A 189,521-nucleotide genomic window follows, 5' to 3' on the forward strand; every position below is an offset into this window, starting at 1 on the left:
CACCCGTCCGCCGCTCGTCATCTTCAAAAGCAAGCTTTTGAAATGTTACCGCTCGACTTGCATGTGTTAGGCCTGCCGCCAGCGTTCAATCTGAGCCATGATCAAACTCTTCAATTAAAGTTTTGGTTGAACCCGAAGGTTCTGCTCAATGAATTCTGTTCGTATGAACACTCTTCATCGAGTTAAATCGTTTTGTCGATTTCTCAATGCCTGTGAGTGTCCACACAGATTTGCTTGTTTATCTTGTTAAAGAGCAATCCCTTAGGCGCTGTGGCCATCGGGTCAGGGCTGCGTATTCTACGCTTTCCTGCTGCGGCGTCAAGAGGTAATTACCATCTTTTTTCGCCTGTCGTTGAAAGGGCTCAAGAGCCGTTTTTCTTCGACCCTGTCACGTCTTTTGCGTTGCCGCTGTGCCGTGTCAGTGGGAGCGCATTATAGGGAGCCAAAACTTTTGTGCAAGGGGGATTTTTGCAAAACCACACCAAGCGAACACTATTTAGGCATCAACAGGGCAAAACCAACCTTTGAGCAACATAGATATTACCCTAAAGTCCCTTTTTATCTTGATGAGTAACTTGAACCGACTGAGATGGCTATGCAAGCTGACTTGCTCACTAACCAGAGTTGCTCGTCAAAGTGATATCAATCCTCTGCATCTCTGCTCGAAGCTATGCCAAACCTATGCCCGAACTTACGTCCTTGAGTCGAACAGTTAGCAAGTTGGGTTCCGTTGCCCGAGTGAAACGAGTCTTCACAAGACTATTTCACTCAAGGTGGGATCTAGGTTTAGCACATATTTTGCCGCTTTGCAGAGTAAAAGCCTTTTGAGTGGCAGCCCAAAGTTTTCACTTTCAAGAGAGATTCATGACTTGAGCTTGTCTTGGCTCGCTTTATCTCCCGTATCTTCTTTTTCTTCGGCGCTCTCTTTGTTATCGCTATCTTTGTTATCTCGAGCATGGGAAATGGAAGAGTTCTCTGCACTTGATGCTTTGCCATCACAGTCATCTGCCTCATCGTCATCACCAACGACATGAGACACCTTGAGTTTTCTAACACTGCGAATGGTAACCACAGGCCCTGAGAGAGCATAGAGATAAAATAGCAGACAGAGAATTAATGCAGGCTCGACCGAGATCACCACAAATACGGCCACTACCAGCAAGATCACCAGGAAGTTCACCTTGCCACGCCAATCGACTTCTTTAAAGGAGTGATAGCGGAAATTACTCACCATCAACAGACCGGCAACGGCCGTAACCAGGGCCACCAATATACCTATATCATGCCCTGAGACGCCGTAGCCCTGCCCCAGCCAGACACTGCCGGCAATAAGAGCCGCTGCGGCCGGACTGGCAAGACCTTGGAAGAAACGTTTATCGGCCACTCCTACTTGGGTATTGAAGCGCGCCAGACGCAAGGCAGCACCGGCGCAATAGACAAAGGCCGCCAGCCAACCTATTTTGCCCAATTCAGAAAGCCCCCAGTTATAGGCTATCAAGGCCGGAGCCATACCGAAGGACACCATATCTGCCATCGAGTCGTACTCGGCACCAAAGGCACTCTGAGTGTTGGTCAAACGCGCCAGACGACCATCCAGTCCATCGAATAACATGGCAACAAATACAGCAATAGCCGATGCCTCAAAGTGCCCATTCATGGAAGCGATAACAGCATAGAAGCCCGAGAACAATCCTGCCGTTGTCATCAGATTGGGTAACAGATAGATGCCACGGGTTTTTATTGTTGGCTTGGATAAATTTTGCATACACTTAACCTGATGGTGTAATAAAGGTCTATAGCGGCAAAGATAACACACTTGCTCAGACAAGCTCACCCTGCAGAAACGGAAACAGACAATGATAAGGATCAGCCTATTTATGGCTCTGCTGGCATTACTCGGAGCCAACGCTGCCTCGGCAACGCCCATCTATACTTGGGTCGATGAAAATGGCGTTACCCACTACAGCCAAGAGCCGCCGCCACAACAACAAGCCACCGAACTGGACAGCCAAAATCTGCAACCCGCCAGAATTGGCACGGTCGCACCGCAGCGAAAAGATGACGTTGTGCAGGAAACTGAGTCTGAGAAACAGGCCAAATTGATCAAGGAGAAAGATGCGGCCCAGGCTCAGGCTATTTGTGATAAGGCCAAATTCCAATTGGATGTACTCAATACCCACACCAGACTGCAACGTAAAGATGAGGCCTCCGGTGAAATGATTAAGATGACAGAAGAAGAACGGCAGGCGCAGATAAAGGAGCAGCAGGAAAGAATTCGGCTGTTTTGCCAAAGAAACTAGCCAGCAAGGCCAGAGAAGAATAAGCTCAAGTAGCAAAAAGGAGCGCCGCGGCGCTCCTTTTTATTCACTGAAGTTGACTTACTTAGCGAAGTCTACACCCAGTTTGATATCCGCCTTCAAGGTATCCAGCATGGCATCACGGGCATTGGTTTCAAACGCACTCAGCTCTCCATACGGCAGAACCTTTTCGATACCATTCTTGCCGAGTACCACTGGCTGGGCAAAAAATTCAGCGTGCTCACTGCCACCATCAACATAGGCGCACTCGATCACATTGGCTTCCCCCTGCAGACCGCGGATCAGCGACAGACCGAAACGGAAAGCGGCCTGGCCCATGGACAGAGTTGCGCTGCCGCCACCGGCTTTGGCTTCAACCACTTCAGTGCCGGCGTTTTGAATACGCTTGGTCAGGGCAGCAACTTCTTCATCAGAGAAGCTGACACCTTCAACCTGAGACAACAGAGGCAGAATGGTCACACCGCTGTGGCCGCCAATCACATTGACTTTAACATCGGCGACGTTCAGCCCTTTGGCTTCGGCGATAAAGGTTTCAGAGCGGATGACATCGAGAGTCGTCACACCGAACAGGCGGTTCTTGTCGTAAACACCGGCTTTTTTCAGTACTTCAGCAGCAATGGCCACAGTGGTGTTCACTGGGTTAGTGATGATACCGATCAGCGCCTTGGGACAAGTCGCGGCCACTTTTTCAATCAGGTTACGGACGATACCGGCATTGATATTGAACAGATCAGAACGATCCATGCCCGGCTTACGGGCAACACCGGCAGAAATCAGCACCACATCGGCACCTTCCAGTGCAGGCGTAGGGTCTTCACCGGCAAAACCTTTAACTTCAACTGCTGTCGGGATATGGCTCAGATCCACGGCAACCCCAGGCGTTACGGGGGCGATATCATAGAGTGACAGCTGAGAGCCGGCAGGCAATTGGGTTTTCAACAGAAGGGCAAGAGCCTGGCCGATACCACCAGCAGCACCAAGTACAGCAACTTTCATAGTTATCTCCGTCAATTCTCGGAATTATGTGTGACATAGATCTAATTCTGTGATGGCGCAACATTAAAGGATCGTCACAAAAATAGCAATTATCCCTTAGTCATATGACTCTGTTTCATCAAAAGCTGAATTAACTTCAGCGTTTTCTACTGCCCACTGAGGCTTCTTTTACCCACCAAATGACCTGCATTGCATTTTTATGCATACATCTTGGGTATTTGTTGACACTTATCCGTTTGATATGCAGAATGGCCGGGATTTTCTGAATAACGACAGAAGAAGATGATGCAAGCAAGCAAAAATCAGGATGAGCTAATCAGAACCTTCAAGGCTCTGCTTAAAGAGGAGCGCTTCGGCTCCCAGAGTGAAATAGTCAATGCACTGCAAGCCGAAGGCTTTGCCAATATTAACCAGTCCAAAGTCTCGCGCATGCTGAGCAAGTTCGGTGCCGTGCGCACCCGTAACGCCAAGCAGGAGATGGTCTACTGCTTACCGGCTGAACTAGGGGTACCTACTGCCGGCAGCCCGCTGAAGAATCTGGTATTGGATGTGGATCATAACCAAGCCATGATAGTGGTGCGTACCAGCCCGGGCGCGGCGCAGTTAATTGCCAGGCTGTTGGACTCCATCGGCAAGCCAGAAGGTATTCTGGGCACTATCGCCGGTGATGATACTATCTTTATCTGCCCTTCCAGCATCAAGACCATTGATGAAACCCTGGAAACAGTGAAGTCGCTGTTCAATTACACAGACTGAGTTGAAAATGCCATAAAAAAACGCCCTCATTGAGGGGCGTTTTTTTCGTTATCGCGCTATTAATCATCAAACTGGATCATGAAATCCAGAGATGGGGCAAAGAAAGAGGAACCAGTTACCGCCTGAGTAAAGTGCATCAGGTGATCATGGTGTCCTTCTCCGTCACCGAAAACCATACTGTGAAGCATCTTTTCGAAATGGTTAGGTGTCTTACAGGTGGAGATAAACATCAAACCCTGCTGTTTTACAGAACCATAGGGCATGCTCTGACGCAGGATCTCCATCGACTCACCATTGTCATACTTGAGATTTACCCGCTTGATATGTGCCGTCAGCGGTTTGTCTTCCGAGGCGTACTCTATGTTGTCCTGCTTGGTGCGGCCTATGATGTCTTCCTGCTTTTTCTGCGGCAGTCTGTGCCACTTACTCAAATTGTGGACATATTTCTGTACATGAATGTAGCTACCGCCGCGAAATGCATCGTCTTCATCACCTACCAGGGCCACAGCTTGACGGCCTCTGCCCTTGGGGTTTTCTGTGCCATCGACAAAACCGGTCAGATCGCGGCTGTCCATAAAGCGGAACCCGCGCTCCTCCTCTTCCAGTTCAGCCAACCCTTCCAGCATTTCGTTGACCTCATTGGCCACCAGATGAAGAATATCTAGGCGATCACAACGCAGGTGAATAAAAATATCGAACTCTATTGCCGGCGCATCCCGGTTACCCGACTCCATAGCAGGAAATGGCCTGAGTTCAGCCGGTCTGCTTCCCGGATAGAGGTGATCCCAAAAGTTGGCACCAATCGCCACAAAGGCGTTAAAGGCACTGTCGGCATACTGATCTGCCAGCTCATACAAATACTGGGCGACATTGGCCAAGCAAGGACGCAGTTGTGACTCCCCGCCTTCGTTGGCATTGAACATCAGATAAACGCTGTGCAGATTTCCCTCAGCGCAGATTCCCAGTTGTTCCCGTGGCATAACCTGTGTATCCATTTGCAATCTACCCTTTCAGATTAATTCATCTTCGGCCTTATTATCCGCAACTTGAGCATTAATTTGAATTAGCTCACGCACGTTTTTGCCGATTGCTTTCAATAACCTGATGCCTGCCCGTCTTTACGGGACTCGGACGCTCCCCGATAAACGCCGCTTTCAACATTGATACCTATGGCCTGATAACCACCAAAAGCCCCGAGAGAATCACTCAAAGTATGTCCCTTTTTCATCAGCTCACGGCGGGTTTCCATGGAAAAGCCCGACTCGAGACTGATATAACCGCCATCTGTCATTTGCTCGCCGGTCGGTTGGCTGGAACCTGTATGCAGTATTCTCGGAGCATCGCCCGCCTCCTGCAGGTTGAGGCCAAAATCAATCAGATTAATCATGATCTGAGCGTGCATCTGGGGTTGGGTGGCTCCCCCCATGACACCAAAGCTGAGCCAGGGCTTGCCATCTTTGGTGACAAAGGCCGGAATTATGGTATGAAACGGTCTCTTACCCGGTGCATAAGAGTTGGCACGCCCGGGAGTGAGATCAAACAGCTGACCCCTGTCCTGCAGCACAAATCCCAAATCCGGAGGCGTCATGCCTGAGCCCATACCTCGATAATTGCTCTGGATGAGGGACACCATATTGCCTTCTTTATCGGCGGTAGTGAGATAGATGGTATCACCGTGTAAAAGATTGGGATTACCCGGCTCAACACTGGCAGAGGCTTTATCAGCATCGATAAGCTTGGCTCTGGCATAGTTGTATTCTTTGGAGATAAGTGACGCTACCGGCACTTCGGCAAAGTCCATGTCGGCGTAGAACTTGGCTCGGTCGGCAAATGCCAGCTTTTTTGCTTCCACGAAATGATGCACATATTCGGCGCTGTCCAGCCCCATGGCCTTGAGATTAAATGGCTCCAGGGTTTTAAGGATCTGCAGTGCCGCTATTCCCTGGCCGTTGGGCGGCAGCTCCCAGATATCATAGCCCCGATAATTAACCGATACAGGCTCAACCCACTCACTCTTGTGAGAAGCGAGATCTTCATAGGAAAGATAACCGCCCTGTTGTTGCATATAGGCGGCAATACTGCGGGCTATCTCTCCTTTGTAAAAGACGTCCCGGCCCCCCTTGGCAATTTTTTCATAGCTGTTTGCCAAAGCCGGGTTTCGAAACAATTCACCGACGGCCGGCATGCGGCCGCCTGGCATATAGGTTTCTTTAAACCCCGGGTATTTGGCCAGCTTTTCACCGCTGCGAGCCAGATAGAAGGCGATGAGCTCGGAAACCGGAAATCCTTCACGGGCATAATGAATAGCCGGCGCCAGGTTATCCTTCATAGGCAATTTGCCGAACTTGTCATGCAGTTCATACCAGCCATCCACGGCACCGGGCACGGATACGGGCAAAGGCCCATAAGGCGGCAGATGCTCAAGCCCTTTGGCCTTGAGCATCTCCAACGTCAGAGAAACCGGACTTCGGCCAGACGCATTAAGCCCATAGAGCCGCTGCTCTTTGGCGCTCCAGACAATGGCAAAAAGATCGCCGCCTATGCCAGAGCCAGTAGGCTCCACCAACCCCAGCATGGCATTGGCGGCAATCGCGGCATCCACGGCACTGCCTCCTTGTTTGAGAATATCGACCGCCACCTGAGTCGCCAGTGGTTGGCTGGTTGCCGCCATACCATTGACCGCATAGACTTCAGAGCGGCTCGCAAAGGCCGCGCCCGTGATTCTGTCCATCGCCATGCTTCCTGTGCTGCAGAAAACAGCCAAACTCCCGATGACGCCGAGTAACAGCTGACGACATGAGCTGTTGCTGATATTCCGTATCCCTTGTGCGTCCTGCATTTTATTATTGCTGTGGTTATGCATCTCGCCTCCGCTCTCATCCCGGAGCGGCGCAAGGGCGAGTCCGGGGTTCAGTGAATACCTATGATGAGTTCAATCAAACCGATTGCTTGGTATAACACAGAGACAAACAAATTATCACCCACAGCAAACTTATGAAACAATTGTTATTAACAGCCATTACCGAACAACACCAGCGGATGTTCCAGTGCCGACAGCCTGACTCTCTGCCCTGGAGAAAACTGTACCTGATGACTACGAACCTCGAGTATGACTCCCTCTTGCTGCACATCATAGTGGCAAACATTGCCCAGAAAACGCCGCTCGGTAACCACAGCCAGCCCCTGTTCGTCGGGTCGTAACTCCAACTGCTGTGGCCGCAGCAACAACTCGCCCTGCCAGTTCAGTGGCAAACCATGGGGCAAAGAGCTCTTAAGGCGGCCGATTTGAGTATCGACACAGTGTTCGCAGCTGACCTGGGCCTTAAGATAATTACCACTGCCGAGAAAGTCCGCCACATAGCGATTGACCGGGTTGGCATAGAGAGTTTCAGCACTGCCTTGCTGCACTATTTTTCCATCTTCAAACAGCGCCAGGGTATCGGCAAAAACAAAGGCCTCATCCTTACTGTGGGTCACAAATACGGCGCTGACGTTACGGCTCTTGAGGATCGCGCGAATCTCCAGCATCAGCTCGCCGCGTACCTGGGCATCTATGTTGGAGAAGGGTTCATCCAACAACAGCAGTTCAGGTTCATAGGCAAGCGCCCTGGCAATCGACACCCTCTGCTGTTGACCACCGGACAACTCGTGGGGATAACGTTCAGCAAGCCCCGGGAGCTTGACCAGATCCAGCATCTCCTCGAGCCGGCTCAGGCGCTGTGCCTTATTCAATCCCTTGACACCAAAGAGGATATTCTGCGCGACCGTCAAGTGGGGAAACAGGGCATAGTCCTGAAAGATCATCCCCACGCCACGCTCCTCTCCCGGAACCTGCAGCTTATCCGTGGTTACTGCACGGCCGCTGATATGAATTTCACCGGCGGAGACCGGCTGCAGTCCGGCAATGGCTCTGAGCAGAGTCGTTTTACCACAACCACTGGGTCCGAGCAGGGCGGCAATTTCACCGGCTTGCAAGGTAATACTCAGCCCTTTGAGCACCTGCAAGGCGCCATAATGGCTGTGGAGTTGCTTGACACTCAGGGTCGACATCAGTTGTTTTGCTCCAGCGAACGGTTGAGGTAAATCAAGGGCACCAGCCCCACCAACACAATGACAATAGCCGCCAGCGCCCCCTGCTCCAACTGCTCATCGGAGACGTATTGGAACACTTGGGTGGCCAGGTTGTGAAACCCGACAGGGCTTAGCAGTAAGGCAGCCGGCAACTCTTTCATCGCCTCGATAAATACCAGCAGCAGAGCGGCAAAAATACCGCTGCGCAGCAGTGGCAGATGGATTAATGCCAGCACTTTACCCGGTGTCTTGCCCAGGCTGATGGCCGCCATGTCAAGAGAAGGCGACAGCCGTTTATAACTGCTCTCTATGCTGCCGATGGCGATGGCGGCAAAGCGAATACAAAACGCCAGCACCAGGGCGGCGATACTGCCGGTGAACAGCAGCCCCGGACCTTGGCGCTCGAACAGAGCGTAGAGATCATCGATTCTGAAATCGAGCCAGGTCAACGGAATAAGCACGGCAATCGCCAGCACTGTGCCCGGCAGAGCGTAGCCGGTACTGACCAGACGGGATGGCAACATGTCCCACTTTCGCGGGCTCAGGCGGCGAATGAACATCAAGAGGATAGCCAAAAGCAAACACAATACACTGCTGATGGCGGCAACCGTTAGGCTGTTGAGGCTGTACTGCCAAAAGTCGCTGTTCCAGCTCTGTTGCCAGTAATCCAAGGCGTAACTGCCGAGAATGACAAATGGCAAAACAAAAGCCAGTAGCAGCAACAGCGAGCAGTAGCCGAGCGCCAACCACTCACGCCAACCTTTGAGCCGGTAAGGCTCTGGCGCCTCCAGCAACAGCTGCTTTTGAAACAATTGCTGTTTGCGCCTCGCCATACGCTCCAGCGCAAACAGAGTAAAGACACCAAGCAACATCAATAGCGAAATTTTAGCCGCGGCCGCCAAGTCACCATAGGCTCGCCAGGTGTCGTAAACAGCCGTGGTCAGAGTGGATACCGCAAAATAATTGACCGTCGCCAAGTCAGCCATGGTTTCCATGGCCACCAGGGCGACACCGGCCGCCAGCGCCGGGCGCGCCATTGGCAGCGACAAACGCCAGAAACTCTGCCATGGCGAGCAGCCCATCACCTTGGCTGCATGCTGCAAACTTAAGGATTGCTCCAGAAAAGCGGTGCGCCCCAAGAGGTAAACGTAGGGGAAGAGTACCAGCGACAACATCACAGTGGCGCCGCCCAGAGTTCGAATATCGGGAAACCAGTAGTCGGTTACCGATTGCCAACCAAAACTTGCGCGTAAAAACCGCTGCACAGGCCCGGCATAATCCAGTAAATCGGTATACACATAAGCGACAATATAGGCCGGCATGGCCAGCGGCAACAACAGAGCCCACTGGAACAGGCGCCGGCCCCGAAACTCACAGCGCGCCACCAGCCAGGCAGCCGGCACCGCCAAAAGCAGACTGCCGACACTCACCCCCAACATCAGCCAGAAGGTATTGGCTATGTATGACGGCAACACAGTGGCAAACATCTGCCCAAAGCGGGTTTCACCCGGTTCGAACGCCTGCATGACCAGCGCCAGCAAAGGCGCCACCATAAGGCCGCAGACGGTAAACCCCGCCCACGACCAGCCCTTGGAGAAGGTCAGGATCACCGCTATTCCCCTACAACCTTTGCAAAAACGCCTTCAAGCTCAGAGATCAAACTTAACCTCATCGAGCAGTCTCAGCGCCGCCTGATGGTGCTCTGCCAATTTGTAGACAGGCAAGTCATCGGCTTTGAAGTCACCCCAGGATGCCACCAGTTCTGAGACAGGCACATCGACCTTGACCGGATATTCCATATTGACCTCGGCATAACTCTGTTGGGCGGCATCCGAAGACAGATACTCCATCAACTTGAGGGCATCGGCCGAGTTAGGTGCATGCTTGGCCAGCGCCATACCCGAGACATTGATATGGGCACCGCGATTTTCCTGGTTCGGGAAGTTGATTACCGCCGCTTCAGCCCATGGCCGCTGTTTGGGGTCTTGCAGCATCTTGCCATAGTAATAGCTGTTACCGATGGCGATATCACACAAGCCTTCTTTCACCGCCTGCACCTGCGCCCTGTCGTTACCCTGAGGCTTACGGGCCAAGTTACTCTTCAGTCCCTGAAGCCAACTCTTGGCATCGGCTTCACCGTGGTGGGCTATCATGGAGGCCACCAGCGCTATGTTGTAGGGATGCTTGCCACTACGCATACAAACCTTGCCCTTGTAGCGGGCATCGGCCAGGTCTTCATAGTTGATCGCCAGCGGCCCGAGGCGCTCATTGCTGGAATAGAGATTACGCACTCTCATGGTTAGGGCGTACCAGTTTCCTTCTGGATCCCGGTATTGGGCCGGAATATTCTGCTTGAGCGTGTCGCTTTCCACCTGTTTGACCAACTGCTTGTCCACCAATTCCTGCAAACGGGAAAAGTCAGACGTCAGCACCAGATCCGCCGGTGATAAGCGTCCTTCACGGGCCAATCTATCGGCGATGCCATCTTTGGCAAACACAAAATTAACCTTCACCCCGGTAGCCTGACTGAAGTCATCCAGAATGGGCTTGACCAAAAACTCCTGACGATAGGAATAAACCGTCACCTCACCGGCGGCGGCCACCGGCAGCGTCACGCTGGATGCGGCCAACGCACTGCAAAGTATCAGACCTGTTTTGTAGCTCATATTCTTCGGCACTCCATATTGGGATGAGTAATTTAATGAGAACTATTTCTAATCCACTTTGTTTTCAGCCTAGTGCAAAAATTCTGGCAAGGGGAATACAAATGAAATAGACAGAATGGCAGCGGCTGGGAGCAAAGCGATTGGAATCGGCCGAATTGTCGCAAACTAAACTAAACTGAACCTTAAAACCCATGCATGGCGAGGGGGAAAACGCCTTGGATATGTTGGAAATCTTGCTGGCTGTGGTGTCTTTGCTACTGATATTGTTTCTGTTCCGCCACAGATTAAGGCCAGGAAAGCGACGGCTGGCCAAACCTGTTACGCCGCAGGAAAAGCAGTATCACTGTGTCTCCATAATGTTGACACCAACTGCCTGCCAGGCGATAAGAGTGCTTGAAGGCAAGCGTTTTTTGTCGAAGGAGGCGCCCAGGCTTCCCTTGCCTGAGTGTGATTGCAGCCAATGCGACTGCAAGTATCAACATCATGAAGATAGAAGGGTTCCCTTCAGCGACCGACGGCTGGATTATGGCATGAGCCATGATCTCTACGGTGCCTTCGGTGAAACCAACCGCAGGGACAACCCCAAGGGCAGGCGTTACTCGGACTTGGCCAAACCGCAAATTACCGAGAAATCATCCAGGACGAGTATCTCGGAAACTCTGCCTGAGTGACGCCGATTCCTGCCAGTGTGCCAGGGCAGGCACTACTTTACGCCAATCGAGATCCGGATGACGAAAATCAAGGTATTCGAGTAGCACCAATAGCAGCACCTGCCTGGCATCGAGTGGACCGCTCGCGATGATTCCCTGACGCTCCACCTCCATCAAGGCTCTGAGCAGGGCCTGCTCGAAACGGCCGCTCCAGAAAGGAGAACGAACCCCCTCCTCTTCACGCATCTGTTCCTGCCTTAAGCCAACGGCGCTATCCAGCGCGCCTTTGAGCAGTGAGAACTGACACTCATAGGCCCAGTTTCTGGATGGCCCAAAGAAACGATCCTGGCCGAATTTGTCGTCCAGAAAGCGGACAATGACTTCGCTGTCGAACATTGCGGCGCCATCGTCCAAAAGCAGACAGGGAATTTTCCCCAAGGGGTTAACTGACAGTAACTCGTCACTGTTATCGAAGGGATTGACCAGCTTTTCATCCAGCGCCAAACCCAGCTCGCGGGCAATGACCCTGACCACGCGGGCATAAGGCGAAGCTGTAGAGTAATAGAGCTGCATCCAGACTCTCCTGTTACCAGTATTTTTCGACTGTTATCTGTCCGGGGGCCCGGCGCAGGTTTTTGGCCAAGCCTTTATCGATAAGTGCCGCCGTAGCCCCCTGGATCATTCCGGGATTACCACAAAGCATCAATTGCGAGTCCTTTGCACTTATGCTCAGCCCGGCCTTGGCCTCTATCTCACCGCTTTGCAACCCATCCGGGATGCGACAACGCAGCGCACCGTCAAAGTCTTCACGAGTGACACTGGGCACAAACACAAATTGCTCGTGATAGGTCTGTTGATAGCCGCGGATCTTATCGAGATAGGCGAGATCCTGCACTTCTCTTACCCCGTAAACCAGAACCACTTTATCAAACCGTTGCCAAGGCTCCTGAGTATCCAGCATGGAAAGAAACGGCCCCACAGCAGTACCTGTTGCCAAAAACCACAGGTGGCGCCCCTGTAATTCCCCTTTGGGGATCTCATCCAGGGTCATAAAGCCGGTGGCTTTGTCTGTCACACTAATACTGTCACCCGGCTGCAAAGATTGCAGGTCTGGCGACAACTGGCCTTGATCTACCGCCACCGCCAGTATTTCAAGATAGTCGGCCCCAGGGGCATTCACCAGAGAATAGGCCCGGGCGATACGTTTATCATCCCGCACCTGACTGAGTTTGATAAACTGGCCGGCAATAAACGGCGCTATCTCGGCGGCTATCCTCAGGCTGAATAACTTGCTGTTCCAATCGATACGCTCAATGACCCGACCTTCAGTCCACATAGCTTCTCCTTAGGTAACACAAGACGATTATTGCAGCATAACTCCATATTCAGCCAACAAAAACCCCTCATAGTGAGGGGTGTTATCTGCAGGTAAGGTTTCGCGTGAGCTCAATTATTCCTGCTCTGTGCTAAAGCTGTCTCTGAATGCCTGCAACCCTTGCTGTACCAGGGAGTAAGTTTCATCTACCCCGGCCTTGATATCGCCTTCCAGCACCTTGAGCCCGGAGAGAATATCCGTCGCCTCTTTAAAGCCCTGATCTATGGCGCCGCCTATAACGTCCATAAAACCGGACAGCTGACTGTCAAAATCCATGCTGGAATTTTGCTGCTGGTAGACACTGAAGAACTGAGTGGCAAAACCGACAATTCTGTCGGCCGTGGCCTCGGGAGAAGTATCTATCTGCTGATCCTGCACCTGCTGCAGGGCATTTTCCCCCATGTAAGGTGCCAGTTCTTCATTGATGGCCTCAATCGCGGCGCGATATAAGAGACTCATGGGTTCGTTGCCGCTATTGAGGCTTACCTCCTCCTGCGCCGCCAGAATAGCGTTATTCATCAACTGCTGGCTGACATGGCGGGCGCTCTTGCTGCTGGCGACTTCAGATACCGCCTTGCCATGATTCCCGTCCAGTTGTTGGGTCTTGTCCTTGGCCACCTCAGATACCTGAGCGCCATGATTGCGGATTTCCATCTTGGTTTCCTCGTATGAAAAGCGTATCTCAGGTTAATTATCGACCAGCTCAGTAATTAGTTTAGCGATTGTTTACCCAGACCGATAGTCTGAGCTATGATCCCGCATGCTATTTAAGTATTTGATAGGAAATAAAAATGGTAAGAATTTTCCTACTGCTTTGTCTTTCTGTGTTTTTTAGCTTGCCATCCCTTGCCGCTGACACCAATCAAACCATATTTCTGGTTAGGCACGCGGAAAAAGCCCAGGGAACCGATCCCGGGCTGACAGCCGCCGGTAAGGCGCGAGCCGAGGCTCTGGCCGAGGCATTACGGGACACCCAACTGCAAAGGCTGATGTCGAGTGAGTTTCGCCGTACTCAGGAAACCCTGGCGCCGATTGCAACAGCCAAACAACTCAGGATAGAAGTGTTTCCAGCCAAAGCCGGCTTGGAGGCTCACATCAATGCCATAGCTGATGCGGTTAAAGCCAGCCAAGGCAATGTGCTGATCGCCGGCCACAGCAATACAGTTCCGGCCATCATTAAGGCTCTGGGTGGCCCCCTGGTTAGCCTGAATGAGCAGCAATACGACCAACTGTTTATTCTCACCTTGGGAGAACAGGGGCCCACAGGCCTGGTAACCACCCACTTTGGCAGTCAATAAGGATAGAAGATGCGCGAGCAAAACTGGTTTATGTGGGGGCTGGAACTGTTTTCCGGCCTATTTCTGATAGTCGTCGGCTTAGGGCTTTTGGTGATCACTTACATGTATATCGCCGATGTGATGCAAACCAAGCAGGCGGTGCGGCATAACTACCCTGTTGTAGGCCGATTCAGATATTTCTTCGAGAAAATGGGCGAATTCTTCCGCCAGTACTTTTTTGCCCTCGATCGGGAAGAACTCCCCTTTAATCGCGCCGAGCGTAGTTGGGTATATCGGGCGGCGAAAAATGTTGATCGCACCATAGCCTTCGGCTCCACCAGGCCACTGGAAGCCAACGGCAGTATCATGTTTATGAATACGGCCTTCCCAACGCTGGATCAAGACGTTGTGCCACCAACGCCTGTGGTTATTGGCCCGGACTGTGAACATCCCTTTGCCACCAGCGCCATTTGCCATATTTCCGCCATGAGCTTTGGCGCCCTCTCCCGCCCGGCTGTTACCGCCCTTTCCCATGGTGCGGCTCAGGCAGGATGCTGGCTCAACACAGGGGAAGGCGGCCTCAGCGCCCACCACCTCAAGGGAAATTGCGATCTGGTGTTTCAGATAGGTACCGCCAAATATGGTGTTCGCAATGCCGAAGGCCACCTGGATGATGACAAGCTCAGGGAAGTGGCCGCTCACTCTCAGGTGAAAATGTTCGAAATCAAACTCAGTCAGGGAGCCAAGCCAGGCAAAGGCGGAATTCTTCCCGGGGTGAAAGTAACCGAAGAGATAGCCACCATTCGCGGCATCCCTGTCGGACAGGACTCCATCAGTCCCAATGGTCATATTGAATTTCACCATGTCGGCGACATTCTCGACATGATAGCCAGAGTCAGGCAAGTGACAGGCAAACCCACAGGGATCAAGGCAGTCTTGGGTGATATCCACTGGTTGGAAGATTTTCTGGAAGAGATTAACCAACGCGGCCATGAATCGGCTCCCGACTTCTTCACCCTCGACAGCGCCGATGGCGGCACAGGCGCGGCGCCGCAAACTCTGATGGATTACGTTGGCCTGCCGCTGAAAGAGAGTCTGCCATTGCTGGTGGATCATCTTCGCCGCCATGGATTGAAGCAGAGGATTAAAGTGATTGCCTCGGGCAAGCTGATCACCCCTTCCAGAGTCGCCTGGGCACTGGCTCTTGGCGCAGACTTCATCGCCTCTGCCAGAGGTAACATGTTTGCGCTGGGATGTATTCAGGCATTGCAGTGCAACAAGGATACCTGCCCTACCGGGATAACCACCCACAACAAGAAGCTGCAACAGGGTTTGGATCCCAGAGACAAATCCACCCGAGTCGCCAACTACAACAAGGCATTACACCATGACCTGGGGATGCTGGCCCATTCCTGTGGAGTCAGTGACCCAAGACAGCTCAAGCCACATCATGTCAGAGTCGTCACTCAAAATGGTCTGTCTGTGTCCTTGGATAAATATTACGCTCACTTCGATCAATAAAGATAATTTAGCTGTCACTAAAGTATAATAGTGGGTAGATTGTGCGTTATGTCACAAAAGTGGTAAGATCTTACTCCTAGTCAAGACTTGCCACTTCCAGAGGATTTTGAAGTGAAAATGACATTTGTCAGTCAGGTCCCCAAGCCGGAAACGAGCAAAACTGCATCGCTCAGCTGCAAGAATTGCAGCCGTTTGATTGAGATTGAGGGAGAGATGCTCTGTTATCGCGGCGGTAAAATAACTGAACTGACGCCGGTAAACGAAGCGAAAAATGGTTTCAACCTACTGTGCGACGGCTGGCAAGCCGACCGCAACCAAACCAAGAAATAGGATCAACTCAGGCTCAGCTGCGCAAAACCCCTTGCGACTGAGCCTGCTTTCTTGACTCACTGATAATCCCTTCCAACGCCGCATTAAAGGTTTCCGCAGATACCATAGACAGAGTCAGGCCGCGGGTGGAAACTCTCAGTCCAGCACGTAACTCAGTATGCAGTTGATTGAGGGCAACTTCGTCCATACCCCGCTTTTTCAGATTATCTGCCAAACTGTTCCAGTCTGTACGGACTTTGTCCTGCATTCCTTCGATATTGACCTGCAATACAATGTTTTCCATCTGTGCTGCCCCCAGGCTGACGCTACTTCGGAGCATCAAGTATGCGGCAGCCAGCCTGAATCAATGCTGAACTTGCACCGACTCATCTGCCTGTTTTGTGTGCTGGATCCGCCACAAACGAGCATAATATCCATCGGCGGCCAACAGGTGGTCGTGGGTGCCTGACTCAACCAACCGACCTTGATGCAACACTAAGATTTTATCGGCATCCACCACAGTCGACAGCCTGTGGGCAATCACCAGACTGGTATGGCCCTTGGCAACTTCATCGAGCGCCTTGAGAATAGCCCTCTCGGAGCGGCTGTCCAGTGACGAGGTGGCTTCATCGAAGATCAGTATCGGCGAGCGCTTCAATATCGCCCTGGCAATAGCCACTCGCTGCTTTTCACCGCCGGAGAGTTTCATGCCTCTCTCACCCACCTTGGTCTGAGCCTGCTGTGGTAATGTCTCAACAAACTGCTTCAGATGGGCCAACTCTATCGCCTGCCAAATCTCGGCGTCAGAAGCATCGGGGCGGCCATAGCGAATGTTTTCAAACAGAGTATCGTTAAACAGCACTGTATCCTGAGGCACTATGGCGATGGCCCGGCGCAGTGCATCTTGGGTCATGTCGCGAATATCTATACCATCGACCCGAATCGCCCCTTGGCTGACATCGTAAAAACGGAACAGCAAGCGTACCAACGTCGATTTACCGGCGCCGCTTTCACCCACTACAGCCACCTTCTGCCCGGGTTCTATCTCAAAACTCACGCCCTTGAGTATCTCCCTGTCACCATAGCCAAAGCCAACCGAGTCAAAACTGACTCTGCCCTCTGTCGGCACGATATCCTTGGCCACTGGGTTATCTTTTACCAGCGGAGTCTTATCCAGCAGCGAGAACATCCTTTCAATATTGGCCAAGGCTCCACGAATCTCACGATACACAAAACCCAGGAAGTTGAGCGGCATAAAGAGTTGCATCATAAAGGCGTTGATCAACACAAAATCACCCACTGTCATCTGCCCCCGGGTCACTTCAAAAGCCGCGAGCCCCAGCATCAAGGTCATGGCAACAGCAATAATTGTGGCCTGACCGGCATTGAGAGCAAACAGCGACAGGCGATTCTTGCGTTTGGCCACCTCCCAATCCGCCAAAGCCTTGTCATACTCATTCGCCTCATAGGCTTCATTATTGAAGTACTTGACGGTTTCATAGTTAAGCAAACTGTCGATAGCACGGGTATTGGATACAGAGTCGGCCTTTGCCGCCTCACGTACATAGGCGGTGCGCCACTCGGTGGCTATCACAGAGAACATGCCATAGGCCAACACGGAGCAGAAGGTAATCAGCGCAAACCAGATGCCGTAATTCCACAGCAAAATGGCCACCACCATCAGGATTTCCAGCAGGGTAGGTACTATGTTGAACACCATAAAGCGCATCAGAAAACTGATGCCGCTGGTGCCGCGCTCTATGTCCCTCGATAATCCGCCGGTGCGTCTGTCGAGATGAAACCCAAGATCCAGCCGGTGCATATGTTCAAATACCTGCAACCCCAGGCGCCGTATCGCTCTCTCTGTTACCCTGCCAAAGAGGGTATCCCTGATCTCTCCCGTGAGTGCATTAACCAATCTCAAGCCGCCATAAGCCAAAACCAGCGCCAAGGGCACGGCCAACAGCTGCGCCGTTTGTTCGCCGCCAAGGCCATCTACCAAATGCTTCAGCAGGAAAGGCAAGCCGACACTGGCGAGCTTTCCCACAACAAGACACGACAGCGCCAGGATAATCCGGCCCTTGTATTCCAGCAGATAGGGCCAGAGAAGTTTGAGCACTTGCCAGTTGAGCTTATCGACGGGACCTTCAAAGTAGAGAGTTGGACGCATACATCTTGCCAGGGGAAAAGAGTGACTCGAGTGTAGCAGTGACCAGGACTCAAGTCTGCGATCTGTTTGGCTGCCCACTCGGAAATAATCACAGCAACTAGCACTTTAGAATGACAAAAATAACATTAGACCTAGACTAAATGACTAGTAACGGAATTTTTATCGCCAAAATCACCTCAAAGAAGCGAAAGATGGTTATGCATGAAAAAAGAATTTGGTACTCTTTCCAGCTATTGAGTACGGGCAGCAACAAGTGTTCAAAAAATGTCAAACAAACCGGCCCGCACCGATTTTTACCGTATATTTTGAAGGAAATCTTATGTTGGATTCAAAAGTTCAATACCCGCCCCTGCCGCTGATCCAAACCTGGGTATGGATGATGATCGAATCAGGCAACCCCGAGATCCAGGAAAAAGGCCGTAACAACCTGATAGCTTCCTTTGGCAGTCTGGCCAAAGCCAACGAATATTTGGCACAGCAAGCCCAAAAATAAAGGCGCCGATGGCGCCTTTATCTATGTAGTAGAAACATTCAACCCTGACGGCGTTTAAGCACGCTGTCGTTGAGCATTGACAGCAGCCTCTCTGTATCATCCCAACCAATGCAGGCATCGGTAATGCTCTGGCCATAACAAAGAGGCTGTCCGGGTTTGAGATCCTGACGTCCTTCCACCAGATGACTCTCCACCATCACCCCAAAAATTGCCTGCTGTTTGGCGGCAATCTGGCCGCAGACATCTTCAGCTACCAACATCTGACGCCGGAAGTCCTTACTGGAGTTGGCATGGCTGAAATCAATCATCACCTTGGGTTTCAGGCCGGCACTCTCAAGCTGAGAACATATCTGGGCCACATGGGCCGAGCTGTAGTTGGGCTCGCGTCCACCGCGCAGAATGATATGGCAGTCATCATTCCCCTTGGTTGACACAATCGCCGAATGGCCAAACTTGGTCACAGACAGGAAATGGTGTGGCGCACTGGCGGCCCCAATGGCATCTATCGCCACCTTGATGGTGCCATCTGTACCGTTTTTGAATCCCACAGGGCAAGAGAGGCCCGATGCCAACTCCCGATGAACCTGGGACTCTGTGGTACGGGCTCCGATGGCGCCCCAACACATGAGGTCGGCCATATACTGCGGGGTAATCATATCGAGAAACTCACCCGCGGTTGGCACCTGGCTGTCATTCAATTCGAGCAGTAGTTTGCGGGCAGTTCTCAGGCCGTCGTTGAGCTTGAAGCTGTTATCCATGTAGGGATCGTTAATCAGCCCCTTCCAGCCCACTGTCGTTCTGGGTTTTTCAAAATAAACCCGCATCACCACTTCCAGTTGATCCTGATAGGCCGTTCTGAGCTTGGCCAGACGCGCACCATACTCCAACGCCGCTTCAGGGTCGTGAATAGAGCATGGCCCTATCACCACCAGCAGGCGATCATCCTGTCCCTGAAGAATTCTGTGAATATTTTCCCTGGCCTTAAAGACAGTTGAGGAAGCGCGCTCGGTTGCCGGAAATCGTTCCAGAATGGCTATCGGTGGCAGTAACTCTTTAACTTCATTAATCCGTACATCATCATTCTGGTAATACATAAATGTCACACTACTCCGGCTATTGATAAGAATCTCTTGTTTTGGATAACAGTTTCAATCTATCCGTTATATTCAACCAATGCAATTGACTTATATGGGTTTACAGGCAAATCTGCCCTTTTATTGTTTTTTGTATGGCAATCTTATGATTTAATAAAAAATTCTTTAAGTGTGGTATTGCAAACGAAAGAGATGTTCAGCAACCAATGGGCAGTAAAACAGGCAAACAGCCTATAGGCCCCAGGAACCGAATTATAATTACACCTGATACCCAGTAACCCAAGGCCAACTGTGATCCGACTCTGTCTGCTATCTGTACTCTTGCTGATGCCTCTTGCCCAAGCCAAGTCGCAGGCCAATCGGTCGGTGACCTTTTCCACCAGTTTCTCCATCGCGCCTTTTTTTACCGAAGACCGCCACAATGGCATCCAATACCAGTTACTGAAACAGGCCTTACAACACAGGCAACTCACCTTGGGAGATATCGCTTTTACGCCCCCCAAACGCGCCTTGCGGCTGCTGTTGGCCGGCCAGGTCGATTGCCTTATCAATGCGCCGCCCGGACTCAAAGGGATGCACTACACCCCGAGCCTGCTCAGTTACCAAAACAGCATCTTTCTGCTCGCCGATAACCAGAGAATCATTGAGCAAGTCGCCGATCTTTCCCATATGCGCCTGGCGGCCTTTCAAAATGCCAGCCACTATCTGGGAGCGGAATTTGCCAAGATGGCTCGCCTGAATCCGGATTACAGTGAAATTGCCAATCAGAGTAATCAGGTGGCTATGTTGCTGGGTAATAGAGTTGAGGCAATAGTGTTGGAAAGGCGAATTTTTGCCTATAACTATCAAAAACTTGCTGAGAAAAAGGACTCACTTCCTCCTGTAAGGGAAGTATTGCTGTTCGAAGAGGCCCCACGCTTTCTGGCTTGCCGGGATCCTGAGATAGCCGCCGAAATAACCGCCGGTATCGAGTGGCTTTATGAGCAGGGAGTTGCCGAGCGTATTCTGGCCGAACCACCACAGTTTGATGACTGACAATATTCAAACCCGTGTAGTTTTCCATCAGGCTTTATTTATCTGAAAAAGCAGCAGATAAATAAAGTCAAAACTAAAATTCAAACACAATCCCACATAAAACCCTCTTCAGACAATCAAATATTCCGCATAAAGTCTTGCCGCCTTAACATATCGAAGTTAGCTTAATTAGCGGATAGACATACTTATCCGTTCAACAAAATAATGACAATCAACAAGAGAAATGCGACATGAAAATATCCACCACCCTTATGATGTTGGGTCTTTGTAGTGTCTGCTCCCTGAGTCATGGCGCCACCGGCGTCGCCTTTGTCCATGGAACAGGAAAACAAACCGATGCCCTGAACGATTACTGGACCCGCGAGTTTGTCGATTCAGTTCGTCAAGGTATCAGCACCCCGAGTAACTATCAGGTCATCAACTGTGACTTCGAGCAATATATGTGGGATGAGGCCGCTGCCGGCTGTCTGGTCGATCAGCTGCAGAGCTTTATCAACGCCCGCAATCTGGATCAACTGATCCTCATCACCCACTCCAATGGCGGCAACATAGTGCGCTGGGTCTTGTCCAATCCCACCTGGGATGGACGTTATCCAGCTGTGATCAACAGCATCAGCCGAGTGATAGCGCTGGCTCCTTCCAGTGCCGGTACCCCACTGGCCGATGCCGTCACTCAAGGCAATGTGTTTGAAACCAGTCTCGGCTGGCTGCTCGGTTACGACAGCGATGCCGTCAAACAGCAGCAAGTGGGTTGGATGGCGCAATACAACAGTCAATGGCTGTACGGCACAGCCGGGCGCCCTTCTCTGGGTAAGCCTTTTGAAGCTGTTGTCGGCTCGGACGTGGAGTCGGCAGTTTGGGACAGCGACAGCTATTGCGGCGGCTATCAGTACCAGGTCGGGTTGGAGACTACCCAAAACTGGCTGGATAACTGCTCCGACGGTTTTCTTGAGTGCAGCTCCCAGAGTGCCGCCGGCAGTGTCTGGTTTACCGATAAGCAGAAAACCCGTGACAGAGAACCTTTGAGTCACCATCAAAGCCGCCGGGCCTGTTTTAATCTCGACACCCTTCTGCGCAATCATATCTGAGGACGTAAGTATGAAGATGCATATCAGCAAGACACCGCTGCTGGCAGCGATACTCCTGAGCCTCACGGGTTGCCAGGATGATGCCAAGGTAGAACAAAACCAGCAGCCCAAAAGCCTGACCTTGGCCATGGTGCCGCCCCAGGCAAACGATATCAAGGCTTCAGAAGAGCTAGATACAGGGCAATTGCCGCCCTTGAATACCTCCAGGGAAGATGTCAGCTTTGTCAGGGCGCTGTCAGGGGAGTATCAAGCCCAGTTGCCGGACAAAACCGCCAGTGCCAGCAGTGATGAATACTGGTTGATGGTTACAGGCACCGAGCTTAACCAAGGCATAGAGCTGCCATTAACCCAAGGCAGCAGCGTTATCCGTCTGGCTCCTCGCTGGGATAAAAGCAGCGGCGCCCCGACTGCCCCCAAGAGTATTGCTCCGGACGCAATTCAACTCAGCTCGGCCGCAGGCAAAACTGAGAACAAGCGTCTTATCCGCCGCGCCGTAGACTCTGAGTCTCTGACCAGCGCCGGGATGGATGATGACTCCAGTGCCCTGCTGCTGAGCTCAGATATCAAGCCCGGTCTCTATCGCCTGCAGGTCGCCGCAGCGCTGAACGCCACTGACAACTATCTGGTCAATGTCAAAGAGAAAGGCTCTGCCTATCGTCTCAAGTTAAGCACCCCATCATCACTCGAGGCCAACACCCATCTCGAGTTGGAGCTGGCGCTTGAGAACGATAAGGCCATGGGTTCACCTCGTTTGGCCAGTGCCCGGCTGCAGCAAGCAAGCGGCGAGCAAACCCCACTGCAACTCAGCCAAAGTGGCAACAGCTGGCGACTGCAAAATGAGCAGCTGCCCATGCCCTCAAGCAATGCGGGTTTCAGTGAATTGGTGGTCGATATTGAGACACAGGTGGATAACACCTTGGTACGACGAACAGTCAAGACCGCCTTCAAGCAGTTCTATCCATCGGCGCGGCTGGCACCCGAAATCAAAGTTGGTTGGCAAAATGGTCTGCCAAGTGCCCTCAACTTTACGCTGGAGCTGGCCCAAAGTGGTCGTTTTGGGGTGTCGGCAATACTCACAGGGATGGACTCCCAGGGGCGGGAAATCGCCATACTGCAGAGTGAAAGCGCAGCCTGGCTGACACAAGAGCAAAACAGTCTGCAGTTGCCTCTAAACCTTGAGCTAATCCAAAATTCGGGCTTAAAGCCGCCCTATGGTGTCAGGGCAGTTGAGCTCAAGGATATGGGGCAGATGGTGCGCTTGAGTTACCGTGATAAGGCGCTGAGTTTAGATGCCCTTTAAGACCAGCTTTCAGGCAGAGAGAAACTTATAGCCAAAAAGTAAAAAGCCCGATGCAGATGTCAGCATCGGGCTTTTTACTCTGCAGCTTGGCTTAACCGATTGCGCCTTTATAACCCCACTCTTTCAGCCAAGCTTTTGAATCAATGCCCTTCCATCGCATGCAACTTGGCCTGATAGCGTTTTTTCTGCTCGCCGTCACCGGCCAGCGCCAACGCCTTTTGCAGATTGCTCTTCGCTCGGTCGGAGTCCCCTTTTGCCCAATAGGTTCTGGACAAACCAAAGTAAAACTCGTGGCGATAATCCGCCTTCTCAATCGCTCTTCGATACCAACTCAGCGCCTCATCATATTGGTGATCCATGTAGGCTTGCTGCGCCATATCATAGTAGTAATAAGGATTACGGATCCGGGCAAGCTCCAGTACCTTGTGTACTTCGGCCCATTCATCCAGTCTATCCTGGCTGCTCAGCATGACCGCCAGGTTATAGAGGGTAGTCATGTTTTCCGGCTCAAGCGTCAACGCATAGCGGTAGACCCGCTCGGCCATCTGTTCCATGCCCCTGGCGCGATAGAGCACCGCCAGGCTGTTGAGCGCCGGAATAAACAGACTCTGCTGTTGCAAGCTCTTTTTCAGCAAGCCGTATGCGAGATCCCAATTCTCATTGATCAATGCCTCGGCCGCCGCATTGTTGTAATACATGGCGACCACAGTACCTTGGCTGATCTTATTGACCTTATAGCTGCGCACAGCACGCTCGGGCAGGAAATCCACCAGAATGGAACGCTCGGTGACATGGAAGACATGATTATTCTTGGGCGGGTATAACTTGAGGTTGATATGACCATTGACCAGATAAAAGGCGCCTTGGCGATCCCAGACCGGGGGCACTTCCACATCACGAAATTCAACCTCTATCCCCAGTTGTTGCGCCATGGCCGCCGTCAGGATCACCAGTGACATGCAGTTTCCGGCCCTGTCGTGAAAGGTTTCGGCGGCGGTGCGGGTGTAGTTGTCCTGATAGCGAAAGCCGCCCTTGTCGGCATGGATATAGTCAGCCAACCACTCGTGGGCCAACTCCTGATTGGAGATGAGTGCGCTGCGGCTATAGGCACCTCTGAGTAACTGCACCGCCTCGGGAGGCAAGGCGAATAACTCGGCGGGCTCGGGGATATTCCCAACCTCTTTGAATTGGTTATCCTGAAACAGGCTGCCCAGGGCCATCTTGCTTGGCACCGGGGTACTGTTGCAACCGCAAAATAGCAGCAGCAAAACCGCACCCAATAGGCGAATCACCATGGTAGCGGGTAGAGCGCCAAAGAGAGCACGAGTGAGAGTGCCTGAGAACATAAGGCCTCCTGAGTTAAGGCTTCTTTACTGAAAGCTTAAGTCAGACTGGCCACTCCTGCCGCGCCAAAGGGTGACAAAATGTGAATATCCCCTAGTTCAAGCCTTCATTTCCGGGAGCGATAACTTCGGAATCCGGCTTGGGGATCCCTATATAGAGCTGCTGTTGCCGGTAAAGATAGGGGCGATAAAAATGGCCATCGCAGGAAAAGTAGCGATAGGGGCGCATGTAAGGAACACATATAGCAGGCAGGCTGCGCAGGATCTCCAGTTGCTGCTGCGAGCGCAGTAGTTCCTGCCACTCATGCTGACGCAGTAATTCATCCCTGACGGCAAAGGCATCGAAGGGCTCACTGGCATCACGAACCACCACTTGTCCTGCCTCGGCATTGCCAAGCCACAGCAAGGTACTGCACAAAGTGCAGAGAAAAGTACCGGTCAGCTTCATTACACTGAGAGTCTTCATCGCCATCCCCTTAGGCTCCAGGCTGTTTCTGCTTTCAGTCTGCCCCCAAGAGCGTCTGTCATCAAGCGCCATAGCCCCAAAATGCGCTTTTCCTGGCCGACTCCCCCCAAGCCAGGTAACAACAAGGCCGGTAACCCCAAAAGCCAGCTCTAACCAAAAGCCATCTCACAAGAGATGGCTTAAAGATTAAGGAAGCTTGCTTGATCTCTCAAGAACACTCATGGCTTATCATGGCGTTCTTGGCTTATCAATTGGCGTTCTTGGCTTATCAATTGGCGTTCTTGACAGTCACAAACTCAGGATAGGCATCGATACCGCAATCCGACGCGTCCATACCGTTGTACTCTTCCTCTTCGGTCACCCGGATCCCCATGGTCACTTTCAAGGCGCCCCACACCAGCAATGACGCCAGGAACACCCAGGCAGAGATCACCGCAGCGCCAAACAGTTGCCCTGTCACACTGGCATCGGCATTGGACAGAGGCACCATCATCAAACCGAAAAAACCGGCTACCCCATGCACCGAGATAGCCCCGACAGGATCATCTACCTTGATGCGGTCAAAGCCCACGATGGAGAACACCACCAAACCGCCGGCTACCAGGCCTATCACACCCGCCATCGGCAGAAAGGGCGACAATGGATCGGCCGTGATAGCCACCAAACCAGCCAAAGTACCATTGAGTATCATGGTCAAGTCGGCCTTGCCCCACACCATCTTACAGACGATCAGTGCAGATACCGCGCCGAAGGCCGCCGCCGAATTGGTGTTGACGAAGACTTTGGCCACGGCGCTGGCATTCTCGGCATCAGAGACCAATAACTGAGAACCACCGTTGAAACCGAACCAGCCCATCCAGAGGATAAAAGTCCCCAGGGTTGCCAGCGGCAGGTTGGATCCCGGGATAGGGTTAACCTGGCCATTGGCGCCATATTTACCTTTACGTGCCCCCAGCAGCAAGACACCGGCCAAGGCCGCGGCTGCACCGGCCATATGCACTATGCCGCTACCGGCAAAGTCGACAAAGCCGGCTTCGGAAAGGAAACCACCGCCCCAGGTCCAGTAACCTTCCACCGGATAGATGACTGCCGTCATTACCAGGCTGAATGCCAGGAAAGCCCACAGGCGCATGCGCTCGGCCACGGCGCCGGAAACAATCGACATGGCTGTAGCCACAAATACCACCTGGAAGAAGAAATCAGACTCCAGCGCATGGTCGGCGTCGGCAGCTTGAGATCCTATCAAGGTGCTGATGCTCGGCAGCCAGCCGCCCTCGCCATTGTCCACATACATGATGTTGTAACCCACAATCAGGTAGGTGATACAGGCGATTGAATAGAGACAGATGTTTTTGGTCAGTATCTCTGTGGTGTTTTTGGAGCGTACCAACCCGGCCTCCAGCATGGCGAAACCCGCCGCCATCCACATCACCAGCGCGCCGGAGATCAGAAAGTAAAAGGTGTCCAGCGCAAAACGCAGCTCTGTGACCGTAGTACCCAATTTGCTCAGTTCTTCCATCTTCTCCCCCTTACAGCGCTTCTGTATCTGTTTCGCCCGTACGAATACGGATAACCTGTTCCAGATCTGTCACAAAGATCTTGCCGTCACCTATCTTGCCGGTATGGGCGGCGTTGGTGATGACCTCCAGCAGGTGCTCAAGATTCTCCGCCTTGGTGGCGATCTCGAGCTTAACCTTGGGCAGAAAGTCCACCTGATACTCGGCTCCCCGATAGAGCTCTGTATGCCCCTTTTGTCGGCCAAAACCTTTTACTTCGGTGACCGTCATCCCCTCAATGCCTATGCCCGCAATCGCTTCGCGGACATCATCAAGCTTGAACGGCTTAATGATTGCGCTGACTAATTTCATCCAGACCTCCAGAATCGCCTTGCTGTATTGGTGTTATGCAAAAAGTAATTCAAGCATCAGGCCAAAATGTTAATTTTTTGTTTTATAAAGAGTTAGCTTTTACGGGCCAGGTTAAGAGCTGCATATATGCACCAATTAAGTGCAAGTAAGGCTTGTGCGCACAAAAAAAGCGCAATCATCTACGACCTAAGGCCTATTGGCTTAAGCCCTGTACTGACGTTAACTGAATGTCCTGTCGTTGACTGGAGAGAAAGAAGGACTCGTTTGCACCTGTCCTAAGACCAACCTAAAGGAGAACAAGATGTTAAAAGCGGAAGAATGTGTGCTGGTCATAGTGGATGTTCAGGGCAAACTGGCGCAGATAATGGACAAGAGTGAACAGCTGCATCAACAACTGGCCATGCTGATAGAAGGCACGGCCTTGTTTGATATCCCAGTGCTCTGGCTGGAACAGTTGCCGCAGAAGCTCGGCCCTACGACAGAGTCGCTGGCCGCCCTGCTATCCAAGACCACTTCGCCGATTGCCAAGCATCACTTCAGTGGCTGGCACTGCCCGGCGTTCCGTGAGGCACTGTTGAGCACGGGCCGCAAACAGGTACTGCTGGCCGGGATAGAGACACATGTCTGTGTCTATCAAACCTGTGGTGATCTTATCGAGCAGGGTTTCGATGTGCACTTGATAGCCGATGCCGTCAGCTCCCGCAGTGAAAGCAACAAACGCTTGGGAATAGAGATGATGAAGCAGCAGGGAGCCAGGCTCAACAACAGCGAATCTTTATTGTTTGAACTGCAACATCAGGCAGAAGGTGAACGCTTTAAGGCTCTGCTTAAGCTGATCAAATAAGCCTGTAATCACTCGCTGGCTACCACTGCTGGCTTGTAAGATAAAAAAATCCCCGCGGTGCGGGGATTTTTCATTTCGTTATGTTAACGACTGTTACTTGTAGGTTGCTTCACGCTTCTTGGCTTCAGCATCCCACTTAGGCAGAACATTTTTCTTGAAGTCTTCCTTGTCGGAAACCATCTTCTTCATGTCCATACCCAGAGCAGCCTGAGCCTTGGCCTTGGTGGAGATATCAGGCAGGGCGACAGGCTCTGTGATACCTTTCTTAGCCAGCAGCTGCGCCAGTTTCACCCGGGCGTTGGCAGCCTTGTCAACCGCAGTACCCAGTACCCGCAGCGCTTCATCAGGAGCGTGAGCCGCGACACCGTGAGAGGCGATAGCATAATCCCAGCGCCATTGAGCATGACGGATATCAGTCAGGATTGGCTTCATCTCGGCTTCGGTCGCACCGGCTTTCCAAGCGGCAGCAGCTTCGAAGTGTGCCTTGACGATTTGATCTTCGGCCTTCAGTTTCAGCTCTTTAACTTTGGCTTTACGCTCGGCAGTCAGGTTCTCCATAAACTCTTTGCTCTGTGTGTGGCACTGAGCACAGGTTTCTTCGAAGCGGTCGAAAGGATTACCCACTTTGTGATCGGTGAACTTACGACCCTTGTCGTTGGTTACTTTCGGCATGTGACAGTCAACACAGGTCACGTTGTTCTTACCGTGAACCCCCAGCTGCCAGGTTTCATAACCTGGGTGCTGTGCCTTCAGCATAGGAGTCTTGGACAGAGCGTGAGTCCAGTCGGCAAACTCGATGGCATCGTAGTAAGCTTCCATGGATTCCACTGTAGTGCCCTGATCCCATGGGAACTTAACAAAGCCCTTACGGCCTTCCACTTTCTCAAAGTAGTATTCTACGTGACACTGGCCACAAACCATGGATTGCTTGTCTTTGCGGGAAGCCTTATCAAATGGCGTACCCAGGGTCTCCATGGCGCGCTCGGCAAAAGGACGTCCCAAGCGCAGCTTAGGCGAACCTTTCTCGTGACAGTCACCACAACCTATGGCGTTAACCACTTCAGGGCCACCTTTGGCCCACTTGCCGGTGAAGTAACCATCTTCACCTTGCTCTTCAATCAGGCGAGGTACATCCGGGCTCTTACAGCTCCAGCAGGCCATTGGCATTGGGCCATCTTCGGCACTCTTTGGCGCACCGGTACGCAGGGTGTTGCGCACATCGGTCACGGCATAAATGTGGCCACGAGGGGCATTGTAGTCCTTGGCAAAACCATAACCGGCCCACAGGATCACCAGGTTGGGATCTTCTGCCAATACGTCAACAATTTCAGAACTCTTTGCAGTGTCATGCCAACTGGCATATTGATTTTTGAACTTGTCTTTGTAGACTTCGTTGCGAGGCTCGGTCTTGTCACTCGCAAACGCACCGGCAGCCATTACGCTTGCCGCGACCAATGCACTGAGTGCAAAGGATTTTTGGCTTAATTTTTTCACCATCTCATCTCCGTGTTACTTTATCGTTATTTGCAATAACCACGACATCTCCAAGGTCAAAAGTAGCCGCTTGAATACGCCAAAAATATACCTCTTAGGGGGTATCCGGGGCGAAGTTTGCGCCAGATCAAAATGTGAAGGCGATGTTGTTCACATTTTTGTACTCTTGTTAATGTATTCAAGCGCTGGCTAATGTAGAACTCTGAGACCCAAGTCCTTTTTTATTCTCGACAATCTTATCGGCGCGTTTCCTTTCCGATAATCGAGAGTAACGCTGCAGGGACTGAGGAAACCTTAGCAAAAGTGAGTGAATATTTCATGAAACGAGGCAGTTTGACCTCTACCATTTTAGGCTTAATGCTGACCCTTATCCTGCTCTCAAGCGGTTTGGCCACTTTTGCCATTATCAATCTGTCTTACAGCCTGGGAGATGCCAGGGCGATCAACGCTTCCGGCTCACTGCGAATGCAGAGCTACCGGCTGATGTTTTATGCCAACTCCGGCAGTGAAGAAGCGCTGCAAAAAATTCGCGAATTTGAAAACACTCTCTACTCAGATGCCTTGGTACGCTCTATGGACTGGTCATCGCCGGCCAGGCTCGGGCAGCAATACCAACTGGTGATCAGCAAGTGGAAGGTCATGAAGTACTACATAGAGCAGGAAGACTCGCGCAACTATGCCTCCTCGCTGAAAGACTTTGTCGATACCATAGATTTGCTGGTATTGGAGATGGAGCACCATGCCGCCTTCAAACTAAGATTGCTGGCCGTCAGCCAGATAGTGGGCTTGGGGTTGATGCTGCTGATTGCCTTTATCGCCGTGCGCTTTACCAAACGCAAGGTGGTGGTACCGCTGCAACAGATGATGGAATCGGCCAACACTATTTCCAAGGGTAACTTTGCCGTCGAAATGCCGAAGACGGAATATATTGAGCTCAGCGCTCTTTCCGATGCTCTCGACAGTACGGCTCAGGAGCTGGCAACTCTCTACGGCAACCTGGAAACTCAGGTGAAGGAGAAGACCCTGGCGTTGACCCGTGCCAACCGTGAGCTCAAGTTTCTTTATGACAATCTGGTGTTGCTGCATTCGGGCAAACTCAATTTCGAGGTGATGCGGCAGTCGCTGCTGCAACTCAAGGAGTATGAGCACCTGCAACATCTGCGGCTGATTATTCAGCAGGATGAAGATGCCATGGAGGTAATCGCCACCGACGAGGATATCTGGCCGCAATCCGGACAGACCATGCAGTTTCCGCTCAAATTTGAACAACAGGAACTCGGCTTTCTGGAAGTGATAGGCGAGCACGATATCAATGTGCCTCTGTTTGAAAACTTCGCCATCATGCTGGCTCGCTCGATAGTGATTCACAACGCCTCCGAACAACGCCAACAGTTGGCCCTGCTGGAAGAGCGGGCGGTTATCGCCAGGGAGCTGCACGATTCTCTCGGGCAACTGCTGTCCTTCCTGAAAATCCAGATAAGTTTGCTGCGTAAAGGCCTCGACCAGAGCTGCAAAAGCCCGGCGGTGACCCAACAGCTCGAAGAACTCAATGAGGGGGTGACCACAGCCTACGCCCAGCTCAGAGAACTGCTGTCTACCTTCCGCCTGACCGTTAAAGAACCCAATCTCCGCAACGCCCTCGAGGCCATGCTGGAGCAACTGCGCAGCCAAACAGACACGGAGCTGGAACTCAGCTATCGCCTGCCGCCGCAGTTACTGGCGGCGCACCAACATATTCACATTCTGCAGCTCACCCGAGAAGCCACCCTCAATGCCATTAAACATGCAAATGCGAGTCGTATTTGTATCAGCTGCGAAAAGAACTCTGATAACATGGTGGTTATCAGTGTCGAAGACAACGGCATAGGCCTGGCGCATATCAAGGAAAGGGATCAACATTTCGGCATAGGGATAATGCACGAGCGAGCCAGCCGCCTCTCGGGTATGGTTGAATTTTCCAGCAATGCGTCGGGAGGCACCAGTGTTGTCCTGACTTTCCCACCTCAGCAGGAGCCACATCATGGGTAAACCTTATTCAGTTCTGGTAGTCGATGACCATCCCTTACTGCGTCGCGGTATCTGTCAGTTACTGGCATCCGATCCTGACTTTAGTCTCTTCGGTGAAGCCGGTACCGGGCTCGACGCCTTGGCGGCTACCGCCGAAAACGAGCCGGACATTATCCTGCTGGATCTGAATATGAAAGGCATGACGGGTCTCGATACCCTGAACGCCCTGCGTCAGGAGGGAGTCACCTCCAGAATCGTTATCCTGACGGTTTCCGATGCCAAACAGGATGTTATCCGTTTGCTGCGAGCCGGCGCCGATGGTTACCTGCTCAAGGATACCGAACCCGATTTGCTGCTTGGGCAGCTGAAAGAAGCCATGTCCGGCCACCGAGTGATCAGCGCCGAAGTGGAAGACTATCTGTTTGAATTGAAAAATGCCGCCGACGAGGAAGCCTGGCTCGATAGCCTGACACCGAGAGAGTTGCAGATACTGCAGCATCTGGCTGAAGGCCAGAGCAACAGGGTGATCTCCGAAGAACTGCATATCAGCGAAGGCACGGTCAAGGTGCATGTCAAAAACCTGCTTCGCAAGGCCAATGCCAAGTCCCGCACCGAAATGGCGGTGCGTTATCTCAACCGTTAAGCCACGAAAAAGGGACGCCACTGCGTCCCTTCTCATTGCTGCCAATGCCGCTTGTTCAGCGGCTCTGGTGCAGAAAGTCACACCAACTCTCAAGCACATCCTGAAAGTCTTCCAGGCCGCACCAGGCTTCTGACTCGGCATCATAAAGAGAGAGGGACTCATCCAACTCCTGACTCTCACCGAATTCGAGCACATTGGCGTAAACCCGCACCTGCTCCTGATCCAGTTGCAGCGTCAGATCCCGGCCAATCAACTGCCATTCGCGAATGCGCCCTGACTGTAAATCCGCCAATGCCTGTTTGACCTGAGTGCAGATCTCGGCGTTATCCGCCAACTCTTCAGAGAACCATTGCCCCAGTACATGATGCTCCATACTGAAGCGGGCCATTGCGGTTCCCGTCAGTGAATTGCGCCGAAATTCGTATTCCATGGTGCCACTTCTTTTGCTGTAATCAAACCTATCCTAATTTTAACCCAGAGCCCAGGGGATTGCCCATAGTTATGCCTGGGCTTTACTTTCTATCGTAATATCATTCCCTATAGAAGTTTGACTTGCTCAAAACTGTGTCAACCATTGGGGTTCAAGCCAGATTGGCGATGGCATAGTGATGCTACGGCGAGACAAGTTGGTGTAGTCATCGGGTGGCTGACAAGCTCCCCAAGGGCGAGTTGAAAAAGCACGTATGCGGCGCAAGCCAATGTCGCTTTATCCCGATATCCTTCCATTACTTTACTTGCCTGCCCAGCTTTTCATTGTCACTGAGTGAGTAAATTCCTATGCCCAGTGGTATAACTAGGTTAGCTTGAACTAAAGCAAACCTATGAGAGTGAATCTATGGCCGAAAAACAGTTTTGTGCCTTGCTGCTCAGCGGGGAGATGGCAGGCAAGGAGTTGACGCAGCAACAGGTCAGCGACTGGCGCCCGGAGCAGGGCATACTCTGGCTGCATCTGGACTATAAGAAGAAATCCAACCGTCAGTGGTTGCAACAACACAGCGGCCTGGAAGCGCTGGAAGTGGCAGCACTGTTGGCGCAGGACACTCGCCCCAGGGTGGTACAATCCGGCCAGGGCTTCCTGCTGGCGCTCAGAGGGGTCAATCACAACCCCGGGGCCGACCCTGAAGACATGGTGTCGATACGCCTCTACCTGGACAATCACAGAATTATCAGCACCAGCAGTCGCGAGCTGTTATCGGTCAAAGACATCATCCAGAGTGTCAGCCAGGGAGCTGGCCCCGGCAATACCGGGGAGTTTTTGCTGGCGCTGACGCAGCGTCTCACCCAACGTAAGACGGAGTTTATCGACCGGCTGGAAGAAACTGTCGACGATCTGGAAGACAAGGTCATGGCCGGTAAAGACAGGGATCTACGCAGCGATATCGCCGAGCTCAGGCGCCAGATAGTGGTGGTCCGGCGCTACCTGGCGCCGCAGCGGGAAGCCTTTACCCGCCTGCTGGCAGACTCGACCAAGGTATTTGATGAACAGCAGCGGCTTAAATTCAACGAAATCAATGATCAACTCATTCGCTGCATCGAAGATCTGGACGCAATAAGAGACAGGGCCAGCGTCACCCAGGAAGAGTTGCAAAACCGTCAGGCCGAGGCCGTCAATCGCCGCCTCTATTTCCTGTCGCTGATCAGCGCCGTCTTTCTGCCACTGGGTTTTCTTACCGGTCTGCTCGGGGTCAATATCGCCGGGATCCCGGGAGCCGATGTCGGCTGGGCCTTCGGAGCCTTTTGCCTGTTCCTGTTGCTATTGGTAGGGGGACAGTTGTGGCTGTTCTATCGCTATAAGTGGCTTTAGAATCACTGACGCAATAAGTGACTGTAAACAGAAAGGACGCCGGCGGCGTCCTTTTCAATATCGGGTATCCACTTTCCGTAAAAGAAGGGATTACTTGGCAGAAGCCTCGGCTTCTGTCGGCTCTACGGGGGCATCGGCCTTCTTGACCTTGAGCAACTCGACTTCAAAGATGAGTGTTGAGTTGGCAGGAATAGTGCCCATATCACGCTCGCCATAGGCCAGCTCAGATGGGATAACGAAGCGATACTTGGCGCCTACCGGCATCAGCTGAACCCCTTCGGTCCAGCCCGGGATCACCCGGTTCAGGGCAAATTCTGCCGGTTCACCGCGGGAGTAGGAGCTGTCAAACTCAGTGCCGTCGATCAGAGTACCACGGTAGTGAACTGTCACTACGTCTTCGGCGGCCGGCTTCTCACCCTCGCCTGGAGTCAATACTTCGTATTGCAGACCGGACTCGGTGGTGATCACACCCTCTTTGGCCTTGTTCTGTTCCAGATAAGCTTTGCTTTCCTGCATCGACTTGGCCGCCATCTCCTGGACCTTGGCCATACGTTTTTCATTCAGCTTCTGGTCCAGACCTTCAAGCACTTTCTGCATCTCATCTTCAGTCAGTTGCAGCTCGTCTTTCAGCCCCTGTTGGAAACCAGTCACAATCAAAGCACGATCGACTGAGAAACCCAGCTCTTCCTGCTCCTTGATATGGCCGGCCATGTAGCGGCCAATAGAGGCGCCCACGCTATAGGCTTCTTTCTGCTCGACAGAGCTCAGTTCCACTTTGTCGGCACTCGCTGTTTTTTGTTCTTGGTTACAGGCGGAAAGGCCGATCAGGGCCAGTGCGACCAGTGAAATTTTGTAAATCGGTTTCATTAAAGGCATCCTCAGGATCTTCAAATGGTTACAATTAACCCAAAATATGTAAGACGACTCACTTTATACCAGTTAACTTTGAGATACAAAGCAGATTATCCATACTGGTTAACAAGGGAAAGCGGCCGACAAACCGATAACCCTTGCATGGAAGCGACAGCGTTTTACCCTTACTCAAAATGACAAGTCGAGGCGGTATAAGTTCATGGCAATAAACAGATTGCTACTTATTTGCACGCTCAGTTTTACTTTGCTTGGCCTTGGTGCCTGCCATCCAGGCCCCAATAGCAGCCAATCCCTGGCGGCCGATCCCAGCTACAGCGCCAGCCTCTCTGCCGATGGCCGCTACGCTTTGATAAGCAGCCAGGAGGGGATAAGGCTTTGGGATCTCAGACAAGGCGCGGTCAAGTATCAGTGGGCTCAAGGCAGTGAAGCCAATGATGTCATCGCCACGGATATCTCGGCCAATGGAGAATATGCGGTGACGTTAAGCCGCGATTCAGTTGCACTGTGGAAAATCGCCGACGGCCGGGCGGCGGGTTGGTGGTCACTGCCGGCAGTAGCCCAGGCTGTGGCCGTGGCCGACAACGGCCAGTTGCTGGTGGGGCTGGCCGATGGCGCGGTAATGTCGCTGACCCCGACCACAGGTGTGCTGGTGAAATTTCTTGGCCACAGCGAAAAGGTCAACAGCGTTGCCCTCTCTGCCGATGGCCACCTGGCATTGACCGGCGCCAACGATGCCACCGCCCTGCTGTGGCGCACCCAGGATGCTCAGGTACTGAGGCGTTGGCAGATGGACTCCAGGGTACTGAAGGTTGCCCTCAGCCGCAGCGGTAACCTCAGTTTAGTGTCCGACAGTACCGGCAATGCCGACATTTGGCACAATGACTCAGGGAAACTGGCCAGCTCGCTGGCGATAGTCCGGCGGCAAATGAACTTTTCGGCAGCGCGCTTTATCCAACAGGAGCAGGCCTTGTTGACCGGCACGCCGGCCAGAGAATTGAGTCTGTGGCAGGTCGATTCGGGGAAAAAAGTCGCCAACTGGCAAGTTTCACTGCCAAAAAAGCCTTTGCCCCAAAGCGCCGTAGTATACTCAGTGTCTGAATCCGACAACGGCCAACTTCAGAGTATCAGCAGTGCCAGCTTGCTGGAACGCTGGTCGGCGCCAACACAGAGGTAAGTAATGCAAGCAATCCCGGACAGGATCGAAGAGCTCGAAACCAAGCTGTCATTTCAAGAAGCCACACTGGAAGAATTGAGTCAGGAGATTTTCGAACTCAATAAAGTCGTGGCCGAGCAGCAGTTTCAGATCCAGTTGTTAATCAGTAAACTCAAAGCGGTAGAACCGAGCAATATCGCGTCTCAATCGGAAGAAACGCCGCCGCCTCACTACTGAGTCGAATAAAGGGGGGATAAGGATGTTAGCCATAGCAACCTACGGAGAACGTATTCTGGGGCAGGCTGCCCAGCCGGTTCAACAGTTCGATGAACCTTTGGCGGCCCTGGCCGAGAAAATGCTCGAGACCATGAAACTGGCACAGGGCGTAGGCATAGCTGCGCCTCAGGTAGGCCAAGGTATCCGCTTGTTTATTATGGCATCCCATCCCAATGACAGATACCCGGATGCGCCTTTGATGGCGCCCCAGGTGGTGATCAACCCACAAATACTCAAACGCTCAGGCAAGATGCTGGCCGGGGAAGAGGGTTGCCTGTCTCTGCCCGGTGAAAGAGTACAGATTCTGCGCCATGAAAGCATTGAGGTACGTTATCAGGATCTCAGCGGCGAGTGGCAGCAAGAATGGTTACAAGGCTTTGTCGCTCGCATTTTTCAGCATGAATATGATCATCTGGAAGGACTCACCTTGAGAGAACGACTGGAGATCCAAAACCAAGGAGCCGACTCTTGAAGTCTGGCAAGTTACTGCTGCCACTGTTGTTGTCATTTAGCCTCACTGGCTGCGCCTTCAACAGTGTATTGGTCAACTATCCATCCCAACTGGCCGGCGTTCGCGCCGAACTCAACTCATCAATGCCGGGCAATGCCGCCAAGGAGTTGGCAGGCGGGATTAGCAGCCGCGATGGCCTGCTCTATGCCCAGGAAGCGGGGCGCGCCGCCCAGATAAGCGGCGATTTCACCGCCAGCAAAGACTATTACCAAAGCGCCATAGCCGCCTATCAGGCATTCGACGACAAGGCCAAGCTCAGTTTGTCCGAGCTGGGTTCACAGGGCGGCAGCCTGCTGCTGAACGACAATATCATTCCCTATCGTGGTCCCGGGTATGAGCGCATCATGCTGCACCAATATCAGGCTCTCAATTATCTGTTTGCCGGCGATGCCGAAGGCGCGTTGGTGGAGGTGCGTCGCAGTAATGAACTGCAATCGCTGGAACAGCAAAGGTATGAGAAATCCAGCAGCGCTGTGCAGCAGATGGCCAACGGCACTATCAGCGCCGAAATGGATAAACTGGGCAAGGCGGCCGGCAGTGTCACCAGCTCGTTTTTGAACGCCTACAGTTATTACACCACAGGGGTACTGCACGAAATCCTTGGTGAGCGCAACGATGCCTTTATCGACTATCGCAAGGCGGCGCAGATTATGCCGGATAATCCTTATCTGCAGCAGGATCTGGTGCGCTTGGCCAAAGAGCTTGCCATGCCTCAGTATGATGAGTTCAAACGCCGTTGGGGAGAAGCGCCCACGCCCGCCAAGGGGCAAGGTCAGGTCATCTTGCTGCTGGAGCGCGGCTTTGTGCCCGCCAAGGAGAGCCTAACGGTTCCCTTCACCATTCACGGCAACTGGCAAACTGTCTCTCTGCCCACCTATATGCCCTCCAGAGTGCCGGTCAGCAGTGCCCATATCCGCGGCTTGTCAAAACCTATGACCGCAGCCCCGATAGCCAACATAGATGCCTTGGCCATCACGGCGCTCAAGGAGGAACTACCCTATCTGCTGGTGCGCCAGGCTGCCAGGGTCTATGCCAAGTCGGAAATGGCCCGCAAGGCCGAACGCAAAGACGGTTCGGACCTTGGGGTGATAGCCATGCAGATATTCAACGTGGTCACAGAGCAGGCCGATCGCCGCAGTTGGCTCACGTTACCTAGGCAGGCACAGATAGCGAGGCAGTTTGTCGATGCCGGCAGCTATCAACTGACCCTGGACAATCAGGGCACAGAAATTCAGGTTCAGAGTGGCAAGACCACTCTGGTCTGGGCAATAGACACTGGCAATGTCACACGTTTTTATACAAAATTGATTTGATAACCTTGAAATGGAACTGACTATGAAACACTTGAAGCTGATACTGATACTGGCAATGGCTATGGGCATGGCAGCCTGTCAATCCAAAGTGGAATACGGTGATGCCACTGAGGTAGAGACAGTGAATGAAAACTTCGGTTCGACAGATCTGCAAGCCATTGCAGCCAAAATGGTCGACAGCATGCTGACTTTCCCGCCTGTGGTGGCCATGACAGCCAACGACAGACCTATCATCTTTGTCGACAAGATCAAGAACAAGACCTCTGAGCATATAGATACTGAGTCAGTGACCGACTCCATCAGCAACAAGCTGCTGCGCTCAGGCAAGTTCCGTTTTATCGATATGACCAAGGTGGATTCAGTGCGCAAGCAACTGGACTACCAGAACAACGCCGGCATGGTTGACCCATCCACCGCCATCAAGTTCGGTCGTCAGATAGGCGCTCAATACATGCTCTACGGCAACCTTTCCAGCATAGTCAAACAAGATGGCAGCACCCGTGATGTCTACTACAAGATGACCATGCGCCTGATGGACCTGGAAACCGGCTTGATCGAATGGTCCGATGAAAAAGAGATCCGCAAAGTGAAGTCCAAGTCCTTCCTCGGGCTCTAACCAAGCACCACACTCCTTCCCAAAAGCCGCTGTCACAGCGGCTTTTTTGTAACATTTCTCCTTTGTTCTTTGTCGGCAAATAGCGTAATTTATGCCGCGGGCGCCAAGCCTGAGAGGGTATTAACCCTAGGTGTATCCCTCCCCTTTCATTCCTGTTGTGAGGGAAAACACCGACACCCAATGGTAAAACAATAAAAAGCAAGGAATCTGTTTGTGAAATCTCTTCCCCGGTTGTTTGGTCTCAGCCTGTTGGCTGCCGGACTGCTATCACTCAGCGGTTGCAGCAGCACTCAATCCTCTGCAGGTGTGCGGGATGGCAGCGGTTATATCAGTGAGCAACAGGCGATGGCTCGCTCTGCCAGAGTCAGCAATGTCAGCTATGAACTGGACTTTACCTTGGATGGCAGCGAGCGATTTGCCAACCGCACCCTGGTACGTTTCAGTCTCAGCGACAACCAACAGCCCCTGACACTGGACTTGAGCAAGGCGCAGATCACCAGCCTTAAGATCAACGGCCACAGGCTCTATCCCAAATACAATGGCGCCTATCTGGAGATCAATGCCAAGTTGCTGCAACAAGGCGACAATGAGATAGAAGTCAGCTTCACACGCCAGCATTCCAGCAATGGTGAAGGGCTGCACCGCTTTGTGGATCCCGTCGATGGCAAGGTCTATCTCTACTCCCACTTTGAGCCCGCCGCCGCGCAGCAGATGTTTGCCGTATTCGACCAACCGGATCTCAAGGCCAGCTACAAGTTAACCGTCAGAGTCCCCAAAGACTGGCAGGTGATCAGCGCCACCCAAGAATTGAGTGTGACCCCGGAGGGTGACAACCAGCTGTGGCAGTTTCCGGCAACACCCAAGTTGAGCCCCTACAACTTTTCCATGCATGCAGGCCCTTACCATGTCTGGCAAGACAACAGCGGCAAATACCCCATGCGCCTGTTTGCCCGCCAATCAGTGGCGGCCCAGGTCAATGCCGCCGACTGGTTCAGATACACAGACGCCGGGCTTAAGTTTTTTGACGACTATTTCGGTATCGACTACCCCTTTAAAAAATACGATCAACTGCTGGTGCCTGACTTCCTCTATGGTGCCATGGAAAATGCCGCCGCCATCACCTTTGCCGAAGGGCGTTTTCTTGGCAGTGGTGAGATGACAGCCAATCAGCGTCAACGCTTGGCGTCTGTGATCATGCATGAAATGGCGCACCAGTGGTTTGGCGATCTGGTGACCATGAAATGGTGGAACGGTCTGTGGCTCAATGAAAGCTTCGCCTCCTTTATGGGCATGCTGGCGAGCGCCGAAGCCACTGAGTTTGACAATACCTGGCGCAGTTTTTACGCCAGGGGCAAACAGAGTGCCTATCAACAGGACTCTGGCGTTACCACCCACCCCATAGAAGTGCCTGTGGCCAGCAGTGCCAACGCCTTCGATAATATCGACGCCATCACTTATCAGAAAGGGGCCGCAGTTCTCATTCAACTGCGCCACCTGCTTGGGGAGCAAACCTTCCGCCGTGGCGTCAGTGAATACCTCAAACGCTACTCCTGGCAAAACGCCACACTGGAAGACTTCATTACCAGTCTCGGCCAGGCCGCCAAACGGGATCTGAGCCAATGGACCCGGGATTGGCTCTACAGCGCCGGTGTCAACAGCCTCAAGGCCGAGTTCCAGTGCCAAGATGGCCGCATCAGCGAATTTGCCCTGTTGCAGTCGGCAAGCGATCCCGCCTACCCGACGCTCAGAGAGCAAAAAGTTCAGTTGGCCTTACTGAGCAAGGGCCGCCATGAGATGCACCTGCTGCAAACTCTGGCCGTTACCTACCAAAGTGAAAAGACCTTGGTACCGCAACTTAAAGGCGCGTCCTGTCCTGATTTGGTTTATCCCAACTATCAGGACTGGGGCTATGTCAAAGTCGAGCTCGACCCACGCTCGTTCGACACCGCCTTCAATCACCTGGCCAAGGTAGAAGATCCCCTGCTGCGCGCGATGCTCTGGCAAAGCCTGTGGGACAGTGTCCAGAGCGGTAAGTTGCCCTTGAACAAGTATCTGGAAACAGTGCTTATCAATGCTCCCAAAGAGAGCGATTACACCCTGCTGGGGCAAATTCTCGGCAATATGCGCTACAGCAAGGCCTTACTCGAGTCGATGGCTCCCATTCACTCGGCCTATGCCGAGCGCGCCATCAGAGCGCTGGCGCAGATGAGCCTGCGTCTGACCATGCAAAACGCGGATAATAAAGATCTGCAGCGGCGCTGGTTCGATGCCTATGTGGACTTTGCCCGCGACGGGGACTCGCTGGATCACCTGCTGTCACTGCTGCAAGGCCACAGCAAGATAAAGGGAGTGGAGCTGGATCAGGATACCCGCTGGCAGCTTATCTATCAGTTGAACCGTTACGATTACCCCACCAGCAAACTTCTGTTACAGCAAGAAGCCAAGCTTGATAACAGCGATTCGGGGCAAAAGGCGGCCATCGCCGCCGAAGTGGTGCGCCCGGAAACCGGCGGTAAACGCCGCTGGCTGGAGAAAATCAACCATTCGGCGCTGCCGTTTGCCAAGCTGAGGGTGGCAATGGAAAACCTCTATCCCAGCAGCCAAGAGCAACTCCAGGCCAGCACCGCAGAGCAGCGCTTGAGTCAGCTGGCCACCCTGGACGCCGAAAAAGGCCCGGTATTTATGCGCAGTTACGCACCGGCATTATTACCGCGTCAATGCAGTCACGCCTCAGTGCTGCAGCTCGAAAAAGCCTTACAGGCCAACCCTGAGCTATCGGCCATGACCCAGCGTAATCTCAAGCAAGCCATAGAGAGAGAGCAGCGCTGCGTACTGATAAAAGATACCCTGAAACCTTAGCAGAAAGACAGAACAAGGGCCTCAATGAGGCCCTTGATTTTCCTGTCCCCCTATACTGTGCCAGAATGTTCAACATGCTTAACATCAAGGAGTCGTTATGGGATTAATCAGTCTGATGCTTGTGATAGTCATAGGCATTTTTGCGGTGATACTCATCAAGGATTACAACCGCAAGCAGCAATACCACCAAAATGGCGAAGTTGAAAAACTGCAACGGGAAGTGGATGAATTGAGGCAGCGAATTGCCAATCTGGAAACCATAGTCACGGACAAAAGCTACGATCTGAAGGACAAGATCAATCGGCTCTAAGACTAACGCAATAGGTTTCTCTTCAGTATATCCGGAACAAGATACTGTATTAATTAAGTTAATTGTCATGATTTTGCTATCCGACTGTCATCAACCGTCTTTAGCTTAAGCGGCCTGTTTATGACTAAATACTATTCTCGCCAAGTGAGTAAACTCCTGTGCGAAATAGTATAAGGATCTGCTTAATGAAGGCTTTTCACTCCAAAACAACGTCGGTATTACTTGGCTCTGTACTGTTTGGCCTGTTGCTCGGTGGCTGCAACAGCAATGACAACAACGCCAATACTTCAACCCCGACACAGGTTCAGCAGGAGAAAGTTGGCGCCAATCTGGGCCCCCGTCCCCTGTTTCTGGTAAATGACATGGATGAAGGGCCGCTCAAAGATAAACTGGCACAATGCAGCAAGGGGCCCTTTTATCGCACCGACTTCAGCATAGGCCACCGCGGCGCCTCCATGCAGTTCCCTGAGCACACCAAAGAAGCCTATATGGCAGCCATAGATGCCGGTGCCGGAATAGTGGAATGCGATGTCACCTTCACCGCCGATAAACAGTTGGTTTGTCGGCACTCCCAATGCGATCTGGCCACAACCACCAATATCCTGGGTATCCCTGAGTTGGCAGCCAAATGCCGTCAGCCTTTCTCTCCCGCCGATGCTGCCAATGGTGTTAACGCCAGCGCCGAGTGCTGTACCAGTGATATAACCCTGGACGAATTCAAACAGCTTTGCGGCAAGATGGATGGCTTTAATCCCAAGGCCACCACGGCGCATGAATTTATGGAGGGCACTCCTGCCTGGCGCACTGATCTCTACGCCAGTTGTGGCACATTGATGACCCACGCCGAGAGCATAGCTCTGTTTAAAGAAGCCAAGGTCAAGATGACGCCTGAACTCAAGTCCGCCAGTGTGCCCATGCCCTTCGATGGCTTTAGCCAACAGGACTATGCTCAGAAGATGATCGACGAATATCAGGCCGCCGGGGTACCGGCAAAAGATGTCTATCCCCAGTCATTTAATCTGGAGGATGTGCAATACTGGTTGGCCAATAACGCCGATTTTGGCAAGCAGGCCGTCTATCTGGATGACAGGTATGACTCAGACAGCAGCTTTAACCCCAATGATTTGGCCCATTGGCAGGCCGATATGCAAAGGCTCAAGGCGCTGGGAGTCGAAATCATTGCGCCGCCCTTGTGGGTATTGGTGGCTCTGGATGACAGCGGCAAGATAGTTCCCTCGGCCTATGCTCTGGCGGCCAAGGAAGCCGGGCTTAAAATAATCACTTGGTCACTGGAACGCTCTGGCCCCCTGGCGCAAGGCGGTGGTTGGTACTATCAGAGCATCAGCGATGGCATCAACAACGATGGCGATGTCTATCAACTGCTGGATGTACTGGCCAAAGAGGTAGAGGTCTTGGGTGTCTTCTCCGATTGGCCGGCAACTGTGACTTATTACGCCAACTGCATGGACATATAACGGGTGTGAGCAACAAAGAGGGCGCCCATTGGCGCCCTCTTCAGTATTTGATGATAGAAACCGATTATCAGAGGAACAACTCTTTGATATTTCTCAAATCGCCCTTGCCTTCAGCCAGCTCTTGCGGGCTCAAACCGGAAACTTCATGGGGGAATACCAGCCATTCATCCGAGGCATGGATATAGTAGTTGGGCTTCAGTGGCACCGCAGTGTTCTGTGGCTTGTAGTAAGGACAAGCGATACGGATATCCTTAGGCATGTTCAGGCGCATCAGCTGACCGAGTTTCTCCTTCAGTGCAAAGATACTGCGGCCGGAGTCAAAAACATCATCAACAATCAGCAAACCATCATCGGCATTGGCATTTTCAACAATGTAGTGCAGACCATGAACCTTGATCTCCTTGCTCTGCTTGTCTGTGCCTATGCCGTAGTAGGATGAAGTACGCACCGCAATATGGTCGGTCTCCACTTTTTTGAAGTCGAAAAACTCCTGTACCGCAATCCCTATCGGGGCGCCGCCACGCCAGATCCCAACAATAAACTGTGGCCGAAAGCCACTGTCATAGACCTGTGCTGCCAGACGAAATGAGTCCTCCAGCAATTCCTGTGCGGTAATAAAGCGTTTTTCTGTCATAGGTATGCGACCCCATCTTGTTCTATTTTGTGTGCTTCGCTGTCTGCTTTTGGCAGGTACTGAATTGGAGGCCGGTTCCAAAATCCGGAGTGGCTTCCACCATTGTAGGCAGGCAGAGGATTTTGGGCGCGCATTTTATAACAAATTTTTCTTTGGCGCTGTGCCAAATGCACATTCTTGTGTCTCAGGCGACAAAAAATCTTCTCTAGTCGCTCAGTCCTAGTTGAGCAATATCTACTTTATTCACTTAAGCATGTTCAATTAATAAATAACAAACTAATTAACAAAGATTTTCTAACAAGACAAAACCAGAAAATGAATAATTACTCATTATTTATGATTAGTTATTGATTGATACGTTCGAACTGGCTATAGTGCCAGCCATACGGTTCTTCAAGAGTATCTTCAATGATGAAAAAATCCCTGCTTCTGGCCACTGTCACTGCCTTGCTGTTGACCGGCTGCGGTAAAGATCAAGATGTACTGGTCGTCGGTACCAATGCTGCCTTCCCTCCATTTGAATATATGGGGGGCGCCAATGGTGATGAGGTAAAAGGGCTGGATATCGATATTGCCAAGGCGATTGCCGCCGACGCCGGTAAAACTCTCAAGGTAGAAAACCTCAAGTTCGACTCTCTGATAGTGGCGCTGAACTCAGGCAAAATCGATTTTATCGCCTCCGGCATGACAATCACGGATGAGCGGCAAAAGAGCGTCAACTTCTCTACGCCTTACTACGAAGCCACCCAGGTGGTGATAGTCAATCAGGACAGCCAGATATTCAACACTCCGGCTGATCTTGCCGGCAAGAAGATTGCGGTGCAGCTGGGCTCTACCGGCGACATCATGGCCAAGGAACTCAAGGCCGAAGTCGTGGCCTTCAATACGGGTTTTGAAGCCTTTATGGAGCTGAAAAACCACAAGGTAGACCTGGTACTGTTCGACAGCCAACCGGCGGCCACTTATCTGGCCAAGAACCCCACTCTCAAACAGCTGGATATCGACTTCTCACCCGAGTTTTACGGTATTGCAGTCGCCAAGAATCAACCCGAACTGCTCGGCCAGATCAATGCCACCCTGTCACGGCTGCAAAGCTCAGGTGAATACCAACAACTCCTTGAAAAGTATCAGAAGTAATCTTAGATGGATGCAATAATCTCTTCGCTGTTTACCCCCATAGGGGAAGACGGCATGATCGGTATTTTGCTGATCCTAAACGGCCTCAAGGTCACCTTGACTGTGACCTTCTTCGCCATGATCCTCGGCGCCATTCTCGGGGTGCTCACCACCTTGATGGGCATGTCCGAGCGCTGGTATCTGCGCTGGCCGGCCAAGCTGTATGTCGGGATGATCCGCGGTACCCCTGTGGTGGTTCAACTGGTAATCCTCTACTTTATCGTGTTGGCCGCCATGGATGTCGACAAGGTGACCGCCGCCATCATCGCCTTTGGCCTCAACAGTGGCGCCTATATCAGTGAGATCATCCGTGCCGGCATCCAGGCGGTCGACAAGGGCCAGGCCGAGGCCGCCCGCTCTCTGGGGATGAGCCATTCACTGACCATGCGTGAGGTGGTGTTGCCGCAGGCAATCAAGAATATTCTGCCGGCGCTCGGCAATGAATTTATCGTGCTTTTGAAAGAAACGGCCGTCATCGGCTTTATCGGTGGTGTGGATCTGATGCGTGCCGGTGAAATCATCCGCAGCCGAACCTTTGAAGATGTGGTGCCGCTGCTGACTTGTGCCCTTATCTATCTGTTGTTGACCTACAGCTTCACCTGGCTGTTGGGTAAGTTTGAAGCGAGGCTGAAACAAAGTGATTGAGATAACCAACCTGCATAAGTACTACGGCAAACTGGAAGTACTCAAAGGCATAGATCAGCATATCGCCAAGGGAGAAGTGGTCAGTATCATAGGCCCAAGTGGTAGTGGCAAGAGTACTTTTCTTCGCTGTATCAACCTTTTGGAGCAACCGACTGAAGGCGAAATACGGATAGCCGGTGAATCGATAACGGCTCCGGGGGCCTGTGTCGACAAGCTCAGACAGAAAGTGGGCATGGTATTCCAGCACTTTAACCTGTTTCCCCACAAGACAGTGTTGGCCAACCTGACGCTGGCACCGGTCAAGCTGGGGTTGATGAGTTCGGCCGAGGCCGAAGCCAAGGCTTTGGGACTGCTGGGTAAGGTTGGCCTGGCAGATAAGAAAGGTGCCTATCCATCCAGTCTGTCCGGCGGCCAGAAACAGAGGGTGGCCATTGCCAGAGCCCTGACCATGTCTCCCGAACTGATGCTGTTTGACGAACCCACCTCGGCGCTGGATCCGGAAATGGTCGGCGATGTGCTGGACGTGATGCAATCTTTGGCTCGCGACGGCATGACCATGGTGATAGTCACTCACGAAATGGGATTCGCCCGCGAGGTGTCTGACAGGGTGATCTTCATGGATGAAGGAGTGATCCAGGAAGCGGGCACGCCGGAGCAGATCTTCAATGCGCCGCAAAATCCCCGTACTCAAGGCTTCCTTGCCAAGGTGCTGCGCTGATCACAGGGTAACTTTTTAGTACAAAAGTGCCATAAATCTGCCATCTTTGTTCTCTATGTTGGGTGCTTTCCCAAACGCCCAATATAGAGAGGTTATTCGTGCGTCAATCCCATCAAGTCGCAGCATTGTCACTGCTGTCTCTGGCCCTGCTGGCCAGCTGTAACTCAGATAACAACACTCAAACTCCCGAGCCGGTAACGGGTCGCTGGCTCAAAGGCGATCTTCATGTTCACACTGCGATTTCCCAAGATGCCAGAGAGACCCAGGCCGATATTCTCAAGTGGGGCTTCGAGGACTTTGGTCTGGATTATATGAGCCTGACCAACCATATGCGCAACAACAGCCAGGACAATGAAGATAACGATCTAGGCGGCATTCTCTTCTATGATGCCCTCACCCGCTACGAAAAACCCGGACTCGCCAGCCTGATGCCCAACTACCCGGGCAAGTTGGTTTACTCCGGCTTTGAGTGGGATATGCCGACTCATGAACACTTCAATATCGCCATCTTGGCCGATGAACAGCAGACTCTGGATGCGATTAAAACCTTTGAGTACAGCTTCAGCGCCAAGAATGAGCCGGAGGATTTCGCAGCCGAAGATCTCGCCGCCTGGGAGGCCGCCGGCGTCAAGCGTCAGAATCAAACCCATGCAGATGCCGTAGCGGCGCTCGCCTGGCTGCAGCAACACTTCCCCAAACAGAGCTACGGCATGCTCAATCACCCCAGACGCTATCTCGACAGCTACACCATAGCCGAAGTCAGGGAGCTTCACGATGCCGCGCCTGAGGTCTTCTTCCTGGTGGAAGGCATGGTTGGCGGCCAGTTCAGTGGCAACCGCGGTGACTATGGTGACAGATCGAGCGGTGTTTACGGCGGTGTCGATCCCGTCGTGGCCGAAGTCGGCGGTTGGTGGGATGCGCTGCTGGGCGAAGGGCGCAGGATTTGGAACATGGGTAACTCGGATATTCACTTCAAGACCAGGCCACCTTACGCCAGCAGTTATTATCCCGGCGAATACGCCAAGAATTACACCTGGGTTGAGGGTGAAGGCACCCAGGCCCTGCTGGAAGGGCTACGCTCGGGGAACAGCTTTGCGGTATTTGGCGATCTCATCGATGGGCTGGATTTCCAGATGAATACAGGTGATCAAACCATCACTATGGGACAAACCTTGAGCGCCAAGGCCGGTGACAAGGTCACTATCAAAATCAGGTTCCGCAGCCCTGAGCTGAATAACAAGGAAAGCGATATCGGCAATGAACACTACGCCGGCATTAATCCGGGAGTACATCATATCGATTTGATTGCCGGCGATATCGGTGAGCGGGCCAAGCCGGGAACGGCTGCCTGGCAAAAGGAAACCAACGACAGCACCCGGGTGATCAAGTCATTCACCCAGGCCGACTGGCAAAAAGACAGCGATGGCTTCTACAACATGAGCTTCAGCTTTATCGCCGATGGCAAGCAGTATTTCCGCCTGCGTGGTACTAACCTGGATTACAACGTCAGCGGCTTGACCAACAAGGGCACGCCTCTGCGCTCAGAGGTGTTGCCACAGGCCGAAGGGGAGCAGGTGCAGCAATGGTACAACGACATCAATGAGCGTAACTACGGCGATCTCTGGTTCTATTCCAACCCGCTGTTTATCACCACGCAATCCTGACTAAGTTCTGCACTCAGGCAGGACGCGGCAACTGCCCGTCCTGCAAAAAGTCTTTTAAAAACCAGGTCAATGGCATGCTGCGGCTATTACGACGACTGAAAGCCACCTTGTCGGCCGAGCTTTGGCAGATCCAGTATTCACACTCCTGCGGCTCGGTTGATTGCAACACCAAAGGATCGTGCAGCGCCAGATTAACGCCCTCTTCGGCTCTGGCCGAAGTGTAGCGGATCATCTGCGCCTGCTGTTGCAGCAGCCAGGCCCCCATAGCCTGGGTATAGGCATAGTTCGACTTGTGAGTCAGTTGCTGCTGCACTTCCGGCCCCTGCAATAGCGTCAGGTCGGCACAATCGCGGGCATTGATATCCACAGAGTACAGCATATGCTCAGAGCGCAGCGGCTCCAGATAAGGCTCCAGCATGTCGGCCATAAAGACAAAACGATAGTAAGCAACTTCGGCCAAACAGGTCTGCCAGGATTCACTGGCATAAAAGAAGCTTTCCATTGTGATACTGCCAAAGCGCGAGCCATGGCGCAGCGGCGGATAACGAAACGGGGTCTTGAGCAGATAATGCAAGTGCTCTGTTCCACTTCGGTAAGGCGGTTTAACCTCATCGAGCAGAGACTCAAGCAGCATCTGTTCGTCAAAATCATCCACCAGGCTCAGGGTGGCGGCTTCTTCCTGGGACTCGACCAGGCGATAACCGCAGCCAAGGTAAGGGCGAGGGAAAAAGTCCTGCGGCTCTAACGCGCTAAAATCCATTTTCAGTTATTTGTCTCCTGTCACCGGCTATGGCTGTCAGACCTTGCCTCGCATCGCATCCAGATATTGGTTAACACTCACCAGGCCAACCACGGTTAGCAATAAAGTCTTGGGGGTCCCATTCAGCGCCTTGTTGGGGCTGTTGAGCCAGTGACGCATAAAGGCTTTTTCACCACCCGCTATGGCATACAACGAGCGATACAGGCGGATAAGCTGCAACTGCAGCTCCCCCTGCTTGGAATCGGGTTTAAACCCCTTGCCGCTGTTACGGCTCAAGGTGCTGGGATTAACACCTATGATACGGCTGGCCTCGGCCTGGGTAAGTTGTAACTCGCTGCAAGCATTGGAAAACGCCTTGAATAATACCTCGGCTGCATTGGCTTTCTCTAGGGTATTCATCTTTGCTGCTCCGCCATAAACCTGTCCATATATTAACCAAGATATACAGCAAACGCAATTTAACAGCCAAAAAAACATGCAAACGCAATCTTGTTGGCACCGAGAGGTGGTTCCCCACCAGCGTACTTTCAATTTATTTTTGATATAGCTTGCAGCAGAAACACTGTTGTAAAGCGCAACAGAGATCGTAGAATGCCAAAACAATTTCAGCCTCATTTGTCCGGAGCAGTGACATGACAGATCTGACATACCTTGCCAAAAAGCGCTATACCACCAAGGCTTTTGATCCCAACAAGAATATCCCCCAGGATAAAATTGAAGATCTGCAGAGTCTGCTGCAGTTCAGCCCCTCCTCGGTGAACTCCCAGCCATGGCACTTTGTACTGGCCGCGACAGATGAAGGCAAAGCCAAAATTGCCGAGTCTACCGCAGACTATGGCTTCAACACGCCAAAGATCCTCAACGCTTCCCACGTGGTAGTACTCTGTACCCGCAACAACATGGACGAAGCCCATCTGCTGCGTCTGCTTGAGCAAGAAGATGCCGATGGCCGCTTCGCCGACGAAAACGCCAAACAGGGCCAACACAACGGCCGCTCTTTCTTCACCAATATGCACAAGTTCGAACTTAAGGATCTGCAGCACTGGATGGAGAAACAAACCTATCTAGCGTTGGGTACTCTGCTGCTGGGCGCCAGCGTATTGGACATAGATGCAACCCCAATTGAAGGCTTCGATGCGACTAAGCTCAACCAGGTGTTGGGCCTCAGAGAGCAAGGCTTCACCGCCAGCGTAGTGGTCGCCCTTGGCTACCATGACGAGTCTGACTTCAACGCCAAGCTGCCCAAGTCTCGCCTGCCTCAAGAAGAGCTGTTTACCAAGATCTAACGAGGAACGAGTTTACATCATCCCTTTCAGAACCCGGCTCCACGCCGGGTTCCATTATTTTCACCTTGCACCCACGGACACCTGTGGCATAGTAGATTTTATCGTCAGTTCAGGATGAATGATTGCTACCATGCTGCTTGCCAAACCCGCGCTGGCCCAGCCAGAGACCACTGAGGTCAAGCCGACCCGACTCAAGGGCGATAACCCGCTTATCTGGCCGCTGCTCAGCTTGCTCAAACGCAGCAACCGCTCCTGGAAGGTGCATCACCTCGCCACCGAATTACAGCAACAGGGACTGATGCACGACTTGGATCCTTTGCCCGAGAAAGATCTGTTCAAACGTAACTTCCTGTTGATGAATGCCCTCTACGAACTGCAACACATGCTGTTGCCGGGCCAATGGCTGCAGGTACAGGCCATGGATATCATATTGCTGCGGATCCCACCGGCCAATGTGCTGCAACTGCAACAGGATGACTCAGCGCTTAGAGACTACTACCTCGACTGGAACAACTACGACACCTGCGTCAATGTTGTTCGTGAGATGCTGGAGTCCTTCTGGAACAGTTATCAGGATTATATTGGCGTGTGTCCCGGCCGTTTTGCCCAACGAGAGGCACTGCGGGTATTGGAGCTGGAAGCCGACGCCAGCGACAAGGAGATCCGTCGCCAGTGGCGTAAACTGGCGCTGAAGTGGCACCCGGACAGGCAAGGTGGTGATGCCGCCAAATTCAGACAGATCTGCGAAGCCTGGCAAGCCCTGCGAGGTTGAATAACCAGGCAAACCGTCAAAGCTTAGCCTCGCTCACAGAAATGGCCGCCAAAGGTGCCGACGCTTAAGTCATAATTAAGCCAGTCACACTAACCTGACAGCAAAGGGCGCTGCGCCCGGTCAATTCTGAGGAGATTATTTTGCTCAAGCCACTGGTTGCCGCAATGGCACTTACCCTGATCCCGCTGGCCGCCAACGCCGCCGACTTTATCGAAGGTAAACACTATACCCAGATAGCCAAGAAAGGCAGTGAAGAACCCAAACTCACCGAGTTCTTCTCTTTCTACTGTCATAACTGCTTCAGCATGGAAACCCAGTATCTGCCGGACATCAAGGCTGGTCTCAATAAAGAAGTCAGCTTTGACAACAAGCATGTCGACTTTATGAACAGCGATCTGGGCACTGAGGTGATGAAGTCTCTGGCCATCATGCAGGAGCTGGGCGCGACGGATAAACTGACTCACCCTATGTTTGCCGCTATTCAGGGCGAGGAAGGGGCCAATGGCCATGACCATTCTGCTCCTGGACACAAGCACACCTCTGCTATCAATAGCCGCGACGATATCAAGCAACTGTTTGCCGCCAACGGCGTCGATGTCAGCCAGTATGATGCCTTGGCCGACAGCAAGAAAATCAATGATGTCATCGCCCTGTGGCGTAAGCAGCAGAATGAATTTGCCATTCAGAGCGTGCCAAGCTTCGTGGTAAACGACAAATATATGGTTAACCTGGGAGAAATTCGCACCCTGGGCGAACTGACCGATCTGATCAATTTCCTGGCTACCGAAAAAGATGCCAAGCAAGATGAAGGCGGCAGCCTGGGTTGGTTGTTCCTGGCCTTTGCCGGTGTCGCCGCCGTCACCAGACGTCGCCGCTGAAATCAGACGGTATAGCGATAACGCGCGATATTCTCAAACACGTCAAAGGCCACCCAGAGGTGGCCTTTTTGCTATCTAGTGTCTATTAGGGAAGGTGCGAATAAGTCCTCGTGGCACTCTCTTTTGTAGAGAGTGGCTTGCACAACAATTGGCGTTCAAGGCATCTGACTGAAGGCATGCCGGGGCCTGTCGAAGTCGGATAACGCAGAGAGCCGGTTGCTGTGAAAGCCCCGAAGGGCGTGGCTTACAGGCCTGCCTGCTGTGTTGTGCCTCTTGCAAAGGGCTAAGGCCATTTGCTGCGAACCACGCCTTGCATCCAGGCTCGTAAGCCGACGCAGAGCACACATGGGACTTGTTCACACCTTCCTTAGCCTCTACACGGTTAACCACCGAGGATCCGCTTCCACCAAGGCAGAGGTTCACCGCAGTTGGGCGCCGGATGATAACTGTCGGCCAGCGCAGGTACCGCCACCACATTACGGCAATCGGCTTGTTTCGCCGCACCTGTATCCCGGTCGAAATAGCCCTGCACCACGCCGTTGACCGGCGGCAACCTCAGCCCCAGTGGCGGCCGCTCGGCGAGGAAGCGTTGATAAACCGTCATGGCACCACTGCTGCCATAGAACTGGGTCTTGCCGTTGTCATCGCGGCCAACCCAAACGGCGGCAACGTTACGCTCGTCAAACCCGGCAAACCAGGAGTCGCGGCGGTCGTTACTGGTGCCCGTCTTGCCCGCCAGCATCACGCCGGGGAAGGCCGCCCCCAGACGCGAAGCCGTGCCGGACTCCACCACCTTGGTCATGGCGTACTGCACCAGATAGTTGGCTGCAGGTGTTATCGCCTCATGGCGTGGCATACTGGCCACAGGCAGGGGCTGGTTGTTGCTGTCCAGCACGGCAGTCACCGCATTGAGCTGACGATAACGGCCACCGTCCGCCAGGGTCTGATATACCTGCGCCACCATCAAGGGAGAACCGTTCACGGCGCCGAGCAACATGGAAGGATAAGCCGATACAGCTTCATTCCAGCCGGCCTCTTTTAGCGTCGCGGCCACGGCCTCGACACCGACATTCATCCCCAAATTAACGGTCGGCACATTCATCGATTTCTTGAACGCCGTCAACAGTGGCACCTGGCCACGGAACTTGCGATCCACATTCTGTGGCGACCAGGTCTTGCCCTGCTCATTCTTGAGGGTAATGGCCTCATCTTTGAGGGGGCTGGCGAGATTGAACTTGCTGCCCTGAGCCAGCGCCGTGGCATAAACAAAGGGCTTGACCAGTGAACCTATGGGACGGCGAATTTCCACCGCCCGGTTGAAACCCTCGTAGCCCGGCACCTTGTCGCCCACCATGGCGGCGATCCCGGCGCTGTACTTGTCGGTCACCACCATGCCTACCTGCAACTCTTTATCTTTCTTGCCAAGTTCCTTCAGGGTTCGCTCAACGGCGTTTTCGGCGGCTTCCTGCGCCATGGGGTCCAAGGTGGTATAGACCTTGACACCGGACTGCTTCAGCAGCGCCGCACCGTAGCGATCCTTGAGTTCCTGTTTGACCACGGCAAAGAAGGCCGGCAGTTTCTGGTGCACAGGTTTGTCCGAGCGCCTTAATCCCAGCGGCGACTCCGCTGCCGCCTTGTATTGGTCGACAGAAATTTTGCTGCCTTCCATCAACAGCCTGAGCACCAGATCGCGCCGCTCCTGAGCCCTGTCAGGATAGCGCCAGGGGTTATAGTAGGATGGCCCCTTGATGGCGGCGACCAGGAAGGCTTGCTGCGCCAGGGTCAGCTCTCCTACGGGGCGGCCAAAATAGAATTGCGATGCCAGCCCCATGCCATGCACGGCTCTGGATTTGTCCTGTCCCATGTAGACCTCATTGAGATAGGCCTCGAGAATTTCATCCTTGCTGTAACGAAAATCGATAATCAGCGCCATCAAGGCCTCTCTGGCCTTACGGATCAAGGAGCGCTCACTGGAGAGGAAGAAGTTCTTCGCCAACTGCTGGGTCAGGGTCGAGCCGCCCTGTACCGTGCGACCGGCACTGATATTGACCAGCAGGGCACGGGCGATGGCAAAGGGGTTCACCCCGTGGTGCTCATAGAAGCTGCGGTCTTCCACCAGAATAAGCGCTTCGACTATGTTTTCGGGGATCTGTTCGGTTGGTACAAATAGCCTGTCCTCACCATCGCCGGCGATGATCCTGTCCAGCAGTACAGGTTCGAGATGAAACACCGCCAGTTGGCGTTTGTCGCTCATACGCGCCACCGAAGTGACGCCGTTGGAGTCGAAACTTATCATCACCCGCTGCTCTGCCTGGCTTCCCTCAGGATGCAGGAAGGGGCGGCGCCACAGCTCGATTCGGGTACTGGAGGCTGAAAATTCCCCCACCTGGCGCGGATTGGCCACCTTGCGATAGCCCAGCAGTTTAAGTTCGGCCATCAGCTGGGCGTGGCTCACCGCCGCCCCGGGATAGAGCGCCATGGAGCGACTGAACACCTGCGCCGGCAGGTGCCACTTCTGCCCTTCGAACTTACGGGCGATGATCTGATCCAGGTAGATACAATAGATAGTCAACGCCGCTACCAGAATAAGGGCCAGCTTCCAGGTTATCGACCATAACCTGCGCCACAGACCGGGGCTTTGCCGCTCCGGCTTGCTCTTGCTGCTGGTTTTTCTGGTACTTTTTTTCGTGGTACTTTTCTTGGTGGTCATGCTTATCCCAAAATTTACTGCTGGATATTCAAGGTCTTTTTCTTGGTGAATTTAGTCGGCAAAGTATTGGCCGGATCGTCGGGCCACAGGTGTTTAGGGTAGCGCCCACGCATCTCTTTTTTCACTTCGACATAGGGCCCTTGCCAAAAACTGGCCAGATCGGCCGTCAGCGCCAAAGGGCGCTGCGCCGGAGACAAGAGTTCCATGGTTACGGTCAACTCCCCTTGCAGCAGCCGCGGGCTTTCGGCCATGCCCAGCGCTTCCTGCAGACGCACACTCAGCAGCGCCCTGCCGCCGGCATCATAGCGGATCGGTGCCCGGGTGCCCGTGGCCATTTTCCAATGACTCGGCAGCCATTCATTCAGTGTCTGCTGCGCCTGCCACTCGAGGCGATTGAGCAGCAGCTGCTTGATATCCAATGCCATTAATCCCTTTAGCTGCTTGATATCGCTCAAAAACGGCTCCAACCACTCCTCGAGAGAATCCAGCAGCGCCGGATCGCTGCTGTCAGGAAATAGGCTAGGGTCTTTGGATCTTGCCAGTGCCAGCCTGAACTGGAGCTGCCTGACATCCTCATCCATATTGAGCAGCGCCAAGCCTTTACTGCGCAGCAGCGCCATAATCGCCTGAGCCCTCAGCTTGGGATCCGCCTCTTTCTCGGCCTCCCGCTTGAGCACTATCTCCCCCAGACGCAGTTGGCGCTCGGCAAAGAAACGTCCCCTGGACTCATCCCAGCCCGCCTGCTGTTGCCAGGTACAGAGAAAGGCCAGCTCATTTTCCAGCAACCCCGCCGGTAATTCGGCCGCCAGGTAGATACGGCCGGCGCTGCGGCCCTCGGTTTCCTGATAGTCGGCCACCACCAGAAACTCGCAGCCGCTGAGGCTGTCACCGGCATCGAGCACCACGCCGCTGCCATTGGCCAACTGGTAACCCTCGACGCCTCTTGCCTTGGCTATCCTGTCAGGAAATGCCAGCGCCAACAACAGGGCGCAATCGGCACGATTCGCCAATTTCAGAAAATCCGCCGCCTTGCCGTTAAGCCCTAAGCGTCTGAGCCAGTTGCCGACTTGTCTGGCTTCAAGGCCTTGAGTGGCCTGAGAAAGTTTATCCATGATATCGGCGCCGTTGCCCGCAAGGCTTCTGGCCTCCAATAAGGCAGCCAGCAGACACGCCAGACCGGCGAGCTCAGGTTCGCCGCGCCCCTGCCCCAAACTTTGCGCCCGGAGCAGCATGTGCGCCAGCCGTGGCTGTGCCCCCAGTGCATAGGCCGCGCGGCCATGGGCGGTAAGCTTACGTTGCGGGTCTACCAATTGCAGCGACTGTAACAGCTGCCAGGCCACCGCCTCATTGGCTCTGGCCGGTGGCGTCAGTAAAGGCAAGTCACTGAGGCTGCGCACACCCCAGCAGGCCGCATCCAGGGCCATGGAGAGCAAGTCGGCATGCAAGATTTCCGGTTCATCCGCCTGCGGCAAGCGGCCGTGCTCCTCCTGGCCCCAAAGCCTTAAGCAGAAACCCGCACTGGTGCGCCCAGCCCGCCCGGCTCTTTGAGTGGCCGATGCCTGGCTGATACGCTTGAGTCCCAAACGGGTCACGCCGCTGCGGGGGTTGAAACTGGCCTGGCGCTTGTAACCACTGTCCACCACCAGAGTAATCCCCTCTATGGTCAAACTGGATTCCGCCAGGTTGGTGGACAGCACCAGCTTACGCTCACCGGCATTGGCTGGGGCAATCGCCGCATCCTGCTCTTTGGCACTCAGTGAACCATAAAGAGGACAAATGCGCACATTGGCCGCAACTCGGGATTGCAGATAGTGCTTGAGGCGCTGAATTTCCCCCTGTCCCGGCAGGAAGGCGAGTATCGAGCCCTGTTGCTGCGCTTCGCTAACCCCCAAAGCACTGGCCTGCTGAGGGTCTAGCAGCGCCAGCAACTGCCGCCCCATATGTTCAAGCCAAGGTGCCATGCCAGAGCCGGAACCCGAACCGCTGCGCCTCTGCGCCGAAGCAGCGCTGTAGGCGATAGTCACAGGGTAGCTGCGGCCCTCACTGGCAAGCAGCTTGGCATCCGGCATCAAGGTTTGTAAGGGTAAGCCTTCGAGCGTTGCCGACATGGCCAGCAAGTGCAAATCGTCCCGCAATGAGGCCTGCACTTCCAGTGCCAACGCCAGACCGAGATCTGTGCTCAGATGGCGCTCATGGATCTCATCGAAAATGATCATGGCAACGCCCTTGAGCTCAGGGTCCTGCTGGATCATGCGGGTCAGTACCCCCTCGGTGATGATCTCGAGTCGGGTATTGCCGCTGACCTGACTCTCACCGCGAACCCTGAACCCCACCTCTTGCCCCAGTGCCTGTCCTCTTTGGCGCGCCAAAAAGCCGGCGATGGCCCGCGCCGCTACCCGTCTGGGCTCCAGCATGAGGATCTTGCCGTCGATTTCCGGCCAGTCGAGCAGTGCCAAGGGCAGCGCGGTGGATTTACCGGCTCCGGTAGGCGCTTCGAGGATAACTTGCCGACAAGTGGCCAAGGTTTGGCGCAGTTGAGGCAACAGGGATTGAATGGGTAAGTCGTTCAAGATTCAGGGCATGGCTTACAAAAACAGGCGCTCAGTGTAACCAGTTTCAGCCGCCGTGGCTAACAGGAAGGCCCTGAGCATGTCCTGTAAACTACACCAGGTATCCTGATGCCAGTCTGTACCGGCCTGTATGAATCAATAAGCATTGGCACAACTGCGGTTGGACTCACTCAACTCAAGTAAGGGCCTGGGCTTGCCTATGGCGTAGCCCTGAGCATAATCCACCCCCAGCTCCTGCAGTTTCGCCACTATGGCCTCGGTTTCCACAAACTCGGCAATAGTTTGAAACGCCATCTGCCTTCCCAACTGGCACATGGCGGCAATAATCGCCTGATCCGCCTTGTCTTCACAGAGATTGAGCACAAACTGGCCGTCAATCTTCACATAATCCACCGCCAACTGTTTAAGGTAAGCAAAAGAGGAAAAGCCGGCGCCAAAGTCATCCATCGCCAGCTTACAACCCAGGGGTTTAAGCAACTCAATCAACCTGTGGGCCTGCTCGAGCTGGCTGAGAACCGAAGTTTCGGTGATTTCGATACACAGCTTATCGACCAATTCGGGTTCGGCCAGCAGGCGCATCTCAAGCCAGTCCATAAACTCCTCATCCTCGAGCGAGGACGCCGAAAGGTTCAGCGACACCAAAGACAGGGATTGCCACAACTCAAGATGCCGATTGCCCCAAAGCAGCAGATGATCTATCACCCAGCGATCCACTCTGGACGCCAGGTTATAACGCTCGGCCGCCGGCAGAAATATCGCCGGAGACAACATCTCTCCCTCCTCCTGATACATACGCAGCAAGATCTCCAGATGCATGCCGCTATCTGTAGCCTCCAGCGGGCGGATCTCCTGGAAATAAAGCTCAAATCTGTCATTGGCCAGGGCTCCAAGGACATCGACCGAGGCGGTCATTTCGCTGTAGAGCCGCTTGAGGCGGGGATCGCTGCTGTCGTAGAGTAACCAGCCGTTGCGCCCCTGCTCCTTGGCCAGTCGGCAGGCGGCATCGGCCTGGCCCATGACGGTATAGATGTCCTGGGCTGCCGGATCCAACTGGGCTATGCCTATGCTGGCCGAGACCCCGTGTTTGCGGTTTTCCCAGTTGAATTCGTGATTGAACAGCTGCTGACAGATACGCTCAGCGATATGTTTAGCCGACTCTGGGTTGCAAAAATGCATCAGGATCCCGAACTCATCGCCGCCGAGCCTGGCCACCACATCCCCCTTGCGCACCAGCTGCTTGAGCCGCTGCGCCACCTGACACAAGAGCCTGTCACCCGCGATATGACCGCTGACATTGTTGATCACCCGAAACTGGTCCAGATCCACAAAGGCAATACACACAGGCGGCGCCTGTTCCTCGCCGAGCACTTTGGCCAGCAGGGCTTCGAAATGCACCCGGTTGGGCAGGCCGGTCAGCGCATCATAATTGGCGTGAAATGACAGCTCGCTGGCCAATCTGTGGCGTTCACTGACATCTTCGGCCATCAGCACCAGGGTACGCTTATCAGCCTTACTGCGGCTGAAACTGAGTTTTTGCCAGCAGAGCTCCTGTCCATGCAGAAAACCAACCTCACACCAGGCCTGATTCAATACCCCATCGCGTACCACGGCCAGGGTATCGAGCAAAATCCCCTTGTCATCCTCACGCACCAACGCCAGCAGATCCTTGCTGTCACCGGCCACCAGTGTCTGCTTGGCTATCCGGTTCATCATGGTCAGTTGGTTGCTGCTGTCCAACTGCCCGCAAGCCAGGGGTAACTGTTGGAACAGCTCCTGATACTTGCGCTCACTGGCCAGCAGCGCCAAGGCGATGCGGGTCAGCTCCATTGCCGAACCTATCATGGCGGCCGCATGGCTGAGTTCATTGATAAAGTCTTCCTGCCAGCGCTTTTCGCCGCCGCATTGCAGGGCGCCAACGGCGATATGGGTATCCCCCAGATGCAGTGGCGGCAGCACCAACAGGCTGCGCACCTGCCACTGGCGTAAGAAACGTTTCTCTTCCTGAGCTTCCTTGGGAAGCTCTTCAATACTGTCCAAGGTCAAGAGTTTGGGGTGGCGTAACAGATTGCGAAAAAAAGGCATGTTCCCCAGCCCCCACTCCCGGGAAGCTTGCTGAGTCTTGAATTGGGGTTTGAGGTAGAGATTGCGGGTCTTGAGTCGCCCCGGTGTCTTACCGGCCGCCAGTACAAACACCCCGTCACAATCCAGTTGTCGGGTGATGATCTCCAGGGCGCGATCAACATTCTGCTCCAGGGTGATCAGCGGAGAATCGCTGAAGACATCCACCAGAGCATGTTGTAATTGATTGGCAAGACTCGCGGGCATAATGGGGTCATTTCCTTACGACTGTTTTTTGATCCGAAGAATCCATCCGATACCATTGCTTTTCATTCTCACCGAGTGAATCGACTCCTGTGTACAATGGTACAAGTCACAGTATAGGCCAAGGTCTTAACCGGGAACGAAAAATGAGCTCAATTACGCCTAAAAGGCTATTTCTGGGATTCACGCCAACCACGGCAGAAAGAGCGAGCTTACTGACGTTGCAGCAAGCATGTGAACAAGCTGATGAACCGTCAGCCCACGGTCTCAAGAAAGTGACTGAGGCCAATCTGCACCTTACCCTGGCGTTTCTCGGCCAGGTGACGACAGAACAGCATGGGAATTTACTCGCTGCCATTCCCGGCTTGCCCTTGAAACGCTTTCGGGTGCGGCTCGAGCATCTCTGCTTCTGGCCCGGGCCGAAAATACTCTGCCTGGCCGGCACAGCCGAGGATCCGGCGTTAATGGCGCTTGCCGGGGCGGCGCAACAACTGGCGACAAACCTTGGGCTGCATAGCAGCGAATATGATTACCGTCCCCATATCACCTTGATGCGAAGGGCTGGCAACCTACCGAAACTCGAACATATTCCAACGCTCGATTTAACGCCAAGCGAGCTGCAACTCTACGAGTCTTTGAGTACTCCAACCGGCGTCGAGTACCGGATATTGGCCAGTTGGCCGTTAAGCGACTGAATCACTTAAGCGCCTTGTGCATCACCACGCAGTCGAGCACTATGCCTCTTGGGGAGTGATATTGGCTTATCCCCTCACCGCAAAAGCCACAGCTACGATAGAAGTCGGCGGCATTGAGGGTAGACTCCAGCGTCAGCGCAGTCACGCCTCTTTCACGCGCCAAAGACTCGAGATGAGCGAGCAAGTCACGCCCGAGCCCTTGGCCCATGGCTTGTGGATGCACGAACAGGGCTTCAATTCGGTCGTTATCCAGCATGCCGGTCGCCAGTATTTTTCCCTGATGTTCGATTAGATAAAAGTCTCTCTCCACCATGGTGATAAAGACAGAGGGCATCTCGCCTTGGGTCCAAATTCTGAGCTCTGCCTTTGTGTAAAACCCCTGGCAACCGGCCTGAATAGCCAGATTACGGATATCCCAGGCAGTTTGTGCGTCTTCCTTTCTTGCCTTGCGTAACTTCATCCTGCACTTCCCTTTGTTGAAAAATAGCGATACACCGGCATTAAAAAGCCGCCCAGTGGGCGGCTTGGTTTGGGCGTTAATTCCCTATGACTCAGTCCGCCAGCAGTTCGGCTATGGTCAACATACCATGAGTCGTGGCACCTGCAGCCCAAAGGGCCGAAGCGTTGTCTTCAAATGCGGCGGCCAGATCGATATGCAGCCAATCCACACCTTCATTGACAAAACGCCACAGGAAACCGGCAGCATTGGAAGCGCCACCGGCGCCGCCACCTTTTACCGGGCGGCTGTTGGCGGTATCGGCATAGGCAGAAGGGCACATCTCTTTATGCCAAGGCTCCAGCGGCAAAGGCCAAACATTTTCAGCCACTAGAGCCGCCTTTTGCTGCGTCAACGCCAGCAGTGACTGGCTGGGGGAGAAGATGGCGTTATAGTTGCGGCCAACGGCCATCACAGCGGCGCCGGTCAGGGTGGCGGCATCGATAACCCGAGTCGCACCGCTGGCGCAGGCGGCCTGCAGACCATCGGCCAGCACCAAGCGTCCCTCGGCATCGGTATTGACCACTTCAACCGTGGTGCCGTTCTTGTAGGTCAGTATGTCTCCCAGCTTATAGGCACGACCACTTATGAGGTTCTCGGCGCAGCAGAGGTAGAGTTTGACCCGCTTGTCGAGACCGTTCTGAATCGCCAGTCCCAGCGCCGCAGTAACAGTTGCCGCGCCGCCCATATCCGCCTTCATGCCCAGCATGCCTTCGGAAGCCTTGATGCTGTAACCGCCTGAGTCAAAGGTGATCCCCTTACCTACCAGCGCGACGGACACGGGAGCATCTTCACCCAGAGGGTTGAAGTCCAGTTCCAGCAACGCTGGTGGCCTTTCGCTGCCGCGGCCAACTGCATGAATGCCTATCCACTGTTCCTGTAACAAGGCTTCCCCCTCAACTATCCGGTAGCTGACCTTGTCACCGCCAAGTTCGGCCAGCCAATTGGCCGCCTGCTGCGCCAGTTTCAGTGGTGGTAGGTTTTCCGGGGTTTCATTGATAAGACTGCGGGCAAACGATGCGCTGTAAGCCCTGCTGGTCAGCGCGCCCTTGAGTGCCTCATCACCGGCCCACTGGATCTCATGGCCGCCTTTGGCAGTGACAAAGCCCTGGGCAAAGGCCCACTGACTGTTGAGGTCCCAACCCTCTCCCATCAAAGAAACCTGATTGATCCCCTGGTTACGCAGCTTGCGGGCGGCCATCTGGATTTGTCGTAGGGCATCGTTTCCCTGCAGGTGGATCTGAGCCTGCTCAGCATTGTAGGTTACATCGGCCTTGCCCCAATGGGCCGCAGGGGCCTCATGGGTAAGCACTATCTTCATGGATTGACTCATTTCGATTCCTTCTTCTTTATGCAGTGAGCGCCTTCGCGCCACAATTGTTCCCAGTGTACTGCATTCCAGCCCGGCACTTGAAGCCCCGCGTCGAATGAGAATTGTTGCCAACTGTAAAGCCTGCTAGGCTTTGGGGTTTTCAACAACTTCAGGGAGATGGGGATGAAGTTTATCCCACCACTGCAATCCGGCATTTTGATCCAAAGGTATAAACGCTTTTTGGCCGATATCAGGCTGGATGACGGCACTGAGATTACCCTGCACTGCCCCAATACGGGTTCAATGAAGAACTGCCAGTTCCCCGGCGAGCGGGTTTGGTTCTCCTTTTCTGACAATCCCAAGCGTAAATACGCCCACACCTGGGAGCTGATGCAAACCCCTGAAGGCGACCTGATCGGTATCAACACAGGGCGAGCCAACGCTCTGGTAGAGGAAGGGATCCAAACGGGTGTCATCAGGGAACTGCAGGGGTACCAAAACCTCAAGCGGGAAGTGAAGTACGGTGATGAAAACAGCCGTATCGATATCTTTCTCAGCGAAGGGGCAGAGGCTGATTGCTATATCGAAGTGAAGAACACCACACTCTTGGAAGAGGGTCATGGTTACTTTCCCGATGCTGTCACCAGCCGTGGTCAAAAACACTTGCGGGAACTGATGTCAGTGGTCAAAAGTGGCCAACGTGGGGTATTGGTGTTTTTAGTGCAACATACCGGCATAAAAACCGTATCAGCGGCCCACCATATAGATTCAAAATATGCCGACTTATTGAACGAAGCCATAGATGCCGGGGTCGAAGTACTGGCCTATGCCACAAGCCTTTCACCTGAAGGCTTCAGGGTGGAATCAAGGCTCGAATTTGTTCGTCAGACAAGCCCCAAAAAGTGATAAAAAGTTGATTTAATCGGGTTTAGCAGACATATTCAAATAATTAGCAATAAGTAAATCGAAATATTTGCCTAGGTAGAGAGATTCTGATATAGATAGCGGCCGTTCATAAGAATGCCCTACGACGCAAATGGAAACAGGAGATGCGTTATGCCTGAAGGCACTAAAAAACTTGGTGTACTCGCTATCGCTGGTGTAGACCCTTACCAGGAAAAACCCGGTGAGGAGTACATGAACTCACAACAACTGAGCCACTTCAAGACCATTCTTGAAGCATGGAGGAATCAGTTGCGTCAAGAGGTGGATCGCACTCTTACCCATATGCAGGATGAAGCTGCAAACTTCCCGGATCCGGTTGACCGTGCCGCCCAGGAAGAAGAGTTCAGCCTCGAACTGCGCGCCCGCGACCGCGAACGTAAGCTGATCAAGAAGATCGAAAAGACACTGCAGAAAATTGAAGAAGATGACTTCGGTTTCTGCGAATCCTGCGGCGTCGAAATCGGCATCCGTCGTCTGGAAGCCAGACCGACAGCCGATCTGTGTATCGACTGCAAAACGCTGGCAGAGATCAAAGAAAAACAGATGGCGGGTTAATCTAATCTGCCGCAGCGCGGGGCCAAGTGTTACACTGGCCCCGCGTTTTTTTGTCACTCAGCCCTTGATGAACAACACTTCCTACATAGGCCGTTTCGCCCCCTCGCCTTCAGGCTCTTTGCATTTCGGCTCTCTTGTTGCCGCCCTCGGCAGTTATCTACGCGCCCGCTCAAAGCAAGGGCAGTGGTTGCTGCGAATAGAAGATATCGACCCTCCAAGAGAAGTCAGCGGCGCCGCCGATGACATAATGCGCACCCTGGAAGCCTTCGGCTTGCACTGGGATGGCGAAGTGCTGTACCAGAGCCGCCGTCTGCAAGACTATCAGCAACATATTGATGCCTTACTGGAATCCAATCAGGCCTACTATTGTCAGTGCACCCGCAAACAGATCCAGCAAAGAGGTGGTGTTTACGACGGCCGCTGCCGGGAGTTGCAACTCAAGCAAGGTGCCATTCGCATTCACAACCAATTGGCGGTTGCCCGGTTTATCGATGGCCATCTGGGTAAAGTCTGTGTCGACCCGGCCTTCGCCGCAGAAGACTTTATTATCAAGCGCAGCGATGGCCTGTACGCCTATCAACTGGCGGTGGTGCTGGACGACGCCTTTCAAGGCATCACTGAGATAGTCCGCGGCGCCGATCTCTTGGAGGCCAGTTGCCGACAGATAAGCCTGTTTCGCCAATTCGGGTTTCAGGAACCAAGCTTTTTTCATCTGCCACTTGCCAGCACCCAGGCAGGGCTCAAGCTCTCCAAGCAAAACCATGCCACGCCGGTGGATAAACGCCATCCACAACCGGCGCTGCTGGCGGCACTCGAGTTTCTCGGCCAGGCGGCTGTCACGCCCCAAGCCGATGTGACTCAGATGTTGGCCCAGGCGGTGGCTCAGTTTGATCCAGACAGCATTCCCAAGCAGACAGAGATCCTCATCGGCCGCTGATATACTCATCGCCTGCTATTTGGTATATCATAGCCGCCAGTTTTTAACCCTTATTTTGCGTTAACGTTCCGAGGTGTCCCATTTTTCGCCGTATCAGTCAGTTTTGTAAGCAGTTGTTTGACGATGGTCAGACAGCCAAGGCTCAACAAGAAGACAACACAGACACAGGTTTGAGCCTGGAGGTTATCCCGCGCGATGGCCACAGCATTTCCCGCAGACAGATTAGCGAGAATGCGCTCAAGGTTTTGTACCGCCTGCATAAGTCTGGCTTTCACGCCTATCTGGTTGGTGGCGGCGTACGCGATCTGCTGCTGGGACTGGAGCCGAAAGACTTTGACGTGGTCACCAATGCCACTCCGGAAGAGATCAAGAAGCTGTTTCGCAACTGCCGCCTGGTTGGCCGTCGTTTCCGCCTGGCCCATATCGTCTTTGGCCGGGATGTTATTGAAGTGGCTACCTTCCGCGGCCACCACGGCAACAGCGAAGAGAAGATTTCCAAGGTCAATTCGGCCGGACGACTGCTGCGCGACAATGTTTATGGTGACATAGATGAAGACGCCGAGCGCCGCGACTTTACCGTCAACGCCCTCTATTACAATATTGCCGACTACTCCATTCGCAGCTATGGCGGTGGTATTCATGATCTTAAGGCAAGAACCCTGCGACTGATTGGCGATCCCGAGACCCGTTATCGGGAAGACCCGGTGCGTATGCTGCGGGCCGTGCGCTTTGCCACCAAGCTTGGGATGTCCATCGAAAAACGCACTGCGGCCCCGATCAAGAACCTGGCTCCGCTGCTTAAAGATATTCCGGCGGCGCGTATGTATGAAGAAGTGCTCAAGCTGTTTTTCGCCGGTAAGGCGCTGAACAACTATCAGATGATGCGCGAATATCAACTGTTTGCGCCCATTTTCCCTCTAGTGGAAAGCCTGCTGCGGGACGACCCCAAGGGCCCGGCCGCCAGACTGCTGAGCGAAATGATGCACAACACAGATGTGCGCGTTGGTGAAGACAAGCCTGTGACTCCGGCCTTCTTCTATGCCGCACTCCTTTGGTATCCACTGCAAAACCGCGCCCAGGATATCGCCTTGGAGAGCGGTCTCAGCCCCTATGATGCTTTCTTTGCCGCCATGGGCGATGTGCTCGAACAGCAGTGCCGTTCGGTAAGCATTCCCCGCCGCTTCAGCACTCCGGCGCGGGATATCTGGCAGTTACAGATGCGCTTTGAACGCTCTCAAGGGGGCCGCGCCTTCAAACTGATGGAACATCCCAAGTTCCGCGCCGCCTACGATCTCTTGCTGCTCAGAGCCAATGCCGAAGGCGGCAATCTGGCCAAGCAGGCCAGTTGGTGGCAACAGTTTGTCGAGTCTGATGACGAGCAGAAGCAACAGCTGGTGCGCAGCGGCAGTAAGTCCAACGGCAGCCGCAACCGTAACGCCAATCAACGCCGGCGCCGCAAGCCTCGTCGCCCAAGCGAAAAACCACAGGCGGCCGAGTAAGATGACCGGAGTCTATGTGGCGCTGGGCGCCAACCTGGACTCTCCCGAGCGCCAGCTTGACAGTGCTTGCCTGGCGCTGCAGCAGCTGGCACGGCAAGACAGCTTTCGCGTTTCATCCTACTATCGTTCGGTTCCCATGGGCGATGTTCCCCAGCCGGACTATGTCAACGCGGTGGCCTATTTCGAGACCGAGCTGGCGCCGCTGGAACTCCTTGACGCCTTGCAGGAAATCGAGTTGCAGCAAGGGCGACAACGCCTGGTGCGCTGGGGCCCCAGAACTCTGGATCTGGACCTGTTGCTCTACGGCGATAAGCAGATACAGACCCCAAGGCTCACTGTGCCCCACTACGGCATCAAGAGCCGCGAGTTTGTCCTCATTCCACTGGAAGAGCTCAATCCTTCGCTGGTGTTGCCCTGCGGCACCGGCATAGCCACGCTGATCACCAATGCCATGCGCCAATCGCTGCAACTGATCCACCCCTCAGGCTGAGAACCTGAGCCGGATCGTTGCAGTCCAAAGCCGCATGGCATATAACACCACTTCACTCGGTTAATAAGAAGAGCATTATGTCTAAAATCACCACAGCGACCCTGCGTAAATTCAAGCAGGAAGGTAGAAAATTTACCGCTCTGACCGCTTATGACGCCAGTTTTGCCGCCGCTTTTGACAGCGAAGGTGTAGACGTCCTGCTGGTAGGAGACTCATTGGGAATGGTTCTGCAAGGTCACGATGATACCTTGCCGGTCAGTGTCGAGGAGATGGCCTATCACACCCGTTGTGTTCGCCGCGGCATCAGCCGCAGTTTGTTGATGGCCGACCTGCCCTTCATGAGTTATGCCACTCCCGAGCAGGCGATGACCAATGCTACCAAGCTGATGCAGGCCGGTGCCAACATGGTCAAGATTGAAGGTGGCCAATGGTTGCTGGAAACGGTTTCCATGTTGACCGAGCGCGGCATTCCTGTCTGCGCCCACCTGGGACTGACGCCACAATCGGTGCACGTGTTCGGTGGTTTCAAGGTACAGGGCCGCGATGCCGACAACGCCCAGCGGATCCTGGATGAGGCCAAGGCGCTGGAAGGTGCCGGGGCCCAGTTGTTGGTACTCGAGTGCGTCCCGGCTTCGCTGGCAAAACAGATAACCGAAGCGCTGCAAATTCCAGTGATCGGCATAGGGGCCGGCAAGGATACTGATGGCCAAATTTTGGTGATGCACGATGTACTCGGGATCTCCAGCGGCTATATCCCGCGCTTTTCCAAGAACTACCTTAAGCAGACAGGTGAAATCCGTGAGGCCGTGAAGGCCTATATCGACGAAGTTCAGCAGGGACAATTCCCCGCAGAAGAGCACACCTTTAACTGAGCCGGGGATTCGCCAGATTATGCTGACCACAGCCAAGATAGATGAGATCCGTGCCCGGGTACGGGAATGGCGCCAAAAAGGGGAAACCGTAGCCTTTGTCCCTACCATGGGCAATCTGCACCAGGGACATGTGAGTTTAATCCTCGAAGCCGCGCGCCGCGCCGATCACGTGGTGGCCTCGATTTTTGTCAATCCACTGCAGTTTGGCAAGAATGAGGATCTCGATGCTTATCCCCGCACCCTGGGCGCCGATCAACAGAAACTGACCGAAGCCGGCTGCGAGCTGCTGTTTACCCCAACACCCGAGCTTATCTACCCCAAAGGGCTGGATGCCCAGACCTTTGTGGAAGTCCCCGGGATCTCCGATGAGCTTTGCGGCGCCAGCCGTCCAGGGCACTTTCGCGGGGTCGCGACCATAGTCTGTAAGCTATTCAATATAGTTCAGCCGGACATCGCCCTGTTTGGCCGTAAGGACTACCAGCAGCTTCTGGTGATCAAGACCATGGTGACCGACCTGTCGCTGCCCATCGAGGTCATAGGGGTAGAAACCGTTCGCGAGGATTCCGGCCTGGCACTGAGTTCGCGCAATGGTTATCTCACCGAAGCCGAAAAAGCACTGGCGCCCAAGCTCAAGGCAAGCATGGATAAACTGGCCGAGGCGATTGTACTGGGGCAGGATATCGACCAGGCCATCAGCAATGCCAAGGAGTTCCTGCGCGCCGCCGGGCTTGAGCCCGACTATCTGGAAGTGCGTGAGGCTTCAAGCCTCAAACCCGTGAGCAGCGATGACAAGTCGCTGGTGATCCTGGCCGCCGCTTATCTTGGCAAGGCTCGCCTCATAGACAATATGACGCTGTCACGCTGATATCCTTTCTTTAGGGAGGGGGAAATATTCCCCCTCTTTCTTCCGAAGACCTTTTTCCAGGTCGCCAAAAAAATTTCCTTAGTCAAAAACTGGTCTTCAATAAAGGTTTGAGTCATATTGGTTACACTTGTTTTAGATATGTAACGAAAGGATTCCCGCCCCAATGTTGCCCGGACAGCCCAGACTCTGGCTCTTTGCTGCACTGCTGCTCGCTTCGCAAGTTCAGGCAGGTACCGTCTATAAATGTATCAAAGAGGACAAGGTAGTATTCAGTCAGCTTCCCTGCCCGCAAGCCTTCAAACAGCACAAGATTGAATATCAGTATGGCGTGACTACGGAAACGGCCGAGGGAGAAAGAGTTGATCCGCTGCAATCCCTTTTGGAGAACGACAGCCTGCCAGAAGACAAGCTATTGCAGCGACTGGAAGCCGAAGTCTATCGGCTGCAGCAGGAAAACAGCTATCTGGAAATACTGCGGGCCAGCGAGCTACAAAAGCAGGAGCGGCAACGCTATTGGCAGAAACTGGAGCGGGAAGACCCCGCTTTTGTTGAGCAACGCGGCAAGATAAACGCCCATTTTGATGAGCTCAAACGCGCCAATGATGACAAGATAGCCAAGCTGCAGCAACACAGAAAGTTGCTGCAGCAAAAATCCGAGGCTCAGCCCTGAATCAGCTGCGCAGCCCTATCCCACGGGAGATCAGGTAATAGGCCAGCAACCAGAGACCCGCACAAAACCCCAGCATCACGCCAATGGACAGCGGCACGCTCATATCGGCAAATCCCAGGAAACCATAGCGGAACACGTTGATCATATACACCACAGGGTTCAGCGCCGATACGCCACGCCAAAAGTCAGGCAGCAGCGACAGCGAGTAAAACACCCCGCCAAGATAGGTCAGCGGCGTCAACACAAAGGTGGGGATGATGCTGATATCGTCGAAGCTCTTGGCAAACACAGCATTGATAAGGCCGCCAAGGGCAAACAGCACTGAGGTCAGAAACACTGTGACTATCACCAATCCCAAGTGCTGCACACTGAGATCGACAAAGAACATGGCCACCAGGGTCACTATCAGGCCCACCAGCAATCCACGGGCGACACCGCCACCGACATAGCCGGCTATCATCACATAGTGGGGCACAGGCGCCACTATCAACTCTTCCAGGTTACGTTGGAACTTGGCGCTGAAAAAGGAAGATGCCACATTGGAATAGGAGTTGGTGATCACCGACATCATGATAAGGCCCGGGGCAATAAACTCCATATAGGACACCCCGCCCATCTCACCGATGCGACTGCCCACCAGATTACCGAAGATCAGGAAATACAGTGTCATGGTGATCGCCGGAGGTACCAGCGTCTGTACCCAAATGCGGGTAAAACGGGTAATTTCCTTGATTAAAATACTCTTGAAGGCAACCAGATACAGACCTCTCATGCCTTGCCTCCTTGGGCATTTTCAACCAGTTTCACAAACAACTCCTCCAATCGATTGGCCTTGTTACGCATGGATAGTACCTCAACCCCCTGCTCGCTCAGTAAACCGAAGACGGCGTTCAGGCTGTGGGACTTCACCAAGTCCACTTCCAGGGTCGCCGGATCTGTGAGCCTGACTGTGATATCGCCAAGCTTGGGTACCTCAACAAGCGACTGCTTGATATCCAACACAAAGGTTTCCATATCCAGTTTCGACAGCAGGGATTTCATACTGGTGCACTCCACCAGCACGCCCTTATCGATAATGCCTATGTTGCGGCAGAGCATTTCCGCTTCTTCCAGATAGTGGGTTGTCAGTATAATGGTGACGCCTTCAGCGTTGATTTTTTTGAGAAACTCCCACATGGAGCGCCGCAGTTCTATATCCACCCCGGCGGTGGGCTCATCGAGGATCAAAAGTTTGGGCTCGTGCATCAAGGCCCTGGCTATCATCAAACGCCGCTTCATGCCGCCGGAAAGCTGCCGGGATTGGCTGTTGCGCTTGTCCCAGAGATCCAGTTGCCTGAGGTATTTCTCGGCCCGCTTGTGGGCTTCGGCTCTGGGCACACCGTAATAACCGGCCTGGTTAACCACGATTTGCAGCACTGTCTCGAACTGGTTGAAGTTGAATTCCTGCGGCACCAGGCCGATACACAATTTGGCCTGCTCCAGTTCTTTATCCAGATCATGGCCAAAGACCCGCACACTGCCGCCACTCTTGTGCACCAGCGAGCTTATGATACCGATAGTGGTGGACTTACCGGCACCGTTGGGGCCGAGCAAGGCAAAAAAGTCGCCCTGAGCCACATTCAGGCTAATGCCTTTGACGGCTTCGACACCGCCCTTATAGGTCTTCTTAAGATTGTCCAGCTCCAACGCCAGAGCTTTGGTCGTCATAGATGTTTCTCCTAAAGAGCCTCCAATACCTGAGGTATCGGCAGCGGCCCGGGACGCAAAAAGCAAGACTCCCGCCGTGGCGGGAGTCCGTCTTACTATACAAACAAAGCCGAAATCACAGCTTGCTTACTCCTGCGGGATCACCTTGGCGATATAAGGCAGGTTGCGGTACTGCTCGGCGTAGTCGATACCATAACCGACCACGAATTCATCAGGAATAGTAAAACCGACAAAGTCTACCGGTACGTCGACTTCGCGGCGGTCCGGCTTGTCCAGCAGAGTACAGAGAGTCAGGCTCTTTGGCTCACGCAGCAGCAGCATTTCGCGTACCTTGTTGAGCGTGTTGCCCGAGTCAATCAGATCTTCGACGATCAACACATCACGATCGGCGATTTCCGACTGAACATCTTTGAGTATCTTCACGTCTCTGGAGCTGGTCATGGCATTGCCATAGCTGGAAACAGACATAAAGTCGATCTCTACATGGCCCTTAATCCGACGGCAGAGATCGGCCATAAAGACCACTGAGCCCTTGAGCAGGCCGACCATCAGCAACTTGTCGGCATTGGCATAATGCGCATTGATGCGCTCGGCTAATTCATCCAGTTTCTGGTTGATCTCTTCTGCCGAGATCATCACTTCGGTGGTGTGTTTCATATCACTCTCAATTGTCGATCTCACTGTCTTTGGGTTTGTCATAACCCCAGCGATCCGTTAATGCATGTTCGACACCCAGATGATCCAGGATCCGGGCGACCATGAAGTCTATCAGATCTTCAATGGATTTGGGATGATGATAAAAGCCGGGGGCGGCCGGCATTATGATGGCGCCCAGTTGGCTGAGTTTCAACATATGTTCGAGATGAATGGCGTTGAAAGGTGTCTCTCTGGGCACCAACAACAACTGACCGCGCTCCTTGAGCACTACATCGGCAGCCCGCTCCAGCAGGCTGTTACTCATGCCGGTGGCCACCGCGGCCAGGGTGCCGGTTGAGCAGGGACAGATCACCATCTGCTTTGGCGCCGCCGAGCCGGACGCCGGTGGAGAGAACCACTCATCCTTGCCGAGCACCCTCAGCTCACCGCCTTCGGGAAACAGTTTTCTGAGCTGCTCGGTGGCTTTGTCCGGCGCGCTGCTGAGTTTGAGCCCATATTCCGTTGCCAGCACCACCCGAGCGGCGCTGGACACCATCAGAAAAACCCGAAACTCGGCCTTGAGCAAGCACTCCAGCAGCCTCAGCCCATAGGGCGCCCCGGAGGCGCCGGTCCAGGCGAGGCTGATACTCTTAATCTGCTGATATTTCACGCTTTGACCTCGCCACTTCTGGCTTTAAGGGCCTGGAGCAACTTTTGATGCAGACCGCCAAAGCCGCCATTGCTCATGATCAGCACGGTATCGCCGGGCTTGGCTTCACCACTGACCTTGGCCACTATCTCATCTATGTCGTGCAAAACCTGCACCGGCAGCGGCGCCGCCTGCATGGCCGCGGCAATATCCCAATCGATATTATCCGCCTGATACAACACGGCCTCATCGGCCAGGGCCATAGAGTTGGCCAGTGTGTCTTTATGCACCCCTTGCTTCATGGTGTTGGAGCGGGGCTCGAGCACGACAGTGATTTTGCCCTGGCCCACCTTGGCGCGCATCCCCTGAAGAGTAGTGGCGATTGCCGTTGGGTGATGGGCAAAGTCGTCATAAACGCTGACCTCATCTACGCTGCCCAGCAACTCGAGACGGCGCTTGGGCGGGGTAAAGTCTGCCAGCGCCTTGAGCGCATCTACCGGTAAGACCCCAACATGACGCGCCGCGGCTATCGCCATAGTGGCGTTGTCTATGTTGTGACGCCCAATCAGACCCCAGCTCAAAACGCCCTGGGATTTACCGCGGAAAAATAGCTCAAATTCGTGACCATCGTCTGCCAACATCCTGGCGCTCCAGTCCACCTGGCCGGCTTCATGGCTCAAGGTTTCCTGCTCACTCCAGCAGCCCTTGGCTATCACGCCGGCAACCGCCTGGCTGTCTTGCGGCCAGATCACCCGGCCATCCCCCGGCACGATTCTGAGCAGATGGTGAAACTGCTTCTGTATCGCCTTGAGATCGTCGAAGATGTCGGCATGGTCGAACTCCAGGTTGTTGATCACCAAGGTTCTTGGCTGGTAATGCACAAACTTGGAGCGCTTGTCAAAGAAAGCGCTGTCATATTCGTCGGCCTCGACCACAAAGAAGGGCGACTCGCCCAACCTGGCCGAAATGCCGAAATTCTGCGGCACCCCACCAATCAAAAAGCCAGGTTGATAGCCGCAGGCTTCGAGGATCCAGGCCAACATGCTGGCGGTAGAGGTTTTGCCATGGGTACCGGAAACGGCCAATACCCAACGTTCGGGCAATATATGGTCATGCAGAAACTGCGGACCCGAGGTGTATTTCAGGCCGCGGTTGAGTACGGCTTCCACACAGGGGTTGCCGCGGCTCATGGCATTGCCTATCACCACGAGATCCGGCTCGGGATCCAGCTGTGACGGGTCAAACCCCTGAATAAGGTCTATCCCCTGCTGCTCAAGCTGGGTACTCATGGGTGGGTAAACATTGGCATCGGAGCCGGTGACCTTATGTCCCATGGCGCGAGCCAGCAGCGCCAAGCCCCCCATAAAAGTGCCACAGATCCCCAGAATATGTACGTGCATTAAGGCCATCCTTCTGCAGTGAGTCCGCTCACCCCACGTTGGGCGAGTTTGCATGCCGCTCATTGTACCTATGCCACCGGCAAGACGCGAGAGGCCTCTGCCTGCTGTTCAGTTTTCTCTCATCTTCCCATGACAAATACGATAAATGGGTAGCGGAAATTTCCCAAAACCTGAGCCGATCGCTGGTCAGGACAGAGCCGCGCGTTTAAAATGCCCGCAGCCTACGCAAATGCGATTAGCATCAGGAAAGCAGCATGCAGTTAACGGAAGAACTCCAACATCTCAGGCGCGAGCTTGAAGATCTCAAACTCAAAGAGACTAACCTGGAAATCAGGACAGATATCCGCCTCGACGCGATAGAACAAAGAATCGAGGCGCTGTTTGCGGCCGTCAATCAGCTTGCCGAAGAGCAAGCTAAGCCTTTGGCGCCCAAGGTTGCCGAGCCGTCAGCGATGCCTGGCCCCAATGAGCCTCAGGCCGAGCCAGTAGCCGACTTATCCTCGGAGTCACAGACCCAGCGCCAGGACGCCTGGCAGCGTAAGGCCGATATAAAACCTATCGAGCACACCAAGCCGGCAAGGGCAGAGATGGCTGCAACGCCAGTTGCAGCCAAAGCGCAAACCGCTTCTGAATCCTCCGCAGCGAAACCCTTCGCTTCGAAATCTTCCGCTTCGAGACCCACAGATTCGAAATCCTCCGCCGCCCAAAGAGCATTGCCCCAAACACAAGAGGGTCGAGAGCAGCAGACTCCCAACTGGGGGCGTAAATTTGATCAGGCTGTGGCCGCTTTTTTTGCCGCTATGCTGAGCCCGCTGCTGGGACTCTTCGCACAAGCCAAAGATTTTTATCAGTACTATCAAGCCAAAGGTCAGGGCCCGGTATTTATGATGACCCTGGCCGGGATCATCGCCATGACCCTGGGCTTTGGTTATCTGCTGCAGTATTCCATGAACCACTGGCTGTCGGACACAGGAAAGGCCTTGACCGGCTTTGTCTGCGCCAATGGCATTCTGGCCTTGGGGGCCTTTATCCGCAAACGGCAACGAGCGATGGCCGATTTCGGCTCGGGTCTGGTGGGCCTTGGGCTGATTATCAACTATCTGTGTGCCTATTTTGTCGGTCCCTACTTCGAGCTGGTACCGGATGGCGTCAGCTATCTGCTGCTGTTACTTATCACTGTGGCCGGTTACAGTCTGGCGCTGAAACTGGAAGCCAGAGTCATCAGCATAGTCGCCTTGCTGGGTGGCTCCCTGGCACCACTGATGCTGCTTTCCGGCAGTCAGGCGCCTTTGATGTATCTACCCTTCCTGCTGCTGATTGGTGGCTGCTCTTTACTCTTGAGTCACAAGATACGTTGGCCTGTGCTGCTGGAAACGACAGCCATACTGCACATCGCCTGTATCGAGAGCCTGAGTTTCTTTGTCGAGCTGCCGCTGCAAGGGCAAGGGATAATGGGAGTTCTGGCGCTCATCTCCCTGCATGGCCTCTTCTATGGTTATGGCCTTGGCAGCCTTTGGCTGTTTGGCCGGGAAGGCCTCAGCCACAGACTGCTGGCTCTGCCGGCGGCCTTGCTGGCCTTTTTGGTCTATAGCCTGAGTCAGTTCAGCCCCCATGCCGGCGAGCTGCTGCTGGCCAACGCCGCCGTGCTTATCGGCCTGTCGCTCTGGCTTAAACAAGACAAACAGTTGCAGACGCTATTGTGGCTGGCGACCGGTGCCTGTCTCGGTTTTGCCGCGCTCAGCCTGCTCAGTGGTGAGCTGCTGGGGCTGGTGTTACTGCTCGAAGCCTTGCTGTTGATGTGGCTAGGTTGCCGTGAGCAGCAAGCCTCGCTGCGAATCGAGGCCATCACCCTGCTGGCTCTTGGACTGGTCATCAACCTGTTGGCCCTTGGCGATATGATCAATGAAGCGCCGGCGCTCTTGTCACTGCCGCTGCTGGCTTGGGGGCTAAGCACGCTTACGCTGTTTGGCTTTAACCAACTGCTGGGCAAACAGCCCGAGCTCAGCCGCTGGGAGCAACAACTGCTGCAGCTGGGACGCGAGCTTGCCAACGTGCTGCTGGTGTCTTTAGCCCTGGTTAGCGCCTGGCTGATAAGTGAAAGCTACTTCCTGGTGATAATTCCCGGATTGAGTCTGACCTTGCTGCTACTCGCACGCAGGCAACAACTCAGGGTCAGCGAGGCCTTGGCCTGGGCCTTGTTGTTACCGCTGGCGGCTCAGGTCATCTTCGCCGCCGTGGATGTGCATAGCCTGAGTTTCCGCGCTCAGCCGCTGTATGCGCAAATCGCCAGGGTAGAGCTGTTCCTCTGTCTGTTACTGGCCTGGTATGCATACCGGCGCTTCCATCCCAAGGGCGAACTTAGGCGTTTGGCCTGGTACGCTCGCCTGGCCTGCCTGGTGCTCTTGCCACTGCTGTGGCTGCCCAAAATCGCCCTTCGCTTTGAAGATTGGCTGGCCCCGGTCTTGTGGTTATCCTGCTTTGTCAGCTTAGTATTGGCCCGCAAGTTCAGGCAGCCGATACTGAAACGCGAAGCGGATGTACTGCTGGTGCTGGCTATAGCCCAAACCGCTTTAGCCTGCCTTACAGGACAATGGCCTGGGCTTATCGCACTGCTGCTGGGCAGTATCTATTCCGGTCTGTTGCTGTGGCGCTATCCATCCTTGCCAAGGCTCTGGCAAGGCCCCTGCCGACTCGGCTGGCAGTTGTCACCCTTCTATGGCGCCCTGCTGCTGGCGGTGGTCAGCCACAGCCTGGAGGTATTGTTCAGCCACACGTTGGCACTTAGCAGTGTGGTGCTAAGCGGCTACTTCTTTATCCTGCTCAGCCGCAAACCGCTCAAGGCCCTGCGCCCGGGTTACCCCTTTGCCTTTGCCAGCTTCTTTATCGCCTTGCTGCTGCCCTGGATTACCTGGCTCGACAGCCTGCAATATTTGCAGCTCGATGTCCTGACCCGGCCCTCTGAACCTTGGCTGATGGCGCTGGCACAAGCTTGCAACCTGGCCTTGCTGGCGCTGTTTATCCGTAAACGGCCATTGGCCATGAGACGCTATCGTCAGCAGTTGCCGACCAATATGGTGTTTATCGCCTGGCATGCCCTGTTGCTGCTGGCCTATCTGCCACTGGCCTACCAGATGCCAACCGGATTCGATGCCACCTTAAGCACAGTGCTCATGGTGTCCCACGGCTGCTGGCTGATGTTCCTCAGCCTGCGTCCCGGCTGTCAGATTATGCTCAAACTGGCCGCAGGTCTGTTTGCCATCAGTTGCCTCAAGGTATTGCTGCTGGATATGGCCGCCGCCGATCTGCTGCAAAAGATCATCGTCTTCATGCTGATTGGTGCCTTGCTGCTCGGGGTGGCTTACTTCTACCAGAAGTCCAGAGCCCGGCTGTCACAATAAACCAACTCAAAGGCGCCTGCGGGCGCCTTTGGGATAGGTCTGACAGCTATAGATTGAAGGTTTTGCTAGAATGGCGGCCTCTTACTCCATCCTTGGTGATTTATGAAACTGACCCACATAGCCCTATTTTCCCTGGCTCTGTTTTCGCTCCCCGCCCTGGCCGGTGGTCATTGCGCCAAAAAAGAAGCCGAAATCGAAAAGCAGATCTCTTATGCCAAAGAGCATAACAACAGCCACAGAGTACGGAGGCTGGAAACGGCGCTGGCCGAAGTCCGTGCCCACTGCACTGAGGCCGGTGAAATCAAAAAACAGCAAGATTCACGCGATGAATTGGCAAACAAGATCCGTGACAAGCAGGATGATATTCGCGAGTTACGTGAAGAGCTGGCCGAAGAGCGCGCCGAACTGAAGGCCGATATCGCCGAGGCCGAGCGCAAGGGCAAAGTCGATAAGGTCGCCAAATATCAGCGAGAACTGGCCGAGGAAGAGGCTAAAACAGCCGCCAAGATCAGCGCCAAAGAGGCTGAAATACGTGCATTGAAGTCCGAGCTGGACGCCAGATAAGTATTAGCCCCGCTTGACGGGGCTTTTTGATGATGTCATCAAGCCTGGGAGGCTTCCAGCGCCTGGGCCACATCGCTGATGATGTCGTCTATATGCTCAATTCCCACAGAGATCCGGAGCAGATCTTCACTCACCCCGGCGCGAGCCAACTCCTCGGCGTTGAGCTGCCTGTGGGTCGTGGTGGCAGGGTGACAGGCCAGTGACTTGGCATCGCCTATATTCACCAGACGCAAGATCATCTGCAGCGCATCGATAAAGCGCCCGCCGGCCTCTTTGCCCCCCTTGATACCAAAGCTGATAATGCCGGACGCCTTACCCGAGGTGATTTTGTCGCAATTGGCCTTATAAGGGCTGTCTGCCAGGGCGCCATAATTGACCCAGTTAACCAGCGGGTGGGACTGCAGGTAACTTGCCAGCGCCTCGGCATTACTGCAGTGGCGCTCCATCCTCAGGCTCAAGGTCTCCAGCCCCTGCAGCAGTAAAAAGGCGCTGTGTGGTGATAGAGCCGCGCCGGTATTACGCAGAGGCACCACCCGGCAACGGCCGATATAAGCCGCCGCGCCGAAGGCTTCGGTATACACCACCCCATGGTAGGAGGGGTCCGGCTGATTGAGCACCGCAAATCTGTGTTTATTGGCGACCCAGTCAAACTTGCCCGAATCGATGATCACCCCGCCCACTGTGGTGCCGTGGCCACCGACATACTTGGTGAGCGAGTGGACGACGATATCGGCGCCATGTTCGAAGGGGCGGCACAGCACAGGGGTCGCCACAGTGTTATCCACCACCAAGGGCACACCATGTTTGTGGGCAATTTCTGCCAGACGCGCGATATCGACAATATTGCCGGCGGGGTTGCCTATGGATTCACAAAATACCGCCTTGGTACGTTCATCAATAAGCGACTCCAGGGTATCGAAGTCATCGAACGACGCCATGCGCACCTCAACCCCCTGGCGCGGCAGAGTATGGGCGAACAGGTTATAGGTGCCGCCGTAGAGCTGGCTGCTGCTGACTATGTTGTCGCCCACTTCCGTCAGCGCCTGCAGCGCATAAGTGATGGCCGCCATTCCAGAAGCCAGCGCCAGCGCGCCAATGCCGCCTTCGATGGCCGCCATTCTGGCTTCGAGCACGGCGTTGGTGGGGTTCATGATGCGACTGTAAATATTGCCGGGCACCTTGAGGTCAAACAGATCGGCGCCGTGTTGAGTATCGTCGAAAGTATAGGACGTCGTCTGATAGATGGGCACCGCCGCCGACTTGGTGGTGGCTTCCGATTCATAACCATGGTGCAACGCCAGGGATTCCAGTTTCATCTCGCGCTCCTTGATGACAGATAATGCTGACTGAATGAGCAATCAAACTAACAGATAGACATCTGGATGTCCAAATAAAAAGAAACCACCCCTGAGGGTGGTTCTTGCCAGGCGCGATTAGCTGCCTGTTATGGCTTGGCCTTGAAGCTCGCCAACCAACCCACTATCGCGCCGCCCAGGCCGATGGCAAACACTGAATAGGCAATGATGCAATAGTGAGCCATATTCATGCCAAACAGTGACCAGTCATCTTCACCACAGCCGCCGGTAGGAGCGAACTCAAATGGCAGCCACTTATCCAGCGGCAAGCCCAGAGGGAAGTGCGGCTCGGTGGAGCAGGCAGAGCCTGCCGCCGAACCTGCCTCGGCGAAGAAGTCCATCGACTCATCCACTACCAGGTGCGCGGCGTCGTGGATATTCATCAGTTGAATCGACCAGGCCATTCCCTGAATCACGCCGTAGAGTGCCAGGGCAACACCCAAGGCCTTGAGCACGTGGTTCTTCGGATTGATCAATATGATGGCACCGGCCAGCACTATGCAGCATTGGCTGAAGCGTATGTAGACGCACAGCTCACAGGGATCCATCTCCAGAAACACCTGAAAGTAGCCCATGGCGGAAGCCAGCAAAAATACCGCCGCGCCCAGCATTATGCTCCAGAGTATTCGCCCCTGTTGCCAGCGGGCCAAAGTCGGGACAGGCGCCTGGGTAAATTCCCGAAAAAGCGAACTCAATTTATTCATCCGTCCCTCCTACTTGGCAGCCAGTTCGGCCACCAGTTCATCGAGCATCTGCATGCTGCGAATAGACTTGGTGTTAATCAAGTACTTGCCATTGACCACCAGTGCCGGGATCCCCTGGATCTTGGCGACTTCCACACCTCTGTCCCATTTGCTCAAGAGTTGTTGCACCTCAGGGCTATTCTTGGCCGCTTCAAAACCGGCGCGATCCAGGCCGGCTGCTTGGAGGCCAAAGTCGATGGCTTCATCGGCGGAAGCAAAGCGGGCCTTGTCATCGTGATACTTCTTGTACAGTGCCATCTTGGCGGCCTTGAAAGCCTGTTCGGATTGGGTTTGAGCATAGGCCAACACCCAAGCCTTTTCCTTGCCAAGGGGCGGCTTGGTGGTGATGTGATAATCATCGAAGGTCACCCCCTTGGGCAGGTTTTTCACCATGCCGGGGATCACTGACTTGTCGTACTTGTAGCAGAAGGGGCAGTTGACCGAATACACCTTCACCACTTGGTTGGGTGCATCAAAGCTGGCGGCCCCCAGCAGTTGATAATGCTCGCCTTCGTTATATTTGGCAGCGGAAACAGAGCAGGACAATAACAGGGCACCCAGTGCCAACAGACTTTTCTTCATCATGATACGGACTCCAAATGGGCGGCAGCCCGGCTGCCGCCACAAACACAATTAACGATTGAACATGCTTTCAGGGTGAACCACGGTAGAGCGATAGCCAGGCTCATGTTTCATCAGGGTCTTCACCTTGATTTCGACCTTGACCTCATTGGTCTTGGGATCCACCTCGGTGATCCAATGCTCGGGAGCCTTATCCCCTTCCAGCAGCCCGGCCGAAGCCGAGGCCATGAACATAGTCTTGTGATCCGCTTGCCACTCTGTGATGGAAGTGATTGGGCTATACCACTCGTACCCCCGCTCTTTGCCGTACTCCCAGGTCTGCTGCACTGTCATCTTGCCCATGTCGACCTTGTACTCGACGCCACGGGAATACTTCATGGTCGGCAGCGCGGGTTGTTCCAAACCGCGGCCATCACCGTTGTCAAACACTGTGACTGTGCCCCTGTCCGGTACCGGCCAGGCGGTGTGCTGAGTCCAGGTCCAGTCAAAGTTGCCTTCGCAGCCCTTGGCGTCACACTTGAGTGCCCGACCTTTGGTATCAACGGGTTTCAGCACCTTGGAGGCCAGTTCTCCTTTCCAGCCTTCGGGAGTGCCCAGGATCCACTTGACCTTGTTATCACGGCCAACCTTGATCACCGCAGACTGGTGGCGCGAGCTGACGATGATGCTGTCATCGGCCGGGTCATAACCTATGGAGTTGATATGCAGCCAGTTGCGGCCGGTTCCGACCCCGGCAACATCGCCGTAGGGTTCGCTGGCCAGCTCTTCGGCGGTCTTGGTTTCACCGGCCTTGGAGACATCCACGTTCAGACAGACAGCACCCATATCCAATGACTTGAGCACAGTGTCACGCATAGGGTCGAGTATCTTGTTGAAGTCCCAGACCTTAACGACATCACCGTTCTGATCCACTTCAATCACATGGTCGCGCACTGTATCGACCTTGAGGCCATCCGGCGTGACATAATCACGCTTTCCCACCCTCAGCAGCAGGTGGCCATTGGGCATTTCGGTGATCTCATGGGAGAAACCATTGAACCCCCGCGGGAGTTCGCGTTTGAAGATAGGCTTGCCGATAAAGTCATACTTGGCGTAGTAAGGCACCTGGAACCCTTGATGCAACTCAAACATCAGCCCCTGGCCAAAGATCAGCTTGCCATCACGGGTCTGCTTGAAAGACATGGAGCCGCCCGGACGGTCATAGATGACATCGCTGTTCAGATGCCAACGCACATCGCCGTTGGTATCTATGATGTTCTGGGTCGGGATCCAGTCCCAGTGGTCACGGATATTGGGCGGGATCACCTGCCCATCAACCAGATAGAATCTGTCTTCAAAGCCTTTGGCGACTTTGACCGGCTCATACTCGTACTGGGTGCGGGCATTGCCATCGATATGCAGGTGAGGCAATGCGCTGGTGCGGATCTTGTATTCCTCGGTCACTGGCTTACCGGCCAGTTTGTAGCTGACCTCAACCCGGTTCAAATAATCGGGATAGAGGCCAAATACCGGAATACCGCTGTGGGTGTTGAGTTGAGTCAGTCCCACAGGGTACTGAATATCAATCCCTTTCTTTCCCTTGCCTTTTACTTTGACCTTGACATCACTGATGGACTTGCCACCGAGATCTATCACCGCCACCAAAGGGCTGAACTTATATGGATCCACATAGACATAACCCAACTGCCCCTGAGGTACGGCGCTGGAACTGGTACCTGGCAGATCGCCACCGGCAATCACCTGGGTTGAGAAACCCGTCAATGTCAGACTGGATGCCGCCAACATCAAATAACACAGTCTCTTCATTTTCATCTTGTTACCTTCCAATTAGAGTTGATATTGCAGGGAATAAAAAATAGCGTCGTGATATCCTTGTTTTCCTAAGTTATTTTCCGCATACCGATAACTCAGGATAAAACTCAGATTTTTAGTAAAAGACCAATTAACAGATAAAGCTCCATTAAAACCAAAATCCTTTCCATCACCAGATAAAACTAAATAATCATCTTCGCGATTAAAAAAGTGCTCTTGCCACCAGGTTAATTTAAAGTCTTGCTTAAATAGATTTAGCTTATGGCTTGCCAAGAAATAAAAATAGCCACCGTTAAAACCACCTTCATAATTGGCATCAAAACTTTTATAAGTGGCATCGACAAAATGTCCGGCCAGAGCAACCTGCAGATAGGTGTCGCCATAACTTTTGTCCCAGCTCAGTCCCAACATGGTGTTGGTTTCGCCCCAACTGGGTTTACTCTTGTCAAACACTTGGCCGTAGAGGTTCCAATCTGTTTCCCCTAAGTTAATCTGACCGATCACATTGATCTCTGTACCGTAGTAAGCCCCATCGTCCGGATCTTCCCACTTTACATGGCCATAAATATCACCATAGTCGTTGGCAACGGCACCTTTCAGAGTGATAAAAGGATTATTGTCTTTGGCCTCGCCAAAATAATCAGATGCCTTGGATTGCCAATCCATCATCCCGGCTTCGACCGCCAACATAGCCGCCTGACAGTTGCCACCAAGACAGACAGAGATAATTAATGGGCATAACAATTTATTGTTCATATTCAATCCTTCCTTCCCGACTCAAGTTAATTATTTACAGAAGCAGAAATGAATAGGTGAACTGAATCACAGGAAAATAGAGCTTTTATCTTTTTGTTAAAAGCTTTAATAATGATCATCAAAAAATAAAATTTTATTTTTTGATGAGCGAGATCACAAAGAGCTAAACGGAGCGCAACAAGACTATCGCAACTATTTATAATGAGATAAATCTTGCTTGAGTATTTAATTATGAATAAACCCGAGCATAACCGTATACGGGAAGCTATTTTGGATTTGGCAGAGTCTGTTATTGCCAAAGAAGGAATATTGTCACTGAAAGTATCAGATATCACCAAGGGGCTTGGCATATCCACGACCCTGTTCTACAGCATCTTTAAGACCAAGGAAGATATTCTGGTAGCACTCACCTGCCGCGCCTTTGATCAAGTACTTGGGCTTCGTTGGTGGCTCAATCTGGAGGGTTACTCAGGGCTGGAGAAATTTATCGCCTATATTCTCAATGAGATCCAATTTACCGAGACTTACAGCCTGCGCAGTTCTATCTCCACCATCTCCTGTAACAGGTTGATCTTCAACAAGGCCAGTGCCACTTATCTGCGTAACCTGAATCGACTGGCAATGGAGTATTGGGAGACTCCAATTCAGCTGCTGTCCCAGGCCAAAGAGCAGCAGGAAATACAGGCCAACGAGGTGCAGATCCAACAGTTTTGCCATCTGTTGTGTACCTATCTGAGAGGCAGGGAGTTGGTGGGGAACACCTATGCCGGCAAGGAGTACAGTCAGGATGTCAGGTTTGATAACGCCCGGCTGCTCACTCAGTTGCTTAAAGAGTTGTGTCCTGGCAAAAGGCTTAATCCCAAAACTCTTGCCAGAGCGCAACAACTACGCCGCGAATTACCCGGGCACAGAGTTCAGCGTCAGCAACAGACAAACGGCTGAACTCATTCCCCCCTCGGTTATTAGGGCGGCGGTCAGGATTTAAGCCGCACAGTGCACAAAATCAACATAGAAGTAAAAACATCTAGACGTCTAAATTGACAGACGACTGACTATCCCCTATTCTTTCGCCTAATTTGTCAGGAGATGATGCCGTTAAGACAATGCAATTCAGCGAGTTTGGCTGCTGCGGAGGGAATCCCCGGCCGAACGTGATTCACAGAGAGTAGATTTTGACCCAGAACAACACTTCTCCGGCCGTTAAAGCTCCGGCCTCATTTGTGGCACTACTGCCATTGTTTCTGTTTCTGGCGCTGTTTATCGGTGCCGGGGTCTATTTCCAAAGCCAAGGGGTAGACTTTGCCTTCTATCAGTTGCCGAGCCCGATAGCGATATTACCGGCGATTGTACTGGCCATTTTGCTGTCCAAGCAAAAGCTCAACCAGACCATGAACACCTTTATGGCGGGGATAGGCCACAACAACATCATCGCCATGTGCCTCATCTATCTACTGGCCGGTGCTTTTGCCGCCGTGGCCAGTGCCACTGGTGGGGTTGATGCCACTGTTGCCCTGGGGCTTAAGCTGATCCCGGCCAATCTGCTGCTGCCCGGCTTTTTCATTATCGCCGCCTTTATCGCCACCGCCATGGGCACCTCCATGGGCACGATTGCCGCCGTGGCTCCTATCGCCCTCGGGGTTGCCGATCAGGCGGGGATTGAACTGCCACTGATGGCGGGCTCTGTGATGTCAGGCGCCCTGTTTGGTGACAACCTGTCTATTATCTCGGATACCACTATTGCCGCGACCCGCACCCAGGGCTGCGAAATGAGAGACAAGTTCCGTGAAAACCTGATCTTTGCCATTCCGGCGGCGATTGTGACCCTGTTGCTGTTCGGTTTCCTCTCTTCCGGTCAGGCCGAACTGCCACCACAGGAGGTCGACTTTGTTAAGGTATTGCCTTACTTGAGCATTCTGGTGCTGGCCGTCGCCGGGCTGAACGTGTTTGTGGTACTGGCCATCGGCATTTTGCTGGCCGGGATAACAGGGTTTGTCACTCAAGATTACTCGCTGCTGACCTTCGGTAAGGATATCTACAAAGGCTTTGGCAATATGCAGGAGATCTTTATCCTCTCCATGCTGGTTGGTGGCCTGGCGGCCCTGATGCAGCAGCAAGGTGGCCTGAGCTTTGTCAGCCAGCAAATAGAGAAGCTGATAGCCCGTTTCTCCCGCGCCAAGGGTGAAGCCTCCTGCCGCGCCGCCGAGCTGGGGATGGCGGGGATAGTGGCTTTGACCAACTCCTGTGTGGCCAACAATACCGTCTCTATTGTGGTCAGCGGCGATATCGCCAAAGATCTGGCAGCCAAACATGGGGTTGCCCCAAAACGCGCCGCCAGTATTCTGGATATTTTCGCCTGTATCATTCAGGGGCTTATTCCCTACGGTGCCCAGGCATTGCTGATAGCTTCCCACTTCAAGATCTCTCCCCTGGAAGCCGTTGCCAACACCTGGTACTGCATGATCCTGGCCTTAGTTGCCGTGGTGATTGTGATACTGCGTCCCCGCAGTTAAACTAGCGGGCGCAATAACCAAACCGGTCCCTGCGGCCGGTTTTTTGTCGCCGCCATTTGGCGACTATTATTGAATGCAGGTATTCAAACGAGCCATTCCATGCCCCTGTACGAGCAATACCATAAGCAAGATCCGCAGCGCCTGGCATTTATGATGTCTCTGGTGGGCGTCAGCATAGCGGCACTGGGCATGGGCTCCTCCTTCTGGGCCGCCTATGACAACTTGGGCAGCGCCATTTTCAGCATGCGCATGGACAGACTGGGCGACTACTTGAGCTCGCCGCTGGCCTATGTCTACAACATCTCGCTGCTGCTCGGCGGCGCCTGCTTCATCTTGGCCATGGGTGGCCTCTGGTGGCAAAAGCACAGCGCGGCAGCCGGCTTGTTGTCAAGATCTGGCATAGCGGTTGGCTTGGGGATAGTGGCGCTGGGGGTCTTCCCCTACAATGAACTCTTTGCCCACCAGCTGGCTGCTATCTTCTTTATTGCCAGTACCTTGGTGATGTTCACCCTTTGCTGCTATTGCTTTGTCTCCCACAGAGCACTGTGTAACCTGCCGCTGTGCCTGTTCAGCCTTCTGGGGATAATGTCTGCCATCGGCCTGTTATCCCAGTTGCAATGGCCATCGATGAATTATGCCTCTTGTTCGGTGCAAACCCTCTGCCCTTCGATATGGTTTATGTGGTTGCATTCCATTGCCACTGTGTTTGCCGGCCTCAGCCTATCAGCCACCGTATATCGACTGTGGCACTGGTCGCAGCCGCTCAACGACTGATGACTGAAAAACCGTATAGGGCTGACGCGACAGCGCCAAAAACAACCCGACAAGCCACAATGCGCCTTGTCCACTATCTGGCGCAATCCGGTCTGTGCTCAAGACGCGAAGCCGCCAGACGCATCGAAGCCGGAGAGATTTTTCTGGGTGACAGGCCAGCCAAACACACAGACAGAGTCACCCTCGCCGCCGGGCAGCGCCATTGTCTTGAGAAGTTGTTTTATCTGGGCGAGCCCGTCGCCGCCCCGGCACCTTACACTTATCTGCTATTCAATAAACCCGTCAGGATAGATTGCCGCCTGCTCAAGGATGACCCGAGCAGCCTATTACATTTATTGCCCCAGGATAAACGCCTGTATCCGGCCGGAAGGCTGGATAAAGACTCCCGCGGCCTATTACTGCTCAGCAACGACGGCGAGCTGACCCAGCAACTGATGCATCCGGATTTTTGCCACAGCAAACACTACCGGGTCACTCTGGAGCAGGCATTTACTGACGCGTTTATCCATGCCTTGAGAAACCCAATGGATTACGGGTATGGCCAGGTGCGGGCATCCCAAGTCACGCCAATTTCGGCAAACAGTTTTGAAATCATTCTGACTCAGGGCAAGAAGCGGCAAATTCGCCGTATGTGTCGGCATTTGGGCTACAGAGTCACAGATCTCTGCCGTACCCGGATAATGGAGTTAACACTTGATAGGCTTGCTGAAGGGGAGTTTAGAGAGCTCAGCCGTGCACAAATCGCCGCGCTCAAAGCGTCACTTCAACGCTGAACAAACCACATAATCTTTAGTGCGATTCCTGATTGATTTATTGCTAAACTAAGCGGCTTGTTGGCCCTGCCCCCAATCCCCCGGGAAATAGGCAACCATACCCATCACTCGTTTCAGGAGACATCATGCTAGAACTCTTCGCCGTCGCCAGTATCACTATGTTGGCCGTTATCAGCCCTGGGGCTGATTTTGCCATGGTATCCCGCAATAGCATGGTACTCGGACGCCGGGCCGGTCTGATGACGGGTGCCGGTATATCACTGGGCGTATGGGTACATGTGCTCTACTCCATTGCCGGTATCGGACTGCTGATCTCCCAATCACTGTGGCTGTTCAGCCTGATCAAGTTTGCCGGTGCGGCTTATCTGATTTATCTCGGCATCACCATGCTCAGAAGCAAGGCGGTTGAAGCATCTGAATTGCAGACCCAGGAAGTGATTTCCGATTGGGCGGCGCTCAAGAGTGGCTTTCTGACCAATGCCCTCAATCCCAAGACGACATTGTTTGTGGTAGCACTCTTTACCCAGGTTATCGATCCCCAGACCAGCACTCTGACCCAAATAGGTTATGGCGCCTTTATGTCAGCCGCCCACCTGCTGTGGTTTTCATTGGTGGCTTTATTGTTTTCCTCGCAAGCTGCCCGTCGCTCCGTGGCCCGTTGTCGCCACTGGGTTGAACGCGCCATAGGCGGCGTTTTGGTCAGCCTGGGCCTGGGATTGGCCTTTTCCTCTGTGGGACGTTCCTGAGCAGTTTCACGGTGAAGGCAGTCAGGGTTGACTGCCTTCACCGTTTTTAGGCTCGCTTGCCCGGGAGGAGATGGTTTTATCTTCCTTCCCGCCGGGTTGCAGCTCAGACAGAAGATCGGCGGCCTGAGTCACGGCCGCCAGATTAGCCTGATGTTCCTCTTCCGCCATAGTCTTGGATTCGGCGCGCTCTTCCTTGCTGCGTCTGGACTCTCCACTGGCCTTGACCTCTGAATCATAGGGCAGGTCCTCAATTCCCGGCAGTGAATCCGGAATATCACTGGGGCTGACATCCACTATCTGTGAACGGTTCATGGTGATCTTGTATCTGGCATAGCGCGGCGCCTGCTTGCCCTCTTTGAGCACAGCCACCAGGTTTATCTGATAGCGCCGCTCCACCGACTCATTGCTGATCCGGCCATCGGTTTCGGTGTAAATTTTGGCCTTGCCGCGCTCTAGGTAGCGAGCAAAGGGTACTAAGCTGAACACCACCTGTTCCTGCAACGTGTTGTAACCGGAAAGAAACTCGGTATCTGCCACCTTGGTCTGGATGCCATAGTGAAGAATTTCGGCGTCGACCTTATTTTGGCTGTGGCGCCGCCTGAGGATCTCTTTAACATCTTTGGGAAGATCCTGGCTGCGCATAAATTCAAGCCAAACCAGCTGCTTGGCAATGAACTTCTGGTTGGTGGTGTCTCTCAATATCCGGCTCCAGCGCGGTCGTCCCCGCTGGATATAACGCCAAAGAGCATTGCGTACATCGTCTTTAAAGATCTCCCGCGCACCGTAAATCAGCGCCAGTACCAGCACCAATACCAGGGTCACACCGCTGAATACCCCCTGGGCCTTGATGATCAGCGCCGACACCACCAACATTACCAGGGCCGTAGCCAATCCTGTGGTCAGCTTCTTGAGCCCTGTGCCCAGAGGTTTGATTTCCTCTTTGAGTACCACCCCTTGCTGAATAAGCCTTCTGAGCAGCAACATCTTGTTGGCAATGCGGTTGGGATCCTGCAGGGTCTGCGTCGAATTGTAGTGCCGCACCGCCCGATAGTTATTCTCCACCCGGCAGAGGGTGATCACCTTGTCCGAGATATGGCTGAAGTCGCTGTTTCTGGGGCCATGGGCCAGCAGCTTCAGCAGTTGCTGTTCACAGAACCAGGACAGGTAGTTATCGGCATTCTCGAAATAGTGCTTCCATTTGGCATCGGCCGGCTCGTTGCGGCGAAACTTCTTCAGCAAAATAGCTGTCTGCTCGGTTAATTCTTCCAGCAAGGGATAGAAATTTTCCGGCTCGGATTGCCGCGAAATCTCTTTGGCATCGTTCTCCATCGCCACCACAAACTGGTAGGCAAACAGGTTCAGATAGAGACGAAACTCTTCAACGGTACGCTTCTTCTGACTCACAAACCTGGATTGCACCAAGGGCAGATGCAGGCCATCCGAGTAGTAGGAACGCCGACCGAGAATGGCGCTGAAGTAGTATTCCTCTTCATTCAGGCTCTGCGGCCCTATGCCCATCTCCTTGGGCAGGGAAAAGTAGAGATCCAGCTTGCGCTGCTCCCCGACATCCATCAGATGGCTGAACTTGATGGATAGATTTTCTTCCTGCTTGATACGTAGTTTGGACACAATAATGGAACACTATCAATGAATTGATGAAAGATCCTGACTATAGCCCAAGCAACACGGGAATGGGATAGCGCACCGGCGTTAACTGAGTGGAAATGGTGAAATCGTCAGCAAAAATTCAGCCGTCAATGGATCAGGCGACAGCCACATACTGTGTTGCTCGGTTGGAATAACACAATAGCATAGTCTTTGGCTTCATCGGCATCGAGGATCTCCAGAGCCAAATGGTGCAGGCCTTCGTTGCTGAGGTTGAAACTGGAAATATAGGAGAGGTATTGCATGTGGGCGGGCCTTGCACCCTTGCCGGAGAGTTCCTGTTTGTCCGTGACCAGAATTTGATAACGGCCAGCTTCTTCCGAAGCCAGTTGCCCCTGCATCAAGATACTGCCGGCGGGGGTGCCATCCATGTTGAAGTAGCGATAGTTGACCAGGGCTCGCTTGCCTTTGGTCTGCAGATCCAGCAGCAGGTAGTGCTGCGCATCTTCGCCCTCGTTCAACTGCCGGTCGTAGAGCTCGGAGCTGCAGTTAAGCGCCAAAGCGGGCGCTGTCTGGCTGAAACGATAGATCACCAGCAAACAGCCGAGCAGAAAGATCAGGATCAGCAGATTTATCATCCAAAGCCAACGTCTAGCCACAGAGATCAACCTCCTTGAGCCAAGGTACGCTCACAAATGCCTTCACCTGACGGCCATCGCTGATCTTGAGATTACGCACCACGGATTGTCCCAGATACTCGCCTCTCAAGGTGAGGTTAAGCACCTGCTTATCATGGGACAGCGACACATATAACTTGCGCCAGGGGCTGCTCTTGCACTGGGCCAATGCCGAGGCCAACACCTTACCCTGCTCGGTCAACAACTGGTTGTTGGTGCGGGAGTTGGAATAGAAAAACAGCTCCATTCTCTGACCCGAAAGCAAGGTCAATTCCTGCTTGTTCAGCGGAATGGTGGGCGCCACTCTGGGCAAGCGATACAGATAGAAGAGACTGAGGCCGAGCATGAATATCAGCACCAGACCCACCAGCAGTTGTTTGGGACCTGCATTCAACCTGGACTCCAGCACTCCTGCAGGTTTACGGGCCACAGATGAGCGCAGCAGATACCCCTGCCCCTTGACCGTTTCAATCAAAGACTCATATTCGGGCCCCAGAAAGGCACGCAACATACAGACAGCACGGGCTACGGACGAATCGCTCAAAGGGGGATGATTGTCATCACCGGCGCGCAACTCGATACGGGAAACCAAACGCCCCTGATTGGCGAGCAGGAGTTTCAGTACCTGTAACTCCGCCCGGGGAAGATGCCAGCTATCCCCCCGGCCCCTGTGTTGTAACTCACCGCTGGCTTCATCAAACCAGCAGTCGCCTATCTGCATTATATTCCTCCTGTTTTATATGGTTATGAGTCTATGCAAGAAATCTAATCACTACTGTGATCCTCTTAACCCTGACACAGGAAAAAGTTTAAAAAGTGATCCAACTCAGGCGAGGCGCCGACCAAGAGGGAAGCAAGTGGCATTTTGTGAACCAGTACCCAGGATTGAAGCCACTGAAGACTGAGGGAAAAAGCCATGAAGACGCCATTAATCAACATGAACGCAACAAATAAAGTGACCCATATCAAACGCTAATCCTCAATGGGTATCAAGATGCAAGCCGTCAATCGTCTTTGCATGTCAAAAATCCGTTTTCGGCCAACTCAAGATTCATGCGCGCTGAATCACAACCTTCATCAGGCATCCCCCTAAGCTGAAGACAACCGACCAGGTCGGGAAAAACAAAGACAACAAAGGGTGATAAATATGAGCATTAACAGACGTCAGGCCCTCGGCCAGATCATTGGAATTAGCGCCGCAGCAGCCGGAGCCGGCCTCACGGCCACTTGTGCTTTTGCAGCCACGGATGAGTCAGGAAACTACCGCCTGGAACTGGGGGAAAAACTCAAATATGCCCCATTGGATCCCATGGCGACCGCCAAACTCGCTTATGAAACCGGCGGCGGCTGTATGCATCAGGTATTTCACGCTACTGTGACCATGCTGGCGCAGTCCGCCAGTGTCGATGCCGATAAGTTTGCCACTATTCCAACGGCGCTGGCCGGTTATGGTTTTGCCGGGGTCACCGGCCAGGGTACGCTTTGCGGTAACCTCAATGCGGTAGGTATGTTGGTCAATATTCTCGATGACATCAATGGCCAAAATGCCGCCGTCATCGGCGCTCTGTTCCGCTACTACGAGAATACCGAACTGCCTTTGTCCAGCGATGAGTTCGTTGCCGGTATTGGCTCCACCGCCGAAAAGACCGCCCTGGTGGTCAAGTCCTCGGTTGCCAACAGCGTGCTTTGCCACTCCTCCATCAGTAACTGGTCCAAGGCCTCAGGCAAGACCTTCTCCGAAAAAGGCGAACGCTGCTATCGTTTATCGGCCTCCATTGCCTATCATCTGGTGGAACTCCTGAACCGAGCCCACAAGGGCGAAGACTTGGCCGCTCTGCCGGAGAGCAAACCCAGCACCGAAGCCCAGAGTTGCCAGAGCTGTCATGGCTCCAGCAGCACCATGGGACCGGCCGCCAGCGTCAAAACAGATATGGAATGTACCACCTGTCATACCGGGCACTTTAACTGAGGATTATCCGATGAAAATCAGCTATCTGAGCCTGCTGCTCGGCTCGGCCCTGATCTTGGGAGGCTGTGGCAGCGATGATGACAACAGTAATGGCGGTGGCGAGATCACCCCTCCGCCGCCGGTCGAGAAACCCAGCCAGGATATTGCCGAGGCAAGCAGTATTGAGTTGACCCTCAATAGCTTCGATCCCGACTCAGGCCAGGTCACCTTTGCCCTGCAAAATGCCGAAGGCAAGGCGCTCATCAATGCCGCCAAGTACCAGATCACCTACTTTGGTTATCCGGCGGAAGAGCAGGCTTCCACCAAGCCCAAGGCCTGGAAACGCTGGCATGTGACCTATGGTTACAGTTGCGATCCGGCGACCGAGTGCGCTGAACCGCTGCAAGCTATGGACAGTGCCGGCAGCTACAGCTTCAGTCCATCAGGGCTGGATTGGGATGCCAATGCCGCCAGCGGCGCCGTCAGCCGTTATAAGGTGGCCATAGAGGTGTTTGGCACAGAGATCAGCAATGAGCTGACACTCTACTCTCCTACCACAGGGGAAGGTGCGAACTAACCCCCGAAAACTGCCCCATCAAATAAGCCGCTGATCAGGGAGAGCAGCGGCTCTTGGGCCTTATCCTCCTCAAACTCACTCATACGACAGGCCCAGAGGTGATCTCCAGGCGTCACCTGGATAAGTGCATAGTCGGCCAGAATATCCATCTCAAGTACATGCAGCCTGAGATCCAGTTTGCCTGGCTGAGCCAACGCCTTATTGATACTGTCCCGCATCGCCAGCAGATATGGTGGCAACTCTGCTTCATCCACTTGCAGCTTTTCCTGTCGCTGCTCCAGGCTTATCAAATAGCTCAGGGAGCCAGGCTCAACCCCTTTGATGCTCCCTGTCAGTTCGATGCTGGCCCAAGGCTCAGAGTCGTGACGATAGCTCACCCGCAGTCTGGCATGACCATTTTCTGTGGCTATCCTGAGCCTGAGCTTTTCAGTGTTGGCCTGATCCACTGCCATGCCGGGACGGATCAAACTCGCTTCACAGTTGAAATTAGGGTTAAGACGTTTGGAAATCAGGGTATCGCCCCAGTGAATGCCAACAGCAAACAACAGCAGTAATAACAGCAGCAGTATCCAGATCCGGTTTTGGCGTAACCGCCGCCGCAGAGTCGATTCAGTCACAGCGCAGTGCCTCCCTCAGCCAGGTATATTCTGGGGCGCAGGCGTTCATCTGGGCCATGGTCAACTTATAAGCCTTGAGGTACTCGCCTTGGTCGCCTTCACCCTTGACCACCATACTCAACACCTTGTTGTCATCGCTGAGGGAGATGGAAATGGTGCGCCAACTATCGGGGCAGCGTGCCAGCCAGTTTTCAATGCCTTGAGTCAAATCTTTCAATGCGGCCAATGCTTTGGGTTCGCCGTAGAGACGCAAAAAGGTAGTACTGCCCGAAGGGTGTACGAGTTTAATCACCTCATCCGGCGTTTCCAAATAGCGCAGTGGCCCAACCCTGGATGACAAAAACCCCAATGCCAGTGCGCTCAGCAGTAACATCCAACAATAGTGACGCCAGGGAGTTTGTCCCTTGGGGGACAAAGAGATGGGCCTGCGGCCTCGAGTCTTGCTGTGCAGCAAAAAACCTTGCCTGTCTACGGATTCCAAGAGGTCGCTGTACTCGGGTCCCAGATATTGGCGGATCCCGGCCACCGCCTGCTCCAATAAATGCCCTTGATTGGCGGGAATGGCGGCCTCCTGCAGCAGTTGCATTCTGGATACCACCTGCCCCCTGTGAGCCAACAAAATATTCAGCACACACTGCTCTGTTTCAGACAGTGTCCAGCTCATCCCGGATCCAGTATGTTTGAGCGTGCCGTTATCGGCATCAAACCAATAGCAACCTATCTGCATGGCGTGGCTCAGCAGTAAATGAATGGCGGCAGTATAAGGGAAAAAAACACCCATCCAGAGTGATCTGTATGGGTGTTTTTAGGCTTTTGACAAGAAGCGTGAACCGTCTCTCAGACTTTCACCACAATTAAAATTTTGTTAATTAACAATATGATACATTCTTATCTAGAATGTAGAACTGTTAATCCAGAGGTGCACCAGAATGCTGGCTACGTAACCCAGGGCGATCACGGGTGTCCACCTGAGGTGAGCCCCAAAGGTGTATACCCCTCTCGCCTGCCCCATCAGCGCCACCCCGGCGGCACTGCCGATAGACAACAAACTCCCCCCAACCCCGGCGGTCAGGGTTACCAACAGCCATTGTCCCAACGCCATATCCGGGTTCATTGTCAGTACGGCAAACATCACGGGAATGTTGTCTATGATAGAGGACAGCACCCCAATGGCGACGTTGGCATAGGTGGGATCCCACTGGGTGTACATGGCATGGGATACCATGCTCAAATAGCCCATAAAGCCCAAACCGCCGACACACAGCACCACACCATAGAAGAACAGCAAAGTGTCCCATTCGGCTCTGGCAATACGGCTGAATACATCGAAAGGCACCACGTTACCCAGTTGCTCCAGACGCTTTTCATCCTGCATCAGGCGCGCCTTCTCCTGCGCTCTTGCCAGCGCTTTGGGGAAATTCTTCCTCAGGTAGAAGCCAAAACACTGCAGCAGTCCAAGGCCTGTCATCATGCCAAGCACTGGCGGCAGACCCAACAGTGAATGGGTACACACAGCCATGGCTATGGTGAACAGGAACAGCAGCACTATCCGCTTGGCGCCTGTCTTGGTGTAAACCTTTTCAACCAGGGCATCAGATTTTTCCCTGGAAATAAACAGGCTCATGATCACCGCCGGCACCAGGAAATTCACCAGTGATGGCAGGAACAGCTTGAAGAACTCGGAAAAGTGCACCATACCCTTTTGCCACACCATCAGAGTGGTGATGTCCCCAAAGGGGCTGAAGGCGCCACCGGCGTTGGCCGCCACCACTATGTTGATGCACGACAGGGTGATAAAACGGCGATTATCGGCGCCCATTTTCATCACCACGGCGCACATCAGTAGCGCAGTGGTCAGGTTGTCGGCGATGGGTGAAATAAAGAAGGCCAGTAAACCGGTAAGCCAAAATATCTGGTATAAACTGAAGCCCTTGCTGACCATCCAACAACGCAAGGCGTCGAACAACTTACGTTCTTCCATGGCGTTGATATAGGTCATGGCCACCAGCAAAAACAGCAACAACTCGGCATATTCGAGCAGGTTATGTTTGAAGGCGGCTTCGGCCACTTCCGACATACCATTCTGGGTATAGACATAACCTATCATGCCCCAGATGAGACCGGCAGCGACCAACACAGGCTTGGACTTTCTCAGGTGCAGCTTCTCCTCCCCCATCACAAGTAAATAGGCGATGGCAAACAGAGTCAGTGCCAGATACCCCACGGTTGAGTCTGTCAGACTCAGGTTATTTGTGGCTTCCGTGCTAGCCAGGACCACAGGCGAAAACAGTCCTGACAAAATTCCCCCTAAGGCTGCGCAGCCCCCATGCAAACGCATTAACTTCATCTCTTTCTTCTCTTGGTAGGAAATTAACTAAAACCTAGCACAGAGAATGGAAAGCGAATCTTGATAAAACGCAAATTTCTGCAATTTAAGTGAGCAAGACCCGGCTCTAAGTGGCAGACCGCAGCAGAAGAATTGAAAAAGACTGGTAAAAAAACACCATAGGTCACAAAAGCGCCCGCAGGCGCTTTTATCTGGTTCACACTTTTTATGTCACGGCTTTTTTAGAAAGAATACAGCAGTGTCATATTGGTTTCAGTGTCAGTGCTCTTTTTGTCGTCCAGCGGATCGCTGTTATAACGCACAATCACGGCAAACTTCATTGCCAGGGCGCCGATGATGTTGGCGGTCAGCGAAGTCTCGGAGCGGGCGTCGAGCTTGTCGCCATAATCGGCGACAAACATCTGGCGGAACTTGGAGGTCTTGCTGATCTCAAGCTCATAGTTGATCACTCCGTGAGCGACCCAGCTGGCGTCAGAGTTATAGCCCAGAATGGCGCTTTGCTCACTGTCCAGACGCTGATACTGGTAACCAGGACCTATCTCGGCATCCAAGAAGCTTTTGCTGCCCTGGAATACACGGTAGCCGTAACCGGCCGCACTGTTGAACTTGTAATCGTAACCAGTGAAGGGATCGGCTTCGTAGCTGGTGTTGGCAAACAGATAGCTGCGCTCATCCAGACGGTAGTTGCCCTGAACACCACCAAAATAACGTTTGGCAGTAACTTCTTCAGAATCTTCCTTGTACAGACCTTCGAGCAGGTACTGGTTTTCCCAGTTGCCCAGTTCGTGTTTCATCGCCAGGCGAGCCTTCACCGAAGAGGTTTCAGTGTTACCTGTGGTCAGGGTTGCCCCCAACTCCGCCTCACCGGCAAATGTTTTATCACCTTCGACAAAGTCAGCCCCAGCGTGAGCAAATGGTGCGACCAGCAGAATGGCTGCAGCGCTAAGCAGTTTTTTCATTCTTGTGCATCTCCGTTCAAAGCAATCCCCTAAAAAAACGGGCGCCATCTTAACATCTATGGCGAAAAATACGAAACAGCTCGCATTTTGCAGCTGAAAAAACCTGATTTCCGACACCGGTAACCGTTTTGTCTGACAGAGACAAGGCTATCAGGCCTTCAACCCGGCCGCAGACATCAGCAGTCGCAACAGCGAGGAGACACTGAGCAAAGAAAGAACACTCAAGCACCAAAGCAGCAGCATCCAACAGCCTGGACGGCTATCGAGCCAATTCTTAGCCGGGGCCAGCAGCCGGATGGCCCGGCCCCTCAAAGCATCAATGATAGGCTTCATCGGCGCTCACCTTGCCGCGGAACACATAATAGGTCCAGCAGGTATAAACCAGAATAATGGGGATAATAAACAGAGCCCCCACCAGCATGAAGCCTTGGCTCTGGGGTGGTGCCGAAGCCTGCCAGATGCTGATGCCCGGTGGAATAATATAGGGCCAGATGCTGATCCCAAGACCGCAAAACCCCAGTAACACCAACAGCAGCGTCATCACAAAGGGTTGGTAAGAATCTTGCCTTTGTAGGCCCAGGTACAGATTCCATCCCAGTAGTGCCGTCAATAAAGGCACGGGTGAGAGGAAAATCAGGTTCGGCAGTGAAAACCAACGCTCGGCGATTTGGGGATGTGCCAAAGGCGTCCAGATACTGACCAGCACTATTGCCACCAGCAAGCCTATGAGCAAAGAGCGGCTCAACAGAAACATCTGTTGCTGCAGATGCCCCTGGGTCTTCATGATCAGCCAGCTGCTGCCAAGGAGTCCGTAAGCGACCACCAACCCGACACCGCATAAAAGCGGGAAAGGCGCCAACCAGTCGAGCTGCGAGCCGGCAAAGCTGCGATCTATGACAGGGAAACCGGATATCACGGCCCCCAGCACCACCCCCTGGAAGAAGGTCGCTGCCACAGAGCCGATGGCAAATGCCCTGTCCCAGGCTTTTCTGTGGCCTTCAAACGCCTTGAAGCGAAACTCAAACGCCAAGCCTCGAAAGATAAGCGCCACCAGCATAAAGGTCAGCGGAATCGCCAAGGCATCGATAATCACCGCATAAGCCAGCGGAAAGGCGCCGAACAGCGCAGCCCCGCCCAGCACCAGCCAGGTTTCATTGCCATCCCACACAGGTGCCACTGAGTTCACCATGATATCTTTGTCATGCCTGTCTCCAACCAAGGGCAGCAGTATCCCCACTCCCAGGTCGAAACCATCCATGACTATGTACATCAAGGTGGCGAAAATAATAATCACAAACCAGATAACAGCCAGATCAATGCCCATACTCAGCTCTCCTTATGCAGCTCGTCGCTGTGAAACTGTGAAATACGCCCGACCAACGCAGGGCTTTCGGATAAGACTTCCTCGACCTTGGGCCCCTGACGGATAAGATTGAGCAGATAGAGATACCCCAAACCAAACACCAGGCTGTAGACCACAAAGAACCCCAGCAGGCTCAGGCTCATATGCAGCTCGCCATGGGCGGAGACCGCATCCCGGGTGCGCATTACCCCATGAATGATCCAGGGTTGCCGCCCCACTTCCGTGGTTATCCATCCGGCCAACAGAGCTATGAGTCCCGATGGTCCCATGAACAGGCTGAAGCGCAGAAACCAGCGGCTCTGGTACAGGCCACCACTGCGTCTGAGCCAAAGGCTGACGACACCGAGCAGCAACATCAGCATGCCCAGTCCGACCATGACCCGAAATGACCAGAAGACGATAGGGACATTGGGCCTGTCTTCCACGGCAAACTCCTTCAGCGCCGGCACCTGGGCCTGGCTGTCGTGCATCAGGATCAAACTGGCCAGCGCCGGGATCTTGAGGGCATAGTCAGTGGTTTCTGTCTCCATATTGGGCCAGCCAAACAGGATAAGCGGTGTCGGCTCCCCCGAGCTGTTGTCCCAGTGCCCTTCCATGGCGGCGACTTTGGCCGGCTGATGCTCCAGGGTATTGAGCCCGTGAATATCCCCAAGCAAAGCCTGCAAAGGTGCACAGGCGAGGATCATCCACAGCGCCATGGAGAACATCTTGCGCACCGCCGGGTTGTCGTTGCCTTTAAGCAGGTGCCAGGCGCCCGATGCCGCCACCATCAAGGCGCAGCAGATAAAGGCGGCCACCGCCATATGCGAAAGACGCGGTATAAAGGAAGGGTTGAAGATGACCGCCAACCAGTCTGTCGGTACCACTTGGCCGGCTTCAATGACAAAGCCCTGCGGCGTGTGCATCCAACTGTTGGAGGCCAAGATCCAGAACATGGACATTATGGTGCCGAGGGCGACCATGCAGGTGGAGAAGAAGTGCAGCTGATCGCCGACTTTTTTCCAGCCAAACAACATCACCCCCAGAAATCCGGCTTCGAGGAAGAAGGCGGTCAACACTTCATAAGTCAGCAGAGGGCCGGTAATACTGCCGGCAAACTCGGAAAAGCCGCTCCAGTTGGTGCCAAACTGGTAAGCCATCACCAAGCCGGAAACCACCCCCATACCAAAGTTGACCGCAAATACCTTGGACCAAAAATGATACAGCTGCTTGTATACCGGATTACGTTTTTTGAGCCAAAGCCCTTCCAGTACCGCGAGATAACTTGCCAGGCCAATGGTGATGGCCGGGAAGATAATGTGAAAAGAAACCGTGAAGGCAAACTGTATGCGTGCCATTTCGAATGCATCCAGTCCAAACATGAACCACCTCAAAGGGTCAATAAACCTGGCTGGCATCTTAAGGACTGAGACAAAACTATAATAGATACAGAAAATACGATTTTATATATAACAGATTGAATAATTGTTATGCTGGGCACGGGCAATAAAGCAGAGTAAACCATGGCCAAATATGAAACCCTGATCCAGCAATTGAGGCAGCAGATACAGAGCGGTGTCTGGCAGGTGGGTGACCGCTTACCTTCACTCAGGGAGCAGACTCAGCAGAGCCAGATGAGTTTGATGACAGTGATGCATGCCTATCAGGTGTTGGAAAGCCAGGGCTGGATAGTTTCCCGCCCCCGTTCAGGTTACTTTGTCGCCCCGAAAGTGGCTGCCCCCAAGCCCCAAGGTCTGCATCGGTCCAGTGCTGTGACCCGCGCCGAGTCGGTGGATATCAACGCCTTTATCTTTGAGGTGTTGCAGGCCAGTCGCGATCCGGGGATCACGGGGTTTGGCTCCGCCTACCCGGATCCCGGTCTGTCGCCCCACAAACAGTTGAACCGGGCCTTGATTTCAAGCGCCAAGACCCTGGATTCCGCCAGCGCTCTGGACAATCTGCCTCCCGGGAACCCGGCGCTCAGGCATATCATAGCCCAGCGCTACGCAGCGCAGGGAATGAGCATCTCGCCGGATGAAATAGTGATCACCGCGGGGGCACTGGAGGCATTGAACCTGAGCCTGCAGGCGGTCACCCGTCCCGGGGATTGGGTGGTGATAGAAAACCCCGCCTTCTACGGCGCCCTGCAGTCGCTGGAGCGCCTCGGTCTCAAGGCGCTCGCCATCCGCACCCATCCCCAGGAAGGGATAGACCTACAGTCTCTGGCCCAGGCGCTGCAAACTCACAGGGTCAAGGCCTGCTGGTTGATGACCAACTTTCAAAATCCCCTTGGCTGCAGTATGAGCGATGACAAGAAGCGTCGTTTGCTGAAACTCTTGCAGGAACACGACTGCTTTTTGATTGAAGACGATGTCTACAGTGAACTCTATTTCGGCAAGGAGAAGCCCCTGCCGGCCAAGGCCTTCGACCCGGACAACAGAACCCTGCACTGCGGCTCTTTCTCCAAGTCTCTGGTGGGCGGTTTTCGCGTCGGTTGGGTGGCCGCCGGCAAGATAGCGCTCAGTATTCAAAAACTGCAACTGATGAGCACCCTGGCCACCAGCACCCCGGTGCAATTGGCACTGGCCCATTACCTGTCGACCCGCAGTTATGAGACCCACCTGCGACAATTGAGGCGCACCCTGGAGCAACGAAAATTCGCCACCTGGCAAGCATTGAAGAACCGCTTACCCGACAGTGTCAGAGTGCATTATGGCGATGGCGGCTATTTTCTCTGGGTAGAGTTACCCGAGGGGCGGGACACCACAGAGCTCTATCGCCAGGCACTCTCACAAGGAATAAGCCTGGCGCCGGGACAGATGTTCTCGGCGCACCGGGAGTTCAGCCACTGTTTTCGCATCAACGCCTCACTGCCTGGTGGGCCAAAGTTGGAGCAATCGATAGCCAGCCTGGCCAAGCTGATAAAAGACGTTTTGTAATAAGTTCAGCTGTCCAAGTCAGACTTCCACCGCCAAGCCGGCCGCCTTCCAGTCGGGGAAACCGGCATTGAGTCGCTTGGCATTAAAGCCCTGTGCCTGCAGCAAGGCCACCGCCTCATCCGACAGGGCGCAATAAGGGCCTCGGCAATAGGCCACTATCTCTGTGTGCTTGGGCAGACGTGCCAGTTCCGCTTCCAACAGAGGCAATGGCAGGTTGAGAGCCCCCGGCAGATGGCCGAGTAAAAACTCCTCTTCGGGACGCACATCCAGCAGCAATACATCACCACTTTCAAGCCGCGCCAACAACGCCTCCCGGGAAACCCCTTCACCACTGCCCGGCTCCGGCTTATGGCGCGCCACCAGTTGATTAACCCGGGAACGCTGAAAATCGGCCAGCTGCGCCAGGCTCTGCAGCAGCACCAACAAGGGACCATCGGCCAGAGAATAGAGTACCTGTTTGCCTTCACGGCGACTGTCCACCATGCCGGCGCGTTTCAGTTGCTGCAGGTGTTGGGAGCAGTTAGCCAGAGTCAGACCGCACTGCTGGGCCAAACGCTCGACCGGCCATTCCCCCTGCGCTATCTGCTCCAGCAGCCTTAACCTGTGGCCATGAGAGAGCACCTTGGCGATATCTGCCAGTTCCCGGTAGTGACTATCGAGCTGCGGCACCTGTGTCTCGGTCAGATTGTCGCTTGACATTTTTTCTTCACCAAACAATCATTCAATTAATTTATTGAATGATAGATTATCATCATCCATCAGGGGCGACAACCGCCCAGCCCGGATGGACAAAATACGACAAGGAGTAAGATAGATGCAGGAATTTCCCTTTTGGCTCAATGCGCTGCTTTTAGGTGTCGGTGCAACTCTGGTAATGGATATTTGGGCCTTGGCGCAAAAAATGCTGTTGGGGATCCCCTCACTGAGCTATCCCATGGTCGGTCGCTGGATAGGCCATTTACCCAAAGGAAAACTGATCCACAGCCCTATCGGCGCCTCGGCTGCCATCAAGGGCGAAGCCTGGCTTGGCTGGGGAGTACACTATCTGATAGGCATCATCTTTGCCGCCATCTTGCTGGCGATCTGCGGTTCGCAATGGCTGCAAGCACCGAAGATCATGCCGGCGCTGCTGCTTGGCATTATCAGTGTATTGGCGCCCTTTCTTATTCTGCAGCCGGGACTGGGTGCCGGCCTTGCAGCCAGACGTACCCCGGCGCCCTGGACAGCCAGAGGCAGAAGTCTGTTGGCCCATACGGTTTTTGGCCTTGGACTCTACCTGACGGCCCTGCTGCTATCTCTGCTTTAAACGCCGGAAACGGGACGTAAAAAAGCCCGCGAATGCGGGCTTTCAATACAGAGAACGGGATTACAGGTTGATCTGTGGGTCCAGTTCGCCGGTCTGATAACGCTTGTACATGGCCTGCAACGACAGCGGCTTGATCTTGGAGCCCATACCGGCACAACCGAAGGCTTCGTAGCGAACGGTACAGATGTCGGCCATGGCTTCCATGGAGGCTTTGAGGAATTTGCGTGGGTCAAACTCAGCTGGGTTTTCAGCCAGGAATTTACGTACCGCACCGGTAGATGCCAGGCGCAAATCTGTGTCGATGTTAACCTTACGTACACCGTGCTTGATGCCTTCAACAATCTCTTCCAGCGGCACGCCGTAAGTTTCAGGGATGGCGCCACCATACTGGTTGATGATCTGCAGCCACTCCTGAGGTACAGAAGAAGAGCCGTGCATGACCAGATGAGTGTTGGGAATACGGGCGTGGATCTCTTTGATGCGGTCGATACGCAGCACATCGCCGGTAGGCTTGCGGCTGAACTTGTAAGCACCGTGGCTGGTACCTATGGCGATGGCCAGGGCATCCACATGAGTATCGGCCACGAAGCGGGCGGCTTCTTCCGGGCTGGTCAGCATCTGCTCGTGGCTCAGGGTACCTTCGGCGCCGATACCGTCTTCTTCGCCGGCCATGCCGGTTTCCAGACTACCCAGACAACCGATTTCACCTTCAACAGAAACACCACAGGCGTGGGCGAAGGCCACTGTCTTGCGGGTAACATCGACGTTGTACTCATAAGAGGCAGGAGTCTTGCCGTCAGACATCAAGGAACCGTCCATCATCACAGAGCTCATGCCGAGCTGGATGGAACGCTGACACACGTCAGGGTGAGTACCGTGGTCCTGGTGAATACACACAGGGATATCCGGATACTGCTCGAGGGCAGCCGCCATCAGATACTTGAGGAACTGAGGACGGGCATACTTACGGGCACCGGCTGAAGCCTGCACAATCACAGGGCTGTCAGTGGCTTCGGCGGCCTGCATGATGGCTCGCATCTGCTCCAGGTTGTTAACGTTGAACGCCGGGACGCCGTATCCATGTTCGGCGGCGTGGTCCAGCAGTTGGCGTAGGGAAATAAGGGCCATTTTTTTACTCCAATAATAGGGTGAATTGCTTCACCGAGGTCGCTATCGCTTGGATTTAACTTGATGCTCCCGGCAAAGCCGGGAGCGGTTTCTTTATAATTCTTTTGATTTTGCTCAGTTACCGCGGGCCTTGAGCATGGCCACAGCCGGCAACTCTTTACCTTCGAGGAACTCGAGGAAGGCGCCGCCGCCGGTAGAGATGTATGACACCTTGTCGGCAATGCCGTATTTGTCCACGGCGGCCAGAGTATCACCGCCACCTGCGATGGAGAAGGCCGGTGACTCGGCGATCGCCTGGGCGATACGCTTGGTACCTTCGCCGAACTGATCGAACTCGAACACCCCAACCGGGCCGTTCCAGACTATGGTACCGGCTTGTTGCAGGATAGCTGCCAAGGCTTCGGCGCTGTCCGGGCCTATGTCGAAGATCATCTCATCGTCGGCAACCTCGGCCACTGGCTTCAAGGTAGCCACGGCTGCTGGGCTGAACTCCTTGCCAACCACCACATCGGTAGGCACAGGGATATCGCCACCACGGCTCTGGGCATTGGCCACCAGGCGCTTGGCTTCATCGATAAGGTCGGCTTCATAGAGCGACTTGCCCACAGGATGGCCGGCGGCGGCAATAAAGGTGTTGGCGATACCACCACCCACTACCAGTTGATCCACTATGCCGGACAGAGATTCAAGCACTGTCAGCTTGGTCGACACTTTGGAGCCACCGACAATCGCCACCAAGGGACGCGCCGGGTTATCCATCGCCTTACCCAAGGCATCCAGCTCAGCCGCCAGCAATGGGCCGGCGCAGGCTATCGGGGCAAACATGCCGACACCATGAGTCGAGGCCTGGGCGCGGTGAGCGGTACCAAAGGCATCCATCACATAGACATCACACAGGGCTGCCAGCTGCTTGGAAAGCGCCTCGTCGTTTTTCTTCTCACCCTTGTTGAAGCGGACGTTTTCAAACACCACCACTTCACCTTGGGCAACTTCGACGCCATCCAGATAGTCTTTTTCCAGACGTACCGGACAGTTCAGCGCCTTGGCCAGATAGTCCACCACAGGCTTGAGGGAAAACTCCTCATTGTATTCGCCTTCGGTTGGTCGTCCCAGGTGGGACATCACCATCACGGCAGCCCCTTTTTCCAGTGCCAACTTGATAGTGGGCAGCGAAGCCCGCAGACGCGCGTCGCTGGTGACCACGCCATCGGCCACAGGCACGTTGAGATCTTCACGGATAAGCACACGCTTGCCCTGAAGATCCAGCTCTGACATCTTGATAATTGCCATTTTTACGCTTCCTTCTTAATCAAAAACAAATCTGTTTCACTAAGGGCAGCGCCTTCCCTGCCACCCTGGAATAATCTGTTGCAGCCTCTCAGGCGCTGCGGGCCTTGATCATCGCCAGCGCCGTATCCAACATACGGTTGGCAAAGCCCCATTCGTTGTCGCACCAAAGCAACAGCTTCACCAGTTGACCATCACTGACCCGGGTCTGGGTGCCGTCGACCACGCTGGAGCGCGGATCATGATTAAAATCGCATGATACCAGAGGCTCATCAGTATAGCCCAGAATGCCCTCAAGCCGGCCATGGGTCGCCTGTTCCAGCACCTGGTTTACCTTGGCAATATCCACTCTGTCATTGAGGGTCACAGACACATCTATGGCGGTGACATTAATAGTGGGCACCCGCACTGAAATGGCCTCGAACTTATCCTTCATCTGCGGCAGGATACGCTCTATGCCGCGGGCCAGCTTGGTGTCGACAGGAATGATCGATTGCCCGGCGGCGCGGGTGCGGCGCAGATCGTCGTGATAGGCATCTATCACCTGTTGATCATTCATCGCCGAGTGGATAGTGGTAATAGCACCGCTCTTGACCCCAAAGTGCCGATCCAGCACATCGATAACAGGGACAATACAGTTGGTGGTACAGGATGCGTTGGACACCACAGTGTGTTCGGCGGCCAACAGTTCCTGGTTGACACCATAGACTATGGTGGCGTCAACATCCGCCGAAGAGGGATGACTTATCAATACCTGGCGGGCACCGGCCTGGATATGAGCCTCGCAGCTCTGCCTATCAGACAGGGCGCCTGTGGCTTCGAACACCAAGTCGATATCCAGCTCGCCCCAGGGCAGTTTGTCTGCCTCCGGCTCGGCCAACAGTCTGATGCTATCGTCCCCCAGTTGCATCATGCCGTCTGCAAGACTCGCGCGGCTATGGAAGCGACCATGGGTGGTGTCATAGTTGGTGAGGTGGACTATAGCCTCGGGCTTGGCCAGTTCATTGATGGCAACGATCTGAATTTGCTGCCTTTTACCCGACTCGTATAAGGCACGGAGAATTGAGCGGCCGATGCGGCCATAACCATTGATTGCGACTCTGATCATGGAGATCCTGTTCCTCTAAAGAGGGATGCTGATTGGGTAACGGCCTGTCTTCCTGACAGGCCGTTGCACTTCCTGTGCGGCATTCCATTGCCTGGTTGCCGCACAGTCATTTCCAATCAGGCAGGCGCGGCTCAGGCGAGCAGAGCCTTACCGGCTTCAACCACTTTATCTACAGTGAAACCGAACATCTCAAACAACTGATTGGCAGGCGCTGACTCACCGAAGCTGGTCATGCCAATAATGCGACCGTTCAGGCCCACATATTTATACCAGTAATCGGCTATGCCCGCTTCCACTGCCAGTCGTTTTGTGACATTGGCTGGCAGTACGGCTTCTTTATAAGCCGCGTCCTGTTGGTCAAATACGTCGGTAGATGGCATGGAAACCACACGCACCTTGGCGCCAGTAGCGGCCAGCTCAGCCTGTGCCTTAACCGCCAACTCGACTTCGCTGCCGGTGGCAATGATGATCAGCTCAGGCGCGCCTTCGCAATCCACCAGCACATAACCGCCCTTGGCCACATCGCTCAGTTGCTCGGCGCTGCGTGGCATCTGGGTCAGGTTCTGACGCGAGAAGATAAGTGAAGTTGGACCGTCTTTGCGCTCTATGGCGTACTTCCAGGCAATGGCAGATTCTACCTGGTCACATGGGCGCCAGGTGCTCATGTTGGGAGTCATACGCAAAGAGGCAATCTGCTCAACCGGTTGGTGAGTCGGGCCGTCTTCACCCAAGCCAATGGAGTCGTGGGTATAGACCTGAATGTTCTGCACCTTCATCAGCGCAGCCATCCGCATGGCGTTACGGGCGTATTCCATAAACATCAGGAAGGTGGCGCCGTAAGGTACAAACCCGCCGTGCAGGGCAATACCGTTGATGATGGCGGTCATACCAAACTCACGCACACCATAGTGCAGGTAGTTGCCGCTGGCATCTTCGGCCGAAATAGGCTTGGAACCTGAGTACATGGTCAGGTTGGAAGGCGCCAGGTCAGCACTGCCCCCTAAGAATTCCGGCAGTATTTTACCGAAGGCTTCCAGGGCATTTTGCGAGGCCTTACGGGAAGCGATATTGGCAGGGTTAGCCTGCAGCTGCTCTATATAGGCTTTGGCATCGGCGTCAAAGTTGGCTGGCAGTTCACCGTTGAGGCGACGCTTGAGCTCGGCAGCCAGTGCGGGGTGAGCGGCTTCATAGGCGGCGAACTTGTCGTTCCAGCTGCTTTCGGCGGCCTTACCGGCTTCCTTGGCATCCCAGGCGGCATAGATTTCAGATGGGATCACGAATGGGTCGTGCTTCCAGCCCAGGAATTCACGGGCGGCGGCGATTTCAGCATCACCCAGCGGCGCACCGTGGCAGTCGTGAGAACCTGACTTGTTGGGAGAACCGTAACCTATGATGGTCTTGCAGCAGATCAGCGATGGACGCGGATCGGCCTTGGCGGCTTCGATGGCGGCGTTGATAGCTTGCGGATCGTGACCGTCGACACCGGCAACCACGTGCCAGCCGTAGGCTTCAAAGCGCTTGGGGGTATCATCACTGAACCAGCCTTCAACATGACCGTCGATGGAGATACCGTTGTCATCCCAGAAGGCGATCAGTTTGCCAAGACCCAGAGTGCCGGCCAGAGAGCAGGCTTCGTGGGAGATACCTTCCATCAGACAGCCGTCACCCATGAAGACATAAGTATGGTGATCGACAATATCGTGACCGTCACGGTTAAACTGAGCCGCCAGAGTCTTTTCCGCAATCGCCATACCTACGGCATTGGTGATGCCTTGGCCCAGAGGCCCTGTGGTGGTTTCGATGCCGGGAGCATAACCATATTCAGGGTGGCCCGGAGTACGTGAGTGCAGTTGACGGAACTGCTTGAGATCTTCAATGCCCAGATCATAACCCGCCAGATGCAGCAGTGAGTAATGCAGCATGGAACCATGGCCGTTTGACAGCACAAAGCGGTCGCGGTCAGCCCATTGAGGGTTCACAGGGTTGTGCTTGAGGTGATCCCGCCACAGGACTTCGGCGATATCTGCCATCCCCATGGGAGCACCGGGGTGGCCGGAATTGGCCTTTTGGACAGCGTCCATACTTAAAACACGGATAGCGTTAGCGAGTTCTTTACGGGAAGACATGCTCTCTCCTGCTTGATCTTAGAGGTCTTGGGCAAAATGGAGCCATATTTTCCCCTACCGGGCAGAAGGACGCAAATAAAATTCGCCCACCCACGGCGCCAAAAGCAGCCCAGGCTTTGCTTTGTGTTTACATTTGCGCCTCATTTGCGAAGCCTGCCGCTCACAAAGCTGTCAACTTGCCTGTCCGCTGATCGCTTTCAACGCAAATGCCAAGGCTGAATTGCCAGAGGAAAAGTCTAGATTCAGATACAGATGAATCTGATAAATTTCAGCAAAATAGCTGAAAACAGTAAAAAAAGATTTTAGTCATTTGAGCCGATTCCTGCGCCATGGCGCACAAATATTTGCGACAAGGGGTGTCATCCAAGTCGAATTCTACTAAAATGGCCGTCTAGATGTAGATGCTTCTACACGTTTGAATTCCACAGACGAGATTTTCCGAATTATGGCAAAACACTTGTTTACCTCTGAGTCGGTCTCAGAAGGACATCCAGATAAAATCGCCGATCAGATTTCTGATGCGGTACTCGACGCGATTCTGGCTCAGGATCCCAAGGCCCGTGTAGCCTGTGAAACCCTGGTCAAGACAGGCATGGTACTGGTAGCCGGTGAAGTCACCACCTCTGCCTGGGTCGATATTGAAGAACTGACCCGTAAAACCGTTCGCGAAATAGGTTATACCCACTCAGATATGGGTTTTGATGCCGACAGCTGTGCGGTACTGAACGCCATCGGCAAGCAGTCCCCCGATATCAATCAGGGTGTAGACCGTGCCGATCCCAAAGAACAGGGTGCCGGTGACCAGGGTCTGATGTTCGGTTACGCCAGCAATGAGACTGACGTGCTGATGCCGGCTCCTATCACTTATGCTCACCAGTTGGTTAAGCGCCAGTCCGAAGTACGCAAGAGCGGCGCTCTGCCTTGGCTGCGTCCCGATGCCAAGTCTCAGGTGACTTTCGCCTACGAAGACAACAAGATTGTCGGTATCGATGCCGTGGTACTTTCTACCCAGCATTGCGACAGCGTCAGTCAGGCGGATCTGGTGGAAGGCGTGATGGAAACCATCATCAAGCCAGTATTGCCAGCCCAGTGGCTGAACAAGGACACCAAGTACTTCATCAACCCAACCGGCCGTTTCGTTATCGGTGGTCCCATGGGTGACTGTGGTTTGACCGGTCGCAAGATCATCGTTGATACCTATGGTGGCATGGCCCGTCACGGTGGTGGCGCCTTCTCAGGTAAAGACCCATCCAAGGTTGACCGCAGCGCCGCTTACGCTGCCCGTTACGTTGCCAAGAACATAGTGGCTGCCGGTCTGGCGGATCGCTGTGAAATCCAGGTGTCTTACGCCATTGGTGTGGCCGAACCGACTTCCATCAGTGTGGAAACCTTCGGTACCGGCAAAGTCTCGCAAGAGCTGCTGATCCAATTGGTTCGTCAGCACTTCGATCTGCGCCCATACGGCCTGACCGAGATGCTGGATCTGGCGCGTCCCATCTATCAAGGCACCGCCGCTTACGGTCACTTCGGCCGTGATGAGTTCCCATGGGAGCAAACCAACAAGGCTGAAGCCCTGCGCGCCGACGCAGGTCTGTAATAGACTCAGCTTGCAAAAAAACCGCCTCAGGGCGGTTTTTTTATATCTATTTATCAGGCGATATCTCAGTAGCAGTGATCGAAATGAGCCGTTTCCATACAGAGGTAACCCAACTGCTCGGCCGATAGCGGCGTGATATCCAACACTTTCATTGGAGTGAATTCGGTATCGGTCAACAGACGGATCTGCACCTGATAACTGTTGCTGCGCCCACAGTCGAAACAGACGCCCAAGGCTTGCAGCAGATAATGCGGCTTGCCATCGATTTGGGCTTCAAAGGCCTTTGCCTGTTCGCCCTGCAGCGCCAAAACAGACACCATGTATCTGACATTATCCCAGGCAGATAGCCTTAGCGACTCACAGGCTTGCAGTAGGGTTTCTGGCGTGTTTTGCATCTTGCTCTCCCGCGTCAAAGCGGCTGTTAGCCCAGCAGCAGATAAAAATCCCTGCCGCAAAGGGTGACAAAGTCCAGGGTGCGCATGCGGCCATCCCTGCTATGGGCTCGTATAGACGTCTCGTTGTCCTCGGCGATCAGTGCCAGCCAAGGCGCACTGATGTTGGCTCTGGCGGTGCCGTAAAGCTTATCAAACACGCCCTTGCCACGATAATCAGGATGCACCCAAACCGGGCCGTAATGCAGAGTTTGCTGCCAGTTCAGCCCCAGGTCAAAGCGATTCTGGGCCAGTTGCCGACTGAGGGCCTGACATAAAGGCGAATGCTTGAGTTTATCCCAACTGCCGGTTATCAGATAACCGACTACCTTAGTCGCGTCCAACGCCAGCCACACATGACCGGCGGCCACCAGAGGTTCAAGCTCCTTGGCTGAAAAGCCCTGCCCTTGCATGCCCTGTGTACGCTCTCTGGCACTCAATTCGTCCTGGCCGAAGCGCTGCTCCAGGCTGGCTATCGTCTCAACATCGGCCGCCTCAGCCTGGCGGTATTGCATGGTTTCCGGCATCAAAAAGACTCAGCAATAAAAGAAGCCGCATTATAGCCAAAGCCTGTTGCAGCCGCACTCGATTTGCGAAATTCCCATACTGCTTCCACACTTAAAGTTGAACTTAAGCCACTCGACTCAGGAAGAGATATGCTCCCGGATACCATAGACCCAGGCAAGAGCCTATTGGAAAATGAAAGCCACAGACTCAACCTTATTCGCTGGATGCATCAATGTGAGCTAATGAAACGTTACTACCAGGCCGACAAAGTCTTTGTGCTGCAAAAGACAGATCAGGGATTCGAAGTCATTGTCAGCGCCGCCGATGCCAGCCACAGGTTCCCGCCCGGCAAGGTATTCTCTGCAGATGAAAGTGTATTCCAGCGTATGGTCGATAGCCCACCCGAGGGCGTCAATCTGGATCTCACCCGCTCCACCAATGATGACAACCCAAAAGAGTTCAGCAATGTCCTGGGGATTCTATCCCGGCCAGTGCTCTGGCCCGACGGCTCGGTATTCGGTTGCCTGTGTGTCATCAATGCCCATGCCAACGAACAGCAACACATAAGCCCTTATATGCTGGAGCCGTTCCAAATTCTGCTGCAGCAAGACTTGGCGCTCTTATGCCAGAGTCACAGAATTGAGTCGCTGTCCATGCGCGACCGGGAAACCGGCATGCTCAACCACTACGGCTTTATCATGATGGCACCCAGGCAGCTTAATCTCGGCCGCCGCTTCGGTGCTCATTCAGGCATTATTTTTTTCGAGTTGATACCCGGGATGAATATGGATGCCGAAACGCTGGCACGTCACCATAGAGAACTCGGCAACCTGATCCTCAATACCATAAGAACCGCAGATATCGCTGCCCACTATAACGACAGCCAATATGTCCTGCTGGTGTTTGTCGATCTGGAGCGGGATCTGGAGCATATCATCAAACGCCTTGAACGGCAGATGAGCCAGTTTTCGGCCCCATTACAACTGGACTCCAGCAGTTGCTTTTTCAGCCCTGACTCTGCCGCCAAGCTGGCGCCTATGCTGGAAAGTGCCAGGGCGGGACTCAAGTCATCCAAACAGCAAAAGAAAGAAGCATGAGCCCCTTGATTCAAAGCACAGAAGAGACGTTAAAAAGACCCAGATCCAATAACCGAATGTTTTCATTTTATTAACGCACGCAGTTGGGTATTCTGAGGCAATCCTTGCCATCACAAATACTATAACTATATGCATGCGCAACTGACGGAAAGAACCAGCAGCTTAAGAGACCATCCCAACGACCCTTTGCAGCTCGACCATTGGCAGAGTCGCTTGGTTACTGTCAGAGAGATGTTTCACGCCCAAACTGTGCTGTTACTGCAACATATGCCAGATACCAAGCTGCAGGTCCTGAGCCACAGCCCGGCGGCTGAAATCCCAACTGAATTTGAAGGTATCGCCTCCCTGCTGCAACACTTTGCAGCTAACCCGGCGGAGACCATCAAGTACCCACTTCATTGGTCCGATGGCAAGCTGTTTGGCGAATTACTGATCCTCAATGGCAAACCCAAGGTGGCATTAGAGCAGTTGCAGTCTTTGCTCGAGCCTATGCTGGCGCTGCTCAAGGCCGAGCTTGGACAGTTGCAACTGATGGAGCAGCTGGAGTCTCTATCTCTGCAGGATGAACTCACCTGTATGCTCAACCCCAGAGGCTTTAATCTGTTGGCGCCGAGGCAACTGAGCCTCAGTCGCCGTTTGGGCTCCCATGCCGGGCTTATGCTGCTGGAAGGCAAGGAGCTGGATTCAAACCGTATTGCCGGACTGCAGCAGGAACAATCCCTGAAAATGCTGGCACGGGTGATACTGGAGAACATGCGCGAAGCCGACATATGTGCCAGATTGAATCACAACCAGTTCATTATTCTGGCATTTGTGGACAGCCAGGCGCACCTGGATATCCTCGCCAGTCGCCTGAAAAAGCAGGTCAGCCGCAGTGATTGTGGCCTGCAGTTATTGGTGGGGCAAAGCTTCTTTGCACCGGACTCCCACTTCGAACTCTCACCCATGTTGGAACAAGCAGAGCAAGATCTGCTGCAATATAAAACTTAACGCCAATCCGGGATAAGCCGCTTATGTTGAGTAAACCAAGCTGCGAACTTGGGCGATTATTGCGGTTTTTGATCCTGAGCCTTGGCCCATTGGATAAAAATAACCACGGGATAAGGGGACATGAATACCAACCCCAAACCTATCAGTGAGGCAATGATCAACATTCCACTGACCTCAAGTGCCATATCGGTCAACATGTAAAGCCCAATGCCGCCAAGCAGCATTAACACACCTATCCAATGTAACAATTTCAGAAGGCCTATCACTGAGTTAGCCCTGGATATCACCCTTCTCCCCCTTTTTAATCCGCGCTATTCTTGTCACACTATAGAGGCTTAATAGACTAATGGAAAAATGACCATGATTAAGAAAACCTTCGTAGCCGCTGCGCTGCTATTTGGTCTGGCTGCATGCCAAACCACCCCGGATACCCAAGGTCAGTATCTGCCACTGGAAGGCAGCTGGCATGTAGAAAGCATTATGGGGCAACCCACTATAGATTACAGCCCTGCCCAGTTGGTTTTTACCAATGACGGCAAACTGTCCGGCAACAACAGCTGTAATAACTTCTTCGGAACCTATTCCCAGGAAGGTCAGAAGCTGAAACTTTCCCCGGCCGGCAGCACAATGAAAGCCTGTGTCGATGCCCTGATGGCCCAGGAGCAACTGGTGATGCAAGCTTTGCCTCAGGTAACCCAAGGTGAAGTCAGCAATGGCAAACTCTTGCTCAAAAGCGATGACGGCAAGGTGTTACTGCAACTCAGCAGCCTCTGAGTTCTGCCTCAAGTCATAAAAAAACCGCCCTCCGGCGGTTTTTTTATGACTGCAACACACTCTCAGTCGCGCTCATATTGCAAAATTCAGCTGCGCCCTTCCTCTGCAGCGCTGACGGCATTCTGCTCGGCTATCAGAGCACTCTGCTGCATATCAGCGTTATAGTGCTCTATATCCAGCTCATTTTCCGACTTGGCAATCACAGTGGTTGCCACCAAGTCGCCGGACACATTAACGACAGTTCGGGCCATATCCAGAATACGGTCGATACCGGCAATTATCGCCACCCCTTCCAGCGGCAAGCCTACAGTGGTCAGCACCAGCGTCAGCATCACCAAGCCGGCACCGGGCACACCCGCAGTACCTATGGAAGCCAAGGTCGCGGTCAGAATAATGGTGATGTAATCGACCCAGGTAAGGTCTATGCCAAAGGCTTGTGCCACAAACAGCGCGGTCACCCCTTGATAGAGGGCGGTACCATCCATGTTGATTGTGGTGCCCAGCGGTAGCACAAAGCTGGAAATCTTCTTGTTCACTCCCAGGTATTCGCTGGCACACTTCATACTGGCAGGCAGACTGCCCGCCGAGCTGGATGTGGTGAAGGCGACCGCCATGGCATTGCTGATCCCCTTGAAGAACTGCAGTGGATTGAGGCGGGCAAACACACTCAATACCAGGCTGTAGAAGCCGACAATATGCAGGAAACAACCGATATAAACGGCAACAATCACCTTAATGAGCGGCAGCAGCATCTCCATGCCGTACTCACCGGCCACCCAGGCCATCAAGCCAAACACCCCATAGGGCGCCAGACTCATTACCATATCGGTCAGCTTGTACATGGCTTCCGCCAGGCTCTCGAATACACGAATCGCTGGCCTGCCATGCTCACCAATCAACACCAGGGCTATCCCCAGTGCCACGGCGAATACTATCACCTGCAGTATCTGCCCTTCGGCCAGAGCCGATACCGGGTTGGTGGGCACTATGTTGATCAGGGTTTCCATTACAGAAGGCGCCTGGGTAGCCTTTTCGGTACCGACCTCAGGGGTCATATTCAGCCCTGAGCCCGGACGTATGACTGAACCGACTATCAACCCCAGGCTGATGGCAATGGAAGTGGTCCCCAGATAGAAGGCAAAAGATTTGAAACCTATCCGCCCCATCTTGGCGGTATCCTGCATTGAGGTCACACCCACTATCAGCGAGCAGAACACCAATGGCACTATCAGCATCTTGATGGTGTTGACGAACAGAGTCCCTATGGGCTTGAGATAGATGGCATCTTTACCCAGTATCAGTCCGGTACTCATCCCCAGAACCATACCTATCAGTATTTTCAGCCACAGCGGCAGCCCCGACCAGCGTGACCATAGACGGCCGACAAGTGAAGGTTGGTGTTTTGACATGTGTAAACCTTGATATTTGAAAAAGAGAGGGGCCATATCCTTGGCGGATGGCCGAGATCAGACATCAAGGCCGGTGCGCGAGTTTAGCACAGCTCGTCTGCAGCAAGGATGATCTGTATCACGCTGCCCGGTTGCAGGTTTGAGTTACCTTGAGCAGTTATCTTGAGCCGAGCCAGGGTAATTCAGGTAAAACCGGAAATGACGACTTTTAATCCAGTCCCCCCTTTGCACCAACATAGGACTGCTGATAAATTGTGCCCGCCCCTACGAGCATTCAAGCAAACAGAACTCAAAGGAATAACTATGCTAATAAGAAAAGGTACCCCAAAAGACACCGAGGCCCTGGTGGCTTTCAACCAGGCGATGGCTCAGGAAACAGAAGGATTGGCACTGGACAGTGACACCCTAAGCAGGGGCGTCAGCACCCTGCTGGAAAATCCCGCCAAAGGTTTTTATCTGGTAGCAGAAATCGAAGGTGAAATCGCAGGTTCCTTGATGGTTACCTTCGAGTGGAGTGACTGGCGCGCCGCAGACTACTACTGGATCCAGAGCGTCTATATCAAGCCGGAGCACAGACAAAAAGGCATCTATCGCGCCCTGTATCAGGAGGTCAAGACGCTGGCCGAAAAGCAAGGTGGGGCAGCCAGCTTCAGGCTCTATGTGGAGCAGGAAAACACCCGAGCCCAACAAGCTTACCAATCACTGGGCATGAGTCAGAGCCACTACCTCATGTACGAGGAAAAGCCTGCCTAAGTTCAGCGCAAATATCGGTTGTCACGTTAACCAGGCCACTTTGACTGAGTTGGCAACCACAAGTAAAAAAATGCCGCTCATCGAGATGAGCGGCATTGAAGCTGAAAGAATAGCGCTTAACGCTCGAGCGTCAGTTCCATCTTGGATACGGTTGCCGCATCAATATCCGCTTCTTTGAACAGCAAGGGACGGAAACGTTTCTCACTGGAGTAGAGCGCGGTCTGATCGGCAAACTCGGGACGCAGAATATTGCTGGTCTCTGAGTAGGTCAGTATCCCTCTCGCCTCCGGGCCCTCATCGGTAAAGCTCACCGCCATCATCCAGCTGGAGCCATAACGAACCTGATAGCCCTTGGCGCTCAGACCGGAATCCAGCGCTTTGCCGCTCAGAATATCGGTTGCCGGAGCGTAAGAGTGCTGCGGGATAAGCGTGTCGTCACCACTGGTCTTAGTGGAAAATACGTTGAAACCACCCTCGGCATGATGACTGCCGGGCCAGGGCAAACGCACGCCACTGGCACTGCCATCCGGCAATGAACGCTCGACAAACTGCACACTGCCAAGGGGCGCATCGACGGCAAAACCGGCCGCTTCCAGGTTGAGCGCGGCATGTGCCAGCGCAGTGAGCGCCGAACCGTCAGGACTCAGCCCTGTGGGAGTGGTCGCCGGCTGCAAATAATCAAAGCCTTGGGTCAACATGGTTTTGTCATTGAACAGGTGGGCGAATTCCCGAAGCAAAGCGCCGCCTTTACTGTCGTTGTCCTGATGACCATTCCAGGCCTTGAGCGCCGCGCAGGCAGCGCTGATATCCTTGGCAAGGGTACCGACCATTACAGGTTCACTGCCCTTGGCCTCACACTGGGCAATCAGATCATCCAAAACCATTTCGGCCAGATAGCTGCGGTTGTTGAGCACTGCCGCCTCCAGTTCATCCAGGTTGAACTTGCCATCACTACCGGCGGCATCACCAAGCAGCTTGAGCCCCATGCGGGTTCTCATGCTCAGTTGGCCACGCTCCGGGCCATACATGGGGGAGAAATACTCCAGCGGCTCGGCCGGGTTGGTAGACCAGAAGGAGTTATTGGAGTTTTGCACAAAGTCTGTGCGTTCCAACTTAGGCGCCCGCTCGAAAGGCGTGGGGCCATCGAAGGCAAACAGTGAGGTATTGCCCGGCAATATGGTAAAGCCAGCCTGCGCCTTGGCCGCCTTGATCTCAGGGGAAGTCTTCAGCAATACCACAGCCGCCTCGGATAATCCCGGCACGGTAGAGTCATCGATATAGAAGGCGTTGCCTTCCCTGTCGGCATACATGGTGTTATTGAAGATCATGCCGTCATAGTCTTTAAATGCCTGCACAAATTCCTGTTTGTTGGCGGCCATGTTCATCGCCAGCCAGTGATCCACGGGATCCATGGTCGCCATGTTGGCATCCTGCAACATAAAGGCCTGGCCATCATCCCAGCCAAAAGGTGCCTGGGTAGCAGGCGCTTCGACTATAGGTCCCTTGGGAGTGGTATAGATATCTTTTTCGGCTACCAGCATACCCGCCGGACCGGCATTGACCAGCACCTTCACGGTTTCCTTGCTGATAGGCATAGGCTCACCGTCAACCAGATACTGCATTCGGTCGCCGGAAACCAGCTCCAGGTTATAGACCACAAAATGTTCGGCGGTGGAGAAGGTATGGGTCCAGGCGAGATCTTTGTTGAAACCAATATTGATTGGGCCCGGCATGCCGACAAGAGAGCCGCCCATTACATCCAGGTGTCCGGGAATGGTGGCATGGGACTGCCAGAACCTCAGGTTACCCGTATGCGGGAAGTGCGGGTTCCCCAGCACCATGCCCTTGCCGTTTTCCGTCTTGTCTTTGCCAAGGCCCCAGCCGTTGGAGCCCAGTTCACCCGGGTTGGTCTCCGGGGTGGCAATATTGGCGGCTCTGGCAATCAGCTTGCTGTAGATGTCATTGACAAAAGCGGTCTGGGCGGCAGAGGCCGGAGCAGGGCCGACTATTCGCGGCAGATATTCATCACCATCACCCGGATTGGCGTAAAAGATCAGATCCAGGAAGTTGGCCGCCCCCGGTAACAAGGCAATTGAAAACAGGTAGGTCACCACATCTTCAGGTTCAATAGGCTTGACCCAGGGTTGCCCGGCACAGAAGGGCTCGGCCTGTTGCTTGCCTTCGGCCACATCGCTTAAATACCGGTTATAGCCGGCGACAAACCCGCTGATCAGTGCCCGGGAGTTTTCACTGAATTCAGGCCATTTGGCCTCGGCCTGAGCTCTGACCTTGAGCGCCTTATAGGCAAAGTCGGAGATCAGGTTGCCATTGTCTTCCCGGGCCGGGATCCCTGTGGTGAAGTCCAGGCTGGCATGGGGGCCGAAATACATGGAACGCTCTGAGTTGGCCTTAACAAAACCATCGGCCAGGATGCACAGATTGTCCTGCGCCTGCACATAGCCGTTACCGAATCCCAGGCTTTCCAAATTGTCGGCTTGAATGTGAGGTACACCGAAACTGGTGCGCCGAACGCTGACCGAGAGCTTGCCGTCCGGTGCAAATGCCTGCAGTGTGTTGTCGACCGGAGGCGGGTTCTGATCATTGTCGTCATCCGAACAGCCAACGAGTGCCAGGGTGCCTGCCAGCCCCATGGCGTACATGAGTTTGTTGAATTTCATTATAATTATCTCTTTTTTAATGCCATTTATCCGACAAGGCCCAGCCCCTTGAACAATACAACTCCCCAAAAGCCATACGGGTCTGTCGTGGCGCTTATGTCGTGTCCCTCGGTGCATCTTGCGTTGTGATTTATGGCACGTCACAATGACGCCCAATTCAAGGTCGCACCTCCGACCATTTAAACAATGATTTAAACAGTCGTCCACATTAAAGACTCATAAAATAAACAAATATGAAACAAAAACAGTTACAGATAGTGGTGGGTTCTACCAACCCGGTAAAACTCAAAGCCGCAGAGAATGCGGTTCGCGCCCTGCATCCCGACGCCGAAATCCACTGCCAAGCCATGAAGGCGCCATCCGGTGTGGCGGAGCAACCCATGACAGATGCCGATACCCGCCAGGGAGCCATCAACAGGGTGGAATGGTGCAAGGCGAATGCAGATGCAGATTACTATCTGGCAATGGAAGGTGGGGTGGATGATTTTCCCCAGGGGCCGGCCACCTTTGCCTATGTCGTCATAGCCACCAAAGAACGCCTCTGCGTCGGCCGCAGTGCTCACCTGCCCCTGCCGCCCAAGGTTTATGCCGCGCTTAAGGCCGGTGAAGAACTGGGGGATGTGATGGATTCGCTGTTCAATACCGTCAATGTCAAACAGGCAGGTGGCGCCATAGGGCTCTTGACCCAAGGGCATGCTACTCGCGAGAGTATTTATCACTCGGCCTTGCTGCTCGCATCGGCGCCACTGCGTTACCCGGAGCTTTACTGATACCTGTCACCGCTGTTATTAATAACGGCGGTGTTGTTGACCGCCCCACCTCAATCTTTCCCAAGCGACCTGTGTAAATACGGGATAATTACCAAACCCAGCTGTTGCAAATAGATACAGACTGAGCTAACTTGAATTCAGAATTAGTTGCTTATCGCAACCATTTTATCTTTTTGCGAGGTAACCCCTTAGATGTCCCTCAGTACAAAACCGCTAAGTTCGGGCTCATCCAAGCCTGATGTTAAAGAGCCGGGCAATCGCCAGGAAGCATCTCAGGATGAACTGGCCCAGGTTAGCCCTGTGCTCAGACATCTGTCTCGTCATCTGGTACGGCAGCTGGGTATGTTGTCCGGTGCCTGCGGGCAACTGCCGCTGACACCTGTGCAGGCACACACACTGCTGGAGCTGGGACAGCAAGATCTCAGCATTAAAGAACTGAGTAGCCTGCTCAATATAGATAAATCCAATGCCAGTCGTGCCGTCAGTCATCTGGTCAAGAAACAACTGGCCCAAACCAAGGCCAATCCCAGAGACAATCGTTGTCTGCAGGTAAGTCTGACTCCGGCCGGGCATAAGATGTTGAAACAACTGGATAACCAGCAGGATAATCAATTTGCTGACATTCTTGCCCAGTTGGCACCGAGCGAAGTGACCCAACTGGAAGCCAGCCTGCGCTGCTACAACAAGGCGATTACCAAAGCCAAGAGCCAACAGGGGGTGGTAATCAGGCCACTTCAGGCGGCAGACGATGCCGGGCTGGCCGCCGTGATACGTGCTGTATCGGCCGAATATGGCCTGACTCCCGATAAGGGTTACAGTGTGGCCGACCCGACCCTGGATCACCTGAGTCGCCAATATGGGCAGCCAGGCAGCCGGTATTGGGTAATTGAAAAACAGCAGCAACTGCTTGGCGGTGCCGGCATAGCACCCTTGCCCGGCGAAAATGGTGTGTGTGAGCTACAGAAGATGTACTTTATGCCCATAGTGCGAGGCCTGGGGCTTTCCCGCCGTTTGGCACTGCAATGTCTCAGCTTTGCCCGCGAGCAGGGATATAAGGCCTGTTATCTGGAAACCACCAAACTGTTGCCGGAAGCGCTCGGCCTCTACGCCAGTCTGGGCTTTACCGTCCTGCCCAAGCCCCTTGGCAATACCGGCCACAGCGCCTGTGAAATTCCCATGTTGCTGACACTCTAGCCGAGCAAGCCTCTAACCAAGCAAGCCGCTGCCACCGGAGGCTCTGGTGGCAGCTACGGCCCACACCTAAAAAGCGCACCAACACAATAGATGCAATGCCGCTGTGATTGCTGCAGCTATTCCCGGAGTGTGACTTTGGCAATCGGTTATGCCTGCCCAAAGTCCTCAATTGCCACCTCTCCCTTGATTGATTCATCAGCGATGGTGTTATGCAACAGATTGAAATCCAAACCATACTTCCCATTCCTGCACCTCCCGCTCAACAAACTGAAAAACAACAAAAGTGACACGAAAACAGTTTTATTTATTGACAATCAACCTCTGTCACTTGTTAGCTTGCAGATAAGGAAATTAGCGGGAGCTTTCAATGGAATACAGACGTATCCCCCACTCCACTCTGGAAGTGAGCAAACTGTGCCTCGGCACCATGACCTGGGGCGAGCAAAACAGCCAGGCCGACGCCTTCGCCCAGTTGGATATGGCCCTAGCCGAAGGGATTAACTTTATCGACACTGCCGAGATGTATCCGGTGCCGCCAAAACCCGAGACTCAGGGTGAGACCGAACGCATCCTTGGCGCCTATCTCAAGGCCCGCGGCAACAGAGACAACCTGGTGATTGCCACCAAGGTGGCGGCTCCCGGCGGCAAGAGTGACTATATCCGCAGCAAGATGGCACTGGACTGGCGCAATATCCAGCTGGCGGTGGATGCATCATTGCAGCGCCTGGGCGTAGACTGTATCGACCTCTACCAAATCCACTGGCCCCACAGAAACTGTAACTTCTTCGGCGAACTCTTCTATGAGCAGCAGGAGCAGGAGTCGATGACCCCCATCCTGGATACCCTAGAAGCCTTGAGCGAAGTGATCCGCGCCGGCAAGGTGCGCTATATCGGGGTTTCCAACGAAACGCCCTGGGGCCTGATGAAATACCTGCAACTGGCAGAGAAACATGGCCTGCCGCGGATTGTCAGCGTGCAGAACCCCTATAACCTGCTGAATCGCAGCTTTGAAGTGGGCATGAGTGAAATAAGCCACCGCGAAGAGTTACCGCTGCTGGCCTACTCGCCATTGGCCTTCGGTACCCTCACAGGCAAGTACTTAAATGGCCAATGGCCAGCAGGCGCCAGGTTGACCCTGTTCAAGCGCTTCGCCCGCTATACCGGCACCGAGTTGGCGCTTGAGGCCACCGAGGCCTACGTCAAGCTGGCCCAAAAATTCCACCTGAGCCCGGCACAGATGGCACTGGCATTCGTCAACTCCCGTCCCTTTGTGGGCAGCAATATCATAGGCGCCACCAATCTGGAGCAGTTAAAGGAGAACATTGCCGCCTCGCAGCTTAAGCTGAGTAATGAACTGCTCGGTGAACTCAACTCGCTATCGAGCCGCTTTCGCCTGCCCTGTCCTTAAGGGCTGAGATATTTCGCCTTGCATTGGGCGCACAAATCCATAAAGATCTGTGCGCCCTTTTGATTGAAGATCCACAGCAATGAGCACTCCACAGTTGCGCGCCCAGTTTCCCGCGCTCACCCAGATGTTGGGGGATTATCCCCTGGTCTATCTCGACACGGCCGCCACCAGCCAAAAACCCCGGCGGGTGCTGGAAGCTATGGCGCGTTTTTACCGTGAAGATTGCGCCAATGTGCACAGAGCGGCCCATCAGCTTTCCGCCCGGGCGACCCAGGCCTACGAAGCTGTGCGTGATGCCTTGCAACATTTTATCCATGCCGCCCGGCGGGAAGAGATCATCTTCACCCACGGCACCACCGAAGCCATCAACCTGCTGGCCTGGGGCCTTGGCAAGCGCTTTGGCAAGGATGACCTCATTCTGGTCGACAGCTGCGCTCATCACGCCAATCTGCTGCCCTGGCAACAACTGGTCAAACGCAGTGGTGCCAGGCTGGAACCCATTCCGCTGGATAAAGATCTGCGCCTCGATAAGGCGGCCTTTAGTCTGCTGCTCCAGCAAAAGCCCAAATTGGTGGCCCTCAGCCATGTTTCCAATGTATTGGGTACGGTCAATGACATACAAGCCTTGTGTCAGGATATTCGCGCCGCCGGCGCCATCAGTGTGGTGGATGGTGCCCAGGCCGTCGCCCATCTGCAGTTGGATATGCAGCAACTGGGGTGCGACTTTTATGCTTTTTCCGGCCACAAGATGTATGGCCCCAGCGGCATAGGCGTACTCTGGGGCCGCTATGAATTGCTGGACACCTTGGAGCCACTGCTGACCGGCGGTGAGATGATAAAAACCGTCAGTTTCCAAGGCAGTACATTTGGCGACTTGCCCAACCGCCTCGAAGCCGGCACCCCGCCGATAGCCGAGGTCATAGGTCTGGGAGAGGCCGTTACCTTTCTCGAACAGCAGGACAGACAAGCCCTGGCACTTGCCGAACAAAAACTGCTGAACCAGCTGCAACAGGGGTTATCCGCCATTGCCGGGGTCGAACTTTACGCCGCCCACGGGGATAATCTGGGCGCCGTGGCCTTTAACCTCAAGGGTGAGCATCACCAGGATGTAGGCATACTGCTGGATCAACAAGGCATAGCGGTACGCTGCGGCCATCATTGTGCCATGCCACTGATGTCGCTGATGGGTATCAAGGGCTGCTGCCGGGCCTCTGTGGGGATCTACACTGATGAGCAAGATATCAAACGTTTTCTCGATGCCCTGAGGGCAAGCGCCGAGCTACTGGGATATTGAACCATGACAAAAACACTCTCTGCTGCCGACTTTATCCAGTTTGCCAAGCAAACCCAGGCGCCCCTGGCCGACTTATTTGAAGCCGTCTCCTCGGCCAATAATTGGCAGGACAGATACCGCCAGTTGATGCAAGGAACCAAGCTGTTGCCGGCCCTGCCACCCGAATTGCAGACTGAAGCCGCCCGGGTACGCGGCTGTGAAAGCGCCGCCTGGCTCTACCACTGCCAAATCGAGGGCAAGCATCTGTTTATTGCCGACAGCGAGGCCCGTATCGTCAAGGGGCTGATCGCCCTATTGCTGCATGCGGTGAATAACAGCGATAGCCAAACCCTGGCGCAATTTGAGCCCAAGGCTTATCTCAAACAACTGGGTTTGGAGGGGCAACTGAGCCCATCCCGCAGCAACGGCCTCTATGCCCTGATAGGCAGAATCATCGAGCTCAGCCGAGGGTAATGCCATGATGCTTTTTTCAGCGCTTCAACTATCCAGCTCACATCGGAGAATAATTTTGCGGCCTGGTTGGCATTTTTTCAATTAAGCTTCACTTACCATCTGGTTCCAGAGTCGGAGCGTAGCTCAGCCCGGTAGAGCGCTGTCTTCGGGAGGCAGGGGTCGCAAGTTCGAATCTTGTCGCTCCGACCAATCAAACCGCTATCCAAGCGGCACAAAGACTCAAGGGCAGGTTCATTGAACTTGCCCTTGTTGTTTCTGCTCCGTCACACTGCCACAACCATCATCAAGCCGGCCAGCAACAAGCAAGTGCCGAGCACGTATTGCAGCTGCTTCTTGGCCAGCACTTTACAGGTTACCTCCCCCACCATGCTGAGGATCAATACTGTCGCGCCGATCCCCACCAGATAACCCAAGAACAAATTGGAGCCACTGAGGGTCCAGTCGGCCACGCCCAGATTGGCGCTGCCCAGGGTGTAGCCATGGGCGAATGCCAACATGGCGACCATGGCCGCAGCAACATGAGTAGCAAAACAGATATTACCGGCAATCAACATGCCGAGCACAAACATGGACAGGAGGACAAAGGACTTGCTGACGATAAGCGCCACCGAGGTTTGTGCCATCAGGGTACCGGCCAACATCACCAGCACAAACGATAGCGGCACCACCCACAAGGCTTTACCGCCAAGCTGCGCCGACCAGACGCCAACGCCAACGGCCACCAGCAGACTGGCTACCAGCATCAAAGGGTTGAGTTGCATCACCTGCTCGGGAAAGCGTCCAACAACCCCCAGCGACAACAGCAGACTGGCGCCAATACCCAGGAACAGCCAAGATCTGCCAGCAAACAAGGACCGCATCATAAGCACCTCTCACTTGCCGAGTGACTACGCTTTAACCTTATACCTTACGGTAAAAAAATGCTTGACCTGGCACAAATTCCTGACAAAAAACCGACCTTTAATTGACTTGCATAACACAGACTCAGGACTTACTATCCTTGGGTCTTTAAATGTACTTTTGATTAATCCCATGTATTTCCCAATCGACTCATTGCTCATGCAACAGACTTGGTGGCGCAGCCCAAACCGGCGGCGTCAGGATTAAACATAGGTAAAATCATATCTTCCGGGCCGCCATAAGGCGGCCTTTGTGTATCTGTACGTCTTATGGCTCCGGCAATCTCAAGGAGAACAAGATGAAACAGATCATACTCACAGGCGACAGACCCACAGGCAAACTGCATATCGGCCACTATGTCGGTTCGCTCAGGCAAAGAGTCCAGGTTCAGGACGAATTCGATCAGAACGTAATGATCGCCGACTATCAGGCTTTGACCGACAACGGCCATAACCCGGCCAAGGTGACCGACAATATTCTCGAAGTCATGGCCGACTACCTGGCGGCCGGGTTAGATCCGGCCAAGACACGTTTTTGCCTGCAAAGCGCGCTACCGGCGTTATCGGAACTCACCTGTATCTACTTGAACTTGGTGACGGTTGCCCGGCTTGAGCGCAATCCCACAGTCAAGGCGGAGATCCAGCAAAAAGGCTTTGAACGCAGCCTTCCGGCGGGTTTTCTGGTCTACCCCGTCAGTCAGACCGCCGATATTACCGCCTTTCGGGCCACTCATGTGCCTGTGGGTGAAGATCAGTTGCCCATGCTGGAGCAAAGCAATGAAATCGTCCGTCGCTTCAACAATCTGGTGGGGGCTGAAGTGCTCAAGGAGTGTCAGGCAATTCTCAGTGACACAGGCCGCCTCCCAGGCCTCGACGGCAAGGCCAAGATGTCCAAATCCCTTGGCAATACCATAGAACTGGGAATGAGCAGTGACGAACTCAAGCAAGCGGTGTTTTCCATGTATACGGATCCCAACCATCTGAGGGTGGAAGATCCGGGCAGAGTCGAGGGCAATACGGTGTTCAGTTATCTCGATGCTTTCCACCCGGACAAGGCGCTGGTAGCCGAGCTCAAGGCCCATTATCGCCGAGGAGGCCTCGGGGACATAAAGTGCAAACGGATACTCAACGACTGCCTACAGGAGTTACTCGCGCCCATGCGTGAACGGCGCAGTCAGGCTATGGCAGACAAGGGGCAACTGCTGGCGATACTGCAGCGGGGCACGGAAGAAGCCAGAGCCATCAGTGATGCTGTACTGCAAGATGTCAAAGCCGCCATGGGACTTAATCTGTTTCGCTAACCAATGGGTCACTCAGCTGTACTAGCTCAGCCCAAGGGACCATAAGCCCGCCCCTTGGCTGAGCCTCTCGCAGCGCAATCGGTCGGATTTTTCACCGGTCGGCATTGCCCGCCAAGATGCAACACACTGTCACTGTCTGAGTGACTAATCCCGACATGACTATAGGGTTAGGGAAGGTGCGAACAAGTCCCATGTGTGCTCTGCGTCGGCTTACGGACCTGGATGCAAGGCGTGGTTCGCAGCAAATGGCCTAGTCCTTTGCAAGAAGCACAACACAGCAGGCAGGCCTGTAAGCCACGCCCTTCAGGGCTTTCACAGCAACCGGCTCTCTGCGTTATCTGACTTCGACATGCCCCGGCATGCCTTCAGTCAGATGCCTTGAACGCCAATTGCTGTGCAAGCCAGAGTGCCACGAGGACTTATTCGCACCTTCCTTGAAATAGCCAAGTACAGCGATATTCCCTCTGTAATACCCCTTAAGGCATTAAATCCGACTGGCTTGAACCAGCTGAATCTGACCACTTAGTTTGCGTTTACCAGCAAATACAGTTTGGTTTGCATTCGGCTTGGCACAGGCTAACCGTTCCATTTTTTAGAAGATTAACTCGCTTTTATTGCGATATTCTTTCTAATTTTACAGATTTAAACTGCCGACATTGATTCGAGAGGCAGAAACGAGATGAAACACTCACAGAGACTATTCCCCCTGCTGACACTCATGCTCAGCTTGATATTGCCGGGCTGTTTATTGCCGGGAGATGCCAACGCCGCCGAACAGGGCGTGGCAATCAACTATATCCATGGCGAAGGCCAGGCCAACGGTATCAAACTGGCTTATCAGCTGTATCTGGATACCCTGAAACCTATCAGTGAAGATTTGGAACTGACCCTGGAAGCCAGTATCAACTTTTGGGAATACGGCGAGGATAACCAGCATGATGTCAATCATGTGCTGGCCATGTCACCCATATTGAGATACCCGCTGATGAGGGGACAATGGCTGGACTTTTATCTCGAGGCCGGGATCGGCTTTGCCCTCTTGGATGACAGCCAATTTGCCGGTAAGGATGTCGGCTCACACTATCAGTTTGAAGACAGATTGGGCTTTGCCTTCAAATTTGGCCGTCAGCGCAAACAGACTGTCTCCATCACCTACCTGCATTATTCCAATGCCGGCCTCAGCAAGCCCAACCCAGGGCTCGACTTTGTCAACCTGGCCTACAGCTACCGTTTCTAACCCCCTTTTAGGGAGTCGGGCCAATCAATTTACCGGATGATTGGCCCGAAAATAGGTCCACTCTTCCACAATGCTGCCATTCGGCAGGTGACAATAGCCTACAGTGCCCTTTTGTTCCTGAACCAGCTCCAGCTTACCGCCGGATTCGACACAAAATACCGCTGCCGGATTAGGGCTTCCCACAGTATCTTTCAGACTCTCGGACTCGGTTTTTGCCGCCTCTTCAGAGCAGCCCGCCAACAGTAACAGAGTGCCCACAGTCATTACCGTTAATACTCGCATCTTAGCTCCTTACTCAGTCCCTTGGGCGCGCTCAATTGCCACCGCAGACTTTTCAGTATCAGCTCAAACAAACTCCAAGCTACAAGGAGATAGCAAGGTCTGCAAGCGAATGAGTCACTTATCCAAGTTAATGATTTGAAAGTTATGAATATTGTTAAAAGTAAGCAGCAATTTTTGCCAGGCAGATCGTGATTTTTCCAATTTGATCAGGCTTGTTTTTTGGTGTTTGACAGTAAAGCGGGTAAAGTGTCGCGGTTATCACCTTTTTTGATACAAGGCATTAGCCTGCAATTGATAAAAGACCTACAAACATAATAATACAGACAAGGGAAGAGTATGAGCGACTCCAACTCCTGTGCGGGCAATGACCTGCGCGAAGTCAAGCAACTGGGGATGTGGGCTTCCATCGCCAGTTTAAGCTATATCTTCTGGCTGGTCGGCGGCATGGAACTGGTTGAACGTATCGCCTACTACGGCGTTAAGGCCAGTGCCGGACTCTATGCCAAGGCACCGGCTTCCGAAGGTGGCCTGGGTATCAGCCTCAGCGATTACGGTATCATTATTTCAGTCTGGGCCTTACTGCAGACCTTTGTGCCGGTATTTACCGGCGGGATCTCTGATAGGGTGGGCTACAAAGAGACCATCTTTGCCTCAACTATTATCAAGATCTGTGGCTACCTCTGTATGGCCTTCTTCCCCAGCTTCTGGGGCTTTTTGTTCGGCGCCATGTTGCTGGCGGCCGGCACCGGCATCTTCAAACCCGGCATCCAGGGAACGCTGGTGCTGTCCACCAACCGTAACAACACCTCCATGGCCTGGGGTATCTTCTATCAGGTTGTGAATATCGGTGGCTTCCTTGGCCCCTTGGTGGCAGTGCATATGCGGCAGCTGTCCTGGGACAATGTGTTCTACGCCTGCGCCGCCATTATCTCGCTCAACTTCCTTTTCCTGCTGACGTACAAAGAGCCGGGTAAAGAGCAACGCCTGGAGCGGCAACGTAAGATCAAGTCCGGCGAACTCAAGCAGGAAATGCTTTGGAAAGATGCCTGGAGCGAGCTGAAAAAGCCGGTAGTCATTTACTATATGCTGGTGTTCTCCGGCTTCTGGTTCCTGTTCAACTCCCTGTTTGACGTGCTGCCTATTCATATCGCCGAATGGGTCGATACCAGCGTGATTGTCACCAGCCTGTTTGGCCCTGAAGGCACCAGTAATGGCATACTGCAATTCTGGCTCGGGCTGAACAACGAAGGCACCAAAGTCATGCCGGAAGGCATGCTCAACCTCAACGCGGGTCTGATTATGACCAGCTGCTTCCTGATAGCCGCCCTGACCGCCAAGTACCGTATCACCAGCGCCATGCTGGCCGGCTGTCTGCTGTCTATATTTGCCTTTGTGTTGATCGGTGCCACCCATGCGGCCTGGTTTATCGTGTTGGCAATCGCCATGTTCTCTCTCGGCGAAATGATGATAAGCCCAAAGAAGAACGAGTTTATGGGTAATATTGCCCCCGAAGGCAAGAAGGCCATGTACCTCGGCTTTGTGATGTTGCCACAGGGCATAGGCTGGGGCCTGGAAGGCTATTTCGGCCCCAAACTCTATGAAATCTTTGCCTCCAAAGAGATCTTCTCCCGTGAGATGCTGCTGGATAAGGGCATGTCACAGAAGGATGTGGCCGCCATTCCGCAGGGGGAGGCCTTTCATAAACTGGTTGAGTTCACCGGCCAAAGTGGCCGCGAGCTGACCGAGATCCTCTACCAGAGCCATAACATAGGCATGGCCTGGTACATCATAGGCGCCATAGGCACCATTTCCGCCGTCGGCATCTATATCTACGGTAAGTGGCTGCTGAGAATGCAGCAGGCCCAAGCCTGATTTGATACGCCACCTCAGGGTGGCGTTTTTATATATTGATTGTAAATGAGAGCTTGATCCCGCCAAGGGAACGGGCCAAAGTCTATGCTTAAAATAGCCATAAATAGAATGCAACTATTTGTATCCAAGGAAGTTTTATGCTTTTTAACCATCGTCTTCACCGGCAGATAGATTCATTGAAACAACGGCTCGAGGAACAGGGCCAGCAGCACCAGGCGACACTGGAGCAATTGCAGTTGCAACTGGGGCAGCTCAAACAGGAAAGGGACCAGGCACTGGCGCAAAACCGCGACTTCGCCGCCATGCTGGCCTGCCAGAACCAGGGCGGGCTTATGTTGCAATCGGTACGCGAGGCCATGGCCGAAGACGCCGGACGTCTGCTTGAGGAGCAAGGTAAGCTGGAGCAGCTCAACGCCCTGTTCGAGCAAACCCGCAGCGCCGTTGCCAGGCTGGGAGAGCGAGCCCATCTGCTCAGTTCACAGTCACAGCATAGTCTGGGGACAGTGGCGCAGCTGGATACCAGTACCCAAAGCATCAGCCAGTTTGTCAGCGCCATTCAGGGTATTTCGGCACAGACCAACCTGTTGGCGCTCAATGCAGCCATCGAAGCCGCACGCGCCGGAGAGGCTGGTCGCGGCTTTGCCGTGGTGGCCGATGAAGTCCGGCAGTTGGCGGCCAAGGCCAGTGACGCCAGCCAACAGATAGAGCAGTTGGTGCAGCAGATCATCACTCAGTCGGAAAGCATACGAACTCTGACAGATGACAACCAAGGCTGCGCCGATGAAGTGGCCAGCTCGGCGGTACAGATAGACACTGTGGTCACTCAGGTGTTGGCGCAATCGGCGCAGATGCAGCAGGTGATCAGCCATGCCGCGACTGTGTCTTTCCTCAACACCACCAAGCTGGATCATGCGGTATGGAAGCAGAATATCTATGAACTGCTGCAAAACCAGTGTTTTGATCAGCCGGTAAACAGCCACCATGACTGCCGTTTGGGTAAGTGGTACTACGAAGGACAAGGCGCCAGCCTCTATAGCTCACTCCCGGGGTTCCGCGAGTTGGAAGCGCCGCATGCATTGGTGCACGAGAGTGGCCGCCTGGCGCTGGAACACGCCGCAGCCGGCGACACCACAGAGCAGGTAATGGCGCTGCAACGGATGGAAGATGCCAGTATGCAGGTGGTGCAGGCCATAGATAGCATTATCGCCGCAGTTCAGTAGCCGTCAGTAAGCGACCGACTCCACCTCTTCCCGGGTCAACTCTCTGGCTTCGCCCTCGGCCAGAGAGTCATCCAGCACTATCTGAGCTATCTGGCTGCGATGCAGCGCCAGTACAGGGTTACGAAAGCGGCCGAACATGCGTTTTATCTGGTGATACTTGCCCTCAGTGAGTATCACCTCGGCCTCATGGCTTGCCAGAATTTTCAGCTCGGCCGGCGCTGTGATGACGTTTTCAAACTCAAAGAAAAATCCGCCCCTGAAAGCCTCGATATAAGTGTCATCCAGCGGATTGGCCAGACGCACCCGATAACGCTTGGCTTTACTCGATGAAGGCAGGGTCAACGCCTGGGTCCAGCGGCTGTCATTACTGAGCAGCACCAGCCCGGTACTCTGCTTATCCAGGCGGCCGGCGATATGCAGCCCCGGCACCAATGCCGCCGGGGGCAGGCAGTCGAGCACGGTTTTATGCTCGGGATCTTGGGTGGCGCTCACTACTCCGGCAGGCTTGTTCAGCATCCAGTAGACAGGGTTTTGCCGCTGCAGCCATTGCTCATCGAGACGAATATGACTGAACTCATGGATAAGTCTGTCTGCGGCAAACACCTGCTCGTCATCGAGCCAAACCCGGCCATCGGCAAGCAATTGCCTGGCCTGTTTGCGGGGAATATTCAGCTGCCCGGCGAGAAACCTGTCCAGTCGCCCCCTCTTACTGCGCATCGTTTAAGGCGCCTTTAGCTTCAATCCGATAAGCACAGCGACGTGAACCATCCAGGATATGTTCGCGGCGACTGACTTCCACCTCAGGCCCCAGCAACTGCCGGAACAATGCCAGCTCAGAGCGACAAAAGTTCTGGCAACTCGTGGCCGCAGCGCAAATGGGGCAATGATTTTCCAGCAGCCAAAAGCCGGTACAGTCCGCTTCAATCTGCGCCATATAGCCTTCACGGCTTCGGATCTCTGCCAGGCATTCCAACTTATCGGCCAGGGAAGCGGCAGCGGCCATCTGGCTCGAATAGCTCTCGAGGCTCTGCTGCTCCCTGTGACTGATGAGTTTATCCAAGCCCTCGTCACCAAAGACCTGACGCACTGAAGTTATCAGTTGCAGGCTCAGCTCATCGTGACGGTCGGCAAACAGCGAGCGACTCTGCTCGGTCAGCGTCCAATAACGCGCAGGTCTGCCGCGGCCTTCGGCCCTGTCTTCGGTCCGCACCAGCCCCTCGGCTTCAAGGGCTTGCAGATGTTGACGTACCCCCATACTGGTCAGCCCCAGCTCTGCGGCCAGGCTCTGAGCCGTCTGGGCTCCGTTCAACTTAAGAATGTCGACTATCTTGTCTGTGGTCTTCATGGCACCTCCAGCGCTGATTATGCCCGGTTCAGGACGCCGCATCCAGAATAAATAAACTTTTTTGTTTATTTTATCTTTACATTATTAAGTAAAGCACATACCTTATAAAACAATAAATAAACAAAAAGGTTTACTTAACATGAAATACCTAGTCGTCAGCGCCAGCCAACGTTTCCAATCCCAGAGTGCCAAGGTCGCAGAATTCATCACCCGGGAAATAAAGACCAAGCAACTCGCGGAGGCGGAGCATTTGGAGCTCTGCGGTTTCAATCTTCCCTTCTGGGATGGTGAGCAACAAAACAAGGGAGCCGACTGGCAACGGATAGAAGCCAAGGTGACAGCAGCCGATGCTCTGGTGCTTATCACTCCGGAATGGGGCGGCATGGCGACACCTTTGCTGAAGAACTTTCTGCTGATGTGTGACAGCCAACATACGGCCCATAAGCCTGTGCTGCTGGTTGCAGTTGTCTCAGGCATAAGCGGCGCCTATCCCATCAGTGAATTGAGAATGAACGCCATGAAAAACAACAAACTGGTGGCCGTTCCGGATCATTTGATCGTCCGCGATGTCGAGAAAATGCTCAACCCCGAATGCGACAGCATCCGCGATGCCAGATTAAGAGAAAGGATAGGTTATAGCCTGCATATGTTGGCCCAGTATGCAGCCGCACTGGCACAGATACGTTTTGCCCACAGGGACGCCCCCTTTCCCAAACAACAGGAATATTGCTACGGCATGTAAACAAAAGGCCCAAATAAAGGACAAATACCAAGGAGAACGCAAATGATACAACTGGAACATCTGAACCTGGTGGTCGCAGACCTCCCCAAGACCCTGGATTTTTACCGCGCCGCCTTTCCTCACTGGCAGATCCGCTGCCAAGGAGAAGGAAGCTGGTATGGCAAGCCACGAAAATGGCTCCACTTCGGTGATGACTATCAATACCTGGCTTTCAGCGATAATGGCGAAGGCAATAACCGCGACTTGAGCGGTCATCAACCCGGGCTGGCCCACTTCGCCTTTGTCACAGCAGACATTGACGGGGTGATCAAGCGCCTGCAGGACGCAGGCTATAGCATAGATAAAAACGGTGCTGACGAGCCCTGGCGCCGCAATGTGTACTTTATCGACCCGGCCGGGTTTGAAGTGGAGTTTGTCCAGTACCTGAGCGACCTGCCAAAGCAGCGCAATCGCCCTAGCTAAGAGCAGTCATAAATAACCTTACAGGCTCCCTCGCCTTCGCTCACTGGGTGGGGGAGCCGCCTTGATTCACTTCTTGGCAAACAGACTGTACAACCAGCCCAGGGTGACGGCACCCAGCGCCAGGCTGAAAATGCTGTAGGCTATGATGCAGTAGTCAGCCATATTCATTCCCAGCAGTGACCAATCATCTTCTCCACAGCCCCCTGTCGGTGCAAACTCATAGGGTAGCCATTCATGCAACGGCAACCCCAAGGGGAAATGCGGCTCGGTGGAGCAAGCGGCACCACCGCCGCCGGTAGCAAAGATATCGCCGCCATCCAGCATGTGCGCCGCGGCATGTATCTGTTGCAGCTCAACTGACCAGAGCATCCCCTGGATCACGCCATACCAGGCCAGCACCAACCCCAAGACCTTGAGCCATTGACTGGAAGGCTTGATCGCCATGGCGATACCGGCAATCAAGATACAGCACTGACTGAAACGGATATAAACGCAGAGCTCACAGGGATCCATGGCCAAAAACCACTGGAAATACCCCATTGCCGACAACAACAGAAACAGCGCAGCTCCGGCCATCAGCAACCACACACCTCTCTGGGCCTGCCAGCGGCCCAAAGCAGGCAGAGGAGCTTGCTTGAATTCAACGAACAAACGGCTCACAAGATTCATCTTCATTATCCTCACTTCTTGGACAATTCAAGGATCATTTCGTCCAGCATAGGCATACTGCGAATCGACTTGGTGTTGATCAGATACTTGCCATTGACCACCAGCGCCGGGATCCCCTGGATTTTGGCGATGGCAATCCCTTGGTCCCACTTGGCCAGGAGTTGCTTCACTTCGGGATTACCTTTGAGACGGTTGAACTCTTCTTGTGAGATCCCGGCTTGACTCAGGCCAAAGCGGATTAACTCATCACCAGTGGCAAACTTGGTCTTTTCATCGTGGATCTTGGCGTATAGAGCCATTTTGGCGGCTTTGTACTTGGCCTCTCCCACAGTCTTGGCTACCGCCAAGACCTCAGAAGCTTCAGCACCAAAAGGAGATTTACTCGATATATGATAAGCATCGTAATTTATCGTGGATGGCAGGTTTTTAACCATTCCGGGAATGACAGACTTTTCATACTTGTAGCAGAATGGGCAGTTGACAGAAAATATCTTGGTTACCTGTTTATCAGCCTGAAACTGAACACTTTCCGGTAGAACTTGGTAATGATTCCCCTCCTCCAAATCCAATGCCATTGCATTACAGCTTCCCAGTAAAAAAGCACCCACTACAATTCTTTTAATAAATTTCATTTTGGACCTCTTATCCATCAATCAGATTCGATTAAATCATGCCAAGATAAAATTCAATAACAACAAGCAAATCCAGCTTATTAGCAATACTGTGAATAACAACGATATAGAGAACAGAGTTCAAATAAACTGATATTGATTTCAAGAACTTTAGAATACAAACAAGCCAATAAGGCAAATCAAATTTTTTGAACTACCAAATTAAGCTGCAAACAAGAACACAAACAAAACATTAACTAAAAATTAAAAACAGCAAATGTGATTACGCCCCCAAATTAAATTCCTCCATTCAACTTAATTAATAAGCGTCTATTAAAAACAAAGGATATGATATGAAAAAGTCACTCACTTCATTGGCTGTAATATTAGGTATTGGCTTATCAACTTCTGTCTCTGCCGCAGGTTTTTACCCTGCACCTCCGGCCGGGCATTTGGGAGGTATTTTTGTCAACCCATATGGTAATTCGCCACTCACTGCTCTGGTCGATTTGGGTAGCAAGCGAGTGTCCAATGTTACCGTTACCGTGGCAGGGAAAGGCAAGAACGGAGTCAGTATCTCCTATCCGGTCGGCCCCAAAACCATCAACCGACACGACGGTATTCCTATTTTTGGCCTGTATGCCGACTACAAGAATCAGGTCAGTGTCGACTTCACTCTCGATGGCAAAAAATACACAGATAAATATGAAATTCTCACCAGTGCCCTCGAAAACAAGTACATAGATAACCGTAACATCACCTCAATGCAGGAAGTGAAGGTCAGGAAAGTCGATAAGGATTTTAAAGACAGGCTGCTGCTGGTGAACTCCCACACTATGCTGTTCCAGGGTTCTGATCTGCACTGGTCCGGGGTCAAGGGCAAAAACGCCGGGATTTTCGAGTCTACCCCGGCGTTGGGCTCCATGACCTTCGACATGGCACCACTAACTTATATCATTGATACACAAGGTGAAACTCGTTGGTGGTTGGATCAGGATGCCACCTACAATGGTCGGAATATCGACGTCAATAAACGTGGTTACCTGATGGGGTTGAGAAAGGATGGTCGCGGTAATCTGAGTTTTGTCCAAGGCCAGCACTTCGGATATCTGGACTTAATGGGCAAGATTGTCGACTTCAAGATCCCCAGGGGCTATCAAGACTTATCCCATGAGAGCGTGACCATGCCCAATGGCAACCTATTGCTCAGGGGCGCCAAAACCAACTATGTCAACCCGCAAGGGGACAAGGTCCATACTGTCAGGGATCATATCCTCGAGGTAGACCAACAGGGTAACCTGCTCGATGTCTGGGATCTCAATAAAATTCTCGATCCCTACCGCGATGCCCTCCTTAAGGCTTTGGATATGGGGGCCGTTTGCGTCAACGTGGATCTCGACCATGCAGGTCAAGCTGCCGGTGAAATGAAGATAGATGCGCCCTATGGCGATATTCCGGGAGTAGCGGCCGGCCGGAACTGGGCTCACGTCAACTCCATCTCCTATGATCCCAAAGATGACGGCATCATTCTATCGCTGCGCCACCAAGGGGTTGTGAAGATCACCCGCGACAAACAGGTCAAATGGATCCTCACTCCCAGCATAGGCTGGAAGGGAGAGCTGGCCAAAAAGCTCCTTAAACCTGTCGATGCCAAAGGCAAAGCCATCTCCTGCTCTGAACAAGGTGACTGCCAAGGTGACTTTGACTTCACCTATACCCAGCACACAGCTTGGCTGAGCAGCAAAGGCACTTTGACCGTATTTGATAACGGAGATGGTCGCCACTACACCCAACCCGCCCTGCCGACTCAAAAATACAGTCGCTTCGTGGAATACAAAATCGACGAAAACAATATGACTGTGCAGCAAATCTGGGAATACGGCAAAGAGCGGGGCTACGAGTGGTATAGCCCTATCACTTCCAACGTGGAATACGTTGCCGACCACAACTCCATCTTTGGTTTTGGTGGCTCTATCAATCTATTTGAGCCCGGCAGAGTCACGGGCAAATTCAATGAGATTGATTACCGCACCAAGGAAGTGAAACTGGAAATCGATGTCCTCTCCGATAAGGCTGGCCAGCCCCATTACCGCGGCCTGTTTATCGAGCCGGCAAAGATGTTCGGTCGTTGATTTGACTCTAACGGCCGGGACCATCCCGGCCTAAGGTAACACCATGTTAATAAGGACTTCATTACTCCGGCTATTGCCATTGCTGTTGCTGCTCCCCACGGCCCAAGCCGAGGTGTTCCAACAACAAAATGGCATCAAAGTCGGCTATGAGCATCTGTTGGATGCCAAAGACAATAACCCCAATCTCTACAGCCAGAGTTATCTCAGTTTTACCAACACTACCCGCGCCAGTTGGGGCGATTTTGCAGCTTGGCTGACACTGGAAAACCCCTTGGACGACAACGACAATCAGCAAGGCAATAAGGCCGGTGCTACAGTCAAGTCCTGGCTAAAACTGGACTATAACCTGGGCGATACCCCCTTTAATCTTTGGCTACAGTCTTTTACGGCCAACAATAAAAACCGTACCGAAGAAAACTTCTACTATGGCCTGTCTTACGACATCCAATGGCAGAAGCTCAAAGGGACCATGGCGATAGGCGCCCACTACGCCTGGGGTGACATGGACGCCTCCCAGCAAGATTTTAATGGCAGCAGTGGTTATGCCGCCATGGTGCAATTGGCTTATCCTGTGACCCAGGAATTACTGGGTAAATTCTACTTTGAGACCCAATTCGACCGCAGTGATGAACAAGTGGCAACTTTCCTGTACCGGGATTCAGGTTATCAAGCGATTCTGGGATTGGATTATCAATTCCTGCCTCAAGCCTCGGCTTCATTGGCGTATAAGTATCGTGATGCCTGGGGCGGCTCAATTCATCATGGAGGCGAACTATTATTCGAACTAGGGTATCTGTTTTAAAAATAATCAGCGAGAAAGCACATAACCTATTGTAAAGGTAATACTGATCACATTATTACCTTTACATACTTTAACAAAAGCACTGCCGCTGACTGATACTGGTCACAGAAAATTAGCCTTTAATATATTACCTTATATAAAAGGGGAGCAGGCCATGAACAAAGCCGATATAAACAATCTGTCGCTAATTCATTTGCAGCTGATAAGGCTGATCCTGGAACATGGAAATGCCAGTGTTGCTGCTCAAGAATTGGGATTAACTCAATCCGGCATCAGTTATCACATGAAAAAGATACGACAAATATTCAACGATGAAATGTTTGTCAGAACCAAGTACGGTTTTACCCCAACAGAAAAGTGCAAGCGAATTAAAAGTACGATTCAGGATATTATTTTAAGGATTGAAGATGATCTGCTGAACAGCAGTGATTTTTCGCCTATGAATATTGACAAGGAAGTATGGCTTGTGGCCGATAACACTATCTGCAACTGGTTCCCTGAACTAATAGAACAGGCCAGTCAAATAGCCCCCAGAATGGTGCTCTGTACCCGTAATTGGAACCAAAATAGTTTCAATGAAATCCTCACAGGATCAATCGACTACGGCATTCACGTCAACCAAACCTCGCTCAACTCCCTCTATAAGGTAGATCTATTGCCCTGTCGCAGATACTTCTTTATGCGCCATGACCATTACCTGGCCAAGAAGGGCAGTATCTGTCTGAGAGATCTGCAGGACTTCCCTGTGGTATTGCACGACCTGTGCGGCTTCAACTCCTATGGCCAGTCCCTGATAGAAAAAACCATGAAGCTCAAGTTTCCGGACTTCAAGATCAGAGCCAAAATAGACAGCATCAGCGAGATCATCGAAGTACTCAAGAGCAGCAACGCTCTGGTATACACCTCGGCTCTGGCTTTCCCGTTAGAGGAAATAGGTACTGAACTCAGTGTGCTGGAGGCGCCATCCTGCCTTTCCGACGTGGAGTTTACCTACAAGCTTTACATCTCTTCCGCCCGCTATGGCTCGCTGGAATCCGACTGGTTAATCAGCTTTATCAGCGAATCGTTCCGCCATTTTGCCTGCCGTAAATACCATATGTTGGAGTCACTGCTACAGGGCAAAGACTGATGTAAAACTCTGCGGCCAAACAGACCAAAAGCCGCTATTGACGGGCATTTCAAGAGCAAAAGGATCTGATGACGTGGCGCGGTATGGCTAGACTTATACGAAGCCAATATTAGACTTGGCCTCGAGGATAGAGTCATGAGTGTATTTACACGCTTGCTGGCCGTTTCGGACGACAGTAACAGAGGAAAACTGGCCCTGAGAAAAGCGGTGCAACTGGCCAATGCCAGCCATGCCGAGCTCACACTGCTCAGAGTCAAAACCCCTAAATATCATGGTATTGGTCAGTGGCTACAACAAAAAGTGCATCCACAGCCCTTGGTTTCCCATCTAAGGGAAAAGCGTCCACATTACCCATCGAGGGAACTGAACCTTTGCTTGAAGCAGTGTCAGGCCAAGGATCTGCCAACCGCCATTCTCACCGAGCTAAAACAGGCGCATTACGATCTGCTGTTGGTAGAACATCACAGCTACTCAGCCCTGCAGTGTGAATTGGGTCATACAGATGACTGGCAACTGCTGCAACGGGTGTCCCTGCCGGTGATGTTTGTCAGCGACTCTCCCTGGGAGCAGCAAGGGTCGTTACTGGCGGCTTTGGAGCTGGATGAAGACACGGAAGATCATTCCCATTTCAATCACAGATTGCTGCAACAGGCCTTTGAGTTTGCCGGTTTGCTGCAACAAAGGCTGCATCTGCTCAACTGCTATCAGGAAGCAGACATCAGTATGGCCTTCGATAACCAGCAACCCGGCTGTCACTCTCAGAAAGACAATCAGTGGCAAAAACTGCGGCAGGTCGCCAGGCCTTTGGCCTTGAGTGACGAGCAGTTGCATCTGGCCAGCGGCATGCCGGATCATGTGGTACCGGAGGCCGCCCACAAATGGCACAGCAACATAGTCATCATGGGCGCGGCAGAGCACAGAGGGTTGCTGAGCGAACTCAACGGCCACGCCTCTGAGCAGATGCTCAATCAACTACAGTGCGACGTGCTGGCCTTAAAGCCCAGTTGTCCCTTGCTGCATTGAATCACTTAAGCGGCCGCCCACCCTCGAGTGACAGAGTGCGGCCCGTCATATAACGGCTGGTCATCAGATACTTCACGGCGGCCAGCATCTCCTGCTCGCCGCCCTCTTTGGGCAATAATGCCTTGGCAAGCGCCTTTTGCCGGTAGGCGCTATCATCCTGCTCATTAAACAGCATCAGTGCCGGTGCTATGCCGTTGACCTTGACGCCCGGCGCCAACTTGGCGGCAAATGACAGGGTCAAATTATCCAGCGCCGCCTTACTGGCGGCATAGGCTATGTGCTTCTCACTGCCCTTCTGCGCCACATAGTCGCTGATATGAATGATATCCCGGCTGCCTATCTCATCTGTTTCCAGTAGCGGCGCCAGTGCCAGATTCAACTGATAGGGCACGGAGGCGTGGATCTGCATCATGCTGTCAAAAACCTCTGCGGCATCTGTATCAGGCCGCTCCGGCATCCAATCCGAGGCGTTGTGAATGATTGCCCGCAGAGACTCATGCTTGCTTTTTACATCAGCAATAAAGGCTTTGATCTCGCTATTTTGCAAGAGATCCACTCGATGCAACTCGGCGCCCGCGGCCTTGAGCTCGTCGATGGCGGCGTAATGGCTGCGATAGGTGCCAATGAGTGGATAGCCCTGAGCCATCAAGTCCCTGGCCATTGCCAGTCCCAGACGCTTTCCGACGCCGGTGATCAAAATAGGCTGCATGTGTTTTCCTTCCATTTGTCCGTCGCGCTATTGTTTCACGTTCGGCCACACTCTGGCCAGTCTCGCCATCCGGGGCCCAACAGCTGAGTATCACCTCTTGGAAACCCTATTGAAAATAGACAGATAATCTTGATTAATCGGCAAAATGCCGACCAGCTCGCATATTGGGATTTCAATGCCCTGAATACTTGAATATCGCTTCAGGCTTCAATAATATCGCAAAATTAAATAATAACCATTCTCAATAAATCATATTCAACTACAAAGGTTACTCCCATGCGTATCAATCAGTTAATCCTGTTGGCAGCCCTGTTTACCCCTCTGGCCTTTAGTGCCGACAGCAAGTTCGGCGAACCGGTCGATCTGAATATCTTCGTGCCCATTTCCACATTGATGGCATCGCCGAATGACTATGTGGGTAAGGAGCTCACGGTAGAAGGCACCATAGTCTCAGTGTGCAGCAAGCGGGGCTGCTGGATGGAACTGGCAACCGACGACAGCTTTGATCGATTGAGAGTCAAGGTTCGCGACGGCGAGATGGTCTTTCCCGTCAGTGCCCGTGGGCAAAAAGCCTATGCTACAGGAGCGTTAGAGGCAATTGAGCTGGATCTCGAACAGACCCGCGCTTATCTCGGGCATCAGGCCCAGCAACACAACAAGCCCTTCGATCCAGAGACCGTAACTCAAGCAGTGACTTTCTATCAGTTGCATCCATACGGAGTCGAAATCCATGATGCTGAGTAACAAGCTGCGCAAAAGGATCCGTTTATTGCACAGAGACATAGGGTATCTGTGCATAGGCATGACTCTGGTGTATGCCATTTCGGGGATTGCCGTCAATCACATCAATGACTGGAACCCCAACTACCAGATAACCCAGAGTGAGAGCCGTGTCGAAGGGTTGAATCCTTCACTGGGTAACAATGACATTCAAAGCCTGTTGAGCCGCCACTTTTCGCTGCAGGATAATATCCGCAGCGGTTATCGTGCCAGCGTCAATGAGTACCAAGTCTTTCTCAAAGATGGCAGCCTGCTGAACGCTAACCTGGTATCCGGCACAGTCTCGGCCGAGATGGTAAACAGCAGGCCATTACTGCAGGCACTCAACTATCTGCATCTTAACCATGCCCGTGACACCTGGACCTGGATTGCCGACATCTATGCCACCATGCTGCTGTTTTTGGCGCTATCGGCGCTGGTGATGTTGCGTAGTGGCAACCTGCTCAAGAGCCGCAAGACCTGGCTGACTCTCACAGGCGTCCTGCTGCCTTTGCTGTTCATTCTGCTGCGCTAACGCACTCTGAACAAAACGCTACCAGATAACAAAGAACCCGCTCATGGCCGGGTTCTTCTGTTTTCTGCCTCCTTGAAAGGCTTAGTGACCGAAACGGTATTCCACCCCCAGCCAATAGTTACGTCCCTCCTCGGGGAAGCCCTCACTATAGGCGTAGTTACGGTCAAACAGATTGTTGACCGAGGCATTAACACTCAGCCCCTGCCAGATGCGGTAGTCGAAGCGAATGCCGGTCACTCCGAAACCACTGGCGACCTGATTGCCATTTGAATTGCTGAGGCTGTCGCTGCGAGCTTCCTGACTCAGAATGATGTCCAGCTCCTCCAGCGGAGTTAGCTTAACCCAGGCAAAGAGTTGATGATCCGGCAGGCCGGTAACATCGAGCTGTTCATCCTCAACATCGGCGTGAATATAGCTGTAGCTCAGGCCAACACTGGCCCAATCGCAGAGATCACCATAAACCCCCAGATCCAGCCCGCTGTAATCTACCCTACCGCTGTTGCGGTTTTGGATAAGCGTCGGGGTGATGTTATGGGTCAAAATCGCATCGGACACCCGGTTATAGTAGACACTGCTGTCCAACTGCCAGTTAGTCGCCAATGTCGCCTGATAACTAAGCTCCAGGTTGGTCGCCCGTTCAGGCTCCAGATGCGGGTTGACTATGGCGGTTTGGCCATAGGCGGGCCTGAAAGTGGTGTAGCGTTCTTTCAGCGTCGGAAAGCGGCTACGCTGGGATAGAGACAGTTGCAGTGTATCCAGGTTTGCCAATTCATAGCGGGCCATCACTTGCCAGTTGAAGGCGTGCTGCGAGTTGTCTTCATAGCGGGTCAGGCTGCCATCCTTTTCATGCTTGTAGCCTTCAAGGCTCTTGCGGGAGTCGTAGCTGATGCCCCCAACCAGATCCAGGTTATCTCTCAGTGCCCATTGATACTCCACTGCCGCCGACAGGGTTCTATCCTTGTACTTGTCAAACTCCCCGTCAGGCTCCCCTTGCTCCTTGTGCAGGTCTTCCTTCCAGTGAGCGGCAAACGACAAGATGTCGTCTTTGCGCATATCGATACTGAGCTGCAGGCCGGCACCATTGCTGGCATCGTCATAATGACTGTAGGGGCCTTTTTGTTGCTGCAGGTTTTCCAGGCTCTTGTATATCCTCAGGGTGTTTTCAAATTCATCGCGATAGAGGCGACTGTGCAGCACAACTCCAGGGCTGAACTCTGTATAGCCGCTGTAGTAAAAGCTCTGTTTGTCGTACTGCGGCCATTGCCAATAGGTAGGGCGAATATCGGCTTCAGTGCCGGCATAGGGCGGACTGTTCTTTTCCCCTTCCTGGCGGATATAGGTAAAGATGTACTCGTCTGTTTCATTGGGAGTCAGACCAAATTTGGCGGTACCGCGGCTATCGCTGTATGCCGAGTTGACGCGTTTGCCGTCGCTGCCGGCGATCGGGTTGTCGTTGTCGTGGGACAGGCCGACAAAGTCTTTGTCCAGCTTGTTGCCGCTCAATTGGATAAAGCCCCAATCATTGCTGCCGGCCAGACTGGCATCCAGGCTATAACCGTTGTCCTCTCCGCGGGCCCAGCCTTGGGAGGCGTTCAGTTGTGCTTCAAAGCTCTTCTTGGGTCTGCGGGTCGTCAGGTTGATGGCACCGCCCATCATGTTCGGCCCCTGCAGCAAAGAGGCATAACCTTTAGAGACTTCCACCGAGGCCAGATCCGACGCCAGAAAACGCCCCAAGTCCAGATTGCCATCATAAGGGATGTAAATCGGGATCCCATCAAAAAACAGCGGCACCTGCTTGCTGTCAAAACCCCGAACCTTAACCTGAACCTCGTTACGACGACCGGATTTTTGCAGGCTGACCCCGGGAATAATATTCAGCGCCTCGGCCACGTTTTGCTTGTTCAGCATCTTGATGGTGTCTTGATTGACGCTGTCCTGATTGGCGGCAACCGGGCTGCCCCAGACACTGATCCTTTCTATTTTGGTTTCGTTTTTATTCTCAGACTCAGCCACGCTGCCATCGGCAAGCGCCAGCGGAGAAGCCAGCATCAGCGGCAGAATAGAGTAATAGTGCTTTGGTTTCATACTACAGACCTTCAATACTCAATCGATGTGTAAATTTTTATATATCGGTTATTAAAAAAATACCCGGAGCTCGATGCGAGTCCGGGCAATAACTAATCAGACTCTGACTCAGGCCTGGGGTATCACATCCCAATAGACCATGGCCCAGCTGCGATCGCCGGTTCGCAGAGGTTTGCCCTGTTGCTTATGACTCTGGTAATACTCCTGCAACCGCAGTTTTTCGGCGTCATCCAGCGGCCCCAGCGACCAGGCAACGTTGTCTTCAAACTGGGCGTAACTCTCGGCCTGGTTCATGCAACCACTGGACTCGATGAACTCCACCTTGGGCTTAATGCCCATCTGCTGCAAAATATTCACCGCATACAGATAGTTCGGCAGAGTCACTAGCTTACGGCCTATGGCTTGAATAATGGCGGGATCGATAAAGGTTGAGCTGACGGTATGAGTGGTATAAACCCGCTTGCGGGCCTGGCGATTGAGCTTTTCCAGGGCACTCTTGAGGCAGCCCACCAGAGTCGAGCGCGACGCCACTGCGATATCACACACGGGGATGTCGCTCCAATCATCTTCCCAGGCTCTTTGGATAAGAGTGACATTACTCAAGCCTTCCGCATCTGCGCGGCGCTTGGCCACTTCCAACATGCCGCTGCTGTAATCCAGGCCATAGACGGCCTGCATCTTGTCGGCCAGCCCCAGACACACAGAGCCAGGGCCACAACCCATATCCAAAAGAGTGTCGCAATCACTCAAATCCATCAGCTTGAAAAAGCCCTCCAAGTAACTGTCCTTGGGTCTGGCGCAGTTTTCGGCCATCTTCTCGGCCCGTTTGTCCCAATGTTCGGCACTCTTGTGGGTGCGTTCCGCCCTTTGCAGGTGCTCGCGGTACATGGCGGCAAAGTCCAGCTCTTCTATTATCATGAAATCACCTTGCTTAAGATTTAACCCTCAGCCGGCACCTTAAAGGTGCTCGGCAATCGCAGACTCACTGACGCCATAGAGCTGCGCCAGTCCCGATACCTGTAACTGCCCGGCCACTGCGCCTTGTCTCAGGCCATGACCGGGTTCCACCAGCGCCACACTGTCAGCCAGCAGCTCGGCATGACGCGGATGGTGAGTCGACATCAATACTGCGATTCCCTGCTGTTTGAGTCGTTTAACCTGAGCCAGCAACTTGATTTGATTGCCGAAATCCAGGCTGGCGGCCGGTTCGTCCATCACCAGCAATCTTGGAGATTGCAGCAAAGCCCTGGCAATCAACACCAGCTGGCGCTCGCCGCCGCTTATCTGATCCATGGCGCAATCGGCCAGGTGAGCTATATCCAGTTGTTTCAAGACCGCCAGCGCCCGCTTCTGCTCATTCGCGCCTGGCACGGCAAACAGTCCCAGCCGCGACTGGCAGCCCATGAGCACCATTTCCAACACCCGAAAGGAAAAACGGTTCAACTGTGCCTGTGGCACATAGGCCATCTGTTGTGCCAGCTCGCGCTGCGACCATTGATAAATTTGCCTGCCGGCTATCTTTATCTCACCGGCCAGTGGTTGCAGCAAGCCAAGCAATGTTTTCAATAAGCTGGTCTTGCCGCTGCCATTACAGCCGAGCAAACAGACGATTTCAGCTTCCGGTAAGCAAAGCTCTACATTAGCCAACAAAGGCTTACCGGCATAGCCCACTGTGACACCTTGCATGCTGGCTATCATTGACCCCGGCCTCCCCCCCTCAGCAGCAAAAACATAAAGAAGGGCGCGCCGATACACGCGGTCAAAATCCCCAGCGGCAGCTCAATCGGCGCCAGAGTGCGGGCCAGGGTGTCGGTCAGCAGCAACATAAAGGCGCCCAGCAGCATGGACATGGGCAACAGCCTTCTGAAATCGGCGCCCACCAGTATACGAGCGATATGCGGCACCACCAGCCCGAGCCAACCTATAATGCCGGCGATGGATACCGCCGCCGCAGTCAGCAGTGTGGCCGCCAGAATAAATATCAGCCGGGTTTTCGCTATGTTGAGCCCTAGGCTGCTGGCCTCATCGTCGGTCAGGCTTAACAGATTCATACGCCAGCGCAGCAGCATTAACGGCACCAATCCCAGTATCATGGGCAGCAGGCTGGACTTGAGATCTTCCAGAGTGATATCCGACAACCCGCCCATCAGCCAGAAAGTAATGGAAGGCAGTTGGCTGTAGGGATCGGCCAACAATTTCATCAATGAAATACCGGCGCCGCACAAGGCGCCAATAGCTATGCCCACCAGAACCAAAGACAACACAGGATCGCCCTGACGACTGAGCCGCGCCAGCAGACAGACCAGAGCCACCACCAGCAAACCGCCGAGAAAGGCAAACAGCTGGATGTTGTAAACCGATAAGTCCAGATAAATGCCCAATACGGCGCCCAGACCGGCGCCGGCAGAAACGCCCAGAATATCCGGTGATACCAGAGGGTTACGAAACATTCCCTGATAGGCGGCGCCGCTGGCGGCCAAACCGGCTCCAATCATAAGCGCCGCCAAAATTCTGGGCAGCCGCAAATGCCAAAAGACACTGATGCTCTTGCTGTCCAGGGCGGCCACATCGCCGCCGATAGCATGCCATAGCGCCTGCCCCTGCTGCGCCAGACTGAGAGGATACTGGCCACTGGCAGCGGCAAAACAGAGAATGCTGAGACAAATTCCGGTCGCCAGTGGGTATTTGATTCTGTCGTTCATTCGGGGCGCAGCAGATTGGCCGCCTGCTCCTCGCTAAGCTCACTATGGTAAAAATCGCGGTAGAAATCCTTCACCAATGCCTGCCTGGCCTGCTCATCAGCGCCGGACAACAGCAGCCTAAGGTAACTCATGCCCAGCAGCCGGTTTATTCCCGGCGGCGAGTCAATCCAACCGAAGGGCTTGTTCGGCAACCAATAGACCCGCTTGTTGCGTACCGCCGCCAGCGTGCCCCAGATAGGGTCTTGGCGAATATGGCGGATAAAGGCGGGATCCTGGCTGATGATTAGCTCAGGCTCCCAGGCCATCAATTGTTCCAAAGAAACTTTGGCCAAACCGCGATAGTCACCGGCCTTGGCTACATTCTTAAGCCCAAGTTGCTCTATGGCTTCGGTGTGAATGGAACCTGTGACCCCGGTTTCAAGACCCGTCGCACCACGGCCGAAATAAAAAGAGATGGGCTCTTCCTGGCTAAGGCCAAACTCTCTGGCATCACTGAGTATTTCGGCCGTGCGCTTGGCAAGAAAATCTGCCCGTTCGTTAGCTCCCAGTACCTGCCCCAGTTTTCTCAATTGCGCCGGGGTGCCTGTGAGTGAACCATCGAGCAGCAGAAACGGCACGCCGCTGATGCGTTCCACCTTTTGCGCCATAGATAAGTAGTTTTGGCTGAGGTTGCCATAGTCGACGACAAGATCCGCATCCAGAGTCATCAGCTTTTCCAGCGAAAGGCTGGCATTACGGCCCACCAAACGGCCCAGTCTCGGCTTTTGCCACAGGCTTGGAGCAAAGCCATGCTGTTGTAACAAGGCCGGCTTGAGGTGGGCATAACCGAGCAGCTTTTCCGGACTCAAGGCCAACAACAGCAGGTCCGCCGGCCCGCCGGCACTGACCACCCGCTTGATATCTGCAGCCGGCGGCAGCGCCAATTGTCCGTTTGGATTCGGCTCAGTCCCATAGGCCGGCACAGGATTGGCCAGCGCGGGGAAACAAGCCAACAACCCAAGACTCAAGCCGGCCTTGATAACACTCCTTCTATCCAATCTTGTTTTTCCTCGCCACCAGTCGTTATATACAAAAATATATAACGCTGAAAATTACCTTTCTCCACCCACTTTGGCAATGGATGGAGATCACAATTAAAAGATTTGCAACAGCAATTGCTTAAAGGCGATCAGCGACTGGCAGGATAGCGTTACTCCCAAGGCGAAAATTTACACAATAAATTTTTGGCCGCTTGCTCACTCCTGTTCTAAATTTTAAGCAGCCAAAAACTTTTGTGCTGTGTCACATCGAATGGAATTGGATGCTGTTTCTCTCAGCCGTTTGACAGGGAGTCAACCTATGCGCTTTACCACCAAAATCAAGCTTATCAGTCTGCTTATCGTGCTGGTTCCTTTAGTGCTGGCAACGGCATTGGTCAGTTGGCTCGCCAAAAATGAGCTCTATAATCAGGCCGAAGAAAGGCTGCTGGCCGTCAGAGAGATCAAAGAGCGCCAGCTCGATGCCATGTTTGCCAACTTCGGCAACAATCTGGATGCAATCGCGGCCGTGATCCAAAACAGTGAATCACTCAACAGTCTCAGCCAGTCCCGCCCCATGCTGGAAGCCCTCAACAAAGAGTTGGGCTTCTACGATATTTTCATCATCGAAGACTCAGGCTTGGTGAAAGACACTGTGACCCATGAAGCCGACTGGGGCAGTAACTTGCGAACCGGGCCTTATGCAGATTCAGGTCTCGGCCGTCTGTTCAGAAGCGCTATCAACAGCAATGACGCAACTGTGATGGCCGATTTCAGCCCTTATGCTCCCTCGGGCAATGAAGCGGCAGCCTTTATCGGCAAGAGCATTCAATATCAGGGCCGCCCCTTGGTGGTTGCCGCCCAGCTCTCCATCGACAGGATCAATGGGGTGATGCAAATTCGCGAGGGTATGGGCCAAAGCGGTGAAACTTATCTGGTGGGCGCCGACAAGCGCATGCGCTCCGACTCCTTTCTCGACCCGGTCAATCGCACAGTCAAAGCCTCTTTTGCCGGTACAGTCAGGCAAAATGGCATAGATACCCAAGCGGTGGAACAGGCACTCAAGGGGCAAAGCGGTGTCATGCAGCTCAAGGATTACAAAGGCAATCCAGTGGTTTCATCCTATGCTCCCATAGATGCCTTCGGGGTTCGTTGGGCGCTCTTGGCTGAAATCGATCAGGCCGAAGTCGCAGCACCGGCGCTGCACATGGTTTATGTCGGTGCCATGGTGTGCCTCGGCGCCATAGTGCTGGCACTGCTGGCAGCCAAGCTGGTCAGCAACTTTGTACTGCGCCCCTTGGGAGGCGAGCCTGCCGACATGTGTCAGCTCACCTCAGTAATAGCATCCGGCGATCTCACCAGCACGCTGCAAGTAGCACAGAGCGACAGCCATCTAATGAGCTGGTTGGCCAGAATGCAAAGCAAGCTCAGGGAGATCATCGCCCAGCTCATAGGTATGGGACAGGAGCTGGAATCGGCAGCAGAGCAAAATTCAGCCGCCATCACCCAGGCCGATTGCAGCATTCAACTTCAGGCCAAGGAAACCGACATGCTGGCAACTGCGGTAGAAGAGATGAGCTATGCCGCCGCCGAAGTGGGCCAGAATACTGCCCACGCGGCCGATGAAGTGAACGCCTGTCAGGTCGCCAGTGAAACCTTGAGGCAAAACCTGGATCATACCCGCGCCAGTTTGGAAGTCACCCTCAACAACTTTGCCGAGATCCACAAAGAGGTTAACTCGTTGGAACAGGACAGCCAGAAAATCGGCACTGTGCTTGAAGTGATAGACAGCATTGCCGAGCAGACCAATCTGCTGGCGCTCAATGCTGCCATTGAGGCGGCCCGAGCCGGTGAACACGGTCGCGGTTTTGCCGTGGTTGCCGACGAGGTACGTCAGTTGGCGGTCAAGGTGCAGGAAGCCACCCAGGATATAGGCAATGTACTGCAAGGGATCCAGCGCCAATCCGGTTCTTTGGTCAGCCACAGTCAAACCTGCAGCGATGAAGCCGCCTCTACCGCCGAGAAAGCCGAAGGCATGCGTGAAGCGGTCGATGATATCAGTAACCGGCTGCAGACACTCAAGTCCTTGATGAGCCAAACGGCTACGGCAGCCGAGGAACAAACGACGGTATCGGCAACCCTGGCCAAAGGGATTTCCGGCCTCAGTGCCGCGGCCGAGGAAAACAGCACCGCCATCAGCCAAGTGGCCATAAGCACCCGCAGCTTGCTGGGGCTGGCGAATCAGCTTGGTGTCACCACAGCTCAGTTCAAGGTCTAAGGCAATTCAATCCACAGTATCGAGCAGCAACCCAGGTTTCTGCTTGATACTGTGAAATAGCCGCTATTCCTCTAGCTAAGGAAAGTGCGAAATAAGCCCCTTCTCTAAACCTGCCAATCTATTTCGGCTTGCTGCCACTGTTTCAACTGCTGATTGATGGCCGAGAAATGGCCGCAGCCAAAGAAGCCACGATAGGCTGACAGAGGCGAAGGATGCGGGCCGCTTAAGATCTTGTGCTGCGGCGCCTTGATAAGCTTGCCTTTCTTAATGGCATGGCTGCCCCAGAGCACAAAAATAATCGGCTCTTCACGCTGATCCAGCAGTTGCAGCGCCCTGTCGGTGAAGGTTTCCCAGCCCGCCTTGGCATGGGAATGCGCCTTGCCCTGCTCCACCGTCAGCACAGTATTGAGCATCAAGACCCCTTGCTTGGCCCAGCTCAGCAGATTGCCATGATCCGGGATTGAGAATCCTGGGATGTCGGTCGCCAGTTCCTTATACATATTGACCAGCGAAGGTGGCGTCTTCACCCCGGGTTTAACCGAGAAACACAGGCCATGAGCCTGACCTGGGCCATGGTAAGGGTCCTGACCTATAAGTACCACTCTCACCTTGTCCAGTGGTGTCAGCTCAAAGGCGCTGAATACCTCGTCCTCAGGAGGAAAGATAGCCTTGCCGGCGGCGCGCTCCGCGGCAACAAACTCACTGAGTTGCTGGAAGTAAGGGGCCTGTTGTTCAGCGGCGATAAATGCCTGCCAGTCAGTGGGGAGCGCCATGGTGATAATCCTCTGTGTAAAAGAGGCCATAGCTTAAGAGTGCCGACTGCGGGATACAAGCGCCGAGTGTTGGCTCTGTGGCCTGGATTCAAAGGAACCTGAGTCGATTTTACAAGCCAACCTATTGAGGAGTAAGCCAAGATAACCCGCGGACACAGAATTGAGTGACAGCAACTGCAGCCACTGTTGAAGCGACTTTTTGCCCAAATGCCAGGATCTTGGCAAGCAGGCACGGGGATTCAGATCCCAATCGCCAATATTTTTCCTTGGCACAGCGCCTTTTTAGGTTAGAATCGGCCCTCAATCTTTGGCTTAGCAAGAGCGAATATAGTATGTCAGACGACAACAACCAAACCACCATATTCCAGTTAGCAGATCAGTTTATCGCCCTCGCCAATGAGCTGACCCAGCAAGAAGGCGACGTAGGTAAAGTCGGCACCGCCCTGAGATTTGCCGCCGCCCGCTTCAATGCTTTTGAAGCCGCTATCAAGTCTGCCGATCTGGGCGCCGAAAAAGCCAATGCTCTTGAGTGGTTTACCGCCGAATATCGCGACATGCTGGATGACAACCTGGAAGATCACATTGCCAACCCTCCAGTGGTCAACAGCGAAGATGCTGCCGAACCGGCAGGCAACGCCGTGCAGCAATTCAAGATCTGAGTTTCCTGACAACTGCGGGGGCCTGTGTCCCCGCACTATTACACCATTTCAGCTTTCCCCTTCTCGGTCCCGTCAGCGCATCATCATCTCTGCCCTTTCCTTTCTCCCGCGACACTTTCAAAATTTATTTGAATATCTGTTGATTACGGGCGTAAATAACAGCTGGGGTAACAACAGGGAACAACTACCGGGAAGCGCATATGATACGAGCATTGCAGGACTTGAAAATATTCAGCGAAACCGCCAGACAGGGCAGCCTGTCGCGGGTGGCACAACTGCTTGATCTGACTCCGGCCGCCACCAGCGCCGCCATCAAGCGCCTCGAAGCCCAACTCAACACTGTACTCTTTGTTCGCTCTACCCGCAGCCTGCGTCTGACACAGGAAGGTGAAATCTTTCTGCAGCACTGCAATGAAGCCCTGAATATTCTCGACGATGGTTTTCAGGCGATTCAACAAGGTCAGAGCCTGCTCAAGGGCAAGTTGCAGTTGTCATTGCCATCGGATCTCGGTCGCAACCGTTTGCTGCCGATATTGGATGAATTTATGGAACGCCACCCGCAGGTGAGTATCAGGGTGCAGATAAGTGATCGCCTGACGGATATCTACCGCCAACCCGTCGACATAGTGATCCGCTACGGGCTTCCGGCCGACTCGGCGCTTATCGCACTGCCGCTTTGCCGTCAAAATGACAGGGTGTTGTGCGCCTCTCCTGACTATATTGCCAGGTTCGGTGCGCCGGGCAGCCCAGAGGAACTGGCAAAGCACAACTGCCTGTGCTTTATGCTGGCCGATGCGACTCACAGCAGGTGGCATTTTCAGTCACAGTCGGGCCAAATCACAGTGCAGGTCAAAGGCGATAGAGTCGCCGATGATGGCGAGTTGGTGCGGCGCTGGGCCGTGGCAGGCAAAGGCATAGCCTACAAGTCGCGGCTCGATATCAGCGAAGAGCTGAGAAACGGTCAACTGCTGCAACTCTGCCCCGAGTGGCGCGGTGAAGAAGCGCCACTCAATATGCTCTGCGCCGACAGACGTCAGCTCAGTCCTTTGGTTATCGCCCTCAGGGAACATCTCGAGCAGGCATTGCAGTCACAGCAGTGAATAGATCACCCGCCCGGCCAACAGGATAAGCACCAGGCCGCTGAGGCGGTCAATCCATTGCGCCTTTTCTCTCAACTTGGGCAACACCTTGGGTTGAGACAAGAGGAAGGCTATCAGGGTGTACCAGAGTCCATCCACCAGCATGGGGGTCAAGACTATGATGCCTCGTCCCAGTAGACTATCGGCGGCGGCGACAAACTGGCTGAACAAGGCCAGGAAAAACAGCAAAATTTTGGGGTTAAACAACGAAATGGCAATGCCGTCCCGGGCAGCTGTCAACATGCTCGTCGGCTTGCCGGCACTGAGTTTTTGCTGCATTCCCCCCTTGGATTGCAGCGCCTGAACGCCTAGCCAGGCGAGATAGAGCGCCCCCAATATGGCGATGCCGTTAAACAGCAAAGGGGTGTGTTTCAGCACCACAGCCAAACCCAGCAGAGTGATAAAGGCGTAAACACCTATCCCCAAAGAATGCGCCCAGGCGCAGGTAATGCCCCGACTGCGCCCGCCTCCCAAGGTGTGACGCACCACCATGGCCAGGCTAGGCCCAGGTGACATGGCCCCCAGACACGAGATAGCCACCAGTCCCAACCAATCACTCCAATTCATTGTTCCCCCCTCAATGAAACACACCATTTTGCCCTGTCTTGTGCGAACAATTAGCCGCGAATAACAGACGCCATCCACAACAGGTTGGTCAATATACTCTATGATGCCAGCGCTTTCGAGCCGCCAATTTTCAATTAGTTTTAAGGCTTGCTCACTATACTGAGCGCCTATATAGCTCCCTAACCCCATTGAGGCCCGGATGATACTTACTCTCAGCATACTGGCTCTACTCAGCCTGATAGCGGTGATTGTGCTGCTGTTAATCAAAAAGCGTCGCGGCGCCAAGATCCCCATGGCGGTGATCCTGGTACTGGGGGGAATGGCTTTTTGTGTCGCTGCCGTGGTCAGTTTTGTGTATCGAGGTGAAGATTACGAGGCTTACCGGGAACTGCGCTGGCGGCCCCTAGACAGTCAATCAATCCCGGCCTTGGTGGCCGAAGGCAAGACTGTCTTTGTCGATGTAACGGCCGATTGGTGCCTTGTGTGTCAGGCCAACAAGGCCAATGTGCTCCATAGGGAGCAGATAGTCAGGGCGCTGGCCGAGCCCAATATAGTGCTGATGCGCGGCGATCTCAGCACGCCCAATCCGGCTGTGGAAAGTTACCTGAGATCCCAAGGCGTTGTGGGAACCCCCTACAACCGCGTCCATGGCCCGGCTGTCCCCGAGGGGATCATGATGCCCAGTGTCCTGACGGTCAACGATCTGCTCAAGGTACTGGCTCATGTTCAAGCCAGCCAGTAAGGCACGATATATCGTGCATCTGTACTGACAAGCCCTGTAAGCGGCTCTATACTGGCGCAGTCATCAGTGCCGAAGGAGCCGCCCTTGTCTGACTCAAACAGCTTTTTGCCCGAAAACCGCCTCTTGCTCAATGCCGTCAGTGAAGGCATTTATGGTTTTGATCTTAAAGGTAATGCCGTCTTTATCAACCCGGCCGCCGAGAAGATGACCGGCTGGAGCGCCGCCGAGCTATTGGGGCGCAAGATCCACGACTTTCACCACCACAGCCACGCCGATGGCAGTGTCTACCCCCACGAAGATTGCCCAATCTATCAGACGCTTAAAGATGGTAAAGCCAGAGAAATCACCACAGAGGTCTTCTGGCGCAAGGACGGCAGCTGCTTTCCCGTACACTATAGTTCCACGCCTGTGTGGCAGGACGGTAAGCTCAAGGGTGTAGTAGCGATATTTCGCGACATTAGTCTGCAAAAGCAAACCGAGTTGTCGCTGCGTCAGGCGCTGGAACAGGTGCAGGCGCTGTCGGAACAGCTGGCCTCGGAAAACTCCTGGCTGCAGGCCGAGCTGGAAGACAAGACGGGCAGCCAGCAGATCGCCGGTAACAGCCCGATGATCCAAACCCTGCTCAAACAGCTGCGCCTGGTGGCCAATACCGACAGTACCGTATTGATCCAAGGGGAAAACGGCACAGGCAAGGAGCTGGTCGCCCGCCAGTTGCACCGGCTCAGCAGCCGCAAAGACAAACCTATGATCTCGGTCAACTGCGCCGCCTTCTCTGCCGGACTCTTGGAGAGTGAGCTGTTCGGCCATGAGAAAGGTGCCTTTACCGGCGCCAGCCAGCGGCGCAAGGGACGCTTCGAACTGGCCCATAGAGGCACCCTGTTCCTCGATGAAGTGGCCGAGCTCAGTCTCGAGGCTCAGTCCAAGCTGCTACGGGTTATTCAGGAGCAGGAGTTTGAACGCGTCGGCGGCAGTGACAGTATCAAGGTGGACATTCGGCTGATCGCCGCCACTCATCACGATCTGCAGCAGCGGGTGGAGCAAGGCCTGTTCCGGATGGATCTCTTCTACCGGCTCAATGTCTTTCCGCTCAAGGTTCCGGCACTGAGACAGCGGCGGGAAGATATCCCTGAGCTGGTGCAACAGCTGCTCAAGAGCCTATCATTGAAACTGGGTAAACCACTGGCGGGTGTTGATGGCGATAGTCTGCGGCGGATGATGCAGTATCAATGGCCGGGGAATGTGCGTGAATTGCAAAACCTGCTGGAACGGGAAGCCATTCTTGCCCGTGAGCCGATACTGCATCTCGCTCCCTTGCCCAGTGATACGCCGCTGCCGGCCGTGGGTCAGACCCTGGCCGAAGTGGAAGCGGCCCATATCAAGGCGACACTGGACGCCTGCCAATGGCGAATATCCGGTCCAAGGGGCGCGGCCAGCAGTCTTGGGTTGCCCCCCAGCACCTTGAGATCCCGGATGCAAAAGCTGGGGATCCGCCGCCAGGGCAGTTGAAGCCGAGGCTGAAAACCAAAAACCACAAAAGTCACGATATATCGCCAACTCACGCTATGTCGTGAGCTTTTATTTATCCCAATGAAATAATATTAGATATGAATCAATAAGTTAAACATGCATTTTAACTGGCACGCCTCTTGCCATTGCCTAGCCGTGTGTCAGTCGTCATTCAGGAAGTAGCATGGTTCAACAGGCAAGACAGTCATCGGAAGCGATTCCGGTCACTTTTATCCCCTCCCCCCAAGACAAGAAAAGCAGCCACAAAGGCGGCAAAATCCACTTTCGTAGCCAACGCGGTTATTTTCAGCGTTGGCGCAGCGGCCTCAACGCCCTGTTGATAGCCCTGTTTCTGTTACTGCCCTTTATCGACTGGCAGGGACGACAGGCCATCTGGTTCGATCTGGCCAATCAACAGTTTTACTTTTTTGGCAGCAGCCTCTGGCCCCAGGATTTTACCCTGTTGGCCTGGTTCTTTATCGCCGCCGCCTTTGCACTGTTTTTTGTGACCCTGTTTTGGGGCCGGGTCTGGTGTGGTTATCTCTGCCCGCAAACCGCCTGGACGTTCGGCTTTGCCTGGGTAGAAGAGAAGCTGGAAGGCAGCCGTAACCAGAGGATCAAGCTGGATGCCTCGCCCATGACGGTCAGTAAGGCCGGCAAGCGCGGCGGCAAACATCTGCTGTGGATGTTAATGTCTCTGATCACCGGCTGTGGCTTTATCGCCTACTTTGTACCGGCCAAGCAGCTGTATCCGGAGATTTTTACCTTCTCCGCCGGTTTTTGGGATAGCGCCTGGGTGTACTTTTTTGCCCTGTGTACCTATCTCAATGCCGGTTGGATGCGTGAGCAGATGTGCCTGCACTGCTGCCCCTACGCCAGATTCCAATCAGCTATGTTCGATTCCTTCACCAAGACAGTGACCTATGATGCCCAGCGAGGTGAAAGCCGTGGCCCAAGAAAGCGCAAGCAAGCCACAGAGCTTGGCGACTGTGTCGACTGTAATCTCTGCGTCGAGGTGTGTCCCACCGGGATAGATATTCGTAACGGCCTGCAATATGAGTGCATCAACTGTGGAGCCTGCGTCGATGCCTGCGATCAGACCATGAGCAAGTTTGGTTATCGCCCTGGGCTCATCTCCTATACCAGTGAAGAGTCACTGACCGGGCAAACTCCGCCACTATGGCAGCGCAAACGCTTTATTGGCTATGGCGCCGCCTTGTTGGCGATACTCTGCACCATGGGGCTGGATATCTACTCGCGGGATCCCATCACGCTCAATGTGATCCGCGACCGCCAAAGCCTGTACAGGGAAACCCTGGATGACGGCATAGAAAACAGCTATCTGCTGAAAATACGCAATAAGACCCAGCAGGATAAGCACTACCAGATAGAGATCAGCGGCGCCCTGCCCTATAAGTTGTCGACCAATAGCGTTCACATCGCCGCCGGCGAGCAGTATGAATTGCCGCTGACCCTGACTGTGCCTGTGGCGCAAATCGACAACAACCGCAGCAATCTGCTGTTTAAAGTGACTGAGGCCGATGCACCAGATAATAGCGTCAGCCAGAAGTCGGTATTTTTTGCCCCTTGAGTTGCCTCAGGGCGGCGAAGTGTTTCACCCTGCTTCGCCGCCCGCTTTTTTATCCTTTACTCTGCTGGGCAATCAGCCCCTGCAGTATGCTTTTCACCTTGCTCTGCTGGTAATCTCCCAGCAGAGAACCATCTTCGGTAAAGGCTTCGTGAGCCTTGGCAAGCGCCAACTGCTCGGGCAATACCAGCGCCCCCAGGTTGAACATCAGCTCGCGGACCGGGGTCAAGCCTCTGAGCCCCCCGAGTGCTCCCGGGCTTGTCGCCATCAGGGCCACCCATTTACCGGCAAATACATTGCCCGCGGGTTGAGTTGCCGGGCGGGACAGCCAATCGATGGCATTTTTCAAGGCCGCAGTTATGGAGCCATTGTACTCGGGGCACACCAGCACCAGACAATCGCTCTGCAACAGCTTTCCCTTGAGTGCCACGGCAGCTTCGGGGGCGCCAAATTCTGCCTCATCATCCTGATTGAGCAGGGGCATGGGAAACGCATTCAGTGTCAGCACCTCAGACTCCAGCCCCAGCTCGGCGGCCACGGCGGCGGCATAATGGGCCAGACGGGTGTTGAACGAGCCTTTTCTCAGGCTACCGGAAATAATCTTTATCCGCAGTTGCTGCATGTTTTTATCCTTAATTACAGTCGATTAACCTATTTATTGAACAGGATTTTTCATTCGCCACCATTGCCTTGGCTGCGCTTTGCCTCTAACCTGAATCCAGATCGTTGCAAAACTTTTTGGCGCAGCATTCAGCACAGCGCAGAAAGTCTCGGGGGAGACAGGGGCCAGAGTTAATATCAGGGCTAAATAAGCGTTCAAAACCAAATAACAATAACAAATCCCAAAGGAAAAGGTGATGACAAGAGTGATACAGAATCAGGTATACGATAGCCAGACTCAGTTGGATTTTTCCCGCTATGACTCTCTTGCAGATATGATAGTCAGTAGTTGTGAGCGTTACGGCGACAAGAGCGCCTTTGCCTGCCTCGGCAAGGCCATCAGCTTCCGGGAACTGGAGAGGGACTCACGCGCCTTTGCCGCTTTCCTGCAACACAACACCCAGTTGCAAGTCGGCGATCGCATCGCCATCCAGCTACCCAATATCAGCCAGTTCGTTATTGCCGCCTATGGCGCAATTCGCGCAGGCCTGGTGCTGGTGAATACCAACCCCCTGTATACCGAGCGGGAATTGATCCATCAGTTCAAGGATTCCGGCGCCAAGGCGCTGGTGGTACTGTCAGATCTCTTGCCCATTCTGGCCAAAGTCGTTGCCAGCACCCCGATTGAAACCGTGATTTCCACCCACCCGCTGGATCTTATCGAGCCGCAAATTCAGCCCAGAACCGGCCTGAAAAATATCGAATTCACCAAGGTCCTTGAGCTGGGACGTCAGCTGGAATTCAGCGAAGTAGAGCTGACTCTGGACGATTTGGTGGCGCTGCAATACACGGGCGGTACCACAGGCCTTTCCAAGGGGGCCATGCTCAGCCACAGAAACCTGATTGCCAACGCCCTGCAATGTGAATCCCGTATCGGCGCCAACCTGGTACAGGGGGAAGAGATCTTCGTCGCCCCGCTGCCCATCTACCATATTTACGCCTTTTTGGTGAATCTGGTGCTTTACTTCGAGCGCGGCGCTCTGACGGTACTTATTCCCAACCCGAGGGACATAGCCTCGCTGATCAAGACCTTAGCCAAATATCCCTTTACCGGATTTGCCGGGCTCAACACCCTTTTTGTCGGTCTGTGCCACCAGCAAGCCTTCCGTGAACTGGACTTCTCCCATCTGAAGATCACTATTTCAGGCGGTACCGCCCTCACCGAAGCGGCGGCCAAACTCTGGCAACAAACCACTGGCTGCACCATATCTGAAGGCTATGGCCTGAGTGAAACCTCGCCGGTTATCTCCCTCAACGCGCCAGGACTGGAACGTCTGGGCAGCATAGGCAAACCGGTTATTGAGACTCAAGTGCAAATTCTCGATGGCAATGACCAGCCGCTGCCACCGGGTCAAGCCGGTGAACTGGCGGTGCGCGGCCCTCAGGTGATGAGTGGTTACTGGCAAAAGCCCGATGAAACTGCGGCTGTGATGACAGAGGATGGCTTCTTCAAGACAGGAGATATCGCCATTGAGAGTGAAGATGGCTATCACAGCATAGTGGATCGCAAGAAAGATCTGATTATCGTTTCCGGCTTCAATGTTTACCCCAACGAAGTCGAAAACGTGCTGGCCCGCTGTGAGTTGGTACTTGAATGCGCGGTTATCGGTGTTGAAGATGAGCGCAGCGGTGAAGCCGTCAAGGCGGTAATAGTGCTCAAACCTGAGGTCGATGCCACCAAGGCTCAAGCAGCCATAGAGGCACACTGCCGAGCGGAGCTCGCGGCCTACAAGGTGCCCAAGGTGATAGAGTTTGTCGCCCAACTGCCCAAGAGCACGGTCGGCAAGATACTCAGGCGTGAACTGCGCAAATAAGTCAGATAAAAATGCCGCTGTTAAGCGGCATTTTTATTGTCAAAGCTTTTTACTTTAAGCGCCCTACTGACGAAAGAAGTCAAGCAGGTGACTGAGGGCACAGATGGCGTGCACTATCAAAAAGCCAATAAAACCGTGAGCCAGATGTTTGTGCCAGCCTCGCCAGAACAGCGCATCACTGGAGCCTTGGGTCAAATACCAGAGCAGGCCGGTCAGGGCCACACCCAGCAGCAGCAACATCCCCAGCCCTTCTATCAGGCTGAACAGCCCCTTGCCTCCGGCGACCGGTAACTTGCCTTTAAACAAGCCGCCGATATCGGCGCCTATCTGACGCCAATCACCGATAAACAGGCTGAAATACTGGCGCCAGCGGCCCGAGGTGCAGTTGCTCACAAGAAATGTCAGCGACAAAGGAACGCACAGGAGCCCGAGATAAACATGGCTCAGATCCCAGAAGCCGGCGCTGGCCCTGATGCTGCGGATCATCATCAGACTGCCACTGCACAGCACCAGAAACAGGCACAAGAGGATTAACAACAAGTGTTGATGGGCACTATAAAAGCGCCAAAGACGTTGCAACAGAGCCATTTCAGCCTCGCTTTAACCCGCCCTGGAGATCAGAGTTTGCACCGCCAATTGCTCGGCAAATTCCTGCACCTTGCCCCAATCTGTGTATTCGATGCAGGTATTGGGATCGGTCGGCCCCTTGGTGATCCACATGATGAAACGTATGATATTTCTGTCCATGGCCCCGTAGCCCTGGTAGTCCAGATTGCCGCCGAACACAGCCAGTTGCTTGGGCTTCCATTCAGTCTTGGCAAGAAACGCCTGCATGTAAGGGTTGGTTTCAGGGGTATTTTTTTCCGGCTTGCGCGCCACCAGACTCACAGAAAAGAAACCATTGGCCTTGCTTTCCAACTGCTGCTGATGTTGGCGGATATAGTCGAATACGGCGGGATTGTGTTTGCCGTGACGAATACTGGCTCCAATGGCAACCCGATCAAAATCGGCCAGATCCGGCGCATCATCAATCGCCGCCATGGTCACTTGCTGCCCCAGAGCGCCAAGTTGCTTTGCCATAACGTCACAGATCTTGCGGGTCTGACCATGCACGCTGGAATACAGCAGAAGAGTCTTGCTCACCTTAACCCCTAGTAGTTCAATCTCTTAGTACTGGTGTCATCTTAGGTGATCCATTAGCTTATTTACATGAAACAGATCACGGCCAAAGGGCGAAACGCTGTCCAAGCCGCGGAAATACCGGGTAGTTCACAAAAAATAACCGCTGTGGGACCCTTTGAGTAACCGCCCCTCAAGAAGCCGCTATGGCAGTGGAACCCTGGCGCTACAGTGGCTTTACAGGCGGATAATATTTTTCAACAAAGTTTTCTGGTTATCTCCAGGTTCAGGCATTAGCATAAGCTGATACTCCCCAGCCATGTTCGAAACAAGATGCAGCAACCAACACGCAATCCCCAGGCCTTGCTACTGTGGATGACCTTTGTCATGTCCTTGGTATTCGCCGTCTGGCAGGCCCTGCTGAACAACTTTGTTATTGAAAGAGCACAATTTACCGGCGCCGAAATAGGCATGCTGCAAAGCCTCAGGGAGGTTCCCGGGTTTCTGGCTTTTAGCGCCATTTTTGTGCTGCTATTGATCAAAGAACAGGCCTTCGCCCTGTTGTCGCTGGCGCTGCTGTGTATCGGGGTGGGCATTACCGGTTTCTTTCCCCAGGTATTGGGGCTCTATCTGACGACCATTTTAATGTCGGTCGGCTTTCACTACTTTGAAACCATCAATCAATCCCTGACCCTGCAATGGGTCGACAAGTCCCAGACAGCCGGTTTTATGGGAAAGGCCATGTCATGGCGCGCCGCGGCCGCCCTGGGAGGTTACGGCAGCATATGGTTGGTGATGACAGTATTCAAGCTGGACTATGTCTGGATGTACAGCCTCATAGGCGCCTTGGGGCTTTTGATGGTGATCACTCTCTACTGCTATTTCCCCAGGTTCGATACCGGCGAAGTTCAGCACAAGAAAATCATCCTCAGAAAACGCTACTGGCTCTATTACCTGCTGACCTTTTTCTCGGGAGCCAGACGGCAAATCTTCATGGTGTTCGCCGGCTTTATGATGGTAGAGAAGTTCGGTTACAGCGTCAGTGAGATCACGGCTCTGTTTCTGATCAACTATGTAGTCAATCTGCTGTTTGCCCCGGCCATAGGTCGCTTTATCGGCCGCATAGGAGAAAGGCACGCCCTGACCCTGGAATATATCGGTCTGGTGCTGCTGTTTATCAGTTATGCCCTGGTGGAGGACGGCCACATGGCAGCGGCGCTCTATGTGATAGACCATCTGCTGTTTGCCATGGCGATTGCCATCAAGACCTATTTCCAAAAAATTGCCGATCCCAAAGACATTGCCGCCACCATGTCGGTCAGTTTTACCATCAATCATATCGCGGCCGTGGTGATCCCGGTATTGCTCGGAGTGCTCTGGCTCAGTTCACCGGCGGCAGTGTTTTATATCGGTGCCGGACTCGCCGCCTGTTCGCTGTTGCTGGCACGCCTGGTGCCCAAGGACCCGGCCCCCGGACGCGAACTCAGTTGGCACAAGGCCCTCGTTACAGAAACCCAACAGCAGGAAGCCGGCTGAATTACTGGACAACTAACTGAAAATTATGCATAAAGAAGCACAGTTTTCGCGAGAAGATAATCAAGATGGCAGAGGAAAAACTCCCCAGAGAAATAGAGGAACCCGGTCAGGCATCGGCCCGCAAGAAGGCACTGCGCCTCGGGCGCCTGCTGGGACTCGCCTCTGAGCAGGACTATAAACCCGCCAATGCCAGCGTCGCCGAACGGGCGGCCTTTCGCATCGACAAACAACAAGCCCAGTACCAACGCAACCTGGAAAACATCTACGCCATGGCACTGAGCTATACCCCGTCCGATGTGACCGGGGTGGAGCTGGATCCCGACTGGGTACATCAATTCTTCCAAATGGCCGAGCAGATCCACAATCGCAAGATGCAAGATCTATGGGCTCGGATACTCTCAAGTGAAATCATCAATCCAGGCAATTTCAGCCTGCGTACCCTGGCAACCCTGAAACAGTTGACCTTGAGAGAGGCACACATACTGGAAAAAGCGCTGGGAATGGCGGTCAAGGTCAACAATGAGAGCCGACTCAAGCTTATCAGTGGTTACAGAGTCAGCGGCGGCATAGGCCAGTATTTTCGTAAACACAGCGCGGTCAACCTGGGGTTGTCGCAATTCGGCATGCCCTACTCAAGCATACTCACCCTGGTGGACGGCGGCATACTGCACAGGGGCGAGTTCGAGACCGGCATATTGGACAGCAAGAGCCCGCTGCAACTGCAGATCCAACAGCAACACCTGAAGCTGACCCCAAAATCAGGCCACCTGCTGTTCAGCTACTACCGCTTTACCCCAGTGGGCGATGAACTGGCACTCTTGGTGCGTCCAAGGGAAGACGAAGCCTATATCAATGCGCTGAAGGCCTTGTTTACCAAAGACTTCAGCATCAGTTAGGCATCAACTGAGCCTCAGGCGCTGGCCTGTAATCGCGTCGACGGGATCACTTCCAAGGCAGAAAGGTAATCCAGCAATGCCTGCACCTGGGTATTGAGATCGCCCTTGCTGGTATCTATGGTCAACTCGGCAGCCAGCGGCTCTTCGTAGGGCGCCGAAATTCCGGTAAAGTCACGGATTTCCCCCTTACGCGCCTTCTGATACAAGCCCTTGGGATCGCGGGCCTCACACACAGCCAGTGGCGTGGAAACATGCACTTCGATAAAACGCCCCGCGGCAAACCGGCAGCGAATGGCATCACGCTCGGCCCGGGTCGGCGAGATAAAGGCCGACAGTACCAGCAAACCGGCATCCACCATCAGGTGCGCCACTTCGCCCACTCTTCGCAGGTTTTCATCCCTATCGGCGGCGCTGAAGCCGAGATCTTTGCAAAGACCATGACGCACATTGTCGCCATCGAGCAGATAGGTATGAAACCCCGCCTCGAACAGTGCCCGCTCCAGGGCGCCTGCCAGGGTCGACTTGCCGGCGCCGGACAGCCCGGTGAACCAGAGCAGCACAGGTTGTTGGCCCTTCTGGGCTGCCCTGGCCGCCTGATCGACAGCATGCTGATGCCAAACGATATCGGCATTGGGCTGGGTAGAATTCTTCATCGTCACTCCTTAAAGACCCGCATCAAAGGGGAACAGCATGGGCACCAGAAACAGAACTATCGCCGAGTAAAGCAGCGACAGCGGCAGCCCCAAGCGCACAAAATCAATAAAGCGGTAATTACCGGCGTTGAACACCATCAGATTGGTTTGGTAGCCATAGGGCGAAATAAAGCTGGCGCTGGCACCAAACACCACTGCCAGAATAAAGGGCCGACTGTCGACCCCGAAGCTGGTCGCAATCGCATAGGCCACGGGAAAAGCCAAGGCCGCCGCCGCGTTATTGGTTATGAGTTCGGTCAACAGCAAGGTCAACAAATAAACCCCGACAAAGGCGCCAAAGACCCCAAAGCCGGAAAAGGCGCCGAGCAGAGTATCGGCCATCCCTTTGGCCAAGCCGGTATCCAACATCAGATTGGCCAGACTCAGGGCGCTGCCGACAATCAACACCAGCTCCAGCGGGAACCGCCGTTTGAGCTCGCCCAGGGTCACCGCACCTATCGCCAGATAACTGAGCAGCAAGAGCACCAGCCCCTTGGCCAGCGGCAGCCAGCCCAGCAGACTGGCAGCTATGGTGAGCACAAAGCCCGCCAGCACCCACTGACTGCGGCGACTGTCCAGCCTGACACTCAAGTCCAGGCCGCTGACCGCGGCAAAGTCGGTACTGAGACGCGGATTACGGCCAAAGCCATCACCCGGGGTCAACAGCAACACATCTCCGGCCTGCAGCACTATGTCGCCCAAGCCGCCCTTGAGTGGATGATGGCCGCGGCGAATCGCCATTACGGCGGCATCAAACTGCTCCCGAAATCGCGAGGCCTTGAGCGAAGAGCCCACCAAAGCCGAAGACGGCGCCAGCACGGCTTCCACCAGATTCTGGCCCCTGGCCTGCTGCTTGCCGAACCACTCCAAACCATCGAATTGATGCAACAACTCCACCGACTCCACCGCGCCGCTGAAGCGCAGCACATCCCCCGCGGCCAGCACGAGTTGCGGCGGCACAGGGCAGATGCGAATGCCGCTGCGCTCGAGCTCAGCCAGATAGAGCTTTTTCAGGGCTCTGAGTCTGTTGTCCTGCACGCTGCGGCCCACCAGGGTCGAGCCGGGCAGCACTTTGGCTTCCAACAGATAGGGCAGACTTTCATCACCATGTTGCTCATCGCCATCGGGCAACAAGTGTGACAGCAACACCAAAAGCGCGATACCGGCCACCACCACGGCCAGGCCAATCAAGGAAAACTCAAAAAAGCCCAGGGGTTTCAGCCCGGCGTTTTCAACAAAGGAGTTCACTATCAGGTTGGTCGAGGTGCCAATCAGGGTCAGGGTGCCGCCCAAAATCGCCGCGTAGGATAAGGGCAGCAATAACTTGGCCGGTGCATGCTGCTGATTGCGACGCACCACGCCAATCAGCGAGGCCACCACTGCAGTATTGTTGGTGAAAGACGACAGCAACGCAGTGGAAAACCCCAGCTTGGCCATGGTCAGCCCCAAGGAGCCTGAGCCTATGACCTGGCTGAGCCTACCGAGCAAGGGCGTCTTCTCCAGTGCCGTGGTTGCCAGCACCAGAAGCACCAGAGTCACCAGACTGGCGTTGGTAAAACTGCCCAGCAGCGACTCAAGCTCCAGCATACCCAAGAGGTAACTGAGCAGCGCCGCTATGGTAAACAGCATGGCCGGTGATGCCAGACCACTGACGAGTCCGGCCACCAGCGCGAGCAGTATTAACCCCAGGATCCAGGTTTCAGACAATTCAGTCTCCCCGAGCGCGGATATCCAGCGCCTGCCAATGGGGGAAATGCTTGCGGATCAAGGCATTGAGTTCCAATTCAAACTCACTGAAATGGGTCGTTTTTTCAGTTTCCTCAAGCGCCTGCTGCACCATACCGGCACCGACAGTGACATTGCTGATGCGATCGATAAAGATAAAACCGCCGGTATCGCGATTGTCACTATAGGCATCGAACACCACGGCCTCACTCAGCTCCAGCTCAACCAGGGCTATGGTGTTGAGGCTCAGCTCGGCAACACTGTCCTGTGCCAGGGTATTCACATCTATGCTGTGCAGTATGCGGCTGACACTGGCTGGCACCTTTTTGGTTCCCAGCTTGATGTTGTACTGCTTGCCGGGTGTCAGCGGCTGCTCGTGCATCCACACCACCTTGGCCAGCAGCCGGTTGGAAACGCCCACAGGGCTCGCCGCCGGCACTATCACATCGCCGCGGCTGATATCAATCTCATCACTCAGGGTCAGGGTCAGTGCCTGGCCGGCATAGCCCTGCTTGAGCTCACCATCGAAGGTGACAATCGAGGCGATAGTCGACTCTTTCCCCGAAGGCAGCACCTTGACCCTCTGGCCAACTTGCAGACTGCCGGAGGCCAAGGTACCGGCAAAACCGCGGAAATCCAGGTTGGGACGGCTGACATACTGCACCGGGAAGCGGGCATCGAAGGCGTGGTTAAAGCCGGTCACAGGCGCACTCTCCAGCATGGCAAGCAGGGTTTCGCCCTGATACCAAGGGGTGCGCGCCGAGCGGTTCACCAGGTTGTCGCCATCGAGTGCCGACAGCGGTACAAAGTGGATATCGTCCAACTGCAACTGGCCGGCAAACGCCAGATAGTCGGCCTTGATCGCCTCGAAACGCTCCTCACTGAAATCCAGCAGATCCATCTTATTGACGGCCACGATGAACTGCTTGATCCCCAAGAGAGAGCAGATAAAGCTGTGTCTGCGGGTCTGGGTCTGCACCCCGTAGCGACCGTCGATCAGAATAATCGCCAGATCGCAGTTGGAAGCGCCGGTCGCCATATTGCGGGTGTACTGCTCATGCCCGGGAGTGTCGGCAATGATGAACTTGCGTTTCTCGGTAGAGAAGTAACGATAGGCCACATCTATGGTGATCCCCTGCTCGCGCTCGGCCTGCAGGCCATCCACCAGCAAAGCCAGATCCACAGCTTCGCCCGTGGTGCCATGGCTCTTGGAATCCTTGTGCAGTGCCGCCAGTTGATCTTCATAGATCTGGGCGCTGTCGTGCAGCAAACGGCCTATCAGGGTCGACTTGCCGTCATCCACGGAACCACAGGTCAGAAACTTCAAAAGCGATTTATGCTGCTGATTTTTAAGATATTGCTCTATACCCAGCTCATTGACTTGTTGTGCAACCGACATTAGAAATACCCCTCACGCTTTTTCTTTTCCATCGACCCGGACGAATCCCTGTCGATGACCCGTCCCTGACGCTCACTGGAGCGGGACAGCAACATCTCTTCGATAATCTCTGCCAGTGTCGCGGCACTGGACTCTATGGCGCCGGTCAGGGGATAACACCCCAGAGTGCGAAAACGCACCCGGCGATACTCGGGCACTTCGCCTTCATTGAGCGGCATCCGCTCGTCATCGACCATGATCAGGCTGCCATCGCGCTCCACCACCGGGCGCTGCTCGGCAAAATAGAGCGGCACTATGTCGATGTTTTCCTGATAGATGTATTGCCAAATATCCAACTCGGTCCAGTTGGAGAGCGGGAAGACCCTGATGCTCTCCCCCTTGTTGACCTGGCCGTTATAGGTATGCCACAGCTCGGGGCGCTGGTTCTTGGGATCCCAGCGGTGATGGCGATCGCGAAAGGAATAGACACGCTCTTTGGCGCGGGACTTCTCCTCGTCGCGGCGGGCACCGCCAAAGGCGGCATCGAAACCGTATTTATCCAGGGCCTGTTTCAGGCCTTCGGTCTTCATCACGTCTGTGTGCTTGGCCGAGCCGAAGGTAAAGGGATTCATGCCCATCGCCAGGCCTTGCGGATTCTTGTGCACCAGAAGCTCGAAGCCGTACTTCTCGGCCGCCTGATCACGAAAACGTATCATCTCGCGAAACTTCCAGTCGGTATCCACATGCAGCAAGGGGAATGGGATCTTGCCCGGATAAAAGGCCTTGCGTGCCAGATGCAACAGCACGGAAGAATCCTTGCCGATGGAGTACAACATCACCGGGTTGTCGAATTCGGCGGCAACTTCGCGAAAGATCTGGATGCTCTCGGCTTCCAACTGTTCAAGGTGACTCAACACTGGCCCTGACATCTTATTTCTCCAATTGATTCAAAGTGCTGTAGCAGCATCATGTTGTAGTTGCTGGTCATTATTCGCCGCCTCGGGTTCAAACCAGCTGAGGCTGTCTGCCAGAGCGACGACTTCGCCTATGATCATCAGCGCCGGCATCACTACCCGCGAGTCCTGAGCCAGGGTTTGCAACTGCTCCAGAGTGCCGATAACACGCTGCTGCTGTCTGGTCGTGGCCTTGGATACTATGGCCACCGGCGTCTGCGGGCTGCGACCATGGGCAATCAGTTGTTGCTGAATGAGCCCGGCATTGAGGATCCCCATGTACACCACCAGGGTGTTGGCCGGGTTGGCGTAGCCTTGCCAATCCATGGGGCGGTTTTGCAGCTGGCAATGACCGGTAATAAAGCTGACCCCTTGGGCAAAATCCCTGTGGGTCAAGGGAATACCCGCATAGGCGGCAGTACCGCTGGCGGCCGTGATGCCAGGCACCACTTCAAAGGCGACGCCGGCCTGTGCCAGAGTCTGCAACTCCTCGCCGCCGCGACCGAAGATAAAGGGATCGCCCCCTTTGAGCCTGACCACGGTTTGACGGGTAAAAGCCTTGGTCAGCAACAAACGGTTGATTTCACTCTGGGAAGCACTGTGTTCACCGGCCCGTTTGCCCACGGCGATGCGCTCGGCACCTTCGGGGATCAGCGCCAGGATCTCGGGACTGACCAAGGCATCGAACAGCACCACATCGGCGCGCTGCAGCAGGTGCCAAGCCTTGACGGTCAATAGCTCAGGATCGCCGGGACCGGCTCCAAGCAGATAAACTTTGCCCTTGGCCCGCTTGCCGGGCAGTGTCAGTAATTCCATGCGCTATTCCCCATCTTGCTGATGTAAGCAATATAGCGGCTACTTATATTCCACTATAAATAGAGAATCATTAGTTGTTATTACTTTTAGATATATAGACAAGAATCGCGGTAACAAGAAAGCGCCCGGAGACTGAGAAATCTGTTAATAAAAAACATTACTTTTTATTTTCAATAGATTACAAAATCAAAGCGGAAGTGGATTACTGAAATTTCCTATTGTCTACTGCCGCTTTTGGCACTAACTTATGGCAAAAAATTATAGTTTTATCTCGGTGACAACGGCTTGGGATGGGAATGTGCACAGTAAAGCCGGGATGTTACACTCTCAAGCCGAAGCAACAGCCGGGCACTCCATCAAGCCTCAGAGACAACAGGGAAGAATATGTATACCAAAATCCGTTCCAGCCTCAGCGGCCTGACCTTGGCCCTGGCAATACTGCCGACCAGCCAACTCTATGCCGCCGAAGACAGTAAGCCTTCGCTGGTCGATCAGAGGGTAAAAGAGGAGTTGGAAACCTCAGAGCGGCCCTTTGTGATCACTCCACACAAGGTCAACTATATACTGCCGGTCACCTATAACCCGTCACCCAATATGACTCCCTTTGCGGCGGAAGCGGCTGAAGAGGGTTATACCCTGGACGAATATGAAGCCAAGTTTCAGATAAGCTTTAAATTCCCGCTGATGTACAACGTGTTTGGCGACAATGGTCACCTGTTTTTCGCCTATACCAACCAATCCTGGTGGCAGGTATACAACAAGGATATCTCCTCGCCGTTTCGGGAAACCAACCACGAACCCGAACTCTTTATGCTGTTCAACAACGACTGGAAAATAGCCGGCTTCACCAACTCCTTCTGGGGCTTTGGCGCCGTGCATCAATCCAATGGCAAGTCAGGCGATCTGTCCCGCAGTTGGAACCGCATTTACGGCACCATGGTGTTCGACAAGGGCCCTATAGCGCTGGCGGCCAAGGTGTGGTGGCGGATCCCGGAAAGTGAAAAAGAATATGAGGGCGATCCCCGTGGCGACGACAACCCGGATATCAGTGATTATCTCGGCCACTTCGAGCTGACAGGTGTCTACGGCATAGACGACCACAGATTCAGCCTGATGTTGCGTAACAATCTGCAAAGCCCCAACCGCGGCGCAGTGGAATTTACCTGGAGTTACCCCATCTTGGGTAACCTGCGTCTGTATGCACAATACTTCAATGGCTACGGCGAAAGCCTTATCGACTATAACGCCCATAACCAGCGTATAGGCATAGGTGTCGCCATCAACGATATTCTTTGAGCCGCCAAGAACAAACTCGATGACTGCCTCTGCGCCATCTCTTGGTTCAGAGGTTGATATCAGGGAGTGATATGAAGCCGGGATTCCGTGAAGTGGTTAGCTGTTTTATTCTCCTGCTGCTGATTTCCAGTCTGCAGTTGGGACGATTCCTGCTACCGGAGCCACCGAAAAAAGAGCAGCTTAGCCAAAGGCAGATGAAGGCCGATCTGACTGTGCTGCTCAAACAATTGCAGCAGCATTCGGCCTTTATGGTGCTGGATCCGGACATTGAATCCCGGCTCGAGAAACGGCTGCAACGGCTGAAACAGGAATACCGAGACAGCATTGCCATCAACCGTTTCACCGCCGAAGTCAACAAGCTGCTGGGAGAGTTGAAAGACCCGGGCATTCGACTCAGCCAAGCGGCGTTGCCTTCCGGAGTCTTGCCCCTCAGGCTCAGGCCCATGGAAGACAAGTGGCTGGCCCTCAATGACAGAGACGAGCCCCTTCAAAGTGACACGCCTTTTATCAGCCATATCGACGGCCTGCCCATCAGCCATTGGCAGAAGATTGCCAATCGCTTCCTGCCACCGGAGCAGCAAAATAGCGTGCAGATGCAGATGCCCTGGCTGCAACAGCTGGATCTGCTAAGGCGGGAGATGGGACTCAGGGTCAAAGAAGAGGTGCTGCTGACTCTCTATGGCGCCGATCTCCAGCCGCAAAACATAGAGATGAAAGTACCGCTGCAGTTTCGCAGTGCCCCTTTGTCCATTCTGGCCAGCTGGCAACAATTGGCGCCTGACACAGCCCTGTTTAGCCTGACGGATCTCAACGCAATAGAGACAGATCCTCAGCTGCAACAAGATCTGCTGCGCGCGATGAGCAATCACACCCTGGTACTGGATCTGCGCCACGCCCGAGGCTTCAGCGACAGCCTGCTGCAATTTCTCGGCAACTATCACAATGGGCTCAGCAGCCAACCTCTGGGCTATGGCCGCTACCGCCGCTCACCGCAGCTACGGCGCGACTTTCTGCAGCCGCTGCACTTTGAGCCGCTCACTCAATTCGCGCCGTTTCCGCCGGTGCGGGCCGCGCTGGACAACCAGCCCCTGCCCAGCCTGAGTAACTGGTATGCCCGCCCTATCCCCAAGCTGGCTGCTGCGCCTGTGCCTGACTCGGGACGCCTGGTACTGCTTATCGGCCCGGATTGCCGCCAGGAGTGTGAATGGATTGCGTCTGCCGCCAAACGTTGGCGCAGGGCGCTGTTGGTCGGCGAGCCGACCCGTGGCGATCTGGGGCGTTTGCATCATTTCACCCTGCCGGCCAGTGGCCTGCAACTGAGTATCAGCGCCTCGCTTGGCTATGACGGCTATGGCCAGTTGCTTTCCGGCATCGGCACAGAGCCGGATCTGCAACTGCCAACAGATGAACCCTTGCAATGGCAGGGATTGCTGTCTCTCATCTCTCCGGAGCAAAGCCTGCAGCATTCTGCAGTGGGGCAATCCGGGGACACTCAGGCAGAGAACACTCAGACAAAAGACACTCAAGTAGAGGGCTCTCAAGTAAAGGACAGCCAAGCAGAAAAAGATCAGCAGTAACAAGCCCAGCATCAATAAAAACCTGCGGGAATTTGAGTCAAAGGAGATGGAGTCAAAGAGGATTGAAGCAAGGAAGAAACAATTCCCGGATAGCCCCATGAAAGGGTGATCGGGCTATCCGGGACACGGAGAGTGCTTTGAAGCTGCGCCAGCAAGCCAATCAAAGCTCGGGGTCACTCGCGACCGACTGCTGAAAAATCTGGGCAACCGATGCCAAAAGGGCGAGCCGTCTTGATGTGTATTGCCGACCTCACTGCCTGCCGCTAAGCCGATGTTTCATAAAAACACCCGATACAGAATGGCATATCACACTTTCCCCAGCGGGAACTTTGGATTATAAACCAGAAAAACGCCCTGTGCATAACCCTGTGAACAAATATGTACTAAAGTATGAACCTCAACGATTAGAAGACCGTAACAATAGGAATCCTAGAGGTTAACTTTCCAAGATGACCACAAGATGACAATCATTTCAACTTGTCCACAGGCAGAAAAAAGCCGTTGATGACAGCGGCCACAAATCAGATCTCGTAGTGCAATCCACACTCGCGTTTTAGCCCGTTGAAACGTGTCTCTTCTTCCGTCATCCCCAGTTCCAGTGGCTTGCTCGAATGGATATCACCCACAGAGACATAACCCTGCTCCCAGAGAGGGTGATAGGGCAAGTCATAGCGCTTGAGATACTCATGCACCTGTTTGTTGTTCCACTCAATAATCGGCAGCATCTTGTAGCGCTTGCCGTGGATGGCCAAAATCGGCAACCCTTCCCGGGTCGATGCCTGAGAACGGCGCAAACCGGCAAACCAGGTGCCAACTTCCAGCTCAGCCAGTGCCCGCTGCATCGGTTCCACCTTGTTGATGCGGTTGTATTGCTCCAGCCCCTCAAGCCCCTGCTGCCAAAGCTTACCGAATCTGGCCTCCTGCCAGGCGGTACTCGTCTCGGCCCGATAGACTTTGAGATTGAGTCCGAGCCGCTCTGTCAGTTGATCGATAAAACGGTAGGTCTCGGGAAACAGGTAGCCGGTGTCGGTCAAGATCACTTGCGTGTCTTGCTGCACCGAATTCACCAGATGCAGCATCACTGCCGCCTGAATACCAAAGCTGGACGACAAGGCATGGCTCCCGGGCAGATAGGCCAGGGCCCATTGGATCCGCGCCTCGGCACTCAATCCGTCAAGATAGCCATTGATGGCAGCCAGGGCGCTTTGCTGCTCAGCGGCCGGCGCATCCAGCAAGGCCAGCAGCGCCTCGGCGCTGTGCAATAAACTTGTGGTATCAGCCATGAAAGTCCCTCGCTGCGTCCAATACAGGTTTCACTATTCCGGCGCGCACCGTGAAATCACCGAAGCTCTCGCCGGTTTTGCGCTCGGCGGCATAGCGACCAAACAGGTTATCCAGCTCGCTGAGGATTTCGGCTTCCTGAATATTTTCACGGTACATCTTGTTCAATCGGGTGCCTTCGAAGCTGGCGCCCAGATACATGTTGTAGCGCCCAGGGGCCTTGCCCACAAAACCGATTTCGGCGGCAAAGGGGCGGGCACAGCCATTGGGACAGCCCGTCATGCGCACTACTATCGCCTGCTCACCTATGGCGTGCTTGGCCTGCAGCGCATCCACATGGTCGATAAACTCGGGGAAATAACGCTCGGCTTCGGCCATGGCCAGGGCGCAAGTCGGCAGCGCCACACAGGCGATAGAATGGCCACGGGTTGCGGTGATCACCTGCCCCATCAGGCCATGCTTACGTGCCAGTGCTTCGATTTCAGCCTTATCCTCATCCGCCACTTTGGCGATGATGATGTTCTGGTTGGAAGTCATCCGAAAATCGCCCTTATGTATCTTGGCGATTTCCCGAAGCCCGGTCTGCAACAACTTACCCTGGGTATCCTTCACCCGGCCACCTTCGATAAACAGGGTCAGATGCCAGTGGTTGTCTATGCCTTTAACCCAACCGTATCTGTCGCCGCGATCCCCTACGACCACCTCACGCTTGGGGGCGAACTTAACCCCGGCGCGCTTCTCAACCTCGGCCTTAAAGGCCTCAAAGCCGTGATCCACTATGGTGTATTTGAGACGGGAGCGTTTACGATTGCTGCGGTTACCCCAATCGCGCTGCACCGTCATCACGGCCTCGGCAAACTTAATGGTGTCCTCGGCCTTGATAAAACCAAAGTCATCGGCCAGCCGCGGGAAGGTTTCCACTTCGCCATGGGTCGAACCCATACCGCCACCGGCCACCAGATTGAAGCCCACCAGCTCACCCTCTTGCGCCACGGCAATAAAACCCAGGTCATTGGTGTAAACATCCACGTCGTTGTCCGGTGGCACAGCTACCGCCATCTTGAACTTACGCGGCAGGTAGGTCTTGCCGTACACAGGCTCAACCGCGGCCGGTTGCTCGTCCTCTGTGCTGAGCAGCTTCTCCTCGTCGAGCCAAATTTCGGCATAGGCACGGGTGTGCGGCAACAGATGATCCGACAGTTTCTTGGCCCAGAAATAAGCCTGCTGATGCAGCTTGGACTCTACCGGGTTGGGGTTACACATGACGTTGCGGTTCACATCACCACAGGCGGCAATCGAGTCCAGCGCTTCCCTGTCCAGCCCCTGAATAATGGTTTTCAGGTTGCGCTTGGGGATGCCGTGATACTGAAATGTCTGCCGGGTCGTCAAACGTATGCTGTTGGAGCTGGTCAGCTCCGAGGCTATCTTGTCCACTCCCAGCCACTGCTCTGGAGTACAGACACCACCCGGCACCCGGGCACGCAGCATAAAGCTGTACAGCGGCTCGAGCTTTTGCTCCTTACGCTCGTTGCGCAGATCCCTGTCGTCCTGCTGATAGAAACCGTGAAACTTGATCAGCTGCTGATCGTCGTCGCTGAAGGCGCCTGTCACTTCCGTGCCCAGGCCCTCGCGTATAGTGCCGCGCAGATAGTCACTGTCGGTCTTGATATGCTCGTTGGCGGATAATTTCTGCTCACTCATGGCCTTATCTCTTTATTCCTAGGTTCTTCAGCTCAGTAGACATCTTTCTGGTAACGCTTGGCGCTGCGCAGTTCATCGAGAAACACTTCGGCCGCCTCGCTCGTCAAACCGCCTTGCTCCATGGCCACTTCAAGCAGTGCCTGGTGCACATCTTTGGCCATTCGCTCGGCATCGCCGCACAGGTAGATATGAGCCCCGCGCTCAAGCCACTGCCACAGCTCTTTGGCCTGTTGTTTAATCTTGTGCTGAACATAGACTTTCTCCGCTTGATCCCGGGAGAAGGCCAGCGAGATCCGGCTCAGGGCGCCACTCTTGAGGTACTGTTGCCACTCGGTCTGATAGAGAAAATCCTGCTCGAAATGGGGATTACCGAAGAACAGCCAGCTGTCGCCGGCCAAGCCCTCGGCCACTCTTTGTTGCATGAAGGCCCGAAATGGCGCGACACCGGTTCCCGGCCCTATCATGATCACTGGCGTCTGTGGGTCTTCGGGCAGGCGGAAGTGCTTGTTGGGTTCCACATACACCCGCACCTGAGCGCCCTCCTCGGCCCGGGCCAGGAAGTGAGAAGCGGCGCCGAAACGGCGTTGGCCGTCACGCTCCTCTTCCACCAGCGCCACTGTGAGGTGCACTTCGGACTCCACTTCGCTCTGACTCGAAGCGATGGAGTAAAGCCTTGGGGTAATGGGGCGCAGCTTGTCCAACAAAGCTTGGGCAGAATCCAGCTTGGCGCCATTGAGAGGGTAACGTTTCACCAGGTCCACCAGTTGGTGGCTGAGAATAAACCGCCGGGTCTGCTCCTTGTCTTGGCTAATAGTAAGCAGCTCGTCGCTCTCTACGGTTTCGGCCCAAAACTGCACCAGACCGGGGTAGAGTTGGGTCAGCTCTTTGTGCTCAATCAGGGCATCACGCAACTCCACAGACTCGGCGCCAAGCTGGACCCGGGTATCCGGCGCCAGTGCCAGCGCCTCGAGAATTTCGGCCACCAGAGCCTCATCGTTATGGAAATAGACCCCCAGCGCATCACCCGCCTGATAGCTGATGGCCGACTCGCCCAAATCGATTTCCAGATGACGGATATCCTTGAGTGAATCGCGCCCGGTCAGTTTCTGGCTGACTATCACTTCGGCGCTGTAGGGGTTTTGCTTGTCATATTCTTGGCCGGTATTGCTATTGATACCTGCATTGGCAGCATTGATAGACACCACATTGGTCGCTGCGCCATCGGCCGCCTGCAGCAGAGGCTTAACCCGCTCGAGGAGCTCGGTTTGCCAGTTGTCGCTCTGTGACTGATAGTCCACATCACAGTCTACTCTCGGCAGTAAAGGCTTGGCCCCGAGGGCACTCAGGCGAGCATCGAAGTCTTTGCCTGTCTGGCAGAAAAACTCATAGGAGGAATCTCCCAGAGAGAGAACCGCATACTGAAGCTTATCCAGCTTGGGGGCGCGTTTGGAGCCGAGAAACTTGTGCAGCTCAATGGCATCATCGGGAGCTTCACCTTCACCATGGGTACTCACTACGGCCACCAGCAGGGTTTCCTGCTTAAGGTTACGGACATTGTATTCGCCCATAGATGTCAGGTTAACGCCATAGCCCAGACTCTGGGCCTTGGCGGCCAACGCCTTGGCGATACCCCGGCCATTGCCCGTCTGACTGCCATAGAGTATGGTCAGAGTTTGCCCGCTCTGGCTTTGGGGGGGAGCGCCCTCCTGCCCCTGAGCGCTGGCGGCCAGATAACCACTGACCCATGCCAGCTGCAGCGGGCTGAGCTCGGCGGTGAGTTGTTTAAGCTTATCCACTTGTGGCGCTGAGAGTGGCGAAGCCAGTGAAGAGAGTTCTTTCAGTAACATTGAGACGGCCCGGTGACAGAGTAATGTCAGCAAGCTTAGCCCCGCCATCGAAAAGCAAAAAAGAATAATATTTAATTTTTTATATCAATAAGGAATATGCATGGTATAAAAATTAAGCTACAAAAGTGTGGCCTGGCGCAAAGAATTTGCTCTGACCAGTGGAGAAACACACCACATGAAGAATATGAGCTTGTTTCCATTGAAAGACTTGCGACAATGCCAAAAGCACGCTAGGTGCCATGAAGGGAATATCTGTACCCCACACCCAGGATTTCATTCATGAGCGGGCTTGGTTCCTGAAAACATTTCAGGAAGTCCCCAATGGAAGGGAAAGACCAGTCCCCGAGTCCAGGTCAACAGACTTGCATTCTTTCACTCTGCCAGCGGAGTTTTGGCGGGGTGAATTTTGTTTATCAACCATCAGGGAATAGTCATGCAGATTGGAATACCGAGAGAGAGTCTCGCCGGTGAAACCCGGGTCGCTGCGACCCCGGCAACGGTAGAGCAACTTAAAAAACTCGGCTTTGAAGTGGCAGTGGAAGCAGACGCGGGTGCGCTGTCCAGCTTCAGTGATGCCGCCTTCGAAGCCGCCGGTGCCAGTGTGGTACCGAATGTATGGCAGGCCGACTTGATCTTTAAGGTCAACGCGCCAACCGAAGATGAAATCAGCCAAATCAAAGATGGTGCCACCCTGGTAAGTTTTATCTGGCCGGCCCAGAATCCTGAATTGGTGGAAAAGCTGTCACAGCGCAACATCAACGTGATGGCGATGGACATGGTGCCGCGGATCTCCCGTGCCCAGTCCCTCGACGCCCTCTCGTCCATGGCCAATATCGGCGGTTATCGCGCCGTGGTGGAAGCTGCCCATGAGTTTGGCCGCTTCTTTACCGGCCAAATCACTGCCGCGGGTAAAGTACCACCGGCCAAGGTGCTGGTGATAGGTGCCGGGGTTGCCGGTCTTGCCGCCATAGGTGCCGCCGGTTCATTGGGCGCCATAGTACGCGCCTTCGATACCCGTCTGGAAGTGGCCGAGCAGATCGAGTCCATGGGCGGTGAGTTCCTTAAGCTGGACTTCGGCGGGGAAGATGGCTCTTCCAGCGATGGCTATGCCAAAGTGATGTCTGATGAATTCATCAAGGCTGAAATGGCGCTGTTTGCCGAGCAAGCCAAGGAAGTGGATATCATCATCACCACCGCACTTATTCCAGGCAAACCTGCGCCCAAGCTCATCACTAAAGAGATGGTCGACTCCATGAAGCCTGGCTCTGTGATAGTGGACCTGGCGGCCGCTACCGGTGGCAACTGCGAATACACCCAAAGCGGCGAACTCTTTGTGACCGACAATGGCGTTAAAGTCATAGGTTACACAGATCTGCCAGGGCGTTTGCCGGCACAGTCCTCTCAGCTTTACGGCACCAACCTGGTGAACCTGATGAAGCTGATGTGCAAGGAGAAAGACGGCAACGCCAACATAGACTTTGAAGACGTGGTGATGCGCAACATGACGGTCGTCAAGGCAGGTGAAGTCACCTTCCCGCCACCACAGATCTCTGTGACCGCGGCGCCCAAGAAACCGGCAGCCAAAGTCGAGCCGAAAAAAGCAGAAGAGAAAGCGCCATCCAAGCTCAAGTATATTTTGGGTGCTCTGGGTGTGGCCGCCTTCGGTGCCGTAGCCTCGGTGGCTCCGGCTGAGTTCCTGTCGCACTTTACTGTATTCGTGCTCGCCTGTGTGGTGGGTTACTACGTGGTTTGGAACGTGACTCATGCGCTGCATACGCCATTGATGTCAGTCACCAACGCTATTTCCGGCATTATTGTGGTAGGTGCACTGCTGCAGGTTGGCCAGGGCTCGGCCCTGATGACCGCACTGGCATTTATCGCCGTGCTGATTGCCAGTATCAACATCTTCGGTGGCTTTACCGTCACCCAGCGCATGCTGAAGATGTTCCGTAAGGATTAAGGGGGTATATCGTGTCTCAAGGACTGGTAACAGCAGCCTATATCATAGCGGCCCTGTTCTTCATCTTAAGCCTCGCCGGCTTATCGAAGCAGGAGTCTGCAAAAAATGGAAACCTGTTTGGGATCATAGGGATGTCGATCGCTTTGATCGCTACCATACTGAATCCTGAAACCAATGGTGTTCACTGGATCATTCTCGCCATGGTGATAGGCGGTGCCATAGGTATTCGTCTGGCGCTCAAGGTTGAGATGACAGAAATGCCTGAGCTGGTCGCCATTCTCCACAGCTTTGTGGGTATGGCCGCCGTATTGGTGGGTTTCAACTCTTTCCTCGGCCTGCACCCACAGGCGATGAACGAAGTGATAGTCACTGTCGGTAATGACCTCAATGCCACTCTGGAAGCCGCCAGGGCAGCCATAGAGCAAGCCGCCGCCTCGGCAGCGCATGAGCCCATGACAGGCGCCATGCTCAACATCCACCTGGTGGAAGTCTTCTTGGGGATCTTCATCGGTGCCGTAACCTTCACCGGCTCAGTAGTCGCATTCGGAAAACTCAGAGGCATAATCTCCTCCAAGCCGATGATGTTACCTCATCGCCACAAGCTCAACCTGCTGGCGGTAGTGGTATCCCTGCTGCTGATGATTTACTTCGTCAACGTAGGTGGCAGTATCTGGCCTCTGCTTATCATGACACTGATAGCCTTTGCCTTTGGCTGGCACCTGGTAGCCAGCATAGGCGGCGCCGACATGCCGGTTGTGGTATCCATGCTCAACTCCTACTCTGGCTGGGCGGCCGCAGCGGCGGGCTTTATGTTGTCCAACGACCTGCTGATCGTCACAGGTGCCCTGGTGGGGTCTTCCGGTGCCATCCTGTCTTACATCATGTGTAAGGCGATGAACCGTTCCTTTATCTCTGTGATTGCCGGCGGTTTCGGTACCGATGGCGCCGTTTCCAGCGGTGATGAAGAGATGGGCGAATACCGTGAAACCACAGCCGAGGATGTGGCCGAGCTGCTGAAAAACTCCAGCTCAGTGATCATCACCCCCGGATACGGCATGGCAGTAGCCCAGGCACAGTATCCCGTCGCCGAGATCACCCAGAAACTGCGTAATCTGGGGGTTAAGGTGCGCTTCGGTATCCACCCGGTTGCCGGACGTCTGCCGGGCCATATGAACGTGCTGTTGGCCGAGGCCAAAGTGCCTTATGACATAGTGCTGGAGATGGACGAGATCAATGATGATTTCGAAGACACAGATACAGTACTGGTGATAGGTGCCAACGACACGGTTAACCCCGCGGCCACTGAAGATCCTTCCAGCCCAATCGCCGGCATGCCGGTACTGGAAGTGTGGAAGGCCCGCAATGTCATCGGCTTCAAACGCTCGATGAACACAGGTTATGCCGGGGTGCAGAACCCACTGTTCTTCAAAGACAACACCCAGATGTTGTTCGGCGATGCCAAGGCCAGCGTAGAAGCGATTTTGAAATCACTCTAAGCGGCCTATCACAGCTACAGCATGACTAACAGAGGGAGCCTGACGGCTCCCTCTTCTTTTGTCTTGTGCTTGCCTCTGCCAGTGGTCGTGCCTATAGCCACTTTCCTCCAGGAGTTTATTCAGGTACAAAATTAAAAAACAACCAAGGATGAACCATGAAACTCAGGCTGCCGCTGCTGGCTTTATTGCCGGCACTTCTTTTAAGTTCAGTCGCCCTGGCCAAGCCAGAGCCTTTGCTCTATGGCTACAGTGATACTCTGGCATCCAAGGTCTACCAAAGCGAGCGGCGCTGGATGCTGTCCTTGCCGGAACGCTACCATGCCACCCAAGACAGTGGTCGCCGTTATCCCGTGCTCTATATCGTCGATGCCGACTTCCAATTCCGCCATGTCTCCGCTGCGGTCAATAACCTCGCCAGAATGGGCAAGATACCGCCCATGATAGTAGTGGGTATCGCCATGCAGGGCCAGAAAGACTACCTCTACTCCACCACCTGGCCATCGGCTGAGGGCGCTGACTTTGGCGGCAGCGACAAAATGCTCGCCCACCTGCAACAGGAACTCGTGCCCTATATCGACAAACACTACCGCACCTCGGGCCACAATGCCCTTGCCGGTTATTCTCTGGGGGGCTTGCTGAGCCTGCAGATGATGTTGCAATCCAGGAGTCCTTTCAGTGCCTTTCTCGCCATGAGTCCCAGCATCTGGTACGACAACATGGCGCTGCTTGAGCGGGCAATTCCTTGGCTGAAACAGCCTAGGCAGACATCGGCCTACCCCAGGCTTTTTCTCTCTCTGGCCAACGAGCAAGGCATGGGTGTGGATGAATTCAGAAAACTGCTCGCTGAGCAGGCGCCCGAATGGCACTTCGACTACCGTTTCTTTCCCTCAGAGACGCACTACAGTACCGCCATGCCGGCGCTGCTTGCCGGGCTGGAAAGCCTGACGCCAGGTTACTTTACCGATGTTGGCCCCTTGATGCAGCTTGGCGATTACGAAGCGGTACTGGCGCACTTTGAGGCCAAGAAAACACTTTGGAGCGGCTTTCATTTCGACTGGCTGCAGGCCTACACCTTGGGAAAGTACCTCTATTACAGTGAGCAGAAATCAAAGATGGCCGAAGTGCTCGCCCTGGCCAAGAAGCAGTTTCCAGAGGATCTTGCAGAGCTTAGTGCCGGCTTTGCCAAAGTGCTCAACAACCGGGGCGAGTTTAAGCTGGCCAAGGAACTCTTGCTGATGACCTCAAAAACGGGCGCAACCCAGGCTGATTGGCAGCAACAACTGAGCCTGACACTGGTGGCTGAAGGCGACAGCCTTGGGGCAAAAGCAGCTCATGCCAAGGCGCTGGAGCTGGCCGAAGCCTATCAACTGGAAAGCTGGGAGTGGTGGGAACTGCAGTAATAGGCCCGGCGCGCCAAGGCGACCGGACCTTTATCAATCACATTATTGGAAACAGCGCCGAAATCAGGCTATCTGCTGAACCAAGCCATGACTGGTGTTTATCTGCCGCAGAATATTCAGCAGATTGCCGCCCTTGTCTTCCCTCAACTGGCCGACATTCAAACGATGGCTGATATCGGCCAGACTCAACAATCCGCGGATCTGATGGGTCTGGGTATCGACCACAGCAAAGTAGTTCTCGCGGCTGTGACGCAGGCTCTGCAACACATCGGCGACACTGGCGTTGGCAACCTCATCATAGGCCAGTGCCTGCAGTTGCTCTCTTGGCAGCATCAAATCAAATACCGTCCAGGAGGAAGGTTGATGGGCCTTGTCGACAAGCTTGAGCAGATTGTCCGGCGCCAACAGCTCCTGGGTGATAATGCCCAGCATTTCATGACGTGCATTAATGACAAAGTGCAATGCGCTGTGTTCACTCTGCATCAGGGCTGAGGCATCAGGCGCCGGCATATCGGCGCTGATGACCATACGCGCACTGTGGCTGAAGTCCATCATGGCCTCTAAGGCATTGTCATAAGGGTTGAGTTGATTGGCTAAAGCAGAGGCTTGCAGCCTGTCGTTGCTGGCAATCGCAAAAGGATGAAGTGTTTTCATATTGTTACCTCACTTGGAAACTGGGTTGCCGGGCTTCGCATTAGTGCGAACCCGAAAGACGGTTTTCAAATGAGGGAAAATGGCGGTGCGCGGGTCTGTGCCTGAGGAAAGACATGCAGTGCATGGGATTGCAGTGACTCCAGCGACGGCAGACGCAGTACCAACTCGGCCGAAGGCGCCAGATGAGTAGATTTCTGTTTCGGAAGCGTCGGCTCCTGAGAATCTGTCAGCGTCTTGAGGAACAGGCCTTGGGAATTATCTCCCTGCACCGCCAGAGGTATTGAGGCTGAAACCGGTACCAGAGAAACCTGCTGAGAATGAGCCTTGGGGATAGCTGCAAGAGTGCCTGTCAGCAAAATACTGACCAGAAATAATGCAAACCACCTCTCGATTCGGCTCATCTGTGATCCAGATCTCAAAACACCTATTTGCCGACAATAACACTGCCTTGGAAAAAAGCGCAATATTTTTCAGCAGTAAAAAATAAACCCCGCTCAGAGAACTGACCGGGGTTTATTGGAGAAGGCCGACTTCGACAGGCCCCGGCATGCCTTCAGTCGGATGCCTTGAACGCCAATTGCTGTGCAAGCCACTCTCTGCATAAGAGAGTGGCACGAGGACTTATTCGCACCTTCCCTACTAACCTAACTGAAACTCAGCGACGGATCTTCACCTCTGGCTCATTAAGCATCGCCAGCAAGGGATTTTGCTGCATCACTCTGGATTTGAGGCCAAACCCCAGGATAAGTCCCATGGCAAAGCCACCGATATGAGCCCAGTAAGCCACGCCTTCACCGGCCATCATCAAACCAACCACGTTGAATACCAGCCAGATGGCAAAGAAAGCCATAGGCGACAGCTTCTTCTGGTAGATAACAAACATAAAGGTCAGGCTGGCATGACGGAACCACAATAGATACATGCCGAACAGGCCGGCAATGGCGCCACTGGCACCCACCATAGGGATATTGGAGCCGGGATCAGCAATAATCTGCACCGCCGCAGCCGCCAGGCCACAAAGCAGATAAAGCCCAAGGAATCTCATGCGTCCCAAGGCGTCTTCCAGATTGTCGCCAACCACATAGAGGAAGTACATATTGCCCGCCAGGTGGATCCAGTCGCCGTGAAGGAACATATGGCTGAACAGGGTCCATACATGGCTGCCGTGCAACACCTCATCGGCCCGCAGGGCAAAGTTGGCAAATACGGTGTCGGCTATGTCCAAGTCTGTGCCATAAGCGGCAAAGATCATGATATTGAGTGCCAGCAGCAGGTAGGTGATGGCGGGTTGTGAACGGGTTTTGAGATTAAACTCCACCGGCATTTGCGACAAAAACTGAAACAGCCAAGTCTTCACACTGATCTTGCCATTCAGCTCGGCCAGTAGCCCTTGCAGCCTTGGGGATTGCACCACCTTATCCCTTTCATCCTTGTCGACCCAAACCCCACTGCAACTGTGGCAGACATCCAGCTCTATCTGATAGCCGTCCATCAGATGGTATCTGTGCATCTGTTCTTCACAGTGCATACACTGGCGCTTGGAAAGCCCGAGGTGCGGTCCCAGCGACTCCTCGATGCGCACATGATCGTTGCCATTGTCGGCTGTTGACAGCGCACCGTTAAGCTCGCCGTTGTCAAACCAGATGCCTTCACATTGATTGCAGCTGTCCACCTGCTCACCGTAAAGCTCAAAGGTGCGCATCGACTCGCTGTGACACCCGGGACATTTTAAACTCATGGATTATTCCTCTGTGATATTCACATCCATGCCACTACGCTGCAACTCAAGCTCCATACGCTGGAAACTCAGTTGCAGCTTAGGCAGAGTATCGGCCGAAATCTTCCCTACCAAGGCTCTTAACCTGGTTGTACCGACACCACGGCTCAACTCTTGCTTTTCCATTTTTTCAATCAGCTGGGCAGATTCAATTCTGAACCTGCGGATAGCGGTCAGGATCTCAGCCGGTGTTTCCAGTGCATTGGCCGAGTAATACATGTTTTGCCAGACAAAATCGCTAAGCTGGGGATGCAATGACCGCAAGTCCAGCGGTCTGAGTTTATCTATGTCCGCCATATAGGCTTCCAACGTCTGCAAGTTATCCCGCACTTCGTCATACAAGGCACGTTGTAGATGATAGTTGTTCTGGGTATTGACCAGAGAATCAAACTTAATCGCCTGTGACAGCCCCTGCTGCGCCGCCAGATAAACGCCCAGAACCGTTGCCACCACCATAAACAGCTGGCTCACCCAGAAGCTGGTTTTCACCAGCTCACTATTGTCAAAATGAATTTTACTGCCGTTTGATACCGGCTCAGATTTCCTTTCCATAGCAACTCCCAATGATGGTATTTAACCTGTCATTGTGAGTCAGGAAAACTCAGTTATCCGTCGGCCGATTCCCAAGCAACAACCGGAGTTGTCAGTTTACATCCATACCGGCACGTCTCAGTTCGTCGGCCATCTTCTTATAGCTCTGCTCCAACTTGGGCAAGGTCTTGGTTTCGACCTCTTCAATCAGCACTCTCAGTTGTTTGGTACCAAAGCTTGGGCCATAGAACTTACGTTCAATCTTGCCGACAATATCTTCAGAGCCCATGTAGAAACGACGGGCACCGGAGAGGATATCGCTGGGGGTTTCCAGGGTGTAGGCTGAATACTTCATGTTTTGCCAGACAAAGTCCGCCATAACAGGATGATATTCTTTGATATTATAAGGTTTTTCTTTCTCTATTCGCTCAGCATACTCTGTCATTACAGTGACATTGTCTTTCAGCTCTTCATAGAGAGAATGTTGCAGATGATAGTTGTTCTGCATATTGGTCAGGCTATCAAACTTAATCGCCTGTGACAGACCTTCCTGCGCCGCCAAATAAACCCCGGCAACAGTGGCGATAATCATAAAAATTTGGCTGACCCAAAAGCTGGTTTTCACCAACTCCTGATTATCAAATCTGATCTTTTTGGCGCCACGACGCTGGCTCTGCTCTTGATTGACTTCCATTTCGATACCTCTGTGGAACTGACTGAATTTTCAAGGCCGCCATCATACAGAAGGCCACTGCAACGAGCCAGTCCCATGGGCCATTTTTACCGCTCAGATCTCAACCAATATTCACTGTGCCGCCGCCCACCAGAGTACCGCCGCAGTCAACCGCATCGCCGGTTCTGGCGGCGGGTTTCCCATCGATAAAAACACTGCCCGAACCCGCGGCAATGGTACGAGGGTGCGGCGGATGTTTGGGCTTGTCGTGGGGGGCCAATGAATCGCCCTGACGTGCCAGCGGAATACCATCCACCTTGACCGTGGAAGAGGCCGAAGTCACCGGCGTGGGTGGAAACCCATCATGATCTGTCCCTATATCGCCCAACTTAACGGCATTACCCATAACTGACTCCTTAATACCTTGATTAACGTCCGCAAAATTTATCTGCCCATTGCTGCACCCTGGCAAGCTCTGTATCTGTCAACTGCAGCCTGGCTGCCAAGGGTGCCAACTCGCCGCTCGATGATGCAGCCACTCTGGCCAGCACCCATAATTCAGACTCTCTTGGACTCAGGCCCTTGGCGGCGGCTTCCTCCCAGGCCAGAGTTACCGCCTGCGGCAAGCTGTAATAGAGTTCACTGCTATCCAGCAGCGGCTTGGCATCGAGCCATAAACGGCTGAGCCAGCGTTGTTGCTGCCGACTAAGCGGCGTTTGTGGGCTCAAGGGGCGCTCGGGCTTATCGGCCCAGCAGCGGCTATCGCTCACCAACGCAGGTTCTTGCTCCATTCCCGGGCCACTTTGGCGCATCGACTCCAGCCTCTCAGGGCGGACAGGCAGCAAAGGCTCTGCGGACGCGGCATTTTTGCGCCTCTGCCCCTCAATGGCCAGCATATACTGGCGATAATCCCTGTCGCTTGCATCGAGTGTCATGGGGCCAAACTGAGCCTGGGCCTGACGCAGGTACTGATAACGGCCGCAAACCGCGAGCCACACCTTGGCTTCGCCGCCCGGCAACAGGCCAAATAAAATGCCGGTTTGACAAGCTTTACCACTGTCATTATCGCCGGTTGCCGCGGCCAACATCTGCCGCTGCAACTCATCAGGCAGGCGGAAACTCAGTTCATAGACCCGCTCTTCAGTGAGCGCCAGATAGCGGATAAATATCTCTTCCGGCGGCTGAACATAGGCATCGGCGTTATAAAAACTGCTGATGCAGTTGAAACAAAAATCCAGTGTCCAGGGATCCAGCCCTCCGGGGGCATTGGCCTTATGGGTCTTGAGGTCCGGGATCCGCCGAAAGCCGGTATGCACCGAAGTCCAGTCCTGCTTACTGTTGAGGCCATAGACAGTCGGCACAGGATTGCCCATGGGCATGACTTCATAATAAAAAGGCGCCACTATCTCTATATCCCAGGGAATACCTTCGCTCTGAGACGCGGCTCTGGCGCTCATGCTGCCTCCCGAGCAGGCAAACAGAAAGCCGCTCATCAGCAATAACAACAGGCGAAGTACTGTGGCAAACCCCATAGGCATACTATTTCCCTTTTACGGCCGGGTGCACGGCGCGAGCATTACCGTCGTTGGGGATATAAGGCACGATAAAACCACCGGCGACCGATACCACATCGGCGCTGTGGTGAATAAAGTGTGGCCTCAGTGCCCGCCTGAAAGATTCATCGCCAAGCAGCGGGTGCAGTTGCCCCTGCGTAGCCTGCTGCAATACCTCTTCGCAAATAGTGGCGAATGAACGGCCAAGCAGGTTAAAGTGACTGTTGAGATCTTCCACCTTGTAGCTGCTGTCCGAGCTCCATTTCTGCTCGAAGGCGCCGTCATCAAAGTTCACGCCGCTGAACTTGGCCAAACCGGCCATCAGCCTTAGATACAGGCGTGACAGATCCCCTTCAACAATCCGCGTCATGGTCAGCTTCACCGTTACCCTCTCTTCCGGCTCCCTGTTCTTGTTGCCCTGCAATACAGGCCTGACTACATAATCGATACTCAAGTCCGAGGTCTGACACCAGTTCATGGTGACCAAACGGTCGATTTCCCGCAGCACCTTTTTACCTGCATTGGAGGCCATCACCTTGGCGGTCAATGCCGGATCGTCCCCTTGACCAAAAGCCACCTGGCTATTGCTGCTGACGGCGTTTTTCGGCAAGCGGCTGTGATAGGCGGCAACCAGCTTGGTCTCGGTAAACAGCGGATTGTAGGACTGCACCTTGCCATCGAAAAACTGGCGTGAATAGTAACCACCGCCAAGATCCGAGTGTGCCCCGGGCAACACAGCCTCAAAGAAGGGGGCCGTTGGGTTTCGAGAGGCGTTGTTGAGGCTATTGAGCGAGAAGTTATACCTGAACTCATCCCTTGGATTGGCAGTGAGATGCACCACCTTCTTCACCCGCTTGGGATCCAGCCAGAGCTTCACATCACCATTGTGTTCATCATGGGGATCTATGCCGTCCCACAGGGTCGCAATTGCGGCGACGGTATCGTAAATACCGACGAAGTGGATCTGACAATGCTCATTGTTTTGCCAGTCCATATCCGAGCGCAGCGGTACATCGCTGCAATGCTTCGCCAGCGCGGCCTGGAACAGGTTATCTTTTTCCCTGAGCACCATGTTGGCGCAATGACGTGCCGCCGCTGCACCACGACTGAAACCAAAGAGATCAAACTCAAACTTACCTACGCCATCATACTGGTTGGCAAGGCGGCCCCACTGCGACTTGAGCTTGTTCTGACAGACATCATTCAATGCCTGCTCCACCCTAGACTCAACACCGTTATCCCCACGTCCGGCTGCCACCCCGGCAAAGGCATCATCATCATCTATACCGTTAGCCGGCTCTTCCAGAGACGTACCTATCCCTTTGACATACAAGCCAAACTGCAAAAGGCCAGCGCCATAGAGTTGATTGGCGTAAAGCCACTCAAGTTTCTGCACATTGGTGTATTCATTGGTGGCACTGAGATTCTCCATCGCCTTGGGCATGGGTGCCTGACACTGAGCCGCCAGTTCCAGGGCCTGCTCCTGTGACTCCACCGAGAAGCGGTTCATGCAGTAATGCGCCGCCCGCTCCTGCTGTTGCCGGCCCCAATCAACGTTATAGGTGTTGTTGGCTGTGCCATCGAAAAACAGCCCCATACGCACGGTTAACCATTTGAATGCCTGGATCTCCACTACATAGGCGTTGCGGCTGAGCAACTCTACGGCACCACTCTTGCCTTTCCCGGCTTGATGGCGCTCGGCCACGGCTGCTGTGGGCGGCTGTTGCCAAAAATCACCAACCGTTGCCTGCAAATGCTGTTTAACCGTATTGTTGAAGCCCTTGACCGCCTTAACATATTCAGGCACGGCGGAGGTTTCGGCAGCATTCAGGGGACGCCTGGACATCACAGCCTTGAGCCAGCTGTCGGTATCAAAAGTCAGCGTCACCGCACCCGGCGCCAAACAGGTGATCAGTTGCGGCCCCCCCGTCAACCTGAGCTGTCGACTGTTGCCGGCGGCATCGGTAACAGTGGCTGTTAACCCGGATAAGGGCTGATTGCTTTCATCACGAAAGTCGATTTCAATCCAGTCAGTTAAGGTTTCACAGGGGATAGTGTGCTGACTCATGCATGCTCCATCCATTTAGCCAAATTCAAAAAGTCCTGTTGATTCAATCTCATTCCTTGGGCGATCGCCGGCATAGGATAGCTGACACTGCGCCCCAGACGCGCTGCAGCGAACACAGGGATATCCTCTTCATCCACCCCTTGTTCGCGCCCCCGCAGAATCGCCGCCTTAATGATCTCCCGCCGCTTGGGTTGCTGACTCATCAAGGGATGCAACTCTCGCCATAACTGGCGCTCAACAATATAGATATGGCGCTGGATGTCACTTTGTCCGGCCAGATGCTCGGGTTTCATCTGCCACCAGATATCCGCATGCTCGGTATAACCGGGCTCGCCCGGGTGCTGCACTACAATGCTGCTATGCTGGGCCTTAACGGGGCTGGCGGGATCAAGATGCTGCGCCTCATCCATAGGGTCGTCGCTGTTGCCGCTTGGCAGCGGCTTGCCGACAAAGCTCAAACGGGTTATCGGCCCCAGAAAAGCCCCCAACTCAACTTGGCTCAAGCGCGGCAGCATAGGTTGCAGCACTCTGGGGTCATAGAAGCGGAATACCACTCGCTCACCATCACATGCCGCCAGAAGCAGGCTCTTCAAGTGGGCAAGCAGTTGCGGCCTGGGCAAATGACTCTCCAGCGCCAGAATAGGGCAATCGGCAAATGGCGCTTGCTGCAACAATTCCGGCCGTGCCGGCACCAACCATGGCCCCTTATCCTTATGGGACTCGAGCAAGGTGCCCTGAAACAAAGGCACGGCATCCACGCCGCCCTGTTGATAATAAGCGGGCAGCAGCTTTTCATTGGCCAGGGGATTAAGCAGCCAATAGCCTAATTCACTCAGGGTGTCATTCCGTTGCACAAACATTTCCACTCCTTGATAACCAAAGCCGCGCGGCGACTCCGGCAGCAATCAATCCTTGGCTTCAACCAGCTTGCCATCTTGCAAGCGGTAATCTGTGGTAACCAGCAAAGCCTTATCAGCATTTGTATCTCTGCCGCTGATGACTCTGATCCTTGGCTCTCCGGCGGATGTGTACTGCAGTTCTATTCCATCTCTATCCGATACCAAGTCATCGGAAGGCAGTTGCCGCAGCAGATTGCCCTCGAGCCGATAAACATTCATCAGGGTCTGATGCCCGCCTGCCTTGTATCTAAGCAGAATCTCAACTTGTCCATCTCCGTCGAGATCAACCGCTTGCAATTGGGGGGTATGGCCAGTGAAACCGTCGATGATCCGCGGATAACCCTGGCGATTATATTGCGTCAGATAAAGCTCCGCGGTGGGCATGCGATCGCCTTCGCTATCGGCAAACCAGAGGGCGGAGACATCCACTCTGGCGATAGTCCGCAACTCAAGCGTTAAACTCGCCTCCGCTGACTTCTGGGAAAAACCGTTTTCTGCTGTTGTTGCCCAAGCCGGAATCGCACCGCAACACAACAATACCCAAGCTAATACCAACTGCCTCATTATTTGTCTGCCTTACCGGTGATACGCCACCAGTCCTGTTCAAATTTCTCCACAGTGCCTTTGCCAAGCACAGTGTTGTAGTATTGCTTCCAATATTTGGCTACCGCCTTGATATCCTGACCATCAGGGAAGGCCTCTCCGGTTCTGAATCTGGCTCTGGCATAGTGCACATAAGCCATGGCGGTGGCGTATTCATCATTGTTGCGCAGCTCGGATAATCTGTCATCCGAGCCTTGCAGTGCCGAAACCTTCTTCGCCAATTTCGACTTATACTTCAGGAAGTTGTCCCAGATATCATTGTGGGTCGCCGGTTCCATCTGGTACAGCCCCTTGGCGGGTCCTTTACCCATCTGATCTCTCATGGTCAGATGACTCTCATGAGCTGCCGTCCCCAGCAATAGAATTTCGGCATCTTCATCGACCACATCGAGTTTTGCCAGCGTTGGCCGGATCACTTCACGGCGAAAACGCTCGGCTTCAGTTTCTTCTGTCTGTGGCTGGGTCTCAGCTTGTTGACTATCTGCGGCGCCGGGCGCCACCGCAGAAGCCGCTCCGCCACCGGTCGCAGCGTCTGCTGTTTCTGCCGTATCGACTTCAGCTGAAGTCTCAGCAGAGCTTTGCGCCTGAGCTTGAGCCGCCTCTTCGGTCAGCGGGCACACCTGCACCGCAGGCGCGGCGAACTCCTCGGCAACCAACAGCGCAGATAGGGGAACACTTCCCCCCTGAGGCAATATTGCCTGTTCAACCGCGCCGGGTAACACTGGTGCCAAACCGCTGAAACCACTGGCACTGCCTGGGCTGCCCCCTGAGTTGAGGTTGATCCCGGGGCCGGAAAGATGCACCCCGGCCGGATCGACTTTGACAAAACTGCCACCGGCCTTAAGTGTTACTTCGGCGCCGGACTCGATCACTATCTTGGCACCGGCTTTCAGTTGAATTTCCGGCCCGGCCTGCAACAGGTATTTGTCTGCAACCTTGATCTGCTGGCTGCCATCCACTATCAGGCTCTTGTCGCCTGTTACCTGCTGACGGGACTCGCCCAACACTGTCAGGTGGTCGTTTCCGCCGATGCGGCTGCGCCTTTCATTGTCCACATCCAGATGGCTGTCGTGCTTGATATGCTCGTGCCTGTCATTCTCAGTCAGTAGGTTCAGGTCTTTCTGCGCGTGCAGGTAAATCTCCTCTTCACCCGCTTCATCCTCAAACCTCAGCTCGTTGCTGCCCTCGCCCTTGTGGCTCTGGGTCTTCAGCACTGTGCGGGTCTTGTGGGCCGGCAGCGCGTAAGGCACCTGGTTCACTGCATGGAAGGCCCGGCCGGTGATGATGGGTTGGTCCGGGTCGCCGTCCAGAAACGACACTATCACTTCATGCCCTATCCGCGGCAGTGCCATAAAGCCATACTGACCACCGGCCCAGCCCTGGCTGACCCGTATCCAGCAGCTGCCGTGCTCGTCACCCCTGGCATATCTGTCCCAGGGGAATTGCACCTTCACTCGGCCGTATTCGTCACAAAATATCTCTTCATCCTTCGGCCCCACCACGGTCGCTATCTGCGGCCCCGCCATCTGTGGTTTGGCCTTCGGCTCCGCTTGCCATTGCATGGAGGATGGCACCGCCACTATCTCGTTACTGTAAGTGGTGCCGCGGCTGCTGTTGTCCTCTTCCGCCGCATTGCCCTGCTCGCCTGTGTGGCTGACGCC

179 protein-coding genes, 1 tRNA gene and 1 rRNA gene are annotated in these 189,521 nt (G+C 53.9%); 86 read left to right on the forward strand and 95 right to left on the reverse strand.

The features are described from left to right. Both N512_RS0109130 and pssA read right to left on the reverse strand, forming a co-directional pair. Positions 1-117 (reverse strand): 16S ribosomal RNA (locus N512_RS0109130); the annotation flags it as partial. Positions 118-862: 745 nt separating this feature from the next. Next, positions 863-1,765, reverse strand: a complete 903-nt coding sequence (gene pssA / locus N512_RS0109135; protein WP_028780121.1) for a CDP-diacylglycerol--serine O-phosphatidyltransferase — start codon at positions 1,763-1,765, stop codon at positions 863-865. 91 nt (positions 1,766-1,856) lie between these two features. On the opposite strand from pssA, the gene N512_RS0109140 reads away from it, so the two are divergent. Further along, a complete protein-coding gene (locus tag N512_RS0109140; RefSeq protein ID WP_025890175.1) occupies positions 1,857-2,300 on the forward strand; it encodes a DUF4124 domain-containing protein in 444 nt (147 codons plus the stop codon). Between the two features lie 78 nt (positions 2,301-2,378). Here the strand turns inward: N512_RS0109140 and mdh are convergent, their stop codons facing one another. After that, the gene (gene mdh, locus N512_RS0109145; protein ID WP_028780122.1) at positions 2,379-3,314 is read right to left on the reverse strand and encodes a malate dehydrogenase; all 936 of its coding nucleotides are present in this window, start codon (positions 3,312-3,314) and stop codon (positions 2,379-2,381) included. A gap of 285 nt (positions 3,315-3,599) precedes the next feature. Here mdh and argR point away from each other — a divergent pair, with 285 nt between their 5' ends. Continuing rightward, positions 3,600-4,070 (forward strand): transcriptional regulator ArgR, encoded by a 471-nt coding sequence (gene argR / locus N512_RS0109150; protein ID WP_025012091.1) that lies wholly within the window; start codon positions 3,600-3,602, stop codon positions 4,068-4,070. Between the two features lie 59 nt (positions 4,071-4,129). Here argR and N512_RS0109155 read toward each other — a convergent pair whose 3' ends face one another. The 5 genes from N512_RS0109155 to N512_RS0109180 all read right to left on the reverse strand — a co-directional run bounded on the left by N512_RS0109155 (position 4,130) and on the right by N512_RS0109180 (position 10,807). Next, positions 4,130-5,065 (reverse strand): Dyp-type peroxidase, encoded by a 936-nt coding sequence (locus tag N512_RS0109155; protein WP_025886988.1) that lies wholly within the window; start codon positions 5,063-5,065, stop codon positions 4,130-4,132. A gap of 98 nt (positions 5,066-5,163) precedes the next feature. Continuing rightward, on the reverse strand, positions 5,164-6,807 hold the full coding sequence (gene ggt / locus N512_RS0109165) for a gamma-glutamyltransferase (protein ID WP_231473555.1): 1,644 nt from the start codon (positions 6,805-6,807) through the stop codon (positions 5,164-5,166). 272 nt (positions 6,808-7,079) lie between these two features. Continuing rightward, positions 7,080-8,123, reverse strand: a complete 1,044-nt coding sequence (locus N512_RS0109170) for an ABC transporter ATP-binding protein (RefSeq protein WP_028780124.1) — start codon at positions 8,121-8,123, stop codon at positions 7,080-7,082. After that, entirely contained in the window at positions 8,120-9,751 is a 1,632-nt protein-coding gene (locus N512_RS0109175) for an ABC transporter permease (protein ID WP_028780125.1), read from the reverse strand. Before N512_RS0109175 ends, N512_RS0109170 begins: the two co-directional genes overlap by 4 nt. 39 nt (positions 9,752-9,790) lie before the next feature. Further along, a complete protein-coding gene (locus N512_RS0109180) occupies positions 9,791-10,807 on the reverse strand; it encodes a Fe(3+) ABC transporter substrate-binding protein (protein ID WP_028780126.1) in 1,017 nt (338 codons plus the stop codon). Positions 10,808-11,022: 215 nt separating this feature from the next. On the opposite strand from N512_RS0109180, the gene N512_RS0109185 reads away from it, so the two are divergent. Then, positions 11,023-11,478 (forward strand): hypothetical protein, encoded by a 456-nt coding sequence (locus tag N512_RS0109185; protein ID WP_175472264.1) that lies wholly within the window; start codon positions 11,023-11,025, stop codon positions 11,476-11,478. On the opposite strand, the gene N512_RS0109190 is transcribed toward N512_RS0109185, so the two are convergent. The 3 genes from N512_RS0109190 to N512_RS0109200 form a co-directional block, all read right to left on the reverse strand. Further along, the gene (locus N512_RS0109190; protein WP_028780128.1) at positions 11,440-12,030 is read right to left on the reverse strand and encodes a glutathione S-transferase N-terminal domain-containing protein; all 591 of its coding nucleotides are present in this window, start codon (positions 12,028-12,030) and stop codon (positions 11,440-11,442) included. The two genes, N512_RS0109185 and N512_RS0109190, sit on opposite strands and share 39 nt — an antisense overlap. A gap of 13 nt (positions 12,031-12,043) precedes the next feature. Beyond that, the gene (locus tag N512_RS0109195) at positions 12,044-12,793 is read right to left on the reverse strand and encodes a ferredoxin--NADP reductase (protein ID WP_028780129.1); all 750 of its coding nucleotides are present in this window, start codon (positions 12,791-12,793) and stop codon (positions 12,044-12,046) included. 114 nt (positions 12,794-12,907) lie between these two features. Beyond that, complete coding sequence (locus N512_RS0109200; RefSeq protein WP_028780130.1) at positions 12,908-13,486, reverse strand: DUF5610 domain-containing protein; 579 nt, start codon at positions 13,484-13,486, stop codon at positions 12,908-12,910. A gap of 137 nt (positions 13,487-13,623) precedes the next feature. Here N512_RS0109200 and N512_RS22680 point away from each other — a divergent pair, with 137 nt between their 5' ends. From N512_RS22680 to N512_RS0109215, 3 genes are all read left to right on the forward strand, one after another. Next, a complete protein-coding gene (locus N512_RS22680) occupies positions 13,624-14,130 on the forward strand; it encodes a phosphoglycerate mutase family protein (protein ID WP_037466670.1) in 507 nt (168 codons plus the stop codon). A 9-nt stretch (positions 14,131-14,139) separates the two neighbouring features. Further along, entirely contained in the window at positions 14,140-15,630 is a 1,491-nt protein-coding gene (locus N512_RS0109210) for an FMN-binding glutamate synthase family protein (protein WP_025011511.1), read from the forward strand. Positions 15,631-15,747: 117 nt separating this feature from the next. Continuing rightward, complete coding sequence (locus N512_RS0109215) at positions 15,748-15,960, forward strand: hypothetical protein (protein WP_174840162.1); 213 nt, start codon at positions 15,748-15,750, stop codon at positions 15,958-15,960. Positions 15,961-15,973: 13 nt separating this feature from the next. Here N512_RS0109215 and N512_RS0109220 read toward each other — a convergent pair whose 3' ends face one another. Together N512_RS0109220 and N512_RS0109225 are read right to left on the reverse strand one after the other, a co-directional pair. Further along, positions 15,974-16,243, reverse strand: a complete 270-nt coding sequence (locus tag N512_RS0109220) for a hypothetical protein (protein WP_025011513.1) — start codon at positions 16,241-16,243, stop codon at positions 15,974-15,976. 60 nt (positions 16,244-16,303) lie between these two features. Continuing rightward, the gene (locus tag N512_RS0109225) at positions 16,304-18,109 is read right to left on the reverse strand and encodes an ABCB family ABC transporter ATP-binding protein/permease (protein WP_028780131.1); all 1,806 of its coding nucleotides are present in this window, start codon (positions 18,107-18,109) and stop codon (positions 16,304-16,306) included. Between the two features lie 319 nt (positions 18,110-18,428). On the opposite strand from N512_RS0109225, the gene N512_RS24350 reads away from it, so the two are divergent. After that, positions 18,429-18,602, forward strand: a complete 174-nt coding sequence (locus N512_RS24350; protein WP_096142315.1) for a hypothetical protein — start codon at positions 18,429-18,431, stop codon at positions 18,600-18,602. Positions 18,603-18,640: 38 nt separating this feature from the next. Here N512_RS24350 and aroG read toward each other — a convergent pair whose 3' ends face one another. Beyond that, on the reverse strand, positions 18,641-19,696 hold the full coding sequence (gene aroG, locus N512_RS0109235; protein ID WP_025886981.1) for a 3-deoxy-7-phosphoheptulonate synthase AroG: 1,056 nt from the start codon (positions 19,694-19,696) through the stop codon (positions 18,641-18,643). Between the two features lie 291 nt (positions 19,697-19,987). On the opposite strand from aroG, the gene N512_RS22685 reads away from it, so the two are divergent. The 3 genes from N512_RS22685 (at position 19,988) to N512_RS0109250 (ending at position 23,119) form a co-directional block, all read left to right on the forward strand. Beyond that, complete coding sequence (locus N512_RS22685) at positions 19,988-20,731, forward strand: transporter substrate-binding domain-containing protein (protein ID WP_156029139.1); 744 nt, start codon at positions 19,988-19,990, stop codon at positions 20,729-20,731. Between the two features lie 230 nt (positions 20,732-20,961). Next, positions 20,962-21,819 (forward strand): hypothetical protein, encoded by an 858-nt coding sequence (locus N512_RS0109245; protein WP_025011517.1) that lies wholly within the window; start codon positions 20,962-20,964, stop codon positions 21,817-21,819. 10 nt (positions 21,820-21,829) lie between these two features. Continuing rightward, entirely contained in the window at positions 21,830-23,119 is a 1,290-nt protein-coding gene (locus tag N512_RS0109250; protein WP_051472733.1) for a DUF4785 domain-containing protein, read from the forward strand. A 140-nt stretch (positions 23,120-23,259) separates the two neighbouring features. Here N512_RS0109250 and N512_RS0109255 read toward each other — a convergent pair whose 3' ends face one another. From N512_RS0109255 to glnK, 4 genes are all read right to left on the reverse strand, one after another. Further along, on the reverse strand, positions 23,260-24,465 hold the full coding sequence (locus N512_RS0109255) for a hypothetical protein (RefSeq protein WP_372239363.1): 1,206 nt from the start codon (positions 24,463-24,465) through the stop codon (positions 23,260-23,262). A 91-nt stretch (positions 24,466-24,556) separates the two neighbouring features. Beyond that, a complete protein-coding gene (locus N512_RS0109260; protein ID WP_231473557.1) occupies positions 24,557-24,928 on the reverse strand; it encodes a hypothetical protein in 372 nt (123 codons plus the stop codon). Between the two features lie 268 nt (positions 24,929-25,196). Continuing rightward, positions 25,197-26,447 (reverse strand): ammonium transporter, encoded by a 1,251-nt coding sequence (locus N512_RS0109265; protein ID WP_028780135.1) that lies wholly within the window; start codon positions 26,445-26,447, stop codon positions 25,197-25,199. A gap of 10 nt (positions 26,448-26,457) precedes the next feature. After that, complete coding sequence (gene glnK / locus N512_RS0109270; protein WP_025011521.1) at positions 26,458-26,796, reverse strand: P-II family nitrogen regulator; 339 nt, start codon at positions 26,794-26,796, stop codon at positions 26,458-26,460. A 301-nt stretch (positions 26,797-27,097) separates the two neighbouring features. Between glnK and N512_RS0109275 the strand changes: the two genes are divergently transcribed. Next, on the forward strand, positions 27,098-27,640 hold the full coding sequence (locus tag N512_RS0109275; RefSeq protein WP_025011522.1) for a hydrolase: 543 nt from the start codon (positions 27,098-27,100) through the stop codon (positions 27,638-27,640). Positions 27,641-27,733: 93 nt separating this feature from the next. Here the strand turns inward: N512_RS0109275 and nrfA are convergent, their stop codons facing one another. Continuing rightward, entirely contained in the window at positions 27,734-29,137 is a 1,404-nt protein-coding gene (nrfA, locus tag N512_RS0109280) for an ammonia-forming nitrite reductase cytochrome c552 subunit (RefSeq protein WP_028780136.1), read from the reverse strand. A 315-nt stretch (positions 29,138-29,452) separates the two neighbouring features. Between nrfA and narQ the strand changes: the two genes are divergently transcribed. Further along, positions 29,453-31,162: a nitrate/nitrite two-component system sensor histidine kinase NarQ gene (gene narQ, locus N512_RS0109285; RefSeq protein ID WP_028780137.1), complete on the forward strand. Its 1,710-nt coding sequence runs from the start codon at positions 29,453-29,455 to the stop codon at positions 31,160-31,162. Then, positions 31,155-31,784: a response regulator gene (locus N512_RS0109290; RefSeq protein ID WP_025011524.1), complete on the forward strand. Its 630-nt coding sequence runs from the start codon at positions 31,155-31,157 to the stop codon at positions 31,782-31,784. Before narQ ends, N512_RS0109290 begins: the two co-directional genes overlap by 8 nt. Before the next feature lie 55 nt (positions 31,785-31,839). Here N512_RS0109290 and N512_RS0109295 read toward each other — a convergent pair whose 3' ends face one another. Further along, positions 31,840-32,214 (reverse strand): YacL family protein, encoded by a 375-nt coding sequence (locus N512_RS0109295; RefSeq protein WP_025011525.1) that lies wholly within the window; start codon positions 32,212-32,214, stop codon positions 31,840-31,842. Between the two features lie 405 nt (positions 32,215-32,619). Between N512_RS0109295 and zntB the strand changes: the two genes are divergently transcribed. Continuing rightward, a complete protein-coding gene (gene zntB, locus N512_RS0109300; RefSeq protein ID WP_028780138.1) occupies positions 32,620-33,588 on the forward strand; it encodes a zinc transporter ZntB in 969 nt (322 codons plus the stop codon). A 90-nt stretch (positions 33,589-33,678) separates the two neighbouring features. Here the strand turns inward: zntB and fkpA are convergent, their stop codons facing one another. Next, a complete protein-coding gene (gene fkpA / locus N512_RS0109305; RefSeq protein WP_028780139.1) occupies positions 33,679-34,455 on the reverse strand; it encodes an FKBP-type peptidyl-prolyl cis-trans isomerase in 777 nt (258 codons plus the stop codon). Between the two features lie 205 nt (positions 34,456-34,660). On the opposite strand from fkpA, the gene N512_RS0109310 reads away from it, so the two are divergent. From N512_RS0109310 to N512_RS0109345, 8 genes are all read left to right on the forward strand, one after another. After that, entirely contained in the window at positions 34,661-35,635 is a 975-nt protein-coding gene (locus N512_RS0109310; RefSeq protein ID WP_028780140.1) for a WD40 repeat domain-containing protein, read from the forward strand. Positions 35,636-35,638: 3 nt separating this feature from the next. Next, complete coding sequence (locus N512_RS0109315; protein ID WP_025011529.1) at positions 35,639-35,851, forward strand: SlyX family protein; 213 nt, start codon at positions 35,639-35,641, stop codon at positions 35,849-35,851. 22 nt (positions 35,852-35,873) lie between these two features. After that, complete coding sequence (gene def / locus N512_RS0109320) at positions 35,874-36,362, forward strand: peptide deformylase (RefSeq protein WP_025886974.1); 489 nt, start codon at positions 35,874-35,876, stop codon at positions 36,360-36,362. Further along, positions 36,359-37,714 carry a COG3014 family protein gene (locus tag N512_RS0109325; RefSeq protein ID WP_028780142.1) on the forward strand — a complete coding sequence of 452 codons (1,356 nt, stop codon included), beginning with the start codon at positions 36,359-36,361 and terminating at the stop codon, positions 37,712-37,714. The genes def and N512_RS0109325 overlap by 4 nt, the downstream gene beginning before the upstream one ends. A gap of 22 nt (positions 37,715-37,736) precedes the next feature. Then, positions 37,737-38,330: a penicillin-binding protein activator LpoB gene (lpoB, locus tag N512_RS0109330; protein WP_170946744.1), complete on the forward strand. Its 594-nt coding sequence runs from the start codon at positions 37,737-37,739 to the stop codon at positions 38,328-38,330. A gap of 213 nt (positions 38,331-38,543) precedes the next feature. Continuing rightward, complete coding sequence (pepN, locus tag N512_RS0109335) at positions 38,544-41,189, forward strand: aminopeptidase N (RefSeq protein ID WP_028780143.1); 2,646 nt, start codon at positions 38,544-38,546, stop codon at positions 41,187-41,189. 97 nt (positions 41,190-41,286) lie between these two features. Beyond that, on the forward strand, positions 41,287-41,499 hold the full coding sequence (locus N512_RS0109340; protein ID WP_025886971.1) for a hypothetical protein: 213 nt from the start codon (positions 41,287-41,289) through the stop codon (positions 41,497-41,499). 185 nt (positions 41,500-41,684) lie between these two features. Next, positions 41,685-42,974, forward strand: coding sequence for a glycerophosphodiester phosphodiesterase family protein (locus tag N512_RS0109345; protein ID WP_028780144.1), 1,290 nt, complete (start codon positions 41,685-41,687; stop codon positions 42,972-42,974). 67 nt (positions 42,975-43,041) lie between these two features. On the opposite strand, the gene N512_RS0109350 is transcribed toward N512_RS0109345, so the two are convergent. Continuing rightward, complete coding sequence (locus N512_RS0109350; RefSeq protein WP_028780145.1) at positions 43,042-43,608, reverse strand: phosphoribosyltransferase; 567 nt, start codon at positions 43,606-43,608, stop codon at positions 43,042-43,044. 411 nt (positions 43,609-44,019) lie between these two features. Between N512_RS0109350 and N512_RS0109355 the strand changes: the two genes are divergently transcribed. The 4 genes from N512_RS0109355 to N512_RS0109370 all read left to right on the forward strand — a co-directional run bounded on the left by N512_RS0109355 (position 44,020) and on the right by N512_RS0109370 (position 47,811). Then, the gene (locus N512_RS0109355; RefSeq protein ID WP_028780146.1) at positions 44,020-44,745 is read left to right on the forward strand and encodes a basic amino acid ABC transporter substrate-binding protein; all 726 of its coding nucleotides are present in this window, start codon (positions 44,020-44,022) and stop codon (positions 44,743-44,745) included. A 6-nt stretch (positions 44,746-44,751) separates the two neighbouring features. Next, the gene (locus N512_RS0109360) at positions 44,752-45,429 is read left to right on the forward strand and encodes an amino acid ABC transporter permease (RefSeq protein ID WP_028780147.1); all 678 of its coding nucleotides are present in this window, start codon (positions 44,752-44,754) and stop codon (positions 45,427-45,429) included. Then, entirely contained in the window at positions 45,422-46,147 is a 726-nt protein-coding gene (locus N512_RS0109365) for an amino acid ABC transporter ATP-binding protein (protein ID WP_028780148.1), read from the forward strand. The genes N512_RS0109360 and N512_RS0109365 overlap by 8 nt, the downstream gene beginning before the upstream one ends. Before the next feature lie 98 nt (positions 46,148-46,245). After that, positions 46,246-47,811 (forward strand): hypothetical protein, encoded by a 1,566-nt coding sequence (locus N512_RS0109370; RefSeq protein WP_028780149.1) that lies wholly within the window; start codon positions 46,246-46,248, stop codon positions 47,809-47,811. Between the two features lie 13 nt (positions 47,812-47,824). Here the strand turns inward: N512_RS0109370 and N512_RS0109375 are convergent, their stop codons facing one another. Then, complete coding sequence (locus N512_RS0109375; RefSeq protein WP_028780150.1) at positions 47,825-48,571, reverse strand: RES family NAD+ phosphorylase; 747 nt, start codon at positions 48,569-48,571, stop codon at positions 47,825-47,827. Positions 48,572-48,607: 36 nt separating this feature from the next. After that, positions 48,608-48,970: an MbcA/ParS/Xre antitoxin family protein gene (locus N512_RS0109380; protein WP_028780151.1), complete on the reverse strand. Its 363-nt coding sequence runs from the start codon at positions 48,968-48,970 to the stop codon at positions 48,608-48,610. A gap of 233 nt (positions 48,971-49,203) precedes the next feature. Here N512_RS0109380 and N512_RS0109385 point away from each other — a divergent pair, with 233 nt between their 5' ends. From N512_RS0109385 to N512_RS0109395, 3 genes are all read left to right on the forward strand, one after another. Beyond that, complete coding sequence (locus N512_RS0109385; RefSeq protein WP_028780152.1) at positions 49,204-49,857, forward strand: oxygen-insensitive NAD(P)H-dependent nitroreductase NfsB; 654 nt, start codon at positions 49,204-49,206, stop codon at positions 49,855-49,857. 130 nt (positions 49,858-49,987) lie between these two features. After that, on the forward strand, positions 49,988-50,629 hold the full coding sequence (locus N512_RS0109390) for a DNA-J related domain-containing protein (protein WP_028780153.1): 642 nt from the start codon (positions 49,988-49,990) through the stop codon (positions 50,627-50,629). A 140-nt stretch (positions 50,630-50,769) separates the two neighbouring features. Continuing rightward, positions 50,770-51,507: a DsbA family protein gene (locus N512_RS0109395; protein ID WP_028780154.1), complete on the forward strand. Its 738-nt coding sequence runs from the start codon at positions 50,770-50,772 to the stop codon at positions 51,505-51,507. Positions 51,508-51,889: 382 nt separating this feature from the next. Here N512_RS0109395 and mrcB read toward each other — a convergent pair whose 3' ends face one another. From mrcB to N512_RS0109410, 3 genes are all read right to left on the reverse strand, one after another. After that, the gene (gene mrcB / locus N512_RS0109400; RefSeq protein WP_028780155.1) at positions 51,890-54,217 is read right to left on the reverse strand and encodes a penicillin-binding protein 1B; all 2,328 of its coding nucleotides are present in this window, start codon (positions 54,215-54,217) and stop codon (positions 51,890-51,892) included. Between the two features lie 14 nt (positions 54,218-54,231). Beyond that, on the reverse strand, positions 54,232-56,787 hold the full coding sequence (hrpB, locus tag N512_RS0109405; protein WP_028780156.1) for an ATP-dependent helicase HrpB: 2,556 nt from the start codon (positions 56,785-56,787) through the stop codon (positions 54,232-54,234). A 135-nt stretch (positions 56,788-56,922) separates the two neighbouring features. Continuing rightward, positions 56,923-59,112, reverse strand: a complete 2,190-nt coding sequence (locus N512_RS0109410; protein ID WP_028780157.1) for a putative bifunctional diguanylate cyclase/phosphodiesterase — start codon at positions 59,110-59,112, stop codon at positions 56,923-56,925. A 143-nt stretch (positions 59,113-59,255) separates the two neighbouring features. On the opposite strand from N512_RS0109410, the gene thpR reads away from it, so the two are divergent. Then, positions 59,256-59,804 (forward strand): RNA 2',3'-cyclic phosphodiesterase, encoded by a 549-nt coding sequence (gene thpR / locus N512_RS0109415; RefSeq protein ID WP_028780158.1) that lies wholly within the window; start codon positions 59,256-59,258, stop codon positions 59,802-59,804. Between the two features lies 1 nt (position 59,805). Here thpR and N512_RS0109420 read toward each other — a convergent pair whose 3' ends face one another. Continuing rightward, a complete protein-coding gene (locus N512_RS0109420; RefSeq protein WP_028780159.1) occupies positions 59,806-60,264 on the reverse strand; it encodes a GNAT family N-acetyltransferase in 459 nt (152 codons plus the stop codon). A 91-nt stretch (positions 60,265-60,355) separates the two neighbouring features. Then, positions 60,356-61,633: an aminopeptidase PepB gene (gene pepB, locus N512_RS0109425; RefSeq protein WP_028780160.1), complete on the reverse strand. Its 1,278-nt coding sequence runs from the start codon at positions 61,631-61,633 to the stop codon at positions 60,356-60,358. 162 nt (positions 61,634-61,795) lie between these two features. On the opposite strand from pepB, the gene sfsA reads away from it, so the two are divergent. From sfsA to N512_RS0109465, 8 genes are all read left to right on the forward strand, one after another. Further along, on the forward strand, positions 61,796-62,518 hold the full coding sequence (sfsA, locus tag N512_RS0109430) for a DNA/RNA nuclease SfsA (protein WP_028780161.1): 723 nt from the start codon (positions 61,796-61,798) through the stop codon (positions 62,516-62,518). A gap of 150 nt (positions 62,519-62,668) precedes the next feature. Further along, positions 62,669-63,112: an RNA polymerase-binding protein DksA gene (gene dksA / locus N512_RS0109435; protein WP_025010051.1), complete on the forward strand. Its 444-nt coding sequence runs from the start codon at positions 62,669-62,671 to the stop codon at positions 63,110-63,112. Positions 63,113-63,179: 67 nt separating this feature from the next. Then, positions 63,180-64,049 carry a tRNA glutamyl-Q(34) synthetase GluQRS gene (gluQRS, locus tag N512_RS0109440; protein WP_028780162.1) on the forward strand — a complete coding sequence of 290 codons (870 nt, stop codon included), beginning with the start codon at positions 63,180-63,182 and terminating at the stop codon, positions 64,047-64,049. Between the two features lie 113 nt (positions 64,050-64,162). Continuing rightward, complete coding sequence (gene pcnB / locus N512_RS0109445) at positions 64,163-65,548, forward strand: polynucleotide adenylyltransferase PcnB (RefSeq protein WP_443018268.1); 1,386 nt, start codon at positions 64,163-64,165, stop codon at positions 65,546-65,548. A 1-nt stretch (position 65,549) separates the two neighbouring features. After that, a complete protein-coding gene (folK, locus tag N512_RS0109450; protein ID WP_028780164.1) occupies positions 65,550-66,038 on the forward strand; it encodes a 2-amino-4-hydroxy-6-hydroxymethyldihydropteridine diphosphokinase in 489 nt (162 codons plus the stop codon). A gap of 77 nt (positions 66,039-66,115) precedes the next feature. Then, positions 66,116-66,910, forward strand: a complete 795-nt coding sequence (panB, locus tag N512_RS0109455; RefSeq protein ID WP_028780165.1) for a 3-methyl-2-oxobutanoate hydroxymethyltransferase — start codon at positions 66,116-66,118, stop codon at positions 66,908-66,910. 19 nt (positions 66,911-66,929) lie between these two features. Further along, positions 66,930-67,775 (forward strand): pantoate--beta-alanine ligase, encoded by an 846-nt coding sequence (gene panC, locus N512_RS0109460; RefSeq protein ID WP_028780166.1) that lies wholly within the window; start codon positions 66,930-66,932, stop codon positions 67,773-67,775. A 163-nt stretch (positions 67,776-67,938) separates the two neighbouring features. Next, a complete protein-coding gene (locus N512_RS0109465) occupies positions 67,939-68,445 on the forward strand; it encodes a DUF4124 domain-containing protein (protein ID WP_051472735.1) in 507 nt (168 codons plus the stop codon). 1 nt (position 68,446) lies between these two features. Here the strand turns inward: N512_RS0109465 and N512_RS0109470 are convergent, their stop codons facing one another. From N512_RS0109470 to mpl, 5 genes are all read right to left on the reverse strand, one after another. After that, entirely contained in the window at positions 68,447-69,217 is a 771-nt protein-coding gene (locus tag N512_RS0109470; protein WP_025010045.1) for an ABC transporter permease, read from the reverse strand. Continuing rightward, positions 69,214-70,152 (reverse strand): ABC transporter ATP-binding protein, encoded by a 939-nt coding sequence (locus tag N512_RS0109475; RefSeq protein ID WP_028780168.1) that lies wholly within the window; start codon positions 70,150-70,152, stop codon positions 69,214-69,216. The genes N512_RS0109470 and N512_RS0109475 overlap by 4 nt, the downstream gene beginning before the upstream one ends. A gap of 126 nt (positions 70,153-70,278) precedes the next feature. Then, entirely contained in the window at positions 70,279-70,809 is a 531-nt protein-coding gene (gene hpt / locus N512_RS0109480) for a hypoxanthine phosphoribosyltransferase (RefSeq protein WP_025010043.1), read from the reverse strand. A gap of 7 nt (positions 70,810-70,816) precedes the next feature. Further along, the gene (locus N512_RS0109485; RefSeq protein ID WP_028780169.1) at positions 70,817-71,458 is read right to left on the reverse strand and encodes a flavin prenyltransferase UbiX; all 642 of its coding nucleotides are present in this window, start codon (positions 71,456-71,458) and stop codon (positions 70,817-70,819) included. Then, on the reverse strand, positions 71,455-72,837 hold the full coding sequence (gene mpl / locus N512_RS0109490) for a UDP-N-acetylmuramate:L-alanyl-gamma-D-glutamyl-meso-diaminopimelate ligase (protein ID WP_028780170.1): 1,383 nt from the start codon (positions 72,835-72,837) through the stop codon (positions 71,455-71,457). The genes N512_RS0109485 and mpl overlap by 4 nt, the downstream gene beginning before the upstream one ends. 254 nt (positions 72,838-73,091) lie before the next feature. On the opposite strand from mpl, the gene N512_RS0109495 reads away from it, so the two are divergent. Both N512_RS0109495 and N512_RS22690 read left to right on the forward strand, forming a co-directional pair. Continuing rightward, positions 73,092-76,235, forward strand: coding sequence for a DUF2339 domain-containing protein (locus tag N512_RS0109495; protein WP_028780171.1), 3,144 nt, complete (start codon positions 73,092-73,094; stop codon positions 76,233-76,235). A gap of 102 nt (positions 76,236-76,337) precedes the next feature. Further along, positions 76,338-76,799 (forward strand): DUF1090 domain-containing protein, encoded by a 462-nt coding sequence (locus N512_RS22690; protein ID WP_051472736.1) that lies wholly within the window; start codon positions 76,338-76,340, stop codon positions 76,797-76,799. A gap of 38 nt (positions 76,800-76,837) precedes the next feature. Here N512_RS22690 and N512_RS0109505 read toward each other — a convergent pair whose 3' ends face one another. From N512_RS0109505 to N512_RS0109525, 5 genes are all read right to left on the reverse strand, one after another. Beyond that, a complete protein-coding gene (locus N512_RS0109505; protein ID WP_028780172.1) occupies positions 76,838-78,115 on the reverse strand; it encodes an O-acetylhomoserine aminocarboxypropyltransferase/cysteine synthase family protein in 1,278 nt (425 codons plus the stop codon). A gap of 128 nt (positions 78,116-78,243) precedes the next feature. Further along, positions 78,244-78,858: a disulfide bond formation protein B gene (locus N512_RS0109510; protein ID WP_025010038.1), complete on the reverse strand. Its 615-nt coding sequence runs from the start codon at positions 78,856-78,858 to the stop codon at positions 78,244-78,246. Positions 78,859-78,867: 9 nt separating this feature from the next. Beyond that, on the reverse strand, positions 78,868-79,482 hold the full coding sequence (locus N512_RS0109515; protein ID WP_231473558.1) for a thiol:disulfide interchange protein DsbA/DsbL: 615 nt from the start codon (positions 79,480-79,482) through the stop codon (positions 78,868-78,870). A gap of 48 nt (positions 79,483-79,530) precedes the next feature. Continuing rightward, a complete protein-coding gene (locus N512_RS0109520; RefSeq protein WP_025010036.1) occupies positions 79,531-81,291 on the reverse strand; it encodes an aryl-sulfate sulfotransferase in 1,761 nt (586 codons plus the stop codon). A 15-nt stretch (positions 81,292-81,306) separates the two neighbouring features. Beyond that, positions 81,307-82,047 carry a hypothetical protein gene (locus N512_RS0109525; protein WP_028780174.1) on the reverse strand — a complete coding sequence of 247 codons (741 nt, stop codon included), beginning with the start codon at positions 82,045-82,047 and terminating at the stop codon, positions 81,307-81,309. 231 nt (positions 82,048-82,278) lie between these two features. Here N512_RS0109525 and N512_RS0109530 point away from each other — a divergent pair, with 231 nt between their 5' ends. The 5 genes from N512_RS0109530 (at position 82,279) to N512_RS0109550 (ending at position 86,850) form a co-directional block, all read left to right on the forward strand. Beyond that, positions 82,279-82,989, forward strand: a complete 711-nt coding sequence (locus tag N512_RS0109530) for a TetR/AcrR family transcriptional regulator (protein WP_081737122.1) — start codon at positions 82,279-82,281, stop codon at positions 82,987-82,989. Positions 82,990-83,219: 230 nt separating this feature from the next. Next, a complete protein-coding gene (locus N512_RS0109535; RefSeq protein ID WP_028780176.1) occupies positions 83,220-84,557 on the forward strand; it encodes a Na+/H+ antiporter NhaC family protein in 1,338 nt (445 codons plus the stop codon). 99 nt (positions 84,558-84,656) lie between these two features. Beyond that, a complete protein-coding gene (locus N512_RS22695; protein ID WP_051472737.1) occupies positions 84,657-85,331 on the forward strand; it encodes a hypothetical protein in 675 nt (224 codons plus the stop codon). Positions 85,332-85,390: 59 nt separating this feature from the next. Continuing rightward, positions 85,391-86,104 (forward strand): RNA pseudouridine synthase, encoded by a 714-nt coding sequence (locus N512_RS0109545; RefSeq protein ID WP_028780177.1) that lies wholly within the window; start codon positions 85,391-85,393, stop codon positions 86,102-86,104. A gap of 125 nt (positions 86,105-86,229) precedes the next feature. Beyond that, complete coding sequence (locus tag N512_RS0109550; protein WP_028780178.1) at positions 86,230-86,850, forward strand: LysE family translocator; 621 nt, start codon at positions 86,230-86,232, stop codon at positions 86,848-86,850. A 21-nt stretch (positions 86,851-86,871) separates the two neighbouring features. On the opposite strand, the gene N512_RS22700 is transcribed toward N512_RS0109550, so the two are convergent. From N512_RS22700 to N512_RS0109565, 3 genes are all read right to left on the reverse strand, one after another. Further along, positions 86,872-88,479, reverse strand: a complete 1,608-nt coding sequence (locus tag N512_RS22700) for a hypothetical protein (RefSeq protein WP_231473559.1) — start codon at positions 88,477-88,479, stop codon at positions 86,872-86,874. A 125-nt stretch (positions 88,480-88,604) separates the two neighbouring features. Beyond that, on the reverse strand, positions 88,605-89,114 hold the full coding sequence (locus N512_RS0109560) for a hypothetical protein (RefSeq protein WP_025010031.1): 510 nt from the start codon (positions 89,112-89,114) through the stop codon (positions 88,605-88,607). Next, positions 89,107-89,853 (reverse strand): winged helix-turn-helix domain-containing protein, encoded by a 747-nt coding sequence (locus N512_RS0109565; RefSeq protein ID WP_028780179.1) that lies wholly within the window; start codon positions 89,851-89,853, stop codon positions 89,107-89,109. The genes N512_RS0109560 and N512_RS0109565 overlap by 8 nt, the downstream gene beginning before the upstream one ends. Before the next feature lie 426 nt (positions 89,854-90,279). Between N512_RS0109565 and N512_RS0109575 the strand changes: the two genes are divergently transcribed. Both N512_RS0109575 and N512_RS0109580 read left to right on the forward strand, forming a co-directional pair. Continuing rightward, positions 90,280-91,101 (forward strand): hypothetical protein, encoded by an 822-nt coding sequence (locus N512_RS0109575; protein ID WP_025886951.1) that lies wholly within the window; start codon positions 90,280-90,282, stop codon positions 91,099-91,101. A 10-nt stretch (positions 91,102-91,111) separates the two neighbouring features. Further along, entirely contained in the window at positions 91,112-91,657 is a 546-nt protein-coding gene (locus N512_RS0109580) for a hypothetical protein (RefSeq protein WP_028780181.1), read from the forward strand. On the opposite strand, the gene N512_RS0109585 is transcribed toward N512_RS0109580, so the two are convergent. The 7 genes from N512_RS0109585 to N512_RS0109615 form a co-directional block, all read right to left on the reverse strand. Continuing rightward, a complete protein-coding gene (locus N512_RS0109585) occupies positions 91,654-92,274 on the reverse strand; it encodes a hypothetical protein (RefSeq protein ID WP_028780182.1) in 621 nt (206 codons plus the stop codon). The two genes, N512_RS0109580 and N512_RS0109585, sit on opposite strands and share 4 nt — an antisense overlap. Beyond that, the gene (locus tag N512_RS23755; RefSeq protein WP_051472738.1) at positions 92,267-93,055 is read right to left on the reverse strand and encodes a winged helix-turn-helix domain-containing protein; all 789 of its coding nucleotides are present in this window, start codon (positions 93,053-93,055) and stop codon (positions 92,267-92,269) included. The genes N512_RS0109585 and N512_RS23755 overlap by 8 nt, the downstream gene beginning before the upstream one ends. 111 nt (positions 93,056-93,166) lie before the next feature. Beyond that, the gene (gene nhaD / locus N512_RS0109595) at positions 93,167-94,621 is read right to left on the reverse strand and encodes a sodium:proton antiporter NhaD (protein WP_025010025.1); all 1,455 of its coding nucleotides are present in this window, start codon (positions 94,619-94,621) and stop codon (positions 93,167-93,169) included. A gap of 221 nt (positions 94,622-94,842) precedes the next feature. Continuing rightward, positions 94,843-95,580, reverse strand: a complete 738-nt coding sequence (locus N512_RS0109600; protein WP_028780183.1) for a DUF481 domain-containing protein — start codon at positions 95,578-95,580, stop codon at positions 94,843-94,845. A gap of 150 nt (positions 95,581-95,730) precedes the next feature. After that, positions 95,731-95,913, reverse strand: coding sequence for a DUF2474 family protein (locus N512_RS24805; RefSeq protein WP_037466649.1), 183 nt, complete (start codon positions 95,911-95,913; stop codon positions 95,731-95,733). After that, positions 95,897-96,904 (reverse strand): cytochrome d ubiquinol oxidase subunit II, encoded by a 1,008-nt coding sequence (cydB, locus tag N512_RS0109610; RefSeq protein ID WP_028780184.1) that lies wholly within the window; start codon positions 96,902-96,904, stop codon positions 95,897-95,899. Before cydB ends, N512_RS24805 begins: the two co-directional genes overlap by 17 nt. A gap of 2 nt (positions 96,905-96,906) precedes the next feature. Continuing rightward, on the reverse strand, positions 96,907-98,304 hold the full coding sequence (locus N512_RS0109615) for a cytochrome ubiquinol oxidase subunit I (protein WP_028780185.1): 1,398 nt from the start codon (positions 98,302-98,304) through the stop codon (positions 96,907-96,909). Positions 98,305-98,445: 141 nt separating this feature from the next. Between N512_RS0109615 and N512_RS0109620 the strand changes: the two genes are divergently transcribed. Next, positions 98,446-99,861, forward strand: coding sequence for an aminotransferase-like domain-containing protein (locus tag N512_RS0109620; protein ID WP_028780186.1), 1,416 nt, complete (start codon positions 98,446-98,448; stop codon positions 99,859-99,861). A gap of 18 nt (positions 99,862-99,879) precedes the next feature. On the opposite strand, the gene N512_RS0109625 is transcribed toward N512_RS0109620, so the two are convergent. Beyond that, positions 99,880-100,560: an ArsR/SmtB family transcription factor gene (locus N512_RS0109625; protein ID WP_107006082.1), complete on the reverse strand. Its 681-nt coding sequence runs from the start codon at positions 100,558-100,560 to the stop codon at positions 99,880-99,882. Positions 100,561-100,675: 115 nt separating this feature from the next. On the opposite strand from N512_RS0109625, the gene N512_RS0109630 reads away from it, so the two are divergent. After that, positions 100,676-101,167: a DUF2938 domain-containing protein gene (locus tag N512_RS0109630; RefSeq protein ID WP_028780187.1), complete on the forward strand. Its 492-nt coding sequence runs from the start codon at positions 100,676-100,678 to the stop codon at positions 101,165-101,167. A 60-nt stretch (positions 101,168-101,227) separates the two neighbouring features. Here the strand turns inward: N512_RS0109630 and fba are convergent, their stop codons facing one another. The 4 genes from fba to tkt all read right to left on the reverse strand — a co-directional run bounded on the left by fba (position 101,228) and on the right by tkt (position 106,816). Further along, positions 101,228-102,295 carry a class II fructose-bisphosphate aldolase gene (gene fba / locus N512_RS0109635; RefSeq protein WP_025886945.1) on the reverse strand — a complete coding sequence of 356 codons (1,068 nt, stop codon included), beginning with the start codon at positions 102,293-102,295 and terminating at the stop codon, positions 101,228-101,230. A gap of 114 nt (positions 102,296-102,409) precedes the next feature. After that, positions 102,410-103,585: a phosphoglycerate kinase gene (locus tag N512_RS0109640; RefSeq protein WP_025886944.1), complete on the reverse strand. Its 1,176-nt coding sequence runs from the start codon at positions 103,583-103,585 to the stop codon at positions 102,410-102,412. Positions 103,586-103,673: 88 nt separating this feature from the next. Continuing rightward, positions 103,674-104,690: an erythrose-4-phosphate dehydrogenase gene (gene epd, locus N512_RS0109645; RefSeq protein WP_025010017.1), complete on the reverse strand. Its 1,017-nt coding sequence runs from the start codon at positions 104,688-104,690 to the stop codon at positions 103,674-103,676. 131 nt (positions 104,691-104,821) lie between these two features. Next, positions 104,822-106,816, reverse strand: a complete 1,995-nt coding sequence (gene tkt, locus N512_RS0109650) for a transketolase (protein ID WP_028780188.1) — start codon at positions 106,814-106,816, stop codon at positions 104,822-104,824. A gap of 445 nt (positions 106,817-107,261) precedes the next feature. On the opposite strand from tkt, the gene metK reads away from it, so the two are divergent. Next, positions 107,262-108,413: a methionine adenosyltransferase gene (gene metK / locus N512_RS0109655; protein WP_025010015.1), complete on the forward strand. Its 1,152-nt coding sequence runs from the start codon at positions 107,262-107,264 to the stop codon at positions 108,411-108,413. A gap of 65 nt (positions 108,414-108,478) precedes the next feature. Here the strand turns inward: metK and N512_RS0109660 are convergent, their stop codons facing one another. Together N512_RS0109660 and N512_RS0109665 are read right to left on the reverse strand one after the other, a co-directional pair. Continuing rightward, a complete protein-coding gene (locus N512_RS0109660) occupies positions 108,479-108,808 on the reverse strand; it encodes a hypothetical protein (RefSeq protein ID WP_037474648.1) in 330 nt (109 codons plus the stop codon). 26 nt (positions 108,809-108,834) lie between these two features. Continuing rightward, positions 108,835-109,371 carry a GNAT family N-acetyltransferase gene (locus tag N512_RS0109665; protein WP_156029142.1) on the reverse strand — a complete coding sequence of 179 codons (537 nt, stop codon included), beginning with the start codon at positions 109,369-109,371 and terminating at the stop codon, positions 108,835-108,837. 129 nt (positions 109,372-109,500) lie between these two features. Here N512_RS0109665 and N512_RS0109670 point away from each other — a divergent pair, with 129 nt between their 5' ends. Together N512_RS0109670 and N512_RS22715 are read left to right on the forward strand one after the other, a co-directional pair. Further along, a complete protein-coding gene (locus N512_RS0109670) occupies positions 109,501-110,448 on the forward strand; it encodes a deoxycytidine triphosphate deaminase (protein ID WP_028780191.1) in 948 nt (315 codons plus the stop codon). Between the two features lie 129 nt (positions 110,449-110,577). Then, a complete protein-coding gene (locus tag N512_RS22715; RefSeq protein ID WP_051472739.1) occupies positions 110,578-111,438 on the forward strand; it encodes a GGDEF domain-containing protein in 861 nt (286 codons plus the stop codon). Positions 111,439-111,494: 56 nt separating this feature from the next. Here N512_RS22715 and N512_RS0109680 read toward each other — a convergent pair whose 3' ends face one another. Further along, the gene (locus N512_RS0109680) at positions 111,495-111,704 is read right to left on the reverse strand and encodes a hypothetical protein (RefSeq protein ID WP_028780192.1); all 210 of its coding nucleotides are present in this window, start codon (positions 111,702-111,704) and stop codon (positions 111,495-111,497) included. A 94-nt stretch (positions 111,705-111,798) separates the two neighbouring features. Here N512_RS0109680 and N512_RS0109685 point away from each other — a divergent pair, with 94 nt between their 5' ends. Further along, positions 111,799-112,212, forward strand: a complete 414-nt coding sequence (locus N512_RS0109685; protein ID WP_025886935.1) for an META domain-containing protein — start codon at positions 111,799-111,801, stop codon at positions 112,210-112,212. 86 nt (positions 112,213-112,298) lie between these two features. Here the strand turns inward: N512_RS0109685 and N512_RS0109690 are convergent, their stop codons facing one another. After that, positions 112,299-113,621, reverse strand: a complete 1,323-nt coding sequence (locus tag N512_RS0109690; protein ID WP_028780193.1) for a dicarboxylate/amino acid:cation symporter — start codon at positions 113,619-113,621, stop codon at positions 112,299-112,301. A gap of 303 nt (positions 113,622-113,924) precedes the next feature. Between N512_RS0109690 and N512_RS0109695 the strand changes: the two genes are divergently transcribed. Then, positions 113,925-114,374: a GNAT family N-acetyltransferase gene (locus N512_RS0109695; RefSeq protein ID WP_028780194.1), complete on the forward strand. Its 450-nt coding sequence runs from the start codon at positions 113,925-113,927 to the stop codon at positions 114,372-114,374. A 116-nt stretch (positions 114,375-114,490) separates the two neighbouring features. Here the strand turns inward: N512_RS0109695 and N512_RS0109700 are convergent, their stop codons facing one another. Further along, on the reverse strand, positions 114,491-117,052 hold the full coding sequence (locus N512_RS0109700) for an acylase (RefSeq protein ID WP_028780195.1): 2,562 nt from the start codon (positions 117,050-117,052) through the stop codon (positions 114,491-114,493). A gap of 233 nt (positions 117,053-117,285) precedes the next feature. Between N512_RS0109700 and yjjX the strand changes: the two genes are divergently transcribed. The 6 genes from yjjX (at position 117,286) to N512_RS0109735 (ending at position 122,360) form a co-directional block, all read left to right on the forward strand. Continuing rightward, on the forward strand, positions 117,286-117,822 hold the full coding sequence (yjjX, locus tag N512_RS0109705; protein WP_025010008.1) for an inosine/xanthosine triphosphatase: 537 nt from the start codon (positions 117,286-117,288) through the stop codon (positions 117,820-117,822). 192 nt (positions 117,823-118,014) lie between these two features. Continuing rightward, on the forward strand, positions 118,015-119,016 hold the full coding sequence (locus tag N512_RS24045; RefSeq protein ID WP_081737123.1) for a bifunctional helix-turn-helix transcriptional regulator/GNAT family N-acetyltransferase: 1,002 nt from the start codon (positions 118,015-118,017) through the stop codon (positions 119,014-119,016). A gap of 367 nt (positions 119,017-119,383) precedes the next feature. Then, positions 119,384-120,424 carry an NADP(H)-dependent aldo-keto reductase gene (locus N512_RS0109720; RefSeq protein ID WP_028780197.1) on the forward strand — a complete coding sequence of 347 codons (1,041 nt, stop codon included), beginning with the start codon at positions 119,384-119,386 and terminating at the stop codon, positions 120,422-120,424. Positions 120,425-120,503: 79 nt separating this feature from the next. Next, positions 120,504-121,718: an aminotransferase class V-fold PLP-dependent enzyme gene (locus N512_RS0109725; RefSeq protein WP_028780198.1), complete on the forward strand. Its 1,215-nt coding sequence runs from the start codon at positions 120,504-120,506 to the stop codon at positions 121,716-121,718. Positions 121,719-121,721: 3 nt separating this feature from the next. Next, positions 121,722-122,171, forward strand: a complete 450-nt coding sequence (locus N512_RS0109730; RefSeq protein WP_028780199.1) for a SufE family protein — start codon at positions 121,722-121,724, stop codon at positions 122,169-122,171. Positions 122,172-122,283: 112 nt separating this feature from the next. After that, a tRNA-Pro gene (locus N512_RS0109735) sits at positions 122,284-122,360 on the forward strand. A gap of 74 nt (positions 122,361-122,434) precedes the next feature. On the opposite strand, the gene N512_RS23765 is transcribed toward N512_RS0109735, so the two are convergent. Continuing rightward, positions 122,435-123,034 (reverse strand): HupE/UreJ family protein, encoded by a 600-nt coding sequence (locus tag N512_RS23765; RefSeq protein ID WP_081737124.1) that lies wholly within the window; start codon positions 123,032-123,034, stop codon positions 122,435-122,437. Positions 123,035-123,369: 335 nt separating this feature from the next. Between N512_RS23765 and trpS the strand changes: the two genes are divergently transcribed. Together trpS and N512_RS0109750 are read left to right on the forward strand one after the other, a co-directional pair. Continuing rightward, positions 123,370-124,371: a tryptophan--tRNA ligase gene (gene trpS, locus N512_RS0109745; protein ID WP_028780200.1), complete on the forward strand. Its 1,002-nt coding sequence runs from the start codon at positions 123,370-123,372 to the stop codon at positions 124,369-124,371. A 679-nt stretch (positions 124,372-125,050) separates the two neighbouring features. Next, positions 125,051-125,608 carry an acyloxyacyl hydrolase gene (locus tag N512_RS0109750; RefSeq protein ID WP_081737125.1) on the forward strand — a complete coding sequence of 186 codons (558 nt, stop codon included), beginning with the start codon at positions 125,051-125,053 and terminating at the stop codon, positions 125,606-125,608. Between the two features lie 24 nt (positions 125,609-125,632). Here the strand turns inward: N512_RS0109750 and N512_RS22725 are convergent, their stop codons facing one another. Next, positions 125,633-125,890: a putative hemolysin gene (locus N512_RS22725; RefSeq protein WP_025010001.1), complete on the reverse strand. Its 258-nt coding sequence runs from the start codon at positions 125,888-125,890 to the stop codon at positions 125,633-125,635. Between the two features lie 336 nt (positions 125,891-126,226). On the opposite strand from N512_RS22725, the gene N512_RS0109760 reads away from it, so the two are divergent. Beyond that, positions 126,227-127,762 carry an MFS transporter gene (locus N512_RS0109760; RefSeq protein WP_028780202.1) on the forward strand — a complete coding sequence of 512 codons (1,536 nt, stop codon included), beginning with the start codon at positions 126,227-126,229 and terminating at the stop codon, positions 127,760-127,762. A 137-nt stretch (positions 127,763-127,899) separates the two neighbouring features. Further along, entirely contained in the window at positions 127,900-128,982 is a 1,083-nt protein-coding gene (locus tag N512_RS0109765; RefSeq protein WP_025886925.1) for a methyl-accepting chemotaxis protein, read from the forward strand. 3 nt (positions 128,983-128,985) lie between these two features. On the opposite strand, the gene N512_RS0109770 is transcribed toward N512_RS0109765, so the two are convergent. After that, a complete protein-coding gene (locus N512_RS0109770; RefSeq protein WP_028780203.1) occupies positions 128,986-129,699 on the reverse strand; it encodes a 16S rRNA pseudouridine(516) synthase in 714 nt (237 codons plus the stop codon). After that, positions 129,689-130,327: a helix-turn-helix transcriptional regulator gene (locus N512_RS0109775; RefSeq protein WP_028780204.1), complete on the reverse strand. Its 639-nt coding sequence runs from the start codon at positions 130,325-130,327 to the stop codon at positions 129,689-129,691. The genes N512_RS0109770 and N512_RS0109775 overlap by 11 nt, the downstream gene beginning before the upstream one ends. 139 nt (positions 130,328-130,466) lie before the next feature. Between N512_RS0109775 and N512_RS0109780 the strand changes: the two genes are divergently transcribed. Both N512_RS0109780 and N512_RS0109785 read left to right on the forward strand, forming a co-directional pair. Continuing rightward, on the forward strand, positions 130,467-131,069 hold the full coding sequence (locus N512_RS0109780; RefSeq protein ID WP_028780205.1) for an NADPH-dependent FMN reductase: 603 nt from the start codon (positions 130,467-130,469) through the stop codon (positions 131,067-131,069). Between the two features lie 42 nt (positions 131,070-131,111). After that, entirely contained in the window at positions 131,112-131,531 is a 420-nt protein-coding gene (locus tag N512_RS0109785) for a VOC family protein (protein ID WP_028780206.1), read from the forward strand. A gap of 66 nt (positions 131,532-131,597) precedes the next feature. Here N512_RS0109785 and N512_RS0109790 read toward each other — a convergent pair whose 3' ends face one another. Beyond that, positions 131,598-132,206, reverse strand: coding sequence for a disulfide bond formation protein B (locus N512_RS0109790; protein ID WP_231473560.1), 609 nt, complete (start codon positions 132,204-132,206; stop codon positions 131,598-131,600). Positions 132,207-132,211: 5 nt separating this feature from the next. After that, the gene (locus tag N512_RS0109795; RefSeq protein WP_044735667.1) at positions 132,212-132,775 is read right to left on the reverse strand and encodes a thiol:disulfide interchange protein DsbA/DsbL; all 564 of its coding nucleotides are present in this window, start codon (positions 132,773-132,775) and stop codon (positions 132,212-132,214) included. 389 nt (positions 132,776-133,164) lie between these two features. Here N512_RS0109795 and N512_RS0109800 point away from each other — a divergent pair, with 389 nt between their 5' ends. From N512_RS0109800 to N512_RS0109815, 4 genes are all read left to right on the forward strand, one after another. Next, a complete protein-coding gene (locus N512_RS0109800) occupies positions 133,165-134,943 on the forward strand; it encodes an aryl-sulfate sulfotransferase (protein WP_028780209.1) in 1,779 nt (592 codons plus the stop codon). 43 nt (positions 134,944-134,986) lie between these two features. Beyond that, on the forward strand, positions 134,987-135,745 hold the full coding sequence (locus tag N512_RS0109805) for an outer membrane protein OmpK (RefSeq protein ID WP_028780210.1): 759 nt from the start codon (positions 134,987-134,989) through the stop codon (positions 135,743-135,745). Positions 135,746-135,899: 154 nt separating this feature from the next. Then, the gene (locus N512_RS0109810; RefSeq protein ID WP_025886919.1) at positions 135,900-136,874 is read left to right on the forward strand and encodes a LysR family transcriptional regulator; all 975 of its coding nucleotides are present in this window, start codon (positions 135,900-135,902) and stop codon (positions 136,872-136,874) included. A 135-nt stretch (positions 136,875-137,009) separates the two neighbouring features. Further along, complete coding sequence (locus N512_RS0109815; protein WP_028780211.1) at positions 137,010-137,897, forward strand: universal stress protein; 888 nt, start codon at positions 137,010-137,012, stop codon at positions 137,895-137,897. A 1-nt stretch (position 137,898) separates the two neighbouring features. Here the strand turns inward: N512_RS0109815 and folM are convergent, their stop codons facing one another. After that, positions 137,899-138,606, reverse strand: coding sequence for a dihydromonapterin reductase (gene folM, locus N512_RS0109820; RefSeq protein WP_197021446.1), 708 nt, complete (start codon positions 138,604-138,606; stop codon positions 137,899-137,901). Between the two features lie 276 nt (positions 138,607-138,882). On the opposite strand from folM, the gene N512_RS0109825 reads away from it, so the two are divergent. Together N512_RS0109825 and N512_RS22730 are read left to right on the forward strand one after the other, a co-directional pair. Next, positions 138,883-139,350, forward strand: coding sequence for a DUF4920 domain-containing protein (locus N512_RS0109825; protein ID WP_028780213.1), 468 nt, complete (start codon positions 138,883-138,885; stop codon positions 139,348-139,350). Further along, positions 139,337-139,900 (forward strand): PepSY-associated TM helix domain-containing protein, encoded by a 564-nt coding sequence (locus N512_RS22730; protein WP_051472741.1) that lies wholly within the window; start codon positions 139,337-139,339, stop codon positions 139,898-139,900. The genes N512_RS0109825 and N512_RS22730 overlap by 14 nt, the downstream gene beginning before the upstream one ends. 81 nt (positions 139,901-139,981) lie before the next feature. Here N512_RS22730 and N512_RS0109835 read toward each other — a convergent pair whose 3' ends face one another. The 5 genes from N512_RS0109835 to N512_RS22735 form a co-directional block, all read right to left on the reverse strand. Beyond that, complete coding sequence (locus N512_RS0109835; protein WP_081737127.1) at positions 139,982-141,985, reverse strand: TonB-dependent receptor plug domain-containing protein; 2,004 nt, start codon at positions 141,983-141,985, stop codon at positions 139,982-139,984. 108 nt (positions 141,986-142,093) lie between these two features. Further along, positions 142,094-142,903: a class I SAM-dependent methyltransferase gene (locus tag N512_RS0109840; protein ID WP_028780215.1), complete on the reverse strand. Its 810-nt coding sequence runs from the start codon at positions 142,901-142,903 to the stop codon at positions 142,094-142,096. A gap of 39 nt (positions 142,904-142,942) precedes the next feature. Then, positions 142,943-143,683 carry an ABC transporter ATP-binding protein gene (locus N512_RS0109845; protein ID WP_028780216.1) on the reverse strand — a complete coding sequence of 247 codons (741 nt, stop codon included), beginning with the start codon at positions 143,681-143,683 and terminating at the stop codon, positions 142,943-142,945. Further along, positions 143,680-144,687 carry a FecCD family ABC transporter permease gene (locus tag N512_RS0109850; RefSeq protein WP_037474660.1) on the reverse strand — a complete coding sequence of 336 codons (1,008 nt, stop codon included), beginning with the start codon at positions 144,685-144,687 and terminating at the stop codon, positions 143,680-143,682. The genes N512_RS0109845 and N512_RS0109850 overlap by 4 nt, the downstream gene beginning before the upstream one ends. Next, positions 144,684-145,724 carry an ABC transporter substrate-binding protein gene (locus N512_RS22735; protein ID WP_037474664.1) on the reverse strand — a complete coding sequence of 347 codons (1,041 nt, stop codon included), beginning with the start codon at positions 145,722-145,724 and terminating at the stop codon, positions 144,684-144,686. The genes N512_RS0109850 and N512_RS22735 overlap by 4 nt, the downstream gene beginning before the upstream one ends. Before the next feature lie 301 nt (positions 145,725-146,025). On the opposite strand from N512_RS22735, the gene N512_RS0109860 reads away from it, so the two are divergent. Further along, entirely contained in the window at positions 146,026-147,981 is a 1,956-nt protein-coding gene (locus N512_RS0109860) for a methyl-accepting chemotaxis protein (protein ID WP_028780218.1), read from the forward strand. Between the two features lie 104 nt (positions 147,982-148,085). Here the strand turns inward: N512_RS0109860 and ung are convergent, their stop codons facing one another. Beyond that, complete coding sequence (gene ung / locus N512_RS0109865) at positions 148,086-148,754, reverse strand: uracil-DNA glycosylase (RefSeq protein ID WP_025009991.1); 669 nt, start codon at positions 148,752-148,754, stop codon at positions 148,086-148,088. A gap of 332 nt (positions 148,755-149,086) precedes the next feature. Here ung and N512_RS0109870 point away from each other — a divergent pair, with 332 nt between their 5' ends. Both N512_RS0109870 and N512_RS0109875 read left to right on the forward strand, forming a co-directional pair. Further along, entirely contained in the window at positions 149,087-149,413 is a 327-nt protein-coding gene (locus tag N512_RS0109870; protein ID WP_028780219.1) for a DUF3144 domain-containing protein, read from the forward strand. Positions 149,414-149,613: 200 nt separating this feature from the next. Beyond that, positions 149,614-150,513, forward strand: a complete 900-nt coding sequence (locus N512_RS0109875) for a LysR family transcriptional regulator (protein ID WP_028780220.1) — start codon at positions 149,614-149,616, stop codon at positions 150,511-150,513. On the opposite strand, the gene N512_RS0109880 is transcribed toward N512_RS0109875, so the two are convergent. Next, complete coding sequence (locus N512_RS0109880; protein WP_025009988.1) at positions 150,502-151,119, reverse strand: LysE family translocator; 618 nt, start codon at positions 151,117-151,119, stop codon at positions 150,502-150,504. The two genes, N512_RS0109875 and N512_RS0109880, sit on opposite strands and share 12 nt — an antisense overlap. Before the next feature lie 199 nt (positions 151,120-151,318). On the opposite strand from N512_RS0109880, the gene N512_RS0109885 reads away from it, so the two are divergent. The 3 genes from N512_RS0109885 to ccoG all read left to right on the forward strand — a co-directional run bounded on the left by N512_RS0109885 (position 151,319) and on the right by ccoG (position 154,958). Continuing rightward, positions 151,319-151,861, forward strand: a complete 543-nt coding sequence (locus N512_RS0109885; RefSeq protein WP_037436755.1) for a thioredoxin family protein — start codon at positions 151,319-151,321, stop codon at positions 151,859-151,861. Positions 151,862-151,912: 51 nt separating this feature from the next. Beyond that, positions 151,913-153,367: a sigma-54 interaction domain-containing protein gene (locus N512_RS0109890; RefSeq protein ID WP_051472743.1), complete on the forward strand. Its 1,455-nt coding sequence runs from the start codon at positions 151,913-151,915 to the stop codon at positions 153,365-153,367. A gap of 184 nt (positions 153,368-153,551) precedes the next feature. Then, on the forward strand, positions 153,552-154,958 hold the full coding sequence (gene ccoG, locus N512_RS0109895; protein WP_028780223.1) for a cytochrome c oxidase accessory protein CcoG: 1,407 nt from the start codon (positions 153,552-153,554) through the stop codon (positions 154,956-154,958). A gap of 49 nt (positions 154,959-155,007) precedes the next feature. On the opposite strand, the gene N512_RS0109900 is transcribed toward ccoG, so the two are convergent. Further along, entirely contained in the window at positions 155,008-155,577 is a 570-nt protein-coding gene (locus N512_RS0109900; RefSeq protein ID WP_028780224.1) for an NADPH-dependent FMN reductase, read from the reverse strand. A 235-nt stretch (positions 155,578-155,812) separates the two neighbouring features. Between N512_RS0109900 and N512_RS0109905 the strand changes: the two genes are divergently transcribed. Beyond that, a complete protein-coding gene (locus N512_RS0109905; RefSeq protein ID WP_037474667.1) occupies positions 155,813-157,429 on the forward strand; it encodes an AMP-binding protein in 1,617 nt (538 codons plus the stop codon). Between the two features lie 63 nt (positions 157,430-157,492). On the opposite strand, the gene N512_RS0109910 is transcribed toward N512_RS0109905, so the two are convergent. Further along, complete coding sequence (locus N512_RS0109910) at positions 157,493-158,017, reverse strand: cytochrome b/b6 domain-containing protein (protein ID WP_025886906.1); 525 nt, start codon at positions 158,015-158,017, stop codon at positions 157,493-157,495. A gap of 12 nt (positions 158,018-158,029) precedes the next feature. Further along, positions 158,030-158,572 (reverse strand): menaquinone-dependent protoporphyrinogen IX dehydrogenase, encoded by a 543-nt coding sequence (gene hemG / locus N512_RS0109915; protein WP_028780226.1) that lies wholly within the window; start codon positions 158,570-158,572, stop codon positions 158,030-158,032. 309 nt (positions 158,573-158,881) lie between these two features. On the opposite strand from hemG, the gene N512_RS22740 reads away from it, so the two are divergent. Continuing rightward, positions 158,882-160,084 (forward strand): MFS transporter, encoded by a 1,203-nt coding sequence (locus N512_RS22740; protein ID WP_025009981.1) that lies wholly within the window; start codon positions 158,882-158,884, stop codon positions 160,082-160,084. A 65-nt stretch (positions 160,085-160,149) separates the two neighbouring features. Further along, positions 160,150-160,980 carry a TIGR03899 family protein gene (locus N512_RS0109925; RefSeq protein WP_025886905.1) on the forward strand — a complete coding sequence of 277 codons (831 nt, stop codon included), beginning with the start codon at positions 160,150-160,152 and terminating at the stop codon, positions 160,978-160,980. Between the two features lie 14 nt (positions 160,981-160,994). Here N512_RS0109925 and cysC read toward each other — a convergent pair whose 3' ends face one another. From cysC to cobA, 5 genes are read right to left on the reverse strand one after another with little or no spacing between them, the layout of a single operon-like run. Continuing rightward, positions 160,995-161,633 carry an adenylyl-sulfate kinase gene (gene cysC / locus N512_RS0109930; protein ID WP_025009979.1) on the reverse strand — a complete coding sequence of 213 codons (639 nt, stop codon included), beginning with the start codon at positions 161,631-161,633 and terminating at the stop codon, positions 160,995-160,997. A gap of 9 nt (positions 161,634-161,642) precedes the next feature. Beyond that, positions 161,643-163,379 (reverse strand): SLC13 family permease, encoded by a 1,737-nt coding sequence (locus tag N512_RS0109935; protein ID WP_025009978.1) that lies wholly within the window; start codon positions 163,377-163,379, stop codon positions 161,643-161,645. A gap of 1 nt (position 163,380) precedes the next feature. Beyond that, the gene (gene cysN, locus N512_RS0109940; RefSeq protein ID WP_028780228.1) at positions 163,381-164,796 is read right to left on the reverse strand and encodes a sulfate adenylyltransferase subunit CysN; all 1,416 of its coding nucleotides are present in this window, start codon (positions 164,794-164,796) and stop codon (positions 163,381-163,383) included. Then, a complete protein-coding gene (gene cysD / locus N512_RS0109945; protein ID WP_028780229.1) occupies positions 164,796-165,704 on the reverse strand; it encodes a sulfate adenylyltransferase subunit CysD in 909 nt (302 codons plus the stop codon). Before cysD ends, cysN begins: the two co-directional genes overlap by 1 nt. 18 nt (positions 165,705-165,722) lie before the next feature. Continuing rightward, a complete protein-coding gene (gene cobA / locus N512_RS0109950; RefSeq protein ID WP_028780230.1) occupies positions 165,723-166,544 on the reverse strand; it encodes a uroporphyrinogen-III C-methyltransferase in 822 nt (273 codons plus the stop codon). Between the two features lie 384 nt (positions 166,545-166,928). Between cobA and N512_RS0109955 the strand changes: the two genes are divergently transcribed. Together N512_RS0109955 and N512_RS22745 are read left to right on the forward strand one after the other, a co-directional pair. After that, positions 166,929-167,840 (forward strand): phospholipase A, encoded by a 912-nt coding sequence (locus N512_RS0109955; protein ID WP_037474669.1) that lies wholly within the window; start codon positions 166,929-166,931, stop codon positions 167,838-167,840. Between the two features lie 71 nt (positions 167,841-167,911). Further along, on the forward strand, positions 167,912-169,417 hold the full coding sequence (locus N512_RS22745) for a S41 family peptidase (protein WP_051472744.1): 1,506 nt from the start codon (positions 167,912-167,914) through the stop codon (positions 169,415-169,417). 521 nt (positions 169,418-169,938) lie between these two features. On the opposite strand, the gene N512_RS0109965 is transcribed toward N512_RS22745, so the two are convergent. From N512_RS0109965 to N512_RS0109975, 3 genes are read right to left on the reverse strand one after another with little or no spacing between them, the layout of a single operon-like run. Beyond that, positions 169,939-170,700 carry a phosphoadenylyl-sulfate reductase gene (locus tag N512_RS0109965; RefSeq protein ID WP_028780232.1) on the reverse strand — a complete coding sequence of 254 codons (762 nt, stop codon included), beginning with the start codon at positions 170,698-170,700 and terminating at the stop codon, positions 169,939-169,941. Next, positions 170,693-172,399, reverse strand: coding sequence for an assimilatory sulfite reductase (NADPH) hemoprotein subunit (gene cysI / locus N512_RS0109970; protein WP_028780233.1), 1,707 nt, complete (start codon positions 172,397-172,399; stop codon positions 170,693-170,695). Before cysI ends, N512_RS0109965 begins: the two co-directional genes overlap by 8 nt. Positions 172,400-172,431: 32 nt before the next feature. Further along, positions 172,432-174,246 (reverse strand): assimilatory sulfite reductase (NADPH) flavoprotein subunit, encoded by a 1,815-nt coding sequence (locus N512_RS0109975; RefSeq protein ID WP_028780234.1) that lies wholly within the window; start codon positions 174,244-174,246, stop codon positions 172,432-172,434. A gap of 433 nt (positions 174,247-174,679) precedes the next feature. On the opposite strand from N512_RS0109975, the gene pntA reads away from it, so the two are divergent. The 3 genes from pntA to N512_RS0109990 all read left to right on the forward strand — a co-directional run bounded on the left by pntA (position 174,680) and on the right by N512_RS0109990 (position 179,102). Then, positions 174,680-176,206 (forward strand): Re/Si-specific NAD(P)(+) transhydrogenase subunit alpha, encoded by a 1,527-nt coding sequence (gene pntA / locus N512_RS0109980; protein ID WP_028780235.1) that lies wholly within the window; start codon positions 174,680-174,682, stop codon positions 176,204-176,206. An 11-nt stretch (positions 176,207-176,217) separates the two neighbouring features. Continuing rightward, positions 176,218-177,702 carry a Re/Si-specific NAD(P)(+) transhydrogenase subunit beta gene (pntB, locus tag N512_RS0109985; protein ID WP_025009970.1) on the forward strand — a complete coding sequence of 495 codons (1,485 nt, stop codon included), beginning with the start codon at positions 176,218-176,220 and terminating at the stop codon, positions 177,700-177,702. Between the two features lie 155 nt (positions 177,703-177,857). Beyond that, positions 177,858-179,102, forward strand: coding sequence for an alpha/beta hydrolase (locus tag N512_RS0109990; protein ID WP_037474670.1), 1,245 nt, complete (start codon positions 177,858-177,860; stop codon positions 179,100-179,102). 63 nt (positions 179,103-179,165) lie between these two features. On the opposite strand, the gene N512_RS0109995 is transcribed toward N512_RS0109990, so the two are convergent. The 11 genes from N512_RS0109995 to N512_RS24775 form a co-directional block, all read right to left on the reverse strand. Further along, on the reverse strand, positions 179,166-179,756 hold the full coding sequence (locus N512_RS0109995) for a CBS domain-containing protein (protein WP_025886897.1): 591 nt from the start codon (positions 179,754-179,756) through the stop codon (positions 179,166-179,168). A gap of 65 nt (positions 179,757-179,821) precedes the next feature. Next, the gene (locus tag N512_RS0110000; RefSeq protein WP_028780237.1) at positions 179,822-180,157 is read right to left on the reverse strand and encodes a hypothetical protein; all 336 of its coding nucleotides are present in this window, start codon (positions 180,155-180,157) and stop codon (positions 179,822-179,824) included. A 254-nt stretch (positions 180,158-180,411) separates the two neighbouring features. Further along, the gene (locus N512_RS0110005) at positions 180,412-181,494 is read right to left on the reverse strand and encodes a rhomboid family intramembrane serine protease (protein ID WP_025886895.1); all 1,083 of its coding nucleotides are present in this window, start codon (positions 181,492-181,494) and stop codon (positions 180,412-180,414) included. A gap of 3 nt (positions 181,495-181,497) precedes the next feature. Next, positions 181,498-182,085, reverse strand: coding sequence for a hypothetical protein (locus N512_RS0110010; protein ID WP_037474671.1), 588 nt, complete (start codon positions 182,083-182,085; stop codon positions 181,498-181,500). Positions 182,086-182,176: 91 nt separating this feature from the next. Further along, a complete protein-coding gene (locus N512_RS0110015) occupies positions 182,177-182,758 on the reverse strand; it encodes a hypothetical protein (RefSeq protein ID WP_028780239.1) in 582 nt (193 codons plus the stop codon). 100 nt (positions 182,759-182,858) lie between these two features. After that, a complete protein-coding gene (locus N512_RS0110020) occupies positions 182,859-183,143 on the reverse strand; it encodes a type VI secretion system PAAR protein (RefSeq protein ID WP_025886893.1) in 285 nt (94 codons plus the stop codon). Positions 183,144-183,165: 22 nt separating this feature from the next. Next, positions 183,166-184,275, reverse strand: a complete 1,110-nt coding sequence (locus N512_RS0110025; protein WP_028780240.1) for a DUF2931 family protein — start codon at positions 184,273-184,275, stop codon at positions 183,166-183,168. A 1-nt stretch (position 184,276) separates the two neighbouring features. Beyond that, positions 184,277-186,358 carry a phospholipase effector Tle1 domain-containing protein gene (locus N512_RS0110030; RefSeq protein ID WP_028780241.1) on the reverse strand — a complete coding sequence of 694 codons (2,082 nt, stop codon included), beginning with the start codon at positions 186,356-186,358 and terminating at the stop codon, positions 184,277-184,279. Continuing rightward, positions 186,355-187,218 (reverse strand): DUF4123 domain-containing protein, encoded by an 864-nt coding sequence (locus N512_RS0110035; protein ID WP_156029145.1) that lies wholly within the window; start codon positions 187,216-187,218, stop codon positions 186,355-186,357. Before N512_RS0110035 ends, N512_RS0110030 begins: the two co-directional genes overlap by 4 nt. Positions 187,219-187,263: 45 nt before the next feature. Further along, a complete protein-coding gene (locus N512_RS0110040) occupies positions 187,264-187,821 on the reverse strand; it encodes a hypothetical protein (protein ID WP_028780243.1) in 558 nt (185 codons plus the stop codon). Continuing rightward, on the reverse strand, positions 187,821-189,521 hold a 1,701-nt coding region (locus tag N512_RS24775; protein ID WP_156029148.1), incomplete at its 5' end, for a type VI secretion system Vgr family protein. The genes N512_RS24775 and N512_RS0110040, both read right to left, overlap by 1 nt.

Origin of the sequence: Shewanella sp. 38A_GOM-205m (assembly GCF_000518445.1) — a bacterium.
Taxonomy (GTDB): Bacteria; Pseudomonadota; Gammaproteobacteria; order Enterobacterales; family Shewanellaceae; genus Shewanella; species Shewanella algae.

What these genes read in the sequence shown, in the direction of transcription:
- pssA (WP_028780121.1), bottom strand. Translation starts at nt 1,765, where the DNA reads ATGCAAAATTTATCCAAGCCAACAATAAAAACCCGTGGCATCTATCTG.
- N512_RS0109140 (WP_025890175.1), top strand. Translation starts at nt 1,857, where the DNA reads ATGATAAGGATCAGCCTATTTATGGCTCTGCTGGCATTACTCGGAGCC.
- mdh (WP_028780122.1), bottom strand. Translation starts at nt 3,314, where the DNA reads ATGAAAGTTGCTGTACTTGGTGCTGCTGGTGGTATCGGCCAGGCTCTT.
- argR (WP_025012091.1), top strand. Translation starts at nt 3,600, where the DNA reads ATGCAAGCAAGCAAAAATCAGGATGAGCTAATCAGAACCTTCAAGGCT.
- N512_RS0109155 (WP_025886988.1), bottom strand. Translation starts at nt 5,065, where the DNA reads ATGGATACACAGGTTATGCCACGGGAACAACTGGGAATCTGCGCTGAG.
- ggt (WP_231473555.1), bottom strand. Translation starts at nt 6,807, where the DNA reads ATGGCGATGGACAGAATCACGGGCGCGGCCTTTGCGAGCCGCTCTGAA.
- N512_RS0109180 (WP_028780126.1), bottom strand. Translation starts at nt 10,807, where the DNA reads ATGAGCTACAAAACAGGTCTGATACTTTGCAGTGCGTTGGCCGCATCC.
- N512_RS0109190 (WP_028780128.1), bottom strand. Translation starts at nt 12,030, where the DNA reads ATGCAGCTCTATTACTCTACAGCTTCGCCTTATGCCCGCGTGGTCAGG.
- N512_RS0109195 (WP_028780129.1), bottom strand. Translation starts at nt 12,793, where the DNA reads ATGTGGACTGAAGGTCGGGTCATTGAGCGTATCGATTGGAACAGCAAG.
- N512_RS0109200 (WP_028780130.1), bottom strand. Translation starts at nt 13,486, where the DNA reads ATGGAAATCCGCAATCATGGCGCTCAGGTATCTGAGGTGGCCAAGGAC.
- N512_RS22680 (WP_037466670.1), top strand. Translation starts at nt 13,624, where the DNA reads ATGGTAAGAATTTTCCTACTGCTTTGTCTTTCTGTGTTTTTTAGCTTG.
- N512_RS0109210 (WP_025011511.1), top strand. Translation starts at nt 14,140, where the DNA reads ATGCGCGAGCAAAACTGGTTTATGTGGGGGCTGGAACTGTTTTCCGGC.
- N512_RS0109215 (WP_174840162.1), top strand. Translation starts at nt 15,748, where the DNA reads ATGACATTTGTCAGTCAGGTCCCCAAGCCGGAAACGAGCAAAACTGCA.
- N512_RS0109220 (WP_025011513.1), bottom strand. Translation starts at nt 16,243, where the DNA reads ATGGAAAACATTGTATTGCAGGTCAATATCGAAGGAATGCAGGACAAA.
- N512_RS0109225 (WP_028780131.1), bottom strand. Translation starts at nt 18,109, where the DNA reads ATGCGTCCAACTCTCTACTTTGAAGGTCCCGTCGATAAGCTCAACTGG.
- N512_RS24350 (WP_096142315.1), top strand. Translation starts at nt 18,429, where the DNA reads ATGTTGGATTCAAAAGTTCAATACCCGCCCCTGCCGCTGATCCAAACC.
- aroG (WP_025886981.1), bottom strand. Translation starts at nt 19,696, where the DNA reads ATGTATTACCAGAATGATGATGTACGGATTAATGAAGTTAAAGAGTTA.
- N512_RS0109245 (WP_025011517.1), top strand. Translation starts at nt 20,962, where the DNA reads ATGAAAATATCCACCACCCTTATGATGTTGGGTCTTTGTAGTGTCTGC.
- N512_RS0109250 (WP_051472733.1), top strand. Translation starts at nt 21,830, where the DNA reads ATGAAGATGCATATCAGCAAGACACCGCTGCTGGCAGCGATACTCCTG.
- N512_RS0109255 (WP_372239363.1), bottom strand. Translation starts at nt 24,465, where the DNA reads ATGTTCTCAGGCACTCTCACTCGTGCTCTCTTTGGCGCTCTACCCGCT.
- N512_RS0109260 (WP_231473557.1), bottom strand. Translation starts at nt 24,928, where the DNA reads ATGAAGACTCTCAGTGTAATGAAGCTGACCGGTACTTTTCTCTGCACT.
- N512_RS0109265 (WP_028780135.1), bottom strand. Translation starts at nt 26,447, where the DNA reads ATGGAAGAACTGAGCAAATTGGGTACTACGGTCACAGAGCTGCGTTTT.
- glnK (WP_025011521.1), bottom strand. Translation starts at nt 26,796, where the DNA reads ATGAAATTAGTCAGCGCAATCATTAAGCCGTTCAAGCTTGATGATGTC.
- N512_RS0109275 (WP_025011522.1), top strand. Translation starts at nt 27,098, where the DNA reads ATGTTAAAAGCGGAAGAATGTGTGCTGGTCATAGTGGATGTTCAGGGC.
- nrfA (WP_028780136.1), bottom strand. Translation starts at nt 29,137, where the DNA reads ATGGTGAAAAAATTAAGCCAAAAATCCTTTGCACTCAGTGCATTGGTC.
- narQ (WP_028780137.1), top strand. Translation starts at nt 29,453, where the DNA reads ATGAAACGAGGCAGTTTGACCTCTACCATTTTAGGCTTAATGCTGACC.
- N512_RS0109290 (WP_025011524.1), top strand. Translation starts at nt 31,155, where the DNA reads ATGGGTAAACCTTATTCAGTTCTGGTAGTCGATGACCATCCCTTACTG.
- N512_RS0109295 (WP_025011525.1), bottom strand. Translation starts at nt 32,214, where the DNA reads ATGGAATACGAATTTCGGCGCAATTCACTGACGGGAACCGCAATGGCC.
- zntB (WP_028780138.1), top strand. Translation starts at nt 32,620, where the DNA reads ATGGCCGAAAAACAGTTTTGTGCCTTGCTGCTCAGCGGGGAGATGGCA.
- fkpA (WP_028780139.1), bottom strand. Translation starts at nt 34,455, where the DNA reads ATGAAACCGATTTACAAAATTTCACTGGTCGCACTGGCCCTGATCGGC.
- N512_RS0109310 (WP_028780140.1), top strand. Translation starts at nt 34,661, where the DNA reads ATGGCAATAAACAGATTGCTACTTATTTGCACGCTCAGTTTTACTTTG.
- N512_RS0109315 (WP_025011529.1), top strand. Translation starts at nt 35,639, where the DNA reads ATGCAAGCAATCCCGGACAGGATCGAAGAGCTCGAAACCAAGCTGTCA.
- def (WP_025886974.1), top strand. Translation starts at nt 35,874, where the DNA reads ATGTTAGCCATAGCAACCTACGGAGAACGTATTCTGGGGCAGGCTGCC.
- lpoB (WP_170946744.1), top strand. Translation starts at nt 37,737, where the DNA reads ATGAAACACTTGAAGCTGATACTGATACTGGCAATGGCTATGGGCATG.
- N512_RS0109340 (WP_025886971.1), top strand. Translation starts at nt 41,287, where the DNA reads ATGGGATTAATCAGTCTGATGCTTGTGATAGTCATAGGCATTTTTGCG.
- N512_RS0109345 (WP_028780144.1), top strand. Translation starts at nt 41,685, where the DNA reads ATGAAGGCTTTTCACTCCAAAACAACGTCGGTATTACTTGGCTCTGTA.
- N512_RS0109350 (WP_028780145.1), bottom strand. Translation starts at nt 43,608, where the DNA reads ATGACAGAAAAACGCTTTATTACCGCACAGGAATTGCTGGAGGACTCA.
- N512_RS0109355 (WP_028780146.1), top strand. Translation starts at nt 44,020, where the DNA reads ATGAAAAAATCCCTGCTTCTGGCCACTGTCACTGCCTTGCTGTTGACC.
- N512_RS0109360 (WP_028780147.1), top strand. Translation starts at nt 44,752, where the DNA reads ATGGATGCAATAATCTCTTCGCTGTTTACCCCCATAGGGGAAGACGGC.
- N512_RS0109375 (WP_028780150.1), bottom strand. Translation starts at nt 48,571, where the DNA reads ATGGATTTTAGCGCGTTAGAGCCGCAGGACTTTTTCCCTCGCCCTTAC.
- N512_RS0109380 (WP_028780151.1), bottom strand. Translation starts at nt 48,970, where the DNA reads ATGAATACCCTAGAGAAAGCCAATGCAGCCGAGGTATTATTCAAGGCG.
- N512_RS0109385 (WP_028780152.1), top strand. Translation starts at nt 49,204, where the DNA reads ATGACAGATCTGACATACCTTGCCAAAAAGCGCTATACCACCAAGGCT.
- N512_RS0109390 (WP_028780153.1), top strand. Translation starts at nt 49,988, where the DNA reads ATGCTGCTTGCCAAACCCGCGCTGGCCCAGCCAGAGACCACTGAGGTC.
- mrcB (WP_028780155.1), bottom strand. Translation starts at nt 54,217, where the DNA reads ATGACCACCAAGAAAAGTACCACGAAAAAAAGTACCAGAAAAACCAGC.
- N512_RS0109410 (WP_028780157.1), bottom strand. Translation starts at nt 59,112, where the DNA reads ATGCCCGCGAGTCTTGCCAATCAATTACAACATGCTCTGGTGGATGTC.
- thpR (WP_028780158.1), top strand. Translation starts at nt 59,256, where the DNA reads ATGAGCTCAATTACGCCTAAAAGGCTATTTCTGGGATTCACGCCAACC.
- N512_RS0109420 (WP_028780159.1), bottom strand. Translation starts at nt 60,264, where the DNA reads ATGAAGTTACGCAAGGCAAGAAAGGAAGACGCACAAACTGCCTGGGAT.
- pepB (WP_028780160.1), bottom strand. Translation starts at nt 61,633, where the DNA reads ATGAGTCAATCCATGAAGATAGTGCTTACCCATGAGGCCCCTGCGGCC.
- sfsA (WP_028780161.1), top strand. Translation starts at nt 61,796, where the DNA reads ATGAAGTTTATCCCACCACTGCAATCCGGCATTTTGATCCAAAGGTAT.
- dksA (WP_025010051.1), top strand. Translation starts at nt 62,669, where the DNA reads ATGCCTGAAGGCACTAAAAAACTTGGTGTACTCGCTATCGCTGGTGTA.
- gluQRS (WP_028780162.1), top strand. Translation starts at nt 63,180, where the DNA reads ATGAACAACACTTCCTACATAGGCCGTTTCGCCCCCTCGCCTTCAGGC.
- folK (WP_028780164.1), top strand. Translation starts at nt 65,550, where the DNA reads ATGACCGGAGTCTATGTGGCGCTGGGCGCCAACCTGGACTCTCCCGAG.
- panB (WP_028780165.1), top strand. Translation starts at nt 66,116, where the DNA reads ATGTCTAAAATCACCACAGCGACCCTGCGTAAATTCAAGCAGGAAGGT.
- panC (WP_028780166.1), top strand. Translation starts at nt 66,930, where the DNA reads ATGCTGACCACAGCCAAGATAGATGAGATCCGTGCCCGGGTACGGGAA.
- N512_RS0109465 (WP_051472735.1), top strand. Translation starts at nt 67,939, where the DNA reads ATGTTGCCCGGACAGCCCAGACTCTGGCTCTTTGCTGCACTGCTGCTC.
- N512_RS0109470 (WP_025010045.1), bottom strand. Translation starts at nt 69,217, where the DNA reads ATGAGAGGTCTGTATCTGGTTGCCTTCAAGAGTATTTTAATCAAGGAA.
- N512_RS0109475 (WP_028780168.1), bottom strand. Translation starts at nt 70,152, where the DNA reads ATGACGACCAAAGCTCTGGCGTTGGAGCTGGACAATCTTAAGAAGACC.
- hpt (WP_025010043.1), bottom strand. Translation starts at nt 70,809, where the DNA reads ATGAAACACACCACCGAAGTGATGATCTCGGCAGAAGAGATCAACCAG.
- mpl (WP_028780170.1), bottom strand. Translation starts at nt 72,837, where the DNA reads ATGCACGTACATATTCTGGGGATCTGTGGCACTTTTATGGGGGGCTTG.
- N512_RS0109495 (WP_028780171.1), top strand. Translation starts at nt 73,092, where the DNA reads ATGCAGTTAACGGAAGAACTCCAACATCTCAGGCGCGAGCTTGAAGAT.
- N512_RS22690 (WP_051472736.1), top strand. Translation starts at nt 76,338, where the DNA reads ATGAAACTGACCCACATAGCCCTATTTTCCCTGGCTCTGTTTTCGCTC.
- N512_RS0109505 (WP_028780172.1), bottom strand. Translation starts at nt 78,115, where the DNA reads ATGAAACTGGAATCCCTGGCGTTGCACCATGGTTATGAATCGGAAGCC.
- N512_RS0109510 (WP_025010038.1), bottom strand. Translation starts at nt 78,858, where the DNA reads ATGAATAAATTGAGTTCGCTTTTTCGGGAATTTACCCAGGCGCCTGTC.
- N512_RS0109515 (WP_231473558.1), bottom strand. Translation starts at nt 79,482, where the DNA reads ATGATGAAGAAAAGTCTGTTGGCACTGGGTGCCCTGTTATTGTCCTGC.
- N512_RS0109520 (WP_025010036.1), bottom strand. Translation starts at nt 81,291, where the DNA reads ATGAAAATGAAGAGACTGTGTTATTTGATGTTGGCGGCATCCAGTCTG.
- N512_RS0109525 (WP_028780174.1), bottom strand. Translation starts at nt 82,047, where the DNA reads ATGAACAATAAATTGTTATGCCCATTAATTATCTCTGTCTGTCTTGGT.
- N512_RS0109530 (WP_081737122.1), top strand. Translation starts at nt 82,279, where the DNA reads ATGAATAAACCCGAGCATAACCGTATACGGGAAGCTATTTTGGATTTG.
- N512_RS22695 (WP_051472737.1), top strand. Translation starts at nt 84,657, where the DNA reads ATGCCCCTGTACGAGCAATACCATAAGCAAGATCCGCAGCGCCTGGCA.
- N512_RS0109545 (WP_028780177.1), top strand. Translation starts at nt 85,391, where the DNA reads ATGCGCCTTGTCCACTATCTGGCGCAATCCGGTCTGTGCTCAAGACGC.
- N512_RS0109550 (WP_028780178.1), top strand. Translation starts at nt 86,230, where the DNA reads ATGCTAGAACTCTTCGCCGTCGCCAGTATCACTATGTTGGCCGTTATC.
- N512_RS0109565 (WP_028780179.1), bottom strand. Translation starts at nt 89,853, where the DNA reads ATGCAGATAGGCGACTGCTGGTTTGATGAAGCCAGCGGTGAGTTACAA.
- N512_RS0109575 (WP_025886951.1), top strand. Translation starts at nt 90,280, where the DNA reads ATGAGCATTAACAGACGTCAGGCCCTCGGCCAGATCATTGGAATTAGC.
- N512_RS0109580 (WP_028780181.1), top strand. Translation starts at nt 91,112, where the DNA reads ATGAAAATCAGCTATCTGAGCCTGCTGCTCGGCTCGGCCCTGATCTTG.
- N512_RS23755 (WP_051472738.1), bottom strand. Translation starts at nt 93,055, where the DNA reads ATGGGTGTTTTTTTCCCTTATACTGCCGCCATTCATTTACTGCTGAGC.
- nhaD (WP_025010025.1), bottom strand. Translation starts at nt 94,621, where the DNA reads ATGAAGTTAATGCGTTTGCATGGGGGCTGCGCAGCCTTAGGGGGAATT.
- N512_RS0109600 (WP_028780183.1), bottom strand. Translation starts at nt 95,580, where the DNA reads ATGAAAAAACTGCTTAGCGCTGCAGCCATTCTGCTGGTCGCACCATTT.
- N512_RS24805 (WP_037466649.1), bottom strand. Translation starts at nt 95,913, where the DNA reads ATGAAGCCTATCATTGATGCTTTGAGGGGCCGGGCCATCCGGCTGCTG.
- cydB (WP_028780184.1), bottom strand. Translation starts at nt 96,904, where the DNA reads ATGGGCATTGATCTGGCTGTTATCTGGTTTGTGATTATTATTTTCGCC.
- N512_RS0109615 (WP_028780185.1), bottom strand. Translation starts at nt 98,304, where the DNA reads ATGTTTGGACTGGATGCATTCGAAATGGCACGCATACAGTTTGCCTTC.
- N512_RS0109620 (WP_028780186.1), top strand. Translation starts at nt 98,446, where the DNA reads ATGGCCAAATATGAAACCCTGATCCAGCAATTGAGGCAGCAGATACAG.
- N512_RS0109625 (WP_107006082.1), bottom strand. Translation starts at nt 100,560, where the DNA reads ATGTCAAGCGACAATCTGACCGAGACACAGGTGCCGCAGCTCGATAGT.
- N512_RS0109630 (WP_028780187.1), top strand. Translation starts at nt 100,676, where the DNA reads ATGCAGGAATTTCCCTTTTGGCTCAATGCGCTGCTTTTAGGTGTCGGT.
- fba (WP_025886945.1), bottom strand. Translation starts at nt 102,295, where the DNA reads ATGGCCCTTATTTCCCTACGCCAACTGCTGGACCACGCCGCCGAACAT.
- N512_RS0109640 (WP_025886944.1), bottom strand. Translation starts at nt 103,585, where the DNA reads ATGGCAATTATCAAGATGTCAGAGCTGGATCTTCAGGGCAAGCGTGTG.
- epd (WP_025010017.1), bottom strand. Translation starts at nt 104,690, where the DNA reads ATGATCAGAGTCGCAATCAATGGTTATGGCCGCATCGGCCGCTCAATT.
- tkt (WP_028780188.1), bottom strand. Translation starts at nt 106,816, where the DNA reads ATGTCTTCCCGTAAAGAACTCGCTAACGCTATCCGTGTTTTAAGTATG.
- metK (WP_025010015.1), top strand. Translation starts at nt 107,262, where the DNA reads ATGGCAAAACACTTGTTTACCTCTGAGTCGGTCTCAGAAGGACATCCA.
- N512_RS0109660 (WP_037474648.1), bottom strand. Translation starts at nt 108,808, where the DNA reads ATGCAAAACACGCCAGAAACCCTACTGCAAGCCTGTGAGTCGCTAAGG.
- N512_RS0109665 (WP_156029142.1), bottom strand. Translation starts at nt 109,371, where the DNA reads ATGCCGGAAACCATGCAATACCGCCAGGCTGAGGCGGCCGATGTTGAG.
- N512_RS0109670 (WP_028780191.1), top strand. Translation starts at nt 109,501, where the DNA reads ATGCTCCCGGATACCATAGACCCAGGCAAGAGCCTATTGGAAAATGAA.
- N512_RS22715 (WP_051472739.1), top strand. Translation starts at nt 110,578, where the DNA reads ATGCATGCGCAACTGACGGAAAGAACCAGCAGCTTAAGAGACCATCCC.
- N512_RS0109685 (WP_025886935.1), top strand. Translation starts at nt 111,799, where the DNA reads ATGATTAAGAAAACCTTCGTAGCCGCTGCGCTGCTATTTGGTCTGGCT.
- N512_RS0109690 (WP_028780193.1), bottom strand. Translation starts at nt 113,621, where the DNA reads ATGTCAAAACACCAACCTTCACTTGTCGGCCGTCTATGGTCACGCTGG.
- N512_RS0109695 (WP_028780194.1), top strand. Translation starts at nt 113,925, where the DNA reads ATGCTAATAAGAAAAGGTACCCCAAAAGACACCGAGGCCCTGGTGGCT.
- N512_RS0109700 (WP_028780195.1), bottom strand. Translation starts at nt 117,052, where the DNA reads ATGAAATTCAACAAACTCATGTACGCCATGGGGCTGGCAGGCACCCTG.
- yjjX (WP_025010008.1), top strand. Translation starts at nt 117,286, where the DNA reads ATGAAACAAAAACAGTTACAGATAGTGGTGGGTTCTACCAACCCGGTA.
- N512_RS24045 (WP_081737123.1), top strand. Translation starts at nt 118,015, where the DNA reads ATGTCCCTCAGTACAAAACCGCTAAGTTCGGGCTCATCCAAGCCTGAT.
- N512_RS0109720 (WP_028780197.1), top strand. Translation starts at nt 119,384, where the DNA reads ATGGAATACAGACGTATCCCCCACTCCACTCTGGAAGTGAGCAAACTG.
- N512_RS0109725 (WP_028780198.1), top strand. Translation starts at nt 120,504, where the DNA reads ATGAGCACTCCACAGTTGCGCGCCCAGTTTCCCGCGCTCACCCAGATG.
- N512_RS0109730 (WP_028780199.1), top strand. Translation starts at nt 121,722, where the DNA reads ATGACAAAAACACTCTCTGCTGCCGACTTTATCCAGTTTGCCAAGCAA.
- N512_RS23765 (WP_081737124.1), bottom strand. Translation starts at nt 123,034, where the DNA reads ATGATGCGGTCCTTGTTTGCTGGCAGATCTTGGCTGTTCCTGGGTATT.
- trpS (WP_028780200.1), top strand. Translation starts at nt 123,370, where the DNA reads ATGAAACAGATCATACTCACAGGCGACAGACCCACAGGCAAACTGCAT.
- N512_RS0109750 (WP_081737125.1), top strand. Translation starts at nt 125,051, where the DNA reads ATGAAACACTCACAGAGACTATTCCCCCTGCTGACACTCATGCTCAGC.
- N512_RS22725 (WP_025010001.1), bottom strand. Translation starts at nt 125,890, where the DNA reads ATGCGAGTATTAACGGTAATGACTGTGGGCACTCTGTTACTGTTGGCG.
- N512_RS0109760 (WP_028780202.1), top strand. Translation starts at nt 126,227, where the DNA reads ATGAGCGACTCCAACTCCTGTGCGGGCAATGACCTGCGCGAAGTCAAG.
- N512_RS0109765 (WP_025886925.1), top strand. Translation starts at nt 127,900, where the DNA reads ATGCTTTTTAACCATCGTCTTCACCGGCAGATAGATTCATTGAAACAA.
- N512_RS0109770 (WP_028780203.1), bottom strand. Translation starts at nt 129,699, where the DNA reads ATGCGCAGTAAGAGGGGGCGACTGGACAGGTTTCTCGCCGGGCAGCTG.
- N512_RS0109775 (WP_028780204.1), bottom strand. Translation starts at nt 130,327, where the DNA reads ATGAAGACCACAGACAAGATAGTCGACATTCTTAAGTTGAACGGAGCC.
- N512_RS0109780 (WP_028780205.1), top strand. Translation starts at nt 130,467, where the DNA reads ATGAAATACCTAGTCGTCAGCGCCAGCCAACGTTTCCAATCCCAGAGT.
- N512_RS0109785 (WP_028780206.1), top strand. Translation starts at nt 131,112, where the DNA reads ATGATACAACTGGAACATCTGAACCTGGTGGTCGCAGACCTCCCCAAG.
- N512_RS0109790 (WP_231473560.1), bottom strand. Translation starts at nt 132,206, where the DNA reads ATGAAGATGAATCTTGTGAGCCGTTTGTTCGTTGAATTCAAGCAAGCT.
- N512_RS0109795 (WP_044735667.1), bottom strand. Translation starts at nt 132,775, where the DNA reads ATGGCATTGGATTTGGAGGAGGGGAATCATTACCAAGTTCTACCGGAA.
- N512_RS0109800 (WP_028780209.1), top strand. Translation starts at nt 133,165, where the DNA reads ATGAAAAAGTCACTCACTTCATTGGCTGTAATATTAGGTATTGGCTTA.
- N512_RS0109805 (WP_028780210.1), top strand. Translation starts at nt 134,987, where the DNA reads ATGTTAATAAGGACTTCATTACTCCGGCTATTGCCATTGCTGTTGCTG.
- N512_RS0109810 (WP_025886919.1), top strand. Translation starts at nt 135,900, where the DNA reads ATGAACAAAGCCGATATAAACAATCTGTCGCTAATTCATTTGCAGCTG.
- N512_RS0109815 (WP_028780211.1), top strand. Translation starts at nt 137,010, where the DNA reads ATGAGTGTATTTACACGCTTGCTGGCCGTTTCGGACGACAGTAACAGA.
- folM (WP_197021446.1), bottom strand. Translation starts at nt 138,606, where the DNA reads ATGCAGCCTATTTTGATCACCGGCGTCGGAAAGCGTCTGGGACTGGCA.
- N512_RS0109825 (WP_028780213.1), top strand. Translation starts at nt 138,883, where the DNA reads ATGCGTATCAATCAGTTAATCCTGTTGGCAGCCCTGTTTACCCCTCTG.
- N512_RS22730 (WP_051472741.1), top strand. Translation starts at nt 139,337, where the DNA reads ATGATGCTGAGTAACAAGCTGCGCAAAAGGATCCGTTTATTGCACAGA.
- N512_RS0109835 (WP_081737127.1), bottom strand. Translation starts at nt 141,985, where the DNA reads ATGAAACCAAAGCACTATTACTCTATTCTGCCGCTGATGCTGGCTTCT.
- N512_RS0109840 (WP_028780215.1), bottom strand. Translation starts at nt 142,903, where the DNA reads ATGATAATAGAAGAGCTGGACTTTGCCGCCATGTACCGCGAGCACCTG.
- N512_RS0109845 (WP_028780216.1), bottom strand. Translation starts at nt 143,683, where the DNA reads ATGATAGCCAGCATGCAAGGTGTCACAGTGGGCTATGCCGGTAAGCCT.
- N512_RS0109850 (WP_037474660.1), bottom strand. Translation starts at nt 144,687, where the DNA reads ATGAACGACAGAATCAAATACCCACTGGCGACCGGAATTTGTCTCAGC.
- N512_RS0109860 (WP_028780218.1), top strand. Translation starts at nt 146,026, where the DNA reads ATGCGCTTTACCACCAAAATCAAGCTTATCAGTCTGCTTATCGTGCTG.
- ung (WP_025009991.1), bottom strand. Translation starts at nt 148,754, where the DNA reads ATGGCGCTCCCCACTGACTGGCAGGCATTTATCGCCGCTGAACAACAG.
- N512_RS0109870 (WP_028780219.1), top strand. Translation starts at nt 149,087, where the DNA reads ATGTCAGACGACAACAACCAAACCACCATATTCCAGTTAGCAGATCAG.
- N512_RS0109875 (WP_028780220.1), top strand. Translation starts at nt 149,614, where the DNA reads ATGATACGAGCATTGCAGGACTTGAAAATATTCAGCGAAACCGCCAGA.
- N512_RS0109880 (WP_025009988.1), bottom strand. Translation starts at nt 151,119, where the DNA reads ATGAATTGGAGTGATTGGTTGGGACTGGTGGCTATCTCGTGTCTGGGG.
- N512_RS0109885 (WP_037436755.1), top strand. Translation starts at nt 151,319, where the DNA reads ATGATACTTACTCTCAGCATACTGGCTCTACTCAGCCTGATAGCGGTG.
- ccoG (WP_028780223.1), top strand. Translation starts at nt 153,552, where the DNA reads ATGGTTCAACAGGCAAGACAGTCATCGGAAGCGATTCCGGTCACTTTT.
- N512_RS0109900 (WP_028780224.1), bottom strand. Translation starts at nt 155,577, where the DNA reads ATGCAGCAACTGCGGATAAAGATTATTTCCGGTAGCCTGAGAAAAGGC.
- N512_RS0109905 (WP_037474667.1), top strand. Translation starts at nt 155,813, where the DNA reads ATGACAAGAGTGATACAGAATCAGGTATACGATAGCCAGACTCAGTTG.
- N512_RS0109910 (WP_025886906.1), bottom strand. Translation starts at nt 158,017, where the DNA reads ATGGCTCTGTTGCAACGTCTTTGGCGCTTTTATAGTGCCCATCAACAC.
- N512_RS22740 (WP_025009981.1), top strand. Translation starts at nt 158,882, where the DNA reads ATGCAGCAACCAACACGCAATCCCCAGGCCTTGCTACTGTGGATGACC.
- N512_RS0109925 (WP_025886905.1), top strand. Translation starts at nt 160,150, where the DNA reads ATGGCAGAGGAAAAACTCCCCAGAGAAATAGAGGAACCCGGTCAGGCA.
- cysC (WP_025009979.1), bottom strand. Translation starts at nt 161,633, where the DNA reads ATGAAGAATTCTACCCAGCCCAATGCCGATATCGTTTGGCATCAGCAT.
- cysN (WP_028780228.1), bottom strand. Translation starts at nt 164,796, where the DNA reads ATGTCGGTTGCACAACAAGTCAATGAGCTGGGTATAGAGCAATATCTT.
- cysD (WP_028780229.1), bottom strand. Translation starts at nt 165,704, where the DNA reads ATGTCAGGGCCAGTGTTGAGTCACCTTGAACAGTTGGAAGCCGAGAGC.
- cobA (WP_028780230.1), bottom strand. Translation starts at nt 166,544, where the DNA reads ATGGAATTACTGACACTGCCCGGCAAGCGGGCCAAGGGCAAAGTTTAT.
- N512_RS0109955 (WP_037474669.1), top strand. Translation starts at nt 166,929, where the DNA reads ATGTATACCAAAATCCGTTCCAGCCTCAGCGGCCTGACCTTGGCCCTG.
- N512_RS22745 (WP_051472744.1), top strand. Translation starts at nt 167,912, where the DNA reads ATGAAGCCGGGATTCCGTGAAGTGGTTAGCTGTTTTATTCTCCTGCTG.
- N512_RS0109965 (WP_028780232.1), bottom strand. Translation starts at nt 170,700, where the DNA reads ATGGCTGATACCACAAGTTTATTGCACAGCGCCGAGGCGCTGCTGGCC.
- cysI (WP_028780233.1), bottom strand. Translation starts at nt 172,399, where the DNA reads ATGAGTGAGCAGAAATTATCCGCCAACGAGCATATCAAGACCGACAGT.
- N512_RS0109975 (WP_028780234.1), bottom strand. Translation starts at nt 174,246, where the DNA reads ATGTTACTGAAAGAACTCTCTTCACTGGCTTCGCCACTCTCAGCGCCA.
- pntA (WP_028780235.1), top strand. Translation starts at nt 174,680, where the DNA reads ATGCAGATTGGAATACCGAGAGAGAGTCTCGCCGGTGAAACCCGGGTC.
- N512_RS0109990 (WP_037474670.1), top strand. Translation starts at nt 177,858, where the DNA reads ATGAAACTCAGGCTGCCGCTGCTGGCTTTATTGCCGGCACTTCTTTTA.
- N512_RS0109995 (WP_025886897.1), bottom strand. Translation starts at nt 179,756, where the DNA reads ATGAAAACACTTCATCCTTTTGCGATTGCCAGCAACGACAGGCTGCAA.
- N512_RS0110000 (WP_028780237.1), bottom strand. Translation starts at nt 180,157, where the DNA reads ATGAGCCGAATCGAGAGGTGGTTTGCATTATTTCTGGTCAGTATTTTG.
- N512_RS0110005 (WP_025886895.1), bottom strand. Translation starts at nt 181,494, where the DNA reads ATGAGTTTAAAATGTCCCGGGTGTCACAGCGAGTCGATGCGCACCTTT.
- N512_RS0110010 (WP_037474671.1), bottom strand. Translation starts at nt 182,085, where the DNA reads ATGGAAAGGAAATCTGAGCCGGTATCAAACGGCAGTAAAATTCATTTT.
- N512_RS0110015 (WP_028780239.1), bottom strand. Translation starts at nt 182,758, where the DNA reads ATGGAAGTCAATCAAGAGCAGAGCCAGCGTCGTGGCGCCAAAAAGATC.
- N512_RS0110020 (WP_025886893.1), bottom strand. Translation starts at nt 183,143, where the DNA reads ATGGGTAATGCCGTTAAGTTGGGCGATATAGGGACAGATCATGATGGG.
- N512_RS0110025 (WP_028780240.1), bottom strand. Translation starts at nt 184,275, where the DNA reads ATGCCTATGGGGTTTGCCACAGTACTTCGCCTGTTGTTATTGCTGATG.
- N512_RS0110030 (WP_028780241.1), bottom strand. Translation starts at nt 186,358, where the DNA reads ATGAGTCAGCACACTATCCCCTGTGAAACCTTAACTGACTGGATTGAA.
- N512_RS0110035 (WP_156029145.1), bottom strand. Translation starts at nt 187,218, where the DNA reads ATGTTTGTGCAACGGAATGACACCCTGAGTGAATTAGGCTATTGGCTG.
- N512_RS0110040 (WP_028780243.1), bottom strand. Translation starts at nt 187,821, where the DNA reads ATGAGGCAGTTGGTATTAGCTTGGGTATTGTTGTGTTGCGGTGCGATT.